The sequence below is a fragment of the Acinetobacter sp. 102 genome, assembly GCF_037028485.1.
GTDB lineage: Bacteria > Pseudomonadota > Gammaproteobacteria > Pseudomonadales > Moraxellaceae > Acinetobacter > Acinetobacter higginsii.
Map to the genome: position 1 here is coordinate 1 of NZ_JAZEZK010000005.1, position 230,384 is coordinate 230,384.

General features: G+C 38.3%; 203 protein-coding genes and 7 pseudogenes. 126 read left to right on the forward strand and 84 right to left on the reverse strand.

Going from position 1 to position 230,384, the window contains the following annotated elements; translation table 11 throughout:
* The 3 genes and pseudogenes from WA352_RS06035 to WA352_RS06045 all read left to right on the forward strand — a co-directional run.
* Positions 1 to 266 (forward strand): annotated as a pseudogene (locus WA352_RS06035) (hypothetical protein); the annotation flags it as partial.
* Positions 267 to 315: 49 nt separating this feature from the next.
* Positions 316 to 906 carry a uracil-DNA glycosylase family protein gene (locus WA352_RS06040; RefSeq protein ID WP_005313610.1) on the forward strand — a complete coding sequence of 197 codons (591 nt, stop codon included), beginning with the start codon at positions 316 to 318 and terminating at the stop codon, positions 904 to 906.
* Positions 907 to 927: 21 nt separating this feature from the next.
* Positions 928 to 1,551: a class I SAM-dependent methyltransferase gene (locus tag WA352_RS06045; protein WP_005313613.1), complete on the forward strand. Its 624-nt coding sequence runs from the start codon at positions 928 to 930 to the stop codon at positions 1,549 to 1,551.
* On the opposite strand, the pseudogene WA352_RS06050 reads toward WA352_RS06045, so the two are convergent.
* Both WA352_RS06050 and WA352_RS06055 read right to left on the reverse strand, forming a co-directional pair.
* Positions 1,548 to 2,037: pseudogene (locus tag WA352_RS06050) on the reverse strand (pyridoxamine 5'-phosphate oxidase family protein). The gene WA352_RS06045 and the pseudogene WA352_RS06050 sit on opposite strands and share 4 nt — an antisense overlap.
* A gap of 119 nt (positions 2,038 to 2,156) precedes the next feature.
* On the reverse strand, positions 2,157 to 3,665 hold the full coding sequence (locus WA352_RS06055) for a phospholipase D family protein (protein ID WP_033132902.1): 1,509 nt from the start codon (positions 3,663 to 3,665) through the stop codon (positions 2,157 to 2,159).
* A 297-nt stretch (positions 3,666 to 3,962) separates the two neighbouring features.
* On the opposite strand from WA352_RS06055, the gene WA352_RS06060 reads away from it, so the two are divergent.
* From WA352_RS06060 to WA352_RS06115, 12 genes are all read left to right on the forward strand, one after another.
* Positions 3,963 to 4,238, forward strand: coding sequence for a metal/formaldehyde-sensitive transcriptional repressor (locus WA352_RS06060; protein WP_004653592.1), 276 nt, complete (start codon positions 3,963 to 3,965; stop codon positions 4,236 to 4,238).
* A gap of 20 nt (positions 4,239 to 4,258) precedes the next feature.
* Positions 4,259 to 5,368, forward strand: a complete 1,110-nt coding sequence (locus tag WA352_RS06065; RefSeq protein ID WP_026057450.1) for an S-(hydroxymethyl)glutathione dehydrogenase/class III alcohol dehydrogenase — start codon at positions 4,259 to 4,261, stop codon at positions 5,366 to 5,368.
* A 59-nt stretch (positions 5,369 to 5,427) separates the two neighbouring features.
* Positions 5,428 to 5,784 carry a winged helix-turn-helix domain-containing protein gene (locus WA352_RS06070; RefSeq protein ID WP_005203818.1) on the forward strand — a complete coding sequence of 119 codons (357 nt, stop codon included), beginning with the start codon at positions 5,428 to 5,430 and terminating at the stop codon, positions 5,782 to 5,784.
* 248 nt (positions 5,785 to 6,032) lie between these two features.
* Positions 6,033 to 7,862 (forward strand): allophanate hydrolase, encoded by a 1,830-nt coding sequence (gene atzF / locus WA352_RS06075; protein WP_033132859.1) that lies wholly within the window; start codon positions 6,033 to 6,035, stop codon positions 7,860 to 7,862.
* 19 nt (positions 7,863 to 7,881) lie between these two features.
* Positions 7,882 to 11,487: an urea carboxylase gene (gene uca, locus WA352_RS06080; RefSeq protein WP_033132858.1), complete on the forward strand. Its 3,606-nt coding sequence runs from the start codon at positions 7,882 to 7,884 to the stop codon at positions 11,485 to 11,487.
* Between the two features lie 6 nt (positions 11,488 to 11,493).
* Positions 11,494 to 12,198 carry a GntR family transcriptional regulator gene (locus tag WA352_RS06085; RefSeq protein ID WP_033132857.1) on the forward strand — a complete coding sequence of 235 codons (705 nt, stop codon included), beginning with the start codon at positions 11,494 to 11,496 and terminating at the stop codon, positions 12,196 to 12,198.
* A gap of 70 nt (positions 12,199 to 12,268) precedes the next feature.
* Complete coding sequence (locus tag WA352_RS06090) at positions 12,269 to 12,583, forward strand: hypothetical protein (protein ID WP_033132856.1); 315 nt, start codon at positions 12,269 to 12,271, stop codon at positions 12,581 to 12,583.
* A gap of 209 nt (positions 12,584 to 12,792) precedes the next feature.
* Entirely contained in the window at positions 12,793 to 13,671 is an 879-nt protein-coding gene (locus WA352_RS06095) for an AraC family transcriptional regulator (RefSeq protein WP_033132855.1), read from the forward strand.
* 4 nt (positions 13,672 to 13,675) lie between these two features.
* On the forward strand, positions 13,676 to 14,689 hold the full coding sequence (locus tag WA352_RS06100) for an NAD(P)H-quinone oxidoreductase (RefSeq protein ID WP_033132854.1): 1,014 nt from the start codon (positions 13,676 to 13,678) through the stop codon (positions 14,687 to 14,689).
* Positions 14,690 to 14,788: 99 nt separating this feature from the next.
* Positions 14,789 to 15,664 carry a glyoxalase III HchA gene (hchA, locus tag WA352_RS06105; protein WP_033132853.1) on the forward strand — a complete coding sequence of 292 codons (876 nt, stop codon included), beginning with the start codon at positions 14,789 to 14,791 and terminating at the stop codon, positions 15,662 to 15,664.
* Positions 15,665 to 15,907: 243 nt separating this feature from the next.
* Positions 15,908 to 16,603, forward strand: coding sequence for a winged helix-turn-helix domain-containing protein (locus tag WA352_RS06110; RefSeq protein WP_033132901.1), 696 nt, complete (start codon positions 15,908 to 15,910; stop codon positions 16,601 to 16,603).
* Between the two features lie 119 nt (positions 16,604 to 16,722).
* The gene (locus WA352_RS06115) at positions 16,723 to 17,742 is read left to right on the forward strand and encodes a 2-dehydropantoate 2-reductase (RefSeq protein WP_033132852.1); all 1,020 of its coding nucleotides are present in this window, start codon (positions 16,723 to 16,725) and stop codon (positions 17,740 to 17,742) included.
* Positions 17,743 to 17,792: 50 nt separating this feature from the next.
* Here the strand turns inward: WA352_RS06115 and WA352_RS06120 are convergent, their stop codons facing one another.
* Positions 17,793 to 18,665, reverse strand: a complete 873-nt coding sequence (locus tag WA352_RS06120) for a bile acid:sodium symporter family protein (protein WP_033132851.1) — start codon at positions 18,663 to 18,665, stop codon at positions 17,793 to 17,795.
* Between the two features lie 742 nt (positions 18,666 to 19,407).
* Between WA352_RS06120 and WA352_RS06125 the strand changes: the two genes are divergently transcribed.
* From WA352_RS06125 to WA352_RS06150, 6 genes are all read left to right on the forward strand, one after another.
* Entirely contained in the window at positions 19,408 to 20,469 is a 1,062-nt protein-coding gene (locus tag WA352_RS06125) for an HlyD family secretion protein (protein ID WP_033132850.1), read from the forward strand.
* A gap of 25 nt (positions 20,470 to 20,494) precedes the next feature.
* Entirely contained in the window at positions 20,495 to 22,042 is a 1,548-nt protein-coding gene (locus WA352_RS06130) for a DHA2 family efflux MFS transporter permease subunit (protein ID WP_005203801.1), read from the forward strand.
* A 156-nt stretch (positions 22,043 to 22,198) separates the two neighbouring features.
* Positions 22,199 to 23,020, forward strand: a complete 822-nt coding sequence (locus WA352_RS06135) for a hypothetical protein (RefSeq protein WP_033132849.1) — start codon at positions 22,199 to 22,201, stop codon at positions 23,018 to 23,020.
* Positions 23,017 to 24,603 (forward strand): GH3 family domain-containing protein, encoded by a 1,587-nt coding sequence (locus WA352_RS06140; protein WP_033132848.1) that lies wholly within the window; start codon positions 23,017 to 23,019, stop codon positions 24,601 to 24,603. Before WA352_RS06135 ends, WA352_RS06140 begins: the two co-directional genes overlap by 4 nt.
* Positions 24,600 to 25,931: a TolC family protein gene (locus WA352_RS06145; RefSeq protein ID WP_005203796.1), complete on the forward strand. Its 1,332-nt coding sequence runs from the start codon at positions 24,600 to 24,602 to the stop codon at positions 25,929 to 25,931. Before WA352_RS06140 ends, WA352_RS06145 begins: the two co-directional genes overlap by 4 nt.
* Positions 25,931 to 27,097, forward strand: a complete 1,167-nt coding sequence (locus WA352_RS06150) for a hypothetical protein (RefSeq protein ID WP_005203790.1) — start codon at positions 25,931 to 25,933, stop codon at positions 27,095 to 27,097. The genes WA352_RS06145 and WA352_RS06150 overlap by 1 nt, the downstream gene beginning before the upstream one ends.
* A gap of 72 nt (positions 27,098 to 27,169) precedes the next feature.
* Here the strand turns inward: WA352_RS06150 and WA352_RS06155 are convergent, their stop codons facing one another.
* The 3 genes from WA352_RS06155 to WA352_RS06165 all read right to left on the reverse strand — a co-directional run bounded on the left by WA352_RS06155 (position 27,170) and on the right by WA352_RS06165 (position 28,963).
* Positions 27,170 to 27,640, reverse strand: a complete 471-nt coding sequence (locus WA352_RS06155; protein WP_005188300.1) for an SRPBCC family protein — start codon at positions 27,638 to 27,640, stop codon at positions 27,170 to 27,172.
* Positions 27,618 to 27,977: an ArsR/SmtB family transcription factor gene (locus tag WA352_RS06160; RefSeq protein ID WP_004653570.1), complete on the reverse strand. Its 360-nt coding sequence runs from the start codon at positions 27,975 to 27,977 to the stop codon at positions 27,618 to 27,620. Before WA352_RS06160 ends, WA352_RS06155 begins: the two co-directional genes overlap by 23 nt.
* Before the next feature lie 86 nt (positions 27,978 to 28,063).
* Complete coding sequence (locus WA352_RS06165; RefSeq protein ID WP_033132847.1) at positions 28,064 to 28,963, reverse strand: DMT family transporter; 900 nt, start codon at positions 28,961 to 28,963, stop codon at positions 28,064 to 28,066.
* Positions 28,964 to 29,052: 89 nt separating this feature from the next.
* Here WA352_RS06165 and WA352_RS06170 point away from each other — a divergent pair, with 89 nt between their 5' ends.
* From WA352_RS06170 to WA352_RS06190, 5 genes are all read left to right on the forward strand, one after another.
* Positions 29,053 to 29,925 carry a LysR family transcriptional regulator gene (locus tag WA352_RS06170; RefSeq protein ID WP_033132900.1) on the forward strand — a complete coding sequence of 291 codons (873 nt, stop codon included), beginning with the start codon at positions 29,053 to 29,055 and terminating at the stop codon, positions 29,923 to 29,925.
* A 247-nt stretch (positions 29,926 to 30,172) separates the two neighbouring features.
* The gene (locus WA352_RS06175; RefSeq protein ID WP_033132846.1) at positions 30,173 to 32,377 is read left to right on the forward strand and encodes an OsmC domain/YcaO domain-containing protein; all 2,205 of its coding nucleotides are present in this window, start codon (positions 30,173 to 30,175) and stop codon (positions 32,375 to 32,377) included.
* A gap of 280 nt (positions 32,378 to 32,657) precedes the next feature.
* Complete coding sequence (gene copM / locus WA352_RS06180) at positions 32,658 to 32,969, forward strand: CopM family metallochaperone (protein ID WP_005188315.1); 312 nt, start codon at positions 32,658 to 32,660, stop codon at positions 32,967 to 32,969.
* A gap of 107 nt (positions 32,970 to 33,076) precedes the next feature.
* Complete coding sequence (fdx, locus tag WA352_RS06185) at positions 33,077 to 33,418, forward strand: ISC system 2Fe-2S type ferredoxin (RefSeq protein WP_005188318.1); 342 nt, start codon at positions 33,077 to 33,079, stop codon at positions 33,416 to 33,418.
* Between the two features lie 105 nt (positions 33,419 to 33,523).
* On the forward strand, positions 33,524 to 33,712 hold the full coding sequence (locus WA352_RS06190; RefSeq protein WP_004653564.1) for a heavy-metal-associated domain-containing protein: 189 nt from the start codon (positions 33,524 to 33,526) through the stop codon (positions 33,710 to 33,712).
* 99 nt (positions 33,713 to 33,811) lie between these two features.
* Here the strand turns inward: WA352_RS06190 and cueR are convergent, their stop codons facing one another.
* The 3 genes from cueR to WA352_RS06205 form a co-directional block, all read right to left on the reverse strand.
* Complete coding sequence (gene cueR / locus WA352_RS06195; protein WP_005203779.1) at positions 33,812 to 34,270, reverse strand: Cu(I)-responsive transcriptional regulator; 459 nt, start codon at positions 34,268 to 34,270, stop codon at positions 33,812 to 33,814.
* Between the two features lie 11 nt (positions 34,271 to 34,281).
* The gene (locus WA352_RS06200; protein WP_033132845.1) at positions 34,282 to 36,768 is read right to left on the reverse strand and encodes a heavy metal translocating P-type ATPase; all 2,487 of its coding nucleotides are present in this window, start codon (positions 36,766 to 36,768) and stop codon (positions 34,282 to 34,284) included.
* 177 nt (positions 36,769 to 36,945) lie between these two features.
* Entirely contained in the window at positions 36,946 to 38,478 is a 1,533-nt protein-coding gene (locus WA352_RS06205) for a flavin-containing monooxygenase (RefSeq protein WP_033132844.1), read from the reverse strand.
* A gap of 115 nt (positions 38,479 to 38,593) precedes the next feature.
* Here WA352_RS06205 and WA352_RS06210 point away from each other — a divergent pair, with 115 nt between their 5' ends.
* From WA352_RS06210 to WA352_RS06230, 5 genes are all read left to right on the forward strand, one after another.
* Complete coding sequence (locus WA352_RS06210; RefSeq protein WP_033132843.1) at positions 38,594 to 39,619, forward strand: AraC family transcriptional regulator; 1,026 nt, start codon at positions 38,594 to 38,596, stop codon at positions 39,617 to 39,619.
* A gap of 103 nt (positions 39,620 to 39,722) precedes the next feature.
* Positions 39,723 to 40,436 carry a response regulator transcription factor gene (locus WA352_RS06215; protein WP_033132842.1) on the forward strand — a complete coding sequence of 238 codons (714 nt, stop codon included), beginning with the start codon at positions 39,723 to 39,725 and terminating at the stop codon, positions 40,434 to 40,436.
* Positions 40,437 to 40,521: 85 nt separating this feature from the next.
* The gene (gene iaaH / locus WA352_RS06220; RefSeq protein ID WP_033132841.1) at positions 40,522 to 41,985 is read left to right on the forward strand and encodes an indoleacetamide hydrolase; all 1,464 of its coding nucleotides are present in this window, start codon (positions 40,522 to 40,524) and stop codon (positions 41,983 to 41,985) included.
* Positions 41,986 to 42,168: 183 nt separating this feature from the next.
* Complete coding sequence (locus WA352_RS06225; protein ID WP_033132840.1) at positions 42,169 to 43,200, forward strand: M20/M25/M40 family metallo-hydrolase; 1,032 nt, start codon at positions 42,169 to 42,171, stop codon at positions 43,198 to 43,200.
* A gap of 149 nt (positions 43,201 to 43,349) precedes the next feature.
* On the forward strand, positions 43,350 to 43,499 hold the full coding sequence (locus WA352_RS06230) for a hypothetical protein (RefSeq protein ID WP_004806924.1): 150 nt from the start codon (positions 43,350 to 43,352) through the stop codon (positions 43,497 to 43,499).
* Between the two features lie 52 nt (positions 43,500 to 43,551).
* Here WA352_RS06230 and WA352_RS06235 read toward each other — a convergent pair whose 3' ends face one another.
* The 3 genes from WA352_RS06235 to WA352_RS06245 all read right to left on the reverse strand — a co-directional run bounded on the left by WA352_RS06235 (position 43,552) and on the right by WA352_RS06245 (position 46,343).
* Positions 43,552 to 44,934 carry a heavy metal sensor histidine kinase gene (locus WA352_RS06235; RefSeq protein WP_033132839.1) on the reverse strand — a complete coding sequence of 461 codons (1,383 nt, stop codon included), beginning with the start codon at positions 44,932 to 44,934 and terminating at the stop codon, positions 43,552 to 43,554.
* Complete coding sequence (locus tag WA352_RS06240; RefSeq protein WP_005203769.1) at positions 44,924 to 45,607, reverse strand: heavy metal response regulator transcription factor; 684 nt, start codon at positions 45,605 to 45,607, stop codon at positions 44,924 to 44,926. Before WA352_RS06240 ends, WA352_RS06235 begins: the two co-directional genes overlap by 11 nt.
* Before the next feature lie 130 nt (positions 45,608 to 45,737).
* On the reverse strand, positions 45,738 to 46,343 hold the full coding sequence (locus WA352_RS06245; protein ID WP_033132838.1) for an HvfX family Cu-binding RiPP maturation protein: 606 nt from the start codon (positions 46,341 to 46,343) through the stop codon (positions 45,738 to 45,740).
* 162 nt (positions 46,344 to 46,505) lie between these two features.
* Between WA352_RS06245 and WA352_RS06250 the strand changes: the two genes are divergently transcribed.
* The 12 genes from WA352_RS06250 to WA352_RS06305 all read left to right on the forward strand — a co-directional run bounded on the left by WA352_RS06250 (position 46,506) and on the right by WA352_RS06305 (position 56,931).
* On the forward strand, positions 46,506 to 46,814 hold the full coding sequence (locus WA352_RS06250) for an HvfA family oxazolone/thioamide-modified RiPP metallophore (RefSeq protein ID WP_005188347.1): 309 nt from the start codon (positions 46,506 to 46,508) through the stop codon (positions 46,812 to 46,814).
* 69 nt (positions 46,815 to 46,883) lie between these two features.
* Entirely contained in the window at positions 46,884 to 47,744 is an 861-nt protein-coding gene (locus tag WA352_RS06255; protein ID WP_033132837.1) for an HvfB family MNIO-type RiPP peptide maturase, read from the forward strand.
* Complete coding sequence (locus WA352_RS06260) at positions 47,695 to 48,453, forward strand: HvfC family RiPP maturation protein (RefSeq protein ID WP_033132836.1); 759 nt, start codon at positions 47,695 to 47,697, stop codon at positions 48,451 to 48,453. The genes WA352_RS06255 and WA352_RS06260 overlap by 50 nt, the downstream gene beginning before the upstream one ends.
* Positions 48,450 to 49,070, forward strand: a complete 621-nt coding sequence (locus WA352_RS06265) for an RNA polymerase factor sigma-70 (protein ID WP_005203764.1) — start codon at positions 48,450 to 48,452, stop codon at positions 49,068 to 49,070. Before WA352_RS06260 ends, WA352_RS06265 begins: the two co-directional genes overlap by 4 nt.
* Positions 49,064 to 49,243, forward strand: coding sequence for a zf-HC2 domain-containing protein (locus WA352_RS06270; protein WP_004653549.1), 180 nt, complete (start codon positions 49,064 to 49,066; stop codon positions 49,241 to 49,243). Before WA352_RS06265 ends, WA352_RS06270 begins: the two co-directional genes overlap by 7 nt.
* A 199-nt stretch (positions 49,244 to 49,442) precedes the next feature.
* Complete coding sequence (locus WA352_RS06275; protein WP_033132835.1) at positions 49,443 to 50,432, forward strand: acyl-CoA desaturase; 990 nt, start codon at positions 49,443 to 49,445, stop codon at positions 50,430 to 50,432.
* Positions 50,429 to 51,742: an NAD(P)/FAD-dependent oxidoreductase gene (locus tag WA352_RS06280; protein WP_033132834.1), complete on the forward strand. Its 1,314-nt coding sequence runs from the start codon at positions 50,429 to 50,431 to the stop codon at positions 51,740 to 51,742. The genes WA352_RS06275 and WA352_RS06280 overlap by 4 nt, the downstream gene beginning before the upstream one ends.
* Positions 51,708 to 52,523 (forward strand): DUF1365 domain-containing protein, encoded by an 816-nt coding sequence (locus WA352_RS06285; RefSeq protein ID WP_005313763.1) that lies wholly within the window; start codon positions 51,708 to 51,710, stop codon positions 52,521 to 52,523. The genes WA352_RS06280 and WA352_RS06285 overlap by 35 nt, the downstream gene beginning before the upstream one ends.
* Positions 52,498 to 53,697: an SAM-dependent methyltransferase gene (locus WA352_RS06290; protein WP_033132833.1), complete on the forward strand. Its 1,200-nt coding sequence runs from the start codon at positions 52,498 to 52,500 to the stop codon at positions 53,695 to 53,697. Before WA352_RS06285 ends, WA352_RS06290 begins: the two co-directional genes overlap by 26 nt.
* Before the next feature lie 34 nt (positions 53,698 to 53,731).
* Complete coding sequence (locus tag WA352_RS06295) at positions 53,732 to 54,511, forward strand: DUF1295 domain-containing protein (protein WP_033132832.1); 780 nt, start codon at positions 53,732 to 53,734, stop codon at positions 54,509 to 54,511.
* 8 nt (positions 54,512 to 54,519) lie between these two features.
* Positions 54,520 to 55,569, forward strand: coding sequence for an SAM-dependent methyltransferase (locus WA352_RS06300; protein ID WP_033132831.1), 1,050 nt, complete (start codon positions 54,520 to 54,522; stop codon positions 55,567 to 55,569).
* A gap of 33 nt (positions 55,570 to 55,602) precedes the next feature.
* The gene (locus WA352_RS06305) at positions 55,603 to 56,931 is read left to right on the forward strand and encodes a sensor histidine kinase (RefSeq protein ID WP_033132830.1); all 1,329 of its coding nucleotides are present in this window, start codon (positions 55,603 to 55,605) and stop codon (positions 56,929 to 56,931) included.
* Here WA352_RS06305 and WA352_RS06310 read toward each other — a convergent pair.
* The 5 genes from WA352_RS06310 to WA352_RS06330 form a co-directional block, all read right to left on the reverse strand.
* Positions 56,928 to 57,623: a response regulator transcription factor gene (locus tag WA352_RS06310; RefSeq protein WP_033132829.1), complete on the reverse strand. Its 696-nt coding sequence runs from the start codon at positions 57,621 to 57,623 to the stop codon at positions 56,928 to 56,930. The two genes, WA352_RS06305 and WA352_RS06310, sit on opposite strands and share 4 nt — an antisense overlap.
* 15 nt (positions 57,624 to 57,638) lie before the next feature.
* The gene (locus WA352_RS06315) at positions 57,639 to 58,133 is read right to left on the reverse strand and encodes a chalcone isomerase family protein (RefSeq protein WP_033132828.1); all 495 of its coding nucleotides are present in this window, start codon (positions 58,131 to 58,133) and stop codon (positions 57,639 to 57,641) included.
* Between the two features lie 60 nt (positions 58,134 to 58,193).
* Positions 58,194 to 58,562, reverse strand: coding sequence for a hypothetical protein (locus tag WA352_RS06320; RefSeq protein ID WP_033132827.1), 369 nt, complete (start codon positions 58,560 to 58,562; stop codon positions 58,194 to 58,196).
* Positions 58,563 to 58,596: 34 nt separating this feature from the next.
* Positions 58,597 to 59,163, reverse strand: coding sequence for a nuclear transport factor 2 family protein (locus WA352_RS06325; RefSeq protein ID WP_033132826.1), 567 nt, complete (start codon positions 59,161 to 59,163; stop codon positions 58,597 to 58,599).
* A gap of 156 nt (positions 59,164 to 59,319) precedes the next feature.
* A complete protein-coding gene (locus WA352_RS06330) occupies positions 59,320 to 59,619 on the reverse strand; it encodes a DUF3817 domain-containing protein (RefSeq protein WP_004806966.1) in 300 nt (99 codons plus the stop codon).
* 430 nt (positions 59,620 to 60,049) lie between these two features.
* Here WA352_RS06330 and WA352_RS06335 point away from each other — a divergent pair, with 430 nt between their 5' ends.
* On the forward strand, positions 60,050 to 61,024 hold the full coding sequence (locus WA352_RS06335) for an NAD(P)H-dependent flavin oxidoreductase (protein WP_005203747.1): 975 nt from the start codon (positions 60,050 to 60,052) through the stop codon (positions 61,022 to 61,024).
* Positions 61,025 to 61,142: 118 nt separating this feature from the next.
* Here the strand turns inward: WA352_RS06335 and WA352_RS06340 are convergent, their stop codons facing one another.
* Together WA352_RS06340 and WA352_RS06345 are read right to left on the reverse strand one after the other, a co-directional pair.
* Complete coding sequence (locus WA352_RS06340) at positions 61,143 to 62,387, reverse strand: saccharopine dehydrogenase family protein (protein WP_336141561.1); 1,245 nt, start codon at positions 62,385 to 62,387, stop codon at positions 61,143 to 61,145.
* A 36-nt stretch (positions 62,388 to 62,423) separates the two neighbouring features.
* Positions 62,424 to 63,320 carry an acetoacetate decarboxylase family protein gene (locus WA352_RS06345; protein WP_005203744.1) on the reverse strand — a complete coding sequence of 299 codons (897 nt, stop codon included), beginning with the start codon at positions 63,318 to 63,320 and terminating at the stop codon, positions 62,424 to 62,426.
* A 426-nt stretch (positions 63,321 to 63,746) separates the two neighbouring features.
* On the opposite strand from WA352_RS06345, the gene WA352_RS06350 reads away from it, so the two are divergent.
* Both WA352_RS06350 and WA352_RS06355 read left to right on the forward strand, forming a co-directional pair.
* The gene (locus WA352_RS06350; RefSeq protein WP_005203741.1) at positions 63,747 to 64,577 is read left to right on the forward strand and encodes an alpha/beta fold hydrolase; all 831 of its coding nucleotides are present in this window, start codon (positions 63,747 to 63,749) and stop codon (positions 64,575 to 64,577) included.
* 212 nt (positions 64,578 to 64,789) lie between these two features.
* On the forward strand, positions 64,790 to 66,028 hold the full coding sequence (locus WA352_RS06355) for an NADH:flavin oxidoreductase/NADH oxidase family protein (protein WP_033132825.1): 1,239 nt from the start codon (positions 64,790 to 64,792) through the stop codon (positions 66,026 to 66,028).
* A gap of 741 nt (positions 66,029 to 66,769) precedes the next feature.
* Here WA352_RS06355 and WA352_RS06360 read toward each other — a convergent pair.
* A complete protein-coding gene (locus WA352_RS06360) occupies positions 66,770 to 67,576 on the reverse strand; it encodes a type 1 glutamine amidotransferase domain-containing protein (protein WP_033132823.1) in 807 nt (268 codons plus the stop codon).
* Positions 67,577 to 67,703: 127 nt separating this feature from the next.
* On the reverse strand, positions 67,704 to 68,117 hold the full coding sequence (locus WA352_RS06365) for a MerR family transcriptional regulator (protein ID WP_005188404.1): 414 nt from the start codon (positions 68,115 to 68,117) through the stop codon (positions 67,704 to 67,706).
* Between the two features lie 90 nt (positions 68,118 to 68,207).
* Here WA352_RS06365 and WA352_RS06370 point away from each other — a divergent pair, with 90 nt between their 5' ends.
* Entirely contained in the window at positions 68,208 to 68,903 is a 696-nt protein-coding gene (locus WA352_RS06370) for a type 1 glutamine amidotransferase domain-containing protein (protein WP_033132822.1), read from the forward strand.
* A gap of 132 nt (positions 68,904 to 69,035) precedes the next feature.
* Here WA352_RS06370 and WA352_RS06375 read toward each other — a convergent pair whose 3' ends face one another.
* Entirely contained in the window at positions 69,036 to 69,701 is a 666-nt protein-coding gene (locus WA352_RS06375; protein ID WP_033132821.1) for an FMN-dependent NADH-azoreductase, read from the reverse strand.
* Positions 69,702 to 69,828: 127 nt separating this feature from the next.
* Here WA352_RS06375 and WA352_RS06380 point away from each other — a divergent pair, with 127 nt between their 5' ends.
* From WA352_RS06380 to WA352_RS06425, 10 genes are all read left to right on the forward strand, one after another.
* The gene (locus WA352_RS06380; protein ID WP_005313836.1) at positions 69,829 to 70,686 is read left to right on the forward strand and encodes a LysR family transcriptional regulator; all 858 of its coding nucleotides are present in this window, start codon (positions 69,829 to 69,831) and stop codon (positions 70,684 to 70,686) included.
* A gap of 151 nt (positions 70,687 to 70,837) precedes the next feature.
* Entirely contained in the window at positions 70,838 to 71,359 is a 522-nt protein-coding gene (locus tag WA352_RS06385) for a sigma-70 family RNA polymerase sigma factor (RefSeq protein ID WP_162180558.1), read from the forward strand.
* A complete protein-coding gene (locus WA352_RS06390) occupies positions 71,360 to 72,367 on the forward strand; it encodes a FecR family protein (protein ID WP_033132820.1) in 1,008 nt (335 codons plus the stop codon).
* Positions 72,368 to 72,564: 197 nt separating this feature from the next.
* Positions 72,565 to 75,723 carry a TonB-dependent receptor gene (locus WA352_RS06395; protein WP_005313845.1) on the forward strand — a complete coding sequence of 1,053 codons (3,159 nt, stop codon included), beginning with the start codon at positions 72,565 to 72,567 and terminating at the stop codon, positions 75,721 to 75,723.
* 188 nt (positions 75,724 to 75,911) lie between these two features.
* Positions 75,912 to 76,703 carry a Slam-dependent surface lipoprotein gene (locus WA352_RS06400; protein WP_033132819.1) on the forward strand — a complete coding sequence of 264 codons (792 nt, stop codon included), beginning with the start codon at positions 75,912 to 75,914 and terminating at the stop codon, positions 76,701 to 76,703.
* Positions 76,704 to 76,785: 82 nt separating this feature from the next.
* Positions 76,786 to 78,276, forward strand: a complete 1,491-nt coding sequence (locus tag WA352_RS06405; RefSeq protein ID WP_033132818.1) for a surface lipoprotein assembly modifier — start codon at positions 76,786 to 76,788, stop codon at positions 78,274 to 78,276.
* Between the two features lie 10 nt (positions 78,277 to 78,286).
* Positions 78,287 to 79,201, forward strand: coding sequence for an energy transducer TonB (locus tag WA352_RS06410; protein ID WP_033132817.1), 915 nt, complete (start codon positions 78,287 to 78,289; stop codon positions 79,199 to 79,201).
* Positions 79,202 to 79,233: 32 nt separating this feature from the next.
* The gene (locus WA352_RS06415; protein WP_096089472.1) at positions 79,234 to 79,833 is read left to right on the forward strand and encodes a biliverdin-producing heme oxygenase; all 600 of its coding nucleotides are present in this window, start codon (positions 79,234 to 79,236) and stop codon (positions 79,831 to 79,833) included.
* Between the two features lie 30 nt (positions 79,834 to 79,863).
* A complete protein-coding gene (locus WA352_RS06420; protein ID WP_033132815.1) occupies positions 79,864 to 80,310 on the forward strand; it encodes a YbaN family protein in 447 nt (148 codons plus the stop codon).
* Between the two features lie 113 nt (positions 80,311 to 80,423).
* Positions 80,424 to 81,098 carry a YjjG family noncanonical pyrimidine nucleotidase gene (locus tag WA352_RS06425; protein ID WP_033132814.1) on the forward strand — a complete coding sequence of 225 codons (675 nt, stop codon included), beginning with the start codon at positions 80,424 to 80,426 and terminating at the stop codon, positions 81,096 to 81,098.
* Here the strand turns inward: WA352_RS06425 and WA352_RS06430 are convergent.
* Positions 81,093 to 81,524: a hypothetical protein gene (locus WA352_RS06430; protein WP_033132813.1), complete on the reverse strand. Its 432-nt coding sequence runs from the start codon at positions 81,522 to 81,524 to the stop codon at positions 81,093 to 81,095. The two genes, WA352_RS06425 and WA352_RS06430, sit on opposite strands and share 6 nt — an antisense overlap.
* Positions 81,525 to 81,686: 162 nt before the next feature.
* Here WA352_RS06430 and mhpT point away from each other — a divergent pair, with 162 nt between their 5' ends.
* A complete protein-coding gene (gene mhpT, locus WA352_RS06435; RefSeq protein ID WP_033132812.1) occupies positions 81,687 to 82,949 on the forward strand; it encodes a 3-(3-hydroxy-phenyl)propionate transporter MhpT in 1,263 nt (420 codons plus the stop codon).
* 59 nt (positions 82,950 to 83,008) lie between these two features.
* On the opposite strand, the gene WA352_RS06440 is transcribed toward mhpT, so the two are convergent.
* From WA352_RS06440 to WA352_RS06455, 4 genes are all read right to left on the reverse strand, one after another.
* Entirely contained in the window at positions 83,009 to 83,440 is a 432-nt protein-coding gene (locus WA352_RS06440; protein WP_005313868.1) for an SRPBCC family protein, read from the reverse strand.
* A 450-nt stretch (positions 83,441 to 83,890) separates the two neighbouring features.
* Positions 83,891 to 84,895: a cytochrome d ubiquinol oxidase subunit II gene (cydB, locus tag WA352_RS06445; protein ID WP_033132811.1), complete on the reverse strand. Its 1,005-nt coding sequence runs from the start codon at positions 84,893 to 84,895 to the stop codon at positions 83,891 to 83,893.
* Complete coding sequence (locus WA352_RS06450) at positions 84,888 to 86,333, reverse strand: cytochrome ubiquinol oxidase subunit I (RefSeq protein ID WP_033132810.1); 1,446 nt, start codon at positions 86,331 to 86,333, stop codon at positions 84,888 to 84,890. The genes cydB and WA352_RS06450 overlap by 8 nt, the downstream gene beginning before the upstream one ends.
* Positions 86,334 to 86,477: 144 nt before the next feature.
* On the reverse strand, positions 86,478 to 86,927 hold the full coding sequence (locus tag WA352_RS06455) for a DUF2946 domain-containing protein (protein ID WP_004807031.1): 450 nt from the start codon (positions 86,925 to 86,927) through the stop codon (positions 86,478 to 86,480).
* A 294-nt stretch (positions 86,928 to 87,221) separates the two neighbouring features.
* Here WA352_RS06455 and WA352_RS06460 point away from each other — a divergent pair, with 294 nt between their 5' ends.
* The 3 genes from WA352_RS06460 (at position 87,222) to zigA (ending at position 89,846) form a co-directional block, all read left to right on the forward strand.
* Positions 87,222 to 87,635: a hypothetical protein gene (locus tag WA352_RS06460; RefSeq protein ID WP_033132809.1), complete on the forward strand. Its 414-nt coding sequence runs from the start codon at positions 87,222 to 87,224 to the stop codon at positions 87,633 to 87,635.
* A gap of 122 nt (positions 87,636 to 87,757) precedes the next feature.
* Positions 87,758 to 88,513 carry a D-Ala-D-Ala carboxypeptidase family metallohydrolase gene (locus WA352_RS06465; RefSeq protein WP_033132808.1) on the forward strand — a complete coding sequence of 252 codons (756 nt, stop codon included), beginning with the start codon at positions 87,758 to 87,760 and terminating at the stop codon, positions 88,511 to 88,513.
* Between the two features lie 106 nt (positions 88,514 to 88,619).
* Positions 88,620 to 89,846: a zinc metallochaperone GTPase ZigA gene (gene zigA, locus WA352_RS06470; protein WP_033132807.1), complete on the forward strand. Its 1,227-nt coding sequence runs from the start codon at positions 88,620 to 88,622 to the stop codon at positions 89,844 to 89,846.
* Positions 89,847 to 89,917: 71 nt separating this feature from the next.
* Here the strand turns inward: zigA and WA352_RS06475 are convergent, their stop codons facing one another.
* From WA352_RS06475 to WA352_RS06495, 5 genes are all read right to left on the reverse strand, one after another.
* Complete coding sequence (locus tag WA352_RS06475) at positions 89,918 to 90,763, reverse strand: siderophore-interacting protein (RefSeq protein WP_033132899.1); 846 nt, start codon at positions 90,761 to 90,763, stop codon at positions 89,918 to 89,920.
* Positions 90,764 to 90,903: 140 nt separating this feature from the next.
* A complete protein-coding gene (locus WA352_RS06480; protein ID WP_033132806.1) occupies positions 90,904 to 92,415 on the reverse strand; it encodes a hypothetical protein in 1,512 nt (503 codons plus the stop codon).
* Positions 92,416 to 92,763: 348 nt separating this feature from the next.
* Positions 92,764 to 93,369: a hypothetical protein gene (locus WA352_RS06485; protein WP_033132805.1), complete on the reverse strand. Its 606-nt coding sequence runs from the start codon at positions 93,367 to 93,369 to the stop codon at positions 92,764 to 92,766.
* Positions 93,370 to 93,481: 112 nt separating this feature from the next.
* The gene (gene yghU / locus WA352_RS06490; RefSeq protein ID WP_005313896.1) at positions 93,482 to 94,333 is read right to left on the reverse strand and encodes a glutathione-dependent disulfide-bond oxidoreductase; all 852 of its coding nucleotides are present in this window, start codon (positions 94,331 to 94,333) and stop codon (positions 93,482 to 93,484) included.
* Between the two features lie 115 nt (positions 94,334 to 94,448).
* The gene (locus WA352_RS06495; protein WP_081406935.1) at positions 94,449 to 95,366 is read right to left on the reverse strand and encodes a LysR family transcriptional regulator; all 918 of its coding nucleotides are present in this window, start codon (positions 95,364 to 95,366) and stop codon (positions 94,449 to 94,451) included.
* A gap of 110 nt (positions 95,367 to 95,476) precedes the next feature.
* Between WA352_RS06495 and WA352_RS06500 the strand changes: the two genes are divergently transcribed.
* Together WA352_RS06500 and WA352_RS06505 are read left to right on the forward strand one after the other, a co-directional pair.
* Positions 95,477 to 95,908 carry a CidA/LrgA family protein gene (locus tag WA352_RS06500; RefSeq protein WP_005203674.1) on the forward strand — a complete coding sequence of 144 codons (432 nt, stop codon included), beginning with the start codon at positions 95,477 to 95,479 and terminating at the stop codon, positions 95,906 to 95,908.
* 10 nt (positions 95,909 to 95,918) lie between these two features.
* On the forward strand, positions 95,919 to 96,602 hold the full coding sequence (locus WA352_RS06505; protein ID WP_033132803.1) for an LrgB family protein: 684 nt from the start codon (positions 95,919 to 95,921) through the stop codon (positions 96,600 to 96,602).
* Positions 96,603 to 96,685: 83 nt separating this feature from the next.
* Here WA352_RS06505 and WA352_RS06510 read toward each other — a convergent pair whose 3' ends face one another.
* Positions 96,686 to 98,914, reverse strand: a complete 2,229-nt coding sequence (locus WA352_RS06510) for a TonB-dependent receptor (RefSeq protein ID WP_033132802.1) — start codon at positions 98,912 to 98,914, stop codon at positions 96,686 to 96,688.
* Between the two features lie 256 nt (positions 98,915 to 99,170).
* On the opposite strand from WA352_RS06510, the gene WA352_RS06515 reads away from it, so the two are divergent.
* From WA352_RS06515 to WA352_RS06540, 6 genes are all read left to right on the forward strand, one after another.
* On the forward strand, positions 99,171 to 101,342 hold the full coding sequence (locus WA352_RS06515) for a TonB-dependent siderophore receptor (protein ID WP_033132801.1): 2,172 nt from the start codon (positions 99,171 to 99,173) through the stop codon (positions 101,340 to 101,342).
* A gap of 271 nt (positions 101,343 to 101,613) precedes the next feature.
* On the forward strand, positions 101,614 to 102,300 hold the full coding sequence (locus WA352_RS06520) for a hydrolase (protein WP_005188475.1): 687 nt from the start codon (positions 101,614 to 101,616) through the stop codon (positions 102,298 to 102,300).
* A 78-nt stretch (positions 102,301 to 102,378) separates the two neighbouring features.
* Positions 102,379 to 104,253: an amidohydrolase gene (locus WA352_RS06525; protein ID WP_033132800.1), complete on the forward strand. Its 1,875-nt coding sequence runs from the start codon at positions 102,379 to 102,381 to the stop codon at positions 104,251 to 104,253.
* A gap of 56 nt (positions 104,254 to 104,309) precedes the next feature.
* Complete coding sequence (locus WA352_RS06530) at positions 104,310 to 104,474, forward strand: DUF1427 family protein (RefSeq protein ID WP_081406934.1); 165 nt, start codon at positions 104,310 to 104,312, stop codon at positions 104,472 to 104,474.
* Positions 104,475 to 104,514: 40 nt separating this feature from the next.
* A complete protein-coding gene (locus WA352_RS06535) occupies positions 104,515 to 105,225 on the forward strand; it encodes a YoaK family protein (RefSeq protein ID WP_005203661.1) in 711 nt (236 codons plus the stop codon).
* A gap of 65 nt (positions 105,226 to 105,290) precedes the next feature.
* Positions 105,291 to 107,264: an esterase/lipase family protein gene (locus WA352_RS06540; RefSeq protein ID WP_033132799.1), complete on the forward strand. Its 1,974-nt coding sequence runs from the start codon at positions 105,291 to 105,293 to the stop codon at positions 107,262 to 107,264.
* Between the two features lie 48 nt (positions 107,265 to 107,312).
* On the opposite strand, the gene WA352_RS06545 is transcribed toward WA352_RS06540, so the two are convergent.
* Together WA352_RS06545 and WA352_RS06550 are read right to left on the reverse strand one after the other, a co-directional pair.
* Positions 107,313 to 107,738 (reverse strand): SgcJ/EcaC family oxidoreductase, encoded by a 426-nt coding sequence (locus WA352_RS06545; RefSeq protein WP_033132798.1) that lies wholly within the window; start codon positions 107,736 to 107,738, stop codon positions 107,313 to 107,315.
* A 10-nt stretch (positions 107,739 to 107,748) separates the two neighbouring features.
* The gene (locus WA352_RS06550; RefSeq protein ID WP_004807064.1) at positions 107,749 to 108,384 is read right to left on the reverse strand and encodes a TetR/AcrR family transcriptional regulator; all 636 of its coding nucleotides are present in this window, start codon (positions 108,382 to 108,384) and stop codon (positions 107,749 to 107,751) included.
* Between the two features lie 100 nt (positions 108,385 to 108,484).
* Between WA352_RS06550 and WA352_RS06555 the strand changes: the two genes are divergently transcribed.
* Both WA352_RS06555 and WA352_RS06560 read left to right on the forward strand, forming a co-directional pair.
* The gene (locus WA352_RS06555) at positions 108,485 to 109,858 is read left to right on the forward strand and encodes a flavin monoamine oxidase family protein (RefSeq protein ID WP_033132797.1); all 1,374 of its coding nucleotides are present in this window, start codon (positions 108,485 to 108,487) and stop codon (positions 109,856 to 109,858) included.
* A gap of 57 nt (positions 109,859 to 109,915) precedes the next feature.
* Positions 109,916 to 110,401, forward strand: coding sequence for a hypothetical protein (locus WA352_RS06560; RefSeq protein ID WP_033132796.1), 486 nt, complete (start codon positions 109,916 to 109,918; stop codon positions 110,399 to 110,401).
* 105 nt (positions 110,402 to 110,506) lie between these two features.
* On the opposite strand, the gene WA352_RS06565 is transcribed toward WA352_RS06560, so the two are convergent.
* The 3 genes and pseudogenes from WA352_RS06565 to WA352_RS06575 form a co-directional block, all read right to left on the reverse strand.
* Complete coding sequence (locus tag WA352_RS06565) at positions 110,507 to 111,418, reverse strand: alpha/beta hydrolase (protein WP_033132795.1); 912 nt, start codon at positions 111,416 to 111,418, stop codon at positions 110,507 to 110,509.
* Positions 111,415 to 112,299, reverse strand: a complete 885-nt coding sequence (locus WA352_RS06570) for an alpha/beta fold hydrolase (RefSeq protein WP_033132794.1) — start codon at positions 112,297 to 112,299, stop codon at positions 111,415 to 111,417. Before WA352_RS06570 ends, WA352_RS06565 begins: the two co-directional genes overlap by 4 nt.
* A 17-nt stretch (positions 112,300 to 112,316) precedes the next feature.
* Positions 112,317 to 113,369: pseudogene (locus tag WA352_RS06575) on the reverse strand (sugar phosphate isomerase/epimerase family protein).
* A 179-nt stretch (positions 113,370 to 113,548) separates the two neighbouring features.
* On the opposite strand from WA352_RS06575, the gene WA352_RS06580 reads away from it, so the two are divergent.
* Positions 113,549 to 114,148 (forward strand): TetR/AcrR family transcriptional regulator, encoded by a 600-nt coding sequence (locus tag WA352_RS06580; protein ID WP_033132792.1) that lies wholly within the window; start codon positions 113,549 to 113,551, stop codon positions 114,146 to 114,148.
* Here WA352_RS06580 and WA352_RS06585 read toward each other — a convergent pair.
* The gene (locus WA352_RS06585; RefSeq protein WP_033132791.1) at positions 114,145 to 114,843 is read right to left on the reverse strand and encodes a DUF1826 domain-containing protein; all 699 of its coding nucleotides are present in this window, start codon (positions 114,841 to 114,843) and stop codon (positions 114,145 to 114,147) included. The two genes, WA352_RS06580 and WA352_RS06585, sit on opposite strands and share 4 nt — an antisense overlap.
* A 287-nt stretch (positions 114,844 to 115,130) precedes the next feature.
* On the opposite strand from WA352_RS06585, the gene ppk1 reads away from it, so the two are divergent.
* Entirely contained in the window at positions 115,131 to 117,209 is a 2,079-nt protein-coding gene (ppk1, locus tag WA352_RS06590; protein ID WP_033132790.1) for a polyphosphate kinase 1, read from the forward strand.
* A gap of 73 nt (positions 117,210 to 117,282) precedes the next feature.
* Here ppk1 and WA352_RS06595 read toward each other — a convergent pair whose 3' ends face one another.
* On the reverse strand, positions 117,283 to 117,897 hold the full coding sequence (locus WA352_RS06595; protein WP_033132789.1) for a TetR/AcrR family transcriptional regulator: 615 nt from the start codon (positions 117,895 to 117,897) through the stop codon (positions 117,283 to 117,285).
* Positions 117,898 to 118,147: 250 nt separating this feature from the next.
* On the opposite strand from WA352_RS06595, the gene WA352_RS06600 reads away from it, so the two are divergent.
* Together WA352_RS06600 and WA352_RS06605 are read left to right on the forward strand one after the other, a co-directional pair.
* Positions 118,148 to 119,164 carry an MBL fold metallo-hydrolase gene (locus tag WA352_RS06600; RefSeq protein WP_033132788.1) on the forward strand — a complete coding sequence of 339 codons (1,017 nt, stop codon included), beginning with the start codon at positions 118,148 to 118,150 and terminating at the stop codon, positions 119,162 to 119,164.
* A 15-nt stretch (positions 119,165 to 119,179) separates the two neighbouring features.
* Positions 119,180 to 119,551 (forward strand): hypothetical protein, encoded by a 372-nt coding sequence (locus WA352_RS06605; RefSeq protein ID WP_033132787.1) that lies wholly within the window; start codon positions 119,180 to 119,182, stop codon positions 119,549 to 119,551.
* A 63-nt stretch (positions 119,552 to 119,614) separates the two neighbouring features.
* Here the strand turns inward: WA352_RS06605 and WA352_RS06610 are convergent, their stop codons facing one another.
* A complete protein-coding gene (locus tag WA352_RS06610; protein ID WP_033132786.1) occupies positions 119,615 to 120,058 on the reverse strand; it encodes a MarR family winged helix-turn-helix transcriptional regulator in 444 nt (147 codons plus the stop codon).
* A gap of 132 nt (positions 120,059 to 120,190) precedes the next feature.
* Here WA352_RS06610 and WA352_RS06615 point away from each other — a divergent pair, with 132 nt between their 5' ends.
* The 7 genes from WA352_RS06615 (at position 120,191) to WA352_RS06645 (ending at position 127,605) form a co-directional block, all read left to right on the forward strand.
* Positions 120,191 to 120,385, forward strand: a complete 195-nt coding sequence (locus WA352_RS06615; RefSeq protein ID WP_033132785.1) for a hypothetical protein — start codon at positions 120,191 to 120,193, stop codon at positions 120,383 to 120,385.
* 49 nt (positions 120,386 to 120,434) lie between these two features.
* Positions 120,435 to 121,988 carry a carboxylesterase/lipase family protein gene (locus tag WA352_RS06620; protein WP_336141585.1) on the forward strand — a complete coding sequence of 518 codons (1,554 nt, stop codon included), beginning with the start codon at positions 120,435 to 120,437 and terminating at the stop codon, positions 121,986 to 121,988.
* Positions 121,989 to 122,034: 46 nt separating this feature from the next.
* Entirely contained in the window at positions 122,035 to 123,483 is a 1,449-nt protein-coding gene (locus WA352_RS06625) for an aldehyde dehydrogenase family protein (RefSeq protein WP_336141587.1), read from the forward strand.
* A 125-nt stretch (positions 123,484 to 123,608) separates the two neighbouring features.
* Complete coding sequence (locus WA352_RS06630) at positions 123,609 to 124,793, forward strand: MFS transporter (RefSeq protein WP_336141589.1); 1,185 nt, start codon at positions 123,609 to 123,611, stop codon at positions 124,791 to 124,793.
* A gap of 120 nt (positions 124,794 to 124,913) precedes the next feature.
* On the forward strand, positions 124,914 to 126,149 hold the full coding sequence (locus WA352_RS06635; protein ID WP_336141590.1) for a DcaP family trimeric outer membrane transporter: 1,236 nt from the start codon (positions 124,914 to 124,916) through the stop codon (positions 126,147 to 126,149).
* A 910-nt stretch (positions 126,150 to 127,059) separates the two neighbouring features.
* On the forward strand, positions 127,060 to 127,281 hold the full coding sequence (locus WA352_RS06640; RefSeq protein WP_004807100.1) for a hypothetical protein: 222 nt from the start codon (positions 127,060 to 127,062) through the stop codon (positions 127,279 to 127,281).
* A 114-nt stretch (positions 127,282 to 127,395) separates the two neighbouring features.
* Positions 127,396 to 127,605 carry a hypothetical protein gene (locus WA352_RS06645; RefSeq protein ID WP_005203623.1) on the forward strand — a complete coding sequence of 70 codons (210 nt, stop codon included), beginning with the start codon at positions 127,396 to 127,398 and terminating at the stop codon, positions 127,603 to 127,605.
* A gap of 232 nt (positions 127,606 to 127,837) precedes the next feature.
* On the opposite strand, the gene WA352_RS06650 is transcribed toward WA352_RS06645, so the two are convergent.
* Both WA352_RS06650 and WA352_RS06655 read right to left on the reverse strand, forming a co-directional pair.
* The gene (locus tag WA352_RS06650) at positions 127,838 to 128,017 is read right to left on the reverse strand and encodes a hypothetical protein (RefSeq protein ID WP_004807103.1); all 180 of its coding nucleotides are present in this window, start codon (positions 128,015 to 128,017) and stop codon (positions 127,838 to 127,840) included.
* Between the two features lie 406 nt (positions 128,018 to 128,423).
* Positions 128,424 to 129,353, reverse strand: coding sequence for an LpxL/LpxP family acyltransferase (locus WA352_RS06655; protein ID WP_336141593.1), 930 nt, complete (start codon positions 129,351 to 129,353; stop codon positions 128,424 to 128,426).
* A 295-nt stretch (positions 129,354 to 129,648) separates the two neighbouring features.
* On the opposite strand from WA352_RS06655, the gene WA352_RS06660 reads away from it, so the two are divergent.
* The 3 genes from WA352_RS06660 (at position 129,649) to WA352_RS06670 (ending at position 132,991) form a co-directional block, all read left to right on the forward strand.
* A complete protein-coding gene (locus WA352_RS06660) occupies positions 129,649 to 130,287 on the forward strand; it encodes a GNAT family N-acetyltransferase (protein ID WP_336141594.1) in 639 nt (212 codons plus the stop codon).
* Positions 130,288 to 130,685: 398 nt separating this feature from the next.
* Positions 130,686 to 132,071, forward strand: coding sequence for an outer membrane protein transport protein (locus WA352_RS06665; protein WP_336141596.1), 1,386 nt, complete (start codon positions 130,686 to 130,688; stop codon positions 132,069 to 132,071).
* A 32-nt stretch (positions 132,072 to 132,103) separates the two neighbouring features.
* On the forward strand, positions 132,104 to 132,991 hold the full coding sequence (locus WA352_RS06670; protein ID WP_336141597.1) for a bile acid:sodium symporter family protein: 888 nt from the start codon (positions 132,104 to 132,106) through the stop codon (positions 132,989 to 132,991).
* 131 nt (positions 132,992 to 133,122) lie between these two features.
* Here WA352_RS06670 and WA352_RS06675 read toward each other — a convergent pair whose 3' ends face one another.
* Positions 133,123 to 134,130, reverse strand: coding sequence for an AraC family transcriptional regulator (locus tag WA352_RS06675; protein WP_336141599.1), 1,008 nt, complete (start codon positions 134,128 to 134,130; stop codon positions 133,123 to 133,125).
* A 216-nt stretch (positions 134,131 to 134,346) separates the two neighbouring features.
* On the opposite strand from WA352_RS06675, the gene WA352_RS06680 reads away from it, so the two are divergent.
* Positions 134,347 to 135,369 (forward strand): fatty acid desaturase, encoded by a 1,023-nt coding sequence (locus WA352_RS06680; RefSeq protein ID WP_336141667.1) that lies wholly within the window; start codon positions 134,347 to 134,349, stop codon positions 135,367 to 135,369.
* 366 nt (positions 135,370 to 135,735) lie between these two features.
* Positions 135,736 to 136,077 (forward strand): hypothetical protein, encoded by a 342-nt coding sequence (locus WA352_RS06685; RefSeq protein WP_336141601.1) that lies wholly within the window; start codon positions 135,736 to 135,738, stop codon positions 136,075 to 136,077.
* 17 nt (positions 136,078 to 136,094) lie between these two features.
* Here the strand turns inward: WA352_RS06685 and WA352_RS06690 are convergent, their stop codons facing one another.
* Positions 136,095 to 136,331, reverse strand: coding sequence for a VF530 family DNA-binding protein (locus tag WA352_RS06690; RefSeq protein ID WP_005314024.1), 237 nt, complete (start codon positions 136,329 to 136,331; stop codon positions 136,095 to 136,097).
* Between the two features lie 380 nt (positions 136,332 to 136,711).
* Positions 136,712 to 137,191, reverse strand: a complete 480-nt coding sequence (locus WA352_RS06695) for a MarR family winged helix-turn-helix transcriptional regulator (RefSeq protein ID WP_005314028.1) — start codon at positions 137,189 to 137,191, stop codon at positions 136,712 to 136,714.
* A gap of 130 nt (positions 137,192 to 137,321) precedes the next feature.
* Here WA352_RS06695 and WA352_RS06700 point away from each other — a divergent pair, with 130 nt between their 5' ends.
* The 6 genes from WA352_RS06700 (at position 137,322) to WA352_RS06725 (ending at position 148,211) form a co-directional block, all read left to right on the forward strand.
* Positions 137,322 to 138,269, forward strand: coding sequence for a PDR/VanB family oxidoreductase (locus tag WA352_RS06700; protein ID WP_336141605.1), 948 nt, complete (start codon positions 137,322 to 137,324; stop codon positions 138,267 to 138,269).
* A 26-nt stretch (positions 138,270 to 138,295) separates the two neighbouring features.
* A complete protein-coding gene (locus tag WA352_RS06705; protein WP_336141606.1) occupies positions 138,296 to 139,366 on the forward strand; it encodes an aromatic ring-hydroxylating dioxygenase subunit alpha in 1,071 nt (356 codons plus the stop codon).
* A 227-nt stretch (positions 139,367 to 139,593) separates the two neighbouring features.
* Positions 139,594 to 140,937 carry an MFS transporter gene (locus WA352_RS06710; RefSeq protein ID WP_005314033.1) on the forward strand — a complete coding sequence of 448 codons (1,344 nt, stop codon included), beginning with the start codon at positions 139,594 to 139,596 and terminating at the stop codon, positions 140,935 to 140,937.
* 56 nt (positions 140,938 to 140,993) lie between these two features.
* The gene (locus WA352_RS06715; protein ID WP_241338180.1) at positions 140,994 to 142,259 is read left to right on the forward strand and encodes an OprD family outer membrane porin; all 1,266 of its coding nucleotides are present in this window, start codon (positions 140,994 to 140,996) and stop codon (positions 142,257 to 142,259) included.
* Positions 142,260 to 143,150: 891 nt separating this feature from the next.
* Entirely contained in the window at positions 143,151 to 143,498 is a 348-nt protein-coding gene (locus tag WA352_RS06720) for a hypothetical protein (RefSeq protein ID WP_241305833.1), read from the forward strand.
* Between the two features lie 18 nt (positions 143,499 to 143,516).
* Positions 143,517 to 148,211: an RHS repeat domain-containing protein gene (locus WA352_RS06725; protein WP_336141610.1), complete on the forward strand. Its 4,695-nt coding sequence runs from the start codon at positions 143,517 to 143,519 to the stop codon at positions 148,209 to 148,211.
* Between the two features lie 750 nt (positions 148,212 to 148,961).
* On the opposite strand, the gene WA352_RS06730 is transcribed toward WA352_RS06725, so the two are convergent.
* Complete coding sequence (locus tag WA352_RS06730) at positions 148,962 to 149,321, reverse strand: FAD-dependent oxidoreductase (RefSeq protein WP_336141669.1); 360 nt, start codon at positions 149,319 to 149,321, stop codon at positions 148,962 to 148,964.
* Positions 149,243 to 149,599 (reverse strand): FAD-dependent oxidoreductase, encoded by a 357-nt coding sequence (locus WA352_RS06735; RefSeq protein WP_336141611.1) that lies wholly within the window; start codon positions 149,597 to 149,599, stop codon positions 149,243 to 149,245. Before WA352_RS06735 ends, WA352_RS06730 begins: the two co-directional genes overlap by 79 nt.
* Positions 149,600 to 149,718: 119 nt before the next feature.
* Here WA352_RS06735 and WA352_RS06740 point away from each other — a divergent pair.
* From WA352_RS06740 to WA352_RS06760, 5 genes are all read left to right on the forward strand, one after another.
* Positions 149,719 to 150,908, forward strand: a protein-coding gene (locus WA352_RS06740; protein WP_442892225.1) for an IS3 family transposase whose coding sequence is annotated in 2 segments (ribosomal slippage) — positions 149,719 to 149,977 and positions 149,977 to 150,908 — 1,191 coding nt in all. Because the reading frame shifts where the segments join, the coding sequence is not laid out codon by codon here.
* 66 nt (positions 150,909 to 150,974) lie between these two features.
* The gene (locus WA352_RS06745; protein WP_336141614.1) at positions 150,975 to 152,768 is read left to right on the forward strand and encodes a DUF262 domain-containing protein; all 1,794 of its coding nucleotides are present in this window, start codon (positions 150,975 to 150,977) and stop codon (positions 152,766 to 152,768) included.
* A complete protein-coding gene (locus tag WA352_RS06750; protein WP_336141615.1) occupies positions 152,765 to 155,227 on the forward strand; it encodes a DUF262 domain-containing protein in 2,463 nt (820 codons plus the stop codon). Before WA352_RS06745 ends, WA352_RS06750 begins: the two co-directional genes overlap by 4 nt.
* Before the next feature lie 475 nt (positions 155,228 to 155,702).
* The gene (locus WA352_RS06755; protein ID WP_336141616.1) at positions 155,703 to 160,844 is read left to right on the forward strand and encodes an AAA domain-containing protein; all 5,142 of its coding nucleotides are present in this window, start codon (positions 155,703 to 155,705) and stop codon (positions 160,842 to 160,844) included.
* The gene (locus WA352_RS06760; RefSeq protein ID WP_336141617.1) at positions 160,841 to 162,265 is read left to right on the forward strand and encodes a hypothetical protein; all 1,425 of its coding nucleotides are present in this window, start codon (positions 160,841 to 160,843) and stop codon (positions 162,263 to 162,265) included. Before WA352_RS06755 ends, WA352_RS06760 begins: the two co-directional genes overlap by 4 nt.
* Before the next feature lie 69 nt (positions 162,266 to 162,334).
* On the opposite strand, the gene WA352_RS06765 is transcribed toward WA352_RS06760, so the two are convergent.
* Positions 162,335 to 163,479 (reverse strand): IS3 family transposase gene (locus WA352_RS06765; protein WP_442892226.1). Its coding sequence is split into 2 segments (ribosomal slippage): positions 162,335 to 163,215 and positions 163,215 to 163,479, totalling 1,146 coding nucleotides; the frame shifts between segments, so codons are not numbered across the junction.
* A 319-nt stretch (positions 163,480 to 163,798) separates the two neighbouring features.
* Here WA352_RS06765 and WA352_RS06770 point away from each other — a divergent pair.
* From WA352_RS06770 to WA352_RS06790, 5 genes are all read left to right on the forward strand, one after another.
* Complete coding sequence (locus tag WA352_RS06770; protein WP_336141619.1) at positions 163,799 to 167,092, forward strand: STY4851/ECs_5259 family protein; 3,294 nt, start codon at positions 163,799 to 163,801, stop codon at positions 167,090 to 167,092.
* A 2-nt stretch (positions 167,093 to 167,094) separates the two neighbouring features.
* Positions 167,095 to 173,412, forward strand: coding sequence for a DEAD/DEAH box helicase (locus WA352_RS06775; protein WP_336141620.1), 6,318 nt, complete (start codon positions 167,095 to 167,097; stop codon positions 173,410 to 173,412).
* Positions 173,413 to 174,011: 599 nt separating this feature from the next.
* On the forward strand, positions 174,012 to 175,904 hold the full coding sequence (locus WA352_RS06780) for an ATP-dependent nuclease (RefSeq protein ID WP_336141621.1): 1,893 nt from the start codon (positions 174,012 to 174,014) through the stop codon (positions 175,902 to 175,904).
* Entirely contained in the window at positions 175,897 to 177,750 is a 1,854-nt protein-coding gene (locus WA352_RS06785; protein WP_336141622.1) for a UvrD-helicase domain-containing protein, read from the forward strand. Before WA352_RS06780 ends, WA352_RS06785 begins: the two co-directional genes overlap by 8 nt.
* 343 nt (positions 177,751 to 178,093) lie before the next feature.
* Complete coding sequence (locus WA352_RS06790) at positions 178,094 to 179,068, forward strand: HNH endonuclease (protein WP_336141624.1); 975 nt, start codon at positions 178,094 to 178,096, stop codon at positions 179,066 to 179,068.
* A gap of 199 nt (positions 179,069 to 179,267) precedes the next feature.
* Here WA352_RS06790 and WA352_RS06795 read toward each other — a convergent pair.
* A pseudogene (locus WA352_RS06795) lies at positions 179,268 to 179,423 on the reverse strand (VF530 family DNA-binding protein); the annotation flags it as partial.
* On the opposite strand from WA352_RS06795, the pseudogene WA352_RS06800 reads away from it, so the two are divergent.
* The 6 genes and pseudogenes from WA352_RS06800 to WA352_RS06825 all read left to right on the forward strand — a co-directional run.
* A pseudogene (locus WA352_RS06800) lies at positions 179,424 to 179,644 on the forward strand (IS3 family transposase); the annotation flags it as partial.
* A gap of 46 nt (positions 179,645 to 179,690) precedes the next feature.
* A pseudogene (locus WA352_RS06805) lies at positions 179,691 to 179,918 on the forward strand (transposase); the annotation flags it as partial.
* A 908-nt stretch (positions 179,919 to 180,826) separates the two neighbouring features.
* Complete coding sequence (locus WA352_RS06810; protein WP_005285814.1) at positions 180,827 to 181,435, forward strand: hypothetical protein; 609 nt, start codon at positions 180,827 to 180,829, stop codon at positions 181,433 to 181,435.
* A 92-nt stretch (positions 181,436 to 181,527) separates the two neighbouring features.
* On the forward strand, positions 181,528 to 181,695 hold the full coding sequence (locus WA352_RS06815; RefSeq protein WP_336141626.1) for a hypothetical protein: 168 nt from the start codon (positions 181,528 to 181,530) through the stop codon (positions 181,693 to 181,695).
* 8 nt (positions 181,696 to 181,703) lie between these two features.
* Positions 181,704 to 181,853 (forward strand): hypothetical protein, encoded by a 150-nt coding sequence (locus tag WA352_RS06820; protein WP_336141628.1) that lies wholly within the window; start codon positions 181,704 to 181,706, stop codon positions 181,851 to 181,853.
* A 65-nt stretch (positions 181,854 to 181,918) separates the two neighbouring features.
* Complete coding sequence (locus WA352_RS06825; RefSeq protein WP_005285815.1) at positions 181,919 to 182,392, forward strand: N-acetyltransferase; 474 nt, start codon at positions 181,919 to 181,921, stop codon at positions 182,390 to 182,392.
* 158 nt (positions 182,393 to 182,550) lie between these two features.
* Here WA352_RS06825 and WA352_RS06830 read toward each other — a convergent pair whose 3' ends face one another.
* From WA352_RS06830 to WA352_RS06860, 7 genes are all read right to left on the reverse strand, one after another.
* Positions 182,551 to 182,988 (reverse strand): hypothetical protein, encoded by a 438-nt coding sequence (locus WA352_RS06830; protein WP_336141631.1) that lies wholly within the window; start codon positions 182,986 to 182,988, stop codon positions 182,551 to 182,553.
* A gap of 1 nt (position 182,989) precedes the next feature.
* Positions 182,990 to 185,308, reverse strand: a complete 2,319-nt coding sequence (locus tag WA352_RS06835) for a hypothetical protein (protein ID WP_336141635.1) — start codon at positions 185,306 to 185,308, stop codon at positions 182,990 to 182,992.
* Positions 185,298 to 186,878: a site-specific integrase gene (locus tag WA352_RS06840; RefSeq protein WP_336141637.1), complete on the reverse strand. Its 1,581-nt coding sequence runs from the start codon at positions 186,876 to 186,878 to the stop codon at positions 185,298 to 185,300. The genes WA352_RS06835 and WA352_RS06840 overlap by 11 nt, the downstream gene beginning before the upstream one ends.
* A gap of 6 nt (positions 186,879 to 186,884) precedes the next feature.
* Positions 186,885 to 188,207, reverse strand: coding sequence for a site-specific integrase (locus tag WA352_RS06845; RefSeq protein ID WP_336141639.1), 1,323 nt, complete (start codon positions 188,205 to 188,207; stop codon positions 186,885 to 186,887).
* Between the two features lie 193 nt (positions 188,208 to 188,400).
* Positions 188,401 to 188,718 carry a hypothetical protein gene (locus tag WA352_RS06850; protein WP_033134813.1) on the reverse strand — a complete coding sequence of 106 codons (318 nt, stop codon included), beginning with the start codon at positions 188,716 to 188,718 and terminating at the stop codon, positions 188,401 to 188,403.
* A complete protein-coding gene (locus WA352_RS06855) occupies positions 188,708 to 190,192 on the reverse strand; it encodes a replication initiation factor domain-containing protein (RefSeq protein ID WP_033134814.1) in 1,485 nt (494 codons plus the stop codon). The genes WA352_RS06850 and WA352_RS06855 overlap by 11 nt, the downstream gene beginning before the upstream one ends.
* A complete protein-coding gene (locus tag WA352_RS06860; RefSeq protein ID WP_033134815.1) occupies positions 190,189 to 190,452 on the reverse strand; it encodes a hypothetical protein in 264 nt (87 codons plus the stop codon). The genes WA352_RS06855 and WA352_RS06860 overlap by 4 nt, the downstream gene beginning before the upstream one ends.
* A gap of 108 nt (positions 190,453 to 190,560) precedes the next feature.
* On the opposite strand from WA352_RS06860, the gene WA352_RS06865 reads away from it, so the two are divergent.
* Complete coding sequence (locus WA352_RS06865; RefSeq protein WP_033134817.1) at positions 190,561 to 190,767, forward strand: hypothetical protein; 207 nt, start codon at positions 190,561 to 190,563, stop codon at positions 190,765 to 190,767.
* 37 nt (positions 190,768 to 190,804) lie between these two features.
* Positions 190,805 to 191,122: a hypothetical protein gene (locus WA352_RS06870; protein ID WP_033134816.1), complete on the forward strand. Its 318-nt coding sequence runs from the start codon at positions 190,805 to 190,807 to the stop codon at positions 191,120 to 191,122.
* Between the two features lie 634 nt (positions 191,123 to 191,756).
* Here WA352_RS06870 and WA352_RS06875 read toward each other — a convergent pair.
* From WA352_RS06875 to WA352_RS06910, 8 genes are all read right to left on the reverse strand, one after another.
* A complete protein-coding gene (locus WA352_RS06875) occupies positions 191,757 to 193,175 on the reverse strand; it encodes a zonular occludens toxin domain-containing protein (RefSeq protein WP_336141642.1) in 1,419 nt (472 codons plus the stop codon).
* Positions 193,172 to 193,510, reverse strand: coding sequence for a hypothetical protein (locus WA352_RS06880; protein WP_241345095.1), 339 nt, complete (start codon positions 193,508 to 193,510; stop codon positions 193,172 to 193,174). Before WA352_RS06880 ends, WA352_RS06875 begins: the two co-directional genes overlap by 4 nt.
* A 4-nt stretch (positions 193,511 to 193,514) precedes the next feature.
* A complete protein-coding gene (locus WA352_RS06885) occupies positions 193,515 to 194,972 on the reverse strand; it encodes a hypothetical protein (protein ID WP_241345096.1) in 1,458 nt (485 codons plus the stop codon).
* 121 nt (positions 194,973 to 195,093) lie between these two features.
* A complete protein-coding gene (locus WA352_RS06890; RefSeq protein ID WP_241345097.1) occupies positions 195,094 to 195,381 on the reverse strand; it encodes a hypothetical protein in 288 nt (95 codons plus the stop codon).
* Between the two features lie 198 nt (positions 195,382 to 195,579).
* A complete protein-coding gene (locus WA352_RS06895) occupies positions 195,580 to 195,891 on the reverse strand; it encodes a hypothetical protein (protein WP_241345098.1) in 312 nt (103 codons plus the stop codon).
* Between the two features lie 199 nt (positions 195,892 to 196,090).
* Positions 196,091 to 196,408, reverse strand: coding sequence for a hypothetical protein (locus WA352_RS06900; RefSeq protein ID WP_033134813.1), 318 nt, complete (start codon positions 196,406 to 196,408; stop codon positions 196,091 to 196,093).
* Positions 196,398 to 197,882 carry a replication initiation factor domain-containing protein gene (locus tag WA352_RS06905; RefSeq protein WP_033134814.1) on the reverse strand — a complete coding sequence of 495 codons (1,485 nt, stop codon included), beginning with the start codon at positions 197,880 to 197,882 and terminating at the stop codon, positions 196,398 to 196,400. The genes WA352_RS06900 and WA352_RS06905 overlap by 11 nt, the downstream gene beginning before the upstream one ends.
* A complete protein-coding gene (locus WA352_RS06910) occupies positions 197,879 to 198,142 on the reverse strand; it encodes a hypothetical protein (RefSeq protein ID WP_033134815.1) in 264 nt (87 codons plus the stop codon). Before WA352_RS06910 ends, WA352_RS06905 begins: the two co-directional genes overlap by 4 nt.
* Before the next feature lie 108 nt (positions 198,143 to 198,250).
* On the opposite strand from WA352_RS06910, the gene WA352_RS06915 reads away from it, so the two are divergent.
* The 8 genes from WA352_RS06915 to WA352_RS06950 all read left to right on the forward strand — a co-directional run bounded on the left by WA352_RS06915 (position 198,251) and on the right by WA352_RS06950 (position 204,957).
* Positions 198,251 to 198,457, forward strand: a complete 207-nt coding sequence (locus tag WA352_RS06915) for a hypothetical protein (protein WP_033134817.1) — start codon at positions 198,251 to 198,253, stop codon at positions 198,455 to 198,457.
* 37 nt (positions 198,458 to 198,494) lie between these two features.
* Positions 198,495 to 198,812, forward strand: coding sequence for a hypothetical protein (locus WA352_RS06920; protein WP_033134816.1), 318 nt, complete (start codon positions 198,495 to 198,497; stop codon positions 198,810 to 198,812).
* A 351-nt stretch (positions 198,813 to 199,163) separates the two neighbouring features.
* A complete protein-coding gene (locus tag WA352_RS06925) occupies positions 199,164 to 199,799 on the forward strand; it encodes a CDP-alcohol phosphatidyltransferase family protein (RefSeq protein ID WP_033134510.1) in 636 nt (211 codons plus the stop codon).
* A gap of 10 nt (positions 199,800 to 199,809) precedes the next feature.
* Complete coding sequence (locus tag WA352_RS06930) at positions 199,810 to 201,558, forward strand: bifunctional alpha/beta hydrolase/class I SAM-dependent methyltransferase (protein WP_033134509.1); 1,749 nt, start codon at positions 199,810 to 199,812, stop codon at positions 201,556 to 201,558.
* 13 nt (positions 201,559 to 201,571) lie between these two features.
* The gene (locus tag WA352_RS06935) at positions 201,572 to 202,939 is read left to right on the forward strand and encodes a phosphatase PAP2/dual specificity phosphatase family protein (RefSeq protein WP_033134508.1); all 1,368 of its coding nucleotides are present in this window, start codon (positions 201,572 to 201,574) and stop codon (positions 202,937 to 202,939) included.
* Positions 202,936 to 203,358 carry a hypothetical protein gene (locus WA352_RS06940; RefSeq protein WP_033134507.1) on the forward strand — a complete coding sequence of 141 codons (423 nt, stop codon included), beginning with the start codon at positions 202,936 to 202,938 and terminating at the stop codon, positions 203,356 to 203,358. The genes WA352_RS06935 and WA352_RS06940 overlap by 4 nt, the downstream gene beginning before the upstream one ends.
* 7 nt (positions 203,359 to 203,365) lie before the next feature.
* Positions 203,366 to 204,016, forward strand: a complete 651-nt coding sequence (locus WA352_RS06945) for a lysophospholipid acyltransferase family protein (protein ID WP_004807180.1) — start codon at positions 203,366 to 203,368, stop codon at positions 204,014 to 204,016.
* Positions 204,013 to 204,957 carry a phosphatidate cytidylyltransferase gene (locus WA352_RS06950; protein ID WP_033134506.1) on the forward strand — a complete coding sequence of 315 codons (945 nt, stop codon included), beginning with the start codon at positions 204,013 to 204,015 and terminating at the stop codon, positions 204,955 to 204,957. The genes WA352_RS06945 and WA352_RS06950 overlap by 4 nt, the downstream gene beginning before the upstream one ends.
* A gap of 3 nt (positions 204,958 to 204,960) precedes the next feature.
* Here the strand turns inward: WA352_RS06950 and WA352_RS06955 are convergent, their stop codons facing one another.
* Positions 204,961 to 205,986: an AraC family transcriptional regulator gene (locus WA352_RS06955; protein WP_033134505.1), complete on the reverse strand. Its 1,026-nt coding sequence runs from the start codon at positions 205,984 to 205,986 to the stop codon at positions 204,961 to 204,963.
* A gap of 129 nt (positions 205,987 to 206,115) precedes the next feature.
* On the opposite strand from WA352_RS06955, the gene WA352_RS06960 reads away from it, so the two are divergent.
* The gene (locus WA352_RS06960) at positions 206,116 to 206,814 is read left to right on the forward strand and encodes an NAD(P)H-dependent oxidoreductase (RefSeq protein WP_033134504.1); all 699 of its coding nucleotides are present in this window, start codon (positions 206,116 to 206,118) and stop codon (positions 206,812 to 206,814) included.
* 46 nt (positions 206,815 to 206,860) lie between these two features.
* Here WA352_RS06960 and WA352_RS06965 read toward each other — a convergent pair whose 3' ends face one another.
* The 5 genes from WA352_RS06965 to WA352_RS06985 all read right to left on the reverse strand — a co-directional run bounded on the left by WA352_RS06965 (position 206,861) and on the right by WA352_RS06985 (position 212,216).
* Positions 206,861 to 209,551: a TonB-dependent receptor gene (locus tag WA352_RS06965; RefSeq protein ID WP_033134503.1), complete on the reverse strand. Its 2,691-nt coding sequence runs from the start codon at positions 209,549 to 209,551 to the stop codon at positions 206,861 to 206,863.
* Between the two features lie 71 nt (positions 209,552 to 209,622).
* Positions 209,623 to 210,093, reverse strand: coding sequence for a YbaN family protein (locus WA352_RS06970; protein WP_033134502.1), 471 nt, complete (start codon positions 210,091 to 210,093; stop codon positions 209,623 to 209,625).
* Positions 210,094 to 210,104: 11 nt separating this feature from the next.
* Positions 210,105 to 210,683, reverse strand: a complete 579-nt coding sequence (locus WA352_RS06975; RefSeq protein WP_033134501.1) for a biliverdin-producing heme oxygenase — start codon at positions 210,681 to 210,683, stop codon at positions 210,105 to 210,107.
* Between the two features lie 71 nt (positions 210,684 to 210,754).
* Positions 210,755 to 211,723 carry a FecR domain-containing protein gene (locus WA352_RS06980; protein WP_033134500.1) on the reverse strand — a complete coding sequence of 323 codons (969 nt, stop codon included), beginning with the start codon at positions 211,721 to 211,723 and terminating at the stop codon, positions 210,755 to 210,757.
* A gap of 7 nt (positions 211,724 to 211,730) precedes the next feature.
* Positions 211,731 to 212,216, reverse strand: a complete 486-nt coding sequence (locus tag WA352_RS06985) for a sigma-70 family RNA polymerase sigma factor (protein ID WP_033134499.1) — start codon at positions 212,214 to 212,216, stop codon at positions 211,731 to 211,733.
* A 289-nt stretch (positions 212,217 to 212,505) separates the two neighbouring features.
* Between WA352_RS06985 and WA352_RS06990 the strand changes: the two genes are divergently transcribed.
* Positions 212,506 to 212,730 carry a hypothetical protein gene (locus tag WA352_RS06990; RefSeq protein WP_033134498.1) on the forward strand — a complete coding sequence of 75 codons (225 nt, stop codon included), beginning with the start codon at positions 212,506 to 212,508 and terminating at the stop codon, positions 212,728 to 212,730.
* A gap of 30 nt (positions 212,731 to 212,760) precedes the next feature.
* Positions 212,761 to 214,675 (forward strand): annotated as a pseudogene (locus WA352_RS06995) (phosphocholine-specific phospholipase C).
* A 103-nt stretch (positions 214,676 to 214,778) separates the two neighbouring features.
* Here WA352_RS06995 and WA352_RS07000 read toward each other — a convergent pair.
* Positions 214,779 to 215,525: a TenA family transcriptional regulator gene (locus WA352_RS07000; RefSeq protein ID WP_033134496.1), complete on the reverse strand. Its 747-nt coding sequence runs from the start codon at positions 215,523 to 215,525 to the stop codon at positions 214,779 to 214,781.
* Positions 215,526 to 215,819: 294 nt separating this feature from the next.
* Between WA352_RS07000 and WA352_RS07005 the strand changes: the two genes are divergently transcribed.
* Positions 215,820 to 217,049, forward strand: a complete 1,230-nt coding sequence (locus WA352_RS07005; protein WP_336141653.1) for a GGDEF domain-containing protein — start codon at positions 215,820 to 215,822, stop codon at positions 217,047 to 217,049.
* 107 nt (positions 217,050 to 217,156) lie between these two features.
* Here the strand turns inward: WA352_RS07005 and aroC are convergent, their stop codons facing one another.
* The 7 genes from aroC to WA352_RS07040 all read right to left on the reverse strand — a co-directional run bounded on the left by aroC (position 217,157) and on the right by WA352_RS07040 (position 223,411).
* Positions 217,157 to 218,248 carry a chorismate synthase gene (aroC, locus tag WA352_RS07010; RefSeq protein WP_033134495.1) on the reverse strand — a complete coding sequence of 364 codons (1,092 nt, stop codon included), beginning with the start codon at positions 218,246 to 218,248 and terminating at the stop codon, positions 217,157 to 217,159.
* A gap of 11 nt (positions 218,249 to 218,259) precedes the next feature.
* Positions 218,260 to 219,270, reverse strand: a complete 1,011-nt coding sequence (gene prmB / locus WA352_RS07015; RefSeq protein WP_033134494.1) for a 50S ribosomal protein L3 N(5)-glutamine methyltransferase — start codon at positions 219,268 to 219,270, stop codon at positions 218,260 to 218,262.
* Positions 219,271 to 219,396: 126 nt separating this feature from the next.
* Entirely contained in the window at positions 219,397 to 220,602 is a 1,206-nt protein-coding gene (gene trpB / locus WA352_RS07020; RefSeq protein WP_033134493.1) for a tryptophan synthase subunit beta, read from the reverse strand.
* 37 nt (positions 220,603 to 220,639) lie between these two features.
* On the reverse strand, positions 220,640 to 221,827 hold the full coding sequence (locus WA352_RS07025; protein WP_004653418.1) for a vWA domain-containing protein: 1,188 nt from the start codon (positions 221,825 to 221,827) through the stop codon (positions 220,640 to 220,642).
* Positions 221,828 to 221,839: 12 nt separating this feature from the next.
* Positions 221,840 to 222,691, reverse strand: a complete 852-nt coding sequence (locus tag WA352_RS07030; protein WP_033134492.1) for an AAA family ATPase — start codon at positions 222,689 to 222,691, stop codon at positions 221,840 to 221,842.
* 35 nt (positions 222,692 to 222,726) lie between these two features.
* Positions 222,727 to 223,113 (reverse strand): hypothetical protein, encoded by a 387-nt coding sequence (locus tag WA352_RS07035; protein ID WP_005203531.1) that lies wholly within the window; start codon positions 223,111 to 223,113, stop codon positions 222,727 to 222,729.
* Positions 223,106 to 223,411: a YcgL domain-containing protein gene (locus tag WA352_RS07040; protein WP_004653415.1), complete on the reverse strand. Its 306-nt coding sequence runs from the start codon at positions 223,409 to 223,411 to the stop codon at positions 223,106 to 223,108. Before WA352_RS07040 ends, WA352_RS07035 begins: the two co-directional genes overlap by 8 nt.
* 170 nt (positions 223,412 to 223,581) lie before the next feature.
* Between WA352_RS07040 and WA352_RS07045 the strand changes: the two genes are divergently transcribed.
* A complete protein-coding gene (locus WA352_RS07045; RefSeq protein WP_033134491.1) occupies positions 223,582 to 224,316 on the forward strand; it encodes a class I SAM-dependent methyltransferase in 735 nt (244 codons plus the stop codon).
* Between the two features lie 20 nt (positions 224,317 to 224,336).
* On the opposite strand, the gene WA352_RS07050 is transcribed toward WA352_RS07045, so the two are convergent.
* The 4 genes from WA352_RS07050 to WA352_RS07065 all read right to left on the reverse strand — a co-directional run bounded on the left by WA352_RS07050 (position 224,337) and on the right by WA352_RS07065 (position 227,974).
* On the reverse strand, positions 224,337 to 225,479 hold the full coding sequence (locus WA352_RS07050) for a ribonuclease D (RefSeq protein WP_005203529.1): 1,143 nt from the start codon (positions 225,477 to 225,479) through the stop codon (positions 224,337 to 224,339).
* 286 nt (positions 225,480 to 225,765) lie between these two features.
* Positions 225,766 to 226,362, reverse strand: coding sequence for a recombination mediator RecR (gene recR / locus WA352_RS07055; RefSeq protein WP_004653413.1), 597 nt, complete (start codon positions 226,360 to 226,362; stop codon positions 225,766 to 225,768).
* Positions 226,363 to 226,444: 82 nt separating this feature from the next.
* Complete coding sequence (locus WA352_RS07060) at positions 226,445 to 226,774, reverse strand: YbaB/EbfC family nucleoid-associated protein (protein WP_004653412.1); 330 nt, start codon at positions 226,772 to 226,774, stop codon at positions 226,445 to 226,447.
* Between the two features lie 12 nt (positions 226,775 to 226,786).
* The gene (locus tag WA352_RS07065) at positions 226,787 to 227,974 is read right to left on the reverse strand and encodes an O-succinylhomoserine sulfhydrylase (RefSeq protein ID WP_033134490.1); all 1,188 of its coding nucleotides are present in this window, start codon (positions 227,972 to 227,974) and stop codon (positions 226,787 to 226,789) included.
* A gap of 135 nt (positions 227,975 to 228,109) precedes the next feature.
* On the opposite strand from WA352_RS07065, the gene WA352_RS07070 reads away from it, so the two are divergent.
* Both WA352_RS07070 and WA352_RS07075 read left to right on the forward strand, forming a co-directional pair.
* Positions 228,110 to 229,195 carry an alpha/beta fold hydrolase gene (locus WA352_RS07070; RefSeq protein WP_005315584.1) on the forward strand — a complete coding sequence of 362 codons (1,086 nt, stop codon included), beginning with the start codon at positions 228,110 to 228,112 and terminating at the stop codon, positions 229,193 to 229,195.
* Positions 229,196 to 229,198: 3 nt separating this feature from the next.
* Complete coding sequence (locus WA352_RS07075) at positions 229,199 to 230,071, forward strand: NAD(P)-dependent oxidoreductase (RefSeq protein WP_033134489.1); 873 nt, start codon at positions 229,199 to 229,201, stop codon at positions 230,069 to 230,071.
* Between the two features lie 97 nt (positions 230,072 to 230,168).
* Here the strand turns inward: WA352_RS07075 and WA352_RS07080 are convergent.
* Positions 230,169 to 230,384 (reverse strand): isochorismatase family protein (locus WA352_RS07080; protein ID WP_336141661.1); only part of this gene is annotated, 216 nt, incomplete at its 5' end.

Here is a 230,384-nt window from a genome sequence, read left to right on the forward strand (position 1 = left end):
TAGCTATGGCTCACGGATTTGAAATTTCTAAATTTACAATTAAAGAATTAAAAAAAGATAAAAAAGTTGATCAATTTTTAATGGATTTGAATACACACTATAAAATCAACAATGATGTGTATGCTGGTTTTTTGCTTGGTAAACAACAAAATGAGATAGAAAATAAAACCAATCAATTAGTGAATGACTTGAGCGAAAATAATTATGATAAAAGAGAAAGTGTAGCTAAGCAGTTGATTATTCATAAACAATGTAATTTACTATAATAAATTCAAAAGATTTTTCACTCAATTTAAAATTTGGCTCTTTATATAAATGACTGATATAGAAATAGAAACACATCCATTGCAACCTTTTTTACCTGTGACTGCAAAGCTACTAATGTTGGGCAGTTTTCCGCCGCCGCAAACTCGCTGGAAGATGGATTTTTACTATCCGAACTATCAAAATGATATGTGGCGAATCTTTGGTCTGATCTTTTTTAATGATAAAGATCACTTTTTAGATTTGCCCAATAAAAACTTTAAAGAGCAACTGATTCGTGAGTTCTTAACTCAAATTGGTGTAGGAATTTTTGACACAGCCTATCAAGTGAAACGTTTGCAAGGTAATGCTTCTGATAAATTTTTAGAAATTGTCACGCCTACAGATTTATCCAAATTACTGGAACAAATTCCAATGTGCCATACCATCATGACTACAGGCGATAAAGCAACAGATACGCTGATGTTACACTTTCCAGAGCAAGCTAGTAAGCCTATGATTGGACAGTCGGTGCAGGTAAATTATGCTGATCGAGAGCTGAATTTATACCGATTACCGTCATCATCGCGAGCCTATCCATTAGCACTGGAAAAGAAAGCTGAAGCCTATAAGCAATTTTTTGAACAAATTGGCTTGGTATAAATATAAATAAGGGGGAAATAAATGCAGGATGTCGCAAGCCCAATTGATTTAAGAAATTTCGCTGATGCTTTGGAATGGCAAGAAACGGCGAATATAAAAAGGCCGTGGCGCAAGGACTTCTTTGAGTATTATGCCAATCTCATTAGACAGCATGTTTCTGAACAATATCAGGTACTAGAACTTGGTTCTGGGCCTGGTTTTTTAGCCCAACATTTGCTCTCACAGCTTACTAACATTGAATATACTGCTTTTGATTTTTCAGAAGCGATGCATCAACTAGCACAAGAAAAGCTCAATACTGTTGAAAGAGCACAGGCAACCTATATTATTGGAAGCTTTAAAGCTGCTGATTGGCAGAATACATTCTCTCAGAAGTATGATTTGATTATTATCCATCAAGCATTACATGAGCTTCGACATAAATGCTATGCAACCGATTTTCATAAAATCGTAAAAACCCTATTAAAACCTCAAGGCTATTATTTAGTGTGTGATCATTTGTGTGCAGCACATGCGATGCAAAATGATCAGCTTTATATGACCAAACAAGAGCATTTGGATGCACTTGAACAGGCATCTTTTACACAGATTAAGATGCCGTTAGAGATAGAAGGGCTGTGTTTGTTTGAAATGACTTTGGGTTAAGTTAAATGTGCCATCATCCGAGGATATTTAACCCATCTAAACGTATTGATTTTGAATTCTCTTACATGAGTAAATTCAGACCAAATCAATTGACTTCCTTTTGTCGATTGTAGCGGTTTAGTCCGCCGATCAACGGCAAGCTTTTCCTGTTCCGTGGCTGGACGTAAATCACCAATTTCGACATATAAGCGTATGCCAAAATGATGATCAAAATGACCTTTGATGAAGGACTTTAACCAGAACCACCTATTGGTATTAATCGCTTGAATACAAGCTTGGGTGTTTTGAATAAGGTTCTCACTTAGCTTTTCAGTATATGTATCAAAGAAATAAGCGGTTTGGTTGTCATTTAAAAAGATTGTGCCTATAGGGGTGATGGTCGGCTGCCCTGAAGGATCTACTGTTGCAATAGACGCATGTAAAGATGACTTGTGTGCAACAGCAAATACTTGCTGAATATTTTTTCCAATCTTTTTCCGAAATCATATGGTTATCTTTTATGTTAATTATAATCGTAACTTAGCACAAAATAATTAAAAAAATATCGCTCTTTAGAATGAAAAAAGAGGTCAATTCAGCAAATTAAATCTTATTGAATGGATGATTTACATCATCCATTCAACGGGAAAATAAGACACAAAGTGCATGGTAAAACGTTGGAATCTGGTACTTTCAGGATCGTGATGGTGCTCAATAACCTCACCATTTTCTTTATGTTCATACCACACAATATTGCCGTTTTGATCTAATTTGAGCTGATAAGCCACTTGTAATAAATGCTGATCCAGCATGGCGGTGATTTGGTCTTGTAAATGATCAGATTCCACTACTAAACCAACTTCAGTGTTTAAATGGGCAGAGCGTGGGTCAAAGTTAAACGAACCAATAAAAACTTTTCCATCAACATCAAAAAATTTGGCATGCAAACTTGAACGGTTCTTACCTTTTACAGGAATCACGCTCCCTGTCGCAATTTCATACCAAGTCCGTTTTTTACGTTCAATATTCGGTTTAAACTCATACAGTTGTACGCCATTTTGTAAAAGTGGTTTACGGTATTGGCTGTAAAAAGAATGCACCACGGCGACATCATTGGCCACCAAGCTATTGGTCAATACACGGACTTGGATACCATCTTTGGAGAGCTGATTGAGGTAGGTGGTTCCTTGTTTTGTAGGAACAAAATAAGCCGAGACTAATTCCATATGTTGTGCTGGTTTACCCATAATGTTCAGAACTTGAGCATATAAAAGCTCCTGATCTTTGGCTTGTCCTAAGGCCTTATTCGGATGATCTGCGACAAAATGTGCTTTTGCCCATTGGATTGGATAATTTTGTAGACGTAATTTTAAATAATCTTGAGCGGCTTCGAGTTTATCTTCGGTGGGTGTATCCACTTGATCTAAGGCTTTATAAGTATTTCTTAAACTTTCCAGTTGTTGAGGCGTACCAGAACCCATTAATTGTTGTGTTGAATAGCTGAGTTTATCTGACCAGAATTCATCGAAGACCTGTTCTGTTCGATCAACGGCTTTACCGTAGAACAAAATATCCATGTCGCTAAACTGAAACTGGTCACTAGCCTCAAAATATTCACTACTGATATTGCGCCCACCCGTTACTGCGATTGAATGATCGGCAATAGTGAGCTTATTGTGCATACGATGATTAATCTGTTTCAGTCTAAATACATAATCAATAAAACGTAAGTGCCTAAACTTATAAGGATTGAAAATACGGATTTCAAAATTTGGATGCTGGGCGAGGGCTTTTAAGGTTTTATCTAGTTTTATGCCATTCTGATCATCAATCAATAAACGGACTTTTACTCCGCGATCAGCTGCTTTGAGCAACTCATGCAGCATCATGTTGCCAATGGCATCGTCATTCCAAATATAATATTGTAAATCCAATTGATGCTTGGCATTTCGAATTAAATGAATACGGGAAGCAATACTTAAAAAGGCATCATCCAATGCTAAAAATGCAGTTAAACCTTTTTCAATATTAAGATCGGCTTGTGGATCATTCATCCACTTTGTTTTCGTATGCAAGGAGTTACTCCGATCATGGTTCTGATTGGGTGGCAAAGAACAGCCACCAATTCCTAACATGATAACAAGTGTCATTATCTTAAAATGGTATGAATTGTTTATCATTTTATTGATCAAGCGTGTGGATCCAACAGTAATGTATAGATGATTGATTTTCTTATATATCTAAATGCCGTTTTGTTCCAAGGGTGAAATGTAATTATAAAGATAATCAATGGGTTATCATTTCAATAATCTAATTTTCTATGTAAATACACTCCAATGGACACAGCCTTAATAGAATCTAGATCAACAAATATTGAGCTTAAGTACTATACTGGTGTATAGTATATTTTTAGATTTAATGTGGTCAACATTATGCCTAAACAGTTAGAGGATAAAAAAAAGATTCTCACGCGTGTAAGACGAATTCAAGGTCAGGTTCAGAGTGTGGAACGTGCATTGGAAAATGACACAGAATGTGCTGATATTTTGCAGCAAATCTGTGCAGTTCGTGGAGCATTAAATGGTTTGATGACGGAACTTCTCGAAATTCACCTCAAAGATACCTTAGTTGTTGGTGAATCGTCCGAGTTGCAACGCAGTCAAGAGCTCATTCAAGTCAGTAAAATTCTTAAATCTTATTTAAAGTAAAATTCAGGAGTGTCATTGTGATTAAATCTCGTGCAGCCGTTGCCTTTGCCGCAGGCGAACCATTACAAATCGTAGAGCTTGATGTTGAACCACCTAAAGCGGGTGAAGTCCTGATTAAAATTACCCATACAGGAGTGTGCCATACCGATGCCTTCACTTTATCAGGTGATGATCCAGAAGGTGTTTTCCCAGCAGTGTTGGGTCATGAAGGTGCTGGAGTAGTGGTGCAAGTTGGTGAAGGTGTGACCAGTGTTGCAGTCGGTGACCATGTGATTCCGTTGTATACCGCTGAATGTAAGGAATGTTTGTTCTGTAAATCGGGAAAAACCAATTTATGCGTTGCTGTTCGTGCAACTCAAGGTAAAGGTGTGATGCCAGATGGCACAACACGTTTTTCTTATAATGGACAACCGATTTATCACTATATGGGTTGTTCAACCTTTAGTGAATATACCGTCGTTGCAGAAGTGTCTTTGGCAAAAATTAATCCAGAAGCCAACCATGAACAAGTGTGTTTACTCGGTTGTGGTGTAACCACAGGGATTGGTGCGGTACATAACACGGCGAAGGTACAAGAGGGCGATAGCGTTGCTGTGTTTGGTTTGGGGGGTATTGGTCTTGCTGTAGTACAAGGTGCACGTCAGGCCAAAGCTGGACGTATTATTGTAGTAGATACCAATCCAGATAAATTTGAACTGGCAAAGCAGTTTGGTGCAACTGACTTCTTAAATCCAAAAGATTATGATCAGCCAATTCAACAAGTGATTGTTGAAATGACAGGTTGGGGCGTTGACCATTCTTTTGAATGTATCGGCAATACCAATGTGATGCGTTCAGCTTTGGAATGCGCACATCGCGGTTGGGGACAATCGGTGATTATTGGGGTTGCAGGTGCAGGTCAGGAAATTTCAACACGTCCATTCCAGTTGGTGACAGGACGTAAATGGATGGGAACTGCTTTCGGTGGGGTAAAAGGCCGTAGCCAATTACCGAAAATGGTAGAAGATGCAATGAAAGGTGAAATTGAGTTGGCACCATTTGTAACGCATACCATGCCGTTGGACGATATTAATCATGCCTTTGACCTAATGCATGAAGGTAAGTCGATTCGTACCGTGATTCACTTCTAATTTAAAAATGATAGGATTTGATGGTGTGAAATACATCATCAAATCTTGGGTAATATGCAATGTCAAAAGCACAATTAAAGCTACATGTGCGAATCTTATCTGATGAGCAGATTGCTTTTGGTCCAGGTAAAGCTGAGCTACTTGAAGCAATCCATCGTACAGGATCAATATCCCAAGCCGCGAAATCTATGGATATGAGTTATCGCCGTGCATGGCAATTGGTGGATACCATGAATCAATGCTTTCATTCCAATCTGGTCGATACCCAAACAGGCGGAACGCATGGTGGTGGTGCAGTGCTAACCGAATTGGGGCAAGTGGTGCTCAAGAAGTTTAGAGCCATGGAGCAGCAAGCAATTCAGGCTGTCGCAACTGAGTTTGAAGATCTAGCTAACTATCTAAAAGTAAATAAATAATCTTATAAATATAAATAATTTAAATAGTATTTCATGGTCTTTGTTTTGATCCTTTCTCTCTCAATAAAAATTTGCTGAGTTATAGCGCATAGGTATTTTTGTCGAATCTTTTTAGCACCATCATTAACCATTCAAACGAACTAGTATTTTAGTTTTTTACTAAGTTATTGATTTATATATTAAAAATACTTTTGGCACGCTTTCTGCTTTTATCTATTCAAACTTGTATACAAGATAGGATTCATAAAGTGAGCGAAATAAAAACTTTAGGCTGGACAATTTCTGAATGGCAAACAGCGTATTTAAAGCAAGAAATTCAACTCGATATTTTGCAGGAGTTAGTTTCAGCACTTGATCCTAAGGACGTTGCTTGGATTTCTCTTGCGAGTGCAGATTTAGTTGAGCAACAAATTCAATCTTTAAAGCAATTGACTCAAGATGCGGAAAATCTGCAAAAACAATTTCCTCTCTATGGTGTGCCGTTTGCAGTCAAAGACAATATTGATGTCGCTGGTTTTGTTACCACGGCAGCATGCAAGGCATTGAATCGTGTTGCAACACAAGATGCTGAAACGGTTCGATTACTTAAACAAGCAGGAGCGATTGTCGTTGGCAAAACCAATCTTGATCAATTTGCCACAGGCTTAGTTGGCACACGTTCGCCATTTGGGGCTGTACCGAATAGTTTTAAACCTGAATATGTCAGTGGTGGTTCAAGTTCAGGTTCTGCCAGTGTGGTAGCAAGAGGTTTAGTTCCATTTTCTTTAGGAACAGATACCGCTGGGTCAGGACGTGTGCCAGCAGCATTTAATAATATTGTCGGTTTAAAGCCAACCAAAGGGCGCTTTTCTAATCGTGGTTTATTACCTGCAGTAAAAAGTATTGATTGTATTTCAATCTTTGCTCTCACAGTGACTGATGCTGAATTGGTGGCTGCTCAAGTCGAAGCTTATGACACTTTAGATAGCTATTCACGTCAGCATCCTAAAAACGTACCTGCACGTTTTTCCAGCAAATTGAAATTTGCCATTCCGAATAAATTGAACTTCTTTGGTGACGAGCAAGCAGAAAAAGCCTTTCAACACACCATTCAATTACTGGAAAGCTTAAATGCTGAAATTACTCAAATTGATTTTTCTGCTTTTGAGCAACTTGCAGCACAACTTTATCAAGGCCCTTGGGTGGCAGAACGCACTGCAGCGGCTGCCGATCTCCTCAAAACCAATGCTGCTGATTTTGATCCGACCGTTTTAGAAATTATTCAACAAGGTGAAAAATATTCAGCAGTGGATGCCTACAATGCTGAATATTTAAAACAGGATTTGACTCGAAAAATCCAAGCTAGCTTGGCTGAGTTTGATGCCTTGATCGTGCCAACTTCACCAACGATTTATACCATTGAACAAATACAACAGCACCCGATTGAATACAACGCGCATTTCGGCACGTATACCAATTTCACCAACCTCGCTGATTTAAGTGCCTTGGCATTACCTGCAGGCTTTAGAGCTGACAACTTACCTTTTGGTATCACCTTAATTGCACCTGCTTGGCATGATGCAGCCTTGGTGCATTTCGGCAAAGCATGGCAGAACTATTTAGCACTGAAACTCGGTGCTTTAGATAAGACATTAGCTGTAGCAAGTGCACCGACTTTGCTGTCTCCTCACCATATTCGTGTTGCGGTTGTAGGGGCACATCTAACGGGAATGCCACTGAATTTCCAACTCACCACGCGTGGTGCCGTGCATGTCGAAACCACCAAAACCTCTCAGGATTATGCGCTGTATGCCTTGAATGGCACGGTTCCGCCAAAACCAGGTTTGGCTCGTCAGCAAGATGGACAAAGCATCATTGTCGAGCTTTGGGATGTACCAACAGCACGCTTCGGTGAGTTTGTAGCAGAAATTCCAACCCCATTGGGTATGGGCAATGTCGAACTTGAAGATGGCCGTTGGGTTAAAGGTTTTATTTGTGAACCCTATGGCTTAGGCGATGCGGAGAATATCAGCCATTTTGGCGGTTGGAGAGCGTATATCCAACATCGCAATAACCAAGTAGCAAATGCAGCCAATTAATTTTTAGGGGGAAATCATCATGTTTAAGACCGTACTTATTGCAAACCGTGGTGAAATTGCTGTTAGAGCAATTCGAACGCTGAAAAAATTAGGCATTACCAGTGTCGCGGTTTATTCGGACAGCGACCGTTATGCACAGCATGTACAGGATGCAGATGTCGCAATTGCACTAGATGGTTTAAAACCAGCTGATACTTATTTGAGTATCGAAAAACTGATTCAAGCCGCTAAACAGACTGGGGCAGAAGCAATTTTTCCGGGCTATGGTTTTCTGTCTGAGAGTGCAGATTTCTCTCGTGCTTGTGAAGAAAATAACATTGCCTTTATGGGGCCAACTGCAGAACAGATTCTAGAATTTGGTCTAAAACACCGTGCACGTGAACTTGCCGCAGCGGCGCATGTACCAATGACTCCTGGTACAGGCTTGTTGGACAGTTTGGAGGAAGCATTGACTGCGGCTGAGCGGATTGGTTATCCAATCATGCTCAAAAGCACTGCGGGTGGCGGTGGTATTGGCCTGACCCGTTGCGACACCCCACAAGCACTAGCAGATGCGTATGAAAGCGTGAAACGCCTAGGTGAGCAGTTCTTTAAAGACGCAGGTGTTTTTATTGAATGCTTTATTGATAAAGCACGTCATGTCGAAGTACAGATTTTTGGGGATGGTAAAGGTCAAGTAGTTGCGTTTGGTGAGCGTGATTGTTCATTGCAACGTCGTAACCAAAAAGTGGTTGAAGAAACACCTGCGGCGAACTTACCTGAAGCAACCCGTAAAAAGTTACATCAAGCTGCAGTAGAACTGGGGCGCTCTGTGAATTATCGCAGTGCAGGAACGGTTGAGTTTATTTATGATGCCAAGCGGGATGAGTTTTATTTCCTTGAAGTGAATACTCGTTTACAGGTGGAGCATCCAGTAACGGAAATGGTGACAGGTCTTGACCTGATCGAGTGTATGCTCAAAGTCGCGGCTGGCGATGCATTGGATTGGGAGTATCTCAGCAATATCCAACCGCAAGGGGCTGCAATTGAAGTCCGAGTCTATGCTGAAGATCCTGTTAAAAATTTCCAGCCAAGTCCGGGTGTGCTTACAGAAGTCTCATTTCCAGAAGGTATTCGTGTTGATACTTGGGTGAAAACAGGCACCGAAATTTCCCAGTATTTTGATCCAATGATTGCCAAGATTATTGTGCATGCGGAAGATCGAGCTACTGCGATTGAAAAACTAAAAGTGGTTTTAGCTGAAACACGTTTAAATGGCATCAGCACCAACTTGGACTATGCACGTGCGATTGTTTCTGACCAACGATTTGAATCCATGCAAATCTGGACACGTATGCTGGATGATTTTGACTATTCACCAAAAGTCATTGAAGTGATCCAAGCAGGTACACTCAGTTCAATTCAAGACTATCCAGGGCGTACAGGCTATTGGGATATTGGTGTACCGCCATCAGGTCCTATGGATGATTATGCATTCCAACTGGCTAATCGCATTGTGGGTAATGATGCAAAAGCAGCTGGGTTTGAATTTACCTTGGTGGGGCCAAGCTTAAAGTTCCATGCTGATACCACCATTGCACTCACAGGCGCGAGCTGTACTGCTGTGCTAGATGATCAACTTATTGCTTTTTGGCAACCGATTAAGGTCAAAGCAGGTCAAACTTTAAAAATAGGTCAAGTGGCTTCCGGCTGCCGTACTTACTTAGCCGTGCGTGATGGACTGGATGTACCCCTATATTTGGGTAGCCGATCAACCTTTGCATTAGGTAATTTTGGTGGTCATGCAGGACGGACTTTACGTGTTGGCGACATGATCAAAATGGTTGATGCAGAACTTGCCAGTGCGGAATTACCGCTGGCAACGGAGACACCACAAGCCTTATCCAAAGATCTCATTCCAGAATACAGCAATGAATGGGAAATCGCAGTGCTGTATGGACCGCACGGCGCACCTGATTTCTTTAAACCTGAATATGTGGAAGAATTCTTTGCCTCTGAGTGGACGGTTCACTTTAACTCAAACCGTTTAGGGGTCAGACTTTCAGGTCCGACACCGAGCTGGGCAAGAGAGAATGGCGGTGAAGCCGGTCTACATCCATCCAATGTGCATGACTGTGAATATGCCATTGGTGCGATCAACTTTACCGGTGATTTCCCTGTGATTTTGGCAAAAGATGGTCCTAGTCTTGGTGGATTTGTTTGTCCTGTGACCATTGCCAAAGCCGAGTTATGGAAAGTAGGCCAACTGAAAGCCGATGACAAAATCCGTTTTTATCCTATCACGGCGGAACAAGCCAATGCGTTAGAGCGTAAGCAAATCGATAATATTCAGAACTTTGCAGATGCCACCAAAGTCGTTGAAACCATTGAACCTGTTCAAGACGTGTTTACCACCATTTTGGCTCAACGTGAACCAACTGATTTATCACCAAAAACTGTGTATCGCCAAGCAGGTGATAGCTATATCTTACTCGAATATGGTGAAAATGTTTTAGATTTGGCGCTTCGTCTGCGTGTGCATCAACTGATTCAAATGATCCGTGATGCCAATCTTGCAGGTGTTTTGGAACTGTCACCGGGCGTACGTTCACTACAAATCAAATATGATGGTCTGGTGATTCCTCAAGCTGAGCTCATTCATCAATTGCTTAAACTTGAAGATGAAATGGGCGATTTAAGCCAGCTTAAGATTCCATCGCGTATTGTACATTTGCCAATGGCGTTTGAGGACAGTGCGACTTTAGGTGCAGTGGAGCGTTATCAGGAAAGTGTGTGTGCTAAAGCGCCGTGGTTGCCGAATAATGTTGATTTTATCCAACGAATTAATGGGCTTGCACATCGAGATGAAGTCAAAGACATTATTTTCGACGCCAATTATTTAGTACTCGGTTTGGGCGATGTCTATCTAACAGCGCCATGTGCGGTGCCGATTGATCCACGTCACCGTTTACTCAGCTCTAAGTACAATCCTGCACGTACTTTTACTGCGGAAGGTACTGTTGGTATTGGTGGGATGTACATGTGTATTTATGGTATGGATTCACCGGGTGGTTATCAGCTGATTGGGCGAACGTTGCCGATCTGGAACAAGTTTAAAAAGAACAAGCAATTTGGTGATAAACAATGGTTCTTGCAATTCTTTGACCAGATTAAATATTTCCCTGTGACTGAAGCTGAACTGAATGAGTGGCGCGCAGATTTTGAAAATGGTCGCGCTCAAATTCAGATTGAAGAAACTGAGTTTGACTATGCCGACTATGTGCAGTTCTTAGACAAAGAGGCTGAAAGTATTGCTGCATTTAAGGAGAAGCAACAACAGGCCTTTAGTACTGAGGTGAGTCGCTGGAAAGAGGAATTTGCTGCACAACCTGAACAGCATGTAGAACAAGCCAATCAGGTCGATTACAGCCATCTTTCTTCTTTAAATGCATCAATGACAGGTAATATCTGGAAGATCTTTGTGGAACATGGTCAAGAGATTAAAAAAGGTGAAACTGTTGCTATTATTGAAGCCATGAAAATGGAGTTACCTGTCTATGCGGAAGAGGATGGTATTGTTAAGGCCATTATTTGTAGAGCAGGGCAAACCGTACACAGTGGTGAACCATTGGTCTATATGGAATAAGCTTGAATGAAAGAAGCGAACATCAACATAAAAAGTACAACTAAAGGCTCAGACAATTTGTCTGAGCTGGTTTACCAACGCATCAAGAATGATATTTTTGATTTCAAATTGATGCCAGGTGAACGCTTTACTGAGTCAGAAGTTGCCAAAGCCTATGATGTGAGTCGGACCCCAATCCGACAAGCCTTGTATCGCTTGCAACAAGAGGGCTATGTTGATGTGAGTTTTCGGAGCGGTTGGCAGATTCGACCGCTCAATTTTCGTTACTATGAAGAGCTATACGATGTGCGTATTGTTCTAGAAAAAGATTCAATTCGGAAACTCTGTCAGATTGACCACCACAATTCGGTTGAGCTGTCGGTGTTAAAAGACCTCTGGTTAATACAACCTTCTGAGTATTTAAAAGACATTAAACAACTTTCTCAGCAAGATGAGGATTTTCATTGTGCTTTGGTCCGAGCTTCAGGTAATAATGAAATGGCGCGGATTCATCGAGACTTAAGTGAGCGTATTCGGATTATTCGCCGTTTGGATTTTTCTAAAGATTATCGGATTGACGCAACTTATCAAGAACATCAAAAAATCTTGGGTTTTATTTTCGATCGACACACTGAACAAGCGATCAATGCGATTGAAGCGCATATTATGCAAAGTCGTGATGAAGTGAAAAAGATTACCTTACAGATGTTGGATTCGAGTCAGTTTTATTAGATTGACGGTGTTAGTATTTATACGATAAATCTAAACTAAATTATCGAATAACATAAATAAGGTGTTAACAATGTCGGAATCAATTTGGTCTGAGCAGGGCGATCAAGAAATATTAGCTGTAGAGCTTAATATATATAAATTTTGTGAAGAACAAAAATTGGAACTTTTCGAGTTTTATGAGGAGGGCTTAGGAAAAGTTCTAGCAACTCATATCTATGAAGAAAAAGGATTTCCTGTAGTTTTTACAAAATATCTAGATGCACCTTTTTCTTGTGTTAATGTAGCTATTGATGCCTCTTGCAATAATGTAAAAGAATGGGAAGACCGTTTAATTAATAAATATTTTAAGAACTACCAAATATATTTTAAATTATCTGAAAGCTAGGAGACGGTCAAATAATCATGGTTTTGAGGGAGAAGACTGGGGAGCATCAGGTGTATGGAAAGAGTGCCTGAACTTGGAGATTATTTTAGTGAGATAAAGCTAGGCTTCACAAAACTCTCTTTTCCATGCCTAATTCTGCATAAAACTAACAGTTTTTATCTGTTTGCTATTTAATAATAAAAATCACATTTCAAATCATCAGACGACACATGATGAATGACCAAACACTGATCAATTTATTTCTAAAACTGGTACATAAAGAAGGTTTTTTTGCTACCTCGATTGATGGCATTACCTTGATGCGTGTTGACCACAACACACCACCGATTGCAGTATTACAAGAACCAACCCTCGTGTTTGTATTGCAAGGGCAAAAACGTGGCTATATCGGCACAGAGACTTATTCATTCAAGCAAAGCGAATGTTTAATTGTCTCAGTTTCCATGCCCTTTGATTGTGACACTATTGCCAGTCCAGAAGCACCAATGATTGCGATCAGCATGAAGTTAGAGGCAGATACTGTAAATGAGCTACTGGCTAAAACCTATTTTGAAAATTACCAGTTTAAGCCACTCACCACAGGAATGAGTGTGATCCGGTATGATCAAACGATATCGAATGTTCTTATCCGTTTATTAAATACATTGACGTCTGAACAGGATGTATTGATCTTGGGGGATCAAATTAAAAGGGAATTGCTTTATCGCGTTATTCAACATTCAGGTGCGGATGCCTTAACAGGCTTGGTCGCTCAGGGCAATCTCAGACCGATTTATAAAATTTGTGAATATATTCAACATCATTTTACCGAAAAATTAACAGTTGAGATGCTCGCAGAACAGGCCAATATGAGTACTTCTGCATTTCATAAGGCCTTTAAACAAGTCACACAATATTCACCATTGCAATATTTGAAAGTGGTTCGGTTGCATAAGGCAAAACAATTGTTGCAAAACGCAGACCAAAGTGTGGCTCAAGCGGCTTATGCTGTTGGATATCAGAGCTCTTCTCAATTTAGCCGAGAATTCAAAAAGCAATTTGGTTTTCCTCCAAAACATGCCGATACTAATACTCAAATGGAGTCATGATTAAATGAATCAAAATAGCGTAGAACAAATGAAATATATCGAAATTACACAAGCGGGCGGTCCAGAAGTATTACAAGTGACTCAAGGACCTCGACCAGAGATTAAAGCAGATGAAGTGCTCATTGAAGTCTACGCAACAGGAATCAACCGACCTGACATTCTACAGCGTCAAGGATTATACCCAATGCCTAAAGGGGTCACTCCCATCCCTGGGCTAGAGGTTTCAGGTGTAATTAGTCAAGTGGGTGATGACGTCACAAAGTTCAAGGTCGGTGATAAGGTCTGTGCACTGACGAATGGTGGTGGCTATGCAGAATACTGTGCGGTACCAGCCAACCAAACCTTAAAAATCCCAAAGAATCTGAGTTTTGTCGAAGCGGCTGCTATCCCTGAAACCTATTTTACCGTTTGGGCAAATTTATTTCAGATTGGACAGTTGAAAAAGAATGAAACCGTACTGATCCATGGTGGAGCCAGTGGTATTGGTTCCACAGCAATCAGCTTATGTCATGCGATGGGTATTAAGAACTTCTCCACTGTTGGGAGTGGTGACAAAGTTGAAAAATTAGCTTCAGTATCACAGGTAATTAACTACAAAACACAGGATTTTGAAAAAGAAGTTTTGGCCCAAACCGATGGTCAAGGTGTAGATGTGATTTTGGATATTATTGGTGCCGCTTACTTTAATCAAAACCTGAGATTATTAAAGCGTGATGGTCGATTGGTGATTATCGGTTTTATGGGTGGCAGAAAAGTCGATGGCTTTGATATACAAGAATTGATGTTAAAACGGGCAGTTGTCACAGGTTCGACAATGCGTGCCAGAACCAATGTTGAGAAAGCCCAAATTACCCAAGAACTTGAGCAGTTTGTCTGGCCTTTAATTGAAGCGGATCAATGCAAGCCAATGATCTATAAAACTTTTGCATTTGATGAAGTAGCTCAGGCACATCAATGTCTGGAAAGCAGCCAACATACGGGCAAAGTGGTACTCGAAATTAAGTCTGAATTTGCCTAATTGTGTTCAATCCATGCCTGTTCATACTCAAAACTTGAGTGTGGCAGGTGACTCAAGCAGTATGCATATAAACATAACGACCTGATGAGGAATCTCAAAATGACAACAAATCCTGATGATCGCAACCCAAGTCCAGACCATGCAGAAGACAATGCTTTTTTCCCATCGCCATATTCGCTGAGCCAATACACCTCGGCAAAAACAGATTACGATGGCACGACTTACCCAAATCCATACCAAGGCGACAAACGGATTTTAATGATTGCAACAGATGAACGTTATATCTTGATGCAAAACGAAAAATTCTTTTCTACGGGAAATCATCCAGTTGAAATGTTATTGCCAATGTTCCACTTGGATAATGCAGGTTTTGCCTTTGATGTGGCAACACTTTCGGGCAATCCAGTTAAATTGGAAATGTGGGCAATGCCGAATGAAGAACAAGTGGTCTTAGATACGTATAAAAAATATGAAAAGCAACTCAAAGCACCGTTGAAGTTAGCAGATATTCTGGAACAAGCTTTAAGTACAGATTCACCTTATGCGGGTATCTTTATTCCGGGTGGACATGGTGTTCTTGCTAAGATTCCAGAAAGTAAAGAAGTCAAACAGCTATTAAAGTGGGCCATTAAAAATGATAAATATGTGATTACGTTATGTCATGGGCCAGCCTCATTGCTTGCAGCAGCTGTAGATGAAGATCCGCAGAATTATATTTTTAAGGACTACAAGATTTGTGTGTTCCCTGATTCCCTAGACAAAGGTGCAAATATTGATATCGGCTATATGCCAGGACAATTGCCTTGGTTAGTGGGGGAAAATCTTGAAAAGCTAGGTGTCGAAATCTTAAATAAAGGCATCACAGGGCAGGTTCATCAAGATCGTAAACTATTAACAGGTGATAGCCCATTGGCTTCAAATAATCTAGGAAAACTTGCCGCGGCAACTTTATTGGCAGATCCTAATCTTCAATAAACCTTGTTATTGGAATATCTAAAAGCCTAGCTTAATTGCTAGGCTTTTATTTTTTATGAACTCGGCGAAACGTCTTAAAGCATCTTTTTGCAGATCTATCTTGCTTCAAAAGCTGAATTTTTATATTGATCTATTGCAGAAATGAACATTGAAATGACACCAAAATTACATTTATGTCATTCAAAACTATTTAAAGTAGTACAACGTTATTATCTTCTTAAGCAGGGCTTTAATAGGTTTAAGATGAAAATATTACTAGTCGAAGATGAGCAAAAAATAGGGAGTTATCTTAACCAAGCATTATCAGAAGCAGGTTATATGGTCGACTGGGTCACAGATGAAATAACAGGTAAGCATCTTGCGTTATTGTTTAGTGAATATGATTTAGTGGTCTTGGATGTTATGTTTGCTGGTTTAAATGGCTGGAATATTTTGCATGATGTGGGCAAGAATGGAAAAACCATGCCTATTTTGTTTTTGATTGCGCGTGATCAAATTGAAGAGCGAATGAAAGGGCTTGGCCTTTCATTTACTTTGGTAGAGCTTCTCACAAGGATCAAAGGTCTATTGAGTAGAGAGCAGTGGAATCATGAAATCAATCGAATTTGTGTTGCCGACCTTGAACTTGATTTATGGAAACGCAGTGTAAGCCGAGCGGGAAAACGGATTAATCTTACAGCTCAAGAATATGCATTGATTGAGTTATTCATGAGTAGACGTGGAGAGGTCTTACCGAGAGCATTAATCGCTTCACAGATTTGGGATATAACCCACGATGCAGACACTAAAATGATTGAAGTGGCGATTAGTCGTTTAAGAAATAAGATTGACCGTAATTTTCTTCCTAAACTCATCCATAACATTTATGGAATGGGTTATGTATTGGCAGAATGGCATGGGGCACTAAAAAATAAAGAAAAAGAAGATGTTCCTGAATGAACTTTGCTCAATCTTAAATTCTGTGCTTAGAAATAAATTTGTCAGCCAAGTGACAACTTAACTCCATGTTTTGGGTTAAAGTGATGTTGTTAAGAAATAGAATCCAGCAAGGAAAATCAATGAAAATATGTATTTATGGGGCTGGAAATATTGGATGTTATCTTGGTGGAAGATTAGCAGCAACAGGGTATGATGTTGACTTTATTGTGCGTCCCCAAATACAACAACAATTGCAATGCTATGGACTGACTGTTTCGGACTATCTAGGTGAAAAGAATAGTGTTCCAGCGAGTAAGCTGCAACTTAGTACTGATCCAAACATTGCTGCTCAGGCTGATATCATTTTTGTCTGTGTAAAGTCTGCCGCAACCGAACAAGTTGCACATGAGTTAAAAGAAACTCTTAAGAAAAATACCATCATTATTAGTTTTCAGAATGGCTTAAGTAACGTCGGAATTCTAAAGCAGGTTTTATCCGAACATACAATTCTTGAAGGTATGGTGCCTTTTAATGTCGCTGCTTTGGGAAATGGGGTTTTTCATCAAGGTACAGATGGGGCGCTGTATGTGAAAAAACATGCGGGCTTGAATGAGCTTGTCATCGCATTTAATAGCGCTCAGCTTGAACTGAAACTTGAAGATGATATGCAGGCAATTCAATGGGCAAAGCTATTACTAAATCTGAATAATTCAGTGAATGCGTTATCTCAGCTACCACTCAAACAGCAACTTTCAATTCGAGCCTATCGTCAATGCTTGGCAATGGCGCAGATTGAAGCTTTAGAGCTACTTAAAATCGCAAAAATTAAGCCTGCACAATTGACCGCTTTACCAGCACAGTTCGTGCCATTTGTATTAAAACTGCCCAATTCTATTTTCAATATCGTGAGCAAGAAAATGCTGGCGATTGATCCGTTGGCACGCTCATCAATGGCAGATGATCTTATGGCGGGGCGAGCCACCGAAATTGACTGGATTAATGGTGAAGTTGTTCGTTTAGCAACGCAATTAAATTTAAAAGCACCAATCAATCAAAAGCTGATTGAGTTAATTAAACAAGCTGAAATCACACCCAGAGCATGGTCAGCCAAAGCACTTAGAAATCAGTTGGAAGCGGTGAGTAAAACTGGATTTAAATAAAAGCCATAGCATATTTCTTTATATGCTATGGCGGTGATGATTTAAAAAAGTTAAGCTTTAATCGTTTCCTGAGTGCCAAATCGTGTAATCAAAGTCCCAAAGATAGTCGCGAAAATATACATAAAAATTGAGTAGACCGCAGCAGGCATGGCAATGGTGGTACTCGCCATAATGGTGAGTGCAATGGTCATGGCCAGCGTACTATTATGAATACCAATCTCAAACGCGCATGCACGAGCTTGATAAGAGCTGATTCCAAACAGTCGTGGTACAAAATAACCGACACATAGACTAATTGCACAAAATAAGGCAGTTGCAAAGCCAATTTGCCCGATATATTCGATCAGGTTATTTCGTTCTTTTATAATTGCGCCAAGGATGATAATGACAAGAAAAACCACCGCAAAGATGCGCACAGGGCGATTCAGTTTTTCTGCGGTATGCGGCGCATAATGACGGATTAGCATCCCAATACAAACAGGGACCAGAATGATGGCAAAGACTTGCAGGACTTTTGCAAATTGTAGTCCGACTTGTTGGCCTTCATTCATAAAATGCAAAATTGAGAAATTGACAATAAACGGTAAAAAGATGGCGGCAATAATGGCATTAATTGCGGTTAATGTAATATTTAGTGCGATATCACCTTTATACAAATAGCTGAATAGATTTGCGGTTGATCCACCAGGAGAAGCGGCAAGTAACATCAAACCGACTGCCAGAAGCGGCGGTAAAGCCAATATTTTACAAATTAAAAATGCAATGCCGACCAATAAAATAAGCTGACAAAACAAAGCAATGATCACCGCTTTGGGATGTTTGCTTACTCGTGCAAAGTCTTTGAGTGTGAGCTCCAAACCCAGCCCGGCCATGACAATCGCCAAGGCGATCGGTAGAAAAAGTGTGATTAGTCCAGAATCCATAAGCAGTCCTTCTTTTAGATCAATATTATTTTTCCAATTTTCTGGTTGTTTTGTCTGATCAGATTACAACTTACCGGTATCTAAGTTGATATAGTTCACATCTGAGCAAGACCTATAAACAGCAGTATTTAGCAATACTTTAAATTTTTACTATGCAAAGTAATGAATTAGCACATTTAGGTTATTAATTCTAATGATTTGTTTAGCTTAAATACTTTATTCACTTTTGCAAAAACTATTTGTGCGATAGTGCACAATTTGATTGAATTAAAATATGAAAATTAATAGGAGAAAAATCACTTTTTTTGCAAAAATTACATTTCTATAACGCTTCGGCTTTTTGGCATTTTACTATTTTTATGCTCATAAATAGATTAGAAAAGTAAGATGATTAAACTAAATGGTAAAAATATTAGTGAAGCTGAATTTAATAATTTATTTAAATTAAACAATAATATAGGTTTAATTTTTTACAAATGAAAACACGAATCATTTATGCTTGTGCTAAAATTTCACAAATCTTTAATAAAAGCTTTATACCATTCGAACAATTGGCAGAAATAGAAAAATGATATGCACAAATGGTCAATGACATATTATTCCATTAAGAATGATAATTTGCGCCAATTATTACATTGTAACTATTTATTTATACACAATTAAGTGAAAAGTTACGTGAAAAGATGACCATTTAACCGTGGCTCAAAATAAAAACTGTATATTACAAAATAGCGGAATAAATATGGATAACGTAGCTCAGCTCGAAACTGATACTAATTTCCAAAGTCGAAAAAAAATAACTTGGGTTGTGTTTAGTGTACTCATCTTATTTCTGATCTTAGGCATCGCGTATTATTTTTTGGTCTATCGATTCTATCAATCTACCGATAATGCCTATGTCCAAGCTGATGTCACTTGGGTGATGCCAAAAATCTCAGGTGAAGTCGTTGAATTGATTATTAATGACAATCAGTTTGTGAAAAAAGGAGAAGCTTTGGCTATTTTAGATCATCGTGATTATCAGGCACGTTATGATCAGGCGAAATCAGTAGTCACCTTAAAACAAGCTGCGCTTGCTGTTCAGCAACAGAATGAAAAGTCTGCAAAATCATCGATTAGTGAAGCCAATAGTGGTGTGGTTGCTGCCCAAGCAGATTTATCTCGTTTGAAAAAAGATTTCAATCGTTATCAAGATTTACTCAAAGACGGGGTGATTACCCGACAAAATTTTGAAGGCATACAATCCCAATATTTAACGGCTCAAGCACAATTGAGTAAAGCCCAAGCTGCAGTTAATGCCGCAGAGGCACAGCTCGGCAGTTTACAAGCCAGTCGTGCACAACTACTGGCAGATATTCAGAATGCCAATGCGACTTTGGATCTTTACCAGATTGACCTTTCATCTTCAAAAGTGATTAGCCCTGTTACAGGAAAGGTCGGCAGTCTTTCGATCCAGAAAGGTTCTCGTGTTTCACCACAAACACGTTTAATGGCAATTATTCCTGAGAAAAGTTTGTATGTACAAGCAAACTTCAAAGAAACCCAAATCGAGAAAATGCATATTGGGCAGGAAGTTAAATTAAAAATTGATGCTTATCCAAGTCTGACTTATACAGGGAAAATCGAAAGCTTTTCTCCAGCATCTGGCGCGACCTTTTCACTCATGCCACCAGACAACGCCACAGGAAATTTTAATAAAGTGGTGCAACGTATTCCTGTGCGGATTGCCATTGATTCAAGTCCACATATTGACCTTATAAAACCTGGAATGTCCGTCAGCGCGACTGTTGATTTAAGAACTTAATCAGAAAAGTTTTGGATATAAGAAAATGAATAAACCGAACCAAGATGAGTGGAAGTTTGCGCCAAAAACAGCTTGGCTGATTTTTGCTGCCATGATTTTTGGTAATTTCATGGCAATTCTGGATATTCAAATTGTTGCAAGTTCTTTGAATGAAGTGCAGGCAGGCATGAGTGCCAGTCGTTACGAAGTGACATGGGTGCAAACGGTCTATTTGATTGCTGAAATTATTGCAATTCCAATGTCCAGTATTGTCTCTCGGGTGCTCTCGACTCGAATTTATTACACCATTTGTGCGATCGGATTCACGATTAGTTCTTTGCTGTGTGCTTTGGCATGGAATCTGGAAAGCCTGTTGGTATTTCGCGCCATTCAGGGTTTTATGGGCGGCGGCATGATTCCTACCTCAATGACGGCGTTATACCTGCTGTTTCCTGAAGCAAAACGTGCCTTGCCGTTGGTGATGTTTGGCATGATCAGTACTTTAGGTCCAGCCATTGGCCCAACCATTGGTGGTTGGTTGACCAATAATTTCTCATGGCACTGGATGTTCCTGATTAACATCATCCCCGGTATTTTGATTGCGACAATTATTTACTCTGGACCAAATATAGACCGCGCCAATTATTCACTGATCAAAAGTATGGACTGGTTCAGTTTGATTGGTATGGCCATGTTTTTAGGTGGTTTAGAGTATTTCTTGGATGAAGGGGCGCGGCATGATTGGCTCGCCGATACAGGTGTGCGTGTTGCATTTATCATTTGCCTGATTGGTGGCATGATCTTCTTCTCACGCAGTTTTACCCAGCCTAAACCTTTGCTGGATCTGAGTGTATTTAAGAACAAAAACTTCACTTTAAGCTGCATCATTACTTTTGTGATTGGTATGGCCTTATATGGCTTGGGCTATATGATTCCTGTATTTCTTGGGCAAGTCCGAGAAATGAATAGCAGTCAAATCGGACATATCATGATGGTGACAGGGATTGTGATGTTCTGTTTTGCGCCTTTCCTTGCATGGTTGATTCCAAACTTTGATACCCGAAAAACCGTGTTTGTTGGCATGATTTTGGCGGGTTTTGGCGTTTGGCTCAATTCACATCTCAGTATTCACAGCGATTATGACTTTATGTTCTGGCCACAAATTTATCGTGGCATTGGTCTGATGATTTGTTTGATCGTGGTCTCGCATCTGGCAATGAGTACGCTGCCACTGGCTAAAGTTGCCGATGCAAGTGGTATTTATAACCTGATGCGCAATATTGGTGGCGCTGTTGGATTGGCATTGATCAACTCATCGCTCGATTGGCTGACTGCCGTGCATGTGACGCAATTGAATCAGTATATGAACCCACAGAACTGGATTTTCATTGAAAGATTAGACCAGTTGACAGCGCAATACCAAGAAGTGGGCAGTAATGCCCAACAAATCGCGCTCAGTGTGATCTACCGAGATATTCATTACCAAGCACTGACATCAAGTTTCAATGATTTATTACGTATGCTGGCCATCATCATGTTTGTGGCGGCTTTCTTAACCATCTTTATGGATAGGGGGAAGAAAATGGACATGTAGATATTCAATGCTAGAGGGTTGTTTCATATAACGAAAAAATAATCGGGGCATCGTATACAACAACATACCCCGTCATAAAAAGAACAGCGATATGAGTTTTTATATTTCTTTATGAGATAGGGGAACGTGCATATCCAAATTTAGAGGTTGAAGCAGATGATTAATACAACATATAAACTGATTTCAAGATTCAACAATAAAGAATCTACCTATGGTCAATATGTCGAGAAAGAACAGATCGATATTGATCGGCTAAAAGTCATGTATTCGATTTACGAGCAATATTATGAAAATACCAAGTTTTCCATCTTTGCGGATGATTTCAAAAAGAAAAGTGGTGCCATCTTAATCTTTAACTCGGAAACCGATGAAATCGTTGGTTTTTCTACTGTGGTTGTTCAGCATTTTTATCTGAATGGTAAGGACTACACGGTTCTATTTAGTGGTGACACCGTTATCCTTAGAGCATATTGGGGCACACGTACGTTGCAAAGTACCATGCTCAAACTCATGATTAAATTACGTGTCAAATATCCCTTTAACGAGCTGTATTGGTTATTAATTTCTAAAGGCTACAAAACCTATTTACTGCTTGCCAATAACTATTATGTGTATTACCCAAATATCAATGATGAGAACCAGCACCTTTCCAGTGTGATTGAACATTACTGTGAAAACTTTTTTGGTGAATATTATGACAAAGAAGCGGGATTATTGAATTTCGGCGATGACTATCAACCACTCAAAGGCGAGGTGGCGCCGATTACTGAGGAAATGAGAACAAAAAATCCCAATATTCATTTCTTTGAGCAAAAGAATCCGACATGGACGGTGGGCACTGAGTTACCTTGTATTGGCCGCTTGGGGTGGAAAGATCTTGCACGGTTCCCAGTTAAATTAATGACTAAGCCTGCTAGCAAAGGCCGATGTGAAGCTTTGTTAAAAAGTCCTGCTATTCGCCGGGGAGTTTTACAATGAAGCATACAGAGTGGTTAACCTTAGGTTCACATCTAATTTTAAAACAATGGTGTGACGTTTCAGATCGAGATTTTAAAAAGCATGCGAACAGCTTAGAGCTGACGCAACGACAAATTTTAAACTTAATTTTGCAAAGCTCACATTTTGCCAAAAAGCACAATGTCAAAGATTATGCGCAATTTGTACAGGCTTTTCCTGCTTCGCGTTATAGTGCATGGCGGGAGAATATTCAGCGTTATCGAGACCAAGAATTACAACTCTCAAGCAGTAAACTGGTTCGTTTTCAACCGACTAGTGGTTCGAGTGAGCAAATTAAATTTATCCCTTACACCAAACTATTTTTGGATGAACTAGATCACGCGATTGCACCATGGATGGCCAGTCTCTATCGCAAATGCCCACAGTTACGTTCAGGCACTCATTATTGGTCAGTTTCATGGTTGCCAGAAAGCCAACGTGAAGTGCTAAAAGATAAAAATCTGAATGATGACAGTGCATTACTGGGCATTGGTAAGCGTATTTTATCTAAATTTACTCAAGCAGTTCCAAGTAATGTGGCTTTTGCTGCCAATGCCGATGATGCTTTATTTGCCACCATTTGCTATCTGGTTGCCAACCGAAATCTCGCCATGATTTCAGTATGGAGTCCAACCTTTGCTTTGCAACTTTTAGATCGTTTAGAGGCCATGCAGCAAGAGGTGATTGAAGTTTTAGAAACAGGTCGATGGGGAGCGCGCCAAGCTTCATTAAAAGAAGTCAAAGCGCCATTCAGTCCAGAAAGTGCAAAGTGTTTGATGGACAGTTCAAATGGTGAACACATTGATTTTAAAAGGTTATGGCCAATATTGAGTTTAGTGTCGAGTTGGGATACCGCAGGTTCCAAAGCTTGGGCAGAAAAACTAAAACAACGTCTTCCATCAGTACAATTTGAAGGTAAAGGCTTATGGGCAACCGAAGGTGTAGTCACCATTCCATATAACGATCATTATCCACTGGCTTATCAAAGTCATTTCTATGAATTTGAATATTTAGAAGGTGAAAAAACGGGACAAATCATTCCATCTTGGGAGCTGAAGATGGGGGATGTGGTCAGTCCAATTATCACATCAGGCAATGGTTTACTACGTTATTGCCTTGATGATTGCTTACGGGTGACCAGTTTTCTGGAACAAGTACCGTGTTTTGAGTTTCAAGGTCGCCGTTTTGGAGTGGATTTAGTGGGAGAGAAGCTTGCCCCAGAAACGGCACAACAGTTGCTTTCACAACTAAATGAAACCGACTCTAAAGCAATCTCGTTGTTGGCAATTGATACAGAACAGCAGGTCAAACCATTTTACTGCGTTCTGTTCGAGGGTGAGATTCATCACAGTATTGATGATGATTATATTGATCAGATTTTGCGTCAAAACTTTCATTATGAGCTGGCACGTAATCTCGGCCAGTTAGATCAGCCTCAGATTCGTCAAGCCAATAATGGTTGGAACGCCTACAAAAAGCTGGTGATGTTTGATGGCATCATCGAAGGTAATATTAAGCCTGAACCACTTAAGAAAGTTACCTTGAATAGTTTGGAACAACTATGAAGAAAGGGATGACGAAATTTAACCATCGATTTTTAAAGTCTCAATACGCGCTTTGTATGGGACTATTGTTGGCATCCAGTCTGGTGGATGCCATGACTTTAGATGATGCATTATCCGCCAGTTTAAGACATGAGAGCCAATTGGAGGTGAGTCGTTTAAGTGTCAATCAATCCACAGCAATGCTTGAACAGGCCAAACAACGTGATGGACTCAAAGTGAATTTGGTTGGACAACTTGATTATGAGCGGGTTGAAACGCCGACTAACGTCATGTTTCCAACTGAAGGAAACCGAAAAGGTCGTAGTTTGCAATTACAAATGGATTACCCTATCTACACATCAGGACGACATCGCTTGGGAATTGATGTTGCTAAAAATCAACTTTCTGCGCAGTCGCAAGGACTTTCGGATCAACGATCTGAAACGATTTTGAATACAGTCATGGTCTATACCGATGTACTGAAAAAGAAAGCGATTCTGGAGCTGAGAAAAAAAACCATGTCTAACTTACAGCGTTCGCTGTATGAGTCACAGCGACGTTTTGATGTGGGTATGATTACCCGTGCAGACTTGGCACAAGTGCTGGCTCAGGTGGCACAAGGTCAGGCCGATATTACGCAAGCCCAATCCAATCTCACGGTGAGTGAAGCACAGTTTTCACAAATTACGGGTCTAAGTGCAGATAATCTAAGCCCGGTTAAGCGTCTCCCTGAAATTTCTAACAGTCTGGATGAGATTTTGGCGCAAACCAAAAGTCATCCAGCTTTATTACGGGCCAAATATGAAAAGCAGGCAGCTGAAAAGCAATATGCCCTAACCAAGCGAGAACTATGGCCGACGGTTATGCTCACCAGTCGTGCGGGTGCGCAGCACGAAGCCAGTTATATTGGTTCCGAAAGTAATAATTACATGGTCGGAGTGCAGCTTAATGTGCCACTTTATGACGATGGCTTGAATCGCGCCAATACGCGTAAAGCACAAGCGGATGTTGATCTGGCCAACCAAAAAATTCGTAGTCTTGAACTGGATTTGAATCAACGTACACGGACCACCTATGCGCAGTTGCAGACCATCCGTCAGAACAAAGACGCACTACAAAATGCCATTGATGCCGCTTCAATTGCCTTTGTTTATACCCGTAAAGAATTTGAATTGGGCACCAAAACCACTTTTGATTTATTAAATACTGAACAAAAGTTATTGGATGTTCAAACTCAGAAAACGGTCAACGAGCAGGATGAAATTGTTTTTGTGTATCAGCTCTTAGACCAAATGGGACATCTCAATGATTTGGTGTCTACACAAAATACACAACAGGTGAATAATTAATGAAAACAAATCCACCAAATACTCAAAATAATTCGTTGCTTACCCGTGAAGCAACCTTGGCTGATGATCAAGCCTTACGTGAGCTGATTGCGGTGCCGATGACCACCAAAGGGGTGCAAATCAGTTTTCAGCGTGAACCCAGTTATTTTAAGGCTTCGGATATTCTGTATCGACATAAGCTGCATGTGGTGATTGAAGATACGCAAAGTCAGAAAAATGTCGCCTGTTATAGCAATGGTCATCGTCCATGCTATGTCGATAAAACAGTACAAAATGTACGCTATGCCAGTGATTTGCGTGTTGATCCAAACTATCGTGGTAAATCATTGGTCAAGGCTTTGGGTGTACATGTCAAACAAACCATGCATCAACCTGATTTTAGCCAGATGATCATCTTTAATGATAATTATGCTGCACGAGCGGCAATACAAACTGGAAAAACAGGAATTCCTGATTATTATGATGAAGGACTGATAGAAACACTAACGCTGACCCATCTTGGGACAAAGGCAAAAATTAAAGCCTTCTTAGATCAGAAGGCTCAAGCTGATACAGCGAACTGTGAAATTCAGTCACGTGCAGCGCAGCCAGAAGATATTACTGCTATGAATCGATTTATTGCAGAGATGTCGCAGCATTATAATTTTATCCCAGCATATAATTTTGAAGAATTACACGCAGGGCATCAGTATTTTACTGGCTTGAAGCTTTCGGATTTTCAGCTGTATTTTCAAGATGAGAAACTCGTCGGAATGTTTGGGTTATGGGATCAACATGGCCTTAAACAAACCAAAATCTTGCATTACAGTTCAGCGATTGGTGTACTACGTCCGATCTATAATTTACTGACCAAAGTCACTAAAGGCATGCCATTACCTAAACTTGGTGATTCCTTAAAATATCATGTGTTACACAGTTTATTGTGCCATCCACAGCAGTTAGCACTGCATCATTTAATGCTTGGAGATGCGCAAAAACTCTCTAAGCAACGCGGTGTAGGAATTGTCAGCTTTACCTTATCGCATCAAGATCCTCGTTTTCAGCTGAATCAGTTTTATAAAGGTGAACGATTAACAGGCATGCATGGCTTTATTAGTTTTCTGGGTGATCCACGTCCAAACTTTGATAAGAACTTGATCCCGTATTTAGAAGTTGGGCGAATTTGATTGGAGCAATAAAAAAACGCCTCAAAGTGCGTAAATGATTGGGCTTTGAGGCGTTTTTTATCTGTAAATAGATTAGGCTTTTAGTCCTTGAGCATACTCAACCAATTGATCAATCACTGTTCCCCAACCTTCAAAGAAGCCCATGTCTTCGTGTTGCTGGCGAGTTTCAGCAGTACGGTGTCTGGCAATTGCAGTATATTTGGTTGCTCCGTTACCTGCATCTTCAAGCAACAGAATCGCAGTCATAAATGGATTCTCAGCAGGTTTCCAGTCCTCAGTATAAGTATCGGTAAAGACCAGTTTTTTGCCATCAATCACTTCTAGGTAAACACCTTCATTCTTGATTTCATTGCCATCCACATCAAAGATGGTGTTGAATTTCCCACCCACTCGTAAATCAATTTCACAGGCTTTAATCGAGTGCGGGCGAGGAATAAAGAAGTGTTGGATGTGTTCAGGTGTGGTCCAGCATTCCCAGACCAGTTCACGCGGCACATCAATCACTCTTTCTAGTTTTAAATCAGTTTTTGGATCCAGTTTCATTTTCTCTTTTCCTTTTTAATTCGAGTGCATAACGATCAAATTGATTAAGTCGTTGTTCCCAGATTGCCCGTTGCTCACTTAACCAATTTTGCATGGGGGTGAATGCATCGGGTGTCAGAGCACAAGTTCTGATTCGTCCATTTTTTTCTGAATGAATAAGTCCTGCTTCTTCTAATTTATTTAAATGTTTTAGAAAAGATGGCAGGGCCATGTCATGTTGTTCAGCCAGTTCAGTGATCGATGCTGTCCCAAAAGACAGTCGCGTTAAGATATCTCTGCGCGTTGGATCACTGAGAGCACTGAATAACAAATCGAGTTTAGAATCATACTTAGCCATAAAGCTAAGTATTGCACAAAAAATATTCATCTTGCAATAAAAAACTTAGCTTTTTAGCTAAGTTTTTTATTGCTGTTTGTATAGCTCTATTCTTCCTGTTTGTTGGTTAAAATAACACCAATAAAGCTTAGGCTGCCACCCACCAGCATTGACCAGGTGATGGGTTCATTCAGAATAAGAAATGCCAGTAAGACTGCAAATACAGGTACTAAATTATTAAATACGATGGTTCGAGATGCACCAATGCTGTGAATCGCCTCGGCATACCAGACAAAAGTTAGTACAGTACCAAAGGCACCTAGAAATACAATTGATAACCCGCTACGAAGAGAAATATGCGGCAGAGAAAACTGCATAAATTCAGGCATAAGACTGATGAATAGAAATAATGTTCCCCAAAGTACTGAATACGTGGTCATGGTTAAAGCGGGTGCACGGGTCTGCTTAAAGCAGATTGTGTAAATGACCCAACTGAAGACCGCGCCACACATCATCATTTCACCCGCGCCAAAAGATTGAGTGAATGCAGCAAAAAATTCACCTTTACTCACGACGATGAGTGTGCCGATTAAAGCAAGACATACACCTAAATAATTTATTCTCCGAAGCCTTTCCTGAAAGAAAATCCGCATTGCCAAGATGGTTAAAATAGGGGATAAACTCACAAACAGTGCAGTTCTGCCTGCTTCAATTCTGGATAGAGCAGCAAAGAAAAATAAATTATAAGCAAGTACACCGGTCAATCCCATCAAGATGGCATAGACATGCTGTTGTACAGAAAGATTGGGAAATCCTCCTGTACTTTTCAACAAGATCAAGACCAGTAAGATCGCAGCAAAGCCAAAGCGTAATAATGCAGATAAGTTCGGAGAGAGTTCCGCAGCAACAATGCGTCCTGCGATGAAGGTACCACCCCACATCATGGCAACACAGATCAGCTTAAAATAAACAGTGGAGCTCGAAAGAGAAATGGCTAAATGACGCATGCAATTTTTAATCAATATAGAATTGAATCAAATCCTAAAACTAATTTATTTTTATAGTAAAATGAGCTTTTACTCATGAATGCATCATGATGACCCTAACCCAACTCGAAATATTTTCAAAACTCGCGGAACTAAAAAATTTTACCCATACTGCACAACTACTGAATATTTCACAGTCAGCGATTTCGCATGCACTTAAATCGTTGGAAAAGAAATGGGAAACCCAACTGTTTTATCGAAATAACAATGAAGTCGAACTGACAGCTGCAGGACAACGCTTACTGCCTTATGTAAATGAAATCTTGAATGTTTCTAACATTATTCATCAAGAAGTAATGGATCTAAAGGGTCTAAAAGCGGGAACTTTAAGGATTGGGTCTTTTGGTGCATCATCTTCCAATGTGCTGATTCCAATGATTTTAAAACAATTTACGCAGCAATATCCTGATGTTGAGGTGTTGATGCTAGAAGGAACTGATAAAAAAGTATTGCAATGGATAGATGAACGCAAAGTTGATCTTGGCTTTGTGGTGCTGCCTGAAACCCGCTTTGATAGCTTTGCTTTGTTGGAGGATATCTTTGTTGCTTTATTGTCTAAGGATTTAGAGATTGCACAAAAGCCAGCAGTGCAATTGCAAGAGCTGATTGATCATCCTTTTATCCTGACCAGTGCGGGCAGTCAAAACCATGTCATGGAACTTTTTAAGGCTGCGCAACTCACGCCTCAGATTAAGTATAACTTGTCGCAAATCCTGTCGATTTTAAATATGGTCAATCACGGTGCTGGCGTTTCAATTGTGGCGGATTTAGCCCTAGACAAAAATATTCTTCAGCTATATCCCAATGTGGTAAAGCGGCCATTATCTCCCAATACCAAACGTTCAATAGGACTCGCGGTCAAAAACAAGCAACAGATGACACCGATTGCAAAAGCCTTTGTTGAGATTGCCATGCAGCTCTAAGTTTAGGTCAATATGGCAAAACCTGTTTAATTGTTCATAAAAAGGCTAGAAAAACAGACAAAAGTTATCAATTACACAAAATACTTCTATAATAGCGCCCATCAATACTAAGGTCAGTGTTTAGATAGAGTCATAAGACGACCTTAGCCACAGTTTTTTAAGTCCATTTGTGATCCACGATTCGGCTTATAGATTAATATTTTCAATCTTATGTACTTGCAACACATAAGAATATTTAGGTGCTCGCATGGAAATCAAGGTTAATTATCTCGACAATCTTCGCCAAGAAGCGAAGTTTGATGACTTTACGGTAATCGCCGATCAGCCGATTCGTTATAAAGGCGATGGTTCTGCACCAGGTCCATTTGATTATTTCCTTGCTTCATCTGCGTTATGTGCAGCTTACTTTGTCAAAGTGTATTGTGCTGCGCGTGATATTCCAACGGACAACATTCGTTTATCGCAGAACAATATTGTTGATCCTGAAAATCGTTATAAACAAATTTTTAAAATTCAGGTTGAATTACCAGCTGATATTTCTGAAAAAGACCGTCAAGGTATCTTGCGTTCAATCGATCGCTGTACGGTTAAGAAAGTGATTCAAACCGGACCAGAATTTATCATTGAAGAAGTTGAAAGCATTGATGCAGATGCACAAGCCTTATTGATGCCAAGCCTTGCCTCTGAAAGCAGCACCTATATTGCGGGTAAAGACCTGCCATTAGAAGAGACCATTGCCAATATGTCAGGGATTTTGGCAGGTCTAGGCATGAAGATTGAAATCGCATCTTGGCGCAATATCGTACCAAATGTCTGGTCCTTGCATATCCGAGATGCACAATCACCAATGTGCTTTACCAATGGTAAAGGCTCAACCAAAGAAAGTGCTTTGGCATCGGCTTTAGGTGAGTTCATTGAACGTTTAAACTGTAACTTCTTCTATAACGACCAGTTCTGGGGTGAGGACATTGCCAATGCAGAATTTGTGCATTATCCAGATGAGAAGTGGTTTAAACCGGGTCCAAATGGCGAATTACCAAAAGAAATTTTGGATGAATATTGTCTCGAAATTTATAACCCAGATGATGAGTTACTCGGTACGCATTTATATGATACCAACTCAGGGAATACGGAACGTGGTATTTGTTCATTGCCATTTGTACGCCAATCAGATGATGAAATTGTCTATTTCCCATCAAACCTGATTGAGAACTTATATCTCAGTAATGGGATGAGTGCGGGCAATACCTTGGCAGAAGCTCAAGTTCAATGTCTCTCTGAAATTTTTGAACGTGCGGTTAAACGTGAAATTCTGGAAGGTGAAATTGCATTACCCGATGTGCCGCATGAAGTATTGGCCAAATACCCAAGTATTGTGGCAGGCATCCAAGGCTTGGAAGAGCAAGGCTTTCCAGTTCTCGTCAAAGATGCATCATTAGGCGGTCAATTCCCTGTGATGTGTGTGACTTTAATGAACCCACGTACAGGCGGTGTATTTGCGTCATTTGGTGCGCACCCAAGCTTGGAAGTGGCATTAGAGCGTAGTTTGACTGAATTGTTGCAAGGCCGTAGTTTTGAAGGTTTGAACGATTTACCGCAACCGACATTCCAAAGCAATGCAGTCACTGAACCAAACAACTTCGTTGAACACTTTATTGATTCAAGCGGCTTGGTCTCTTGGCGTTTCTTTAGTGCCAAATCGGATTATGACTTTGTCGAGTGGGACTTCACCAATGAAGGTGAGAATTCAAATGCTGAAGAAGCAGCAGAATTGTTCGGCATCCTTGAAGAAATGGGCAAAGAAGTCTACATGGCGGTGTATGAGCACTTAGGCGCAACCGCATGTCGTATCTTGGTGCCTGATTATTCTGAAATTTATTTGGTAGAAGACCTAATTTGGGACAATACCAATAGAGCCATCTTATTCCGTGAAGACATTCTCAATCTACATCGTTTAGATGACGAACAATTGGAAGCCTTGGTTGAGCGTTTAGAAGAATGCGAACTGGATGATTACACCGAAATCACCACCTTGATCGGGATTGAGTTTGATGACAATACGGTATGGGGTCAGCTAACTCTGCTTGAGTTAAAATTGTTGATCTATCTTGCTTTAGAGCAGTTTGAAGAAGCGAAAGAGTTGGTTGAGACTTTCTTGCAATACAATACCAACACGGTAGAACGTGGTTTGTTCTATCAATGCATGAATGTGGTGTTGGAAGTCTTACTCGATGATGAAATGGAGCTTGAAGACTACGAAACCAATTTCCGCCGTATGTTTGGCAATGAGCGTATGGATGCTGTGGTCGGTTCTGTTGAAGGTACAGTCCGTTTCTATGGTCTCACCCCAACCAGTATGAAACTCGAAGGGCTTGATCGTCATTTACGTCTCATCGACAGCTATAAGAAATTGCATAAAGCCCGTGCTAAGGCAGTTGGCTTAACTGGCTAAAACTCAATAAATATTGTTTTAAAAAGTGCATGTTGATCATGCACTTTTTTTTATTTAGAACCCATAAAATTTTGTTTTTGAGTCACTCAAAATTTTAATCAATTGATGGCTTGACCTTGCAATTATTGGAAGGACTACAGTGTCTTTCATAAAGGTCACTGTGCCACATAAGATAGAAACGCTGATCTATTGACGGTGTTACTGCCTTTATTTTCATCCATATAGCACGCCAATCACATCTGAAATGAATGTGATGCTGCTGAATAGCAAGGAAACAATAATGAGTGAACAACAATTGGCAATAACGCCTAACGAAAATGATGCAAGTGATATTTATAGCCTCTCTACGCGTGCTTATATGGAACTAAGGAGCCGTATGCATGCTGATATGCAAATCAATTACACAGGCAATGCCGACATCGATTTTATGCGTGGAATGATTCCACATCATCAAGTGGTCATAGATATGGCCAAGGTTGCCTTGAAATATTGTTATGATTCAGAAGTTCGCATGTTGGCAAAAAATATTATTTTGGCTCAAGATATTGAAATTAAAGTGATCAATGCTTGGTTACAACGGCATTTATTATAAAGCTTTCGATCTTATTCTTGATTTGATAGTTCCATCAATAAAAGGCTGAATCAAAACAGCCTTTTATTGATTACAGCTTTTCGTAATTAGATAGAAAGGTAGCGATTATGCCGAAGATAACCGTGCTTCCACATGAAAAAGTCTGTCCAGAAGGCAGTATTCTAGACATTAAAACGGGTGCAAATCTATGTAGAACTTTACTCGATCATGGGATTGAAATTGAACATGCCTGTGATCTTTCAGGAGCTTGTACCACCTGCCATGTCATTATTCGAAAAGGCTTTGAAAGTTTGCAGGAAATGGATGATGTTGAGGCTGACTTGCTTGATCGTGCTTGGGGTTTGTGCCCAGAATCACGACTGTCTTGTCAGGTGAATATTCAGGATCAGCCTTTAGAAATAGAAATCCCTAAATATACGATCAATTATGTTTCCGAAAAGAAGGAATGATCACATAAAATATTGTTGATTTTAATGTGTAAAAGACTTGACCTTACCATTATGGCAACCTTTATAGTGTGTTTATCTTCTTAAATAACTGAATGGAGTTTTACGATGGAATTTCATGTCGAAAATATGACCTGTGGTGGCTGTGCGCGTGGTGTAACCCGTGCGATTCAAGCGGTAGATGCCAATGCAAAAGTGATTACTGATCCGCCTAACCGCAGTGTTAAAGTTGAAACCACAGCCTCACAGCAACAAGTAGTCGAGGCTTTATCAGAAGCAGGTTTTCCACCACGTTAATCTGTTCCTGAATAAAAAGCGGCTTAAATAGCCGCTTTTTTGTATCAATGGAATGGATAAAAAATAAAAGGCGATCATAAGATCGCCTTTTATGCTGTACTACTTACGCCCAGTGAGTGGGGACAGCGAGAGCAAATCATTATGATGATGGATGTCCTTCATTTCATGACTTGGCTCTTTTAAGCCTTCCAGAATCGGACACTCGGGGCGATTGTCACCCGCACAGCAATCAACCAAGTTCTGGAGTGTTTGCGCCATTTGCTGCAGGTCTTGGATACGCTGTTCTAGCTTATGGATATGTGCCTGAGCCAATTGTTTGACGTCGGCACTTTGTCGATTGCGATTATTCCATAAATCCAGTAAATCAGTGATTTCAGTAACCGAAAAACCCAATTCACGACTACGTTTGATAAATTTCAATCGTTCCACATCATTCTCTGAATAAGAGCGGTAACCTGCATTGCTGCGTCCTGCCGCAGGAATTAAACCAATTTGCTCGTAATAACGAATCATCTTGGCAGTCACACCTGAAGCTTGAGAAACTTTACCTATATTCATAAGATCCTCCATTAGTCTTTATGCACAGACGGCGGTTGGAAACGACGTAAACGTAGCGCATTACCAAGCACAAACACACTTGAAAGTGCCATCGCACCCGCAGCAAAAATCGGCGACATCAAGATGCCATAAGCAGGGTATAACACACCCGCAGCCACTGGAATCAATAGAGTGTTGTAGGCAAAGGCCCAGAACAAGTTTTGGTGAATATTACCAATGGTTGCCTTAGACAAGGCAATTGCATTGGCCACACCTTGCAAGTTCCCAGACATCAACACCACATCCGCAGATTCAATCGCCACATCAGTCCCTGTGCCAATTGCAAGGCCGACATCTGCTTGAGCCAATGCTGGAGCATCATTGATCCCATCACCGACAAAGGCAATATTGCCATATTTTGCTTTCAGTTCCTGCACGGCATTGACTTTACCTTCAGGTAGCACTTCGGCAATCACTTCATCAATTCCAAGTTGTTTGGCAATGGCATGTGCGGTACGAGCATTGTCACCGGTAATCATTGCCACTTTTAAACCCAGTTGATGTAAGGCTTGAATGGCAGCAGGTGTCGTATTTTTGATTGGATCAGCAACCGCAATAATCCCTGCCAAAGCACCATCAATTGCCACATAAAGTGGAGATTTTCCTTCATCGCCCAAACGCTGTGCTGTATGGGAAAATGGAGTGATATCCAGACCAAGTTGAATCATATAGCGATCTGCACCGATATAGATATTCTGGTGTTCATTTACAGTGGCATTGACACCCATGCCTGTGACTGAATCAAATCGATCAACTTTAGGCAGGGTCAGACCTTGATTTTTTGCGGCATCGACAATCGCTTTGGCAATTGGATGTTCAGAAAGCGACTCCACTGCGGCAACGAGGCTGAGTACATCATTAGGTTCAAAGGTGGATGTCACCTCAAAATCAGTCAGTACTGGATGACCTTCGGTCAAGGTCCCGGTTTTATCAACGGCAACCACTTGAGCATCTTTTAACAGCTGTAGTGCTTCACCTTTGCGGAACAGGACACCAAGTTCCGCACCACGTCCAGTACCAACCATAATCGAGGTGGGGGTTGCTAGACCCATGGCACATGGACAGGCAATAATCAGGACCGCAACTGCATTGACCAGTGCAAAAGTTAAAGCAGGTGATGGACCGAAAACTAACCATACGAGGAAAGTAAGTAGTGCTGCAAGCATGACCGCAGGCACAAACCATAGAGTCACTTTATCAACCACCGCTTGAATCGGCATTTTAGAGCCTTGCGCTTGCTCGACCAGACGGATAATTTGCGCCAACATGGTGTTGCCACCGACAGCGACGGCTTTAAAACTTAAAGTTCCGTTCTGGTTAATGGTTCCACCCACCACTTGGCTGCCAATGTTTTTCTCAACAGGAATCGGTTCACCTGTGATCATCGATTCATCGACAAAGCTTTGTCCTTCAATGACTTCACCATCGACAGGGATTCTTTCACCTGGTTTTACAATGACAAAATCACCTGCAATTACTTGCTCGATTGGAATATCGATTATCTGATTATCTCGAGAAACATGGGCAACTTTTGCCTGTAAACTGACTAAGCGTTGAATGGCTTCAGAGGTACGTCCTTTGGCTTTCGCCTCAAGAAAACGACCGAGTAGAATTAAGGCCACAATCACAGCGGCTGCTTCGTAATAAACATTCACCGTGCCAGCAGGCAATAACTTTGGTGTAAAGGTTGCAACTAGTGAAAATAGATAAGCCGCCAGTGTACCGACGGCAACCAAAGAGTTCATATCGGGTGCTAAACGAACTAAAGCGGGAAGACCTTTGAGATAAAAACGACGCCCTGGGATAATCAGCACTAAGGTGGTTAAAACGAATTGTAGGTACCAACTATTTTGCATGCCAATGCTTTGTTCAATCAGATGATGAACACCTGGAATCAAGTGTGAGCCCATTTCCAAGATAAACACAGGTAAGGCTAAAATAGTGGCAATAATCAGGTCACGTTTGAGTTCAGCACGTTCATGATCTTTTTTCTCAAGTTGTTCACTTTGGTCTGGAATGGATGCCTGAATCTCTTTGGCATCGTAACCTGCCTTATCAATCGCTGCGATTAAGCTTTCGACCTTAGCCGTACCCGTTACCGTGGCACGTTCAGTTGCCAAATTGACGTTGGCCGTTTTTACACCGTTAACCGCATTCAATGCTTTTTCAACACGACTAACACATGAAGCGCAGGTCATGCCTTCAATCGACAATTCAACCTTATTTGCAGGGACGTCATAGCCTGTTTGTTCTATGGCTTGAATCAGCACTTGTTGGTCTACGGGCTTAGCAAGGGTGATATCTGCACGTTCTGTGGCTAGATTCACTGATGCAGATTGAACGCCGTCAACTTTTTTGAGTGCTGCTTCAACGCGTCCAACACAACTGGCGCAAGTCATGCCCTCGACTTGAAGGCTGACATTCATATTATTAGACGATGTTTTTGTTTGCGTTTCCATAAGTTATACCTATAGAGATAATCCGATTGCTTTCAGCATAGACCTTAACATTATGGGAAGGTCAAGCGGATTTATCAAATTTTAGGATTTTATGCAAACGGATTTGGGGTAGGCTCATGGATTGTCCTTTATTTCATTCAAGGACAATCCAAATGTAGAATGGTTTAATGAGGGAATTTAAACAGCTATTTTTTTGTCTTGATCGTCTATTTCAGCTTGTGACTGTGCCGATTTTTGTACTTGAGTATAATTTTCCAGATCGAAGCGACGGGTGCGCTGACGATATTCCAATGTGAAGCCTGGCCAATTATTGGTATTTTTCCCTGTCGCAGTTTGATACCAACTGGTGCAGCCTTGAGACCACATAGTTGACTTCATGCGCTCCTGAATTTCTTGATTAAACTGTACTTGAATTTCAGCTTTCAGATCGGTGAAGGATAAATTGTTTTGGATATGGGCTTGAAGTGCATCTAGGATGTAATTCACTTGGCTTTCAATCATGTAGACGATTGAGTTATGCCCAAGATTGGTATTTGGGCCATACAGCATAAAGAAATTAGGGAAGCTGCTTACGGTTAAGCCTAAATACGCTTCTGCGCCATCGACCCATTGGTCTTTTAATTTTTTGCCATTCAGTCCTGTAATTTGCATGGGTGCCATAAACTCAGTTGCCTCAAACCCTGTTCCATAAATAATGGTATCGATTTCGCGATGTTTGCCATCTTTATCGACAATACCAGTTTCAGTAACTTCCTGAATCGCGCTATTGATGACATCGACATTTGCACGAACCAGACTACGGTACCAATGATTGGAAATCAAAATACGTTTGCAGCCAATCGGGTAGTCGGGCATCAGACGGTGGCGGAAATGTGGGTCTTTGATTTCCTCACGAATATGCCGCTGAAAAATATATTCGGCTAAAGGAATTTCATTCAGTGTGGCGGTAAAGCTCTTGAGGCGAATTTCGTTATAACTATATTGAAAGACACGATCCAGACTTTGCAAAATTGGAAGTTTTTGAAATGCTTTTCGTTCCAATGTTGAATAAATACGGTCTGGTTTTGGGATGACATAGGGTGCGGAACGTTGATAGATATCTAAATGCGCTACTTGCTTTGCGATCTCTGGGACAAATTGAATCGCACTGGCACCGGTACCAATCACAGCCACACGTTTATTATTTAAGTCGTAGTCATGCTCCCAGCGTGCAGAATGGAAAGCTTTTCCTTTGAAACGATCCAGACCTTTAATTTTCGGGTATGCAGGGCGGTTGAGCTGACCCACCGCAGCAATTAAAAATTCTGCCTCAAATTTTTCCCCAGTTACACTCTGAATCTGCCAAAGGCCTTGAGTGGCATCAAAATCAGCGCTGGCAATCTCAGTATTAAACTGGATATGCGGATAAAGCTGATATTTCTCGGTGCAGTGCTTTAAGTACTGATGAATTTCCTGCGATGAACCATAGCGGTTTTTCCAGCCAAGATCTTGTTCAAAAGAAAATGAATATAAGTGAGACGGAACATCACAAGCAGCACCTGGATAGGTATTGTCACGCCAGACACCACCGACATCATTGGCTTTTTCAAATAAAGTAAATTGTTCAAATCCAGCACGTTTGAGCTGAATGGCTAGCCCTAATCCACCAAATCCAGTTCCAATAATGGCGATACGAATATTTTTATTTGAAGATAATTGTTGTTTAAACATAACGGACTCAAGTGAAAAGTATCATGTATTGCTTGCAGAATAATCGTTTCATGCATTGATTTAGAGGATGGATCAGGACAAAATATTGTGATTAGCGGACATTGAGAAAATAGGTTTGAACTACTTATGGTCATATCAACGTAGTATCCATAGTATTCGTCTCATGGCAGATTTTGCGGCTGAACTGGGCGTGAGTCAGACACAGATTCTCAAGGGAACAGGACTGGAGCAGCAACAGTTGCTTGATCCCAATATGTTGGTGACTGGGCAGCAGGAATTACAGCTGATTCGCAATTTAGTCGAGACATTTAGCCACAGACCTTTGCTTGGCTTAGAGGTGGGTCAGCGTTATCACTTTACCACCTTTGGTTCGCTCGGCTTAGGCTTGATCAGTAGTGCCAATATTCGTGAAGCTTTGAACTTTGCTTTGGCCTATTTTCCTTTATCTTTTGCCTTTAGTCAGTTTGTGGTATCAGAACCACCCGAGACCAATAATATTCGAATTGATATAGAGGTAGATGAGGGAATCCCTCAAACATTACGGCAATTCATTATTGAGCGAGATATTGCCGCACTGATAAGCGTCCAACACGATTTGATTCCAGAGAATCTCTGCCAAAAAGTAGTATTTGGCTTTCAGTCCTGTGGAGAACAACAGCCTTATCATGAATTGTTTGGGGTGGCGCCTGAATTCGGTGGATCAAAAAATTACATTGTGCTCAATGCAGAAAAAATAGATCAAAAGTTGAGTATGGCAAATGAATTGATGTTACATTCAGCTGAGCAACAATGCCGAGAAATACTAGATAAGCGGCAATCTCAAAAAAAATATGCTGATCAAGTGCAACACATCCTTATGAATAGCAAGGGGAAAATTCTAACAATGGAAGAGATTGCGGATCGTTTATATCTAAACTCCCGCACCTTACGTCGTTATTTGGCGCAAGAACAAACCACATTTATTAAAATCAGGGAGGAAGCCCGAAAAATGATGGCAAATTCCTATTTGTCGTCAACACAAACTTCAATTGAGCAAATTTCTGAATGGTTAGGCTATGCCGAACCCGCCAGTTTTATTCATGCTTATAAGCGCTGGTATGGCAAAACGCCCCATGCAAGCCGACTAAAAAATAAAATGTAGAAAATAACGATTTAGTGGCATATAAAAGATAGACAAAAGGGAATAACTGTTCATCTTAATTCTAGAATGGACAGGTATCAGGAAGATAGAAAGGTAGCAGGCGATGCTTTTAGAACACGACTTAAGTCGATCCGAGTTTAGTCTTTTTTCAGAAATATTATGGAAATTAGGTTCAGGAAAAGGACAGGAGCGTTTACGTGAAACCGTGTTGGTAGATATCGCGACTTTATTAAGAGCCGATTTTGCTGCGTCTTATATTTGGGATGCAAAACAGCATCTATCCAAACAGGGCATTATGTGGCAAATCGATCCCAAAGCAATTCTTGAATATGAGCGTATTTGGCAACACGATGACCCGATTACGTCTCTGCTGCGGGAACGGCAACAAGCGACTTTCGTAAATGAGATCATTTCGATATCAGAGCTAAAGAAAACGGATTATTACAATGAGTTTTTACGCCCTTATGGTCTATATCATGGTTTAAATATTTATTTTGTTCGGGATGGGATAGATATTGGCGACTTGCGTATTTGGCGCGCTCAGGATTCGGTGATGTTTAGTGAGCGAGAGAAAAGGATTTTAAATTTACTCGAACCTTATATGACTCAAGCCTTACCCGTAGATTTATCGCCTCAATACTTTTTAACCCCGCGGGAGCAAGAAGTAGTCATGTTGGTGAGTAAGGGGCTGAGTGATAAATATGTTGCCAATTTACTGGATATCAGCTTCACCACGGTGAGAACGCATTTAAAAAGTGCCATGAAAAAAATGGGTTGTCATAATCGTACTGAAATGGCTGCATTGATGCATGCTTAATGGCCTCCTCAATTTTGAGGATATCGAACAAACTGAAAACGGTACAAATTATAAACATTATTACTTAAATGGATTTTAAGTCACAATGTTAAAGATGAAAGAAAAAGTATTTTTGGATCAAGGTATTCATCTTGATAAAGCCACAATCAAGGAAATTACAGCACTAGTTACTGAGCGCAAAGTTTCTTGTGAACAATTGCTAGATCACTATTTCGAAAAGATTGATACGCAGCAGTCCCTGAATGCTTTTATCAGTCTTGATTATGCTGCAGCGCTTCGACAGGCGCAATTTTGGGATCAATCTATTGCAGAAGGCAAACCGTGTCCTGCATTAATCGGGGTATTGCTGGCGGTTAAAGATAATATTCATGTTGCTGGTTTTAGCAATACGGCAGGAACACCTGCTTTAACCGGATTCAGACCCAAAGTAACGGCTCCAGTGATTCAAGCATTGATTGATGAAGGTGCGATTGTTGTGGGTAAAGCCAATATGCATGAGCTGGCATTTGGGGTCACAGGCTACAATACTGCAATGCATATTGAGGGTGTGATTGGCACTCGTAATGCGGTTAATCCCTTACATATTGCAGGTGGTTCTTCTTCAGGAAGTGCTGTTGCTGTCGCTGCAGGCATGGTGCCAATTGCAATCGGGACTGATACAGGTGCATCGGTCAGACTACCCAGTGCCTTAAATGGCTGTGTTGGTTTTCGTCCCACGGTTGGACGCTATGCTCAAGAGAGTATTACGCCAATCTCGCATACACGTGATACCGCAGGCCCAATGGCACATTCAGTATCCGATATCATCTTGATTGATCAATTGATTACTCAACAACAAGTCCCAGCTCGTATATCGACGCAACCCATCAGGCTTGGGCTATGTGCATATTTTTGGGAAAATCTGGATGAAGAGGTTCAGCAACAGGCTGATCAGGCACTACAACTTTTAAAAAATGCGGGGATTGAAATCATCAGTGTAGAAATGCCTGAGTTAGGGCAGCTGAATCATCGTATTTCATTTCCTGTAGTGATCTACGAGGGCAAATATGATCTGATTGAATATTTAAAAAACCATGAAGTTGGAATAGAACTAGACGCTATTGTGGAGCAAATTTCAAGCCCAGATGTACAGCAACTCTTTCAGCAGAATATTTTGCCTGAATTGATTGTGGATGAAACGGGTAAGTCTGTGGCGGTCGAAGCTTTATATCAGGATGCGATCACAACGGCTCGACCACAGTTGCTTTCACTCTATGAAAAAACCTTTAATGAGCACCAACTCAATGCTTTAATTTTTCCAACCTTAGCCATTGTTGCCCCATTGGCAAATGAGCAAGTGAGTTCAATTGAAAATTTCCAAAGGCTGATTCGCAATACTGATCCAGGAAGTAATATTGGTTTACCTGGGCTGAGTTTACCGATTGGCTGTGGCACAAAATCAAAATTACCTGTTGGATTGGAAATAGATGGTTTACCAAATACAGATCATGACATTCTTGCGCTTGGGGAAGTACTCGAACAGATTTTTAACAGTTTAAATCATCGCTAAAATGACTTCAGTTTTATAACAAAGTCCGTTTCATTGAGAATGGGCTTTGTCTGTCACTTGAAATAAGCACCGATATCTTTCTGATTAGATCGATAAGAACAGAGGATACAAATTGAAATGGCAAATCCGTATGTGCAAATCTAGTATTAGGCTTACTTTATAAAAACGGTTTAAGTTTATTTTATGTTTTTAAAGAAAATTTTAGGTATTTGTATTTTAACTAGCATGTTCGCAATCAGTGGTTGTCAAAAAAATGAGCAACATTCCAAAGAAAAAGTTGAAGATGTCAGTCAATCTGGTTTAAAACTCGATGCAGCACAGATGATGACGCATTTACATGTATTTGAACAAATTGCCAAACAGCATGGTGGCAATCGTGCTGTGGGTACGCAAGGCGGTTTGGCAAGTGCAGATTATATTTTAGATCAAGCCAAGAAAGCAGGTTTTAGTACAGAACTTCAGACTTTTGAAAATCGGGAAAAGACCAAAGGCAAGAATATTATTGTGGAGATTCCCGGAGAATCAACACAAAGCATAATTTTGCTGGGAGCACATTATGATTCAGTCAAAATGGGACCTGGCATCAATGATAATGCTTCAGGTGTAGCCTTATTGCTCGATTTGATGACACAATTATCGAGCCAAAAAGTAAAACCGAGACACACCATTCATCTGGCATTTTGGGATTCGGAAGAAGTAGGGATTGCAGGTTCTCAAGCTTATGTGGAGAAACTGACTGCTGAACAGTTAAAAGCCATTAAAGCCTATATCAATGTGGATATGGTCGGCACCAAAGATCCTGAAATCCTGATTGCAGATGGTGATAAATCATCTCTAGATGAAATGGAAAAAATGTTAAAAGAGCGTGGCATGCAGGAACAGGACTATAAACCACTCCTTGATGGTTTACGTAGTATTCCAAGCCATAGCGGTGATTTAGCATTAGAGAATACGCTTAAAGCATTTTTTAAAGCAAAAAATCTGGAAATTAAAGAAGATGTTGCAACTCTAACCGCAAGTGATACAGCACCGTTCTTAGGTAAAGTGCCTGTGGCCTCTGTGATCTTATTTAATGAGCAAATGAAAGGGGATGAACTTGAGTTCGCGCCGTGCTATCACAAAGCATGTGACACGATTGAGCAGGTCGATCCAAAGTCAATGCAATTGGCAGGTGATGCTGTGATTCATTTATTAACATCTTTAGATCAAGACTAATATCCAATTAAGGGATCATCTATATTAGATCAACCGCTGTATTATTAAGCATTGATAAAAATGACAAAATTATCATTTTCAGGTCATGCTGCTGTTGGGCTGCCTGTTCTATCTTATAGAGAGTTAAGAGAGAGAGCAGGTAAATAGAAATGAAAGCATTGGTTAAACTCATCTTCATCCTATCGTTTGCATCAACAGCGAGTTTAAGTTATGCAGATGGTGGTTTAATGTTCTTGGAAAAAAACCAAGAACGTAATGCAACTGTACAAGGCAATGATGGCCAAACGCCATCTAAATAATTCTGAGTTTCACAAGGATCATATAACTTCTCCCAAGTTGTATGGTCCTTAATCATTCCGCTTTAAAAATCATTCTAAAGACAATATTTTCACCTTCGATAAACACATCAATTTTCGCAGCGTGAATTTCGATAATTGACTTGGTAATCGCTAATCCTAAACCTGTACCATCTTCGGCTTTGTGTCGCGATGAGTCCAGACGATAAAAACGGTCAAAGAAACGAGACAGCTGTAAAGGGCTTAAAGTTTGCATTTCAGCAGATACTTTATTTTTAATCTGAATGATCGAATGCTGAGAATCTTGGCTCAGTTTGACTTCTAAAATCGAATCTGGCTCACCATATTTAATTGCATTCGAGATTAAATTATTAAAGGCTCGACGAATCATTGCAGGTTCGGCCTGAATAGATGCCTGACCTGTTTGCTTGAGTTGTATCTGTTTTTCTGATGCAAAAGCTTCAAAATATTCAAACAGCACCCGCATTTCTTGCTTTAAATCGATTTCTTTTTTGTTTTTTAAGGCGAGGTTATGATCCGATTTAGCTAGAAACAACATATCTGAAATCATTTTTGCTAAGTGTTCGTATTCTTCTAAATTTGAAAAGAGTACATCTTGATATTGCTCAATGGTTCTTGGCTTGGTTAAGGAAACTTGGGTTTGCATCATCAAATTATTGATCGGTGTCCTAATTTCATGGGCCAAATCACTTGAGAACGCAGAAAGTTTATCGACTGAAACCTCCAGTCGATTGAGCATGTCATTAAATGCCGTTGCCAAAGGGGTGAGTTCAATGGGTATATTACTGAGATCAAGGCGATTGGACAGATTATTTGCAGAAATGTTTTCTGACAGTTTTGCCATTTTCCGAATCGGGCCAAGACCTTGCCAAGTGGCCAACCAACCTAAAAACATCAGACCAATTACACCGAGTAGACCAATCATGAGCAACTGCTGTTTAAATGAATGCAGGAAGTAATAATTATCGGTGACTTCAATTGCAGCAATGATTTGCATGTTCTGATTGGTTTCGCCATAGCGAAGAACCTTATTCACCATGATGCCTTGATAACTCTGATCCTTATTTTTCCAATTAATCCATTGCCCATTTTGAGTTTGTATTAATTGGCTGAGATCGGTGTGATTATTCTTTTTGTTATAAATGGTCTGACCATTGGCCAGTTTGATCTGAATCACCAAATTATCATGCCCAATCAAGGCCTCATCTAAACCGTCCTTAAAATTGCTAGGTTTCTGTTGGAAAAGATTTTCAATCAGCTGAATTTTTCCTTCAATTTCTTTTTGATTTTGTTGATAAAAATAATTGACCACATGCTGATTGACGAATATTCCCATAACGATCAAGATCAGAATCGTGAATAGAGTGGAAATAAAACTGATTCGAAAGCCGATTGAACGAAATAATTTAGTTCTCATCTTCGATCTCTAGGACATAGCCCATGCCACGGATGTTTCTAATTAGTTTGGGGCTAAAGTCGGTATCAATTTTATTTCTGAGCCTGCGAATCGCGACCTCGACCACGTTAGTATCACTATCAAAATTAATATCCCAAACCAAAGCAGCGATCAGTGATTTTGGTAAAACTTCACCTTGTCTACGCATAAACAGTTCAAGTAAGGAAAATTCTTTGGCGGTCAGATCAATGCGTTGCCCAGAACGCACCACACGGCGTTTAATTAAGTCGAGATGTAGGTCTGCAACGGCATAGAAGGTTTGCTCTTCTTTAATTTGCCCACGTTTTAATAGGGTTTTAATACGTGCAAGTAGTTCGGCGAAGGCAAAGGGTTTAATCAGGAAGTCATCTGCACCGAGTTCCAAGCCTTTGACACGATCCTCAATCTGATCTTTTGCAGTAAGAAACAGCACTGGGAGGAAGGTGTTTACTTTGCGAATTTCAGTGAGGATTTTCCAGCCATCCAGCTTCGGCAGCATGACATCTAAAATAATCAGGTCATATTGTTCTGTCACAGCATGATGCAGACCAGAAATGCCATCTTGGCTCCAATCTGTCACATAGCCTGCTTCAGTTAAGCCTTTTTGGAGATAATCACCTGTTTTTTGTTCATCTTCAACAAGAAGTATTCGCATGCTTTCATCGAGCCCAAAGTTTTATCGTGTCATTTTAGCGTCAAAGATAATCAGATATTTATAAATGACAAAATTGTAATATTGCAGTCAGCTTCCTGACTTTATTCACCTTGAAACCATTTTGACAAAGCTACTTCGAAAATTTTCGCTTTATCCAATAATCTAAACTGAAATAGCGACCACCACCCAATACGATTAAAGCCAATAACATGATCAGATAAGTAACCGCAAACTCAATTCCATTATTTAAAATCACAAATGAGCCACTGGATGTTAGCCAGTCATAATTACCATAATTTTCTAGAATTCCCCGAGCTGCTTCCAGTTTTTCAGCAGAGGCGAGTACTTGTGCATTGGCAAAGGGTGCATTGGGATCGGCTATCGCTTGCCAGCCATTTGGCAGATGTACAGTGAAAATGGCGACGAGCATGGTAATGATCAATGGAATACTAATCCACCGTGTCAAAAGACCAAGCGTTAAAAGCACAGCCCCAGCAAGTTCTGTTGATGTTGCTAACGTTGCCATGAGGTAAGGAAAGGGTAAACCCAAGCCCCAATCGCTATTGCCGAACCATTCCACCGTATCTGGAAAATGCATCAGTTTATTTGTGCCCGCCATCCAAAAGATTGGAACGAGATAACAACGTAAGGCAAGTGCCGCAATGCCATCCGCATGTTTGAGTGCTGAGCAGATGTTTTGATAGTACTGAGTCAGCGCATACAAAAAGTTCTTCATGATAATTTCACACCGAATAGGATTGAATGATCATTAGTCGGGTGAGGATTCAATTTCTTACATAAATTTTTTTTATTTGCACTGTAATAAATCGAGATTTACGCCGTCTAACTTTATGTACCTTTGTACAAACCGAGCATTTACCTTAAAAGGAATAGAAAAATGAGCAAACTTAATTCGATGACTTCAGTTGCAGCGTTATTAGCACTCTCTGTTGCGGGCGTAACCCAAGTGACTGTTGCAGCAACGACAACGACGACAGAGGCCCATGCCAGCAAAGCTGCTGATGGAAAATGTGGTGAAGCGAAATGTGGCGCCAATAAAGCCAAACAACAGCAAAAATCTGCTGAAGCCAAATGCGGTGCAGCAAAAAAAGCAGCAGACGCGAAGTGTGGCGCAGCCAAGAAAGCTGCTGATGCAAAATGTGGTGCAGATAAAAAAGTGGCTGACGGCAAGTGCGGGGCCAAATAATCCCTTCAATCATGGATGATGTCGGTCTAAAGCTTAGGTCGGCATCATTCTAATCATAGGAGTTTCACCATGGCTGAATTGGCTGGTGTAGGTCTGGGTTTAAGACGTGAGTTTATTGATGCGTTTTTAAATGCAGATACTCATCCAGATTTTATTGAAGTTGCTCCTGAAAACTGGATGGGCTTTGGTGGTCGGCACGCCAAGCTGCTTGGACAATGTGTTGAGAAAGCACCTTTAATTTGTCATGGATTATCTTTATCCATTGGTGGACCTCATCCACTCAATATTGAATTTATCCAGCAGGTTAAAAATTTTCTACAAAGCTATCAGGTGCCGATTTACTCAGAACATTTAAGTTATACCCATGATGGAGGCTATTTATATGATTTATTACCAATCCCGATGACAGAAGCTGCTGCGAATTATGTGGCTGAGCGTATTTTGCGGGTACAGGATATTTTAGGGCAGAGATTGGTGATTGAAAATGTGTCTACCTATTTAATGCCCAATGCAGAAATGCGTGAAGCAGAATTTGTACGTGAAGTGCTGCTCAAAGCAGACTGTGAATTGCTGCTTGATGTAAATAATGTCTATGTAAATAGTATTAATCATGGCAGTGATGCATATGGTTTTATTGATGCGATGCCCAAAGATCGGATTCGTTACTTACATGTTGCTGGCCATGAACAAGTTGAAAAGAATCTATTGATCGATACACATGGCGCAGCAATCAGTGATCCTGTTTGGCAACTCCTTCAATATACCTATCAAGTTTGTGGGGTTAAGCCGACGTTACTGGAACGTGACTTTAATATTCCATCTTGGCAACAGTTACAGAATGAATTGACCCGTATTAAAAAAATGCAACAGGAGGGTCGTGATGAAAGCAAGACAAATATCCTTTCATACCACGCAGCGACAGTTCTGTGACTGGATTCGTGATCCTGAATTAGAGCTACCACAAAACTTTGCAGCGCACCGTATGCAGGTCTATCGTGATTTGTTATTTAATAATGTCTGTTCATTTATCAACTTGGTCTTTCCTGTAGCGCGTAGCATCTTACCTGAACAGCAGTGGCAGCAATTATTGGCAGAATTTTTTCAAAAATCACAGTGTCAGTCGCCGTTATATAACGATATCTCGCTGCAATTTCGGGAATATCTCACGGAACAACAACATCCGATATTACAACAATATCCTTGGTTGGCAGAGCTATTGCAGTATGAATGGTTAGAACTTTATTTGGACACAGTCGAAATAGAAAGTCCTACTCTGACAAAAGATAAAAATTGGCAATTGATTACCCAAGTTTGGATACTGGCCTATCAATATCCCGTTTATAACTGGACAACGACAACTACGCTTGAACAGGTAGAACCTGCGCCAAGTGCTATTATGGTATGGCGAGATGATCTAGATCAGGTCTGTGTTGAACCTTTGTCACCTTTATTCGCCATGTTGCTTGAACAACTGAACCAAGCGAAGTTAACTGAATTCGGTATTTATCAACTGATCAAGACTGTGCTTCCTGAGTTTCATGAACAGGAAATTCAACAACAAATCTATGCGTTAAAAGCCTTATTAATTCGGTTAAGATTAATTCATATTCCTTATAATAATGAAGAGATACAGGGATGAGTTCAGCTTCAGCAAAAAAACATGATGATCTATTCAATCAATTGCACAATCCTGCTTTTTTGCAAGATTTAAGGCAACAGATGCTGAAATTCGCAATTTTACAACTGTCTTCAATACAGCAAGCTGAAGATGTTGTTCAGGAAGCACTGACTAGCGCGTTTCAACATCTAGACTCATTTAGCGGACGGGCGGCATTTAAAACCTGGGTGTTTGCAATTTTAAAAAATAAGATTATTGATTTGATTCGGCAGAAATCTCGTTTAGTCAGCATGAGCGAGTTGTTTAAGGATGAAGAAAGTGAGCTGAGCATAGATGAGCTCTTTGATGCTTCTGGACATTGGCATAAATACGAAGCACCACAAGCATGGCAAAGCCCTGAAGAAATGATGGAGCAGCAAGATTTCTGGATTATTTTTGATGCTTGTCTTAATCATTTACCTGCCAAATATGCACAGGTATTTATGCTACGTGAGGTGATCGAGCTGAGTTCCAATGAAATTTGTGAGAAGCTGGAACTGACAGTTTCACATTTTAATGTACTAATGTATCGCAGCCGCACACGACTACGTGAATGCTTAGAAAATAAATGGTTATTGCAGGAGGATTGCTCATGTTGACATGCCGCCAAGCCACCCAGTTATTATCCGAGAAACAGGATAGAGCATTGCTGTTACGAGAGCAGAGTAATCTGCAATTGCACTTATTTGCTTGTCGTTCTTGCCGTCGTTATGGCAAACACATGAAAACTTTAAGTGTGTTATCAAAACAATTTAAAAATGTTGATCATTAAGCTTTTAAACTACTCAGTTTAGGCTATATTAATGTGCTCTAGCGGATATAAGAGATTAATTTCTAAAATAATATTTTTTAAGTTTTTTGCACAAAGATAAAGAATAAGCGATAGGCCTGAATGCTATGGGCTTCACATAAATTTCATATCGAATTGACTAAGATTATAAGCATAAGAAGAGATGGGTTAGGAACAATCAATGTTAAAGTTTTTTCTGGGATGGATAGACAGTTGGTCGATTACGGATACTTCAGGATTAGCAGAATTCGAAGCATCTAAAACCAGCAAAGATACTCAGATCCAATGGTTGCGAATTATTCCGTTTATTTTATTGCATATCGCTTGCTTAGCTGTGTTTTGGGTGGGTGTTTCATGGTTCGCTGTCTGGTTTATGGTTCTCTTCTATATGATTAGAATGTTTGCAATTACAGCATTCTTCCATCGGTATTTATCACATAAAACATTTCAAACATCACGCTCAGTACAGTTTATTTTTCTTCTGATTGGGACCATGAGCGCACAACGTGGTCCACTCTGGTGGACGGCACATCATCGTTATCACCATCGTTTCACCGACACTGAACATGACCCACATTCATCGACACATGGGTTTTGGTATAGCCATGTTGGATGGTTCTTGAATCAGCAGAACTTTTCCACTCGCAAAGAAATTATTAAAGATTGGCTAAAATTCCCTGAGATTGTTTGGTTAGACCGTTTTAGTTTTGTCATTGTTTTAATAACCGCTTTTGCGATTTATTTGCTAGGCGATTGGCTAGCCTTTGCTTATCCCAATTTGGGTACTTCAGGACCACAGTTGCTGGTTTGGGGATTTGTGGTTTCAACGCTGTTATTGATTCATGCGACTTTATGTATTAATTCGCTCGCTCATCTTTACGGGCGCAGAGATTTCGATACCAAAGACAACAGTCGTAATAATCTGTTTTTATCGATCATCACTCTAGGTGAAGGTTGGCATAACAATCATCATTATTATGCTGGCAGTACACGGCAAGGTTTTTTCTGGTGGCAAATTGATGTCACTTATTATGTCCTAAAAGCGATGTCTTTTTGTGGACTCATATGGGCAATCAAGCCTGTGCCTCAACGGATATATGATGCGCATAAAATCCATCTAGACAGTTTGAAAACTAAGATAGAAAAGAACAGTGACGGGGGTGTTTTATGAAAATTGCAATCGTCGGCTCTGGGATATCTGGATTATATGCGGCTTGGAAGTTATCAAAACAGCATCAAGTTACCATCTTTGAAAAAGAAAACTATTTTGGTGGACATACCGATACACATGAGTTTCGGATTGATCAAAAAAAAGTTGCCATAGACAGTGGTTTTATTGTTTTTAACGCACATAACTATCCATTATTTAGTGCGATGCTTGCCGAGCTTGGAGTCAAAGCACAGAACAGCGACATGAGTTTTTCAGTCAATAATCAGGTGACGGGGCTACAATATAATCCTTCAAAAAAATGGTCGTTATTAACGAGACCACAAAATTTTCTAAATAAAAACTTTCGCTTAATGTTATCGGATTTAGTTCGCTTTTATCGAGAAAATAAAGAGATTGCTGTTGATGAACTTGATACAAATTTAAGCATTGAAGAATATCTCAATAAACATGGTTATTCACAAGTCTTTAGAGATGAGCACTTATATCCAATGTGCGGAGCACTCTGGTCAAGCCCTGTGGAGCAGATTGGCAAGATTCCGTATAAGTTTGTCGTTAGTTTTTTTCAGCATCACCGGATGTTGCAATTAAAAGATCGCCCACAATGGCAAACGGTCAAAGGCGGATCAGCATCTTATATCTACGCGATTCAGCGTGAATGCCCAACGCTCATTTGGAAGAAAACTGAAGTACAACATGTAATAAGAAGTGAAAATCATATTTCAATTATAACTGCGCATGGGCAGGAGCAATTTGATTGGGTGATTTTTGCCAGTCATGCCGATGATACTTTAAAGTTGCTTAAAGAGCCTTCCGAGAAAGAGCATGACATATTAGGGTGCTTTGCTTATCAAGATAACGTGATGGTCGTCCATGCTGATAGATCAATCATGCCAAAATCCCAATCGCAGTGGGCCAGTTGGCACGTACATGTTACAGCTCAAAAAGAAGCTTCGGCGGATAGCGTTCATTACGGGTTTAGCTACTGGATGAACAGTTTGCAGAATCTGGACTGTAAGACGCAGGTTTTTTCTACGCTCAATCCAAATATGCCAATCGCCAAAGATCATATTTATGTTGAACGACATTATCGGCATCCTGTGTTCAATCAAACTGCGATTGCAGCACAATCTCGCTGGCATGAGATAAACGGCTACAAGCGTAGTTCATTTTGCGGTGCTTACTGGGGATGGGGATTTCATGAAGATGGTGCGAGAAGCGCTGACCGCGTCGTGAACCATCTGATGTCAATTGCTGATGAAGATATGGGGGGAGTCGATGTTAGAAGCTCAACTTGCAATTGCGAAAGCTAAAATCAGGCATCGCCGTTTTAGCCCCAAACCTCATCAGTTTGAGGCGACATTGAGCTATTTATATTTTGATCCAGATCGAATAGCGGAAAATCTCAAACAATCAAGGTTATGCTCTACAAACCATTGGAATATTCTCAATATATCTGATCAGGATTTCCTTAAAGGCTATAGCGGTAATTTGCGAGAAAAAATAACAAAAATTTTATTGCAGCAAGCAGATACGATTTTGACCACGCAATCAGAAATCCGTGTCTTGGCCTTACCACGAAGCTTGGGTTTTAGTTTTAATTCGGTTGTGTTCTATTTCATTTTAAATCGTCAAAAACAGCCTGTCTTCATACTGAGCGAGATAACCAATACACCTTGGAATGAGCACAAGGTTTATGTACATGATTGCCAGCAGAAGTTGAAAAATCATAGTCCTTATGACAGTTATGAGTTTGATTTCGAGAAAAGTTTTCATGTCTCGCCATTTATGCCAATGGATATTCAATACAAATGGAAATTTAACTTCTCTAATAGTCAAAATGTGATTCATATGCAGCTTTATCAAAACCAGCAATTCATTTTTGATGCAACGATGCGGTTTGGATTAGCGCACATCACACTTCCTTCACAGCTTAGTCGTTATGCTATTCAACATATATTTGAACCTTTCAAAATGTTAGCTTCAATTTATGTACAAGCATTTCAACTCTGGCTTAAAAAAGTTCCATTTTATCGACATCCCAAAAAGAATAAGGATTTAGAACGAGATGATAAAAACGCTAATTTTTGGTGAACAAGACACACTTCCATTGGTTTTACGCGGCTTGCTGAAACTTCGACATGGACAAATTCACTTTCGTGGTGAATGGAATGGAACTGTCGGTGAAGTTTCTGATCTGGAAGTAACTGTAGATATTCATCACAAAGATCTAATCGATCTCATTTTTAAAAATGGTGTGCTTGGTGCCGCGGAGGGCTATATTCGTGGCCATTGGAGTAGTGAAAATCTGGTCGAACTCATTCAGATATTGGCAAGAAATCGCGACGTTTTGGATAAGATCAATCAAAACCTTATATCACAAGCCAGCCAATTGTTATTAAAAGCATGGTATAGATCCCGCAAAAATTCGTTGGCAGGCAGCCGTAAAAATATTGCGGAGCACTATGATTTAAGTAATGATTTTTTTAAATTATTTCTTGATTCTTCCATGATGTACTCTAGTGCAGTGTACAAGCACAAGGAGATGACGCTAGAGCAAGCTTCTGATTATAAAAAAGAGTTGATCTGTCAGAAGTTACAACTTAAACCCATGGATCATCTGGTTGAAATCGGTAGTGGCTGGGGAGGTTTTGCTATCTATGCCGCTCAGCATTACGGCTGTAAAGTAACCACGATTACCATCTCACAAGCGCAATATGATGAAGCAATCCAAAGAGTTGCCGATGCTGGTCTAAGCCATCGAGTTAATGTCCAACTTAAGGATTATCGGCTACTAGAGGGGAAATTTGATAAGTTAGTTTCGATCGAAATGATTGAAGCTGTTGGTGAGCAATATTTATCTAATTACTTTAATCAATGTAGGTCTTTATTAAAACCAAATGGCCTAGGTCTGATTCAAGCCATTACGATTGAAGATGCACGATATAAAAAAGCACTGCATAGCGTAGATTATATTAAGCGCTATATTTTTCCCGGGAGTTTTATCCCATCTATCAGTGTGTTAACACAAGCGGCTTCAGAGCAGAAGTTACGCTTGAAACATCTGGAGGATATTGGCCAAAGTTATGCTGAAACCATTCATCAATGGCGGGAACGTTTTTTAAATGCCGAAGCACAAGTTCTTGCTTTAGGTTTTGATGAAAACTTTATTCGAATGTGGGACTTTTATTTGTGTTATTGCGAGGGCGGCTTTAAAGAAGGGGTCATTAGCGATGCACAGCTTTTATTTGAAGCAAGCCCTTATTAATTATCCACTGATTTAACGTATCAAGGAGACAGTGATGTTGTGGCAATTGTTTTTACTTGATGCTGTGTTAATGACAGGTTGTTGGTTATGGGCAACATACAATCACCGTGCTGGCATTGTTGATGTTGTTTGGAGTTTTTGCATTGCGCTGAATATTCTGCTGACTGCATGGTTAGTGGATGATGCTTTGATTCATGTCAGGTTGTTTATTGGCATATTCAGTTCAATCTGGTTTATGCGTTTAAGTTGGCATTTATGGCGTCGGTATCAAGCGGAATCAGTGGAAGATCGCCGATATGCCAATATGCGTCGTGCGATGGGGAAATATCAACATATTGGTTTTTATTCCTTTTTTATGTTTCAAGCAGGTTTGGCAATCTTATTTACCATCCCGATGTGGACTTTGCTTCATGTGCCGAGTTCTGTCTGGAGTCCACAAACCCATGTTTTTTTGATCATTGCGGGAATTGTTATGCTGATTGCATTTCTAGGTGAAGTGGTCGCAGATCAGCAATTGTTTCATTTCAAGCAACAAAAACAAAATGATGGCAAAACCATGGATCAAGGTCTGTGGCGTTATTCGCGGCATCCCAATTATTTTTTTGAATGGATACACTGGTTTGCATATCCAATAATAGGACTTGCAGCAGGGTTATACAGTCTATGGATATATCCAGTCTTGATGTGGCTATTTTTGTATTACATCACCGGTATTCCATTTAGTGAACAACAAGCATTAAAAAATCGAGGTCAAAATTATCTCGATTACCAAAAACGAACTTCAATGTTTATTCCGTGGAAACCAAAAGAGTAGGTACGCACATGGACTTTATTATTAATCAATCATTAAAACTTGTTGAAAGTGGCTTAGTACCCGATCAGGCGATTCGTGCAGCAATTCGTGCACTCAGCAAGAAGCGTTTGATTCAAGAAGGTCGCTATGACCCCGAACAAGGTGCTCAACGTTATATGGATGTGCTGAATATGTTGAAGCATAGCCAGATCGCAATTGAAACCGATAAAGCCAATGAGCAACACTATGAATTGCCCACGGCTTTTTTTGAGGCGGTTTTAGGAAAACGACTTAAATATAGTGCCTGTTTCTTTCCACATGATCGAACTGGATTAGATGAAGCTGAAGAGTTTGCATTGCAGATTTATAGCGATCGTGCCCAGTTAAACGATGGGCAATATATCTTGGAATTAGGGTGTGGTTGGGGTTCGTTTACGCTGTGGATGGCAGAGCGTTATCCAAATGCAAAAATTACGGCTGTTTCCAATTCAGCGACGCAACGTCAGCATATTTTGTCCAAAGCTGAGAAATATGGCTTGATGAATATTGATGTTATTACCTGTGATGTCAATGTACTTGAATTGCAGCAAAACGCATTTGATCGTGTTGTTTCGGTTGAGATGTTTGAACATGTAAGAAATTACCAAAAGCTTTTTGAAAAAATTCAATCGTGGCTCAAAGCGGATGGACTGTTATGGTGTCATATTTTCTGTCATCGTTTCTTACACTATCCTTTCGAAATCAAAAGTGAATATGACTGGATGTCGCGATACTTTTTTACAGGTGGATTGATGCCTGCAAGTTCGACATTTTTACACTTTCAACAGCATCTGGAATTGTCGCAACATTGGCAATGGTCTGGAACTCATTATGAAAAAACAGCAAATGCATGGCTGGAAAACATGGATCATAATGCTGAACAATTAAAACCACTTTTTGAAAAGGTGTACGGGCAAGATGCGGCGGCATGGTGGCAACGTTGGCGTATCTTTTTTATGGCTTGTGCTGAATTGTTTGGATTTGAGCAGGGGCAAGAATGGATCGTTGGTCACTTCCTGTTCAAAAAGAAAGCCGTATAATTAAAACAAGCAGTTGTGTAAATAGGCAAGATTATGTTTAAAACCAATAAAAGCGATGCCAATAACCGTCCACTGAGTCGGATGTTTAATCGTTATTATTGGTTGCAAATTGGACTGATCGCGCTTTCGATTATTATTGGGATTGCATGCAGTGCCTGGGTGATCAAAGGCTCATTGCTTAAAACCGCACTTGAACAAGAAATGGAGCATTACTGGATGCGTGTTGATCGTAATCCAAATGCTGATTTACCCGATACTAAAAACTTATATGGCTACCGTTGGAAAAGTGAAAAACCACCTTTAGCATTTCAAAATCAATCGCTAAAACCAGGTGTTCACCGAATCTTTGTCGACGGCAAAGATCGTATGACCGTTTATGGTGAAAAAAATGGGCAGCATGTGCTACTGGTTTTTGGTGAAAGCAATGTCAATAAAATCGTTTGGATGTTTGGTTTAGCACCGTTAATGTTCAGTCTTATTGTGCTGTATAGCATCTTATGGTGGTCAAATCGGCGGGCCAAACGTTATTTTTCGCCAATTACCCGTTTAGCAAATGCCTTAGAACATATTGATTGGGCACATCAGTATAAGGAGGCATCTCCATTCCAAGGAATCGGTACCAATGGCAATATGGAAGCTGAATATTTAAAACAAGCATTAGAAAAATACCATCAAGTATTGAGTGAGTTTATTAACCGAGAGCGCGAATTTACAGGCGATGTCAGTCATGAATTACGGACACCATTGACGATTTTAAAAGGGAATGTGCAGCTGTGTCAGGTCAAATACGGTGAAGATAAATCACTGCATCGTATTTCGAATACCATTGATGATATGCAATTACTGGTTGAAACTTTGCTGGCAATTGCACGTAATACAACCAATACATTGATTGCAGAGCAAGTGAAGTTGTCCAATATCATCAGCGATTTAGTCAGAGATCTGGAACCTGTCAGTCAAGGCAAGGGCGTGCAGATTTTTGTACAAGATGATGCTGAGGAATCAGCCCGATGGATTTATCCTTCAATGACTAAAATGGTGTTGAGCAATATTTTACGCAATGCACTGAATTATTCTCAAGGTTCTAATATTCATATCATTCATCGCAAAAATAGTATTCTAATTGCCGATAATGGGATTGGTATTGCAATGCCAAATGATTGTAAGGTTCAGGAGTTAAATAGTTCACAACTTCAACTTACCGCCAAAGGTCACGGCATTGGTTTACAGTTGGTTAAGAAATTATGTACCCAGTTGGGCTGGCGAGTTGAGTTGTTCGATCGACAATATTATTTAAATACACATCCTCATCTGCAATTGGAAAATACAACAGGCTTAATCGTCGTCGTATATATAAATTAATGCGCTGTCATATCCAAAGCAACTTTTAGACCTACACCAGATATGGTATGGATCAATTTTTCCTGAAAAGGTTTATCGATCATCTTTCTTAAATTGTAGATATGGCTACGTAATGCATCGCTTTCAGGTTCTTCATCGCCCCATAACTCGATAATAATTTCTTGTTTGGTAATCACTTTGGGAGAGTTTCGCATCAAAATTTTTAACAATTTGAATTGAATCCGTGGCAATTCAATTGATTGACCTGCGCGTGTTATGGTTTGAGTCGCACTGTCTAGAATCAGATCGTGAATTTGAATTTTACTGCTTGATACTTCACCAAGAGATCGCTTAATCAGGGCACGTACACGCATAACCAGTTCATTAAAATCAAAAGGTTTTACGAGGTAGTCATCTGTTCCTGCGCTAAAACCTTTTAATTTGTCATCGAGTGTATCTCTGGCGGTTAACATCAAAATAGGAATATCTTTGCCTTGATCAATTCGGAGCCATTCACATAAGTCATACCCTGAGCCGTCAGGTAAATTGATATCCAGCAAAAGTAAATGATACGGATGTGTTTTTAAAAAGTTACGGGCGGCATCGAGGTTACGTGCATGATCCACCACGAAGCCATGTTGTTCTAGAAATTCACAAACTGTGGCGGCAAGCTCATAATGATCTTCCACCATAAGAATAAATTGATTGTTCATAATAATTAGATCAAGTTATTGATTTAGTAATTGTTGCTTTAATTTAGCATTAAAAGGTGAGCTTCCAAACCATATTTTGAAATATTGATTCGCTTGTGGGTCTGTGATCGAACCTAACAATTTCTGATTAAGAGAGAGCTTTAATTGTTGGTTCATTTGATTATAGGCTAAAGAATATAAATCACCTTTTTTTACAGGTTTGTACAGTTCAGTAATTTGGTTTAATACAGAGTCGTTAGCAAAATTGCTAATATTTTTTTTAAGATAATAGTTGGCTGCTTTTTTGAATGCCCATTCTGGAATATTTTGGTCGTAAGAAAAATCTAATTGAATATTTTGACTTTCCCAATTCTGATGGCAATTGTCCGCATAGTAGCTGACAGTGCCTACTGTTTTTGCAGTAACGACTAAAGGTGCTGTTTTACATTTCTGCATATTTGCATAGGCTGGATTAGAATTTAATATCAGTAATAAAAAAATACATCCCAATTGCATAAAATAATTATTCATTTTTTCACCTAGATGCTACTGTTTCGTCAGTCTGTTTTATTTATATATATTGAGTCATATTTAATAAGTGTAGAAGTTCAGACCACGTTCAATCCTTTGAATTTCATAGCTTGCATAGCTCAAATTGGTTTGATCACGGTCTAAAATTGCATAGAGGAAAACACTATGGTTGGTTTCTAGTGGTGTAATAATGTGGTATTGATGATCCGTACTCATGAGCACACTTTCTAGAAAATCATGAGGACTAATTTCATCCATTAATTTTTTCTGGTAGTTAAATAGATTCACACCTTCAGTCACCGCGAAATCAAAATTAAAAAACTCTTCACCTATAGTTTCTAAAATAGAACCATCAAAAGCATCGACTAAGGCCAAAATAATTAAACCTTCAATCTTATTTAATTGTTCTAATAACGAAATATTGTTCATAGTTTATTCTGCACTTATTTGCGTAAATCTTAGACTATTTCTTAAAGGGGAGAAGCAAAGAATAGCCTGTTCCGATATATGGAACAGAGCGATATAAACCATTCGCTGGGTCCCAATAGTCTTGTTGAAATATGATGAGATGTTCAGCATTCACTTTGATTTGGCTAATGCCATAGGAAGACATTGTTTTTATTCGACCAAACATTTTAAAATCATAGGTCATTTGCCAATGAATATAAGCAGAGTCATTTTTATTGGTTGCACTAATTAATTTTACCGATACCTTACTGACATGTTTATTCATTCCCTCAAAATGCTTCATCAGCTCTTTTTTAGTTGAGAATTGAGAGAGTGTGTCATTTATGTATAAATTATCAGCATAGAGTTGGCTTGCATTTTTTACAAAACTTAATGTGCCCATACTATTAAATGCGGAAACAAAATCCAGACCAATCATTTGAGCTTGTGCATCACTTAAGGGGATTCCACGGATTTGTTGATTTGCTTTCTCATAATCAGCGGTATAACTCGATATGCTTTTACAAGCAACTAAGGAGAGTAAGCTCAGTGTTGAGATAGCCAGTGTTTTTATAACATTCATATTGATGATCTCACTCCTTTTAAAATTATAATAAAATTTGGAATGTGAACCCGATGTGAAATCACGCATTGATCTGGTATGAATAGCTTTTTTATTTTTCAAACAATAAAAAAGGAAATCATTAGATTTCCTTTCTTCAGTATCAATTTAAGAGCCTTATAGTTTGGCTTGACGTTGTGCGATGTATTTTTCGTTAAAGAAGCCACCAAATGGAATAAAGGCAAGCACAAATAATCGAAGCAATTCTACGCCAGACCAAAGTGAAGCCGTACGGACTAAGTTCCAAAGATAGAATAAAAATGCCAGACCATGAATCGGCCCCATGATCTTTGTCGCTATCGGTAAATCAAATGCGTACTTGAGTGGAATCGCCACGAGGAATAGCAACAATAAAGTGACGGCTTCAAGCACAGAAGCGAATCGCATCTGTTGCAACTTCTTTGTCATTGCGCTCATAAAATAGCTCCAGGAGATTGATAAAAGAATAAAAATTAACGAAGCATACCATCTTTGAGAGCGAGCGCATTAATATTGTTGGTAACGATTCTTATTTAATCATGCTGATAAAAAGGGGAATCGTATGGCAGAGAAGTAAAAGAATTTTCTACTGATTTAAGGTATGACCATGAGAGGCAAGAATCTTTGCTGATTAAAATTAAGTTAGATAGACAGGTAATATGCTGATATTTAATTCAATAATAGGTTTTTCATTCAACTGCTTTGTCATTTTACTTACTAAACAGACGTGAATGTAAAGTTTATGCAACTTGTTGCATAAAAACTTTTATCTGGATATGATGAAGTGAATTTTAAAAAGTGAAATGCTTCTTATTTCCAAAAAAGGCTTTATCTATTTGAAATAATGAGTATCTAAAGGATAAAAGTAATGTCAAAAATTCCAGAATTAATGAAAAACCTGAGACTCCCTGTAATTGGTTCACCTTTATTTATTATTAGCACGCCCAAGCTGGTGTTGGCGCAATGTAAAGCAGGTGTGATTGGTTCGATGCCGGCATTGAATGCACGACCTGCCGAAAAGCTAGAAGAATGGCTGAAAGAGATTACTGAAGGAATTGCTGAACATAATGCCTTACATCCAGACCGACCTGCGGCACCTTTTGCAATCAACCAAATCGTGCATAAAAGTAATAATCGTTTGGAACATGACATGGAATTGATTGTCAAATACAAAGTACCGATTGTGATTACATCACTGGGTGCAAGAACAGAAATCAATGATGCGACACATAGTTATGGTGGTGTCGTTTTGCATGATGTCATCAACAATACCTTTGCTAAGAAAGCGATTGAAAAAGGGGCTGATGGTTTGATTGCAGTGGCTGCAGGTGCTGGTGGGCATGCGGGCGTCAAGAGTCCATTTCCATTAATTCAGGAAATTCGTGAATGGTTTGATGGACCTTTGGCTTTGTCTGGTGCGATTTCTACTGGTGATGCGGTTCTTGCGGCACAGGCGATGGGAGCAGACTTTGCTTATATTGGTTCAGCATTTATTGCCACAGATGAAGCCAATGCAGAAGACGCTTATAAGCAGGCGATTGTCGATCATAATTCAGATGAAATTGTCTATTCCAACCTATTCACTGGTGTACATGGCAACTATCTGGCACCAAGTATTCGTGCGGCGGGGCTTGATCCAACCAATTTACCTGAAGGCAATCTGAAAGATATGGATTTCAGTACACCGAATGAAGATGGTACACAGCATAAGGTCAAACCATGGCGTGACATCTGGGGATGTGGTCAAGGTTTAAATGCAATCAAAGCCACCACCTCAGTCGAAGAACTCGTGAGCCGACTTGAAAAAGAGTATCTCGCTGCAAGAAAACGTCTCATGCTTTAAGTTTTAAAATCAGGCCTTAATTTCTAAGGCCTGATAAGTTTTATGATGCTGTTTTTAACAATGAGTATTCACTTATTGAAACGGTTCCCTCAGAAAGTCGAGTTAAAAACAGAAGATTTTAAACCTGCTCAAAAGTAAGCCCAGCATGTTTTGTTAAACGTTGAATAAATCGATCATCAAACATGGTCGCAGGTGTCCAAAAGCCACCTTGAGGCGTAGATTTTTCGCCATCTTTGGTATGGTCAATGGCAAGACTCAACGCTGCTTGTCCCAACATTTTGCCTGTAGAGCCATAACCAGGATCACGGTCACCAGTTACTTTGATTTTTAGGCTTTGTCCTGCATCGGTTTTACCCACAAAACGTAAGTCAAATCGTCCTGCCAATTGTTGCTCCGGCGTAGGGCCTTCTCCCGGCTTTGGTAATAGATAACGTTCCATGACTTGGCTAATCGGTTTACTGACCGCAGCGAGCATAAATGCACCGAGACCAGAGACGACAGCTAAGGCTTTTAAACGTCCTTTTAGCCCTTCACCAGTCAAAATCGCTTCGTTGTAGCGAAAGTTGTTGCCATAGGCATTACCGGATAAAGCATTAGAACGCTGTACCACACGTTCATTTACAGCAGCCATGACAAAAGGCGCAATCCATGCATTAAAATCAGGATCGAATTTGGCACTTTTGATATAAATCTGTCTTTGGGTATTGCCATGATCTGCGGGGCAGAGAATGTATGGATTAAGTAGATCTTTACGCAATGCAGGATCAGCCGCAGCCTCTTGAATCACATTGATCAAACTAGCGACTGTACCACCCGATGCACCACCTTTTAAGGTTTTAACCCGCATGGAAACTTGAGTGGCAGGCGCATTAAACAGCTGTTGTGCTTGTTGCTGCAGGTAATAAACGCCCATATCCGATGGAACTGAATCAAATCCACAGCAATGCACAATACGCGCACCTGAGAGTTGTGCTTGCGCTTCATACTTGGTGATCATGTGTTTAATCCACTGGGTTTCTCCAGTCAGATCACAATAATCTGTTCCGTTATTCACACAGGCTTGAATTAACGGTTCACCATACAAAGCATATGGGCCAACCGTTGAGACGACCACACGTGTTTGTGCACAGAGCGCATCGAGTTCGGTTTGATTATTGGCATCGGCAACCAAGATCGGGACAGCTTGGCCAATAGGGCCAAGCGCATCTTTGACCTGTTGTAATTTCTGCTGTGAACGTCCAGCAATTGCCCAACGGATCTGTTCTTTTTGAGTGGCAAAATATTCGGCCAAATACTGAGTTAGAATCTGGCCGACGAAGCTAGTCGCACCAAAGACCACAAGATCATAATTTAATTTTGTCATTACTTGTTTTTCCTTAACGATTTGATGAGTTGAATATTAAAGTGCTTTGGGCAAATGGAGAATGACTTGTGTGTCTTGAACCACGTCTAAACGAAGAATCTTCGACGCACCAAGTTCATCTAATAATTGACTCAAAGGACCACCATGACGGACTAATTTGACTTTTCTAGGCAGAAGTTTTTGTCCAAAAGATAAGACATTAGATTGAACCAAGGTTTGCTGCCATTTGCCATCAACCAGATGTAACATCGTCGCTTGACTCATATGTGATTCAGATTTTACTGAATGCAAATTGGGTGTTGGGGCAAACAGGCTTAAATCGATTTTGCCAGATGTATCTGTTAGGCTCGCATTCACGTCTTTGGAGCTGATATCGACCTTAATTTCAGTGAGCCATTTAGGAAGTTGGTAACCATAAACACCACGGACCCGCGCAATTTCTGTATCTACAGGTAGCGCTAAAACATGTGCGTAAAAATGGCGTTGACGAATTGAATTGATGAGTTCCAAAGCATGCGGAGTGCGTGCATTGGGCTTACGCACCACAATTGCAACAGAGACTTCATTATATGGATCGTTATCACAAACAGAGTATGTAAAGAAGGTAAGGGCGACCAGCCCATAGCCAGGAAAGGCCTGTAAAGGTTCTAAAGGAGCGGGTAATTTTTTCTGGAGTTGTTTAAATGGTGCTAACATCAACACTTGCACATTGCCACTACGATAATAAAAATTGGGTGCCCAAACTGGACCAACTCTCGATTCAACCCATTGTTTAGGCGTTTTGCGAAAGAAATCAATATTGCCAGCGGCAGGATCTTGTGCAACTTGATCTAAATCGGGATTCATTCTAAACCGGTCATAATATCCACCTTTGGGAACATTGACTTTTTGTTGCCCAAACTCAACTTCAGTAAACTGTTTATTGCTTTGCATATTCGTAAACCTTTGATTGACCAAGTCATTCAAAATGCCTGCCAATGACAAGAACATTTCTTATATCTGAGTTCACTATAAGATTAAAGTGAACTTTAATGTCAAGCAGCAAAATTTGATATTTGATAAGTACAAAGCTGGTTCGTTGAAACAATGTAAAGAAAATAAGTGCTGAAAACATTTAACTTTGTGAAAAAAAACATTGATCTCAATGAGTAAGTCTATTGATCATTCGTTTATTTTTAATCATTAAATTACATTTTTATTATCAGAATAGGACTAAAAGCATTGACCTTAAAGCGAACTTTAATCTTAGTATAGAAACACTATCCACACGGATGGTACTTAAAAAATGTAGTTATAAGTAAATTAATTAGAACATAGATCATGAATCGACAGTGTAAATCTTACACAGGAGAAACAAAGATGGCATTCGTTACGACAAAAGATGGTGTAGATATTTTTTATAAAGATTGGGGACCTCGCGATGCACAGGTCTTATTTTTTCATCATGGTTGGCCACTCAGCTCAGATGATTGGGATGCCCAACTATTATTCTTTTTAAATGAAGGTTTCCGTGTTGTCGCACATGACCGTCGCGGGCATGGTCGTTCCAGTCAAGTCTGGGATGGGCACGATATGGACCATTATGCAGATGATGTTGCAGCTGTAGTGCAGCATCTTGGGATTAAGAATGCGATTCATATTGGCCACTCAACAGGTGGTGGTGAGGTGGCTCATTATATTGCACGTCATGGTGAAGCGAATGTTGCCAAGGCCGTTTTGGTGAGTGCGGTACCACCTATTATGGTCAAAACAGCCAATAATCCTGACGGTCTACCTAAAGAAGTCTTTGATGACTTGCAAAATCAGTTATTTAAAAACCGCTCGCAATTTTACTATGATTTACCAGCGGGGCCTTTCTACGGTTTTAACCGTCCAGATGCAAATCCATCTGAACCTGTGATCTGGAATTGGTGGCGTCAGGGCATGATGGGTGGCGCAAAAGCACATTATGATGGCATTGTGGCCTTTTCCCAGACTGATTTTACTGAGGACCTGAAAAAGATTTCAGTCCCTGTATTGGTAATGCATGGTGATGATGATCAAGTTGTACCTTATGAAAATTCTGGGGCATTGTCTGCCAAATTGGTACAAAACGGAACTTTAAAAACCTACAAAGGTTTTTCTCATGGCATGTTAACCGTGAATGCCGATGTCATTAATCCAGATCTATTGGCATTCATTCGTGCGTAGGCGGCATTGATTTGATTCAAAATCCCATTCAAGAATAGAGGCATATTTGCCTCTATTTTTTATTTTAAGCATTTTTTTGATATTGGTATCACTTGTTAAGTTTATGATTTTATTTTGATGATTAGAAAAGATTAATAAAGTTTGATCAAACCTATTGACATTAAAGTTTACTTTAACCTTAGAGTAAACCCATACTCAATGAGGTAATCAAAATGAAAGTATTTGAACAATTAGTTTTCCCAAATGGTTCACATATCCCCAATCGCATTGCAAAAGCTGCAATGGAGGAAAATATGGCGGATTTAAACCATGCACCATCTGAAGAGCTGATGCGTTTATACCAAGCTTGGGCGGATGGAGGCGTTGGTTTGATTATCACAGGTAATGTCATGGTGGATCGTCGTGCTATGACAGGACCTGGTGGTGTAGTTCTGGAAGATGAAAAATATTTGGATACATTCAAACGCTGGGCACAAATCGGTCGTTCGAAGGGTGCACAAGTGTGGTTGCAAATCAATCATCCTGGCCGTCAAATGCAATCCAATTTAGGTCAAGAGACTTGGGCGCCTTCTGCGGTTGCCTTAGATTTAGGCAAAATGTCAGATCGTTTTAATACACCGATTGAAATGAACCAAGACATGATTAATGAAGTCATTCAACGTTTTGCCAACACTGCACGTTTAGGAGAAAAAGCAGGCTTTACTGGTGTTGAAATCCATGCGGCACATGGTTATTTACTCAGTCAGTTTCTTTCGCCACTCAGTAATAAGCGTCAAGATCAATGGGGTGGTTCTTTGGAAAATCGTGCACGTATTTTGATTGAGATTGTTAAAGCGGTGCGTGCTGTGGTTTCAGACAGATTTACAGTGGCGGTGAAGCTGAACTCGGCTGACTTCCAACGCGGTGGTTTTAGTGCTGAAGATGCACAGCAAGTGGTTATGATGCTCAACGAACTGGCTGTTGATCTGGTTGAGTTATCTGGTGGTAGTTACGAAGCACCGGCAATGCAAGGTCAGGCACGTGATGGTCGTACCTTGGCTCGAGAAGCTTATTTTCTAGAGTTTGCTCAAGAGATTGGTAAAGTTGCCAAGATGCCTGTAATGGTGACGGGTGGAATTCGTCGTAAACAAGTGGCTGAACAGGTCATTGAAAGTGGTGTCGATATGGTCGGGATTGCCACAGCTTTGGCAATCGATCCAAATCTCCCAAATGAGTGGAAACAAGGGCAAAATACGGCACCTGAATTGGAAGCAATTACATGGGAAAATAAAACCTTAGCATCGCTTGCCAATATGGCCACAGTGAAATTCCAGTTACGTAAACTCAGTCTTGGTAAATCAACCAATCCAAAAGTTTCTCCGCTTTGGGCGTTGATTTTGCAACAATCAGCAATGACATGTCGTACGCGCCAATATAAAAATCGAATGCGTACATATTCACTTTCATCTTAAGCTGAGCAACAACTTGCCAATACTTAGCTAATAGATTGAACAACAGCCAATTGCAGAACAATCTGTAATTGGCTTTTTTATGGGCAAGCGATTAAAAATATTGGAAAGTAAAAAGTAGTTTTTGATCATAAAAAATCCGCTTTACTCATAAGTTTACTTTTTTATTCTCTATTTAGATCAATCCAACGCAGGAACGGGAATGAAGCATATGAACCTATGAAATAAGACCCGGATTACAGGTACGGGGAGCTATTTTCGCATTCAGTGGGGTATAGTTATCAATGGAATCTGGAGTGATTTTCAGCAAGTCCAAGCGCATTTGATTTTATGAGGTTAAATAGATGACCAAGCTAAAAAAGTTACGAATAACCCTTCTTGTGAGTGTGCTTATTTCTGTTCTCTACTGGGGAGGCGTGATTCTATTTAGCAATCACATCTTCCTAACCCCAGCTGGGGCAGATGGAGAACCCCATAAGGCTAATTTCCTGTTTAACCTATGGCTCGGATTGTCATTTATGGGAGCCGTAATAAGTATAGTCATGATGAATTTAAGAAAATCATAGCAGTTACCTAATTTTCCGTGGAGTATAAGGATGTTATTTCTGAGCCCCATCTTGAAATATAAGGGGACTTTTTTTGGGAAAATTTAGGAAGGCTATTTTCAAGTTTAATAAGATAAAGCTAAACATCATGTAGATGTTAAAAAAACCAGATAATCAAATCTGGTTTTTTTAATAAAGTCTAATTGAAAGTATTTAAGCGCTTAACGACTGCCTCTGCAATTTCTTTACTGGATTGTGGATTTTGCCCAGTGATAATTCGATCATCAGCGATCACAAAAGAAGTAAATGGAAAGAACGCTCGTTTATATGTTGCTCCTTGTTGTACTAATCCATCTTGCAACGAGAAAGGGACTTGAGACTTAATTCCTGATAAAGTCTCTTCAATATTGGCAAAGCCTGTAACCGTACGGCCTGCAATGAGGGGTTGACCCGTTGGGGTTTGAAGCGGCAATAATCCACCTACACCATGACATACTGCCGATACCACGCCACCTTGCTGATAAATCTTTTCGCTGATCTGCTTTAGGCCTTGGTTGTTGGGAAAATCCCACATGGTGCCATGTCCACCCGTGTAATAAATCGCTTTATAGTGGGAAGTATCAATGGCATTGGGTGCTAGTGTATTGCTTAAGCGTTGCATGAATTGGGGATCAGCCAAGTGCTTTTTTGCTGATTGATCAACATAAATTGGCTTAAGACTACGTTCATCTAGCGGTACAGCACCACCTTGTGGACTGACAAAATCCATGTCATAGCCAGCTGCTTGTGCAATGTCATAAAAATGGGTGAGTTCAGTTAGCCACAATCCTGTCCTATCTGATCGAGTTGGATAAGCTGAGTGGTTGGTCATCACCACCAAAATTTTGCCTTTTGGCTTAGCTTGTACGTGTTGTTGAGCAGCTTCGGCTGCATAGGTCATATTACTGATGAATATGAGCATAAAAATGCCAGTCAACCACTTTGCAAAGTTCCAAACATTAAACATGACAGCTTCCTCATTCGATCCCTGAGATTGATGCTATGCTTAAAGTGAGGTTTAAGGTCAAGTACTTTTGCGCATTTCTTTATGAGCAGTCGTTGTGATGACGGCTTAAAAATTGATTAATGACGTATTAGACTTTGTCGTTGGTATAGTACAGATTGAGCAAACGTTGCGCATTTTCTTCGCAGGTAATTTCATCTGGTTTGCTATTGATCGCCACAATCATCATTTGCAGATTTTGCTTACTCACTGCCAGTTTTTGCTCTAGTTCTTCAATATCTTTGATCTTGCTTTCGAGCAAGCCAATGAGAATGTCATGATTCCATGAAGAGACATTCGATGGTAAAAACGCTTTAATTTCTGTCAGAGAAAAGCCAACTTGCTGTGCTTGTTGGATCAGGAATAGCTGCTTGAGATCATTTTCACTATATTCCCGATAGCCATTTGATTTGCGTTTAGCCTTCGGTAATAGCTTGATTTGCTCATAATAACGAATGGTTGGGGTGCTTAAACCACTTTGTTTAGATAATTCACTGATATTCATTACTGATTTTCTCTTGACATTAAAGCAAACTTTAAGCTTATAGTGATGCAAAAGCAAGATTAAAAATAAATCAAAAAGCAGAGGTGAAAGATGTCAAAACGTATTCTCCATGTGGTAACCAACGTCTCTAAATATGAGGGTATCGATCGTCCAACTGGATTATGGTTAGGGGAACTGACGCATGCCTATGATGAGTTTGAAAAGCAACATTATATTCAAGATATTGTTAGCCCAAACGGAGGACATTCGCCGATAGAACCTAAATCATTAGAACGTTTTGTTGCCGATGCTTCTGTGCTTAAACGTAAAAATGACCCCGTTTTTATGCAGCTCTTGGAAACCACCCAAAAGCCCTCTGAGATTAACTGGCAAGATTATGACGCAATCTATTACACCGGTGGGCATGGGGTGATGTGGGACTTTATAGACAATGCTGAATTGCAGAACATCACCAAAAATATTTATGAACATGGTGGCATTGTTGCCAGTGTCTGCCATGGTTATTGTGGATTGCTCAATGTTCAGTTATCAAATGGACAATATTTAATTCAAGGAAAAAAGCTGACAGGTTTTGCATGGTGTGAAGAAGTATTGGCTGGGGTGGCAAAGAAAGTACCTTATAACGCTGAAGAACTGGCAAAACAACGTGGCGCACTTTATCAAAGAAAATTCATTCCATTTCTACCCAATGTGGTGCGTGATGCGAACCTGATTACAGGACAGAATCCATTTTCTGCACGTGTTACCGCATTTGCCATAATTGATGCTTTAGAAGCTAAATCATGAATTTTTCATCAGTAAAAAAGTTAAAGAGAACATGGATAAAGTGATCGATAAGAATCACGCTATCCATTAATCTTCTACTTATTTTAGATGCCGAAATTATTCATATTCCATATGCAACGCGCTGTTCCGTTGCTAAAAAAGTACTAGTTTTGTTGCGAGTGTTTCTACTTGATTCAATGCATTGTCTAAAGATTTTTGATGTCTAATATCTGCAAATTCTTGGTATTCAGATGCAATTTCATCAATATACTCAACCCCTAAATATTTGCTTAAAGTGCGCAGATGCGGCACAAGATGGCTTTGATTGGCGCGAATACTATCGGTGCCAAAACCAAATTCTCCACTTGACGTGATAATCACCAAGCGTTTGCCTGACAGTAAAGGTTGGAGTGGAAAGTCGCCACGCGCAAGGTCAAAGTCAAAGGTTTTATTGATACGAATGATTTGATCAAACCACGCTTTTAGTTGTGCAGGCATACCATAGTTATACATCGGTGATGAAATCACAATGAGATTGGCTGCTGCAACTTCAGCAATCAATTGATCAGATAAGGCTAAGATTTCCTTTTGCGCGGTTGTTCTTTTTTCTTCAGGGCTAAACACCGCACCAATCCAGTCTTGATTAATAAAAGCGGGTGGATTCATGCCTACATCACGATAAATATACTCATCTATCACTTGTTGCTGTTGTAAGGTCTCAATAAAGCGTTTCGCGATATTTTTGGAAATGGAGTTATGACTTGGATTTGGATTGAAAGCTGCTCGAACACTGGCATCAATATGTAATAGGGTTGTCATGATCGCTCACTTGAGGAATTAAAAGATAAACTCATCTTAAGAGGTCATTAGAGGCTAGACAAACCAGTAAATTACAGCTATGAATGATTTAAATTCATCTATAAAACTTATTTATGGAGTGTTGAAAATGCAGGTTTCTTTACAAGCATTGAAAGCATTTGAATCTGCTGCTCGTTTAGGCAGTTTTAAATTGGCTGCGGAGGAGTTGTCTTTGACACCAACTGCTATTTCTCATCACGTCAGCAATTTGGAAAGCCGTTTAAATGTGGACTTGTTTTATCGACAGGTTCGAAAAATCAGCTTAACAGAGACTGGCGAAAAATTAGCGATCGCAATATCTAAAGGATTTCGGACTATTGAAGATGCTTTAGAAGAGGTGAGTACCGCCAGCCGAGTGATTAAGATCACCACAACGTCATCCTTGGCAGCAATGATTTTGATCCCAGCCATGCAGACTTTTTCACAACTCCATCCAGAGATCGAGATTGAGATCTCTACAGGTGAAAGTTTGGACAATCATTTATATGCGCTACCGATTCGTTATGGTGCTGTTTCATCGGTTTCATCCTCAGACATTATTAAATATGAGTCATTTAATGTATTTTCAGCCGCAGGGCTATATACAGAGAATTGGCCTGAACAGTCGATTACACTGTTTAACACCGAATGGAAAAATAAGAATTTGCCTAAACCGCCATTTCAAACATGGCTTGAGAAAAATACTTTTGAGGAAAAAAACATAACTGTGCAGCACTTTGATCAAGAAATTTTTGGTATTCAAGAAGCTCTGATGGCCAATGGATTGGTATTTTGCTCAAACACATTGGTCAGTCGACTAATACAAGCAAAATTGATGCAATCATTAGTAACTGAAAGTGTGCAATCCGAACTATGTTATTACATTCCAGACAAAGAACAATTAAAGCGTAGAAATCGGCATATGAATGAACTGATTTTGTGGATAGAAGCACTGTTAAATCAATAAATTATTGCTTATTACTGTATTCTAAGAGCGGTGGAATATTGAACTTGTGCTTATAAAAATAACAGTCAACTAAAGTTTGTGCGATTCTTTCTTGATTTTATAAATGATAATAATTATCATTTAATCACACTTTGTTTTGAGTCAAATGATTGTGAACAAAACCCCTATGCTTGTAGATCAGTTATACAGAAACCATAGAGGCTGGCTTCATCAATGGTTGAGACAAAAAATAGGCAACACTGAGCAAGCCGCTGATCTGGTGCAAGACACCTTTATCAAATTACTGCAAACACGCGATGAACTACTGGGCATTAAAGAACCTCGCGCTTATCTTACTTCAATAGCAAAAAACTTACTCATCGACCAAGTCCGTCGCAAACGCATAGAACAGGCTTATTTAGATGGCTTGAGCCAGATGGAATACATGCTGGATGCAGTTGCTTCGCCAGAAGATCAAATGCAGATTATTCAGGCCTTGGACCAGCTTTGTAAGGCATTGGAAGATGTCTCTGCTAAAGCACAACAAGCATTTATATTGCATTACCTTGAAGGTTATACCCATAAGGAAACGGCAGAACGATTGGGTGTTTCAACCAAAATGATTCAGAAATATCTAGCAAACTGTCTGGCTCGCTGCTATCTGATTCGTTTAGAAATGGATGTCAGCATTTAAATGGCAATCGATAAACAAGACCATCATCAACTGGTTGAAGAGGCTGCATTATGGATTGTGCAGTTAAGCTCAGATGATGAGCCAACCCGAAAAAAAGCTCAATTGCAGTTTAATCAATGGAAACAGAACAGCCAGCAACATCAAAAAATTGCAGCTGATATCGAGCAGTGTATTCGCTCAATCCAAAAAGTATCTCAAACAGCACAGCATAAAAAAGTGGTTCAATCAGCACTTAAAGCAGGTTTAGGGTCTGCAAAAGCGTATAAGCATGTTCGTGCGGGGAGCGCATTTGTCATTGCATTCTTTATCCTCAGTGGCAGTTTCCTTTATGTGTCTGATACCTCTATTGCCTATATCGGTGCTGATATTCAAAGCGATTCGGCGCAGTGGACAACACAAACCTTACAAGATGGTTCGCGCTTAATTCTGCGGGGCAAGAGTGCAGTCAATATTGATTTCCAAGCAAAGCAAAGAGTGGTCGAATTGGTGCAAGGGCAGGTTTATGTTGATGTTGCCAAAGATCCAAATCGCCCATTTTTAGTCAAAACCAAACATGGGCAGATTCAAGCGCTTGGAACGGCATTTAGTGTGGCATTTACACCTTCAGCAACAGAATTAAAAATGTTGCATTCGCGAGTTCGTGTACAAGCCGCAGCAAATGGTTATTCAGCTCAACAAGTGATTGTAAGTGCGGGACAAGCCGTCAGTATGAATCAGAACGGAGTGCAGCCAATTTCGGTACTCAATATTTATAATGAACAACAAAAGTGGAATAAACATCAATTGATGGTAGAGGATTTACCGCTCGATCAGGTGTTAAAAGAATTAGATCAAAACTACAAAGGCAAAATCTTGTTTAATGCTGAAGCATTACAAGATATCCAAGTAAATGCAGTGTTGCCCTTAGACCAAACTCAAGATGCACTTAAATTATTAGCAACAGTATTTCCTAACTTAAAAGTTTATCAAATAACACCTTATCTCATTGTAATTTCATTAAAAAAATAGTCAGTATATGCATAGTCAAATGAATGCATATTAAAAAGTTTTTAATTTTTTTAAAATTTAGGTTCCACTTTTTTCAAAGCTGCTCGTCATAGTAAGTAGAAGCAATAAATTTGGGATCATTTTATCTCAATAGATTTAATGATTCTTATTTACATTTACTGGGGTGGGCAAGAATGAAGAAAGTCGGAGATGGTCAAATGCGAAGTCGGAACTTATTTCGATTTTCAACACTCGCATTTGCTGTACATACAGTGTGTATTGCGAGTTTAGCTTTACCGATGCAACATGCTTATGCAGAAACCGTTGCGGCAAAATCTTATAATATTCCTGCAGGGACTTTAGCCAATGTATTGAATCAGTTTGCTGAACAATCGGGGACTTCAATTGCCATTGATGCACAGCAATTAAAAGGGCAATACAGTTCAGGATTAAAAGGTAACTTTGCATTAGAGCAAGGTTTTCAGCATATTTTAGCATCTTCGGCATTCTATGCAGTCAAAGTCGGTCAAGGTTATACACTGGCAAAAAAGACAGCTAAAAATAGTAATGCACCTTCAAGTGCCTCAGTAACTGCGATGAATCATACATCTTCGACTCAAGCTCAAGATGACGAAATCTCTGTTCGTTTGACGCCAATGGTGGTCTATGGTCAAGAAGATCGTGATACTCAGGGCAGCAATCGAGTCTATGATGCCAATCGATCTTCTGTTTATGCAGGCAAAGACTATATTGAGCGTTTTAAAGGCACCAATCCAGCCGATGTTTTGCAAGGGATGGTTGGGGTTTATAGTGGTGATGCCCGTAATAGTGGTGCTTTAGATCCGAGTGTACGTGGTGTGCAAGGGGTAGGTCGAGTGCCATTAACCATTGACGGTACTGAGCAGTCGATTGCGGTGTGGCGTGGCTACAATGGGGTGAATAATCGGAATTATATCGACCCTAATCTGATTGCGGGCATTGAAGTCATCAAAGGCCCATCACTTGAACGGAATACCACAACCTCAGTCGGTGGTGGAGTTGTGGTCAAGACCTTAGAAGCGGATGATATTGTTCGTCCGGGTAAAACCTTTGGCGCAGAACTAAAAGTAGAAGGTTCTACCAATGCCATTGATCCTTCATTGCCCGACATGAGTAAAATCGGCAAAAACTATAATGATACGACGCCGTGGGAGGATATCAATGGTCAAAAATACGATCCAGATATTTATAAAAAGAATCGAACCCGCAATGATAATTCTAACTTTTCGGGAGATGATTTAGCAGGTCGACTCGCATTGGCAATGAAACAGGATAAATTTGATTTATTGGCTGTTTATGCTGTTCGTGAACGTGGCAACTATTTTTCAGGCACACATGGCGCTGGGTATTACAAACGGGCTGAGCCAAGTAATAGTCTTGATTTTATTCCTTATTTTGCGCATTCCTATAAACCTGGTAATGAAGTCCCCAATACCTCAAGTCAGATGGAGTCTTGGTTATTTAAGGCAGGTTATCGACCAAGCGATGATCAAGCGCTGAAATTCACTTATCGAGATACCAAAAATAGATTTGGTGAGATCATGCCTTCACGAATTGAATGGGGGTTAACCCCTGAAATTGGTGTACCGCAATGGCCACTCAGTGATATTCGTTCTAAGGCCTATAGCTTAGAATACAAATATAAACCTGAGAATAATCAGTGGATTGATTTTTATACCAATATTTGGCAAACCGACACTGAAAGCCAAACCTATACACGGGGTGGATGGCCAACGATTATTGATTTTAGAGATAATCGTCTGATCAATACGGCAATCAGTCATTCAGACAATCGACGCCAAGGTATTAGTATCAGTAATAAAGCACAATTAACGAATCAGCTCGATTTAACTTTGGGGGGAAGCTTCTTAAAAGAAAAGCTCACATCTGATGATATTTATGGTGAATACGGTCCAAGTTATTCCTTATATCAAGCTTTACCTCGTGCCGGACGTCGTGAAGAAAAGACCTTTGATTTTAATTTTAACTATCGACCAGCTTCTTGGCTAAGCTTTGATGCGGGTATGCGTTACCGCTCTTATTGGGCCTTTGATGACTTCTTAAATAAATCAATCAGAGATGGGATTGATCCTTCGTTAAATCCGTTATTTACCAAGAAAAGTAAAGTCAAAGAATACAACTTTGAATATCGAACCATGCCAGAAAGTTATGATGCTCAGCAACAACGTATGCTAAACCTTTTAACGCAACGTTATGCAGCCAACAATCCTGATTGGGATGGCCGTTTAGAAACGGTGCCTGCATCAGAAACGACGTTGTATAGCCGAATTTGGTCACAGAAAAATACACTCACTTGGAAAGCTGATGACAATGGTCATTTGGCCCTAGCGGATAATATATTGAACCAACTGAATGCCTTAGGCCAGAAGTATGTGGTTATCGGGAATGGTTTTCAGCCTGTTGTGATTGAGCAGGTCCCGATTGAATCAGCTCAGAAAGTAAAAGACAGTGGCTGGGCACCTCAACTTGGTGCATCCATTCATTTGACTGAAAATAATCGGCTTTATGTACGCTATGCAGAGGAATATCGCTTACCGAGCTTATTTGAGAGTACAGTTGGTTTCTCAGCAATGATGCCATATCAGGAGATTAAGCCCGAACATGCGTTTAATTATGAAGTGGGTTATGTCTATGACATGCGGAATTGGCTCAGCTCAGCACGTAATGCCGATATTAAGCTGGCCTATTACTACAACAAAACCAAAAACGTAATTGAGCGTAATCAAAATCTGATTTTTACCAATATGGATGAGCAAAAGCTTTCTGGTATTGAGTTGCAAAGCCGTTTTGATAATGGTGCTTTCTTCACTGATTTAAGCATGGCTTATAACCTCAAAAATGAAGTCTGTGACAGCAATAGCGCCATTAATAAAATGATTAATAGCGGTACAGTACAAACAGATCAAGGTATTCAATTCCGCGATGCTTATCAACGTTGCGTCGATGATGGTTTTCCGAACGGCTATCTCGTGACGATGTCGACACCTGAGCTTAGCGCACATGCTTTATTAGGCGCGCGCTTTCTAGATGAAAGATTGGAGCTTGGTGCGCGAGCAACTTTCTACAAAGGCTATGAAAGTCCATTACGTAAAAATAATGATGCTGGTATCAATAAAGGCTATTACCTCAATGTGCCTCTCGCTTGGGACGATACGTGGATTTTTGATGCCTATGCACGCTATCAAGTTGATACCTATAACACAGTTGAATTTGTAGGTAATAATCTTTCAAACCAATTTTATATCGATCCACTCACTCGGAGTGCAATGGCTGCACCAGGTCGTACTTTGAAAGTCAGCTGGACCACCAAGTTTTAACACAGAATTTAATTCCAACCTTCACATTAGTCGGAATTAGATAAACGTAAATAATGATATTGAATGATTATTATTTACAAAACCAAGGAGCAGTTATAGATCTTACTGTTCCTATAACTAAATAGATAACGATACCGTTATCTTTATTGAAACAATAACTTAGCTTTAGAAAAATGGAGTAACAATAAATGAAAATCTCTCAACTGTTCATCGGTCTTGTTGCATGTTCTGCTGTGTTTGCACATGCAGGTATTGATGGTGCTTCAAGTAATGAAAACAATATCATTATTGGTGCTGCTGCAAATGCAAGCCATCTAGGTGGTGCAGCAGCCGTTTCTGTACAAGCTGCTGGTTCACCATACAATGCATTTACAGGTTTTAGCTCGCTAAAAGGTTTGGCACAAGCGTTTTCTGCACGCGGTACAAGCAATACCGATGTTACTGTCGGTAGCAAAACTTTTAATATCTCCCATATTCCTGTTTCGGCAATGCCGCCTTCACACAGTGCCTTAGGTAATTTCAATTTTGGTCAGGTGGGCACACAGGAAGTCTATTTTGGTGAATGGTGGAAAGCAGGCGATACAGCAGCGAGCGCAAGTCATACTGTTTATTACGCAGGTGACAATACCAATACGACAGTACCAACCTCAGGTACGGCGACCTATACCGTTGCAGGGATTAATGGTTCAGCAACCAATCTGTTAAGCGGTAATTTGACTGCTAACTTTGGTGCAGGCACTTTACAAGGGTCATTAACTGGAACAGGGACTGCTGTTTCAAGCTTAAGTTTGAACGGTGTGACATTTAGTCCAGGTACTGCTGAATTCAGTGGCGCGGCAAGTGCAAATGGTACAGCTGGGGTGAATAATTCAGGTATTGTTCAAGGACACTTCTTTGGTGCAAATGCTGCAGCTTTAGCGGGTATCGCCGAGTTTAATAATGTTTCATATAACACTGCATTTGGTGGTGCGAAGAACTAACTATGGCGAAAGGAATCTACAGCAGTAGATTCCTTTTTCTTGTTTATGGCTTGATGATTTTTACTTTTGTTTTGCGGTTTTTATGAAAAGAACATTGCTGTGCTGTTTGATTTTATTGGCGAGTTCATCACTTTATGCAGATGATGAGACACAACTTCGCCTGAATCAAAACTTGGATCAGAATTTATTACAACAACAGCATCAATTACAGCGACAAGGGGTGATTCGGAGCACGGATGAACTACCTAATATTGTGATTAATGGGCAAGTATTTGAAGTTGAAAAGAACCAAGATGATCTGGCAAAAGCTTTATATTTGGCGGTTATGCAAAAGCAATGGGGCAATGCGGCAGTCTATCTAAAGCATTATCAACAATATGATGGTTATGACCAAGCTTTAACTGACTTTGCCGAGGGTGCATTGGCTCGTGCTCAAGGCCAGCTCAAGATAGCAGAGCAAAAATTCCAAAGTAGTTTAAATAAACAATCGAATAATCTGATTTGTGAACTCGAGTTAGCGCGCGTGCTGTTTGAACAGCAGAAGAACAAACAAGCAGCACGCCTTTTTACATCCATTCAGAGCAAATTGGGGCAGAGTGATCGTGGTGTGATTCCACCTGAGGTCGAGCAAACAGTTAATCTGTTTGTTAAGGCCCTTGATCAACGTGACGCATGGCAAGGCAGTGTGGCGATTGGACCAACCTATGCCACGAATCTAAATAGTTCTTCTGAACAAAGTAAAACTTGGATGTTGTATGGCCTTGACCAAAAAGGCAATGTGATCCCCATTCAGGAAATTACCCGTGGAAGTCCTAAAGCTGAGTCGGCAACGGGTATGGACTATGAAGCCAGTTTAATGAAACGCTTTTCGTTCTATGGCAATCATGGGGTTTCCTTACGTGGTTTAGCGTATGGACAGTCTTATGATGATCATGCTGACTTTAATGAATCCACACTGAATATCAATGCAGGCTATAGTTTTTTTGATTTAAAAAATCAAATCACAATTGCACCGCTATTTGAGCATAAACGTTATGCCAATGATGGTTTGTACAATGCTTGGGGGGCACGTGCGGAATGGATGCGATTTATCTCCACCGATAAAGCACTCAAGCTTGAAGCCGAAATCAAAGATTTAAATTATCAAACATATAAAACTTTAGATGGTAAAGAAAGTTCAGCCATGCTGACCTTTTGGAAAATTCTACCTGAACAATGGACATTGTTTGGGGGCGTGGATGTCTTAGATCATGATACCCAAGAAAAATACATGGCAGCCTATCAGCAACAAGGTGTTCGTTTAGGTCTGAGTAAACCGTGGAGTGTTGGCTTTAATACCACCTTGTTCAGTTCCTATCGTTGGCGTCAGTTTGATCGTTACGTGGCAGCATTTGAGACACGTCGTCAAGATTTTGAGCAAAACTACACCTTTGTGTTGCAAATGCCTCTTTTCAAGTTCTATGGCATGACGCCGAATCTGACTTATCGCTATAACCGTAATAACAGTAATGTGGATTGGTTATATTCCTATGACAAACACAATGTCAGCCTAAAACTTGAGCACCGTTTTTAGGGGAATGGCGATGAAATCAAAATTCCTATATCTGCGCTATGACTTTAGTACAAAAGGACCACCTATTCGGATTTGGGTGCATTCGCAGCGTAAGTCAATCATCGTGACGGTGGTCATTGTTTTACATTTATTGGGACTGTGGTCACTGAGTCACCTTATTGAGCCTTATACTTTGGCAGCTTCACCCCAAGTGAATGCGTTGAAAGTTCATTTTGTCTCTTTATCAGCGTCAGAGAATGCATCTCCTCAAGCAACAGCAAAAGTTGAAGTGGCCCAACCATCAACAATCCCCGCATTAGAAAAACAAACAAGCACTCGCGCTGTTCCGACCAATACTGAAAACATAGAACAAAAAGTGATAACCAGTCAGAGTGCTATGCATGAAGTGCCCAAGCAACAGACCAGCCACAAAGTTGAAACTTTAGCCGTAAAGTCTAGAGCAGAAATAGCAGCTCAACCTTCAGAAATCAAAGCAATACAGGATACCCCATCGGATCAATCATCACAGATGTTGACCGAAAATCTGCTCAGTTCGAAACAACAAATAGGACAGACTCAATCCCAGTCGGGTGGTGTAAATACAGCAGCCACGCAACAGGAATTGGCTCGTGCACCTGAAAGCCAAGTTGATCGTGATGAACGTGTTCAAGTCAGCAGTGTTGATGTATTGAGTTTTGGTCAGCTTGCTTATGATGATCGGGAACTTAAACAACAAAACCGTGTGGTGGAATTGCGGCTACGTATCAATGAAAACGGTCAGCCCATCGAGATTCAATTAAAACAAAGTTCAGGGATTAGCAGTCTAGATCAGCGTGTTCTACAGGCTGCTCGTCAGTCCAAATTCAAACCTTACAAAATCAATGGTCGTGCAGTGACTGTTGTGGTGGATTTCCCAGTGCAACTCAAACTCAGTCGGAGTCGTTAACCGATGAGTCCTATTCTTTTTCTAGGAGAATAATCATGAACGCAGCAACAGAGCAAATGATTGCCAATCGCCTTTCTCAGCGTCTAAAGCAAGAAACAGCGGCAGAACATGAACGTATGCACCAGCTAATGGCGCAAGCAGATGTATTTTCAAGCAAGGAGAAATACGCCCAATTTACCTTATCGCAATATTATTTCCAGCAGGAAATTGAGCATCTTTTTGAACAGGAGGGGGTTGCTGGACTGATTCCTGATTTGGGCATACGTGGCCGCTCACAACAAGCCTTTGATGACTTGCAGGATTTGGGTATTCGGCCAGCAGGTCAGACATTACAAAGTGCTGAAGTCAAATTGCCTGAAGCACTAGGTTGGATCTATGTGTCAGAAGGCTCAACTTTAGGTGCCGCATTTCTGTTTAAACAAGCGCAGAAGCAGTTAGGTTTCTCTGAAACATTTGCAGCGCGCAATTTGGCGGCTTATCCAGAAGGTCGAGCAAAAGTGTGGAAACGTTTTGTTGAGGCACTTGATGAGGCTGATTTTGACCAAGTGTTACAAGATCGTGTGGTGCAAGGCGCTTTAGATGCATTTGGTTATTTTGGAAAGGCATTAATCCAGCTCGAAGAGTTGAAATAAGTGATCAGGCAGTAGTAACAGCTTTTCAGTATGGAGAACGTTAATCGCATGGATAATCAAATGAAAACAGAGACCTTATCGCCAACACCACAGCCAGCAAGCAAGTTAGCGCGTTCAGTGTGGTGGCGATTATTGTTTATCTGTCTGGCTTGGCTATGCATCGGTTTAGGGATTCTTGGCATTTTTATTCCAGGGCTACCAACGGTTGATTTTATCCTGTTAGCAGTGTTCTTTGCAGCCAGAGGCTCTGAAAAGCTGCATCAATGGTTTCTCAACCATCATTTTATCGGACCGATTATTCAAGAATGGCAAGAAAACCGGCGTATCCCCAAGAAAGCAAAATATATCTCTACCGTGAGTATGAGTATTGCTGCGGGTATTATGATATGGACCATTCCACATCCGTGGGTGGTCTATCCATTGATTGCCTGCATGGCAGCAGTGTTGGTCTGGATGTGGATGCGAGATAAAGACTGAGCACATAGTCAGACGAGAATATCGAGTATTGAGCAGGCCACATCGGCTTGCTCTTTTATCACTCGGTATAATAAAATTATCTCAATATTTGCTTCGGTTGTAAGATTGCTCTGATGTACAAGGCTATATTCTTTGATATTGATGATACTTTGTTGAATTTTAGCGTTGCTAACCGCGCTGCATTTATTCAATCTTTTGCTGAATTTAATTTAGATCATGATGATGCTACTTATTCAACCTATAAAGCCATTAATCATCATTTATGGGAAAAGCAGAAGTTAGGTCAAATTACGGTACAAGATGTCATTAATAATCGATTTAAACAATTATTTCGGGCATTAAACCTTGAACTTAACCATGACCATTTCCGTGATACCTTTCAAGGCAATTTAGCCAAACAGCATACGCTTGAGGCTGGTGCAGTTGAAGCCATTGATTATTTGAGTCAAAAATATAAGCTATTCGCTGCATCCAATAGCATTCTTATTCAACAAAAAGCTCGTTTAGACTTGGCTGGCTTATTGCCACATTTCTCTGATTTATATATTTCAGATGACATTGGCTATGAAAAACCGGATCAGCGTTTTTTTGAAACATGTTTGCATAGAAGCCAGATTGCGAAAGAAGAAGTTCTGTTCATTGGGGATAGTCTTGAAGCGGATATGAAAGGTGCTGCTTCTTGTCAGATCTCGACCTGTTGGTATAACCCAAATAATTTACCCAATCAGTTGCAATTAAATATCACACATACCATTCAGCATTTATCTGATTTAGTAAAGATTTTATAAATCGATGCGATCTGGTTGATGGGATTTAAGATGAATCAAAATCAGCCAGTAACAAATCGCTGGAATGAGAGCGATAAACAAGGAAAAAATATCCGCATAGACCAGCCACCATTGCTTTGAGAGTTGGCCTGTATGAGCCCAAGCTAAAAGAGTAAAAAAGGGTGCCGCAACGACGAATGAGCTTAAGCAGATTGTGAAAAAATTCAGATATTGATAACAATTTAAGACAAGCGAGAACAAGAATGAAAATGGAACGGTCAAAAGGCAATAAGCCAAATAAACCAGAAGATGCCCGACAATAACTGCAAATATTGAACCGAATTTAAACGCATTGTTCATGAGAATAAACAGCATAGCCATCAAGCAGAGTAAGGGAACTGGAGCTAATAATAGCGATTTAAAAATGATCTTTTTGTTATATTTCAAATGAGACGCCTCAAGTTATTCGAATTACATATTGCATAATTTTAATACATATTGCGTAACTATATTCGCTCTGCTAGTCTTTTTAGCGGCTTAAAGGATATTTAAATCGATATTTGGAATTTTAGATCGATAAACTGGAAGAATCAAAAAGGGAAGATAACAATGTTAAAAGAGACCAATATAGAGGCAGGCGCTTCAAAACAAGCAATCGTGATTACACTCATCCTCTGTTTCATTTTTGCCATTATTGAAGGATTTGATCTGCAGTCTATGGGGGTTGCTGCACCGCGGATGAAAGCAGAAATGCTGTTAAACAGTACCGAGATGGGTTGGGTGTTTAGTGCCGCCGTTTTAGGCACATTACCTGGTGCACTGATTGCAGGCCGAATTGCTGACTCGATTGGGCGCAAAAAAGTATTTATCACTTCGATTGCAATTTTTGGCTTGATGTCTTTAATGACGCCCTTTACCAAAGATTTGAATTCCTTACTTTTAGTTCGATTTCTGACTGGACTCGGCATGGGTGGGGCTTTGCCCATCGTGATTACCATGGTTTCAGAAGCGGTACCTGAAAAGTATAAAGCGACGGCTGTCAGTGCGATGTATTGTGGTATGCCGATAGGCGGCGTTTTGACTTCCGTGGTTGCCTTGTCTTTGACAGCAGATCATGAATGGCGACATATCTTTTATATAGGCGGGATTGCCCCTTTAATTTTAGTTCCTATTCTTATTTTCTTTTTACCTGAATCAAAAGCATATCTGAACAAAATCCCTCAGGTGAGTACACAAAAACCAAGTGTGTTAAACGTCCTTTTTGCCAAACCACGTGTCGTGGTGACGTCTAGTCTATGGCTCAGCTTTTTTGGTACCTTGTTGGTTTTAGCATTGTTTCAGAACTGGTTACCAACGTTAATCTCAGGACTAGGACTTGATAAGCAACAAGCCAGTTATATTCAGATTGGTTTTAATTTAGGTGGTTCGATTGGAGTATTGATTTTAGGTTTGATGTTGGATCGACTGAATAAATTCTTTATCGTTGCCAGTGTGTATGCGGGCATTCTGGTTTCATTGATTGGTTTGGCCTATTCCAATAGCGCGTCGAGTTTTATCTTGTTTGCTACATGTTGTGGTATGTTCGTGATTGGTTGCCAGTCAATTTTATACACCTTGGCAGCCAAGTATTATCCTACTGAAATGCGAGGCACGGGAGTGGGGGCTGCGGTTGCTGTAGGACGCTTAGGTGCTTTTGCAGGGCCTTTAGTTGCAGGTTATCTACTCGGAACTGGGCAAAGTGAGATTGTTGTAATTGCCTCTAGTATTCCTATGATCTTATTGGCCGCAATCTCAGCATTAATTTTACTACGTAAGCCAGAGCATTCAATTACTCGGAAAGAACCTCTAGGCACAGTGACATCTTCACTTTAAGCATAGCGTAAACCTTGACGGTAAGAACGAAACCGTCAAGGAGCAATGCCTAAACAACATTAAAATTTTAGTTTTTTCAGACCACGGTTGATACCGTTTTGTAATGCAGCCTTAATAATTGGGCCAATCAAAGGAACACGGCCTTTAAAGCTAATGGTGTAATCCAAGCGAGTGCGATCGCCGCCTAAATCGGTAAATTTCATAACGCCACGATGTGCTTTAATTGGACTAATACCACTGGTAATCGCGTATTCAATCAATTCATTTTCTTGGTAAACCAAGTTTGTTTCAACAAATGACGGGGCTAAAGGGATAGAAAGTTTACGTGCAGAGCCAACGCCATTTCGCGCTTCTTTGCCATTACTGATACGCGTGATTTTTGCGGGTGCAAAAATCTTGTTGAGATTTTCATGTTCACTGAGAACTGCAAACACCTTGTCTATGGGCGCATTGAATTCTTGTATTATTTTGACCTGTTGTGTTTTTAACATATTGGAACCCTTCCAAATAATTTGACATGATGGATTGTCAGTATGTTGATGTTAGCATGCTTTATATACATTCTGAATTTACCTTTATCGGAAATTCACTTGCTTTTTTATACAGCTTAGTCATGCTGATTTTCAGATTGAGCATGGTCGCAAGATTTTATTGGAATTGACTTGGCACGATAGCTGCCCAACGTTTATAGCCCTATGAAAAAGTAGATAAATCAGAAAAACCAAGTTGTTCTGCGACCTGCGTGAGGCTTAAATTCCCTGATACCAATAAAAAAGACTATACCTCGGTATAGTCTTTTTTATTGGAAGGAAAAATGTCAGCTTAATAAGCGAGTTTTAACAATACTCGAAAGAACATTGCAATCGCCAATAAACCTAAAAACCCAGCGAGCCAAAGTACGATAAACCATTGTGTTTTAGATAGTTTCATTACACTGCCTCCTAGTGATAACCTGTATCACCAACCCGTACTTTATCTCTAAACACCCAGTACGATAGGATGGTATAGCCGATAATGATCGGAATCAGTATCACAGCACCAACTAAAGCAAACTTCTGACTGGAATATGGTGCAGCAGCTTGCCAAATGGTGACCGAAGGCGGAATAATATTCGGCCAGAGACTGATCACAAAACCCGTAAACGCCAAGAACACTAAGGCCAAGGTAAAGATAAACGGTTTTAACTCTTGGCGTTGTTTACATGCTTTTAAAATCAGGAATGTAAAGAGTAAGACCAAGATGGGTACTGGGCTAAAATACAGTAGATTTGGTAAGGCAAACCAACGGGCTGCAATTTCAGGATGAGTCAGTGGGGTATATAAACTGACCCCAGCAAAGACCACAAATAGTAAGATGATCAATTTAGGCATCAGCGCATACATCTGGTCTTGTAATTCATGGTCGGTTTTCATAATCAGCCAACCACAGCCCAAAGCGGCATACATGGCAACCACGCCTAGTCCAGTAAATAAGGCAAAAGGAGTCAGCCAGTCCAGACCTGAACCAGAAAAAATACCATTAGTGGTCTGGATACCCTGAATATAAGCGCCTAAAATCACGCCCTGCAGGAAGCTGGATAGAATTGAACCCCAGATAAAAGCTTGATCCCATAAATGCTTGGTACGATTCGCCTTAAAACGGAATTCAAAGGCAACACCACGGAAAATCAGTGCAATCACCATCAAGGTAATCGGCATATATAAAGCTGATAACACTGTTGAATATACCAATGGAAAGGCGGCAAATAAGCCTGCACCACCGAGTACCATCCAAGTTTCATTGCCATCCCAGACCGGTGCGACAGTATTCATCATCACATCGCGTTCTTCGCTTTTTTTAATGAAGGGAAACAGAATTCCGATTCCGAGGTCGAAGCCATCCAGAATGACGTAGATCAGGACACCGAGACCGATAATGCCGACCCAAATCAGAGATAAATCAATCATGGTGTTTCTCCTCTTTGGTCGAGTCTTGTTGGTCAATGCTTTCATCGACCGCACTTAAAGGACGCATTGGTGTTTTGAAGTGCCCATGGCCTGCTGGCTCAAGATCCACAGCCTCAACAAATTGCGGGCCTTTATGCATCAGTTTCAGCATGTAATAGATCCCGATTCCAAATACAACACAGTACACCACCACAAAAATAATAAGGGTCAGACCAACTTGTTCGGCTGAAACAGGAGAAAGTGCATCTTTGGTACGCATTACCCCATAAACCACCCAAGGCTGGCGACCAACTTCGGTGGTAAACCAACCTGCGAGTACCGCGATAAATCCTGATGGTCCCATGACTAAAGCAAAGCGGTGAAACCATTTACTTTCAAACAACTTTCCAGTTTTTCTGAGCCAAGCACCAGCGACGGCAAGCAAAAGCATGAGCATACCTAAGCCAACCATGACACGGAAACTCCAGAATACAATGGTAGAGTTTGGTCGATCTTCTGGGGCAAAGTCTTTTAAGCCTTTGACCGTGCCATCCATAGAGTGAGTTAAGATCAGGCTGCCTAGATTTGGAATGGCAATGGCATATTTGGTGCGTTCTTCTTGCATATCAGGAACACCAAATAGGTAGAGTGGCATGCCCTCATCATAATTGGTTTCCCAATGGCCCTCCATCGCTGCAAGTTTGGCAGGTTGATGTTCTAAAGTATTCAAACCATGTGCATCCCCAACAAAAACTTGCAAGGGTGCTAAGACCAGAATGAGCCACATTGCCATCGAAAACGAGGTTTTGACCAAGGCATCACGGCGACCTTTGAGCAAATGCCAAGCCGCTGTTGCCGCAACGAGTAGCGCTGCAACCATGAAGGCCGCAATTGCCATATGCACCAGTCGATAAGGGAAAGAGGGATTGAAGACGATTGCCCACCAATCGGTTGGCACAATAATGCCATTCTCGATCGCAAAACCTTGAGGCGTTTGCATCCAACTGTTGGAGGACAGAATCCAGAACATGGAGATACAGGTACCTATCGCGACCATTAAGGTGGCAAAGAAATGGGCCTTGGGACTGACACGCCCCCAACCGAACAGCATGATACCCAAGAAGCCCGCTTCCAAGAAGAAAGCACTCAGGACTTCATAAGTCAGTAAAGGGCCCGTCACACTTCCTGCAATACGGGAAAACTCACTCCAGTTTGTGCCGAACTGGTAGCTCATCACCACACCAGAAACAACCCCCATACCAAAAGCAACCGCAAAGATTTTGACCCAATACTTAAACAGGTCTTTATAAATTAGATCTTTAGTCCGTAACCAACGCCACTCTAAAACAGCCAAGAAGCTGGCCAAACCGATAGAAATCGCAGGGAAAATAATATGGAAGGAGACGGTAAAAGCGAATTGTATTCTTGCCAATTCGAGTGCAGTAAAACCTAAAGTCATGACAGCACCTCATCTTGTTGCTGATGAGATAAACTTGAGGTTGAATAAAGCTCTACCCAATTAAGCGTATGATTAGAAAAAGAAAACATGACGATAATCTCTTGAATAAAAGTTTTTCAAAACTAAAAAGTTTTGAGCTTCAAGTCAGAATGAGATTAAGAGAGGAGGTGCTCGACCTTGAGGAGTGAGAAAGAGTTGTTGAAGCTGAAAGAAAACATGGAAATAGTTTTCAATAAAAGCCAGAAATCGAACCTGAATTCGGACTAGAATTTGCTTTAGATCGACATCTGGTAAAGGCAATACATGGCTATACACCACACAGTATTGACACTGATGGTTTGCATCATGGTGGTGATGGTGACTTGCCGACGTTTTAACTTCAGCTGAAAAAGCTTGATGCTCATGTACAGTATCATGCTGAGCAGCAATATGATGATGGCTATGGAGCGGAGAGGTAGAATGATGGTCTTGTAATAAAATTTGGGTAATAGTCTCACATACTGGAGAAACTTGATATTTCTCTGGCAGCAATGGCTGTAAGAACACAGCGATTTGTAAAAAGATTGCATAGAACCCAAGCAATCTTCCAAGCATCAACACCCGATTGATCTCTTTATGGAAACCATTGGAGAAATACTATAACAAAGAAATCTTTTTTTTAAAGAGGATACTTAATTATTTTTAATGAATAATGATAACTTTTTTACATGAATAATTATTAAATTTCATCACTATAGTCGTATTTTTGTGCATTTTACCGTTAAATTTTGCTTAATAATTTTAAGGATTTTTTTATTTTTAGGCCTCAAATGTTTAGTTATAGCGGTTATTTATTAGTAAATCAAAAATAGCTAACATGTTATCAATTTAAAAATATAGATGATGAGAATGAAAAAAGGCTTAAAGCTAGATCATGATGCGCTTTTTATGCGGTTATTCTTCAAATCTTCGCCTGAAGTTACAGATGAAGAGGTGGAATATTACCGTGAATATCCTGATCAAATTGATGAAATAACAGCTCCAATCAATATCCATAAATTTTTTCTCTGGGCTGGTGCACTTTTAGGCATTGTGATTGTTGCGATTGCAAAATTTCTTAAATATTCAGGTGTATTAAGCTTTTTATCAGAGGGCATATTTGAATTTGTCATTGATATCATTTATGAAAGTGGGATCGCACTCATTGGTGCTGCGGTAACCGCTTATATGCTTGGTGTCGTGTTGAATAAGCAACAAGATAATGCTGCAAAGTGGCGTGAAGAAATTCGTCGAAGAATAAAAGGAGATCAGGCTCAGCTCTAAGCATCTAAGAGTTATTTGTTTAATGCTTGAGCTTGCACCATTAATTGTTATGTTATAACATAACAATTAATGGTGGTGAAATTGCCATCTGTACTTTGATTACTGGGTGGTGGTGTATCGACATGAGGAATATTTATCTTTTAGGTTTTATTTTTTGTGTTTCAGCATGTCAATACAATACCCAAAACCCTAAACAAACGGTTCATCCTATTATTAAAAGTTCATCTTTTACGAATAATATCAATAGTATTTCCAATTTTTCACAACAAAATATGGCTCCATCTTCATATTTAAAATGGTCAGGCCAAATTGAACATCAGCAACAGATAAAGGCCTATAAAACTTTTTTAAAAAATAAGGGGCTAGTTTTTTATATTCCTGACTATGAATTTCTACAGACTGCTAAGGATTGGCAAAAGTGCCATGCCAATGAATATGAAGTTCCTCATCAAGAACTTTGGAACAACATTATTCCAACACTGAATATTTTGAATCAGTTGGTTGAGCAGCAAGTGATTCAAAATTTCACAGTGACCTCCGTTTATCGAAATAATTTGTTAAATCAGTGTGCTGGTGGAGCTGGAAGTTCAAAACATGTTTTTAATGCAGCTTTAGATTTCCGCATTGGCGATCAGAACCCAGATGCTAAACAGCAAATATTTATCCAAGAAACAAAACTGAAACTTTGCCAATTTTGGTTAGATCACGGTGAAGCGCTGAATATGGGATTGGGTGTCTATGAATCAGGACAAATTCATATTGATGCTGCTGGTCATCGTACATGGGGTGTGGATCATCGTTATACATCATCACCGTGTATGAAAGATTTTTCTAATTCTGTTCTCTCACATCTCAACACGATGGGTAAAACCGAATGAAAGCAAAACATGCCAATTCTCAATCCTAATCATTAAAGAATATTAGGTCTAAATCTTCCGTGCTTTTAAGTATGGATTCTAAAAAACTTAAACAGTGAGAACGCCAATGAATCATTCTTTAGCCACTCCATCAAAACTTCCTGTAACGGTATTATCAGGTTTTTTGGGTGCAGGAAAAACGACGCTACTGAATCATATTTTAAACAATCGAGAAGGCAGGAAAGTTGCTGTAATTGTTAATGATATGTCTGAAATTAATATTGATGCTGCTTTAGTTCGAGAAGGTGGAGCAGAGCTATCACGCACAGATGAGAAATTGGTTGAGATGAGTAATGGCTGTATTTGCTGTACTTTGAGAGAAGATCTATTACTTGAGGTACGCCGTTTAGCCGAGGATCAACGTTTTGACCAATTGGTGATCGAGTCAACAGGTATTTCTGAGCCTTTACCTGTTGCTGAAACTTTTACTTTTGAAGATGAAAATGGTATCTCATTAAATGAATTTGCCCGACTAGATACAATGGTGACCGTGGTTGATGCTTATAATTTTCTAAAAGACTATAGTTCGCTAGACAGTTTACAATCTCGAGGAGAATCATTAGGTGAAGAAGATCAACGGAATGTCGTCGATCTCTTAATTGATCAAATTGAATTTTGTGATGTAATCGTATTGAATAAAGTCGATTTAGTCGACGAACAAGAAAAAGCCAGATTATTTGGAATTCTCCATTCACTTAACCCAAGAGCAAAAATCGAAACATCAGAATTCGGACAGGTTGATCTTAAGTCTGTATTGAATACGAACTTATTTGATTTTCACCAAGCAGCTCAAGCACCAGGATGGCTAAAAGAGCTTAGAGGAGAACATCAACCAGAAACTGAAGAGTATGGTATAAGCAGCTTTGTCTATAGTGCTCGACGACCATTTCATCCGCAACGCTTCTTTGATTTTGTCCAATCTGAATGGTCAGGAGTAATTCGTTCAAAGGGCTTTTTCTGGTTAGCGTCTCACCCTGAGTTTGCAGGTTCTTGGTCTCAAGCCGGCGCTATGGCGAGACACGGGGTTGCAGGTTATTGGTGGGCAGCTGTACCAGATGAACATTGGCCAGAAGATCAACAGAGTCGCGAAGCTATAGAAAAGAAATGGGATGATCTAACAGGAGATGCCAGACAAGAAATTGTTTTGATTGGAATGGAAATGAATCAGTCTGAACTGATTCAAAGTTTCAATGCTTGCTTATTAAATGATGAAGAAATGGCACTAGGGGCAAATGCGTGGAAAAGCTTTGACAATCCCTTTCTAGAATGGGATGAAATGACTCAAAACAACTAAATTTAGTACTGATAAGTATCGATAAAAAAACAAGAGAGTTTTAAAACTCTCTTGTTAAATCTCTAACGTTTTTATACAGGCATATCTAAATCATCAAATGTTTCTAGTGTTTTTCCTGCTTCCAAATGCTTTTGATAATATTCCAACCGAACTTCATCTAAAATCGTACTTGAAAGACCAACATTCCAATAACCTGTCACTTGTACATCTTTTTTAGGCAGTGACTTTTCCTCTAAAAAGAATTTGCGAATTGCTCTGGCTTCATTCCGTTCGCATGCAGCCCAAACAACTAGGTTATTTGTTTCTTTAAATTGGTAAGCAGCTTTTAGCAACAGCCCCATTTTTCCTGCTTGATCTTGGCGTTCTCTTTGCAGTAAATGTATTTGGACATTTTCTTTATTTGGGAGGTATTCGCAAATATTGGCGTCATGACTTTCAATAAAAATATCTGCAGTTATATTGTTTTGCCAATGTTGCAAGATTGAATAAAGCGCAGGAAGGGCGGTGTCATCAGCAAACATCACGATATGCTTTTCTGCTTCAAAATCTGGAACAAAATGTGGTCTTGGTCCAATCAGCTGCGTTTTTGTTCCTACCTTGGCTTGATGTATCCATTGCATTGCAGGACTCTCATCTTCATGTTCAATCAGATCAATTTCTACTTCGTGGTGATCACGATTAAATGAGCGAATAGTATAAACACGGGTTAAATTTTCAGAAACTTCGATACGGACAGCTAAATTTGGCTTATCCCACATATCTGGTTGATTTGTATTAATTTTAGCATGAACTCTTAAAATGCTTGGGAATGGCCTTGAAATTGCAGTAATTGTCATCTCGGTCTGTTCGAGATTTCTCATATGATCGTTTTGTTTGAGTATATTGTTATCGTTTGAAACCACTTTTTGCTTAGTCATTGTCAATTTACCAATCATAATTAAGTGAAATTTCATTAATTATGCATGGTAATGATAATTATTTGCAATAACTTTAGCATAAAATAAGAGCGAGAGAATGCATTCGACATTTTCTCGCTCAGCTTAAAATAACTTTTTTGTTAGAACTTTCCTCTTATCCAACCATATGCAGCTGCAAAGGGTAAAGCCGTTCGCGCCAAGTAAGGTACATGCCACAAGCCACCATGATTGGCATTTTCCATAATCAAATCTAAAGGATGATTTAACTGTTTGGTTGGATTGGTCGCACTTTCTGGATTATTTAAATCATGTACCCAAAGCGCTGCCATGATGGCATTGGTCGTCTCTGGACTGAATGTTTCTACTTTAAATAAATCTGCACCAGCAAAGGCAGCTTTGAGAATTGGATTTTTAACCACGGAGTGTGTTGTCGTAGAGGGTGCAATATTGATGACCGTTTTTTGGCCACGTGCACGGCTGCGTATTGCAAACCATTGTTGTAGGCGTTTAGCAAGGGCGTAGTTCGGCCCTTGTTCAATGACCATACAATCGGAGATACCGTACTGTTGACCATTATCAGATTGGATTAACTGCTTTGCATTTGGTTTAAAGAAGTTAGTCAAGGAAATATTGTGAATAGATCGAGTGAGTAACTTTTCTATCATTGGACGCTGTTGAGTTTTTTCTTGTATGGAGTTCACTACAGCTTTTGGAATCGCATAAATATCAGTTGGCGTCAGCATAAACATGATACTGCTGTCCGCTTTTTGTTTGCTCACTTGCTCCATAATGCTAATCATGGCGATTGAAACACGGACATGTTTTTCACCATCTAAATATGCAATACCTGCAAGGTCTAAGGTTTCTGCAAAGGTATTCAGCCAATTCGCAATTTCTGGAGTTTGGGTTAATAGGTTGGCACCGAGCTGTTTCTCTTTATTGGCTAAGCTGATCTGTGGAGCGATCAATGTCGCGTTACCTTGCTCAACTGTTTGAGTAATTTTTTCCCATATTTGAGGATTTGGTAAATCAATCGCAATAATATTGGCACGCCATTTTGCCAACCAACTGAGAGGACCCGCTTCAGAAGCTGCACCGAACAACACCATAGTCCGTGAAGATAGATCAAACCATTCAGGGTGAGCTTGGAGTAGGCGTAGTGCTTTTGCATGGCTAGGTTCGATAACTTTTTGATTTTCCCAGCGATCTATTTGTTCGAGTAATGCTTGTCCCTGTAATTTTTCTCCATTGAAAGGAATATACCAAGGTTCAATCGCAGAATTACCTACGCCCTTTAAAACATAGTTATCAAAAGGTTGGTCTTTAATATCAGACATTGCTTGTTCTAACGTCGATTGTTGACCAGCTCTATTAAATGTGAAGAGATTTTTAGCTGCATCTAGACCATTTTGGGCAATAAGTAATGGATAATGTACCGAGCTAATTCCTGTTTTTACAAGTTCTTGAAAGTAAGCTGGATATTTTTTTCTCCAATTTTTTTCTGCTTTAAGTTGTGATGCAAGTGGAGAATCAACGCTACTCAATGCGGCATATAGAATTTTCTTTGCTGTATTTGTCGTACTGGGAGCCTGTTTGCCGGATTGAATTGGAAATTGTATCCCATCATTTTTAGACTGTAATATATTACTCAACTCACTGCTCCCATCTATTGAATCCAGAAATCCTAGGTCAGGATGTCTCTATGCTTTTCCCATTCTATCTTTCAGAATAAAGCCAAATCCTGAAATACAAAATAGCGAAAATAGCGCAATTGATTGACTTTTTTGAATAGAGAAAATGTCGCAATAAATTTATTGATTGGTTGAAAAATCTTTTTTATACAATTTGTTATGATGAAATATGTGCTTTTATATTGATTACATTGATAGGTAAAATATTACTTTATACATACTTAAGTTGCTTTAATGAATAAGCTATTGCAGTCAGATGAGCATTTTAAATCAAGGGCTAATAGTCACCATATGCAGAATAATCGGCGCTCATTTCAAAGAGGATGAGGCTGATACAGCCATTGTATTGGCACAATTATTTTTCGCATACTCAACAAATTCCTCTAATCTCATTGTCTCAGCTTTCACTTTACAGCGATATATTACCCCATACATTGGATGTTTTTGCTCATTGGTCATATAGTAATTTTTAACATGAACAAAAGAATAATAATGGAACAGGGTAGAGTTTTCATCGCCGTCATAGACATATTGCGTACCTGTAAAATGGATATGCAAAGCTTTGGTTTGGTTCATTAATTCATCTAAACTATCCATAACTTCATGAGTACAGATATCGAATGCTTTTGTTTCTTTTTTATCAAGATTTTTTAAGTAATCACCAGCGCATTGTCTGATATACGCTTCATAAATCATTCCGTTTTCTTTCTTAACCGAAAAATATTGATAGCTTTTATTGGCAAGTGTCTTTATTTGGTTCTTTTCAATAAATTCTTTTCCATTGATCGTAATTAATGATTCTTGTAAATCTTTATCTAACAAAAGCGATAAGTTTTTTGCTAAACAAATTGATGAACTAAGACCCATACACATCAATAAGGGGAGGATTCGAAAAGACAATTGATACAGGTTCATGTGTACACCATACAAGATATTACTTAATTTTTAGTAAGCTATTTCTTTCATTGAGTTTCATCTAAATTTTTTATGCTAGCGAACTAGCATAAAAATTAGGCTTAAATCTTACTTATTGAAGTTTGTCTTGCGTATGGGTATCAAAGTCACTTGCATCATGGCGTTCATGCAGTTGGGTTTCCAAATCCCCAAAAGTACGGTTAACCATTCGCCCTCGTTGCACGGCGGGCCGCGCTAGAATCGCATCTGCCCAGCGCTGTACATGTTTATATTGATCCACAGCTAGAAATTCATCTGCATTGTAGACCCAACCTTTCACCAGACTACCGTACCAAGGAAAAGCTGCAATATCCGCAATGGTATATTCTGTACCAGCCAAGTACTCATGTTGTGCTAAATGTTGATCTAAAACATCCAATAAGCGCTTGGTTTCCATAGCAAAGCGATTAATGGCATATTCAATTTTCACAGGTGCATAAGCATAAAAATGTCCTAAACCACCACCAAGGTAGGGTGCACTTCCCATTTGCCAAAATAACCAATTTAGGCATTCAGTCCGTGCAGCGATATCAGTTGGAATAAAGGCTTTAAATTTTTCGGCTAGGTAAAGCAAAATTGAACCTGATTCAAAAATACGTAATGGTGGATTTTGGCTATGATCAACTAATGCTGGGATTTTAGAGTTAGGGTTAATTTCAACGAAGCCACTGCTGAATTGTTGGCCTTCTCCAATTTTAATCAACCATGCATCATATTCGGCATCTTGATATCCCAAGGCTAATAGTTCCTCAAGCAGGATCGTCACTTTCTGGCCATTTGGCGTTGCCAATGAATACAATTGAAGCGGATGTTTACCAATAGGTAATATATGTTCATAGCGGCTGCCAGACGTGGGTTGATTTAAATCAGATTTTTCTCCAGTCCATTGCCAAACTTGCGGGGGGATATAGTTTGAATCACTCATTGTTATTTGCCATATGATCAACAGATCATTCTAGTCTAGGCGAGCTGACCCAAGATTGGGTAGCTTTTTTGTGGCAAAGCTTTATCCATTTTTCTGAGAATGTTATTCCTCTTTTTCACTGCTCTAACTTGGGCCTAATTTTTTGAAAATGTTGATGAATCACACTGAGCCATGCTTGTACTGCAGGAGAGACAGGAAGGTTTTTTTTCCATGCCATGGCCAAATGCCATTGAATGTTGGGCTTTTCCAGCGGGATTGCTGCGAATAATTGGGGATCAAGCATATCGGTATAATATTGTGGCAGTAGGGCAATACCCATACGTTGTAGTACCATATCAGCCAATAAATTCCATTGACTGGTACGGCAAGCAATCGTTGGATAAAAGCCGTGCTGTTGGCAGGCATCAAGAATGATGCTGTTGAGCGAAAAATTTTCAGGAAACATCAGAAAGGATTGTTGTTGCAGTTCTTCCAAATGTATTTTCTTGCGGGTTGCCCAAGTTGCATCTCGTCGCAATAGCACCATCAGTGGGTAATCACACAGTTCAATACTGTTGAAAATTTGATGGTCAAAGGGCTGTAATAACACACCGACATCGAGTTCATTATTCAACAAGGCTTGCTCGATCCCTCGAGAACCCACTTCAAGAAAAGCAAGTTCGATATCTGGCCATTGCTGATGATAATCAAACAGGGCGGTGGTGAGTAGTTGCGAACCGAGTGGAGGCACACCGAGTTTTAAGGTGCCTGTTTTTAATTGTTGATAATTTTCGATTTCCAGAAAGATATTTTGTTCGGCTTGCAATAATCCTACTGCATGTTGATAAACACGCTGTCCTATTTCAGTCAGTTCAACTTGTCTTTTTCGACCATATTCAGGTTTTACAAATAATGCGACCTGAAGCTGTTCTTCCAGCTGTTGCAGCATTTTACTGATGGTCGGCTGTGTCAAGGAAAGCTCTTCAGCAGTACGAGTAAAGCTTTTACTGTTTACCAAACTGACAAAGCATTGTAATGATTTTAGTGAAAGCATAACAAACCTAAAATTATTCCATTTAGGCATAATTTTAACATGAATAATTCATATTATATCGATGTACAGTGGATAAGATCATCCTGTTGTTCACCATCTGATGTCGTTAAATGAGTACCGAAGCTGTTTCTAGATCTCTCCCACAAAATTCGCTCTTGGCCTTAGTGAAACAAATTTTGATTCTTACTGGATTCTGGTTGGCAGGTTATGTCTTAAACCAGAAACTCGGTATCCCAATTTCAGCAGGCATATTGGGGATGTTTCTATTGCTTTTCTGCCTGTTTTTTAAAGTCATTAAGATGGATCAAGTGGCAATGGGCGCTACCTTTGTCTTAGGGGAGCTATTACTGTTTTTTGTACCTGTGGTGGTCGCTGTCGTGCAATATAAAAGCCTGTTTATGACCGAAGGCTGGCAAATTGTATCGAGTATTGCCATTGGTACTATTTTGGTCATGTTAAGCACCTGTTTAACCATCCATTATTACAACCGCTTAAAAAGCTACCTACAGACACGTAAACGTTTTCAGCATAAGCACATCTAAGGTCATCAATATGAATATTTGGTCAATTGTTTGCTTGATCTGGACGCTGCTTGCATACATCGTGGCAAAGCGTATCTATCAAAAGCATCCTCAACTATGGTTATCTCCTGCGATTAGTGTGCCCGTACTCACGATTCTGTTGATGGCGATCTTTGGAATTTCATATCAAACCTATGCACAAGATACGCAGTGGATCGTAAATTTACTTGGGCCAGCAACTGTTGCTTTCGCCGTACCAATTTACCGTTATCGGGACACGATTCGTAAAAACTTGGGGGTCTTATCGATTGCGATTGTGGTGGGGATGAGTGTGGGTGTGATGTCTGCCTATGAGATGGCAAAGTTATTTCACTTTAATCCTGAAGTAACCAATAGTCTGATGGCACGCTCTATCTCAACACCTTTTGCCATGATTTTGGCAGAGGATATTCATGGTTCAGCCGCTTTGGTTTCTTTATTTACAGTGATTACAGGCTTGGTTGGGATGATTTGTGGCGATGCCATTTTAGCCATTACCAAAATCCGTTCTAATGTGGCAAATGGTGCAGCATTTGGTAATGCAGCACATGGTTTTGGTACGGTAAGAGCACAGCAACGTAATAGTGAAGAAGGTGTGATCGCAAGTTTAACCATGGTGATTGCGGGTATTTTGATGGTTTTGGTTGGGCCATTTGCGATTCATTTATGGATTTGATACAGCCAATTAATGAAGTATTAAAGCTGAAGAAATTCAAAAAGGTAAAGATAGCCGCTTTTGAGCGGCTATCACTTTTTAAATTACCACTTATGGCTATAAGACACTTTAAGTGTTATGCCGTTCGCTAATAAGTGACTGGTATTATTACTATTTCTCATCAGTTGACTATAGAGCGGGTAATACTGATTATTAAATATATTTTCTAAGCCAATAGTCATTGTGTCCTTTTTATTTAGTGCGAAGCTGCTGAGTAAGTCTGCAGTTGTATATGACTTCACATCATAACGACCAAAACTATTCACACCATTTAAGCGGTAATCTTCTGCACCGAAATAAGTGGCTTGTAGACGGTTGGTCCAGGTATCGGTCGGACTATAAGAAATATAGCCTGTGACTTTTAGCGGTGGGATACGATAGCCTGTCATATCTTGCTCGGTATTACTATTCTGCGGTGTTTCACGACCTTTCATCCAAGTGATACTACCACCAGTTCCCCATACTTTAGCATCGTCAAGATAGTCAAGCGTTGCTTCAACACCCGTCACTTTTTCTTTGGTTCTGGCCAACACTAAACCATTGTTAAAAGACTGAACCCCGCCTAGATCTGATTTGGAATGGAACACCGCTAAACTAGAACTAAAATTCTTAAAATGACCATTCCAACCAAGTTCATAATTATCCACTTTTACTGGCTCTAAAAATGAAGAAGCTAAGTTAAAGCCCATGTTAGCATTTCGAATGACAATACCAACATCAGGTAATTGGAAACCTTGGTTAAAGGAGGCGTAAATCGAGTGTTCATCGTTTGGTGCAAAGCTGACATTCGCGTTGTACAGCCAAGCATCTGCTTTAACTTTTCCACCTTGCACCGTATATGGATTGGCTTTGCCAAGTTGGGACAATGGAATAAAGCTGTCAATTTTGGCATAGCTGTCTTCATAGCGTGTACCTACTTCCGCTGACCATTGGTCACTGAAACGGTGCTTTAATTGCGCAAATCCACCGATACTTTGAGTGGTGAGTTCTGGTAAATAAATCAGTTTTCCATTTTTGACAAATTCCAGACCACCAGACTGATCATAAATTTTAGGGTCAAAAGTATCTAATGGCATTTCACTTTTTTCACGGCTAAAGTCACCGCCCCAAACAATTGAGGTGTCACCTAAGAACTCAAGTGGTGTATTGACCGTTAAACGGCTACCCAGCACATTATTTTCTTGGTATACCTGATCCACTTGTCCACCGCGTGTTGCCACTTTACGGGCATCAAATGGAGCAAAACGAGTAAAGAAATCTCGGTAATAGACTTGAGCATCTACTTTGTTGCCAAAAAAATCTTTATTGGAATAGGTCAAATTGTAGATTTGATTTTCGTTCTTATTCTGGTCGTTTAGTTTAAGTCCCTTGATTGCTTTAGCAGGAACGCTTCCCGCAGGGAGTTGGGCTACGCTCGGATCAGATGCATAGTCTGAGTCTTGTTCAGCATTATAATAATTTGCAGCAAACTGAAGATATTGATTGTCATCGATGTGGTAACCAAGCTTGGTACCGATGCTATAGGCATCTGCATCAAATAGATCCCCTTGGCTTGGTTCAGGCGCAACACGTCTTCCACGTGCATCGTATGGACTGCCAATACGTTGATAACCAAAGTCTAGTGCATAATCGAAGTTATTTAGGCTGCCTGAAAAATATTGATGGATGTCACCACTCAAGGCATCGGAGCGAAGATTAGTTAAGCCACTTTGCAGTCCAATCACTGTTTTTGCTGTAGGTTCACCACCTGCAGCTTTTGTGGTAATGGAAATTGTACCTCCAGCTGCACCGCTACCATATATGGCATTACTGCCACGGATGACTTCTATACTGCTAATACTTTCAGGATCAATTGCAGAAAGGCCTCTGGAGGTATCTCGGGTTAAATTCATGGGTACACCATCGACTAAGATCAGTGCATTACGACCACGTAAAGTTTGCCCATAATCGGTAATGGTACGACTTGAATCAGATAAACCTGGGACTATTTTTGCTAGTACGGTGGCAATATTTCCTGAAGAGGAATTTTTCAGAAGTTCAATTTGTTTTTCATCTAATTTGGTGACTTGCTTTGCCGAGGAGGAGAGTTCATCTGCACGTGAAGCTGTAATGGTAATGGTTGGCAGTACTTCTGAGGCTTTCTCAGAATTCGCAGTTTCTGTAGGTGAGGCAGCAAAAGATGAGTTGGATAAAAAGATAAATCCACCTATTGATAAAAGTGGAATGAGGTGTTTGACTTCATTTTTTCGGTTGAACAGTTTATCTTTTATCATCTTATTTCCTTTGATCTTAGCCTGAAATTACTTTTAAATTGACGTGGTTGTAATTGAGAATCATTCTACATTAAAAATATGAAAGCTTATACTAAACTCAAGCAACACTTATCTCTTTCATTGATTTTGTATCGAAAAAATTTATAAAAAATTGAGATATGTTGCATAACATGCTTGTTCAATTTGGGAAAATTGTGAATACTCAAGCCCGTAAAATTCATGCTGTAAGATTATCTTTTGGGGTTAGACAACGACTGTGAAAACGTATCCATTTTCTCGTTTACAAAAAGCATTATTGGCGGTTGGTTCTTTTTCATGTTTTGGGCTAAGTTCCATATCAGCCTATGCTGAAACTGAAGGTGATACACCGCGATTAGCACCCATTACAGTAAAAGCCCAAACAGCAGGGGCTTCTTATTATCAACCGACTGTTAATTTATCGGGTTTTACGCAACAACAGCTTGCTGAAATTCCAGCATCAATCAGTACAGTAACTGCGGCACGGATTGCAGATCAACATGCTAAAACATTAACGGACATTATCAAGAATGATGCAGCGGCAGGTGATGGCTATGCACCAATTGGTTATTACCCAAATATTGTCATGCGTGGTTTTGCCTTAAATTTGGGCTCTAGTTATTTACTGAATGGTAACTTGCTGCGCGGTGAGCAAAATGTTGCACTTGAGAATAAAGAACAGGTTGAAATTTTAAAAGGTATTAGTGCCATTCAAAGTGGAATGTCAACGCCTGCTGGTGTGGTTAACTATGTGACCAAACGTCCCAAAGAGATTCGTTCTATCACCGTGGAAACAGACAGTCATGGCGGTAATCGTGTAGCCGCAGACTTAGGTGGTTTGCTTGGTGTAGATCAGCAATTTGGCTATCGAGTCAATCTTGCCAAAGAAGAAATTCATCCCTATGTCGAGCATGTTAATGGACAACGTTGGTTTGGTTCCGTTGCTTTGGACTGGAAAATTTCAGATCGTTCAAAACTCGAATTTGATCTCGAGTCACAACGTCAACGCCAGCGATCAGTTCCGGGTTACCAATTACTTGATGGAAAAACAGTACCTACAGATGTTGAGTGGGATCGTTTATTGGGACATCAAAGCTGGGGTAAACCAGTCATTAACGAAAGCATAAATACTGGTTTAAAGTATAGCTACCAAGTAAATGATGACTGGACAGCAAATCTTTCAGCGTCACAAAGTCGAGTAGTGGTTGATGATTATTCGGCATTTGCTTGGGGGTGTTATAGTGAAATATGCCAAACAACGGGTCTAGGAAATAGCTTTGATCAAAATGGTAACTATGATATTTATGAGTTTCGCAGCCCTGATGACAGCTATCTAACCAATCAATTTAAAGCTGGATTAAACGGTAAGTTCGATACAGGGTCATGGCAACACAAACTCAACTTAGAGTTATCACAAAGCTATAAGCGCCATGCACAATATGATGCGATTAATGAGTTAGTGGGTACGGGAAATATCTATACTGATCCTATTCAATATACACCGAGTGATAAGAAGCTAGGCCAACATTACAAATCATTAAACAGTCAGCAAACAGCCTTGAATGTATTAGATCAGATTGATTTTAATAGTAATTGGTCTGTTTTGGCAGGTGGAAAGCTTTTGCATTTAAATGAAGATGCTTATGATGCAGAAGGCAACAAAATCAGAGACACTAATTTTAATCGCTTTTTGCCGCAGTTTGCAGTGATGTATCAGCCTTGGCAACGTACTCATGTATATGCTTCCTATGCCAAAGGTCTGAGTGATGGTGGACAAGCGCCATGGTATGCCAACAATGCATTTGCCACATTGGCACCAAAACATTCAACTCAGTATGAATTAGGTGTTAAGCAGCAGTGGCAAGATTTACTCTTTACAGCAGCCTTATTTAATTTAAAACAGGACAATCAGTATACCGATACAACGAGTAACTATGTTGCCGAAGGTAAACAACACAATCTTGGTTTGGAGTTCGGTGCACAAGGACGCTTAAGTCAAAATTTAGATATCACTTCTACTTTGGCTTTGACACGTTCACGTTTAAAAGATATTCAATCGGCTGAATATCAAGGGCATCAAACTCAAAACATACCTGCTGTGCGTTTTGCCAGTTATCTATCTTATCAACTACCACAAGTGGAAGGCTTACGCTTATTGGCTGGTATGCAATATAGCAGCAGTAAATATGCAGAGAAAACAGGTACTGTAAAAGTGTCAGGCTATACAGTGTTTAATGCAGGTACAGCTTATAACTTCCGTGCTTATGGTTATGACAATAACTTTAGATTAAATGTAGATAACCTATTTAATCAAAAATACTGGCGAGATGCAGGGAGTTTCTTCGGGGATGATTACTTATTCCTTGGCGCACCTCGCACGGCACAGTTGTCATGGAGTGTAAATTTCTAACTTATTATAAAAATATAGACATTCTCTTTATCTATTAAAGATAAACCGAATATTTTGAAAAGACCAGTTAAGCTATTAGCTGGTCTTTTTCTTTAATGCTATACAGAAATAATCTTTATCAGTGTTTCAATAAGTATCAAATATCACGGAAATTCAATATTTTTGTTTTATAAATAGAACAATTCGTCTTAATAATACTGCTGTGTTCTTTTTCTTAATTTGCAATATTAATCCTGTGTTCAGAAAACATCGATAAACAAGGAAATTCAATATGAGCCATTCAAATTTAGAACTATTGACTGCACAAAACTGCCAAATTATTTTTATCGACCATCAGCCGCAAATGGCATTCGGCGTACAGTCGATTGATCGTCAAGTACTAAAAAACAATACAGTCGGTTTAGCAAAAGCTGCTAAAGTTTTTAATATTCCAAGCATCATTACGACCGTTGAAACAGAAAGCTTTTCAGGTCATACCTATCCCGAACTGTTAGATGTATTTCCTCAAGCACCATTATTAGAACGTACTTCAATGAACTCTTGGGATGATCAGAAAGTGCGTGATGCCTTAGCAAATAATAAACGCAAAAAAGTAATTGTTTCAGGCTTATGGACAGAGGTATGTAATAACTCATTTGCTTTAAGTGCGATGCTAGAAGGCGGTTATGAAATTTATATGGTTGCAGATGCTTCGGGTGGTACCAGCAAAGAAGCACATGACTATGCAATGCAACGAATGATCCAAGCGGGTGTCATTCCAGTGACATGGCAACAAGTTTTACTTGAATGGCAACGTGATTGGGCAAAACGTGATACTTATAATGCAGTGATGGATATTGTTCGGGAACATTCAGGTGCCTATGGGATGGGTGTCGACTATGCATATACCATGGTACATAAAGCAGCAGAACGTACCACTTCACCACACGAAGTATTGGCGCCGATTGCAGCGAAATAATTAAAAATGGAGGAGGCATGATATGCCTCCACTACCTAAAACTGAAAATAATAAGGCTAGGCTCGGAGGGAATGACTGATGTCAGACGTTCAATTGATTTTAAGAAATGCCAAAATAACCACCCTTGATGAACAGATTTCAGAGGCGCAAGCAATTGCAATTGCTGATGGAAAAGTTGTAAAAACGGGCAGTGATGATGACATCATGCGCTTATCAAACAGTACAACCAAAGTGATTGATTTAAATGGTCGCCGAGTCATTCCTGGTTTAAATGATAGCCACTTGCATATTATTAGAGGTGGTCTGAACTATAATATGGAGTTGCGTTGGGAAGGTGTTCCTTCACTTTCAGATGCATTAAGACTGTTAAAAGAGCAAGCAGAGAATACACCAGCACCACAATGGGTTAGAGTCGTGGGCGGGTGGACTGAGTTTCAGTTTGTGGAAAAAAGAATGCCCACTTTGGACGAGCTAAATCAAGCCGCGCCAGATACCCCCGTATTTGTCTTACATCTTTATGCCAGCGCGATGTTGAATCGTGCTGCACTTGAGGTACTGGGCTTTAATAAAGATACACCAGACCCACCAGGTGGAAAGATTGAGAGAAATGAGAGGGGTGAGCCGACAGGACTACTTCTCGCGACACCATCCGCAATGATTCTCTATTCTACTTTAGGAAAGGCACCAAAACTGCCGCTTGAAGATCAGGTCAATTCTACACGTCATTTTATGCGTGAACTAAATCGTTTAGGCATTACCTCCGCAATTGATGCGGGAGGTGGTGGCCAAAATTATCCTGATGATTATGAGGTGATTCAGTCTCTGCATAATAATGATCAAATGACAGTTCGGATTGCTTATAACCTATTTGCGCAAAAAGCAGGAGAAGAACTTGATGATTATAAAAAATGGACGGAGATGACATTCCCTGGTGATGGCGATGAATTACTGAAGGTAAACGGCGCAGGGGAAAACCTGACATGGTCAGCAGGAGACTTTGAAAATTTCTATGAACCACGACCAGATTTACCAGAAAAGATGGAAGCTGAACTAGAAAGCATTGTTGAGTTGTTGGCTGAAAAGAAATGGCCATTCCGCATTCACGCCACCTATGATGAAAGTATTAATCGTTTATTGAATGTCTTCGAACGCGTCAACGGTAGACAGCCTTTTGCGACGCGTTTCATTATCGACCATGCTGAAACGGTTTCAGATCGAAATATTGAGCGGATTGGTGCTTTGGGTGGGGGTATTGCGATTCAACATCGCATGGCCTATCAAGGGGAAATCTTTGTTCAGCGTTATGGTTTGGATGCAGCAAAATCGACTCCGCCTGTGAAAAGAATGCTGGAATTAGGCGTACCCGTTGGTGCGGGTACCGATGCGACACGTGTTGCTTCATATAACCCATGGGTCTGCTTAAGTTGGTTAAGTACAGGCAAAACAGTCGGTGGTTTACCACTTTATGATGAACAAAATCTATTAGACAGAAAAACAGCGTTAAAGCTTTGGACCAAAGGCTCTGCATGGTTCTCTGGAGAACATCAGCACAAAGGTGCATTAAGTTCAGGTGAGCTTGCTGACCTGATAGTGCTTTCAGATGACTACTTTAATATAGAAGATGATGAAATTCAGTGGATTGAGTCTGTTATGACAGTGATGAATGGCAAAATTGTCTATGCAGGCGCAGAGTTTAAGGATCAAGATCCATCGATTCCACCAGCATCACCAGATTGGTCACCAGTCAAACGTTTTGGTGGGCAATGGCGACGGTCAGAAAATCGCAATGCACCTTCGTTATCACCGTTACAAAGTAGCTCGGCAGCGTGTGCGTGTTCTAGTAGCTGTGGTATGCATGGGCATAGCCATGCATGGATGTTGGATGTGCCCATTAATGACAAAGACAAAAAGTCTTTTTGTGGTGCATTGGGCTGCTCTTGTTTTGCTTTTTAACTTGGATCCGCAGATAGATTTCACTTTATTTTAAGTGAAATCTAGGGAAAAGCATGATGAAAATGTATTTGATCTCTTTAACTGCTGGGCTTTTGGTCGGTGTCATATATTACTTGTTGAATGTTAAATCACCAGCACCACCGTTAGTGGCATTGTGTGGCCTGTTAGGAATGGTCATCGGTGAACAATTACTTCCTGCGCTAAGAAATTTGATCAGTTGAAATTTAGCCGAATATAGGCTTGTTTTTTAGGAATTAGAAGATGGATGAGAATATAAAAAAACAGCCCTTGAGCTTATGGGACAGTTGTCGAGATCCAGTATTACTCACTGTCGTTGGCGGTGCAATTGATACCATAGGTTTTATTGCACTGTTCGGCTTTTTCACTGCACATGTGACAGGAAACTTGGTACTGGCTGGTGCCGCATGGGTGAGTGGTGGGTCGGGTATCTGGATTAAACTTGCTGCGATCCCATTGTTCATTGTGACAGTGGCGATCACCAAATATTGTATCGATCGTAGTGCTCAAAAGAGTAAGACGCTGAGTTACCTATTTCTTGGTGAAGCCATTTTTTTAACGGGCTTTATGCTGTCTGGGCTTTATTTCGAGCCGTTCAACAATGCAAATAGTCTTACAGTCGCACTTACAGGTGGTTTGGGTTTAATTGCCTTGGCAATTCGAAACACATCAAGTAAAACGCTAATTAAACACATTAGTCCAAGTACAATGATGACAGGAAATACCACCCAGTTAGGGATCGATATTTCAAATTATATGAGACAGACCAGTCCTGAAAATAAACGGAAATTGTTGCAAAGTTTAAGCATTGTTGTTGGTTTTATTGTCGGTGCGTTTTTGGGGGCGATTCTTTATGTTTACCTCGATTTTTGGAGTGTCGCTTTCTTTATCATTCCTGTGCTTTATTTGGCTTATCTTGCAGCTCATCATCGTTTTGTTCAACCTGAAACATAAACGGACAGAGTTAGATATATATTCAGTGCTTTGTTGTTGAATCGTGATGAATGAGGTTGTATCGCATGGTAATCAATAGAAAAACGCTAATAAAGGGCATTGTTTTGTTTTGTCTCTTTTACAGCTTATCTGCCTGTCAGCTCGTCAAACTTCAACAACGAAGTTTGAGTGCATCCTTGACCGATAAAACTCAAAGTATCTTAACAAGACCTCAATTAAGTGATGCTTCACAAAATACCTTGCTTCTTGCTGGTATTCCAGCCAATGAATGTATCAATCAGCCCGATAGATGTGTACAGACTTTAGAAAAAAAACTAACTGATAATAATGAACAGCGTTATGCTGCAGCCAGTGAAGTGTATTTGGCTCAGGCTTTACGGTTAAGTGAAGAAAAAAGATGTCATGTATCCTTGTTGGAAAGACAGCATTCAACGAAACAAAATCAATGTTTAGATCAAGTACTGACTTTACTTGATCAAAGTATCCGTTTTAGCTATGCCTATTTATTCGAAACGCAACATACACCTCAACAACGTATTTTTGATCAGAGGCAAACGCAGGTTCGGCTTTTTTATAACGTGGCACTTTCACGATTAATCACGACGGCTTATTTACGCTATCAATTCAGTCAGTTTCCAAAACAATTGCTCATTAATCAGCATCGTTATTCTTTCAATTTCGATGATTATCCAGAATTAGCAACGACAGATATTCAATTACTGCAGTCGAGCTACAATATGCGTTTTTCTGGATTTTACAGTGTCAATCGTCGAGATGGCTTTGGTTCTGAATTTGTGTTGGTTGCAAAGAATAAGCAGCCATTCAACTCAGATTATGTTTATGATCCAGAAACCTTTTATGCTGCTCAGGAAAATCCATATATTCATACAGCAAGATATTTATCTGTTACTGCTGTAGCACAACCATTGAAACAGACCCAAGTTGAAGATTTACTTCAAGATGCTGCATTAGAAATCAAGCTGATTGATCCTTTTCGCCATGATGAGGTTCAGGTCGCAGGTGGGAATTATTTATTAACAGCCAATTATTCAGCACCATATGGTCTTTGGTTAGCTGAAAATAATTTAGGTGGTACAGGCTACAAAAGCTTGATTGATCGTAAAGAACAGTTAAGCATGCCACATTTATTCATGTTGGAGCCGTATCAACCGAATAAAAAAATTATTATCTTCGTCCATGGCTTAGCAAGCAGTCCCGAAGCGTGGATTACTCTGACGAATGATATTTTAGGGGATGATAATTTACGTAAGCAATATCAGGTTTGGCAGGTTTTCTACTCTACCAACATGCCGATTTTAGAAAGCCGTGCCCAGATTTATGCTTTGTTGAAACAGGCATTTTCAATGCATGATCCTAAAGATGCCGCAATGTCTGACGCTGTTCTGATTGGACATAGTATGGGTGGTATTATTAGTCGTCTGATCATGGGGCAGGGTGATATCCGTCAGCAAGCTGTTGAAGCCATCAATAATGATAAAGCACATGATTTTATTTTCTCACCTGCCGTCAGTAAGCGCTTTATCTTCCGTCCAATTGATCAAATTAACCGTGTGATTTTTATTGCAACACCGCATAAAGGTACTGCCTATGCAGATCGCTGGTTTACACTCGCGTTACGCAAAGTTATTCATTTACCCAGCAAGTTTTTAACTGCAGCCGAGGTTGCGGTCAAAGAAAAGAAGATTGATTTACATCAGATGAAAAATAATCTTTCCTCAGGCATCATTGAAAATGGACCAAGTGATTTAAGCTATCAGTCCAAATTTATGAAAATGAGTCAGGATGTTCAACCAATAAAGGGTTTAGCGTACCATTCAATCATTGGTAATATCACTCAAAGCCAAGACCCCAAAAAAATGACAGATGGGATTGTGCCATATACCAGCTCACATTTAGAGGGGGCATTATCTGAAAAAATTATCCAAGGTGGACATTCGATTCAGGAAAAACCAGAAGCGATTTTGGAGTTAAGACGAATTTTAAAATTACATGCGAAACAGCATCCTTTGCCACAATGATGATTTAGAGTCCAACAATTTGATGATGGGAACTGTAGTCTCTAAATTTTAGTTATCTCTTAAGATTGCTTCCCCTGTGCGCGGATTGGTGAGGGTCACATTTTCTAAAGCACGAATCAACCAAGATCTGTTCTGTTTGCATAGGACAGCAAGAATTAAAGTATCTACCTGATGTACACCAGCAGGGTGAGCTAGACCTGCTGTTAATCTGCTCCAAAAATGGATAATCACCACTTCATCGGTAATTGGACTCAACTCTATGATTTCATTCTGAAGCGTCGAATCTCGATAGATGGTTTCATGAATAGGACGATGTAAGGCAACAATTTCTTTTATACCTTTTACATAGTGCCCAAAGCGATTTACAAAACTTGCATCCTCACAAAATAGCGAGGCAAAGCCAGCTATATCATGCTCATTCCACGCAGTTTGGAATAAATATGGGATCTGTTCTGGGACAGTTGCTTTAGCCATGATCTTTTCCTTAGCTCAATCCCTTGATCAACGCACTGATCGTCATTTCTTTTAAAGTATTCGGATTTCCCCAAGGATATTCTGGAATACCAATTAGACTTAAGGTAATCCCTAACATACTACAGAGTAAAACGTTCTTGATTTCGTTCGCATCACCTGCACGTATTTCACCACGGGCTTGTGCTTCCTTAATCGCACGCGTGTAAATTTCTAATTGCGGAACTGCTTGTGAAGCATCGACAAAATAATGTTCCTCAGCATTTTGTGGATGATCTTCAATGAGGAAAATTGCTCTGCAATCATTTGGTCGATTTAACCAAAAATCAACTTGAGCAGTACACAGCTTTTCGAGTCGTTCTGATTCAGGACTGTTGTTGTAGCATTCTTCCAGCTCAAGCATTAAATCTAAAAAAATCACTTCCCAAATATGGTGCAGTAACTGTCTTTTACTCGGAAATAAGGTGTAGAGCGTTGCAGGTAAACAGTCTGCTTGGGCTGCAATTTTACGCATAGATACACCTTCGTATCCATGTGCTGCAAATAGGTCTCTGGCCGCCTGAATAATTACATTTCGATTGGCTTCGATTTGTTCCTGACTGCGCGGAGGACGTCCACGGCGGGGGGCTTTTGTTTGATTATTTTCCATAGCTATTGATTTTAGTGAACACGTTCCATAAAATCAAATTTAATTTTAATGAACGCGTTCATTAAAATATGGATGATAATTTTAATAGCAGGAAATAATGATGGATACTCAAACAACTGAAAAAACCTGGGATGTAATCGTGGTCGGTGCTGGTTTGGCAGGTTTAAAAGCAGCACTGGAATTGAAGAAAGCGGGTAAAGATGTATTGCTTTTAGAAGCGCGTGATCGTGTCGGTGGGCGCTCAAAAGCAGGTGAAATCTATGGAGAAACCATTGATCTAGGTGGGCAGTGGGTTGGTCCGCAACAAAAACTGTTATTGGCACAGGCACAAGAACTGGGTGTCAAAACCTATCCTCAATTTATCAAAGGTGCGAGCTTGGTTAGTCGTAATGGTTTAGTTAAATCATATCGCTCCAATATCCCCAAGCTCCCAATTGCTTCACTGCTTGAAATTGCGCTACTTGAGCGCCGTTGGAATAAAGAAGCTCAAACATTGCCGAATGGAGAACCTTGGTTAGCAGCACAAGCGAAGCAATTGGATGCTGAGTCGGTTGAAAGTTGGCTGTTAAAGCATGTGCGTACAGACGGTGCGCGAGACTTTATGCGAACCATCGTAGGGGCACTCTTCTGTTGTAACACCTCTCAATTGTCCTATCTGTTTTTCCTTGAATATTTTAGACAAGGGCATGGACTTGAAGTTCTCATCTCAACTGAAGGTGGGGCACAGCAAGATAAATTCATCGGTGGCGCATGGCAAATTTCCAAGCTGATTGCAGATCAATTACAAGAGCATTTAATCTTAAATTCACCCGTTTTAGCTGTTGAGCAGCATGCAGATCATGTCAGAGTTGTGTGTAAAACCCAAAGCTATAAGGCAAAAAATATCATCATTGCCACACCGCCTGTACTTGCATCCAAAATTCATTACACACCACCGCTACCTACAAAGCGTGAACGCTTATTACAAAGTATGACCATGGGTGCTGTGATCAAAGTCCATTTGGCCTATAGCAACGCTTTTTGGAAGCAACAAAACTTAAATGGTGCTGTGGTTGCGACAGATCGAGCTGTCAGCGTTGTGTTTGATCAATCTCCAGAAGGGGCAAATCATGGTGTTTTACTAGGCTTGATCGAAGGTGATTATGCAATCGAGTTAAGTTCGCTGGATGTTGAAGCACGTCGTCAACGGGTCATTGCAGATTTTGTTTATTACTTTGGTCAACAAGCAGCACATCCTTTGGAGTATATAGAACAAGACTGGCTCACCGAAGAGTGGTCTCAAGGGGGATATGTTGCACATATGCCACCAGGGGTGATGACCACTTATGGCGATTGTATCAGACAGCCTGTCGATCGAATTCATTGGGCGGGTACAGAAACAGCAACCGAATGGAGTGGCTATCTAGATGGTGCTTTACAGTCAGGTATACGCGCTGCCAAAGAAATTATTCACAAACAGACCTTAAGTCTGTGATTATTCAGTAAACACCTTGAATTACATGACCTTCATTCTGATGAGTAAGGAATAAATATGCGGTCTCAACAGTTTCTAAATGGAATTCACTATGAATTGCAAAATCGTGCTTTTGCGCTTAGCGCAATTGTACGTATCGCCAATCGCGTACAGGGAACACAAGAATATATTTTCTGGAGTGCCTATGGAAGTTTAGAACGATTCAATACGCCACATTATTTTGCATATGCAGAGAGGTTAGGCCTCGATGCAACACCATCTTTTTTGACTAAGGCAAAAGCATCACTGATTAGTTCAACGCCATCTTTCTTATTGGATGAATTACTTAAACTGGTTTATGCAAAAACCAAAGTTTATATGGAGGATTTAAAACAAGTCCATGCCCAAGGAACAGAAGCAGATCGTGAGTTTCTAGACTATATGCTTGCACAAGAGCAAGTCCAAATAGAATTGATGGAACTGGCGATCAAGAAGCAATATCGTGAAATTCCTCCTAAAATTGATCACTTTATCCAGCACTATCGAGACAAGAAACTGGTTTAGAGCGTGTTTTATTCTTATGAGTTGAAAGTAAATCGTCCTATACCTGCATCGATATAGGACGATTAAACAAATAAAATGGCTAAGTCATTAAACGCACACCATTATTTAGATTCGGACTTTATCATATATCCTTTTCGCAGCTGATGTGATCGCTAACATATGAATAACCCCATGAATCATGCCTTCTAACAAATGGAAGTTCACATTAACGCCAGCAGCTTGCAATCTCTCTGCGTACTTTTCACCATCATGTCGAAGTGGATCGTATTCACATACAAAAATTGTGGCATCAGGTAAGTCTTGTAATGAATGCGCAAGCAAAGGGCTGACAAGCTCATTTACTTTGTCTGCCTCAGCATTAACATATTGATCCCAACAATACGCCATGGTTGTCGTCGTTAAACCAAAGCCTTGTGCATATGTTTGATAAGAAGCGTTACTCATGGTGGCATCTAATGCTGGGTAGAACAGCAGTTGATGACTGATTTTAATATCAGGATGTTGTTTTGCCAGTAGGCAGGCCGCTGCTGCAATATTTGCTCCAGCACTGTCTCCACCCACTGCAATACGATTTTTATCAAGACCAAATACCGAAGCATTTTCCTGAATATAAGACAGTGCCGTAAAAAAATCGGTTAATGGTATTGGGAATTTAACTTCTGGCGCTAAACGATAGTCGACGGAGAATATCACTTGCACCATTGATTCAGCCAATAAACGACAAGCACGGTCCCATGCATCTAGGCTGCCAAGACACCATCCACCACCATGAGCAAACACCATCGCTGGGCGTTGTTGCACATGTTCTAAAACATAAGGAACATAAACACGAACTTCAATTTCTGCTTGATCCTCAGTCATCACCCTAAAGCTGTGTTGATAAGATGAGTCTTGTTCAACGCCTTGTTGTAGGATAATCGATTGATTTACCTGTGCTCTCAGTTCATCGAATGTGTTTGCAGCGGGTAATGCAGACTGAGACTTAAGCCAATTTTCGATTTCAATATCTAAAGTCATCTTGCTTTTTCCTGCTCTAAAAAATTAAGAATCAATGAACAAAATACTTCTGGTTGTTCTTCCATAATGAAATGACCACAATCTTTGACAATCGCACTGGATAACTGAGTACTCACTTTTTTCATGGTTTCATAAGGTGCATCATTTGTCGCATGCTCTGCACCGATTGCGAATACGGGCATATTTAAAGTTTTGGTTTCCCTAATTTTATTCTGACGAATAGTTTCAGGGATGGCACGATAGTAATTAAAACCTGCTGTTAAACGCCCTGAAACTTTATAAGCCTCTATATAGGTTTCAGCAGCAACTTTATCTCGATGCCATGACCATTTATCAAAAATATAATTGAGATAGGTTTCTTCACGGCCCATCACTAAAGCTTCAGGCAAATCGCTAATCTGATTAAACATAAAATGCCAGAGAAAAATATTCTGTTCAGGTGGAACAAAAATTGGGGGCGGAGGAGCCAACCCCGGAATTACAGCTTCTGTGACAGCAAGACGAGTGACTGATTCAGGAAAATCGCAGGCGAGTGCATAACCAACCCACATTCCGATATCATGCCCAATAACGGCATAGCGATGATGTCCAAGTTCGGACATCAGACTCGATAGAATGGCTGCAATATGTCCAGTATCATAATGACCATCAAGTGGAGCTGAATATCCCGTCCCAGGTGGATCAACCGCAATCGCTTGATAACCATGCTGAGCCAACTCAGCCATGACGTGTCGCCATGCATACCATGTTTGTGGCCACCCCGAAATCAGTAAAACAGCGGGCCCATTGCCTACAGATACGTAATGTAATTTTTTAGCTTCAATATGGATGTAGTGATGATTAAATTGATTTGATAATTTTTCAGTGTGCGTCGTCATCATTATTTCTCGTTCTACGCTTAAATGCCCAATAATTGGTTGATTTGTGATTGATTTACGGGTGCAGCTGCAAAGTCATCAAATATTTTATCGGTCACATGGATAATATTTTGTTTAATGAATTAAGCACCTTCACGTGCGCCATCATCTTTATTTTTTAGACAACATTCCCATTCCAAAGTTGCCCAACCTTGATAGTTGTTATGTGCTAATTTTGAGAAAATCGATTTAAAATCAACTTGACCATCACCTGTAGAACGGAAGCGGCCAGCTCGATCTCCCCAATTTTGATAGCCACCGTACATACCTTGACGACCTGACGGTGTGAACTCGGCATCTTTTACATGGAACATACGAATGAAGTCCTTGTAGATATCTAGGTATTCTAAGTAGTTCAGTTGTTGAAGAATAAAATGGCTAGGATCAAACAAGATCTGACAACGTGGGTGATGATTGGTGCGTTCTAAAAACATTTCAAAGCTAATGCCATCATGCAGATCTTCACCAGGATGAATTTCATAGCAAAGATTGACATCGTATTCATCACAGGCATTTAAGATCGGAGTCCAACGGCGAGCAAGTTCATCAAAAGCTGTTTCGATCAGCCCTTCAGGACGTTGCGGGAAGGGAAAGATATAAGGCCATGCTAAAGAACCAGAGAAAGTTCCCATCTCATGTAACCCTAGACGCGCAGACGCTTGAACCGAAGCTAACATCTGTTGTTCAGCCCATCGGGTTCTTTCTGTTGGTTTGCCATGCAAATATGAGGGTGCAAAACCATCACATAAAGCGTCATAAGCAGGATGAACCGCCATTAACTGACCAAATATATGCGTACTTAACTCACTAATTTGCAAACCGTTTTGATCTAAAACACCTTTGATCTCATCACAGTAATTCTGACTTTCTGCGGCTAAATTGACATCAAATAATCGTTTATCCCAAGCAGGCAGTTGAACAGCCTTAAAACCGTGATCCGTCACCCATGCGGCAATACTTGCTAAATTGTTGAATGGAAAAACATCATCACTGAATTGGGCAAGGTGAATACTGGGGCCTTTGATTGTTTGCATCTTTGAAACTCAATTAGTTGTCGATCGACAAACAATAGGCTGAATATTATTTAAAAACAACTCATTTTTAAATGGATGTTGAAAATTGGCTTTAGATACAACAAATCATATTGATTTATTTGCGAAAAATTTTTTTCCGATTAATAATAAAAAACACTAAGTTTGAAAAAAGAAGCACTATGGCGGGTCGACCAAGAGAGTTTGATAGAGAAAAAGCGTTGGTCAAAGCACGGGATTTTTTCTGGCAGCATGGCTATGAAGGAACATCCATGTCAGATTTAGTTGAGGTTTTGGGTATTGCTTCAGCGCGTATATACAAAGCATTTGGTTCAAAAGAAGCGCTTTTCAGAGAGGCGGTTAAACATTACGAAGAACATGAAGGTGGCTTTGCAGTCAAAGCATTGCAGCAGCAAAATATCAAAGCGGTAATGACCCAATTATTTCAAGAAGCGATCAAGTTATACACTCAAACAAATCATGCGTATGGTTGTATGGTTGTTTCTTCGGCAAGTGTATTAAGTGAAGAAAATCAAGACCTTATCGTCTGGATGAAACAGCAGCGTATTCAGCGTGTTGAAGGTCTGATTCAACGTTTTGAGCAAGCTAAACGGGATGGTCAATTGCAGGAGGATGCCGATCCTGAACAATTAGGGCAATATTATGGGCTGGTTTTACATGGCTTATCTGTACAGGCAAGAGATGGTTATTCAGAACAAGTGCTATTATCAAACATCAGCTTGGCACTTAAAAATCTAGATCAATATTTGGTAAAACCTTAGCAAATTAATAGCAGTCTATACTCGCCGTCTTTCTCAGCAGGTGCTCGGTGCACACATGGTGGGACTTGTTGCGTTGGATGATCAACTGCTAAACGCCAAAGATGTCCTACGCCTAAATTCACTGGGTTTACATTTGGCTTAGGTTGATAATGCAAATCAAAGAAATACTCTGAGAGGAACGTTTCAAACTCAGCATCTGGACCATTATATAATTTCTTGAGTTTGTCTCTTATTTCTGGGATCAAAATCTTTTGCTCAACTTGATCATGAGCCAGAATATCACTTGCAGGACCATGATAAGTACATAAAAAAGTATCAGTTTCGATGGGTGATCGATCCACATGATATGAATATACATCGGTTGAAATGAAATCGAGGTCTTCATCGCGCTCATAACTTTTAAGTAAATTTAGGCACGGCGATGCGCCTAAATCAGTCAGTAGCTGTATATCAGTTAATATCCTTTCTCTTGCAAAATCGCCTTTTTCTGAAAGTTGTAATGCCAAAAGATTCTCAACAGAAACCTCTGTAATATTCTCTTTTAATTCAAGTTTATTCACAACTTCTTCAAAATCACCAACCAAATTTCTATACCAGCAAAGGGCATTCATATCACCTTGAAAATGGCTATTGATAAGCTCAGAAAAACTAGAAACCGTTTTAATTTGGGTATTGTCAGAAAAGGGATTTTTCATATCAGAATTAAAAATAGATCATAGCTCATTATACAAGTAACTTTAGAGAAATGTCGTATGTACATTTATATTCAGTAAGCTTAACTCTTATTTAGTGGTTTTAATTTATGCTATTGATTTTTTAATAATTTATTTTGGTAAGTGATTTTATATATATTCTAGATAATTGAATAAACAAATGGGATTTTCATTAATCTGCAATGTAATCGGCACAAAATAAACAATGGAAAAATTTACGTCTAATCGCGTATTAGAAAAATCACTTTTTATAAAATATAGAGTAACTCATGACTTCTATGCATGCACTAACAAATGGTCAGGAACACTGTTTGGAAACTTATATAAATCGAGAGTTATCATTATTAGAGTTTCATAAACGAGTGCTTGCACAGGCAAAAGATGATGGGCATCCACTACTGGAACGCCTTAATTTCTTAATTATTTTTTCTCGCAATTTGGATGAGTTTTTTGAAATCCGTGTTGCAAGCCTAATACAACAAATGAATTTGTCGACTCAGACGGTAGGGCCCGAAGGGACCCCTCTCACGGACGTATTACAACAAATTTCTAAAGTCGTTCATGAGGCAGTAGAACAACAATATGAAATATTAAACCATTCCATTCTCCCTCAATTGCAAGGTCATGGAGTTCATTACATCCAATATGCTGACATCCTAGAAAAGCATAAGGCATGGATTAAAAATTATTTTTTTAATGAAGTACAACCTGTTGTCACACCGATTAGTTTAGATCCTGCACATCCATTTCCTCGATTGGTTAATAAAAGTCTGAATTTTATAGTGACTTTAGAAGGAAAAGATGCATTTGGACGAGAAATTGATTTAGCCATCGTACCGGCACCGAGATCCTTACCTCGATTGGTCAAATTACCACCTCAAATTTCAGGTAATTCAGAACATTACATTTTACTCTCTGCGATTATTCAGGAACATATAGCAGATTTGTTCCCTGGCATGAAAGCAACAGGATGCTATCAATTTCGTGTGACACGTAATGCCGATTTAACCGTATCTGAAGATGTTGAAGACTTGGCGATTGCGCTCAAAGGAGAATTATCAGCAAGACGTTTTGGACGCGCCGTTCGATTGGAAGTCAATAAAAACTGTCCTGAGCATATTGCCGATTATTTGTTGGAACAATTTGAGCTAGAGAAAGAACATTTATATTTTGTTGATGGTCCTGTCAATTTGGCTCGTTTCATTTCCAATTTTGATTTACCAGAATTACGATTCCAACCCTACCAACAAAAAATCCCAAAAGTGCTCTATACCAAAAAGCCAATTTTTGATGTGCTTCAAGCAGGCGATGTATTGTTACACCATCCATTTGATAGCTTTACCCCTGTGATCAAGCTGCTCAGAGACGCAGCCTATGACCCCAAAGTACTTGCGATTAAACAAACGTTGTATCGGAGTGGTGCCGACTCTGAGATCGTAAAAATTCTTGCAGAAGCAGCAAGAAATGGCAAAGAAGTAACAGCCGTTATTGAATTAAGAGCACGTTTTGATGAGGAATCAAATATTGAAGTAGCCAATGTACTTCAAGAAGCGGGTGCAGTCGTTGTATACGGGATTGTTGGTTATAAAACCCATGCAAAAATGATTCTGGTGGTACGCAGAGAACAAGACAGAATCAAACGATATGTGCATTTAGGCACAGGAAACTATCACGCGACCAATGCAAAAATTTATACCGATTATGGCCTATTAACCAGTGATGATGAAATTTGTGAGGATGTACATAAAGTTTTTCAGGAGTTAACAGGAATGGGGAAAATGGCAAAATTAAAAAAACTTTTCCATGCTCCATTCACCTTACATTCCCAACTTATCGAATTAATACAACAGGAAATTGAAAATAGTAAAGCGGGTAAAAAAGCGCAGATCATAATCAAGGTAAATGCATTGACTGAACCGCAACTGATTAATGCACTTTATAAAGCATCGCAGGCAGGTGTGCAAATTGATTTGATTATTCGTTCAATTTGTTGTTTAAGACCACAAGTGAAAGGGCTTTCAGAAAATATTAGAGTCCGCTCAATCGTAGGACGTTATTTAGAACATACCCGTGTTTATTATTTTTACAACGATGGTGAAGTTAAGTTGTACTGTGCCAGTGCGGACTGGATGGGGCGAAATCTGTTCTCTCGAATTGAATGTTGTTTCCCAATTGAAGATAAAAAGCTAAAAAAACTTATTATTGAAGATGGCTTAAAGAATTATTTGAAAGACAATTGCAGAGCATGGGAGCTTCAAGCAGATGGAACGTGGTTACAATGCCAGCCTAAACAAGATCAATCAGTGCATATCGCGCAAAGATATTTGATGGATAGAGAGATTGGCTGAGTATTACTGAATTGTGATGAAGCTAATTCAAAAACAACTGGCAAGAGCGCATAAGCACCTATATCCGATCGATTCAAATTTTAGTCAGATAACGATATATCGATTGGATAATGGCGTTTCTTAGCTCTTGCGGCTTCACATTGACTGGGGGTTCAAGCACTGCTGCATGAATGAGTGACTCTAATAATTGTAAGATCATCCAAACAATGAGCGGTTTATTTTTTTCTACGATTTCATCTTGATGTAATTCAACTAAACGAAAGATTTCTTGTCGAATCCCAGTTTCATCTTCAACGCTATTGATATCAAAGAAAGGGAGTTTCTTTTCAAGCAATTTGTGCAACTCAGGTTCAAATGAATGGGCAGCAATAACACCATCAACCAAAGATTCGATTCGCTGTTTTAAAGTCTGGGCATTTTGGCTATCGATCACAGTTCGCAGAATATCTCCAATGTGCTGCGTATGCTTTTTATGCAATGCTACAATGAGTGAGTCTTTATTGGGAAAGTATTGATATAACGAACCGATACTAATACCAGCGCGCTCTGCAACTAAATTCGTATTAAATTTTGCATAATCCATTTCTTTCAAAATTTCTGCCGCACTTTGTAAAATTGCATCGACAGTCACTTTTGATCGACCTTGGCTAGGTGCTTTTCTCGGTTTGAACACTGATTTCATGGTCATAAGTAGACAGCCTAAATGTGAGCATTAACTCATTTTTATAAACAACGATCAATATAATTACTATCAAAAAATATGAGTAATATCTAAATTACCTAAAAATACAAAATAGAGATAAATTTTAATTAATTGATTTTATTTAATTTATATCCATATCTTCGACCATGGCTAAATGCGAGTATCTAATGTGAGCTTTTACTCATATTATGAATTCATCCTATGACTTCTTCAAATTATTGAGGAAACTGAAACAATGAAGATCAAACAATTTCTCACTTTTTCCCTCATAGCATTAAGCGGTTTTAATGCTTATGCAAATAGCTATCAGATTACAGAGAGTCGTACTCAGTACCAGCTCACGGCTGCACCAATTGTCCAAGTAGAAAAGAAACATCAAATTGCCTCTGGGGTATGGCTTATCCCAGACCCATATATTAATTATGTACCTAACATAGGAATCATTGAGGGAAAGGATGCCATCCTCGTTATTGATACGGGTATAGGCCAAAGCAATGGTCAAAATGTTTATCAAGTGGCGAAAGACATTGCTAAAAACCGAAAGATTTATCTTACAACCACCCATTTTCATCCAGAGCATCAGTTTGGAGCTTCTGAATTCAAAGACGCGACTTATATCATTAACAAAAAACAAAATGATGAGTTAATCGATAAAGGGGAAGACTACCTAAAAATGTTTCGAGCTTTTGGGAAGATCGAAAAAAATGCACTTAAAAATGTAAAGCTCCGTTATGCAGATCAAACTTACACAAATCGGCAAGTACTGAATTTGGGAGGTCGACTGGTTACACTACAAGAGATGCCTGCCCACACTCGTGGTGATCAAATCATTTATGATCAGCGTTCTGGTGTCGTTTTTATGGGGGATCTATACGAGAGAGAGTTCTATCCGATCATGCCTGATGAGGACTCGAAAGGGAGTCAATGGATTAAGGTGATTCAGCAAACAATTGATATGAAGCCAAAGATTGTCGTACCTGGCCACGGCAAGCTTTCAACAGTTAAAGATTTACAAGAATTTAAGCAACATATGCTTCGAGTAAAGAGCTTGGTCAAACAGCAAATTGATTTAGGGCTTAACCAAAATCAGATTATTAAAAAGATATCACCTACGATTTATAGAGAATATCCTCAGTGGAATAATAGGGTGTTTCTCCCATTCCAGATTGCAAATTTTTATGCAGAGCTTACAAAACAATCAATCGTGTTGCCTAGCTTAGTTAACGAACTTCAGTCTGATCCAGCTAAATAATTTTGGGAGTATGGCATGGAATTAAATTTAGAAAATTTCCCGATAGTGGAAGTGAGTCATCTTCAGCAAGGTAGTTTAGCTGAATTTATACAGCAGTTAGATCAGTTACTGCAACGCAATCAACCTTTCGTATTAATCCGCGATCTAAAATCCAAATTCAATGAACCATCGCCATCACAAGCACAATGGAAACAGACCATTCAGTGGATCAAAGCAAATACGCAAGCATTATCCTTAGTACAAGGGTGGATTGAGATTGCGGAAGAAAAGGTTGATCCCATGTTTTTAGATCGGGATCAAAAAATCTGGAAAATATCGTTCTACCAAGTCCAAACACAAGAAGAAGCAATCCTGCTGAGTCAAAAGTTATTGTCTTCATCGTTTTAAAATGATTTCTAGAAAAAGACCAAGAAAGATAAATAGATTCTTCTCTTGGTCTAGGCATCGCATTTAGTTTTCAATAATGTTCTTTAGCCATTCACGAACGCCACTTTCAATGTTTGGTGGCATTTGGTCTTTAATCTCCACTTCTAGATCTTCAATAATGACATTACATTTATGAAAACATTCGACTCCACTTCCAGTGAGCTCTAATTGCTGTACTTTTTTATTCGTCGGGTGTTTCTTCTTTACTAATAAATTTTGCGACTCTAACTTAGAAATAATTTGATTGACCGTCTGTGGCGTAAGTAAAGATAGACGAGCAATTTCTGCATTTGATAAGCCAGGACAATTATAAATAATTGAAAGTATAGCGAATTGAGCTGAAGTAACTTTCAATTCTAATAAAACACGTTCCATTTTTAAGCGATACGCACCAGCCGCTTTCCGCAATAGATATCCCAAATAGCCATCATCATAGCCAAACATTTCGTTACTTTTAGTTACATTCATAGATAAAGGAATCCTTTGCCGACAAGAAATATTATCAGTATACTGACAATATTATCAGTGCCCTGATAATCCTGATTGGAGCTGCATCTGAGCAGAACAATCATATCTTATTGTATAGAGGAGTTTCAAACGATGAGACGAGGTGCTTTGGCAGAGGCTTTTCATGCAGTTTGGAGTACGAACCATAAAAATATCTTTAATGCTTTTGAGATCAAATTCATCCGTTTGAAAATCAGCATTATTCAAATCGAGGGATTAATCGTTAATAGAAAACTAAAGGCAATTAATACAAATTTTAATGGCGTTGTTCAGAATTCTGGTCGTTAAAGTTTGTATTAATTGAATATCTCATTCAAATTTCTATCGTGAGTTAAATATGAAATTATCTAAATTATCTCTGTGCACGCTGTTTACACTATCCATAACAGCGACCCATGCTTATGAATTATCAGATATCGTTGATACATCAAATGGGCAAATTCAAGGTGTTGCAGAAAGCAACTTAGTACGATTTCAAGGTATTCCTTATGCTGAAGCCCCAATTGGCGCAAGACGATGGGAAGCACCTGTCGAAAAAAGAAAATTAGACGTAGTTTATTATGCAGGGAATCTGGCAAATACTTGTGCAACAACAACGAATTTGGGTGGATTCAGTAAAATAAGTGATTCCGAAGATTGCTTATATTTAAATGTCTATGTCCCTAAAAATGTAAGTCTGGATAAGAAGCAAAAAGCACCTGTATTATTTTGGATTCCTGGCGGTGGATTACAAACGGGTTCTGCCAATGAGTATGATTCTCAGTACTTCATTGATAAGGGCATTATTGTTGTCACAATTAATTATCGTTTAGGACCATTTGGATTTTTCTACAATCCCAGCACGACCAACAAAGATGCAGCATTTATTAATTTAGGATTAATGGATCAACAAGCCGCACTAAAATGGGTGAATAAAAATATTGAATCCTTTGGTGGAGATGCAAAAAATATTACGATCTTTGGCGAATCAGCAGGTGGGCAAAGTGTCCTAGCCAACATCTTCTCACCATTGTCTAAAAATCTTTTTCAAAAGGCCATCGCTGCCAGTGGTTCTTATCATGCTGATTTAAAAAATGTCGCTGATGCAAAACAAGTGACCCATACCATCGCTCAAAAACTAAATTGTGTAGGTGATGCTTCTGTGGTCAGTGCATGTTTAAAGAGCAAACCAACAGAACAGTTCTTAACACCAGACATTAGCTCATTATTCAATGATGGTTTTTTCATCGACAATACAACCTTGAACAAATCTTTCTATCAATCGATAGAAAGTAATGAGTTTAATGTTTCAAGCATGATTAATGGCTTTAATACAGATGAGGGTAGTTTCTTTGCTGGTGTGATTGAAAATTCACTCGGTCGAAAAATGAATTATGACGACTATGTTGGTTCATTAACTGGACTGTACGGTAAGAATACCCAAAAACATATCATCAAAAATAAAAAGCCGAATGCATTAACTGATTATACGCAAGCATTCAGTGAGGACCTTGGCAAATACAAGTTCGTATGTCCTACGATAAAGTTTAATGACTTGTTCTCTAAAAAAGTAGCTTTATACAGCTATGAATTTGCTGACAAATCTGCGCCTCAATATATCAAGCCTATTTCTATTGCTTATGGTGCATACCATACAGGAGAGTTGGCTTATCTCTTTAAAGACTTCCGTGGTGCCAATGGAAGCCTGACCAAACTGAATCCATCTCAAGCAGAGCTGTCTAAAACGATGGTGAATTATTGGGCCAACTTTATCAAAACAGGTAATCCAAACGGCGATGCATTGGTGAATTGGGCTCAATATCAAAATAACGCCAAGAATACGCTCTTGTTTAAGACTGATGGAGCCAAACTGATTCAAGAGCGTAGTTCAAATAGTTCATGCCCGAAATAGTCATTCATTTTAATCATTCTAAAATCTCAATACAGGAGACAGATCAATGTCTGTAACAACTGAAAACCAAGTTAAAAAAATTGATTTATGGATCAATGGTGAACGTATAGCTCCCGCATCTAAACAGTATTTTATTGATCATAACCCTGAAGATGACTCTGTCTTTGCAGAAGTTGCAGATGGTGATGAAAGTGATGTAGATCGTGCAGTACAAAGTGCCCATCTTGCATTTCAAAGCTATCGTAAAACCCTTGCCAAGGAGCGAGAAGTTTATTTAATCAAAGCAGCGTCTTTGGTGGAAAAATATGAAGAAAAATTCATAGAGTTATTGGTCAAAGAAGTGGGTTCTCCGATTGGTAAAGCACGTTACGAAGTTGCCTATGCTGCCAATTGTTTACGTGCAGCGGCAGGTGTGGCACGTCGTATCTCTGGCCAAACACTTCCATCTGACAGTTTAGGTCGTTTTGCAATGACGACTCGTCAACCTATTGGCGTGGTGGCAGCAATTACTCCATTTAATGTACCGCTATTAAAAAGTGCGAAACTAAGCTCGTCTCCATTAGCGACAGGGAATACCGTTGTATTACTGCCATCAGAACAAGCACCGATGATCAGTAACTTGCTTGCGGATATTTACCATGAAGCTGGATTCCCACCAGGAACCGTCAATGTTGTTACTGGGAATGGTGCTGTCATTGGCGATGCCTTAACAACACATGATTTGGTCAAGGCAGTCATGTTTACGGGCTCGAGTCGAGTCGGGAAGCACATTGGTGGGCTATGTGGTTCTAGAATGAAACGTGCACTTTTAGAATTAGGCGGTAAAAGCCCTCTGGTTATTTTAGATGATGCAGACCTTGATGCTGCTGTAGAAGCTGCAGCAATGAGTCAGTTCTTCTTTCAGGGTCAAGCCTGTATGGCGTCAAGCCGTATCTATGTTGACAAGAAAGTTGAACAAGAGTTTCTTCGCCGTTTTGTCAAAAAAGCTGAAACCTTAGGTTTAGGTGATTTATATGATGAAAGTACTTCTGTTGGGCCGATTATCTCTGCACGTCAACGTGAACGTGTCCACCATCATATTGAAGATGCACGAGCTAAAGGTGCAAAGGTATTAACGGGCGGAGAGTGGATTGGCCATCGTTGTAAACCGACCATCTTATCTGGAGTTAATGAATCGATGGTGGTGTACCGCGAAGAAACCTTTGGCCCTGTGACATCTGTTTATTCATTTACTGACTTAGACGAAGCGATCGCACAGGCCAATGACAGTAATTATGGTCTCTCTTCTGCGATTTTCACACAAGATATCAATAAAGCATTCCGCTTTGTTCAAGAGGTTGAATCTGGAATGGTTCATGTCAATGCACCAACGATTCTGGATGAACCACATGTCCCATTTGGCGGCGTAAAAGACAGTGGCTTTGGTCGTGAAGGCACAGATATCGATGTTGAAACCCTAACCGAGTGGAAATGGGTCACCATTAATCTGAATTAAGATTTGATTTTGACCGAGTCTTAATAAAGAAACTCGGTCAACTCCGCTGCACGGTATGAATGTTGATGATCCGATTTCTTAGCACTCATACCATGCCGGCATAGCATATAGTTTGGTAAATGAATATGAACTCTAATCCTCCAATTCTCAATAAAGAGCGTTCCATCTTTCTGCTAATCGCTTTGCTATTGGTCGCATCGAGTTTACGTGCACCAATCACGGGAATTGGGCCAATACTTGAGCAATTACGTTTGGTGTTTGGTCTTTCACCCAGTGCAGCAGGCTTATTAACAACTTTACCGCTGATTGCTTTTGCTGTTATTTCTCCATTTACCGCACGTTTTTCAATTAAATTTGGTTTTGAGCGAATTCTTTTCGCCTCCTTAATTGTTGTGATTGCGGGTGCTGTTGTACGCTCCATTGGCTCAGCCACGATGCTTTTTATTGGAACAAGTATTATTGGCATTGGTATCGCTATTGGAAATGTATTGGTACCCAGTCTGGTCAAACGTGATTTTCCAAACAGCGTACCTGTTGTCACAGGATTATGTTCTATTGCGATGGCTGTAGCAGGTGCTTTTGCATCGAGCAGTGTTGTGCCTCTTGCTCAAATTTTAGGTTGGCAGCCAACTTTAATGGTTATTGCCATATTTTCCTTCATCGCTTGTTTGTTTTGGATTCCACTCATTCTCAATAATAAAACTCAAGAACAAGTACAGATCCCACTACCAGAAACCCATACTCATAATATTTGGAAATCCAAACTTGCTTGGCAGGTCACATTTTTTATGGGCTGTAATGCAGCTTTATTCTACGCAATGGTGAGCTGGTTGCCTGCAATTTTAACTGAAGCAGGTTATAGCAATAAAGCATCTGGATCTTTACATGGCTTAATGCAATTAGCAGGGATTGTACCTGGTCTGATTTTAGGTCCATTGGTAAACCGCCTGAAAGATCAACGCTTAGTTGCCATCAGTATGGGTCTATTAATGTGTATCGGGATGCTCGGACTGATGTTTGCTCCCAATTGGGCAACACTCTGGGTACTTTGCTTTGGTATTGGATCTGGTGGCGGGATATTACTGGCGCTGATGTTTTTGAGTCTACGTTCTCGTTCAGTACATCAAGCAGCTGCACTTTCTGGTATGGCTCAAGGTGGAGGCTATCTCATGGCGGCGGCATGTCCAACCTTAGTTGGTGCACTACGAGGCGTCAGTGATAATTGGAATTCAGTATTAATGATGGCTGTTCTACTCTCAATACTGATCGGTATTCTTGGCTATCTGTCTGGTCGGAATCGTTATATTTAAATCCTAAATATCTCTCTCGTAAAAAAATCATTTTTAAAACCATCGTTTTCGATTTATTTGAATTCGATGCTGGGTTCAATTTATCTAAATTTACTGCTCAAGTCGCAACAGGAGTATTTCATGTGTGTGTTTCCTAATCGTTCGTCATTCATTCAGCATAGTTTAGCAATGACTGTAAGCTTGTTCATGATGACATCTGCTAATGCAACGACCGATCAAGAGGAGATTCAAAAACTCATGGAAGAAGTAAAAGAATTGAGAGCTTTAATTCAACAACAATATAAGCCCACTGAAACAGATAAAACGACTGTATCAGCGCCTGTTTTTAATTTTTCACCAACTCAACCAGAGACTCATGTCAATCTATATGGTTTTTTGCGGGCTGATGCCAATTATATTATTGAAGGCGCTGACAACGACTTTAATGCCGCAGCTAAAAGTACAGCCGAAGCCAAAGATAAACTCAGAACAACCGTTAAAACCACGCGTATTGGCTTGGATTTTTCGACGCTTAATCAAGAGGCAAAAATTGGCGCTAAAGTCGAGGTAGATTTTGCTGGAAGTAATGATAATCTTCGCATTCGTCATGCTTATTTGACGTATAACAACTGGTTGATTGGTCAAACAACTTCAAACTTCCTATCCAATCATGCACCTGAAATGATGGACTTTTCAACCAATATTGGTGGTGGCACCAAGCAATATCCACAAGTTCGTTACAATTACAAGGTTACACCGACAAACCAACTCTTCTTAGCTGCTGAAAAAGGCAATAATTCCGCGACAAACAGTGCAATTAAATATCGAGTGCCTGTGTTAACGGCAAAAATGATGCATGAGTTTTCTGAGAATAAAGGTTCTACATCGCTACGGGCCATGCTTGAGCAATATCAAGCTGAAACGCTAAAGTCAGATAAAATAGGTTGGGGGATTGCAGTTGGTGTGAACTATAAGCCAATTGAATCTCTAAAACTATCAGCTGACATCAACCATGTAAAAGGGAATAGTCATTATATTTATGGGAGCAATACCGCTTTTACTATTGCGAATGGGAATGTAGAACAGAATGAATTTAATGCCGTACAGATCGGTGGAACCTACTATATTCGCCCCAATTTACGAACAACTCTCGCTTATGGTGCAATTTTTGCTGATGATACAAATGGCTATGCTCAGAGTAGTAGGACAGATATATCAGCCAATGAAAAAGTACAACAGACATGGATCAATTTTATATATTCTCCTGTAGCACCAATTGATCTGGGTCTAGAATATATCAATGCTCAGCGCGAAACCTTTGCTGGTGAAAAATATCGCGATAACCGTATTGGAATTATGGCTAAGTATACGTTTTAATTTTAATTCGTCGTTCTTAGCTATCTTTAAATTAAAATAGCCCCTCAGATCTGAGAGGCTATTTCTATCTTCTTTAATCAATGAATGAATGCAATTAAGCAACTAGATAAATCAAAGTGATAAAAGTAATGAATAGTAAATAAATCAGTGCACTGATTTATCCTCTATATGAACAGAACCTCAATATAAGAATCTTAAGGTACTGATAATCATAAATTATTTATTATTTGGGTCTGGTTCTTGTGAATCCTCTGGTTTTGAAGAGTCTTCTGGTTGTGGAGTAGGTTGAGGGGTGTTTACCTGAGTATGTTCATTCGCTTGTAATAGTGGTGATTGATCATGGGTCACTTTTTTAGAAAACTCTTTAAAATCAGAAATTTTTATCTTCTATGTTTCGTTGTGGAAACCTCATACTACGCTGTTATTTTACTTACACTACAGCAGCTCTAAGAGCGATTTGTAGGGATATGTAGATGAATCAAAGAATATGTCTATGAAATATTTCTTAAATAAAATCAAATAAATATTACTTGTTGATTGCTATCGCTTAAAAACCATTACTAGACCTCAAGAATTTCAAGGGCAAGTACACAAAGATCACAAATCTTATTTTTAAATAAATCCAATTACTCAGGTGTGATATTTATTGAAAAGTATTTCTAGCGAAGAAAGCAAGAAAGCTATCTTGTCTGATGATTTGTCGTAATTCGCCCACAGTCAGTTGAGTAGCTCACTCAATTGCTCAAAGAGGCTAAGCGAATGTTGAAGATCAAGCTGGATAATGCATTGGGGTAAAAACCAACCACATCTTGCCTATTGAAGCTAAGCTAAGACCTCGCCAAAGCTCTACACAAACAGCCCGATAAAGCAGATGTATATATGATAAGGTGAGCATTCAATCTGAGTGGTGATGATATTGAAATTATGTATTGGTGGTGATTTAGATGGAATGACGGTAGATTTGAATAAAAAAAACTTTAAAGCTGGAGAGATCGACAGTAAAAAGTCTTCAGAGTACGTTAAGCAGATTTATGTAAAAAACGATAGAGTCTACAGCTTTTGGATCTGTCAGGATTTGAGTGCCGATGAAGTGACAAGTCGCGTTGCAGATATTCTTGGTAAGTTAAAGTAGTTAATAAATTGCTGAACTTGTTCTGGAATTTCATTAGTTACTGCTGTTAATAATTTAACGTTTGTATATATGTGCAGCTAGGCATACTATGATTGATTAAATTGGAGCATATTGATGCTAAAAGACATTACAATTATTGATTTCCAAGGTAAAGAAAGAAGGGCGCAAGCAAGCTACACCGAAGTAAAGACGACTAATACAATTCAATCAACTCGGGTGCAGAGTCCCAAAGTTGAATATATTTTGATAAAAGGTGAGATTATTTACCCGACATTGAATTGGGTTTTTAATAGCTCCGATGGTAATAGCTATTATATCGAGTAAAACATGACCCGCTTTGGCGGGTTTTTTAATGGGTAAATTTTATGAATGAAATCAGTTTTGTGACTCAGCCCGCATATCGACAAAATAGATTTTTGCTTCAGATCCTCTAGGCTGTGATCACTAAGCGTTAACCTTAAAAAATAGAAGTTAACTGATCGTACCTTCTATCTATTAGAATATTCGCTGAGTTGGATCAGAATATCTATCTGGGGTATGTGATGTTAACGCTTTGCTATTTATTACAATAAATAGCCCGAATTCCATCAATAACATGCTCATATCGCAACAGCGTATACTGAGAATTATTCTCAAAAAATTTCCAAAACTCCATAATTGGGTTAGAAAATTCTTGATGTGTGAAGTCCTTTTGAAGTTCAGGTTGTTTTTTTATTATCTTAAACCCGATGAACATGTCATATCCTTACGTTGTTAGGAATCTATACTAACTTAAACTCAAGTAAAAGTATGTCTAATCTCTCAAATATCGATAAGTAGAGTGTAACCTAAGCTGATACCGCTATTAGACAAGCTCTAAATGCGGTGAGGCAGAGAGAAAACACACCTAGAATCTGGTCCATAGACTAATTTTAATCTGGTGATGGTCTACTTGCTCATTTCAGCAAAATTTCAAGCCATGGTTTTCAAGTTTCGAATGAAGACCAATGTGTTTCTTATATTCTTAACCAAGGTAAAAGACCACAAGTCGCTTTTATCACACTGTCATTTAATTAGTTTGGATCAGTGAAAAAGCTCACGTTATGTGAGCTTTTTTTGTTCTCTTATAAAATTTAAATCTTTTGATTTATTAGATTAGAAAATTAATACAGGCTTTTTTCACCTTTGGGCCGAGTTTTGAATCTACGATGGAACCACATATATTGCGTAGGAAACATTTTTATTTGGTTTTCAATCACAAGATTGACTCGTGTTGCATCCTCAACTTCACAGGCACTTGGAAAATTTTGCAAAGCAGGCTCTAGTAGAATATGGTATTGGGGGTTACGAATGTCACCAGTGCGATAAAAAAATAAAGGAATTGCCGCGGCTTTGGTAATTTTAATTAACCGTCTATGTGCTGTTACTGTTGCTGCTTGTATATTGAAGAAAGGAGCCATCACCCCTTGTTTAAGTCCAAAGTCCTGATCTGGACTATACCAAATAGCATGCCCATGCTTTAAACTTGAGATCAATCCTTTCATATCATCTTTAGAAATCTGATTCTGATAAATTGTAGCTCTACATCGACTAATAAGCATATCTAAGAGAGGATTATTTTGAGGACGATAGACAACATCAAGTTCAAAAAAACGACCACAAATATAGCCACCTGCATCTAATAAAGTAGTGTGAGTTCCTAAGAGTAGAACACCATTTTCTTTAGCATTTTGAAGATGCTCTAAACCATGAATATGCATCCTTTCTTGGAACCAACGAGGACTATACCAAGCATTCAATGCTTCAAATAGTCCCAACATCATATTGAAAAAGACTTGTTTTGCATCTGCTTGTATTTCTTGGTCGCTTTTCTCAGGAAAACACAGTTCAAGATTCCTAATCGTTGTTTTGCGTCTAGATTTAAGCGCTTTCCAGGCTAATGTTGAGAGGATATTTGCAAGCCGCCACTGTATCGCCCATGGAAGAATTGCAAACATCATTAAAAGAATTAAAGCCATCCATATTCCCCAATATCTAGGCAATAGAAATGACCAGTGAAACTTTCCTGCCCTAAATTTCCGTGTATACGTCATAGCAGCTGTTTCTTAAGAAAAACTGATCAGCCTAACATAAATGAATTACTTTCATTGATTTATTTAAGTAGGGATCACTACGCTAAATCACGTACTGTACTTCCATCGTTGCGTTGTCAACAAAAGAAAGATCGGTTGCCATACTGACCTAGGCAGAAAATTCATGTGATGTCTTGTAATTGGCAGGATAGGCTATACTTCTTGTAAGACCTTCACAGTTACTTGGCATAGATGCCAGCAATGTTGTATATCCCTAAAAGATCAATTTTTTATTGAAATTAAATGAGTGAGAGTAATGAGTAGTAATTTCTCTTTAGAGTATGAAGTGGTAGATGAATTAACTGATAGTGATTTGGACAAAATAAACCAGATGATCGTTTCTACTTGGGATTATAACTCATGGGTGCCTGAAAAGAATGTAAGACCTATGGCAGAATTTTTTTTGGGTGAGGTGATCATAAGTTCCTCGCGCATTTTTGTAGTTCGTGATAAAGACGAAATTGTTGGGGTAATTGCTGCATCAATCATAAATAACATTAGACAGAAGGCTAATGCGAAAATAAGAAAATATAGAGCTCTACAGGAAATAACCTCAGACAAAAGAGAAAAGGTTTTTGAACATTATCTGGATACATTGATATTAAATGAAAAATTACTTCTTGAAAGTGGTAAAACCTTTGCTGCGTCATTGAATTTTTTTATCTTAGATGAACGATATCAAGGTTTAGGAATAGGCAATAAATTGTATTCTCTTTTTATTGATTATCTGCAAGATAAAAAAATTAAAGACTTTTTTCTTTTCACTGATAACAGTTCAAACTTTCAGTTCTATGAAAGAAAAGGATTATTAAAGATCGCAGAAGAGAAATATAGTTGGGGTGGAAATGTTGAAGATGCAGAATTGTATTACCTATACGAAGGACAAGTAAAATGACGAATGGAAAGGTTTATATACAATTGATAAAAGCTTTTTTTTATTTATTAAAAATAATTTAATGCTTGCCAAAACACACAGGGCATTGAAAAGTTTGTTCATAAATACGCAATAAATTTAAATTATTATCCGCAATTTCAATAATTATAACAAATTGAGGGTATAGAGAAATATAAATTTGCCTTCTAAACCAAACCCTATAAGAAAAGTCTCAAAATATGATCACTTCTACCAAGTAGAGAGGTAGATATGGTACGGCTCTACACTTTCTATTGGCAAGTATAGAAAACCATTTTTAATATGGCACTCTCAGTCAAAGATTTGGCGTTTGGAGCTAAGCAGAGAATTACGAATATACATAAAGTGGGAAATCTGAATAAAAAATCCAGGATGGATCAATGAATTTTGCAGAAAGAAATAGAATATTAGTAGTGGGGATCACTTCAATTTTCACAGGTTCATTACATGCTGCGGCATTTGATAAAACTGGTCAATCAGTTGCTGCTTTTCTACAGCCAGATAATTACTTTGAATCAAGTTTGAGTGTGACAGATACTGAATTAAAAGGTGTGGAATCTGGAACAAATCCTTCACGCCATTCTATTTCAGATATAGCCAATACAGATTATCGCCCAACGGCTGCTTTAAAGTTACAGCTTGCACCTCAATATTCATTTGGTTTGCTTTACGACCAACCATTTGGTGCTGATACTAAATATTCGAGTGTGGGAGGTTTTGTAGCAACACCACTAGATATGGTGATGTTACCAGATATTACTACTACAAAACTCGCAAATGCAACTTCAAGTGTGGTACCCACAGGAAATTCAAAATCAGAATTTGATATTCAGAGTTTAAGCTTCATTGTTGGATATCAGCCTAATAAAAACTGGAATCTTTATGTTGGGCCGGTTTATCAAACTTTTAAAAGTCAGGTCGAGTTAAGAGGCAATGTATTCAGTCTTTATAATGGTTATAATTTTCACACCAAAACTGTAGGTGACTGGGGGTGGTTAGCTGGATTAGCTTATCAAATTCCTGAAAAGGCCGTTAAAGTTTCACTTACCTATCGTTCCGCGATTACCCATAAAGTAAATGCAACTGAAAATGCCCCTTTGATTGATATGTTAAAAACTCCGCAAGGGCGTAATTTAGTCGATCAGCATTTAGATTACATGATTTCTATTGGACAAATGACTCAGCAGAAAAAGGCTGCGTTAAATCAGATTGTTGCGAGATTAGCGAATACGCAAGATTCAGGTACTACAGAATTTAAATCTCCAGATTCAGTTAATTTAGAGTTTCAAACTGGTTTACAGCAAGGGACCTTATTATTTGGTAGCTTACGATGGGTGAATTGGAGTGATCTCGCTTTACAACCTTACCGCTTTGGGGAAATTTCAAAAGTTGTAGGAGTACTATCAACACCAAGCCGTCCTAAAGGTTTTAATTTGGTCCGTTATTATGATGATCAATGGTCGTTAAGTTTGGGGGTTGGGCAGAAGATTTTTTCTAAATGGTTAGGTTCTGTATCGATAGGATGGGATTCGGGTGCAGGTGATAAAGTCTCGACAGGTGGTCCAACTAAGGGTTATTACAATCTGGGAGTTGGCGCTCAATATAGCCCGACATCACAATACTTTATTTCTGGGGGTATCAAGTATTTTTGGTTAGGTGATGCTAAAGGCCAACTTGGAGCACAGGCGGGTAGTGATTTTTATGTTGGTGAATTTGAGAGTAATCACTCGATTGGGTACGGGCTCAAAATTGGTTATAAATTTTAAATAACACAAAAAATTAGAAAAGGAAGAGAAGAATGGATTCATTGGTGATTACCTTATTCTTGCCCATAGCCTTGGCTATTATTATGGCTGGTATGGGTCTTGAATTAACCCTAAATGATTTTAAACGTGTTCGACAACACCCTAAGACTGTGTTCATTGCACTATTTTGCCAGTTAGTGCTTTTGGTGAGTATCGCTTTCATTATATGTAAGCTCTTTACCTTACCTGCAATGATTGCAGTTGGGCTTATGTTATTGGCTGCATCTCCGGGTGGCCCAACGGCAAATCTATATAGTTATTTATATAAAGGTGATATCGCACTCAATATTACTTTAACAGCAATAAACTCAGTGATTGCTGCTTTTACAATGCCACTCATTGTTAATTTCGCTTTACAACATTTTGTGACAAGTGAACAAAATGTAGGGCTCCAGCTTACTAAAATCATTCAAGTATTCGTGATTATTTTAGTTCCTGTCGTTGTTGGAATGTTGATCAGGCACTTTTCACCTCATTCGGCAGAGAAGTTGAATAAGCCTGTTCGTGTTTTCGCGATCATATTTCTACTTTTTATTATTTCACTGGCTATTGCAAAAGATTACCAAAAACTTCTGAACTACATTGGGTTAGTAGGTGGTGCAACCTCCCTTTTCTGTATTTGTAGCCTTGCGATTGGATATTTAGTGCCTCGTTTATTTGGCATTAATAGCTTTCAAGCTAAAGCCTGTGCTTTTGAAATAGGAATTCATAATAGTACTTTAGCGTTAACGATTGCTTTAACTGTTATGGCCAGTTCAGATGCAGCAATGCCAGCAGCCGTATATTCAATCTTGATGTATGTGATGGCAACGCTGTTCGGAACATTATTGAATCGATTAGAAAAGAAAGAATTAGTTAAAACAAAAGTACTTGTTAATTAGATATGAACATTATTCAAAAAGGAGCTTAAAATCACCACAGTGTCTATGCTTGAATTGTTAAATAAACAATGAGACGTAGATAAAAAAGATGCATATGAATGCATCTTTTTTATCTAAAAATTTTTGGAAATTTAAAAGCAAGATAGATGCTTTTCTCGATAGTGCAGTGGTGATAAATCTGTCCAACGTCGAAAAGCACGTGTAAAACTACTCACATCATTAAAGCCAAGAATATAAGCAATTTCTGTAATATTATGGCTTGAATTTTTGATATATGACAACGCGAGTTCGTTGCGGGTATTGTCGAGTAACTCACTATATGATGTATTTTCTGCTGAAAGCTTGCGTTGCAGACTTCGTATACTTAAGCCTAAGCTTTTAGCAACATCTTGCTGTTGAAAGTCGCCAGTAGATAATTTTTCAATTAATTTTACTTTCACACGAGCCAATATATTTTCTTTATCAAACCGTGCAAGATAACGATTAATAATTTCATCATATTCTTGAGTAAGCGTAGGATTCCCACCATCTAAAGGCTGCTCTATTGTTGCCGTGTCAAACACAATCATGTCTTTGGGTGCATTAAACACAATTGGAGCTTTTAAAATACCCTGAAAAGTTTCCAGATCCTTTGGTTCTGGGCGTCTCAGTTCAATGCGTAATGGAGAAAAAAAAGAACCTTGTAATGCACGGCTTGAACGGATAAATACAGAGACAAAAGCATCGATAGATTCGGGTTGAACTTCGTCGGGAACATGAATAACGAAATAATGATTTTTTGCTTCGCCATAAAACTCTAGTTCAGGAATGTCGGTCACTATACGAAAGTAACGAATAATTCTTAAAAACATTTCTTTTAGTGTGGTGCTGGTAATGAGTGAATGGCCCAACACATGAAATGTATTTTGATTTACTTGGTTAGCAACTTTAAGGCCAAAGCACGAATCCTGAGTTGACTGAACTGCTAATTTCCATAAATTTGCTGTGTTTTTCAATGAATAACGCGCATCTGGATCGTTTAGGGCCTGAACATCTAAACCTGCTTGTTTTAATAAAGGTTGGCTATCTACACTTGCTTTCTCAAGCGCTTTTTGAATCGCTTTAACCCAGCTAGCCAGTGCTGTTGCTGTCTGTGGCATGTTATGTCCTATAACTTGTGACTCATATTCCTGTTAACAGTATAAAAGATTCAAAACTAAAAAAACTTTTGTTTGTTCTGAATATTTTTATTTTGGCATCCATAGCCAATAGATTGGCGTTTCGAGCTAAGCGTATAAAAGTAGATGTAAATAAAGTAGGGACATGAGAAAACTGAGGAATAACGGATGACCTACATATATAAAAATCCTGCAGCAATGAGCGATAGTGAAAAAACGGAACATATTAAAAAAGTTGTCGCAGCAGAAGGTGTAGCTTTACGCAAGCGTCACCCCATTTTGAACCATCAAAATGCAATAGGGGCAATGATTCTATTTGTTTCGCTCATCGGAATGATTGTTACTGCTTTACTCTATATCAATGATCAGCTATCAGCTTGGTTCACAATTCCAATTATTGCTTTTTTTGCATCTCTTACCCATGAGTTAGAACACGACCTCATTCACTGGATGTACTTTAGAAAAAAACCATGGGCACATCATCTTATGATGGGCTTAGTATGGTTAGCTCGACCAAGTACAATTAATCCGTGGAAACGCCGTGAACTGCATTTTAACCACCATAAAAACTCAGGTACTGAAGTCGATTTAGAAGAAAGAGCGTTAACCAATGGTGAGCATTGGAACATACGCCGTTTCTTTGCCATCGGTGACAATGGTTTTGCAGTTTTGTTACGCATTATAGCTGCTAATAATTGGACTGTTAAAAAAGTTATTTTTAAACGTGCTTTCTTAGCTTATTTTCCACTTGGAATTATTCATTGGTCTCTTTGGTATATCTTTTTAGGGTTCCATACAGTTGATATAGTTTCAAGCTTAGTAAATACGCCGATTGCATGGTCTGTTACAACCCTGAATGTTATGCATGTTATTAATATTCTGACTGTGGTGTGGACTGCACCAAATGTACTGCGAACCTTCTGCTTACACTTTGTGACAAGCAACATGCATTATTATGGTGATGTTGAATTAGGCAATGTGATTCAACAAACTCAAGTATTAACACCGTGGTGGATGATGCCGTTCCAATTGTTCTGTTTTAACTTTGGGTCGACTCATGCAATTCATCATTTTGTAGTGAAAGAACCATTTTATATTCGACAAATGACAGCACCTGTTGCACACAAAGTCATGCGAGATATGGGGGTCAGATTTAACGATTTAGGTACCTTTAAGAGGGCAAATCGTTGGAATCTAGAGCAAATAAAAGAAATAAAATAGATATATTTAAATTACGATCAGTATCGATCATATAAATTCTGGTCGATACTGCTTAAGGAATATGAAAGAGTTAACTAATTTTTAAATTAATATTAAAGTTCAACAGTGCGCTGAGCAAACGATAAATTTTCGTTAAAGCCAGTAGAAAATCTACAGGCTTTATCCGTAAAAGATATAGAAAGCTTTTTAGGTATTTTTCATGCTAAATCGACAGGATTGTATTTCATTTAAACAAGCTCAAGCCATACAGATGATGACCATGTGTAATCCTGAATATGTGCTGTTACAACATGTATAAATTGCTAGATTCTCTTATGAGATTGTTCCAGTATAGATTTAGACACTCGAATTTTCAGGACAATGATTATGGCATTAAAACATCATATGTTATTAAAATATCTTGCTATTTTAGGTTTTATGGCAAGTTCTGTCGTGATGAGCAGCGTAACTTTCGCAAGTTCTGAGCAGGCATGGAACAAACATGATCAGGAAATAAAAGCGGTTTGTATAAAAGCGAGTCAACTTAAAAATGCCAAGACAGTGAGCAGTGTCATGCTGTTTGATGATCGTGTTGGATATTCGGCACTCCTGATTGAAGGAAAATATCCTCAAGCACATATGAAAAATAAAACAGGGCAAGAGCTTTGTTTATGGAACAAGACATCGAAGAAAGCTTATTTAACTGAAACAAACATGAAAGCACACTGAAATCATAGCTTTGATAGCTACAGTCTCTGTTTGGCTTTTTGGCGTAAGACATACAAATATAAACTTTCTACTTTTTCACGTGCCCATGGTGTGGTACGTAAGAATCGCAACGATGACTTAACACTTGGATCTATACAAAAACATCTAATTTCAATTTTACGACTTAAGCCTTCAAAGCCACCGTAATAATCCAATAACTCATCCAAAATATCAGCAAGTTTTTTGCCGTGTAGAGGGTCATTGGAGGCGTTCATAATAGATCAACTATATTTGGGGAGACCATCATTATAACCTGAACTCGTTGAAAAATGAGAGGGTTAGCATTTAAGCGTAATTAACGATGTGTGCTGAAATAGCAGGAGACATTCTCTTGGGAAATTCTAGGCAGCCGAGTTGTAAAAATTTTCTGCCATTTGATTTGGTGTCTTAAAATCTAGACCTTTCTTTTTATGTTATGCAATGAGAACCCAAAGTCAGCAACGTGCATCTCTATGATCATAATTCACGTTGCTGGGCTTTCGATTTTATTAAAAAAATCAAGTTATTAAAATATATTTTATTTATATTGATAACTTACTCTCCTAGTGGAATAGACAGAGAAAGTAATTTTAAGAAGATAAATATATTTTTTTTATTATTTTGTCAGATACTTTCGGCTAGATGCCTCATTCATTGCAGCTATATTTTGATTTAATTTATTTAGAATAAGTATGAATTGTTCTATTTCATCTTTTGATAGCGGTTTAAGCATTTCTTGTTCACGATCAAGTGCAATATCAATGACTTGATTATGTAAGTTTACTCCTTTTTCCGAAAGCTCAACAAAAGTAGCTCGACGATCATTTTCATCAGTACTCAAGCATAAGTAGCCTTCTTTTTCTAATCGATTAATTGAACGACTAACAGTGGCTTTATCAAGCCCAATCACTTCAGATACACGTTTAGCAACAATTGGATGTTCTACAGCCAATAGAGACACGATACGCCATTCCGTCACACTGATGTCAAACAATTCAGAATAAATCTGAGTTGAACCTGTCGAAATTTTATTGACAAGAAAAGTGACTAGAGCAGGTGTATAGCGAGCTAAATCTAATTTTTTTTGAATTTTCATACTAGGAACGCATTGAATTTTTGATGATTTTAACAAGAAAAAAGAAATTATGAAAAAATTAGTTGCGAATGCAACTAATTTGAGCTTATGATAATTTTAACAACAATATGCACTATGCAAGGATTGCAAAATGATGAATTGCCGCATTGAGGCCATTGCGGATGAGGCCTTAGGTATCAAGAGTTTTCTCTTAAAACCAACTGAAGATATCCAATTACCTACGTATGCTGCTGGGGCGCATATTGATGTCCATGTCAGCTCAGAAATCATCCGCCAATATTCCTTAGTTAAACTTCCTGAGCTTGAAAACCAGTACATGATTGGAGTTCTTAGAGATCAAAATTCTCGAGGTGGCTCTGAACAAGTCCATACTGAATTTACTGTAGGCAAAGAAATTAAAATTTCTGAACCTAGGAATTTATTTGCTTTGGACGAACGCGCAGAACATTACATGTTATTTGCAGGTGGTATTGGAATTACCCCTATTTTATCCATGGCTTTAGAGCTATATCAGCAGAAAAAATCATTTGAATTGCACTATTGCATTCGTACTCAAGAGCACGCCGCTTTTCAAAAGCAACTTCTTGATTCTCCAATTACAAATCATTGTTTTTTGCATATGGATGACAAGCCCTTAACTAAAATGGATTTATCAGAAATTTTAAAGCACAGCCATTCACAACATCATATCTATGTGTGTGGACCAGCAGGCTTTATTGATTACATTAACCGCACTGCTTCAGAAAATGGATGGTCAGAACAGCAATTCCATAAAGAAAACTTTAGTAATTCTGTTGATCACGCCGATGATCAGTCCTTTGAATTGGTACTCGCAGATTCCAAAAGAATTTTGTTAGTTCCTGCCGATAAGTCGGCCCTAGAAATTCTTATAGAAAATGAATTGGATGTGGATTGTTCTTGTGAGCAAGGAATTTGTGGCACTTGTGTACTGGAGGTGATTGATGGAGAAGTTGAACACCATGATCAGTTCTTAACAGATGAAGAAAAAAACTCGAATAAATTATTTACCCCTTGTTGTTCAAGAGGCAAATCAAAACAACTTGTTATTCGTCTATAACGCAAATGGATATTTAGGAGGAACTCATGGATCAAATTTCAAAAAAAATCGATCTCGTTGAAGAGATAAAAATGCTTAATCTTTTCCCTAGAAATCAATGGTATGTGTGTGCATTAAGTAAGGAGCTTTCAACAGAAAAACCACTCGCTAGAACGACTTTAAATACCAATCTAGTTTTATTTCGCCATCATAATGGTCAAGCTGTTGCTTTGGAAGATCGATGCTGTCATCGGGCTTTAGCACTATCGTGCGGAACAATTGAAGATGGTGGAATTCGTTGTGGTTACCATGGCTTACTTTATAACGAGACTGGTAAGTGCATTGAGATTCCTGGTCAAGATAAAATTCCTAATAAAGCCAAAGTTAAAGCTTATCCGGTTCAAGAACGGAATAAAATTATTTGGTTCTGGTATGGCAGTGAAGAGCATCCAACACCAAATTGTGAGCCGCCGGAATACACAATCCATGATGACGCTCGTTATGTATATGATGGTGATGTTTATCACTACGATGCACCCTACCAATTGATTCATGACAACTTAATGGATTTAAGCCATTTGGGATATGTGCATTTAAAGACGATTGGCGGGAATGCCAATGTACATATGAATGCAGAAATGAAAGTGGAACAAGAAGGTAACATCGTTAAAGTTGTACGTTATATGCCAGCTTCTGAACCACCTCCAACTTATAAAATGGCATATCCATTTAAAGATAAAGTTGACCGTTGGCAAGAAATTGAATTTAAGGTTTCGCACATTACTATTTGGACAGGGGCAGTGGATGCCAATACCGATAAGCTTGATGATCCAAATCGCCAAGGATTTCATATGCGTGGATTCCATGGCATCACCCCAGAAACAGAAACGACCTGTCACTATTTCTGGACGATAGCGACCAATCCGAGTGACCCTGAAAAAGCGGAAGAAATCAAAGCAACAGTCGTTCAACAGACGAAAGATACCTTTGATGAAGATCGTGTTGTCATCAATGAGCAGTATCAAAACATGCTAAAAATTCCGAGTCAGAATATGGTGGATATTCATGTGGATGTTGCTGCTAATCGTGTACGTCGCATAATTAAGAATCTGTTGTAGGCGTCCTAAATAGATAAGCTTCATCCAATAAAAAACTATCGCTTATTGAACAATTAAGCTTTTTTTCTCAGAATTTCAAACGAGATGAGTTGCCCCAAAACAGCTGATCTCTATCAAAAAATACAAAAACTCACGTAAGAAGACACAGGGATTGTCGTGGTATATGTATATGGATCAGGTACATAGAGGTTTTTCCTGTTTTTACTATATACACAAGGAGTGTAACAATGGAAACAGACTTGAGGAAAATACTCAATCATAAAGCAATGAATACATATCAATGGTTTGTTGTGATTTTATGCGTATTTTTAATTATTGTAGATGGTTTTGATGTAATGGTGATGGCTTTTACCGCCGCATCTGTATCCAAAGAGTGGGGGCTGACAGGATCTCAACTCGGGGGATTATTAAGTGCAGGTTTGGTTGGTATGGCTATGGGATCAATTTTCCTCGCGCCTTGGGCAGATAAAAAAGGACGACGCCCCTTAATTTTATGTTGCTTAGTGATTTCTGGTATTGGCATGATACTTTCTGCTCTAGTTCAGTCAGCACTTCAGTTAGGCATTTTACGTTTTATCACAGGACTTGGTATTGGCGGCATCCTAGCGAGTAGTAACGTTTTAGCAAGCGAATATGCATCGAATCGCTGGCGTAGCCTAGCTGTCAGTTTGCAAACAACGGGTTATGCCATTGGTGCAACAATTGGCGGATTAATCGCAGTGATGCTGATAAGTAAGTTTGGTTGGCGTTCAGTCTTTTTAGCAGGTGGTATTACGACCTTTGTGATGTTAATCGTGACTTATTTTAGTTTGCCTGAATCCTTGGACTATCTTTTAGCTAAACAACCGAAGAATGCTTTGGAAAAAATTAATTCATTAGCAAGAAAATTAGACTTACCTAAACTCTCAAATTTACCAACAAATGAAATAGTTATCGAAAATTCAAAACAAGGAATTACTAAACTGTTTAGTAATGGACTTGGGCTTACAACGTTATGTCTATGGTTGAGCTTTTTCCTAGTGATGTTTGGTTATTACTTTGTCATGAGTTGGACGCCTAAAATATTAAGTTCATCAGGGATGACGACTGAGCAAGGTGTTACGGTCGGTATTTTACTTAGCGCAGGTGGAATTGTAGGTACGGCTTTAGTGGGGCTGATTAGTGCCAAAATACGAGTTTATTATGTACAAGCGGTATTTCTCGGACTCACGGCAATTTCAATTCTATTACTGGTAAATAGTGTTTCAATTTTAACTTTTGCTTTGATCTTTGGATTATGTTTAGGCGTTCTTGTTAACGGTTGTGTGGCTGGCCTATATGCAATGTCGCCAACGATTTATGATGCAGAAGTACGTACTACAGGAGTTGGCTTTGCCATTGGTTTTGGTCGTACAGGTGCAATTCTTTCTCCGTTAGTCGCGGGTTCATTCTTAGATGCAGGCATTCCTGCACTTAGTCTTTATAGCTACTATGCTTGTGCTTTTTTATTGGCAATTGTGGTGGTGTTACTGATTGCCAAAAATCGTAAACAACAAAAACAAGAATTTACTCTAAAGCGTTCTGTAATTTAAACCAAGAAAAGAGTTGTCAGGAAGGACAGCTCATTCAACTGATTTGGATGAATCAAATGAAGTATGTAATTTATTTTACAGGGCTTTACGCACCTTTTATTTTGATTAATATAAGCTATGCACATGATTTTATTGATGATATAAAAACATCAATTACAGCTAGAAATTATTATTTAGATCGAAATTACACTGAAGAAACACCATATCCAGCTGCACGTGATTGGGCTCAAGGTTTTATTTTAAAAGCCCAGTCTGGATATACAGCAGGGGATGTGGGAGTCGGCTTAGATTTTATGGCGTATGCGGGCTTTAAACTTTATGGCTCTTTGGATTATGCTGCAACAGGCTTATTACCTGTAAATAAAGTAACTAATCAACGAGCTAATAATTATGGAGAAATTGGCTTAACAGCAAAAGCTAAAATTTTTGAAAACACCACAGTTCATGTAGGAATTTTAGAGCCTAAATTGCCTGTCTTATTTGCTTCACCTGCACGTTTATTTCCTCAAACTTATCGTGGAATTCAGATCCAGACTTCAGAGATACCTAATTTTCATTTGAATGTGATCTATGTAGATCGTATCAATCATCGCGACTCCACAAATTATGAACACATAACTTTAGCAAATCCTAATAAACGATTTAATCAAGCGGCAGAATCATCAGGAATGCATGAGTTTGGTGGAGAATACAAACTTACGGATAAAACGGAATTAAGTGCATATTATGCAAATTTGCATGATGTCTATCAGCAAACTTTTTTAGGTGTTAAAGGTAAGAAAGATACTCAATTTGGTCAGTTATTGGGAGATATGCGTTTATATATTAGCAATAATGAAGGCAAAGAACTTGCAGGCAATATTGATAATCAACATTTTAGTGGTATTTGGGGGATTCATAATTCTAATCATACTTTCAGTATCGGATATATGCAGTCATTTGGTGAAACGGCTTTACCTTATCTATCTGGAGGTGAACCAATGCATTTTCTTGATACTTTGAGTACTGATTTAGTGAATATTAACGAACGAGTTTATCATCTTCGATATGATTATGATTTTAAAGATACTGCTGCTAATGGTTTAAAATTTATGACACGTTATAGCAAAGGAGATAATATTGAACTTAATGGATATGGTCAGCAGCACTTTAAAGAAAGAGAATTAGATTTGGAGTTAAGTTATAAAGTCCAGCAAAGTATATTTAAAGATTTAAATTTACGTGTACGTCATTCTACTTACCGCAACAATATTCCAAGCACAATGACCTTTAAACCTGCAAATGAGTTACGTTTAAATATTGATTATACATGGAAATTTTAAAATAATTCTTAGATGTTTATTACGTCTAAAGAATGAGTAATTAACCATACGTGCGTTTGAAACAGCGGGGAGAAAGTTAAGTTTTCGCGCTGCTGCTGAATTGGGTGTTACCAAAGGTTCAAGGAGTGTATCTTCATCACGCCTTACTTAAATGTAGTCAAACGCGGCACGATCAACCAGCAGTGTGTAGCGTGCCGTTCTTTGGAATCTTTCATTTAACTTATGTTTACCTAAAATTTAGTTTACAACAAGAAAATAAATATTTATTAATAAAAACATAAGTTTATATTAATTTATTACTATTTAATTTTTTTATGCTTCATGAACTTAGCCAGTTCGATTTTTTCAGCGTTAAGAAAGACAAGTTTCTAAGCTTTTTTATAGAAATGAGATGGTTTATCAATGATTAGAGAGGGCTTCTGCTACTACTAAGCCTGTAATTAGATCATCTTTGGTTTGAATTTTTTGAACTGAAATATTATCAAATACCATATTGAGTAAATCTACTCTAGATCATCATCAATTTGAGCAAAGCATTAGCAATACAAAACTCATTGTATTCGTTGTGGAATAATCTATTCGCAATTAAGCTTTTTGATGCTTTATCTAACTGAAGTATAAGAAAATAGATTGGAATATCAGTTCATTATTTATAAATAATTTAGAAGTTTTTGTTTTTATATATGCATATGAAAATTAAATGTTTATAAGAATTAATTATTTTTAATATTCTAAGGTGGGTTTCGATCAAATGGTAAAAAATAAGGCTAAATTTGAGCTTTTTTGGTGCATTTTTGGTATGTTTTTGTGCATTTTTTACTCGAATTTTCTAAATAATATATTTGTATTTGGCATATTTAATGCATAGATGATTAAAGGTTAGATAGGGTGGTGAGTCAATTGAATAAGTCATATAAAAAAATACTTTTATTAATTGGAATATTTTCTTTATTTTCTGGTTGTACCCGTGATCCCATTAAAGAGGTTTTAAACAGCACTGATGGAATACCACAACAAGAAAAAGATAGAACCATTAATTGGTACAAGACAAAGCCAGAATTAAGCAAACAAATAAGAAATACTTGTGATCTCGATACTACAAAATACTTTCAAAGAGATGATTGTATAAATGCTAAAGCGGCCTTGAACCTTGTCTTGATCGAATCCAATACAGATTTAAGTAATAACACCAGACTTAGTCGTGACCGTAAATATCTTAATGAAATATCAAATAAATAACATCAAAGTGGTAGTGATATGATGAATTTAATTAAATCAAAGTTGTTAATTTTCTTATATATTTTTTTTAGCATCTTATTTATTTTTCCACAACCTAGTTTTGCCGATGATATGTATACAGTAGATAGAGAGTCCGTTGTTTCATATGATCCGAATATAAAATCATGTACAGCAGGTTATAATCTTCTCTCAGGTCAGGTTAATTATAATAAAAAATTGATCTCAGGAGCACTTCCTTACAGCCTTTCCTATCGCAGAGCGACACGGCATCAAACAATAGATCAAGAAAATTCAATAGGTGCAGACTCTTGGTCTGATAATTATGATGGGTTTGTCAATGTTTTTTATGGTACTTATCGTACCCGAGGTGGATATTATATTCGAGTTACAAATTATGTAATTAAATTACCAAATGATAGCCATCGGTATTATTTTAAAAATGGGCCTACAGGCTTTACGGAAATTGGTTATCCAGAACCTGATCTTCGCGAGAAAAACCGTGCGTTATATCGGCTATATACTTCTTCAGAGCTGGAGGCATCAAGCCTCCCAGGTGAAGGAATGGTTGGTGGTTATGCTTCTAAAGATTTTGGTGAAATTCAATTTAATATTGGATCTAACTCTATGACCGTTGTTCGGGCTGGTGTTGTTTATAGTGCTACAGTTTCTAAATCTATTAATAATGAACTTTTATTTAGATTCAATAAAATTACATATCCAAATGGGAATACGCTAAATTTAAGTTATGATGCACAGCTTAACTTAGTACAAGTATCAGATAACAAAAATAATAATTTATCTTTAATTCGTAATGGTTCTCAAATTACTTCTGTAAGCCTTAATAGTGGGACTCAAGGTGATATTCAAAAATATGATTTGTCCTATTCATCAGTACAAGCTGGTATAACAAATTATCCTCAACTTACGCAAATAAAAAATGCTAAGAATGGTAGAAAAGAAAACTATGCATATGATTCGGCCTTATCATTATCTCATTATGCAACAGCATTAGATAATAATGTTGCTAATCCAGAAGTTGCTGCCCAACGCCCAATATTAAAATCAGTCACAGATAATTCTAATCAAATTCAGCAGACGTGGAAAGTCGAGCACCCAAGTGTTGTTGTAATAACTAGTGGAATTTATAAAATAATTTCTTCAGTAAAAGTTATTTTGCAATCAAACGTTGGTAGTAGTGGGAGCAAAGTATTAAATACCACGACTACCTATGATGATGTACAAAATGCAAGTAAGATTTCAATGTTTTTTTCTCCTGACGGTAGTCAATCGGCAAGCACTACAATTAATACATCACATCCTGATTATAAAAAGACAATTATTGATGTTGCAGGATTCCCTTGTTTAACAACACGAGATAATCGACCTATTAAGACTGTTGTGTATGCACCAAGTGAAATCCATCCAACACAAATTACAGATCAAAATGGTAATACTACAGCTTATGCTTTTGATGGATTGAATCGTATTTTGCAGATACTTGAAGCATCTGCTTCAAGTATCAGTAGGACAACAAATTATATTTATGGTGTATTGTCGAATGGGACAGAGAATAGGTTTAATATTCCTACAACCATTAGGACTTCTAATTTTACAATAACAAATGAAGTAAACGAGAAAGGGCAAGTAGTAAAACAAAGCCAATCTTCAAATCAGCCACAAAGTACGACAAAGGTAACAACATATACCTATTTTAGCGATATCACTCAGTCCAATAATGGCCTGTTAAGTAGTGAGGATGGTCCGCGCGCTGGTACTTTGGATAAAATAAACTATAGCTATGATAATTATGGTAATTTGGCGACCGTTTTTAGCACAGTTAATGGTGCCCAAAGAAAAGAACAATACGTTGGATATAATTCATTTGGGCAGCCTGAACGAATTGTCTATCCAAATGGAATGGTTGAAAAATACGATTACAATCTCGATGGTAGCTTGAGTAGAGTTGTTCTAGGAAGCGGTTCAACTACAGGAACCATCACAGGTAAAAGTGTTTCGTATGATTATGATGCACTTGGGCAACTAACAAGCACTGTAAATGAGGATGGCGAAAAGACAAGTTTTTATTACGATAACTTAGGCCGTATTATTAAAAGGGCTTATGCGGATGGTAGTGTCAATATAAGAACTTATTTTAATAATAACACTATTAGTAGTGACGAGTTAAAAGATAGCTCTTCTGCCACAGTATTTAAAGGTTTGTATCAGACATTAGATGTAAATGGGCGAGTCAATAAAGTACAAATTGGAACCGACGCTACGTCAAACTGGAAAACACTAAGTTATGATGCGAATGGTAATGTAGTTCAAACAAAGACCGCACAAGGAATTACCGAGAACTGGGCTTATGATGCACTGAATCGTAATATCAGTCATACAGATGGCGCAGGAAATACGGATACTAAAAGCTATGATGCGTTAGATAATCTAACGACATCGCTTGATGCATTATCATCTGGAACAAATCCGTATCTTTATCGTAATGGGAATGTGCTGGTTCAAGAAAGCAATAAGGACTATGGTACAAAGAGCTATAGCTATAATGAAGCCGATCAGCTAATTCAGAGTACATATGGTAATCGAAAATGTAGTTTTTCAAATATAGATGAAATTGGGCGAAATAAAAGTATTCAATGCCAAAATAGTAGCTCTAGCACACCTGATATGTTGAGTTATGATGATACATATACTTTTGACTCAAGCCGCTATAGTCGATTGGATAAAATAACAACCAATAAACCTTATGGAGTTGATAATAGTTATACCTATGATTTATACGATCGCATCATTAGCAAAAGCCAGTCAAACAAAGCTTTAACCACATTTGGCACTAACACAAATACTTTATCAAACACTTATACATGGAGTCTTGGCGACAAACTCACTGGTATAACTTTACCTTCTGGACGTAAGCTTGCTTATAGTTATGACAACACATCAAAAGGACAGCTCACAGGTTTAACTTTAGATGGGACTGCTTTATTAAGTAACATTGGTTATGACTTAAGTGGTCAAATGACGGGCTGGACATGGGGAAGTAATGCTGGCAGTTATACATGGGCTTATAGTTCAGCTAAAAATGGCGTGATTAATCAGATCAGTAATAAAAATAGTAGTGGAACGATTACGTATGGCCTCAATTATAGTTTTGATCGTGATGGACGTATTACAAGTATTAAGCGAAACAATAATTTAACTGATAATTTTAGCTATGATTCACAACAACGTATACTCTCAGAAAGCCGAAGTAATGGCACAAGCTCTGTCTATGCAATCACCTATACCTACGATAAGAATGGAAATCGTTTAAGTTTAAGAGCTTCAGGTAATCATTTACAACCTGTGGCAACTGCTGATTATGGTTATACGGGTAATAAGCTCACCTCACTGACTAAAAATGGAGTAGCTCAGCCTGTTAATTACACTGCAAACGCAGAGCTATATCTTGGTTCAATTGTCCCAAGTTACGATTATGCTGGGCGACGTCGAGGTGAAGGGACTTCAACAAACATTAGTCGTTATATGAGTTATAACGCCAATGATGAGCGAACTTTAAGTGGTGTAACAAGTTCATGGATAAATACAGCAGTTCAATTCACTTATGATGAAAAAGGTCATTTACTTGGCGAGTATACAACGGCAGGAATTCCATTAGTCGAATATATTTGGTTAGGGGATAAACCAGTTGCAGCAGTTTATGGTAGTGGGGTGGCGACTAAGATTTATTATATTGTCACCGATGTTCAAAATACTCCTCGTCGACTGATTGATAGTAGTAATAGTAATGTTGTGTGGAGTTGGGATAGTACTGCATTTGGTCTCGGTAATCCTGTAGGTACTATCACATTCAATCTACGTTTTCCTGGACAGTATTATGATGCTTCTACTGGTCAATTTTATAACCATAATCGCTTCTATAACCCTGAATTAGGTCGATATATGGAGCCAGATCCGATTGGTTTAGCTGGTGGCCTAAACCCATATGCTTATGCATTAAACAATCCCGTCATGTATGTCGATATGACAGGTGAGAATCCAATTTTAATTGCAATGGGGGTCGGTGCTGTAATTGGAGGCGTATTTTATACGGGAGAAACAGTCCTAAACGCAGTGTACGAAGGATATAAAAATGACGAGAGTATGTTAGATAATTTTTCAAACTCGTTCTCTATTAAAAAATTAGGGCAGCAAATGGTAGTGGGTGCTGTTTTTGGTGGTATTGGTAAAGCTGCATTTCTAGCAGCAGATGTACATGTTGTTAGCAATGCAGTACCTACTGTAATCCCTCAAGGTACATCTGTTATAAAACAGTGGGGACTAAAAGGTTTAAATGCGGTCAAAAATATGGCGCAAAGTACTAAAATCAACAAGATCAGAGAAGTAACAACTCCTGCTGGAGTTGTTCTAACAGGTAATATGCTCGTAGGGAAAAAAACTACGAATTTAATATTAAATGATATTAATGAGCGGAATTCCTCGCGTAGATATGAGGGGGGCGTATCTAGCGGTAGTGCAGGAGTAAATCAAGGCTCTGATTATTTAGGTTTTAAAGGTTATCAAGATAATGGATACCGTGCTGGATACGTCGATATGTATATTAATGGTGTGTATAGCGGGACAGGCGTAACAATCTATTTTAATTCTGGTGGTAGTCTTCAGCTAGGTTGTACGTATATGTGTCGTTTGCCTATATAAGTTAATCAAATTTGGGTGTGTGAAGCACAATAAAATTTTTAAGAGGTTCTTATGTCGATATTCAGTTTTGGTATTTTTTTTATAACCTCTTTAATGCTTGGTTATCTTTTGTATAGAAGAAAATGGAAGCTCAGATATTTAGCATTAATCTGCTTCATATTTGTATTTTCATTTGTATGGATATCTCTGTCATTATTATTTTATTTAGATGGCAGAGATGTACAGTTTATTTTGGATGGGAGATTATCTTTAAATTCACGTGCAATAGATTTAATCTTTGCAGCAAGTGCTCTTTCTTTTCTATCAACACTGCTACTTATTACGGTGGTATGGGCTATTCGGCATAAGATTTTTTAATTTTTAAGTATTTCAATTGGATGTTTAGTAGTGGTGATAGGATGTCCATATTGAGTTCTGGTATTTTTTATAATTTCATTAATAATTGGTTCTTTTGTATTAAAAATTGAATATAAACTTAGTTTTTTCTTAATGTTATGATTTTTATTTAAATATTTATTTTATATTTAATAATCTTTTATAGAAACTGCCCCTTAATCTAGTGTGAATTAATTTTGAATTAAACTCAGGAGGTCTAAAAAAATTTTCTTAGCAAATTTTAGTAATAGAATCTTTTTTAGAAATACGATAAGTATTTTTAACGCCATGAATATTTATTTGGTGAATACGATATAAAGCTTCATACGCTTTCCTAGCAAATGTTCCATAAATATTTAGACTATTAAATAATTCTCATATAGCATTATCCTGACTAAGTGAAATGATTGAACCTTTGTCTGAAAATTTAAATAAAGTTAAAGGTTTATTTTTTAATCGACATTCAAGTGATTGTGCTAAAAATTCTGCTTGCTGAGATGCAACTTGTGCTCTTGCTCCTAAAGGAGTTTTTTTTGCATCAAGTTGACAGTGGGCACAATCTCCAAATGCGAAAATATTTGGATCAGAAAATGTATGCAATGTGGCATAGACTTTTAACCTACTAAGATTATCTTTTTCAAATCCATCTAATTCTTCTATAACATCTGGTGCTTTGATTCCAGCGGTCCAAATCTTAAGATTTGCAGATATTCTTGAATTATACGAGAAGTATATATATTTATCATCAACTTTTGAAACTCTATGATTTTTTGGATTTTTACATCCAGTTGAGATAGTATTTTTTCTGCTTCACTAGATATATCTTCAGATAAAGCAGACAATATCCGGTTTGTTGCATCTATAAGCGTAAATTGAATACTAAGTTTATGTGTTTCATTGAAAGATGTTGCAGCTAGATACTTCTTTATATGGACTAATTCTGTAATTAGTTCAACGCCTGTTGCACCGCCACCAATGATAGCAACATTATACGATGAAGTTATCAATTTCACATTGGATGAGTTCAAAGTTATAGAACGTTGAATAGAAAGATTCACAAAAGGATTGATGTGTGCTGAAAAAACAGGAGGTTTTAACTTGGTAAACTAAACACACTCATCAGGAGTTTACCATGAGCAAGAAACACAAGACTTACACCACAGAATTTAAAGCTGAAGCCATCAAATTAATTGAAGCCAATCAAGGCAATGTCTCGGAAACAGCTAGACAACTTAGCATTTCAATGCAAACTCTTTCAAATTGGAATACCAAAGCAAAGGCTGGAACTTTAGCAGGTACAAAACAGTATTCACCTGATCTAAACGCTCTACTCGAAGAAAATAAAAAACTCAAACAACAGCTCAAAATAGCTGAAATGGAACGTGAATTTTTAAAAAAGGCAGCAGCGTACTTTGCCAAAGAAAGTCAGTAAGGTACGCCTATATGAAACAAAAAAGATATTCTTTTCCAATTACCTTAATGGCTCGATTACTTCATGTTTCAGTTTCATGTTTTTATGATTGGCTCAAGAGAGGCGTGAGCAAAAGAACGATTCAACGAAATCAACAGACGATATTGGTGAAAATAGCCCATGAGGAGACAAGGCAGAGCTATGGTTATATTCGATTAACCAAATACTTACAAGCTCAGGGTATAAAAATGAGTATGTACGCTGTACGTCAGATAAAAGCGCTGAACCACCTGTATTGTAAGCGACACAAGCGTTTTAAAAGGACTACGAATAGTGACCATAATCGAGCGATCTATGAAAACCTGCTGGAGCAACAATTCTCAATGACTAGACCAAATCAAGCATGGTCAAGTGATATTACGTACATATGGACTGTTGAAGGATGGCTGTATTTAGCAGCGGTAAAAGACCTTTACACGAAGCAAGTGGTTGGCTATAGCTTAAATGAGCGCATGACAACACAGCTTGTTTGTAATGCGCTAAATATGGCTATTCACAATCAAAAACCAACCAAAGAACTGATTGTGCATTCAGACAGAGGAAGTCAATATTGCAGCCATGAATATCGAAATATACTTGAGCAATATGGTTTTCAAGGTTCAATGAGCAAGCGCGGAGACTGTTACGATAATGCACCGATTGAAAGCTTTTGGGGAATATTGAAAAATGAGTTAGTTCATCATTACAACTATCAAACTAGAGAAGAAGCCAAAGCAGATATTATAAAATACATTGAGTTATTTTATAATCATCGAAGAAACCTACTAGAAATTTCGTTTTCGTTACGTCTTAAATTTGAAAGGTTTGAACTAAGATTAATTTTTAAATTTTTATGCAACAAAGACTTATAAAGATTATGATACAGAAGTTGTTGAGGGAGGTGCTTCTTCCTCTAACCTAAGAATAAAAGGAACAAAATGCTTGATCATAATGAATTAACACTCAAAACAATTAACGATTTGTTGACAATGTCATTTTTTATTCCAGCTTATCAGAGAGGTTATCGCTGGTCTGCAAGACAGGTTATTGAGCTATTAGAAGATGTTTATGAATTTTGTGATAGAAAAATCAAAGTTGATGATGATTTTTACTGTTTGCAACCTGTTGTTGTAAAACAAAAAGGTGAGCAATGGGAGCTCGTCGATGGTCAGCAACGATTGACAACAATTTTATTGGTTCTTGGTTATTTTAATAGCCGTTTTGCCGAGGATTTTAGAAAACAACTGTATACACTAGAATATGAAACACGCCCAGAAAGTCGTGAGTATTTAGTTTCATTAGATGAAAATAAAAGAGATCAAAATATTGACTTTCATTTTATCTTTGAAGCCTATTCAAATATCAGAGCATGGTTTAAGAATAAAGCTCATAGAATTAATGATATCGAATCGGTGTTCTTAAATAAGGTGAAGATCATTTGGTATCAACTAGCTGAAGCAGAAAATGTTACCGATGTTTTTACCCGTTTAAATATGGGGAAAATTCCTTTAGTGAATGCCGAGTTAGTTAAAGCACTATTTCTAAAATCCAGTAATTTCTCCAGTGCTGGTCAAACTGTAAGACATCTGCAACAACTCAATGTTGCTCAAGAGTGGGATGCTATTGAAAAGCGCTTACAAGATGATGCATTTTGGTATTTTGTAAGTAATCAACCAATCACATCTAACCGTATAGAGTTTGTATTGGCGTTGGCAGCGAGAAGGCTTAGCAGTGAAGGGATTATTGAACACGATAAACTCAAAGTCTTTCTGCAGTTTAATAAACAACTACAGAATAATGATAATGAAGTTGATGTGATCAAAGAATGGCTAAAGATAAAACAATGCTTTATGACCCTAGAAGAATGGTTTAATGATAAAGCACTGTTCCATTTAGTCGGGTATTTGGTTTCACAAAAGGTAGCTGTTGAAACAATATTCAATTTAAGCGAAACCTGTAAAAGTAAATATACTTTCCGCCAAAATCTTATAGAGCAGATATTTGTAAAAATTTTTGCTAATAAAAACTTAAATGATGTATCTAAGGCATTAATTGAAGCTGAACTATCTGAGCTGAATTATGAGACTGACGCCAAAAAGATAAGATCAATATTGCTACTGTTTAATATTGCCAGCTTGTTAGCAAACCCTATAACAAACTCACGTTTTCAGTTTAACAAATACAAGCAGGACAATTGGGATATTGAGCATATACGTTCTGTAGCTTCGGATATGCCGAGAGATAAAAATAAACAAATAAAGTGGCTAGAGAATGTTGTTGACTATATTTCTGATGGTAACACGATTCATATTGAAGAAAGATCGGCAGGAAATAGTGAGACTTCACAGGCCATTAAGAATGATGCAACTGAGTTAGTAAAAACGCAATTTAATGATCAACAGTTTGAAGCGATTTATTTGCGTATTTTGTCTTTCTATGACCCAGGAGGCAATAATATAGTCGATAATTCGATTGGTAATTTAACCTTGTTGGATAGAACAACAAACCGCAGCTATAAAAATGCAGTATTCCCAATTAAACGTTCAAAAATCATTGCATTGGATAAAGAAGCGACTTTTGTTCCACTATGCACAAAAAATGTATTTTTGAAATATTACAGTAAGCAGGTCGATAAAATGCTGTATTGGGAATCGAAGGACAGTCAAGACCATCAGCAAGCGATGATACACAGCCTTTATGGCATTTTTTGTGGGGAAGGAGTGCATATATGAATGGCAGAAGTTTAACTTTTTATAACTTGTTTAACCAAGTTGATTCAGTAGAAATTCCAATTTTGCAACGCGATTATGCACAAGGTCGATCAGAAGAAGAAGAAGTGAGGACACTGTTTTTACGCTCATTATTCCATGCACTAAACCAGCAGGATAGCCTTTTGCGGCAACCGCTAGATCTAGACTTTGTTTATGGTAATTACGAAAACAGCGAGAGTAAAGTTTTTTCTGTACTAGATGGGCAACAACGTTTAACCACTTTATTCTTGTTGCATTGGTACCTAGCTGCAACCAATGATCGCCTTGAAGATTTTAGAGCACAGTTTGTTTCTAAAGATGGGCAATCACGTTTCACATATAAAACAAGACCTAGTACTACAGAGTTTTTTAATGCCTTGGTGGTCAGTGATTTTGTGAAAGGTGATATTAATAACAGTAATAAAGTTTTTATCAGTAAGCAAATAATTGATTGTCAATGGTTTTATTTATCTTGGAAACAAGATCCAACTGTTCAGGCATGCCTTTGTATGCTTGATGCTATTCAGGACATGTTTTTTGGTCGAGAAAATGAATTATTTGAGAAACTATTAGTGATCGATAAGCCATTTATCACTTTCCAATTTTTGGATTTACATTCGTTTGGTTTATCAGATGAGCTATATATTAAAATGAATGCTCGTGGAAAACCGCTTACTGTATTTGAAAATTTTAAGGCAAAACTTGAACAATTCATTAAAAAATGTGCTGAACCATGGCCAGAATATCGTCTCTCCTTCAGAGAAGGAAAGGTAAATGGCTATGACTATTTTATTCATAAGATCGATACTGATTGGGCTGATTTATTTTGGCCTTATAGAAATGTATGCTCAGATGACAATACATTTGATGATGAATTTATGAACTTTTTCCGTTTGATTATCATGTATCAATGCTTGTTGAATAATAGAGCATCAACTGATTTCTTAACTCAGGCAACGGATGCACTTTTGGGTGATCAGGGGCGTTTAAAAGAACCCAGTCTGTCAAAATATGAAGAGCTGAACTGTTTTAATCAGAATTTAATCATCCGCTTTATACAAATCATCGATCTGATTTGTAATAAAGGATTGAAGAATAATAAAATTCGACTCTATATGGCTGAAATCTATTATTACGCAGAAGAAGAAACCTTTAAACGAATTATCAGCAATGGTGCAAGTTATGATGATAAATTACGTTTTTTTTCTTTTTATTCTTACTTGATAAAAGGGGAAGATTTGGGTGAATTAAAGAATTGGATTCGTGTAATTTATAACTTAGTCGAAAATACAATTACGGATTCTGCGAGTAAGTTTTACCAAGCACTTTTTGTCATTGATGAATTAAGTAAGATAGATTTACCAATTTTAGAAGCCTTAAAAGCAGATTGTAAGGTATCCGCTTTTATGCAACCTCAGGTTCTTGAAGAAAAGATAAAAGCACATCTAATATTAAGATCTGATGAGTGGCGTGAGGCCATTATTAATGCGGAGAAACATCATTTCTTTAATGGGCAAATTGGCTGTATTTTAAATTTTGCTGGTATTTTGGAATTTTATAGAGAGTACAAGCATTGTGATTGGGAAGATAATTCTAATAAACAGTACTTTGAACAATTTAACAGATACTTTCATTCGCTTAGTCATGTCTTTAATGCAATAGAAAAAAGTTCTTCATCAATTGGATACGCATGGGAAAGGGCTGTATTAAGTAAAGGTATTTATTGTACTTCAGCCACTTGGGACAGAATAAATCTACTCAGTAGTCGAAGTACCAAAAGTAATATCCCACGAGACCATAGTTGGCGCCGAGTATTACGTATAGGTGATGAAGCTATTGAGAAAAAGCAAACTTATGTTAAGGCAGTATTAGATGATTCGCGGTTTACTACCAATAATGTAGCTGTTTCTTTGCAATCAATATGCGATGAAGCATTATTACATAATACCGAATTGGATGATTGGAGATATGAACTAATTAAGCATATGGAACTCTTTGAGTGTTGTGAACAAGGGTTTATTTCACATAATGATTCAGAGACCATTTTGCTTGGTCAGTCTCAGCGTAATCATTATCACTATGAGTTTTTCACTAAAGCTTTAGAACTTGAGCTTAAAACAAGCAAAGACCTACTTTTACCTTTTACATCGATAAACTATGAGGCCGTCAAGTCTCGTGAAGAAGATGCTAAAATAGTCATAAAAGGTTTTGTCTTAGATAAAAAGAACTATTTTATTGAGATTAATAAACCTGGAAACAATTTTAACCTATATTTTAAAGTTGGTTGTCAAGAAGAATATCCTGAGCAATTAAAATGTATACTTGATAATCAAAACTTTGATTGGATTCAAGATAGCCATTTTTTTCTAAATGAGTTGGTAAGCATGCAGCAAGTTAGAGATAAGCTATTTAATTTATGTGATATTTTAAAGGAACTATAAATTTTCAAGGTTTAGCTATTAAAAAGTGTATCAAGGCTTTCAATATGTTTGAGGGTCTTTCAATCCGTTACCTTGACTAAGACCAGCTAAAAGTATAGCCTATATCATAAATAATGAATAAAATGACAGGTGTTATTTATTTAACTTATGTTTACCTAAAGTCTACTTCATAATTAATTATATTGTTAAAATTCAATAAAATTAATATTTTATGTAATTATATACTTATATATAGGTTTGATTGGTTCATGAACCTGTCCTGTAATACAATATTTTCTAAAATTAAAGTCTACAAAAAGTTCTAAAGACTCTTCTTTTTTAGTGGTTACTGTCCGTACTTGATTTCTTAACATCCACGAAAAAATAGCTGAATATTTAATTCTAAATACTGATAGAAAAATTTCTTTTAGCAATTTATAGTGACTTCATTGTAAGTATTTAATAAATTTCAACTTTGAGATTTTAAGAGGGTATTTTGGACATAAAAATTTGGGAAGGCGGTCTTCAATCGCAAGAAATCATCGCTATCGAAAAAATTAGAGCTGCTTTTACTAAACAGGGCAAGATGTTTCCATGGAAAGGTTATGCGGGATTTCGCTTTACTAATTCAAAAGGTAAAGAAGGTGAATTCGATCTTGTTATTGTGACGCATTGCAATGTGATCATTGTTGAGCTTAAAGATTGGAATCATCAACCTGTTACTTCTGTTAATGGTCGTTGGTATAAAGGTGATCGCGATATGGGGACTTCTCCTGTATCAGTGACAAAGAATAAGGTATTTACATTACAGAACAAATTAGAAAAATATAAGAATAAATTTACTAACAAAGGGCGAGTACCATTCATTAAATATCTTGTTGTGATGACTGGTAATGCAGACTTTAGTCAGCTACAGGGTGTTGATAAAGAATTTACAATTTCACTGGATGACTTCTTAAAACTTGCCAATACATCTGAGTTCAACGATAAATTTCCGATAACCCACCCGATGCAACGTACGGTAAATAAAGATTTCGATATATTTGATGAATTATTTTTGGGAAATCAAACTAATGCTAGGTCATTGAATGTTGGTGGTTATACAGCTGCAGATACGATTTTTGATCATCCAAACGGCATTTATAAAGAATATTATGCAGTCACCAAAGGGCAATTTAAAAATGAAGCACTCCTTCGCTGGTGGGACTTTAGTAAAGTATCAGGGGTGAAAGGATTAACTCCAGATGGACGAGGACAAATAGTTTCAAGAGAGCGCAATGTTCTGCAATATTTAAAAACTCATAACCAAGAACTTTGGAACCATTGTTTGAGGTCATTGACCCCGTTTGACCAAGATGAGGTTACTACGACAAGTGCAGAATTGTTTGAGTTCCCGACTAATCATTTTCGTTTTAACGAATTTATTGGTAAATATGCAAGTTTATATAGCGAAATAGATTTACTTGAAATTGCTAAGATCATAATGTCGCAATTTGAATCATTACATAAGGTAACAGTTGCACACCGTGATATTAATTCTCATAGTCTGTGGCTCTCTCAATCGAAATCAGTTGTAATCTCTAATTTGGCATGTGCGTATTTTAAACCTGCAGGAACAGTAGGCGATTATCGTGAGCAACTGGCTGTCGGTGCAATAGAAGCAGTTGGAACTGAAAGTGAGAATACAAAATTCAACACACCCTTTGAGTCTGATGTTTATGCTTTGGCAATTATGCTTTGGCATCTGTTACATAAGGAGCGTATTTCAGAAGGCAGTCTACAGTCATTACAAAATAACTTAAAGAATAGTGCTGCGTTCTATGCTCCGGTACTTTATGACGCAATTTATAACAAGAGCTTTAAAGATGCCTCGGAATTTACTACAGCATTTCATGCGGCAGAGCCTAAGCGTGCTGAAATAATCACTTTTGATGCAAATTTAATAGAGCCATATCGCAATAGTATTAATCATTCTCGTCAATTTAAACCTGACGATGACATAGATTTCTTTGTTGAAACTGATGAAAAGGAAGTGTACTGCTCTAACGGATTGCTTGTTAAGGCCTGGCTCAACACTGGTGGAATTAACGCCTCCGATTTAGAAGGTTTTCAAATACATAAATTCATCAAGAAAATTGAAAAGCTAAAAGCTATCAATTCTCCGTATATTCCACGAATAGAAGACTTTGGAATTGCACAAAAATCTTCAAGTCTATTTCTTGTGACAGAGTATCTTGCTGATAGCCAATCTTGGCGTCAGAAATATCAGCAATATGTGGATGTGAATTGTGACATAAGTAATGAAGAACGGTTAGCGGATATTGGGAAACTCATTTCAGCGATTGATGATCTGCACGAAGCTCACGTATCACATGGTGATTTGCACGATGAGAACATTTTATTAGATAAAAATAGTGGGCAAATCCACCTCATTGATATACCAGATTTTAATTTATCTGGAGAAGAATCTAGAAATACTCAATATGCACCAGAGCAATACGATGTTGATGCTTATCAGCGTGATAATTATGCAGTGATGAAATTGGCGAGCGAGATTCTATGCTTTAATTTTGGTGAGGGATCAGAAAATTATCCAATATTGGCTGAAGCAATTCAGAATGAATTGAAAGATGAAGAATTTGGCTTCAAAGGAATTGCGAGATTTAAGCAAGCTTTTGATAAGTTAGGTCATAAATCCAAGAAAATTATTACTGTATATGATAATCGTGTGAGCGAAAGTTTTACGATTTATCCTGAAAATATGCAGATGTATGTTGGGATATCAGCTCGTACTGAGGGACATGAGCATATAGCGAGCTTAACGTTTAATGGAATTGGTGGCACATATTCATTGCAATATGATTCAAGTCGCGGTAACAGATCAATCTTTGGTGGTATGGTCCCTCGTAAAAAAGATTATCTATCAGCAAAAGAAAAAGAGAATAGCCAAGCAAGCTTAAATGTTGAGATACAGATCAAGGCATCTGATCAACGTAACTATACTGAGCTTGTCAATTTTCTTAATACACAAACCGACTTTATCGACATTGTAGACTCTGCGCTTAAAGAACATATAGCTAAACAACTACAAGCAGATCAGAAAAAGAATGAAATACCATTATTTGAAAAAAACGATAATTTTCAAGTATTTGAAGTGGATATTATTCCTGAGCTATCTATACAACCAATTGTTATTTCGAGCGATGCCCCTGAAAATCAGCGACAGGATATTCCTTTAAAACAGGCATCAAAAAAACTGGATACCCATAAATTATGGACTGCGATTTTAGATGCAGAAATTGATGCCTCACCATCAATTGAACTTAAAGACACAGCATTTGTGAAAGACAATACATTTATATGTCCTTACGATGCAGTAAAGGATCCTTTAGAAAGTTTTGATGATTCAGATACAGATAAGGTGTTTGCATTTATTAACAAAATAGACCACAAGGCTTTGAAGGCTGAGGGGAAAAAAATAGAAGATATTGAATACAATGATGAATTAGCAAAAGAATTTACGAAAGAGTTTAAATTGGGTGAGGTGGATTTAAAGGCATCGAATCTTCATGAAGTACATATTACTAAGGTCAGAAATACTCGCTATCCTCCAGAAGAAGGGAGTATGATTTATTTTCGCTCGATGCAAAGTAATGCATCATTAAGAAAACGTAAATACGCAATTGAACGTATTCTAAATAAACAGAGCATTATTTCAGATTTGGCTGAATTGTTTGATCCAGAATGTAAGCTAACAGCGAATTATTATGACATAAAAGTTAAAGATGAAGATTTCGATCGTTATAACCGAAAAGATGATCATGGCAATCAAATTAGTCTAAACCTTCAGCAAAAAAAAGCTTTTCAAAGATTGATTAATAGTGGTCCACTTTCATTGTTACAAGGTCCACCAGGCACAGGTAAAACAGAATTTATTGCAGCATTTGTACACTATTTGATTGAAAAGCAAAATGTAAAAAATATTCTTTTGGTGAGTCAGTCACATGAGGCGGTAAATAATGCTGCAGAGCGTATTCGTAAACACTGTGCTCGTTTGGAAACACCACTTGAAGTTGTTCGATTTAGTAATCGTGAAAATACAGTTTCAGATGGTTTAAAAGATGTGTTTTCAAAGGCAATCACCGCCCAAAAACGCGAACTCTTTTTAGCAGAGATGAAAACTCGTATTTCTTCTTTGGCTACAGCATTAGGTTTACAATCCGAAGTGATGGTCAAAGTGGTCGAGCTTGAACTTCAGCTATTTAAGCAAATCGATGATTTAATTCGTCTGAAAAAGATCTCTAAGAATATTAATGAAGTTGAAAATTCAAACACACTGAATAAAACCATTGATTTTGACTTAGCTGCTCAAATCCAAGAACTTGAAGTATCAATTCGCAACCAAAGTATCAATGAGTTCAATGTAGAAATTTCATCTAATACCATAATAGATTTTGAACTAAAAAATCGCATTATAAAAGCATTAAGTACTAGATTTGGATTGAATATTCAGGAAACCCGAAGTGTTCTGGCATTAGCTAAAGTCACTAAAGAGATGATTGATACGCTCTCTGGAGACTATATAAATTATGATGAATTTTATGCACGCTCTCGTCAGCTTGTGATTGGTACATGTGTTGGTATTGGTCAAGGTCATTTAAATATCCGTGAAAACACATATGACTGGGTCATTATTGATGAAGCAGCTCGTTCTCAATCGGGTGAGTTAGCTATAGCAATGCAATCAGGCAAGAGAGTGTTATTGGTAGGTGATCACCATCAACTCCCACCTAATTATTCTCCTGAGCAAAAAAATGTGATCGCGAGAAAACTAGGTATTTCACTTGCATATGGTAATTATGACGAAATTGATAATTTGCTCAAAAGTGATTTCGACAGAGCATTTAACTCAAGCTATGGCCAACAAGCTAGTGAATCTCTTTGGACACAATACCGAATGGCAACGCCTATCGGAAATCTAGTTTCTGAAATTTTTTATAAAGGTAAATTAGAATCTTCGGGACGAACTATTTCCCAGCATTATGAGCAAACTGCTGATGTATTACGTTCAACTGTAACATGGGTGGATACATCTGATATGGGGCATGATGCCTTCCATTCAGAAGTTAAACAGAATAGAGGGAAGATTCGTAATAAAGAAGAAGCAAAAGCGATTATGACTATTTTAAAGCAGATTGCTGAAGATGATGCTTTGATTAATTATCTTAACAGTGTTAGAAAAACTGATGCAGCTATAGGTGTTATTTGTATGTATGCAGAACAAAAGCGATATTTACAGCAATTGTTCAATCAGAATGCATGGCCAGAAGGTTTCAAAGATCTAGTCAACATTGATACTGTGGATAGTTATCAAGGCAAAGAAAATCGAATCATCATCGTTTCAATCACACGTTCTGACAAATCTAATACTCCTGGCTTCATGATTATGCCAAATCGAATTAATGTTGCATTGTCGCGTGCGATGGATAGATTGATTGTAGTTGGTAATAAGAATGTTTGGACTGGAAGGAATAAAGATCTGCCATTTGGAAAAGTGGTGAAGCATATGGAAGAAAAAGGTATTGATGAAGGCTACAGATTTGTCTTTTCTAAAACTTTGAAAGGAGAAATGGTATGAACGCACAATTAAAGTATCATGAAATTGATTTTTTAATACCATCACAAGAATTCATTGTGAATTTCTCCTATGTTTCAGGGAAAGGTTTATCCTTTATTCGAGAATATATACTCCGTCTGCTTAATATTGCACCAATGACTAAAATGCAAATCTCTGTGTATTTTGGATTAACTGAGATTGAAGCAACTGAAGCGATAGATGATTTGATTGAACAAGACTTTATTAAATTAAATGCTGATGGTCGTTTGGGTTTGACAGATTCAGCAAAGAAATTGTTTACTGATGTTGCATCAGATGTGAGTTTGACTTCGATTGAAGAAAGTACGGCTAAAATAAGATTTGAGTTAGCTACATTTTGTTTTTTCAAAAATGAAAAAAATGTCGGGATAAGAAATTGGGCTTGCGGTTTAAAAATAAATGCACCTCCAGAACATGAAGCATACGCAGCTGATCATGTGAGAACAAAATTTCAAGATGAGTTTTTTCTGATTGCGGAAAACAATTTCCTTCCAAATTCAGTACTCAAGGATAATCATCGACCTCATTTATACATGATTAATTCAGTAATTCCGACTTATAAAGGCCCATTAAGGATAAAAGTAGATTTTAAATTGGATCATAAAGGTGATCCCTTATTACTAGATAAATTTTCAGATTTGAGTCATTCAGATCAGATGCATTCACTACTCGCTGAACAAATAGATCAAATGAAGCGTGTCAGCAATGTAAAGGAAATTGTAAAAGCTCAGGGAATATTTGAAGATTGCTACACTTCACAATTCTTAAACGAGCAGGGACATATAACAAATTTAACTGATGTACAAGATGGTATCAATGGTGAAATATTTGATGGGGTAAATTACAATTTATTGGTTGGTCCAATTTACCAGCAAGAAAATTGGAAAGTATTAGAGAAAGAAATCCATACTATTTCGAAACGAGTGAAAGGATCTAATCAGGAAAATAATTCAACGGAAATCATTTGGATTGCACCATCAAATCCATTTTGGGGTATGACCTCAAAAATAGGGATTGCGTTTGAAACCTTGCAAGAGGCATTTAAGGATAATAAGGGGACACTATCAAAAGTATTCTTACCTATCAGAAATCAATATGATAAAAATACTGCTAAAAAGTGGTTAAATCATTTTAAACCCTATGCGAATATATTGAATGGTTTACGAGAAGGATTTTGTGATGGTAATGTTGAAATATTACTCATTAAAAATGAACTCGTTGCTATTAGTTACCATGTGAGTGATTCAGAGAGATTGCCTGTAAGTATGCCTATCGGGTTTTTAACAAAGGATCTTAATGTTATCAATCACATTGGTAGAATTTTAGATCAATATCTTAAAGGTTATGCAGCATATGATGAACCTAACAATTGTGGTTATCTTCAAAAGATTATAGGACGTTAATGTCAAACAGAGGTGGTCCCACTTGTTTGAACAACTAAAAGCTTATTTATAAGTGATACTCTGCTCTAGTTAAGCTACCTTATTTTGTTGTGGTAGCTGGTCATAGTAAAACTCATCTGGAGTCATTTTGTCCAGACTCGAATGAGGTCGTTTCAAATTATAAAATTCAAAATATGCGTTTAATTGCTTCTTCGCATCCAAAACATTGCTGTAGGCTTTGAGATACACCTCTTCATATTTAACGCTCCGCCATAATCGTTCAACCATCACATTATCAACCCATCGACCTTTACCATCCATACTGATTTGAATGCCATTTGATTTCAATACATCAATAAATGCATCACTGGTAAACTGACTGCCTTGGTCTGTATTAAAGACTTCAGGTCGGCCATATTTTTCAATAGCTTCATTTAATGTTTCTATGCAAAATGTAACCTCCATACTAATCGATACTCTATGCGCAAGTACCTTGCGGCTATGCCAATCAATCACAGCACATAAATAAACAAAGCCTTTTGCCATAGGGATATACGTTATATCCGTAGACCACACTTGATTACTGCGCTGAATAGCCAATCCTTTGAGCAGATATGGATATTTACGGTGAGCTTGATTGGCCTGACTTAGATTTGGTTTACGATATAACGCATTAATGCCCATTTTCTTCATTAAAGTACGTGTATGACGTCGTCCTATATGATGTCCTTGACGATTCAATAAATCACGCATCATACGGCTACCTGCAAAAGGGTATTGCATATGTAACTCATCCATACAGCGCATCAGCTTCAGATCTGATTCACTCACAGGTTTTGGGCGATAGTAATAACAACCACGGGAGACTTTCAGCAGCTTAGCTTGCTTAGATACTGAAATCTGAAGTGAGTCATCGGTTAACTTTTGTGGTTGAAGCGACCCAGTTTCTTCAACACACCTTCTAAAAAATCAATTTCTAATGCCTGCTCACCGATTTTTGCATGTAGTTTTTTTAGATCGATGGGTGGTTCTGTTGGAGCTTTTGATTGATCGAAAGCTTGCGAGGAAGCTGAAATCAGTTGATTTTTCCAGTCAATAATTTGGTTTTGATGAACATCAAATTCAGCACTCAATTCAGCAAGTGTTTTTTCTGCTTTAATCGCAGCAAGTGCTACCTTAGCTTTAAAGTCATTTGAATGATTTCTTCTTGGTCTACGTGTCATAAAATACTCCATATATTGATGTTTATAACATCATTTGGGGAGCAAAATATCACTTATAAGTGTTGTTCAAATTTCCTGATCCACCTCTAACCAAATTAAAAAATGCCACAAATAAGTGGCATTTTTTAATTATGTGATTCATAGACTGGACTGCCACGGTAATGCTTCACCAGACAACCTACAGGTGGTTTCCGTTTTGTTTTTAGGCTTGTCTATAAAAGATTTTTCTTAATAAAAACAATATAAAATGATATGCTGTTTCAGGGAGAGGCTTGTAAAGCATAATAAAGTTACAGATAGTTGCAAGTAATATTTAAAATTCGAGTGTTTAATGATGTGTAGTTTAAATTTTAGCTCTAGACAGTATTTAGCGCAGATATTAAAAACAAGGGGATTAACATCTGCTGATGCACGTGTACTTTATCAATATCAATTATCTTTTCCTGAATTTAAAGAAATTGAAAACATTCTTAAAACAAGTTTTCAATTCCAAAATATAAATCGTATAGGCGATGAATGGGCTAACTTATTTACATTGTATGCTGCTGAATGGTTTAGACGTGAATATACTGCAAAATGGACATGGGATCCCATTTTAACTGCTTTAGATATTAGAGATTTACCGGTAAACACCAGGAACGAAGTTGTAATTAAGGGACTGAGATTTTGGAAACGCCCGATTATTAAATATAGTAAAACCAATAACTATTTAGGTTCGATTTTTAAAGAGGGTGGATTCCCGTCACGCTTGTTAAAAGAAGATGGAAATCGTTATATTGCGATTTTCCAAAAAGTGATCTCTTTATATTTAGATAATAAATCTCATATTGATGAATTAAGAGCTGAGGTACAACAAGAATTAAAGACTTTACCACAAGCATTTGAGCATGATGAAACACTATCTTTAGTGCTTGATATTGTAAGATTAATTATCGAAAAAGTAGAAAGCTGTCAATTAACTGCTCTCCAAGACCCTATTGCCACTTTAGATCAGCAATCTAAGCATTGGCGTAGTGAATTTCCGTTGCCTATTGATGAAGACCAAACGATCGTAGAGGATTTTTTAAGAAATTTATTTAAGTCGGCCTCAGAAGAAATATCTAAGCATCATCAATTACGCCAAGCGTTAAAATGTACTCATAGCTTATCTGAAGATTTTAAATATTTATCTAGTACAATTTACTTGCCAGAAGAACTTTCATTTACATTAAGTGAAGATGTCGAGTTGCGACGCACACGTGGTAATTTGGTCATTAAAGAAGGGTTGAATCATAAAAGCCAATTTTTATGTACGACTTATCTTTCGCAGCAAAATAATAAAGTAATTGCAGAAATTAATAGAGGTTTTTTAAAAGACATATATCGTCAATTCCACAATGAAGCTTTATATCTATGTTTAGAGGTGGATGGAGTAGCACTCAGTCATATTGAATTAGAAGATACGGTTCTCGATTTTGACACCTTACCTATAGCTTTTGAAATACAAGAAAAACCAAAATATATTGCCCAAGGTGCTCTAAAAACCAAAGCACCTGAAATATTCATTAGTCTGCCAACTGGTGCAAGGTTTACCAGTGTAGAATCAGCAGAACTTTTTGAATCTGTAGGTCAGTTTTTAACATTTAAACTGTATAAAATTAGGGGGCAGCAACAGATATTGACACAAGATAATGATCAAATAATAATCAAATGTGGACATTCTGATATTGAATTTGAGCAGTTATTGTTTAGAAAAAATAATATCAGCCAATTAGAGACTTCCCCAAGTTTAGCATTTATGGGTAAGCCAGCATTAAAAACTTATGGCACACATACCTTATTTCGTGGGAATGATCAGATCGAGACTACCCCTTTGCATTTACTTTTAGGGCAGCAAATGCTGACTTTAAAAAATAGTAAAGGTGAAAGTTTATTAAAAAAGAAAGTGGTTATTTTGCCAAAACATTTTAAGGTTATGGTACAAGCAGGTGTGACACTAGATCAGGCTATACTTGATATTGAATCGGATGCAGAAATTCACATTGAAGTATCGAATTCTCACTCAAGCTTAGTGTATGAAAAGATAGGAATATCCTATAAGTGCCAAGTGAAATGTGCGGTAGTACCTTTAGCATTAAACTTAAAAATAACCTTTAAATTTGGTGGAGAGTGTATTGTTACTGTTCCGTTCCCTGCAAGAGGTTTTAAACTAATTAATGAGCAAAAAGAAGTAACATCAAAAGATTTAGTAATTCACGACTTATTGAATACTGAACTGCAAGTGTACTCCTATGACCGCGCGGCTAAGTTGAATTTTGATATTGTATTAAAAACAAAAATAAATCAGGGACATGCTGTACCTTTTTATCGTAAGAAAATAAAGGTTAAACAAGGCATTTCTTCTATTAATTTATATGAGCTAGTAGAAGATGTAAAAGGAGTTTTAGCCTTAGATGATGATTTGGATAGTTTTGTTGAATGCGCCATTAGCTATCATCACAGCGAAAAAAAATTGAACATTCGGCATTATGCACACCAACTTAATTGGGGTAAAAGTATTAAGGCTTATTATAACAACGAAGCTTTATTATCTTTTAAGCCTCAGGCTATGTCATTAGTGCAACCACAAGTTACACCTCTCGTTTTACTTGAAAAAAATGAATGGATAGGTAAGGTTTTTCAAGTTCCAGAATTGGATATGAGCCTTGCACCTTATTTATTAATACCTACAAAAAATTCTACATTGTTTAGAGCCAAGCTTATTCCAGAATTTGATTATCCTCAAGATAGTGAAATAGAAGCATTAACCGAGGCAACACGTAGTTTTGGTCAGAATAAACAATCGATTAAGCAGTTTATACGGACGTTGAATTATGACAATAATGAGGTATTTTGGAATTATGTGAAAACCTTATTACATGATTATGATCATTTGCCTTTAAATACTTTTGAAGTCCTAAAGGGTCTAGCGACAAATTATGATCAATTGGCTATTACTGTATTTAAACTTGATCTGTCTCTCGACATTTTACGTCGTTTTGAAACTGAATTATCTGTACTATGGTTTTTAATACCTGTTTCATCTTGGCAGAATGCAACCTTACAAGTCATTCAATACTGGCAGAAAATGCTTGGTGATGATGGTACTTATGGTTGTTTAAAGGCAGAACATATTTTAAAAAAATTAAAAAATTTTACTCCTTTATTGGCTGAGTCATTCCATCCATTTTATTTATACAATCAACGTTCATTTGGACCAGGATACAATTTTCAGCTTTTAAATGACTGGATATTTGAAGGTAACTTTATAGGCGGTTTAGAAAAATCTGAGTATCAACGTATGTTGCAACGAAATCATAGTGCAACAGAAGATCAAGCATGGCCAACGGCACTTTCGCAGAATAAATGGGTTTACTTTGACTGTATGCAGAAGCTCCCTTTTAGTTGTCAATTGGCAAGTCAGTGGAATAAAGATGCGGTCTATTTACCATTTTGTTTAGCATATATAAACGTTAAGCATCATTCTAAACTGCAATTGAGTGCCTACGATATATTGCAACTTAAGCAAATCATTGCATTTGATGAGCAATGGTTTAATCAAATTTTTAGTTCAATTGTTAAATATTTAATTTTAGAAGCGAAGTAACAATGTATAAGTATTTTAGTTCTTTAACACAAGAAAGTATCCAAAAAAATAAAGAAGCGACTCTGAGTATATTGGGGATTTCGCATCCTGGACTACGTGATGTTCTAGGACAGCAAATGTCTCAAGCTATGGGCGAAGATCAATCATTTTTATCTTCGCCTGTGATTGAACAAATGTTTGCTTGGAAAAAAGGACAGCCGACTTTAGATGATTTAAGTAGTGAATTACTTCATGCAAATGTGATTGATGCTCTGGATCACAAAGAAAATGGAGCTTATCGTTTTAATCGTAACTACCAGCCTTATGTACATCAATTACAGAGCTGGAACGCTTTGTTAGAAGATAAAAAATCGATTGTTGTGACTTCAGGAACGGGTTCAGGTAAGACGGAATGTTTTATGGTACCCATTCTAAATGACTTGTATGAAGAATTTATTCAAGCAGGGCAATCCTTAACTGGTGTACATGCATTGTTTTTATATCCACTCAATGCACTGATTAACTCACAACAAGAACGTTTAGATGCTTGGACGCGGCATTTCCTACCATCGAATGCTATTCGTTATTGTTTATATAATGGTAATACACCAGAGCATAAATCACAGAAAACTGGAGAACAAAATCTTCATCCGAATCAAATATTCACACGTGAAGAGTTAAGATCAAATCCGGCTCCTATTTTGGTGACAAATGGCACCATGTTGGAATATATGATGGTGCGCCAAATTGATGCGCCTATTTTGCAAAAATCTCAAGGAAAATTGCGTTGGATCGTATTGGATGAAGCTCATAGTTATATGGGCTCACAAGCAGCTGAACTTGCGATGCAACTACGTCGTGTTCTACATGCATTTGGTGTAGAAGCAAAAGACGTTCGCTTTGTCGCAACATCTGCAACGATTGCAGGTGCAGATGCAGAAGAAAAACTGAAACAATTTTTATCAGAGATTTCAGGTCAAAGTATTGAGAATATTTTGGTGATTGGTGGTCAACGTGAAGTACCTTCATTAGCTTCGGTTGAGAGTAATCTTCTGTCTTTTGATAAATTAGTGTCTATTGATGAAGGACAAGAGATTTCCTCTGAGCGTTATCATAAACTGTCTGGACACCCAATCGCACTGACTTTACGTGAATGTATCTGCTCAGAACGTGCTTTAACACTAGAAGATTTATTCAAAAAAACACTAGAAAAAGATTTTCAGCTATCTCAACAAGAGATTTTAAAATGGTTAGATCTATTAACCTTTACAAAACCTTCTAGTACGGAACAAGCTTTTCTCAAGATTCGAGTTAACTATTATCAACGTGTAACTCATGGATTATGGAGTTGTATAAATGATAAGTGTGATCAAAAATCTGAAGATCTAAAAAACTGGAGCTTTGGCCAGGTCTGTGCGACACATCAAGAAAACTGTGCCTGTGGAGCACCTGTATTGGAACTAACGTTCTGTAAGAGTTGTAAGGAACCACATTTATTAGGTTTATTGGGTAGGGAAGATGTTCTGAAACAATGGACAGTTGAAGTTGAAGATGAATTTGCATTACTTATTGATAATGAAACAGAAGAGCAAGAAGAACGTGAGTTTAAAAATGCGATAAAGAATCGTTTAGTTATATTTTCTTCGAATGAAAATAAAGACAAAAACTATCGTCGAGATCAACTGAACTTAGATAATTTAAAACTTGGGGAAATTTCTAAAAATGCCTTAAATGTACATTATCTTGAGCCTCATAATAGCAGTGATCCAGTTTTATGTAGTAACCCTGAGTGCGGCTCAGAGGGGTCCAAGTATGATTTACCGTTCAAGCGTGCGATTTTAGGTGCACCTTACTATATTACGCAGACTGTTCCACAACTTTTACAATATTGTCCAGATATTGATCAGAATGATATTGATGAAGCAAGCAAAAATTTTAGTGATCCAGAATTTATTGACGGTGAATTTAAAGATCTGAAAGATTGTTCACCATGGGATATGCCAGCGAAGGGCAAGCGCTTAATTACATTTACAGATAGCCGTCAAGGTACTGCACGTTTATCTGTCAAGATGCAACAAGAAGCAGAACGCTCACGCTTACGTGGTGCTGTACTTAAAGCTTTAATACAACATACAAAAGCACAAGCAAAAAACGTAGATCCGATGGAGATGCGATTACGTCATAGACTAAGTGAAGCAGAGAAAGAAGGAAATGTTGCCAGAATAGAGTTTTTACAAGATGAGTTAAGCGATTTAACAGCCAATAAGCAGCCAATGAATGCTCCTGAAATTAAATGGCACGACTTATGTCTAGAGTTAGCGAAAGATTCTGATTTCAAAAATGGAATTTTACTAGCAAATCGTCATATTGCAGGTGAAATTTTTGAGGAAGCAGGACCACTTAAACTAGCACAAATGTTACTAACACGTGAGTTTTCACGTCGACCTAAAAATGCTAATAGCTTAGAAACTTTGGGGTTAGTAAAAGTTAATTACCAAGGATTAAAAGACTTAAGTGATCTACCTAACTATTGGAAAGAGCAAAAATTAAGTATTCAAGATTGGCAGGATTTTATTAAAGTTATTCTAGATTACTATATTCGTGAGAATACAGTGATTGATCTTGCTGAAGAATGGAAACAATGGATGGGTGGACCTGTACGCCCTAAGCATGTAGTTAGCTTTAAATTAAGTGATCAATTTAAGAAAAGAGAGGATGGCTCAAAAGACAATAGTATTTTGGCGTGGCCAATGGCATCGGTGTCTAAAAATCACCGTCTAGTCAAACTTTTAGTGTTAGGTGCAAAATTAGATCTAAGCTTGCAAGCACATCGAAATATAGCTGATGATTGGTTAAAAAAAGCATGGCAAGTATTAGAAGCTGAATTCTTAGTTGAAGATGGAAATTCAAAATATCATCTTAGAAAGGAAAAACTAACCTTTAGTTTACTGGATAAAGTCTTTTTATGCCCAATTACGCATCGTTTAATAGACACTACTTTTAAAGGATTTACTCCGTATTTACCGATAAGTTTGCCACAAAATACTGATAAATATAAAACCGAAGAAATGGCTTTTCCAAAGCTATGGCAGTTTGATCATGAAAATCTAACTGCACTTCACCAAGATTTAGCAGTGAGCAAGCTAAGATCACTAAATTTATGGACAGACTTGTCGGATAGCGCAGTATTGGGAGGATTCTTCTACCGTACAGCGGAGCATTCGGCACAGCAGTCGGCAAATTTACTCAAGCAGTATGAAACTTACTTTAAGTCAGGTAAGGTTAATGTCTTAAATTGTTCGACGACCATGGAAATGGGTGTTGATATTGGTGGGATATCAACAGTGGTTATGAACAATGTTCCTCCACATCCTGCCAATTATTTACAACGTACAGGGCGAGCAGGACGTGGTAGTCAATCACGTGCTATTTCTTATACTATTTGTAAAAATAATCCACACGATCAGCAAGTGTTTAAGCAACCATTATGGGCTTATAACACAGCAATTCAGGCACCTCATGTGAGCTTTAATTCACAACGGTTGATTCAGAGACATATCAATGCACAATTACTTGCCATATTTTTAATCAAAGAAATAGGGGAGACTGATATTGATCGACCTAAACTAGATTTGAAATGGTTTTATCTTAAACAAGATGGTCAATCTGATTCAATTTGCGACACCTTTGAAAAATGGTTAGTGGGCAAAGCAGTAAAAGATTATCAACAAGTATTAGAATTTTTGAAAAAAGGCACAGCATTAAAAGATATTGATAATACAGAAATCATAGATGCTTGTGTGACAAAAATCCGAGAACTCAAGATAGAATGGTTGGAAGAATATGTCATCGTTGAAAGAGAGTATCAACAAGAACTAGCTACGAATCCTAATAGCAGTTATCTTTATCGATTAACATGCGAAAAATACCGTTTAACCCAAGCATACTTATTATCTGAGCTAGCGATGCGTAACTTTTTACCAAGTTATGGTTTCCCAACAGATGTGATTACCTTTGATAATACGAATAAGCTAGAGAAAGATCGTTGGGATAAGCTTTCAAAGAGCAGAAAAACAAAGGATTTGGAAAGTCGTCTTGATCGTGAGGATAATTTATCGCGAGTAAAAGGCTTACCAAGCCGTAATATTGCTATTGCTATACGTGAATATGCACCAGGTGCAGAAGTCATCGTTGATGGTCGTGTCTATACATCGAGAGGCATATCACTTGCATGGCAAAATATTCATAATGAACATGACAAGAAACCACAGAAATTTGATTATGCTTGGATGTGTCATCACTGTGGTCAAACAGGGCTAACATCGGGTGTTTTGTCGAATGAAGAGCAGTTGATATGTACAAATATTGAATGTGGCGAAATTATTAAAGATGTTAAAAAGGTATTACGTCCGAATGGGTTTAGTGTCGATTTTTATGATAAACCTAATAATGATGTTACTACGCAAAAATATATTCCTGTTCAGATACCTTGGGTAGGTCTTTCAGAAACGGCTTTAAGTTGGTCATTGCCACATGCTAATTTGGGATATTTAAATGTAGATCCAAATGGGCATGTTTTTCAATATAGTTCAGGTTTGAACGGCACAGGGTTTGCCATTTGTATGCAGTGTGGTCGAGCCGATTCAATGGAAGAAAGTTATGATGGTGAAGCGAAGTTCCCAAGTACCTTAACTCCAGATCGTCCACATAAGGCACTTAAAGCTCAAAAAGATGGTGATAAATTTAAGCGACCAGATTGCGGTGGTTCAAACGTTGTTAAATCTAATATTCATTTAGGCTGTCAAATTAAAACCGATGTATTGGAAATTGTTTTAAAACATCCGGCTCGTAATGAATACATTTTGAAATCTGAAGAAGGTACAATCATTGCGACCACATTGGTTGTGGCTTTACGTCAGGCAATAGCGACTAAATTGGGTATTGCTACTGATGAATTGGGTTATGGAATAAAAGTTAAGAAAATTGATGATAAAGCAGTTTTAGTTTTACAAATTTTTGATGATCTTAGTGGTGGTGCAGGTTTTTCAACTACAGCAGCCAATTTTATTACAGAAATTTTGAGATTGCTGATAGAGAAACTCTATTGTATAGATGAAACCTGTTCTTCAGTGTGCGGCAAGTGCTTACTTGATAACCAAACAAGACATGATATTGAATTCTTAGATCGTACTTTAGCCTTAACTTGGTTAGGGGATGATTTTTTAACTTATTTAGAGTCTCCAATTCCTGAAACAGAATTTATTGCTGGAACCCCGTTTTCGATTGTTGAACAGTATTTAAACTATGGCGCAACACAGGTTACATTCAACTTAACAGGTAAGAGCGAAGACTGGGATATTTTATGTACTGCGATCAGGAAAAAACTATTTAAGTTTTTGAGCAGTAATGTTAAGTTAGTCATTGTAGTTTCACCAAATTTGCATTTGACAGCACAAATACAACAAGAAATGCTAGCTTTGGAAAAAATTGGAGTTTCATTTGCAGTAAATACTAATCTCAAGTCTGAATATTTGTACACTCAGATTGTAAGTAAAGAGAAAGTAATTACCTTATATAATCAATCAGCAGAGGTAAGTTGCTTTAATGAATATTGGTTGGAAAGCCAAAGCCCAAGTTATAAATCAACATCTTATCCAGAGTTGCAATTGCAAAAATTTAGTTTTGATTTTAAGGCAATTGAATCTTATGAAAATGAGTTTCACCGTTTAAAAATTGATGAAGACTTTGACGCTGATTCGATAGATGGATTTGCTGAAAAATTTTGGTCTAAAATTTTACCTATTTCTAAATTAAATAATCCTATGAATGATGATGTCGTAGAGATAGAATATTCTGATAGATACCTTCAATCTCCAGCCAATATTATTTTAATAAGCAGCATATTTAAAGAAGTAAAGAAATTATTAGGTAATCGTCCAAAATTTACCATAACAACTTCCTTTAAAAATAAACAAGTACAGGAGGAGAAGTTATATTCAGATTTCAGACAATTAGAAGAATTTAAGAACTTCTTTGTAAATTATTTTGAAGATCAATTATCTCAGAAACTGAATTTACATGTATCTAGATCAAAAATAGATCATCCTCGTTACTTTATTCTCACATTAAAATCCGGTAAGAAAGTTGATATTCGTTTGGATCAAGGCGTTGGCTATTGGCAGATCAAATATTTTAATTGGCGTAAAATTCAAGAGAAAGGAGATTTTCCTTTCTTAGAGAGTATTAAGAAACAATTATTATGGATAAATGGAAATAATACCAATATGTATGTAGTAAGTGAAGAGGGTTTTAAAACGGATTTATATATCACAAAATCTTGAAATAATTATGAACACGGGTGAGAATAAGATTTGAAATAAAGTGGTTGAAACTAGTAGTGTGTAACCACACAACCACGCCTTCAGGCACCATATTCAATGTTGCGGATTTCTTCCGCATCATTGATTTTTCTCATAAACTTTAAGCAGAGTATTGATATTTTTTAATAAATATTAGCAAATGTTTGAGTAAAGGTGGTTATTCAATTCAAACAATGACCCATTTCTTGTATCCATGTCTATGAATTATATATTTAATTTGACTATTCAAATTTCTTCTTTTTATCATGTCGATAATTTGCAGTACCTGAGCTTGACGTCATAATATTTGAGATTGAACATTCTATAGATGCCTCTAATCCATCGAATAGCTGAGCTTCATTTGAGGTTTGAAGATAGTCCAATATCTAACTAAAAGGTGTCTACAAAATCGGTGGCTATTCAGCCTAAAATCCTTGATTCACATTATTTCATATAAAATACTGTCTTTTTTATACCGATAAAATCCAATGAATAACTCAATCTGAAGTTTTATTTACTTAGACTTTTATGAATAAAATATGATATAAATTCAATATTTAATTAACACTAAGAGTAAAAGCATGTACTTACAAACCATAAAAATAAATAATTTTCGTATTTTTCAAAATTTTGAACTTGAGTTTAATAAGGGACTAAACCTTCTAATAGGCGAAAATGACTCTGGCAAAACGGCTCTTATTGATGCGATCAGACTTGTGCTAGATACAAACTCATCAGAGTGGACAAAATTTGTACTCACTGATTTCCATGATGGGAAAAATACTCTCAATATTCAATTGAAATTTGCAGATCTTAGTATTGATGACCAAAGCATATTCCCAGAGCACATCACATATATCAAAAATACACAGCACCAATCTGAAGCATTTTTATACGTAAACCTAACCGCATCTATCAAACAATTAACCAATAAAGTTGGGCAATTTATTCAAACAGATATTAATTCTGGACAAAATGCTGAAGGACCTCCCTTAGAAAAAGCAGCACGTATGTATCTTTCAACAACGTATTTAAAACCTCTACGTGACGTTGAAGGAGAATTATCAGCAGGCCGTGCATCTCGATTATCTCAAATCCTAGCAAGCCACGAATCATTAGGCAAAAATGAAGCAAATGTCGAAAGACTTATTCGCACAATGATTGATGCAAATCAGACAATAAAGGATGATACTGCTGTTATAGCTACAAAAGGACAAATTCAAGATCTTTTGGACAAAATCACATTCAACGATAAAAAATTTAATCCATCTTTAAATATGATAGGTAGCAAAGCATTAGAAGAATTAAATGAGACAGAAAGGCATACTCTTTTCCGAATCATTTTAGAAAGATTATCATTAGGTCTTGATCATGCAGGTAAATCTCATGGTCTTGGATATAGCAACTTACTATTCATGGCAACAGAACTAATGTTGCTATCTCAAAGTTCCGATGAATTCCCATTACTTCTCATAGAAGAACCAGAAGCACATTTGCATCCACAACTTCAGATGAAGTTCCTCAAATATTTAACTGAAGATCAACCAAATCTACAATGCATATTATCGACTCATAGTCCTCACTTTGCTTCTAAAGCACCTTTAGAGAATATAATTATCCTGAATAATGGAACTGCATTTCCGTTACGAAAAGGATGCACATTACTCAATTCTGAAGACTATCCATTTTTAGAAAAATTTTTAGATGTTAGTAAAGCAAATATGTTTTTTGCTAAAGGCATTTTAATCGTTGAAGGTGATGGAGAGAACATTCTTTTACCTACTATCGCAGAACTACTAGATCGACCTCTAGAAAATTATGGAGTTTCCTTAGTTAATGTTGGTAATCTTGCTTATAAACGCTATGCAAAGATCTATCGTAGAAATAATACAACTTCAACGCTTCCAATCAAAGTCGCGTCTATTACAGATCTAGATATTTGGCCAATGAACGCTGAAGCGAGAGATGATAACCCTATCGGATTTAAGAAGAAAAAATTTCCTAATACAGCTACTGGAGCAAAAGGAAATTTAAGGTATTGGAAAGATTATTATGATACACAGGATAAAATGGATAATCATCTTCAAAAGAAACGAGAAATAGATGGTGATAATGTTAGAACATTTGTATCTAATGACTGGACTTTTGAATATTGCCTTTGTAAATACGGATTAGCTGAGTCAGTTTATGAATCAATAAAAGTAGATACTGACTCTGAATTTTCATCATTACCTGAGGATATCGAAGAAAATGCAATTAAAATATATAGCATGATTGAAAATAAAGGTTCAGGAAAAACAGAGGCAACATACAAGTTAGTCGATATATTAAAAAGAGAATATAAAGATAGACCATCAGAACTCCGGGCAGCTCTTCCATCATATATTCTAGAAGCAATTGCATATGTAACAGAGGCTTTCCCAGAGTTAACTGCAACTGCAACTGCAACTGCAACTGGAGATAATCATGATTAATATTACAGATGCGGATATTGATTTACTAGAAATAGAAATGTCCCTTAAATTTGATAGTAGTCGAAGAGAAGCTTTAAAAAATTTTATTGATGTTCAAGCATGTCCTGGCGGAGGAAAGACAACATTAATTGCTGCCAAGCTTATTTTATTAGCAAAAAAATGGAATAGTCCATATAAAGGTATTTGTGTAATTAGTCATACTAATGTTGCTAAAGATGAAATTATTGCTCGACTTGAAAAACATGAACATGGTAGAACAATTTTATCCTACCCACACTTTATTGGAACCATCCAAGAATTTATAAATAGATATCTGGCTATACCATATTGCCGCCAGAATAATATATCTGTGAATCAAGTCGATGATGAAGTTTGTACAAAAATTTTATCATTTCACATAACCCCAGGTACTACAGCTTACCTAAATAGAAGTTATGCTCAGATTTCCGATCTTCAATATAAATTTATAAATAATAAATTAAATTTAAATGTTCCTGGATTTACAAGAAAATCTGAATCTTCATCCTATACGAATCTAGTCAATGCAAAAAAATCATTAATAGACAAAGGTTTATTTTTCTATAGAGAAATGTTTGAATTCGCAAGTGCGAATATGTATGAGAATGCAGGAACAGCCTTATCTATAAGAAAAAGATTCCCTATTGTATTTATAGATGAAATGCAAGACACCTATAAATATCAAGATGATATCTTGAGTATAATATTTAATCAGGATTCTAATCTTCAACGATTCGGGGATCCTGATCAAAGTATTTTCGAAAGTAGTAATGAACCTTTAAACACATCTTACAATGGCAAGAATCATCATAACATTACTGACTCTAATCGGTTTAACCAGACTATAGCCAATTTGTCTTCTGGATTAAGTTGTAATAGGTTAAGCTTAACATCAGCTATTACATCAAATTTTCAAAATACTATTTTTTTAATAGATAGTGCAAGTCAACATAAAACTATTAATGCTTTCGCAAATCTATGCTCTAATCAGTTAACAGACTTTAAAACAGATCCTATTAAAATTGTAGGTGCTATAGGAGCTAAAAATGATACCAATATATCTTTAGTTAATTACTTTCCAGAATTCAATAAATGTAATTCATCATCAAATTATAGACCTGAAAGAATTATTTATTGTTTTAAGCGAGATAATATCAATCAAAATTGGCATTCTAAAGAAATTTACAAATCCGTATTAGAAGGAATATGTTACTATGCAAAAATTAATAATAAAAAGATTCTTATAGATACTAAACCACAAGAATACGGAGTTACTAGTATTAAAAAATACCTAAAAAAAGAATCAAAATTAAAAGATTTCAATAAATTATTTATATCTATATTAAGAAAAGAAAATTTAAATAAAGAATTTTGGGATAGCTCAATTTCGCAAATACTCCAAATTTTTAATTTAAATGGTTTATTAAAGATCCCAGAGTATCTTAGCTACGATGGGCACCCCCCATCTGTACAAAGCAATAATGAAAATTGTGAACAAAATAAAGTTTCTATTGAAATTAATAACAAAAATATAGAAATGGAAGTTGCAACTATACACAGTATTAAAGGTGAAACCCATGCTGCAACTTTGGTAGTTGAAACAACATTTAGAGGATCACATGATATTTCAAATGTATTTATTTACCTTGTGCATCAACAACCTCCACAACCAAAACCACAGACAATTAAGTTTATGAAACAAATCTATGTCGCTATGACCCGCCCAAGGCATTTTGTTTGTTTAGCTGTGCATAAAAAAAACATTAACCAGCACCTTGCTTTTGCTGAACAAAAAGGTTGGAAAATAATTGATCTTACTGTGACTTAATTTTATATTTTACTAAATATACTGGACTTATTGCATAAAGATAAATTTTTGATTATTATAATTTTAAATTATATGGTTGTGAAATTTTTATTCAACAAAGTCGCTATAAATTAATAGAAGATATCGTGATTTATACATTTCTGATGATTTATGGAATGAAATTGAAAAAGAAATAGTCGGTGTCAAGTCTTTCGTGTTAATCACACTGGGTTTGAAATTATATATGGGGCGATAGGTTAGACCTGTTTTATAACGCTTACTGGAGATGCTTCATTGTGGGGAAGTGACACTGCTTGCCCAGAGCGATATCTAATCTTAGTTATATTTCCTTGCGGGGGTTAATTTGATTTTTTTTGAAAATTACAAATCAGAAGTTAATCTGATTTTAGACATAAGAACATATCTAGGGGAAAAGGGTAAATGCAGGTATTGTGGGAAAAGTGCCCCCGTGGTAACTTTTAAAAAGATTGCGCACGCCATACCTGAACTTCTGGGGAATAAATTTCTTTTTTCAAATGACGAATGTGATATTTGCAACTCGTATTTTGATAAGCACCTTGAAAATAACTTAGCCAATTTTCTGGGCGTCTTACGCACTACGAGCCAGATAAATGGAAAAAAAGGAGTGCCAATTACAAAATCCTCAGCTGGAGATCGCATTGAAGCCATTAATGGCGATATTGTTATTATTCATTCTGAAGAATCTGAAATCCTAAAACCCTTGGACCATAAAACTGTAATGATCAGTTCATCATCCACAACTTACGTACCAATTAACGTATACAAATGTCTCGTCAAAATAGCTTTGTCTGCGATGCCTGCATATGCATTAAAAGGTTTTAAAGAATGTTTTCGTTGGATTAGATACAACGAAGAACCCGCAAAATTTGACTCACGAACTTTAACTTTAAATATAACAATGGTTCCTGGAATAAATCCTTTTCGCAAGTTATGGTTGCAGATATATAAACGAACTGGGGACAAAGGGAAATTCCCCTACATGATATGCATAATGGCATTTTCCAATTACATGTTTCAGTTTGTTATCCCATTTAACAAGAAAGACAAGTATTTAAATCTAGATAAAACTCAAATTCCAGTCTTCCCTATGTTAAATGGGTTTATATTGCCTGGACAGGCTCCAAATATCAAACCAAGCTTTCAAAGTGTAGATCTTTCAGGAAAAAGTAAAGTTTCAACTCCTAATGTTTCTTATATGCATATTGAGCAAACAGAAAAATTAATAACGCCAAATGATCTTCCGGAGGAAATTAAGAACAGAATTAAAAGCCTAGGGCTGGAGTTCGAAATACAATAATCCTCTAAGAGGAGACCTTATTGGTATTGATGTGTGCTGAAATAGCAGGAGACATTTACTTGAGATATTCTAGGCAGCCGATTTGTAAAAATTTTCTGCCATTTGATTTGAAGTTTTAAAATTTAGACCTTTCTTTTTATAGAATAAGATTTCAAATAAAACCTATTTAACTGAAGCAAACATAAAAGTGCATTATTAATTAAAATGTTGACGCTAGAGTTTCGATAGCTAAGATTTCTGTTTGGCGTAAGACATGCATATAAAAGCTTTCTACTTTTTCACGTGCCCATGGTGTGATACGTAAGAATGGCAATAATGACTTAACACTTGGATCTATGCAAAAACACCTAATTTGAGTAAATGCGGTGATTGTTATGACAACGCACCGATTGAGAGCTTCTGGGGAATATTAAAAAATGAATTGATCCATCATCGTAACTATAAACAAGGGAAGAAGCTAAAGCAGATATTTCAAAATACATGGAGCTATTTTATAATCAGCAAAGAATTCGAAAAGGATTAGATTTTAAGACACCAAATCAAATGGCAGAGGACTTTTATAAGTTGGCCGCCTAAAATCTCCCAAGTGGAAGAGTCCTGCTTTTTCAGCACACATCATTTCTCTAGAGGAAATATTTCAATTTGGTTCGATCCTCAGACTAAATGGTATGCTCATCCACAAGCTAAGCATGGAAGAAATCAAACTTATTCTGATACAGCAATTCAGTGCTGTTTGATGATCAAATCTATCTTTCGACTTTCTTTGCGTATGGTCACAGTCTTTGTGCAAAGCCTAATTCAACTCAGTGGGTGGGGATATCACCCGAAATATTATTGTATGAGTTCATGAAATTATGGATCCATTCTGGATCTGCACTCATTTGTGTAGATAAGATTTGATAAAGAAGAATTAATAATTTTGTAGTTTCTCCTTGTGAAGATGTCGGGTCAAATTCAGCCGTAATTTCCATTTTGTTTACAACATTGACGTCTACCCCAAGAACAGTTGTAAGTTGAGTTTTAGTTAGACCGAAAAGACTAAGATTTTCGTATGTTAAAAGATTTTGGACTGAACGGCTCCCTGTTTTTGGAATCTACTTGTTATTCCTTATCCAACTAACGTTAGTCGCGAAAATCTAGAATATCTAGATCAAGAAAAGAATTTTGCTCAGTTAACTCTTCTGACAGTTATTGAAATGTTTTTTGAAGGGCATAACTATGTTTGAGATAATACAAGGCAGGAACTAATTGTCTAGATTTTAGTGCAGGTAAAATTGACTAAAACGTTAGATGAAATTAATATGGGCTCGCTGGCCTACATTGCCAGTCGGTTTTGACAGACCGTTGATCCAGCACAGAAAATAGCTCGCCTATTTTTTGTGGACCTTCTCGTCCCCCTTTTATCTTTATGGTAGGACAGAAGGGGGACACCTTCGGGTGTGCTGGTTCCTTGGATCCCAGTCTGTCAACCCTCTTTTGTTCTGCCACCATTATTTGACAGTGATATGGCAGAACTTCTTAAGATTCAAGGAGCTTCACATGTTGTATCTATCTTTTCTGATTTTTGCCTCACCCCATGTTCAACCTTGTTGTAATTTTCAACGAGGGCTAGACGGCTAATCTTATTATTCGTCTCTATTAAAACATCATTTTTACAAGAACAATCCAACGGTGGATGGCTAAGTCACGCCTATAAAAAATAAAACTTTTTATATCTGCTGGTGATTGTGAATTGAATTGAATATGCGGGAAACAATTATGACTGAATTAACGAAACCTAAAATCATTCCAATCGAAAACCGTCCACAGAAATCCAAATTATTTTTAAAATGTGTAGTTTTGCCAATTGTGATCTTTCTGATTGTTGCCAAAATCTTTTCCTTTGGTGCTTTCGCTTATATCTTCTTTGGCTTTGACCTGTTTTGGTTTGTGATCATTTACTATCTCTATCAATATGGAAATACATATTTTGATGGGATGACCGAGCAACTGAAACGCCAAGGGGAAACTTTTAACTATCAAAATCGTGGGGTCTGGATTAATAGTCAGGACAAAACGATCATCCTGTTTGATCAGCCGGATCAACGCCTAGTCAAATATTCTTTTGACTACATTACCTCTGTAGGACATTACAACTTGGTTGAAGATCGCTTCAGAACTACGACCACTGTGATCAGTAATCCGATGATGGGAATTCATGTTAATCAGCAAGAGCATCGGACACCGATGAAACGAGAGTTTCAAGTCAATATCGGCACACGAGATCCATTCAAATCAAATTACAGTCTAAAAGTACTATTTCCTTGGCGTAGTCCACAAATGGCCAGTGAAATCCGTCAGCTGCTTTCAGCTGAACATTATCAATAATCGATGTGAAGCGATTAAAAAATCAATAAATATTTTACACGAGCACTTCTTGCGGGTAGCAAAAGCCCGTAGGAGATGCAAGGATCATTAAAATGAAATTTCGATTTAAACAATTACTGATCAGCAGTACGACATTGTTGCTGATGCAGTGCGTGAAGGCTCAACTAATTTCTACATCCAAGCCATTTACATTAGAGTGGGGCTTAACTTGCCTAGAATGGGCTAAGAAAAAACAATCCATGAGTAACAGCTTAGCCTAGATGGGCAATTGAATTGCCATCAAGAACGTAGTTTTTATTTGATGCATTTGATTGAATATAAAGACTATCCATTAAAACTTCGTATTGCACGAGGTACCGCCTTACCTGAAGAATGGGATGACTTACTTGTTTATGTCTATAAAGTTGCAAAGAGCTGAAAGCATAATTCTAGAAGAAGACATCAGTATCATAAACAAGATATAAAGAAAGGACTTATTGTATTATGAATAATAATATTGTGAATGATGATACTGAACGGAATGCTATTTCAGAAACTCTGGAAAGCTTCCTTGTTGATAGGCTTAAATACTCAAAGAAAAAAACTCATTTTACTATAAGGGAGTTGGACGGAAAAACTAAATGTTTCACAAGTTTTTTTGCAGGGAGGTCATCAATTGGGAAACCTAATGAATTTTATATTCGATTTGGAGAGCATGGTTATAAGAAGGCTAACAGCAAATATATTATTGTTGCCCGACTATCATTTCATCATAGAAATAAAGGACATGGAACAGCCTTTCTTAAATATTTATGCTTATTTGGTGAAAAATTTGGTTATGAGTTTTTAGAAATAGAATGTCCTAATTCTGATTGCAGGGCATTCATGAAAAAAATAGGCTTTAAGGATCAGCTGTACCTTCCAATTTTAGAACTGAAGCAATCTATTCAAACATATGAAGCTCAAAAATCAACTTGAATAGAAAACAAAAAATAAGCTTGAGATTTTCATTATTTGTAATAAATTGGCTTTGTTACACAAATCTATTTTAGAAGACATCTTCTGCCTTTGTTGGTTTAGTTCATATTCAAATAGACTTTTAGTGTGTCATTGAACAACGTTATTCACCAAATATATTATTTATTTTCTAAATATTTCTTCAACAAATGTGGTGCCAAAAGATGATCTACTTTTAAGTTAGTTCTTAGTTTTACTTCTTCGATAATATTTATAAGTGTTTCTGTATTCTGATGAAGTTGTGATTTCAAATCATCAATCTGTATGCGTAAATTTTTATTGGTATCAGTAAGAGCCTGTCTTGTCTTTTTATTCACATAAAGTTGCTGCTCTTTAGTCTTCAGGTACAGTGGCGAAATCTGCTCAGATACATACAGAGATATGAGCTTCTTCCGTTCAGCTGAACTTAAAGTACTTAACCCACCTGATATATACCCCTTAGCTGTTAAGCGACTATGAAGAACTTTATGTGAAATAGGGGATTTCTCAAAACCTTCAACCAACATCATTTGTAATTCTTGTTCGATAACTTCATCCAATTGTTTACCACGTAACATATCAAGCTTCCTTAGTTTCAATTTTTTGCTGTTCTATAGCGAATAGTTCACTTAAGGTTGTTGGTAATTTAGTGATCGTATCACCATAAGGAAAAATAGGAATAGGAGTTAAAATATTCTGTCTATCAAGTGCTTTTGTCTTTAAGTCACTTAAAAAAAGTATTTTTTGACGTAAATCCTCAAGCATTTCGCTATAAGATAGATCATGAACTACAATTTTCTCTATATGTGAAAATTCGCCAAGTAATTTATCTAACGTATGCTGCAAGGCTTGTAATTCTCCTTTACGACCAGTCAATGCAAAATTTCCACATTGATCACCTGATTGGCAGGATAGACGTTTAGGGCAATCATGGATTGCTATTTCACGCATACAACCGCCAAAAGGTAAGGGATGTAAATTTGCATGACGCTGGACTAACTCATCTGCATCTTTTTCATTAGTCTTCGTTAATTCATTGAACGATTGAGTGATGTCTTCAAAGTATTCATCAAAGAATGATTTTTTAATGTAATTAGCAACTTCATTCTTTGAATCAAAAGACTGTAAATTCATTTTGATATTGTTTTCCAGGTCTAATTTCTCTGAAAAAAACATTAACCCATCTTTTTTAATGGTATCGACTGGAGGTTCTATTTTGACTTCTTGCGTATTTTTTCTATAACTTTCTAGTTGATATTTTTCTAAAACACTTGTTGCTATTTTACGTTGCTTTAAAGCTAGATGATGATAATACTGATTTTGCTTTATATCAACACGTCCCATAAGCATGGCTTGCAAATGTTCAGACAAACCACTGAGGGCCAAAAAAGTATTAATATTATGCCGAGGAATATGAGAACCTAACCTAGAATATTCTTTATCATTTTCTAGTAAATTATACTTCTGAAATATTGACAGGCTTTCACTACCGCCTAAAAAACTATTTATATTTGTGGTTTGAAAAGGAATTACATTAGCTTTAAAGCTAAAAAATCTTTTTAATGAAGTTGATTTAAACTCATGAATAAAAAGTAAATCTTCAAAAGCAATTTTTTCTATTCTTCCTTCATAGTTAAATACATGATCTATTGGAAACTCAGAATCATAATTTGCTATATTTTTTATAAATTCATTTATGTCTTTCTTTAAATAATACTTATCAGTTTTGTTGTATTTTTTGATATAAACTTCTTTAAAAATTGGAATATTCTTAGCAGCCGTAGTAATGTAGCTTCTGGTTTTTTTATGAATTGCAATATTAAAAATTGAACCCACAAAATCGTCTAGCTCGATAAAATCCTCTCTAATCTCATCAATTACTTTGGGTAAAAAATCAGAACAATTTTTTGATCTAATATATTGAAGATGCTCTCTAGACTCTTTTGTTAGCTCTATAACTGATTGAAAAATTGTTTCAACAAGACTTATAGCGAGTGGCTCAACCCAATGTATTCTAAATCCAGCACCTTTTGCTCCATGATATTGAATCCCTAATGTATATTGTTTGATACCATCTAAAGTTAAGTGTTCTTGAGTTATTGGATCTAGTAAAGGCTGTTTAATCAATGCATCTGTTTTTAAAAGAAGTACTTCTGTTGATCTCAAACCCGTAACTATAAGCAATAATAAAAAGTTAAGAATGATTTTCTCGCTATTTCTTTCGCATAAATTTATTAGTGAGGCAATATTGATAAATGTACGGATAGAAATGAGCTTTTCCTTATCAATATCATTCTCATCTAATTCCAACTGGTCTATTAATGCTTTTGTTTTCTTGGCATTTGGGGTCCTATTTCTTGCATTTATATATAGATATTTTTGAGAGAATTCCAATGTGTTTTCAGTAAAAGCATAGTGATTTAGCATTTCTTGTAATCTAAGATATGTACCAGCATGATCAGGAAGGTTTGCTTTGCTCGAGTTTTCAGCCAGTACTTTAAATGAGTTATCTAAAGTTAATGTGGATAAGAAGCAGGGGTGAGTGTTCACGGGATTAGTTTTACATAATTCACTATACCAACGCTTGAGCACCAGAACTTCGGCATATAATTTTTGTGGTGAAGTTTTTGAATTAGCTTTTCTATAACTGAGAACCATTATGGCTTTAATGAACTCTTGGTATGTTACATCTATTGAAAGGTCTTCAATGCCTTTCATTCTTTTCGCTGTTTGAAATGAAAAGTGTGTTTTTCCACTACGTGAAAGTAACCAGCCTGAACCGATAGTACCTCCAGCCCATTCGGTATCACTCCATAACCATTTAAAATTTGGTTTGATATTTTCTTCAAAAATTTTTTTCTGTTCTTCTATAAAACTTTTATATTTTTCAAGATTCATAAATGTTACCCTTGTGTATTGCACAACGAGCAATTACGGATTCAATTTCAAATTTAGTTGATTCATGAACTCTAATCAATGGATTTCTAGATACACCTATACCATCAGATAGCTTAATTAAATCATTAATTTCGTTTTGAATATCCTCTAAAACTTTGCTGTGATTAGCATCGATAAAGGGATGAAAATACATACAACCGTAACAATTCCGAACAGGCTGGAATAAACACTTTTCTACATAAGAGCACCCACCAATATCGTAATGAATTGTACTACCAACATTACCTAAAACCTTTTTTTGGTTCCAATCTTTCTTATAAACTAGTCTTCCTGTGAGGAGTATAGCGATCATTTGTCTGTATAAAGAATTTTTGCCAAGTGCCTGTGCTCTAATTTGTGCTAATTCTGGGGTAGAAAAAATATAATGCCTTGCAGTTACAACAGAAGAATGGCCTAATATATATGCTATTTCTTCAGCTGAAGATCCCGCCATTGCTAGGCTATATCCAACATGATGCCTAAAATCAGAATAAGAGTACTTTTGTCTTATCATTTCACCTGCATGAACAGCATCTCTGTATTTTTCAGGAGCAAAATCAAATAACTGTGTATTAATAGCCTTTGAACAGAAACGGGCAGAATTTTCGCCTAGATCAAATAGCTTATCATTTGGATTTAACTTAAATCTTTTAATATAGGCGAAAATAATTTCAGCAATTTCTTCTGGTAATTTTACAGATATTTTTTCATGTATATATCTTGCTTGCTTTGCATAAGGGATTAGTATGCTATAGCGCTGGAAATTATCTATTTCACGAGTCGTATCTATTTTAAGGTTTTCTACCGATAATTTAGCTAATTGTACAGGTCTCAGTCCAGTTACATACACTAATCCTAGTATTGATGAGTATAGAAGTGTTTGATTAGTTATGTTTTTTTTAGATTTATTTATTCCCTTAATTAACTTAGAAAAACCTTGTTGAATCATAGAGATAAGGGCATAATCAATACAATCCTCATATTCTTGATAGAATAATTTTGAATTAAAAGACTTAGGTCTAGGAATAAACTCTAGTTCAAAATCATCATCAATGTCAAAATGCGGAAAGTCTTCTACTATTAAGAGTTTCAATAAAAATTTAGTATGAGAATATTTGTTATAATTTTTTTCTTCTTTTGCAAATTCAATCAATGTTTTTTTTAAATTTTCATAACTAAAAACCAACTTATTTTTTTTTAAATATTTAATTAAGAATCGAAAAGAATAAAATATATTACTCAAATTAGATGGTGTATTCTTTTGAATATACATTATAAGGAAAAATTTAGCTAATATAACCTCACTTTCATAAAGGGCTGAAAAATCTATTTTTTCTTTTGTTCCAGAATAATAGAAATGCCAAGTGTTATCTGTTGTAATTATAAATTTATCATCAAATTTATCAGCAGTTAAAAATTTGACAATCTTAGGTAATTTTTTATCTATACTTTGAAGGGCTGTCAGCTGTTTCTCATTAAAAATTGAAACAGGATGAAATTCCTGTTCTGTAAAAAGGTCAAATTGCACCATTTTTTATCATTCCAATAATTCTTCAGATATACGTTTTAAATTTAAGAGGTTTGCACTATCTACAATAAAGCGTTTAGCGTAATAGCTTGGCATTATGCTATTAGCACTCCAACCCCCTAATACACGCAGATCTTCTTGGGCTTGTTGCATATTTTCGTCATTGTCGATTAGACCTTTAGCTTGATACTTTTTTATTGCAAAAGCTAATGTGATATAAGCCCAGGTATGTCGGCAAACATGAGGCGTGATTTTGTGGATAGAATCAACCTTATTGTTATCAAAATATATAGGATGTATGTACCTGAAGACTTTATCAATTTTGTTAAAAATCATATTAATTGCAGAGTAACTTAATGGGGAGTAGGGTGGTTTCAAAGAGGTAAACAAGATATCAGATTCACCACAACTCCTTATGTAATTGATATACATAACTAAAAAATTATAATCCTTTTGATTCAACTTTATAACTCTATATGACTGTTCATTTTTAATACTTGGTTTTCTCATCCTAGTATCATTTTCATCATCAGTATTTGTAACTATAAGGCTATAAGAATCAGAATTAATTGATTTTTTAATTGATTTCTCTGTCAATAACATTAGCTCACCAACTCTCAATCCGTAATTCAGCATGAGATGTATGATTAAGAAATTACGAAGCTGATGTGGTTGAGTTGAAAAAGGATTGTTAGGATTAGTTTTGTTTTTTTGATCTGGCCGAATTACTTCATAAAGATTAGCAACCATCTCATTGCTTAAGCTTTTAAAGCTATGATTTATAGTGTTTTTAACAGTTAAACTTCGTTTAGAAAACTTTCCAAATATCTTTTTTTTATTCACTAAGAATCTATCTATTTTTTTCCTATGGCTCGTTATTTCTTTAATCGTAAGATCCTGATTTCTAATATTCCAATACTCATCCAAGAGAAAAACAAAGAACTTAATTACAGACCTCAGACGTTGTGTAATAGTCTTATAGTTGACATCAGTATTTGATCTAAGTCGAATCAAATTCATTTCTAATTTTTTATTATTTTCTAGAAAAACAATAAAATTATCTATTTCATACACATAGACTTCAGGAGTGTATCCAGAAGAAAAAAAAGACTCACAGAACAAAGTTGAATATTTTAAAAACCAGAATTCATACCAAAGCTTTATTGCGAGCATATCAGATTGTTGCGTAGCAAAACTTTGAAATCTTAAAGCAGTTAAGGGATAGAGTAGCGGATAAAGACATGGCGAAGTGGTAGTGGTATCAAACAGCAAGACGATGCGATTTTGAATAAACTTCTTTTTTGAAAGCTGAATTGTTTTAATGAAAAGCATGAGCTGTTTGTAAACTTTGTGAAGTATTTAAGATATAAACATAACTAAAAAAAGTCTGTTTTAATTTGTACTCTAAGTAACTGAATTATAGTTGAGGGAACAAGTTTATGAACTTAATGCCACCTGTATCAAATTTAACATAATATACATTATGCGAAAGGCTGTATTTCAAGCCTTTGATATGTAAAGGTTTTTATGGTTGGCTTGACCCCATTGGCTTTGGAGCTGTAGTTTTTTGAGGAACCAAATCAAGTAAAACCAAAGTTGAAGTCTTACCGTTTGAGACCTGTTCCATAGTTACGTCAGCAACCAGTGGAAAATCCATTTCTTTGATCTTTTGGAAGTTTGCAGACGAACCCCATTTAATTTGTTCGCCAACCTCACCAACAAAGTTGTCACCATCTTGAAGATCAGCCTTGTAAAAAATTACAGTTGAATCAAACGGACGACCATTGAATTCACCCTTTGAACTTTTTGCACCAAGTACCACCATTGTTGATTTAAATTGCATGAGTTAATCCCTCATAGAAGTTTTGATTTGACGTAAGAAATGGAACACCCTCAAATAAAGGCGTTTCAGTAATTGTCTTGCTCTGGATCGGCTGATTTATGCGTAAAGCCTGCATAACAGCAGCATGAGAGAAGTTTAGACGCTTAGGCATAACATCCTTGTCGGATGAAATTAAGTTAAGCAAATCCTGATCATTTATGAATTTACGGAATTGACGTATATATTTACCGAACTGGTGCTTAACGATTTGCAAAGCCTTATCAACATTGATAGACGCTTGTTTTTCAATAAGTTGACACTTTTCAGGTGCTTCAAAGTCATTAAGCTGATTAGATAGAATCTCAAGTGCTGGATAAGCACCTTTAAAATAAGGACTTGGATTTATAAGTATGTCGAAAGGCAAATAACGGTCAGTAGATTTAAGCTCTAGCTCAGCACGTGTCCAAAGACTTAATGAATCACCTTCTTTTTTTCCACGCTCATAAAAACGCATGTGTTTAGAACTAGCACGGTTGCCTACAGTCAGTGTACGGCCCTTGCCGTTTATACGTTTCCAGTCACCAAGTTGGTTTATCTCAGGATTACAACCACCACACCAGAATAGGTTTTGATTATCCCATTCGTAAGCCATATCAACAGATACAAACTCACTTTCGAAATCATCAAAGGCTAAATCAATACGACCTAATTTAGGTGAAATAGCTTGTACTTTCAGGAACTTATAAAGTTGTTCATTCCATCCCTTACGAGCTAAACAGCAGCCAGTACCATTAATTTGAACCGTGACACGCTTATTATTATGACCATACAAGATCACTCCTAAATTATCTTGTAAATCATAACCATAGCGATTGAAATGCATACCTTTTTCACGCTTCTTAGCAATACCAAAGCCAAAGATTTCAAATAGAAGCTGATCAAGCCAAGTTTCGATTGCATCACCAACAGATAAATCCACCTGTTCAGGTTCTAAATGAGCGTACTTCTCACCAAATGTACTTTGACAGAAGCTAAAAGTAACCCAGTCAATGCCGATAATAGTGTTATCAATTGGAACTGCACGAAGTACAGGAACAACGCCTTGTGGGGTTGAAATTAACTTGTAATTGTCTAGGTTTCTTGGAAAAGCCCATGACTCAGATGTCTGCAACTGATCCGCTACCCCTATATTATAAAAAGGGGTGCTTTCTGCCGTGTTTTGCGCAGTAATGGCTACTTTTTGAACAAATAATTCTTGGATAGATGTTTCAGCAGGCTTCGCCTGCTTTTCTGGTTTGCTGTCGATTGCAGCCAATTTATTTTTAACAATGCCATCAAGCATGTTTTTTAAGGCCTGCCCGTCTGCCAACGTGATTTCACCAAATGCAGAATGAGCATGAATATCATCAAAGATAGATTTCTGACGATCAAAGATTTCAACAAGAGATAAAGACGAATTATCAAATTCGAGGATTTGAGACATTAAAGCGTTCATAGGTCATCACCCCCAAACGCCTCAATCAATTCAGAATTAGAATTTTTATAAAGCTCTGCATATGCTTCGATTTTAGATGAATCATAAGACCAGTCGGCAGCAACAGCAGCAAGATGAAATAAACACTTTTCAGCAGAAATTGCAGGAGTTAAAGCTTCAAGACATGGTTGTGCGTGGTCAGAAACAATCTTAGCGACTTGATCGAAAGATGCCTGTACAAACTCAGCCTTTGTTCTAAAAATTAATTGATCTGCACTCATGTAACAACATCACACGCAACATTTTGACAGAAATATAACAGAATTGCGTGCAACACTGCAACTTGTGACACAATAATGTTGTTGCATGAAACAATGTTAGGACATCACATGAAAAAATCAGACTTATCAAAAACTTATAGAGTACGTGGGGAATTCGTTGAACCTATCAAAAATAAGTCACTAGATTTTATTATTGAAACAAAGGAAAGAATTGAAGAAGCAGATATTATTAATGCATTGATTTATAAGTATTTAAAAGACATTACTGCAAAAGATGTAACAAAATATATCGAAGAGATAAAAAAAGCAGATTAATAATCTTTGTCGATCCTGACTACTAGGAAATAAAAGGATGAGCACCCCAACCCTACTCTTACTTTTAATAATTGGAATAGCCTTCGGCTATTTCATTTATAAAAAAAATACAGAAAGCAATGAGAGCCTAAAGGTAACTGCAAAAAAAGCATTCCCTAAATATACAATCATAGAAAAATTTGACACAGTAATGATCTGTGAAATAAATCACAGAAATGAACCAGACGAACTAGTCTTTATTAGAATTGGATCAACCAAAAAAATAACAAAAGAAGGCAGACGAATAACTGCAATCTACCCCAAAAAACCCACAGAAAAAATATTAAAACAAGATCTAAATAAATACCTCAAGTAACCAGCGCGCCCTACGGGCGTCTGGTCGAACGTCCCTCCTCCCGCCCGCCCTGTTGGGCGCGCCGAGATATCGCATAATGAAGATTGATGTTAAATATCAATCGAGTGCGATTGAAATATTCGCATTGTTGACATACAAAAAAAGACGTGTAAAACACGTCTTTGTTGGTATATCTAACACATTGATAAGTAACATAATCTAGAGATTATGCGAAATCTCAGCGGTATTCTTTATACTTCTTCAATAATTTTAAATACTCTCTATGTCTCAAATAATGAGTAAGATACCAAGAGAGGATAAGGAAAATAATAAAGTAGTTTGGTGTAATATTTTGCCAATCCATTTTTTCTACTCCAACGAACTATCAATAACTTAAGTGCATTTTTGTTTTCTCCAGGATCTCTCCGAGACAACATCGATGTGGAAGAAAATGCCAATCAAAAATCTATAATCAATCCCCCTGTGGGGCTAGTATGAAAATCTTTTGTATGTCTCATTCGCTGTGAATATAACACTGTCCGTCCACAGTATGAGCATTGAGTCCATTTTCTTGTGTAGTCCCTAAGATAGGGTTCTATGTTGTCTGCGAGCATAGCTCGGTACCTACCGTATTTTCGCATATGGGAGCCTGTAATCAGAGAGAAGAAGGTTGCGGTGCTGATTGTGTCAGTTCACTCGTAGACACTCGTTCTGTAGCTGCTCGTTGCTCTCGATTATTGAAATAATCAAATGGTCTACTGGAGGATTCATTGATGAGGTCTTTGCAAACTTTTGGATTGATTCCGCTAATTTTTGTTCCCTGTTGGTCATAAGCACTGCATGAGTTTTTGATACATAAACAACCAGAAAAAACCCGATGATTGACAGGCTGAGCGACATATACAGGCTCATAGGCAAATGGATCGGATGCTGAATAAGTGCTTTCAGCAGAAACAACAGGTTCACTAGCAGCAGTACTGCTATCAAGCGCATTTTCTTTTTGTAACGCTTTAGGATCTGTTTGTTTTGGATCTGATGATTGTTGAGCAGCAGGTTTATCTGTTGGTTTAGGTTCATTTTTCTTCTGCTCCGTAGCAATCGGTTTACCTGTAATCATGCTGATAAGTGGTGATTCACCATCTTTAAAAAAGAACATCAAAATAGCGAGTAGAAAGCAAAATGCAGCAGCTGATGCCACAAGAACAAGCTTCCTAGGAATACGTTTTTCACGTGTATTAATCGTGGTCGACTTGTATAGCGGATAAACGTGCTTAGGGAATCTCCAGCGTGAGAGATTCTCTACACGTGCAATAGATTTAATTGCATTCGGAGAGTCCTGTACTACAGACCACTCCATTTTCATTGATTGTTCCCAACCAAAGATATTGACTAAATGGATGTGATGACTTGCCAACTTCCTGATGTACTTATGTACAAACGAAGGTTCTTGCGTGATGAACAGAAAGTCATAGCCCTTGTGGCGGTGGATCGTCAAATCTTTGACAATTGGATCAATGCCACGTGCTTCATCGGAGAAAATCGTAATAAGCTGTGCTTCATCAATTACGAAATATGATCCCTGTGGTGTCTTTCTCCAGTCGCAGTCCGAAGGCAATGGCCGGCATTGAACAAGCTTTAAATCAGCTATGTTTGTATAGATCGTCCTGACAGGTTTAAAGTGCTGAAACTTAGTGTTTTCTTTTTCATTCAATTCATCAACAATCAAATTAAGAATTGCGATTCTTTCAAAGTAGTAAGGCGGAAAATTGGTAACAATATCGTCAGTCTGTGGGTTGCTGATGACATTAATAAAATACTCAGTTCTAAGAAAATCAAAGTAATCAGATTCTAAAAAAATGATCTCTGATGTACGTTCTAGACCTTGCCCTTGAGTGACAACAATTGAATCTAAATAATGATCTAACTTTAAAAAACTGATCTTCTCAAAAACCGCTTTAGCATAGAGATAATTAAATTTTAAATTAGCAATATTGTCCCTGGAGAGATTGAGCATACGCTCAGTGGCGAGTAACGATTTACCCGATCCCGGTGTAGCAGATAAGAAATGAATCATTTTCGCTTACCTGCTGCAATAGCTGGCTGCAAATCGGTAGTAAATGACCAGACAATTGCAGTCGTGATATAGAAAAATATTGTTGTAATTGCTACATCAAACTTAGCCACGCCAAGATATGCCAAAACGTATGAACCAAGAGGAAAACCATCTTGTTCAAAATTTCCAATATTATTGAGAGAATCTCTAGTATTAAAAATTGCCTGATCTAAGAAGCCATACATCGCCAATACAAGTGGAATAATTACAGCAAATGCTGCTACAAGCCTCATAGTGCTAGTCTCAGCAAATTGAATACCAATTGATAACAACATTTCTTTTAATGCTTTTAACATAGATTCACCATCTAAATTCTTTACGGATCACTGCTTCATACAGAATCCAAACACCTGTACAGTGACTAGCAAATACAAGTGGATAGCCTAAAAAAGTAAAAATCATGCAGAGCCATTTAAGGCTGAATACAAATGATCCTGAAAAAAACTTAGTTTCTAAATTTATAGGAATATCAGGAGGACACTGTTTTGAAAGCGAAAATACATAATCAAAAGTCTTTGAAAAAATACCCTTATCATCTATATCAGGCTGTTCCTGTTCATTGTCCTTCTCTGGTTCTTCTTTAACCCAGTCAAAAAAATCAATTACTTTTTGCCAAAAAGTTTTTTCATCACCTCGATGTTTTTTTTCGTCTTCCCAAACTTTAGTTTCATCTTCCTGATGTTTCTTATCTTCTTTATGCCACTGGCATTGATCCGCAGCCCATAAACACCATTCAGGAAGATTGAACGTACCTGAACCAGTTGGCTGGCCTGTTGTAGGGTCTTTTTCCTGATCTGTTTTGCCTTCAGTACCTTTATCTTTATCAGTCGGGTGCTTTTGTCCTTGGCCATCCGTTTGAGGCGGTGTATTCGGCTTTGTAGGTGTTTCAGGTGCATTATCCATCTTGTAATCTAATGCATTAGAAAGCTCATTTCCAGTGCCAGAAGGATCATGTTCATATGCTTGTTCAACACCTGTCCATTTACGATCCTTTTTATCATTTTTACTATCAACTGGATCAGTATAATCACCGACAGCCATATCACCGACCATTTTATCGGTTAGAACTATGCGCTCCTTATTATCAGAAGGGTCAGGCTCATAATCAGGATTAGGTACTTTATTAACTTGTAAAGGAAATGAACTAGGAGGTGCATCAGGATCAGCATCAGGATTGATGTCAATGTTACCCCGCTCAGTATAATAATAAACTTTTAAATTACACCAGTGAGCGCCACCCCAAAAAAAATCGCACTGTCCATCAACAGATATAGATTTAAGTGCTGAATATGTTCGCGGGTCCTGTTTATTTAATTTTTGTTTAAAGTAATTCGCTGCAGCATCTTGATATGAAACATAAGAATAATTTGTAGTATCTACGCGATAAATAAATTGTGAATTAAGTTCTGGATTTTTGTCTTTATATTTGACATAAACACCATCTTCCATCACCCAACCTATTCCTTCAATCAATGATTGAGTTGCTCCAATCAATAAACCACCAGCAAGCAATCTAGACAATAGAACTTTTCCGACAGCTTGACGATTAACTGTCTCTCTAACGACAGCTTCAAGTGTTACAGATGAACCATTTCTAATCGCTTGTTGTCTTGCAGTTGCTTCAATAACATCATCTAAACCAACACGAGTGATGGTTTTATTAGGCCAACCGCCACCACTATTTGGAGCAGTTGCAGCATATGTGAATGTCGTTAGATGAAATGAAAATAAGAGAAATAAAATGAATATTCTTTTCATGGCCTTAACGCCTTATAAATCAAATACGAGAAGAACGACAAAACAACCAATAGAATCGAATTACCCATAGCACCCCCTTAAATGAAAAAAGGGAGAAAATCTCCCTTTTCCAAATGGCTAATTAACCAGCCTTTTTGATACCACCACGAGAAGTTGTGAATGTAATAATCACCAAAGTAATACCAATAGCAATTAAGAAAATTTCACCCAAACTCACACCAAGCCCAGAAATGGCATTCTTAGCAGGTGCAAGAAAATCAGGAATGACTGGATCAGCAGCATTAGCAGCAGATGCCACAATTGCAGTTGAAGCGATTACAGCGGTTGAAGTTGCACGACCACGGAACTTTTGGAACCATGTTTTTTCGTGAGCTTGTTGTTCAATTACTTCTACGTTTTTTAAACCCATGAGAGTTCTCCTACAATTTAAGTTTTTTTAGTCCATATTTGGACCATTCGTATGCCAATAAGCTGGCGTATATCGACCATTGAAGCGCTACAAACTCGAACACAGATTGAGTCGTAAGCATGTTGTCAAGGTTGACAGTCACGCAATTAATCCCGACTTGCTGGGCGTTTTCCAGAATCTGGAGCGATTCACAAATGATCAATTCTTTTTATTCCTGTATTTAGAGCGTTGTTGCTCGACCAAGAAATTTCGCTGTTCCAAGGTGTAGTATTCACCTCTAAACAGGTACAAATATTCGAAGTTGTCTACACGTTCTTGACGTCCGTTCATATTTCTAAAACGGATACGATTAGGACGACGTAAACGCTCCCCTAGACGATCAATAGAATCAATAAGGCGACCGAAGAAGAAGACACCAGTAAAGAGACCCAAAAGGAAAACACCAGAGAACAATGGGTTAAACGATTTAAGTAGCTCAGTAACGATTTGAGCGTGCTCTAATTCAGTCATCACTTATCCTCGACACTTAGACATGTGAAAATACAAATATTGACTATGGAAAAATGAAAGACATTTAGGACATTCCACTTGATTATCCCCCATTATTGCTGTTATATTCATACTTAAAATTACCTAAGTTATTGATTTTATTAACATAATATACATTATGCGAAAGGCTGTATTTCAAGCCTTTGATATGTAAAGGTTTTTATGGTTGGCTTGACCCCATTGGCTTTGGAGCTGTAGTTTTTTGAGGAACCAAATCAAGTAAAACCAAAGTTGAAGTCTTACCGTTTGAGACCTGTTCCATAGTTACGTCAGCAACCAGTGGAAAATCCATTTCTTTGATCTTTTGGAAGTTTGCAGACGAACCCCATTTAATTTGTTCGCCAACCTCACCAACAAAGTTGTCACCATCTTGAAGATCAGCCTTGTAAAAAATTACAGTTGAATCAAACGGACGACCATTGAATTCACCCTTTGAACTTTTTGCACCAAGTACCACCATTGTTGATTTAAATTGCATGAGTTAATCCCTCATAGAAGTTTTGATTTGACGTAAGAAATGGAACACCCTCAAATAAAGGCGTTTCAGTAATTGTCTTGCTCTGGATCGGCTGATTTATGCGTAAAGCCTGCATAACAGCAGCATGAGAGAAGTTTAGACGCTTAGGCATAACATCCTTGTCGGATGAAATTAAGTTAAGCAAATCCTGATCATTTATGAATTTACGGAATTGACGTATATATTTACCGAACTGGTGCTTAACGATTTGCAAAGCCTTATCAACATTGATAGACGCTTGTTTTTCAATAAGTTGACACTTTTCAGGTGCTTCAAAGTCATTAAGCTGATTAGATAGAATCTCAAGTGCTGGATAAGCACCTTTAAAATAAGGACTTGGATTTATAAGTATGTCGAAAGGCAAATAACGGTCAGTAGATTTAAGCTCTAGCTCAGCACGTGTCCAAAGACTTAATGAATCACCTTCTTTTTTTCCACGCTCATAAAAACGCATGTGTTTAGAACTAGCACGGTTGCCTACAGTCAGTGTACGGCCCTTGCCGTTTATACGTTTCCAGTCACCAAGTTGGTTTATCTCAGGATTACAACCACCACACCAGAATAGGTTTTGATTATCCCATTCGTAAGCCATATCAACAGATACAAACTCACTTTCGAAATCATCAAAGGCTAAATCAATACGACCTAATTTAGGTGAAATAGCTTGTACTTTCAGGAACTTATAAAGTTGTTCATTCCATCCCTTACGAGCTAAACAGCAGCCAGTACCATTAATTTGAACCGTGACACGCTTATTATTATGACCATACAAGATCACTCCTAAATTATCTTGTAAATCATAACCATAGCGATTGAAATGCATACCTTTTTCACGCTTCTTAGCAATACCAAAGCCAAAGATTTCAAATAGAAGCTGATCAAGCCAAGTTTCGATTGCATCACCAACAGATAAATCCACCTGTTCAGGTTCTAAATGAGCGTACTTCTCACCAAATGTACTTTGACAGAAGCTAAAAGTAACCCAGTCAATGCCGATAATAGTGTTATCAATTGGAACTGCACGAAGTACAGGAACAACGCCTTGTGGGGTTGAAATTAACTTGTAATTGTCTAGGTTTCTTGGAAAAGCCCATGACTCAGATGTCTGCAACTGATCCGCTACCCCTATATTATAAAAAGGGGTGCTTTCTGCCGTGTTTTGCGCAGTAATGGCTACTTTTTGAACAAATAATTCTTGGATAGATGTTTCAGCAGGCTTCGCCTGCTTTTCTGGTTTGCTGTCGATTGCAGCCAATTTATTTTTAACAATGCCATCAAGCATGTTTTTTAAGGCCTGCCCGTCTGCCAACGTGATTTCACCAAATGCAGAATGAGCATGAATATCATCAAAGATAGATTTCTGACGATCAAAGATTTCAACAAGAGATAAAGACGAATTATCAAATTCGAGGATTTGAGACATTAAAGCGTTCATAGGTCATCACCCCCAAACGCCTCAATCAATTCAGAATTAGAATTTTTATAAAGCTCTGCATATGCTTCGATTTTAGATGAATCATAAGACCAGTCGGCAGCAACAGCAGCAAGATGAAATAAACACTTTTCAGCAGAAATTGCAGGAGTTAAAGCTTCAAGACATGGTTGTGCGTGGTCAGAAACAATCTTAGCGACTTGATCGAAAGATGCCTGTACAAACTCAGCCTTTGTTCTAAAAATTAATTGATCTGCACTCATGTAACAACATCACACGCAACATTTTGACAGAAATATAACAGAATTGCGTGCAACACTGCAACTTGTGACACAATAATGTTGTTGCATGAAACAATGTTAGGACATCACATGAAAAAATCAGACTTATCAAAAACTTATAGAGTACGTGGGGAATTCGTTGAACCTATCAAAAATAAGTCACTAGATTTTATTATTGAAACAAAGGAAAGAATTGAAGAAGCAGATATTATTAATGCATTGATTTATAAGTATTTAAAAGACATTACTGCAAAAGATGTAACAAAATATATCGAAGAGATAAAAAAAGCAGATTAATAATCTTTGTCGATCCTGACTACTAGGAAATAAAAGGATGAGCACCCCAACCCTACTCTTACTTTTAATAATTGGAATAGCCTTCGGCTATTTCATTTATAAAAAAAATACAGAAAGCAATGAGAGCCTAAAGGTAACTGCAAAAAAAGCATTCCCTAAATATACAATCATAGAAAAATTTGACACAGTAATGATCTGTGAAATAAATCACAGAAATGAACCAGACGAACTAGTCTTTATTAGAATTGGATCAACCAAAAAAATAACAAAAGAAGGCAGACGAATAACTGCAATCTACCCCAAAAAACCCACAGAAAAAATATTAAAACAAGATCTAAATAAATACCTCAAGTAACCAGCGCGCCCTACGGGCGTCTGGTCGAACGTCCCTCCTCCCGCCCGCCCTGTTGGGCGCGCCGAGATATCGCATAATGAAGATTGATGTTAAATATCAATCGAGTGCGATTGAAATATTCGCATTGTTGACATACAAAAAAAGACGTGTAAAACACGTCTTTGTTGGTATATCTAACACATTGATAAGTAACATAATCTAGAGATTATGCGAAATAATTTAATTATCAATAATATGATGCTTAGCAACTAATGTAATTACCATTTTCCAGCTATCCCAATGTCTGTTGACATACATTAGAAAGTTACACACAATGCTATTCACTATATAAATATGCATATATCAATAAAAATGCCTTCGATTTATCAGTTAAAACCAGCATTTCAGAATTTACTTCGCCCATTTGTACAATGGCTTTACTCTAAAAAGATTACAGCGAATCAAGTTACGCTTTTAGCAATGTTAATCTCTGTCGCTTTAGCAATTGCACTTTACAGTCTGCATCTTTACCAACAACCTTTAATCCTATTTTTATTCTTTCCTATATGGATGTTGGTTCGCATGGGTTTTAATGCAATTGATGGCATGCTCGCGCGTGAATTTAATCAACAATCAAAACTTGGCGCATATTTAAATGAAATCTGTGATGTCATCTCCGATTCAGCGCTTTATCTATGTTTTTTAGGTTTAGCTTTCATCAACCCATTCCTGTTGGGTTTAGTTGTCTTTCTAGCGATTCTGAGTGAATATGCTGGTGTTATGGCGCCATTAATTGGTCAGGAACGCCGTTATGATGGTCCTATGGGTAAAAGTGATCGTGCATTTTGGTTTAGTTTAATTGCTTTATGTGTCAGTTTCAGCCCTTATTTAATAGAAAATAATTACACAAATTCAATAATTTACTTCTGCAATGGGCTGCTTGTTCTTATTGCAACGCTATTGGTTTTGACAATTTATAACCGTATTAAAAATAGTATTCAACTTTAAGGAAAATTAGATGAAAAGCTCACAAAAACATGTATTTACCAGTCATGATGATACCCAATTAGCCTATCAACATTGGCCAGCAGCTACAGAAAAAGAGACAAAAAAAGCAATTATCTTATTTCATCGTGGTCATGAACACTCTGGACGTATGGCACATTTGGTCAATGAACTCAATCTACCAGAATTTGATTTCTTTGCATGGGATGCTCGTGGGCATGGCCAATCACCAGGTTTACGTGGCGATGCACCAAGTTTCTCTGCATGTGTGAAAGATATTCAATATTTTGTACAACATATTGAATCGACATATAACATCGTATCAACCAATATCGCCGTCATTGGTCAAAGCGTTGGCGCAGTTTTAGCAGCCACATGGGTACATGATTATGCACCAAAAATCAGAGCCTTATGCTTAGCTTCACCCGCGTTTGATATCAAACTTTATGTCCCATTTGCAAAAGCAGGTTTAACTGTTTTAAGCAAACTCAAAGGTAATTTCTTTATTACCAGTTATGTAAAAGCCAATATGCTGACACATGATGCTGAACGCGCGAAAACTTATGATACAGATCCTCAAATTGCCAAAGCCATTTCTGTACGAATGCTTTTGGGCTTATATGCAGCATCTGAACGTATCGTCAATGATGCACAAAATATCTTTGTTCCTACTCAAGTTTTAAGTTCTGGGTCGGACTTTGTGGTATTTCGAAAACCACAACAGCAGTTTTATGCAAAGCTTCCTCATCCACGAAAAGAGTTCCATGTACTAGATGGTTTTTATCACGATACTTTAGGTGAAAAAGACCGCTATATTGCAATCGAAAAAATCCGTCGTTTTATCTTACAAAGCTTTGCTGAAGATTATCAGGCACCAGATGTACTCAATGCCGATAAAATTGGTACAAGTTGTGCGACGGCTGAACAACTGAGTAGCCCACTTCCCGCTTCTTCCATCAAAAATCTATTCTGGAATTTAACCAAACGTAATTTAAAGCTCGGTAGTAAATTCTCACATGGCTTAAAAATTGGTGAAGATACGGGTTATGACTCAGGCAGCACTTTAGATTTTGTTTATCGAAATCAGGGTGAAAGTAAAAATATTCTTGGAAATATTATCGATCAGCAATATTTAAATGCGATTGGTTGGCGTGGAATTCGTGTGCGTAAACAACATATTGAGCAGTTATTGGCAAAATATGCGAAAGCACTGACCAAGCAACGAAAAGATGTTCGCATCCTTGATATTGCAGCGGGTCATGGCCGTTATATTCTAGATGCTGTAAGTGAACTTGCAACACCACCAAAATCAGTGCTCTTAAGAGATTATAGTCAATTAAATGTTGATTCTGGTTCTGCATTAATTCAGCAAAGAAATCTTGAAAACATTGCTCAGTTTGAATTAGGTGATGCCTTTGATACAGCATCACTAGCCAAAGTTAAACCAAAACCAAATTTAGTCATTGTTTCCGGGCTTTATGAACTATTTAGCGATAACGATTTATTAAGACAATCACTCTCTGGTATTCATCAAGCGATGCTACAAGGTGGCTTCCTGATTTACACGGGACAAATTTGGCATCCACAACAAGAGTTTATTGCACGTGCGCTTACCTCACATCGTCAAGGTGATGCTTGGGTGATGCGGTTACGCTCGCAAGCCGAAATGGATGCACTTGTTGAACAAGCAGGCTTTAAAAAAGTGGACCAATGTATTGATGAATTTGGAATTTTTACAGTTTCGGTTGCTCAAAAAATTTAAATAAAGACTTTGTATGCAAAATAATATTCTAGATCGTCAACCAGGTACTTGGAAATGGGGACTACTCTGCCTAGTCCTTTTAGCGCCCTTTTTCTTTTTAACCTATGGTTTTGCAAATCAATATGCATCCAGCCTCAGCAATGTTCCAAGTATAGTGTTTGCTTGGGAACATCATATCCCGCTTTGGGCATGGACCATTGTGCCGTATTGGTCGATTGACCTTTTTTATGGTTTGTCGTTATTGTTATGTTGGAATAGATTTGAATTAAAACAACATTCGCTTAGGCTATTTGCAGCCCAGATTATTTCGATCAGTTGTTTTTTAATCTTTCCGTTAAAATTCAGTTTTGAACGTGCTGAATTACATGGTTTCTTTGGATTATGGTTTGATGTATTGATGGGTTTTGATAAACCCTTTAATCAAGCACCTTCATTACACATTGTTTTATTAGTCATTCTCTGGGATTTTTACCGTCGGCATATCAAAGCAAACTACCGTTGGCTGGTAAATCTGTGGTCTTTTCTGATAGGACTCTCTGTCTTAACCACATGGCAACATCACTTTATTGATATTCCTTTGGGGCTATTGGTTGGTGCATTCTGTTTATGGCTATTTCCACTCACGGTTAAAGCACCTTATCAAAAAAATGGCTTACAACAATTGACGAGCAAACATTTAAAATTAGGGTGTTTTTATTTGATTGGAGCCTTAGTTTGTATAACCCCCGCATTTTTATTCAAAGGTACGTGGCTATGGATGTTATATCCAGCGATCAGTCTTTTCTTAGTCGCTTTAGCATACTTTTTGGTTAGACCACATTTTTTCCAAAAGCAAGAGAACGGTCAATTGACTGTCGCTGCATGGTTATTGTTTGCACCTTATTCTCTAGTCGCATGGATAAATAGTCGTGTTTGGACCTATCAACATCCTGAAGACTCATTGATTTTGCAACTCAACGGCGTTGATCTCTATCTCGGCCGTATCCCAACAACTGAGCATAGTAAGCAATATCATGGTGTATTTGATTGTTGCGCTGAACTGCCGGCAAACAACGTTCATCATTATGAAAAATATAGTACGCTTGATTTAATTCCGATCCAAAGCGCACAATTATTAGAAGCAACAAAAAAGTTTGATCACTTTATTCAACCTTTAATACAGGCAAATGAACCACAACAAGTATTGATTTTTTGTGCGCTTGGCTATTCACGCAGTTGTAGTGTATTGATTGCATGGCTATTACAACACGGCTATGTGAATACCTCAGAGGAAGCTGTTGGCTTGATTCAAAAGTCACGACCTTGGATCGTTTTGAGTGAGACACATATTGCTGAAATTAAACATTTCCAACAGCTGCTCACTCAGGAGAAGCAGCTATGAGAATGAATTTTGTCGTAGTGAGCCAATTGCTCAAGCAAAGTCAGAGTATTTTAAAGTCAGGATATTTAGCCTTTGTTTTATCAATCATTACCTTATCTTTATTTTCGAAAATGCAAATATTGATTCCTCTTTTACTTGTTACTGGGCTACTGGCGATTCACCATTATCTATTTATTCGGATTGAATTTGATCGTGGCCTGTTACAGCATATGGTTGACCAACCTGAGGACGTAGAAAGTCTTACTCAGCAATTGGATCAATCATTGTTAAATTTAAAGTTGATTCCATCTAGTAAAACGGGTCGTGATTGGTCGATACGCTTCAAAGGCTGTTTAAGACTGTTAAAAATACAGATCGTCATTGTCTTAATACAGTATTCTGTATTTATTGTACTTTTTTATAAATTAGCGCATAGATGAAGGTTGAATGAAAAAGAATATAATTACGCAATCCGTTGCTCGTTTTATCGCATTTCTTACCCGTCGTGGTGCACGCTTGTTAACTGGCGCACGAAGTTTATGGGTCGGCTGTGAACCTGAACTTAAGCAACGGATCTATTATGCCAACCATAATAGCCATATTGATTTCATTTTATTATGGTCTTCTTTACCCACTCACATCCGTCGCAAAACACGACCAATTGCAGCATCAGATTATTGGCTTAAAGATGGACTTAGACGCTTTTTGATTCAAGATACTTTTTCAGGTGTTACCATTCAACGTAACCGTAGTGATCAGCAAGATCCATTACAGCCAGTAAAAGATGTCTTGGCAGAAGGCTATTCCATTATTTTCTTCCCTGAAGGGACACGTAATTTAAATGATGATGTCGAAATGCTGCAATTTAAAAGTGGTCTTTATCATCTCAGCCAACAATTCCCTGACGTTGAAGTTGTGCCAGTTTGGATTTCTAATTTAAAACGAGTCATGCCTAAAGGCGCATTTATCCCCTTGCCTCTACTCTCGACGGTCATCTTTGGTGAACCCTTAGCACTTGATCAACTCACGGGCAAAGATCAATTCTTGCAGCATGCTCAGCAGCAATTATTGAAATTAAAAGAGGCCGAGAACCAATGAGTTTAGACAACCTACAACAAACTTATCTATTGTTTGGCATCTTTGCAGTCATTTTGATTATTGCCTCAAGTATTGGCTTTATCCTCAAACAAAAGGCAGGTGCAACCCCTTCTCCTGTTATTGATAACCTGAATGCGCGTATCAATGCGTGGTGGATCATGCTAATAGTCTTGGCAGCCGCCATTCTATTGGGAAAAACTGCTTTTATTGTCTTGTTTGGCCTTATTTCATTTTTTGCATTACGTGAATTTATTAGTTTACTACCAACACGGCGTGGCGACTATCTGCCATTGCTGATTGCGTTCTACTTTGTTATTCCCTATCAATACTATTTGGTCTATACCAATTGGTATGGGTTGTTTTCGATTTTCATTCCGCTGTATGTGTTCTTGCTCATCCCCATCGCCAGTTTAAAGCTGGAAGATACCACACACTTCTTGGAACGCAGTGCCAAAATCCAATGGGGGCTTATGGTGAGTGTGTTCTGTATCTCACATGTCCCAGCCCTGTTAAATCTGGATTTACCCCAATTTAAAGGGGAAAAAATTTGGTTGGCGATTTGGCTAATTATGGTGGTGCAAGCCTCGGATGTGCTGCAATATGTATGCGGCAAACTTTTTGGAAAGCATAAAGTAGCCCCTACGCTTTCCCCATCAAAAACCGTAGAAGGACTGATTGGCGGTATTGTTCTCGCAACCGCACTCGGTGTATTAATGTCATCCCTAACCCCATTTAATTACTGGCAAGCGGCTCTGATTGGCTTGATTGTTTGTATTTTTGGTTTCTTTGGTGGACTGGTCATGTCTGCGATCAAACGCGATCGTGGCGTGAAAGATTGGGGACAGCTTATTCAAGGTCACGGCGGTATGTTAGATCGTATCGACTCGATCTGTTTCTCTGCGCCAATTTTTTTCCATATCCTTCGATATTGGTGGAGCTAATCTCTATGAAGAAAGTCGACCAATGCTGACTTCACGGAAAAACTTAGGCGTTACATTGGTCCACTTTTTAAATGCCCGTGAAAAATGGGAAATATCGGCATAGCCTAAACGCTCTGCAATTTGCTCAATCGAAAGCTTGGGCTGTTTTAATAACTGCTCCGCCTGATTCCTGCGTACTTCGGCCACAAGACTCTGGAAAGACGTTTGTTTATTGCTTAACTGTCGCTGTAGGGTACGCTCCGAGAGATGGAGTTTTTCAGCAACCTGTTTCAGCGATAAGAAGCCAACATCTTCATCATATAGCAAGGCTTTGACCTGTGAATCCAAGCGATTTTTTTGATCCCTTTTCAGCGCAAGCTTATCAGCATCTTGCTCACATTGTTGTTTGCTGAGCCGAGCTAATAATGCATCTGCAGTTTTTAGTGGAAGTGATAGCAATGCCTTATGGAAGCTTAAACAATCTTTTTCACACTCAAAACTGATATTTGAATGATTGAATTTTTGAGTGTTCTTATAAAAATCTGGTTTGTCTTGTTGGAACTTAAAGAGGATTCCAAGTTTATTTTGGGCTAAATTTTCCAAAATTTGTGAAAAACCCAAGATCAAAAACATCATTCCATGTCGATTTAACTTGAATTTTTGCGAAGGTTGGTTGAAATACAAATAAGCCAAGTCACCTTCTATCTTTAATTTAGGTTTAAACACAGAACAATGTAAGCCAATAAATTGCTCTAGAATCTTGATTGCATCACCTAATGTTTCAGAAGCAGTTGCAGCAATGCCGACATGACCATAGCAAGAGACTCGCATTTCCTCTGCAAGATAAAGACTAATCGCAGGTTCATGCGTCAGTAAAGCTGCTTTATCCAATAAATGATTGAAGATATCGAAATCTACATACCAAAACGGCGCATTTAAAGTATGTGCAGAAATCCCTGTTCCAGACAAAAGTTGTTCTGAAGATACATTCCATTTTTGTATGACATCTACTAATAGATTGACATAAGTACCGGGTAATTCTGGATTCATGCAGTCTCCATGAAACAGTGAAAATTTGGCGTAAAATGGTAAATATTGGCGGTTAATGAACTATGACATCTTTCTCGGTTTAAGCATAGTAGCTCTATCAAAAAACTCAGATTTTAAACTGGTGAAATCATGCATATTTTGATCGTTCATGCACATCCTGAACAGCAGTCATTTACCTCTGCGCTTAAGAATACAGCACAGCAAACCTTTGAACAGCAAGGTCATACTGTCGAGGTTTCCGATCTCTATGAAATGAACTTTAACCCTGTTGCTTCTAAAGATGATTTTGGCAGCCTGAACCAACCGGATTATTTTAATTATGCTTTGGAACAGCGTCATGCATTTAAACAGCAGCAATTTTCAGCAGATATTCAAGCGGAAATTGAAAAAGTTCAACGTGCTGATCTGGTTATTTTTAGCTTTCCTTTGTATTGGACCTCTGTACCAGCCATTTTAAAGGGTTGGATTGACCGTGTATTTGTCTCTGGTCTCTTTTACGGCGGCAAACGTTTTTATAACCATGGTGGTATGACAGGAAAAAAAGCCATGTTATGTTTAACACTCGGTGGCCGTGAACATATGTTTGGTGAAGGTTCTGTACATGGGCCGATAGAGCATTATTTATCATCGTTGCAACGTGGCACACTTGCCTATGTCGGCTTTGAGGTACTGCCTCCATTTATTGCTTATCATGTGCCTTATATCAGCCAACAAGATAGACAAAAGATTGTGATTGATTTCGAACATTACTTGCAAAACATAGATGATTTACAAGCCTTAGCATTCCCGTTACTGGAAAATTTTGACGATAGAATGAATCCACTGTAATAAAAAACGATAAGGCTCTAGACTAAGAACCTTATCGTTTTATCTGTTAGAACTTCATTTCAATGCCTGCTTTGATGGTACGTCCTGGGATCGGCATACCAATTACCGTACCAGGATCAAAGTTATAGCGATTTGTTAAGTTATCGACATTAAATGACAAGGCAACATTTGGACTCCACTTATAGCTTGCAAACAGATCAATTAAAGTTTCAGAAGAAATTTCAGTCACAGCTCGTCCACTTACACCTGTACCGGCCAACCAACCTTTAGGGTTTGTCTTTTCCGAGTGGTACTTAGCACGAGCACCGACCACAAGTTTATTTTCAAATAGGTTTTTGCCTACCGTAATATTAAAAATCTTTCGCGGTGGCAGACGGGTAGAAATCAGACTCCAAGAATCACCCACTTCATTACACTCTGATTTATTTGCAGGACAGACTTTAGGTGCTTGATACAAGGTTCCATTCAAACTGGCAAAGAAACTCGGATGATTATAGGAAAGATCAAACTCCAAGCCCTTCATTACAACTTGATTGTAATTGACGAATGTATAAGAGCTTGTATAGGGAAGAATAAAGTCAGGTGTAATTGGGTTCGGAATATCCTTTCTTTGCACGCCCTGTGTCAGAAAATCTTTCGTCTGATTACGGAAATAATTCAGGTTAAATTTCAAATGGTCATCTTGAGCAAACACGTTGTCACGCTCACCGATAAATCCTAACTCAATAAGACGTGAATTTTCAGGTTTAACCGGCAGGTCTGGATCATAACTAAAGGTTTGACCTGAAACAGTTGATTCAAACAGACTTGGGCTACGATGTGTATTGGAGAGTTTTCCATAAAGATCAATACCGTCCCATAACTTATAGTTGAGTTGGGACATCCAATCGATATTTCCTCCAAAGTCACGTACAGCATAACCCTTGTTATTTAAATCTGAATGCGCCACAGGTGTCATTGGTCGATACTGATCACCATAGTCTTCCACTTTGGCTTTATGCCATTTACTCCCTAAACTTAAACTAAAGTCATTAAAAACATAGTCGCCATTGAGGAAAACTGAGGACTCTTTGCGTAATCCATCCCGTGCAATTTCATGATCAACTAGATGGCGCGGCTTCATACGCTGTTCATCGTAGGTTAAGCCATAATTCAATGTGACCTGATCAAATTTACTGGTATTTTCTAGATTCAGACCACTACGATAATCTTGGAAACTCCCCCAGTATTGATCTCCATAACTGGAATTCTTCATCCCAATCATGCCATTGTGCTGGCGATATTTAGCGTTGGTATGCCAAACACCTAATTCGAGATCTACCAAAGAGTTATGTTTCGGCTTATAAGTATAACTGGTACTGAATGCATTAACGGCTGCTGAACCTAAAGACCACTGCGGCATGGTATAAGCACCTTCTATATATTTAGGCTCAACATACTCGTCATCGATATATCCATATGGTGGTGAGTTAGGGTCAATCACTTTAGATCGATTCCAATAAAAAGCCATGACTTCACCCGCTTTTTGGACATGACGACGTAAATTTACTTCGACACGATGTTCATCAGTGATATTCATTCCAGCTTTAATAATGCCTGAATCACTTTGATAACTGGTATTCACCACCTCTTGACCTGGACCAACATCGACAATATCCCGCTTTTCGTAATACTCAATGCCATGTTTTCCAGCATAGTAATTACCAACTTCTCGCTTACTATAAGCAGCGACTAAGTCAAACATATCGTTCCGATAAGCCAGTGCCAATGTGCCAGCACCATTTTGAAAATTGTTAGATGAAATTTTATTGTGCAGCAAATAAGACATTTGCTCCTTTTCATTGTCTGAGGTTTGTGGTGTTCTGTTATTGTTATAAAAGCTTCCTTTGAGCATGACACCGGCATTTTGATTTGGCAATAAAATATCATTGGCACTTAGGGTTCGCATTTTTACAATCCCTCCAATTCCACCTACGCTAAACTTAGCCCGAGATGCACCTTTTTCAACCTCGATTTGGCTGATCAAATCCATATCGATATAAGTACGGTCACTCTCGCCCTGATAACCTCGGAAGGTATGACTGGACTGTAAACTACCGTCAATGATCACTGGAACACGCCCTTCACCCTGCATGCCACGGATTCCAATATCTATTGCACCTGCCTCATTACGTAAGCTGTTGACCTGTACACCTGCAATATCGGAAAACACATCCCCATTACCCGTTCCTCTAAATCGGCTAATCTGTTCTCGATCAAGATGAGTGGTATTTACCTTTTGGTTTTGTTGTTCGGCATTCACTTTTATTTCTGGCATGACCACAATAGCTTTAGCATCCTGCTCTAAGTGTGAATGCGTATTTGCATGAGAAGTCAGTGTTTCCGCATGGCTGAGCATGGAACTGTTTTTGGGAACTAAGAGATAGGTTTGCCCTTGTTTGATGACTTGATAAGGTTGATCCGCCAAGAGATAGTCAAAACCTTGCTGAACTGAATACTTTCCTGATATTCCCTTACTTTTCAGACCTTTTAACTGCTCAGAATCATAACTTAAGACGATACCAGACTGCGCTGCAAAACTTGACAGCACGTAGCCCAATGGGTTCTCTGCAATTTGATAGGTTCTCTCTACAGCTGGCTTGTCTAATACCTGAATAGAGGTATGTATTTCTGCATAAGCCCCACTGATACAAAAACAGTGTATGAGTATTGCTAATGTTTGCTTTTTAAATTTCATTGGAAGATCCACACTGAGTAATGATTTTCATTTTCAATAATCATTACCCAGTGATTTCCAAAAATATGACATTAAATTTCAATTTTTTCTGCTCGGCTCCATATCCACAGTACGAAAACAAATAAAATAAACATGAAAGTTAACTTGATGTGCAAATGCAAAGATGAAAGTATCAAGCTGATCAAAATTAAAACAATCGTTAATGTCATCATATATTTACGTAAACGGGAAATGGATTTAAATCCACCCGTATATTGGGTAAGCAGCAGATGGATGTAACGATTTTGATGAATCCAGCAATGCAATTTTGCAGAACCTTTAGCAGCAAAAAAGGTAGCGAGGAATAAGAAATCAAAAGTAGGCACGCCAGGTAATACGATACCCAGCACTGCCAAAATTAGACAAATAATGGTTAGAGCGATATACACTCCACGCATGATGATCGATGCATGGAGTTTTTCTTTTTGCGGTGCGTGTAAAGTATCTACATCACTGCAATCTGTACTTTTCGCCTTATACCTTATAGAAGCATTTTTTGGCATAGGGTTGCTGCTTAATCAATATTTTTCAGCAAGCTGCCAAAGTAATCAAATGCCTGTTTGGCTCCTAAAATAACTTGATCTTGTTCACTCTCACTCAATTGAGCAGTATCCAATTCAGTAATGAAGTGCTTCCATACCCTTGCTCGACCTTCTGGATATGCAGCCAAATTACGTGCCCCAAACTCAGCAGTTAGTCCTAAAAGCTGTTGTGCTTGTTTAAATAAAAATGCTGCACCTAAAGTTGAACCTTCCGAGACATAAATCCAGCCTAAAGCTTCAGGAAAGCCAACCTTTTCAGTAAGTAATTCTTGAGCTTCAGGTTTGAGCTGTAGGTCATAAAGATCCAATAAGGCTGCTTGAGATCGCCCTCTGATATCCAAATCTGAAATAAGCGCTGAAACCTCAGGGTGCCGGAATAAATATTCTACATTTTGCTGAAAATAATATTGAGCCAAGGTAAATTTTGCATAACGCTCTGTATCAGCAAATACTTGAGCTTTCTCCATCAAAAGATGCATCTGTTGATGCTGGCTGGCGGTTTCAATTTTTAACCGTGATGCAAGCTGATTGAGGACGAATGAAGTTGCCATAAGATTTCTCCAGTTATTTAGGTTTAACTGTATTACCCGTCCAAAGCCAAAAAGCTGACAGCAATTTTCAATTATTTTTCTGCTTTTTCATTTTTAGCCTGAATTGTAATGACATGATCGCCAAAATGTCGTTGCATACGAATCGGATAGCTTAATTCCAAAGCGGACTGCAACTGCGTCAAGTTATTGACAGGATAAGAACCAGAGACCTTTAATGATTTCAATTGAGGGTCGAGATCAACATATTGATGCTGATAACGCCCAATCTCTTGCAATAACTGCTCTATAGGCATTTCAAATGCCATAATCATCTGATTTTTCCAAACCAATACATTCGGATCAAGCTGCCCCAATGCTTTAAAGTCTGTTCTATCAAAACATAACTGCTCACCTGCCCGCACAACTGTCATTTTTTTAGATTGATTCAAAGTAACCTTGACCGCACTTTCAATCACAGCTAAACAGGTTTGCAGTTGTTTATTTTTGAGGTACTGCACATTAAAAATTGTTCCCAGTGCTTGTAAATGCGCATTTTCAGTCTCGACAAAAAAGGGACGATGGTTTTGAGTCTCTTTCGCAGTATGAATCTGTATTTCGCCATAGTGTAATTTTAGCGTCCGTTGATGTGGTGTATAGCGAACATCAAGTGCTGTATCTGTATTTAATTGAAGTTCTGTTCCATCCTCAAGTGTCACATTCTTCTGTTGACCAATGGCCGTACTGTAATCTGAAAACCACAAATATTTATAATCAGAATTCCATGCAATGATACTGCCCAGACACGCAATACAGGCCACGACAAGATGTTTGCTCCACTGAAACTGTGCAGCTTGATTGCCTTTTTTTATGATTTCATGGCCATTTTCAGGAAAATACTCAAAACTGCTCAGTAAATACTCAGCTTTAAGCCATGCGGTTTGATGTGCTTCGCTTTGATTTTTCCACGCTTCAAATTTGACCTGTTGAGCCTCGGTTAATGCTGATGCCTGAATCAGCACAATCCATTCAGCGGCCTCTTTTAAGATTTGTGTTTGAGACATGTCAATCTCAATCCATGATCGCTAAACATTGAGTCAGTACTGCAACCAAATCTCGCATAACCGTTCGTGTACAAATATTCAAACGATTCGCAATCTCTTGCTGGGTAAGCCCTTCAAGTTGTGACCAGATAAACACCTGCTGTTGACGTTCAGGCATTTGATTTAACAGTTGGTTGATCAAGCATAATGATTCAATTGCAGATATTTTTTGTTCAGGACTAATCTCATCATACTCAGGTCGACTACTTAGTGCTTCCAAATAAGCTTTTTCTATCGACTTGCGCTGGTACCAATTAATTAATATACCTTTGGCAACTGTGGTTAACAACGCACGCGGCTGATCAAAATACAATTGATCTTTACGTTTCAAAATACGAATAAATGTATCGTGAGCTAAATCTGCAGCATCTTCACTTTGATTGAGACGTCGTTTCAACCATTGATACAACCAAGAATGATGTTGACGATAGAGCGTATTGATTGGATCAGACATTTTCAAAGGATAATGAGAATCATTAATAATATGTTAACAAAAAATAAGAAAATGATCACCTCTGTTTTGCACCGTAATCTCTATACATCTGATGATTAATTGAATTTTTAAAACTAATTTTTACAATACTCAAAAGACAGCCACGCCGCTTCTTCTTCATCCTTAAAACCAGTCTCGCTTATCCTTCGACAATTACAGCATTTCCTCTAAGCGTTTCAGGCCTCAACAAAACACGGCTATGCAAACGTTTTCTTGCCTGCATTACGGCCCATTTTCATATGAAACGTCAATGAATCGTCATAAAGATGACACTGAGCTGTCACACGGTCTGTCTAGTGTGTTGACATCTTTGTTATGGATGAAGCAAATGTTGAAAAAAACCAAACGATGGTTGGCATGTGTTTATGTTTTCCCCTTTCTATTCGCACTCACCGCGTGTAATGACTCAAACAACGATCAGGTCGCAGCGAAACCTGATGACAGCAAAAAACCAGTCATGCGCTGTGCACCATAAGCATAAGAACAACTAGATAGGGAAAATATCGTGATTAATCGTCGTCAATTTTTAGCAAATACACTTAAAACAGGTTTTGGCGCTGCCGCTTTGACCACCTTTCCAGCCAGCATTCAAAAAGCTTTAGCCATTCCTGCCAATAATAAAACAGGTACTATTCAAGATGTAGAGCATGTCGTGATCCTCATGCAGGAAAACCGCTCATTTGACCATTATTTTGGGACCTTAAAAGGCGTTCGTGGTTTTGCCGATCGTTTCACCATTCCTTTGCAAAATGGACGTACCGTTTGGCAGCAACAACGCAGTAATGGCGCATTATTAACACCCTTCCATTTAGATGGCTCAAGCAATAATGCTCAACGCGCACCTGGTACCAATCACACTTGGGTAGATAGCCAAAAAGCATGGGACAATGGCCGTATGTCAAACTGGCCAACCTATAAAACTGACTATGCCATGGGCTATTTCAAGGAACAGGAAATCCCTTATCAATTTGCATTGGCCAATGCATTTACCATTTGTGATGCTTATCACTGCGCTATGCATACTGGTACAGATGCCAATCGTTCATTCCATCTAACAGGAACCAATGGTGCAGTGCCGACCAGTACCGCATTTGTGAATAATGAATGGGACTGGATTGATGGCGATCCTAAAACGGTGGATGTTGGTTATACATGGAAAACCTATGCTGAACGCCTAGAAGAAGCAGGAATCAATTGGATTTGTTATCAAAATATGCCCGATGAATGGGGCGATAACATGTTAGGTGCCTTCCGCAGCTTTAGAAAAGCTAATATCGATTCGGGTTATCCAGTCTCAAGTGGTGGAGCACCCAATAGTCCTTATAACAAGGCTGCGCAAAAGTTACCTTATAAAGCCTATGATGCCACCACGGACAATGCCAAGAATCCACTTTATAAAGGCATTGCCAATACCTTACCCGGTAATAAACCTGAAGAATTCCTAGATGCATTTAAAAATGATATCAAAACTGGCAAATTGCCACAGGTATCATGGATCAATGCACCTTCCATTTACTGTGAACATCCTGGACCATCAAGTCCCGTACAAGGCTCATGGTTTATTCAAGAAATCTTAGATGCATTAACAGCCGTGCCTGAAGTTTGGAGTAAAACTGTTTTTCTGATTAATTTTGATGAAAATGATGGTTATTTTGACCATGTTCCTTCCCCATCAGCACCAACATTGCAACCAGATAATACATATGCAGGTAAATCAACCCTCAGCCCAGCGGATATGCGTCATGAATACTATGTGCATGATGCACCGCTAGGTAGTACCAGCCAACCGAATAAGGATAATGGTGTTTATGGTCCTGGTCCCCGCGTTCCCTTATTTGTGATTTCACCTTGGAGTCGTGGGGGGATTGTCAACTCTCAAGTATTTGATCATACCACTGCTGTTTTCAAATACAGGGACTCAAGGTGCGGTGTTTCATGTCTACGACAAATTAAATTTAAGTCGAGTTCCACGCCGTTACATTGTAGAGGCAGGAAAAGGCCTAGATGATGTCTGGAATGTACAGAAAGACAATCAAGGCTTATACGATCTTTGGGTGATGGGACCGAATGGCTTTCATCGACATTTCAAGGGTGATCTGAACCGAAATCAAGATCTGCAAATCAATCCTGAGATTCGTGTTTGCTATGATATAGCCAACGGCAATGTGTATGTCGATCTAAACAATACGGGCACTAAAGATATTGAGTTGGTGATCAGCCCTGTGGTTTATCAGACGGATGCTCCACTGAAACTAACTGTAAAAGCAGGACAAAGTGCCACTCAGCATTGGGAATTGAAAGATGCTTGGCAATGGTATGATTTTGCCGTGACCTGTACTCAAGATGCTAAGTTTTATCGCCGTTTTGCTGGGCGTGTAGAAACAGGTGAAGACTCTGTGAGTGACCCTGCGATGGTTTAAGATTTAAACAGCATAAGCAATTAAGCCTCCTTAGTTCCGAAAACCAAGGAGACTTTTATCACATATATAAATCAGATCTAATTCAGGCTGAATACCCGAATCCTTAATTTTTATGCTGTAGCTTATAGCACTCATCTAAGGCGAGTTCATAATATTCAAGCCCTTCCTTTGCCGCTAAGAAAGCTTTTCTTTGCTGCACAGGGTCTTTATCACATAAGCGCTTAATCAGCTCCATCGCTTCATAGGGATGTAGATCATCATAATGTGCATGTGCTCTTAACCATGCTAGAGAACGCTTGTTGATGTTTACTTCAGGATGTTGAGTATAGGTTTGAATCCCTTTATAGACCTGAATGGTCCAATCACCTGTCGCCCACTCTATCGCAAGATTAGTCGCTGCAATACTCTCTGCTAGACTTCCACGAAAATTAACATCCCACAAGAAGTGATTCACCGCATTCATTGCAACAGGTGGCTTCACGTTATTCAACATTTCAACTGTTAGACCAAAGCCCCCCGCCCAGTCCTGATACCAGTTCAAATGCCGCTCCTCAACTTTGATGTTTTGAATCAGCCAGTCTCGAGTTTCCGTTACCCCTTCCAGTGAAAAAGCAGTCGCTTTCGCTAGCGATCCCGCCATATAGGAAGGAAAATGTGCGACCAGTGGATAAAAATTCAGTAAGGCTGAACGAAAGCATTCAAGGCTTAAACAGCCATTGGCCATATCTAAGAATAACGGATGTTTACTCACTCGTTCTTTTGAGGGTAATAATTCATCCCAGAATCGTTGCGCCCAACCCGAATGGGGTGTAATTTCTAATTTTGTTCCATATTGATTCATAGCAGTCATTGCGATGCATCCTATTTCGTATGACTTAATCCAATCATCTTCGATGATTGCTGCTTTTTTATAAATTGTATCCTAATACCGTAAAGATACAATCGTTTGTGATTTAGTTTGTAACAGTTTTTATTTCTTGAATCTAATTTAAACTTGAATCATTATATTAGGCAATGACCCTTATATAAAAATTAATATTTTTTTATAATCTAATACACATTCTATTTAAATCAGTGTAACGTAGTAAAAAAATAATCCCTATTTTGACATTTATAACAACATTTGGGAGTGGTGAGAGATAAGATGAAGTTGAAAGCTTCCAATATTTTGGGACAAGAACAAATCGACTTGTTAATTTCTCGCGGGCTAAATTTAGTTTGGTTTCCTAAAGAATTAGAAGTGATCTATCGAGATCAGTACAGAAATGAGGCTGCGCATGAGTTCCGCTATCGCGCCCCTATTATTTTAGGTTTATATCTATTTCTAAGCTTCGGTATTTATCAGGTTTTACCCACAGACCTACGTATTACTTGGATGGCAACCTACGGTTGGGTGGGTATCATCATTACATTGGCATGGTTACTTTCGTTCCTGCCAAGCATGAATAAGTGGTTCGATTACTATGTTTGTATCGGCTCAACAGGTGCCGTTGCAATCTCTTTCACCATCATTAACGTATTGAAGCAAAGTCAAAATAATGTCCTGTTCCATGCTGCGATGATGTATGCAGTTGTCATCATCTATGCCTTTGTAGGAATGCGTTTCTACACAGCCATCATTGCTGGTTGGGTCGGCGGATTGATTGGTATTGCAGCGAGTACATGGTTTAGCGGGGCAATTGATTGGACCTTCCTCAACCGTACTTACACCTTCAGTAGTTTTCTGGGTATGGCACTTGCTTATGCAACTGATCGCCAGCACCGTGAGAATTATTTGCAGAACTGTATGATTGAACTTAACCGTTTAGAATTGATGCGACAAGCACAACAGTTGTCTATTTTATCCCAGCAAGATGCTTTAACTGGTCTTGCCAACCGACGCTACCTAGATGAAGTATTGGAAAATGAGTGGAAAAGAGCAACACGCCATGAAATGCCGATTACCATCATGATGATTGATATCGACTTCTTTAAGCTCTACAACGATACTTTAGGACATATTCAAGGCGATCAATGCCTGAGACGTATTGCGATTATGTTGGGCTCTATCGCCTCGCGTAGTGGTGATCTGGCTGCACGTTATGGTGGAGAAGAGTTTCTACTACTCTTCTCAATGACTGACCGTGATCAAGCCATTACTCAGGTACAAAGACTGATGGAGTTAGTACGTAATATTGGAATTTTGCACCCACGTAGCAATGTTTCAAAACATGTGACCATTAGCGTAGGTGTTGCAACAATGGTTCCCTGTGTAGGTGACAGTCTTTCTGAGTTTGTTGCACAAGCGGATCATGCATTATATATCGCAAAAAGTAATGGTCGAAATCAATATCACATTGCAACATCAGATAATATGATTTCTGAAGCATTATAATTCATTAATGATTATTAAATGAATATTAAACTAATTTAATATAAGTATTTTAAAACGTGACACAAGCCGCAGATATAATAAATTATATGTGCGGCTTAATATTTTTATTATGGTTCGATTGGTTTAAATGGAGCAACAACATCTGCATTTTGTGCACGATGTCTTAAAAAATGATCCATTAACACGATCGCAAGCATTGCTTCAGCAATTGGTGTTGCACGTACACCGACACACGGATCATGACGACCTTTGGTCAATACATCAGTATTTTCACGTTCAATCGTAATGGTTTTACCTGGTGTGGTAATACTTGCAGTCGGTTTCAATGCAATCGCAACACGAATGCTCTGACCGCTTGAGATTCCACCTAAGATACCGCCTGCATGATTAGCAAGGAATCCGTCTGTTGTCAGCTCATCACGAGTCTCGTGACCAAACTGCCCAGCAACCGCAAAACCATCACCAATTTCTACACCTTTAACCGCATTGATGCTCATCATGGCATGGGCAATATCTGCATCTAAACGATCAAATACAGGCTCGCCCCAACCCACAGGTACTTTTTCAGCAACGATTTCAAGTTTTGCGCCACAACTGGTCCCTTGCTCACGTAAAGCAGTGACCAACTGTTCAAAACGCGGAACCGCATCAACGTCACCGCAGAAGAATGGATTATTTGGCACTTCTGCCCAATCCAGTTTTTCAGCGACTTCATTACCGATTTGTGTGACATGTCCACGAATATCAATACCAAATTTTTCAGCAAGATATTTCTTGGCAATTGCGCCTGCCGCGACACGCATCGCCGTTTCACGGGCGCTGGAACGACCGCCACCACGATAGTCACGGAAGCCGTACTTTTGCGTATACGTGTAATCTGCATGGCCTGGACGGAAAGTTTGAGCAATATTGCCGTAGTCTTTTGATTTCTGATCCGTGTTACGGATCAATAAACCAATCGATGTTCCTGTGGTTTTACCTTCGAAAACACCCGAGATAATCTCAACTTGATCTGGTTCTTTACGTTGCGTTGCAAACTTCGATGTTCCCGGTTTACGGCGGTCTAAATCTTTTTGCAAATCTGCTTCACAAAGCTCAAGATCAGGCGGCACGCCATCGACAATCGCCATCAAGCCCGCACCATGTGACTCGCCACAGGTTGTTACTCGAAACAGTTGCCCAATACTATTCCCTGCCATGCTTTAACCCCTTAGTTTTGAACTGATTGCTGAAAGACTTCTTTATAACGGCGGCATTGTTCAGCAGTTAAAGCAAAAATACCAGTACCGCCTTTTTGGAAAGTGAGCCAATGGAAGTCAACTGTATTGAAGTTCTGACGCATTGCCCATTCAGAGTTACCCACTTCAATCACAATCAGGCCATCTTCCGTTAAGTAATCAGCAGCTTGGGCTAACATTTTACGGACTAAATCTAAGCCATCTTGCCCCGCAGCCAGTGCAAGCTCAGGCTCATGTAAGAATTCTTCTGGTAAATCCGCCATATCTTCTGCATCCACATACGGTGGATTGCTGACGATCAGGTCATATTGGTTTTCAGCAGGGATTTTTGAGAACAAGTCAGATTCAAGTAAAGCCACTTGATACTGTTTATCATGGTGCTCAGTGTTGATTGAAGCCACTTCCAGTGCTTCTTTTGAAATATCAGTCGCATCGACTTCTGATTCTGGAAAAGCATAAGCTAACGCAATCGCAATACAACCTGAACCCGTACACATATCCAAGATACGTTGTGGTGTTTTCGGATTGTTATTTTCAGGCAAGTTGTTTAACGCTTCCAACATACGGCCATTTTCATCTAGGCAGTATGGTGCGAAACGTTGTTCAATCAACTCAGCAATCGGTGAACGCGGAATCAAAACACGCTCATCTACATAGAATGGCTTATTGAAGAAATAGGCTAAGTTCAATAAATATGAGGTCGGAATACGATCATTGATACGACGTTCTAACAAGCTGAGGAATTCTGCTTTTTCGCTTGGTAAAAGTTTGGCATCCAGAATTTCAGCGTCCGCTTTCCACTCAAGTGATAGTGTTTGTAGTACCAATGCAGAACTCTCTGCAAAATAATCTTGAGTACCTTGACCTAAGTGCGCGTCATATTGACGTAGTGCGGTTACCCCAAAACGAACAAAATCTCGAATGGTTACTAGGTTTTCAGCCGCTTCTTGTAAATGTTCAGGGCTGATTGTCGGTCGCTCCACTTAGGCGTCTCCAAAAGTGCTAATTGCAAAACGCTTTATTCTAACGGGATTAAGGTTGATTTAACAATAAAAAAACCGCCTCTCTACAAGAAGCGGTCTATTCACAATGAGATATTCAGTCAGAACTTATAAGCCTAGCTTTTCTGCCACATAATCCGAGTCTTTATCGCCTCGTCCAGAAAGATTGACCACAATGTTAATGTGCTTATCCAACTTAGGCGCTTCACGTAAAGCCCAAGCCACCGCATGCGAACTTTCCAAGGCTGGAACAATACCTTCAACACGTGAAAGTGTCATAAATGCGTCCAAACATTCCTGATCCGTCGCTGTTTCGTATTGCACACGGCCAAGCTCTTTCAGGAAACTATGTTGTGGCCCAACACCCGGATAATCCAAGCCTGATGCAATCGAATGTACTGGCAATGGCTCACCGTTATCATCTTCCAGTACATAGCACGCCATACCATGAATCTGCCCCGGCTTGCCCAAGGTCAAAGTGGCTGAGTGTTTGTCGGTATCCAGACCATGACCCGCAGGTTCTACACCGACTAATTGAACTTCAGGCATATTTAAAAATGCGGTGAATGCGCCAATCGCATTAGAACCGCCACCAACACAGGCAACCACATAATCTGGATTCTGACCAAAACGGTCATTAGACTGGGTTTTGATTTCATTGCCAATAATCGATTGAAAATCACGAACCATTTTTGGGAATGGATGTGGACCAACCACCGAACCAATGGCATAGATATAGTTTTGAGGATCTTTTAAATACTCTTCAAATGCGCTATCCACTGCATCTTTTAAGGTCGCAGTCCCTTGAGTCACAGCAACCAGTTTCGCACCCAAGATTTTCATCTTCACAACATTCGGATGTTCTTTTTCGATATCAACCTGACCCATATGGATTTCACATGGAATACCAACCAATGCACAAGCCGTTGCCAAAGCCACGCCGTGTTGCCCCGCACCTGTCTCGGCAATGACTTTTCTTTTGCCCATATATTTGGCAAGCAACGCTTCACCCAAACAATGGTTAATCTTATGCGCACCGGTATGGTTCAGATCTTCACGCTTTAGATAAATCTGCGCCCCGCCTAATTGATCAGACAAACGCTTGGCATGGAACAATGGGCTTGGACGGCCAACATAGTTTTTAAATAAGTCGTTTAACTCATCCTGAAACTCAGCGGTATGACGAATCTCTTCATAAGCCGTGTTAATTTCATCCATGGCTTCTTTTAAATGCGGTGGAATGAACTGACCACCAAAGTTGCCAAAGAAACCTGCTTCATTTGGCAAAGCAACGCCATTAATTTGATGTTCCATGTTTTTTCCTGTTCTTATAAAGTCTTAATATAAAGTTTTAACGCGATAGATAGCGTGTCATGTCCTCAAGCCCCTTCAAGGTCATTGGAAACATATGATTCTCAAAAATTTCTTTAATCCAGTTAATGGTTTGGGTGTAATGCCAGTAACCTTCCATTTCAGGGTTCAACCAAGCGGTTTTGTCAAAGTGCTGACGTAAACGTCTAAGCCACACTTCACCCGACTCTTCATTCATATATTCAACTGAGCCACCCGCAGATTTTAATTCATACGGTGCCATACTGGCATCACCGACCACGATGACCCGATAATCACGTCCATAGGTATGGAACAGATCCCAAGTATTCATACGGGTTGAACTACGGCGATGGTTATCCTTCCACACATGATCATACAGACAGTTATGGAAATAGAAATATTCTAAGGTTTTAAACTCTGATTTGGCCGCACTGAATAGCTTTTCACACTCAGCAATATAAGCATCCATCGAACCACCAACATCAAACAGCATTAACACTTTAATGCGGTTACGACGCTCTGGAACCAGCTGTACATCCAAAATGCCTTGTTTTGCTGTCTCACGAATAGTGCCATCGACATCCAGCTCTTCAGCAGCACCTTGACGTGCAAATTTACGCAAACGACGTAAGGCAATTTGCATTTGACGGGTTCCCAAAACCTGATCATCATCCAGATTTTGGTATTTACGTTGTTCCCAAACTTTAACCGCCGAACGTTTACGCCCTGGCCCACCAATACGCACACCTTCAGGATGATCACCAAACGCACCAAAAGGTGAAGTTCCCCCAGTGCCAATCATACGATTGCCACCCTGATGCTTTTTATGCTGTTCACGTAAGCGCTCTTCCAGCATTTTCATCAATTCTTCGAGAGAACCCGCTTTTTGCAATTCTGCACGTTGCTCAGGCGTAAGATGCTTCTCTAACAGCTCAAGATCAAACCAGTCTTTGGGTAACTTATGAACTTGTTTCAGCAACTCATCTAAATCAAAAGTTTCGATGCCATCAAAATAATCTTTCATGGCACGATCGAACTTATCAAAAAAGCGCTCATCTTTGACTAAAACCGTTTTAGCCAATTGATAGAACTGTTCCTGATCTGCAAACACAAGACCTGAAGCTACCGCCTGATTAAGATCAATGAGCTCACGTGTTGTTACAGGTACGCCATATTTGCGTAAGGTGTAAAACAGTCGCACAAACATTTTTAAACACTCTTAGCGGCGTGACATAAAGGCTAAACGTTCAAGCAATTGCACATCTTGTTCATTCTTAATCAAGGCACCATACAATGGTGGAATCGCTTTGGATTTATCATGATTACGCAACACATCTTCTGGCATATCATCTGCCATCAGCAGGCTTAACCAGTCAATGAGTTCTGATGTTGAAGGTGGTTTCTTCAAATTCGGGATTTCACGTAATTTAAAGAACACCTGTAAGGCTTCACTCACCAAGGTATTTGAAATATTCGGGAAATGGACCGCAATGATGTCACGCATGGTTGCATCATCAGGGAATTCGATATAATGGAAGAAACAACGACGCAAGAACGCATCTGGCAGTTCCTTCTCATTATTCGAGGTAATGATCATGATCGGGCGTTGTGTTGCAGTAATGGTCTCACCAGTCTCATAAACATAAAACGACATTTTGTCGAGTTCATGCAATAAGTCATTTGGAAATTCAATATCCGCCTTGTCGATTTCATCAATCAACAATACACAACGCTCTTCACTGGTAAATGCTTCCCACAATTTACCGGGTTTAATATAGTTCTTAATGTCATAGACACGATCATCACCTAACTGGCTATCACGCAAACGTGAAACAGCATCATATTCATACAAACCTTGCTGGGCTTTGGTGGTTGATTTGATATGCCACGTAATCAGCTTCAAACCCAAACTTTCAGCCACTTGCTCTGCAAGTAATGTTTTACCAGTACCGGGCTCACCTTTCACCAATAATGGTTTTTGTAAAGCACGAGCAGCTTTCACTGCAAGTTTCAGGCTATCGGTCGCAATATATTGATCTGTACCAGTGAAGTGTTGTGTATCAGCAGACATTTTAAAACCTTATTTTTCTATATGTAACGTTGTATCTAAACTGAACGTGCAGTTTTATTTGCAGTGTATTTTGACCAGCAGAAGCCGATCAGTAACCCCGTACCAATGACAAATAAAATCAATGATAAGTTAGACCAGACTAAGACATGTTCTTTGGTGAGGACACCAAAAAGCAAACCAAAAATTGCTGGTGCTAAGGCCGAGTTTGGGCCTTCTGAAATTGTTGGAGTCGCAAGAACTGCAAAGGCAATAATCCAAAGGATGCCACCAATTGGATTGGGTAGGCGTGACATCAAACGATACCAACACCACAATGCAATGAGCGTCCCTGTAACATAAACAATGATCGCAACATTTTCTTCAGGGAACTGATCCAGTACTGAAAGAATGTTTGACCAAATCGCTGTTAGAGTCTCAAGCACCGCGTAAACCCTCTGGTTCTACCGCATTCGGATTGATTAATCCCTCTGGCGGCATCTGAATAAAAAAGCCTTTGGTATTTAATGAATCTAACACATGTAAAACGTTAGCACGTGCAAGTTTACGCTCATTATGAAGTTCTAAATGCATGACAAAAGTGGCTTTGCCAAATGCTTGTAGAACTGTTTCTGGAACACCTTCAAATGGGTTTTCTTGTTCCTTGTCATCAGGATAATTTGGACGAGCAATATACATATACATTTCATCTTTTTTACTCGATCTATAAATATCGCAGTGCATGTTTACTCACATCTATTAACAATCAAAGACAGCATACATGAAAATAAAAATGGATACATTAACGATTGTTAACGCTAGAGTCGTCTTTTTTCCAGATTCACAATACAACCTATTTCCGAGTATTCGCGCAGAGTGTCATAATCAAGCCATGATTTTTCAATGGCACAGCTATGCAACAAAACAAATATGATGATCCACACTTCTTTACTGAATACTCAAAAATGCCTCGCTCAGTGCATGGCCTAAATGCTGCTGGTGAGTGGTCCGCATTTAAAACACATATACCCCAGTTAAAGAACAAAAAGGTTTTAGACTTAGGTTGTGGCTATGGCTGGCATTGTCAGTTTGCTGCTGAACAAGGTGCTCGTTCAGTGATCGGAATTGATTTATCCATTAAAATGCTTGAAAAAGCACGTCTCTTAACATCAGCCCAAAACGTGGACTATCAACATACCGCAATTGAGGACTTTACAGCAGATAAAGCGAGCTTTGACGTCATAATCAGTTCTCTTGCTTTGCATTACATCGAAGATATTGAGCCTGTGTTTGCCAAGGCTGCATCCTTATTAACTTCTCAAGGCGAACTGTACTATTCGGTTGAGCATCCTATTTTCACAGCCTGTGAACAACAAGATTGGTACTATGATGCAGAGCAACAGCCGATGCACTGGCCTGTTGACCACTATTTCGAACAAGGCAAAAGAGAAACCCATTTTTTAGATGCAAAAGTTGTGAAATATCACAGAACGCTTGAAACCCATATTACAGCCTTATTAACTGCAGGTTTTGAAATTACAGCAGTGATTGAACCAACACCACCTAAAGAAATGGTGGAAAGGTTAAGTTGGCAGAATGAATTAAGACGCCCCATGATGCTCATCATCAAAGCCAAAAAAAAGAGCTAATAAATTAGCTCTTTGATTTTCTAACGTGCTATTTTCATTTGCATCGCTAAATATTCAATATCTTCTTTTAACAACGCAATCAATGGTTGCGTCAGAATGTCATAGCGCCAGCCCATTAAATAACTCGGTAAGGACTGCTCATCTAAATGAAATACCACATGTTCATAGATCGCATTCATCCATTTCTTACGTAGTAATACTTCTTTTGGTATCCCAGTTTTTAAGACTACACTTTCAATCAACGCATCAATTTTGGGTGCAACTTCTTTAGAATTACTCTTGATCGGTTTAGCCATGCGCAATGGCCATTCATCCTCTGGCGGTAAGAACTTGAGTAAATCAAGAATCATTTTGCCATGTTCGCGTACAATGTGCGGACGAATATCTTTAATTCGTGCCAACTGAAAATTATTGCGAGGATTCTTTTCCACCAAATCAATCATGGTGGAGTTTCTCAGAATAAAGCTACGCGGCTGATTCAGCGCCTTGGTAATCTGCTCTCGCCAAATGCTGAGTTGTTGCAATTGCATCAACTCACGGCGCGAATGGCGATAATTACCAATATCAGTGTACAACTCTGCCAATGGTGTTTCCATCGCAATCTCTTTGGTGAGATTCTGACAATCTTCCAATACGTATTGATACAGCCCTTTTGCTTTTAGATCTGTTTTCAATGCATCTGCAAGTTTGCTTAAATAGATTACATCATTTGCCGCATAGCACATCTGCTCTTGCGTTAATGGTCTAGCAAGCCAATCCGAACGAGTCTGATCTTTTTCAATCTCAATATTCAAACAGGTTTTAAGCGCATTTTGATAACTAACTTGAAGCCCATGGCCTAGAAATGCCAACGCAACTTGCGTATCGAATACATTATTTAATGGTTTTTGGTCAGCATAATGATAGATCAGATCTATATCTTCGCCACAGGCATGAAAAATATTCTGTTGTGCAGCAAAAATTTTCGGCCAAAAATTGCTGAGATCCAATGCGGTGCCATCAAGCAATAGAATTTGACCATTCAAATTGATTTGGCAGACACCAAGTTTAGGATATAAGGTATCGACCTTAATAAACTCGGTATCAAGGGCGTAGACAGAACACTGTTCCATCTGCTTGAGGAGAACAGCTAAATCTTGTTGCTGTTGGATAAACTGAAACATGTGTGCTCAAGTAAAATAATAAAGAACCATGTGCAATAAAACTGCCCAATGTCAGTCATTGCTCAACTGAAAAATACAAAAAAATTAATTGGTATTCCACATGCAAGACATGAAATTACTCCTCTTCCATTCATCAAAAAACGAAAATCCTTTTCGCCCGTCAATAGTGCCACAAATCACAATAAATAGATCTACGATAATGTTAGACAATATGTAAAATTTAATTATTTGTTTAAATTAACAGCATGAATTTAATATAAATATATAAAAATGCGAATGAACCCAGTTATTTCATTCGCATACGGTTATGTACAGCTTGACTTAAGGTATGACTATCTACATATTCCAGTTCACCACCTTGTGGCACACCTTGCGCAATTCGAGTCATGTGAATTGGTAAATGTTTTGTAGCTTCAACCAGATAATGTGCGGTTGCTTGACCTTCTACTGTGGCATTGGTTGCCAAAATCACCTCTTGAATCTGCCCTGCACTGAGCCGCTGAATCAAGTATGGAATTCCGATTTCTTCAGGGCCAATACCATCTAAAGGTGACAAATGTCCGCCTAGAACATGATATTTACCGCGGAAACTGCCACTTTGCTCAATCGCCATCACATCTGCTGGTGATTCAACTACACAAAGCAATTGTTCATCTCGCTCTACTGAAGCACAAATATCACAGATTTCATTTTCTGTTAATGAATGACAAATATGACACTCATGAATATGGCTAGATGCTTCATGTAAAGCATGAGAAAGCGCAAATGCACCTTCACGGTTTTTCATTAACAAATGTAATGCCATACGCTGTGCTGATTTGGGACCAACACTTGGCAATATACGTAATGCTTGAACTAATTGTTCAAATCGTTCACTAAACACAAATCAACTCTCATAATCGCCCCTAACCCCTCTTTAATAAAGAGGGGTACTCCTCCCTTTTTAAAGGGAGGCTGGGAGGGATTTAAAATAAACCAGATAAGCCAGGTGGCAAGCCCATACCAGTGTTCGCACCTTTTAATTTCTCTTCAGAAATGGCTTCTGCTTGACGTGCAGCATCATTCATCGCAGCAGCAATCAAATCTTCAATCATATCTGCTTCGTCTTGTAATAAATCAGGACTAATTTCGATACGCTTAACCACATTACGGCAAGTCATGGTAACTTTAACTAAACCACCGCCAGCTTCCGCATGAACTTCAGTTTTTGCAAGCTCTTCTTTGGCTTTTTTAAGATTTGATTCCATATCTTTTTGCATGCGCTGAGCTTGCTGCATGAGCATATTAATGTTCATAAGTTTCTCTCGTTAAATTAAATCTAAACCGCGTGATATGTCGCGAATAATATCATCAATGTCTTCTAAACCAACAGACACACGAATCAAACCTTCTTCAATTCCTGCAGCTTGTTTAGCTTCGGCCGACATTCTACCATGCGAGGTCGTTGCTGGATGCGTAATTGTTGACTTAACATCACCTAGATTACTGGTAATCGACAAGAAACGAGTGTTATCGATCACAGTCCAAGCACCTTCACGCTGGCCTTTCACCACAAAAGATACAACACCACCAAAACCTTTTTGTTGTTTTTTCGCCAACTCATGCCCAGGATGATCAGCTAAACCAGCGTAATACACCTTTTCAACTTTTTCATGTTGATGCAGCCATTCCGCTAATTTTTGTGCGCTCTCGCAATGGGCTTTCATACGAATGCTCAGTGTTTCCAAGCCTTTCAAGAAAATCCATGCATTGAATGGACTCATTGAATTACCCAAAGTACGAATCACACCATTTACTTCTTCAAGCAAGTCATTTTTACCAACAACTGCACCACCAAGCGCACGACCTTGGCCATCAATATATTTTGTTGCTGAATAAAGTACTAAATCCGCACCAAACTTAATCGGTTGCTGTAATACTGGCGTACAGAAGCAGTTATCGACCGCAAATAAAGCGCCATTGGCATGGGCGATATCTGCAATGGCCTGCATATCACCCACTTGTGCCAATGGATTTGACGGCGTTTCAATAAAGAGAATACGCGTGTTTGGACGAATCGCCTGTTTCCAGCCTTCAAGATCATCTAAATCGACAAAAGTCACTTCAACGGCAAATTTCGCGACATATTTTTCAAATAATGCAATGATTGAACCGAATACCGCACGAGAACAAATGACATGGTCGCCCGCTTTTAAATAGGCCATACACATTGCATGTACCGCAGCCATACCAGAACTGGTCGCGACTGCACGTTCTGCGCCATCCAGTACCGCTAAACGCTTTTCAAAAGCCTGTACGGTTGGATTGGTATAACGTGAATAGGTATTACCAGCGATTTGCCCAGAGAATTTTGCTGCAGCATCAGCCGCACTTTCGCACACAAATGATGAGGTCAGGAAAATTGGCTCACTATGCTCACCTTCAGAGGTACGATCATGCCCTGTGCGAATTGCCAGTGTCTCTAGTTGGTATTCTAAATCATCGCTTGGATTCATCGTTCTGTATGCCTTATGATCATAATGAAGAAATATGCCAATATTTTGAGCGCCTAAGGTATTTAAGGTCAAGGCGTAAGATGAAATTATCGCTTAGACTTCGTGCAATCTTGACTCATGATGAGACTTTCTAAGATGAAATCGCTTGTGGAACAGCAAAAAATAAATTTTAAACATCTGGCTATGCGTGTCTTCGATGCCGACAAACTGGTTTTGTCTCAATCGACACCCTATCAAGTGATTGCACAATTCAAACAAACCCGTGTCCGTTTCTATGCTTCAGAGAAAAAACTCTATAAAGAACCACTGGTGTTCGTTGCACCTTTAGCAATCAATATGGATATCTATGACCTGTATCCTTACCGTTCATTGGTCAAACACTTTCAGGAAAGCGGTTTTGATGTGTATCTAATTGATTGGGGTAAACTGACTTATAAAAATTATCAGATTAACTTTCTATCTTTTATTGATAACTTTATTCCTAAATGTATTGAAGCCATTCAACAACATTCTAAATCTGAAAAAATTTCACTACATGGTTGGAGTATGGCGGGGATTTTCGTCACGCTTTATACCGCACGCCATCAACCGAGTGTAGTGAAAAATCTTGTGGTCTTAGGTAGTCCGATCGACAGCTATGCTTCGGGTTATATTGGCAAGTTATATAAAACTTTGGCTTATCTGACTAACCGTAACCCCACCATTAAAGATTACATCTATAACCGTTTACCGAAGTTAATGATTCATTCACCAGGCTTCCTAAACTCGCTTGGATTCAAACTGTTAGATCCTAAAGGCTGGATTGATGGCAATATCCAGTTATTGAAAAACTTGGATAATCTAAAGTTGGTACAAGAAGATGCGACGCTTAGCCACTTCTTAAATAACATGATTGATTATCCGGGTGGTGTGAATCAGGACATGCTATTTAATGTCTGGTTGCAGAATCCTTTAAAAAATGGCGCAATTCAGCTCAAGAACAAAACTATTGAACTCAAAAACATCAATTGTTCTCTATTCGTGGGTGCAGGTAAAGGCGATCAACTGGTGACTTCTGAGTCCGCATTCCCGCTGACCCAGTTGACAAGCAGCCAAGATGTCACGTTTACTCTTATCCCTGGCGGGCACTTAGGTTTAATGTCCAGTCAAAACAGTTCCATTGAGTTCTGGCCAACACTGGCGACATGGTTAGCCGAACGATCAACACAAATAAAAAGGTAAAGTATGACTCAATCTGTTGCATTCATTGGTTTAGGCGCTATGGGCTATCGTATGGCGGCGCATCTTCCTAAATATTTCGAAAACGTTTATGTCTGGAATCGAAATTTTAGTAAAGCAGAACAGCATGCAACAGAATATGGAACTCAAGCCGTTGAACTTGCTCAAGCGGTTCAGGCCGATATTATCTTTTCTTGTTTACCGACCAGCGATGACGTTGAAGCATTAATCGAAGGTATTGAAATTAAGTCGGGCTCGATCTGGATTGACTGCACCAGTGGAGTGCCCGAAGCAGCACGCCGTCTGGCTGAGAAATTAAAAGCTCAAAATGTGGACTTTTTGGATGCACCCGTCAGTGGGCAAACGGTTGGCGCTGAAAATGCAACCTTAACCGTCATGGTGGGCGGCGATGTCAATGCTTTTGAACGTGCTTACCCAGCAATGGCAGCCGTCGGAAAATTAATTCAACATGTCGGTGAATCTGGTGCTGGCTTTGCGGTAAAAGCCATTAACAATATGTTGCTCGCTGTGAATTTATGGTCTGTTGCCGAAGGATTTAGTACCTTAAAAGCACATGGTGTCAATCTGGATGCCGCACTGAACTGTATTAATGCTTCTAGCGGAAAAAGTCTAGTTACCGAAACCATTTTCCCGCAGCGTGTATTAAGTCGTGAGTTTCCTGTGACGTTTGGATTACCTTTACTGGCGAAAGATACAGGCATCGCGCTTGATCTCGTCAAGGATGCCAAGCTCCCTGCTCCGATTTTGTCGTTAACGCAAAGTTTGATTCAAGCAGCGAATTTAACTGCTGAGCCCAATAGTGACTTCTCTGCAGCCGTTAAATTGTATGAGTCGTGGAGTAAAATTACCCTGAAATAAGAGAATTTTAGTGTAAAAGTCTTTTTAAAACATCAAAACCGCTCTATTGAGCGGTTTTTTAAAACATATAAAAATTGTTATTTATAAACTTTATATATCAGACTCTCTTAAAAACCACCTCATTCACCGATGCACAAATCCTAATTTCATCACCAAGCGACCACTCTGCTGCTCTCGCCGCCATCGCAGCAGGTACACCATGCGATCCTGGTCCTGCTGGCACATCATATGTTGCATGGGCGTCATGTGGTAACAATACGTCATAACCAAGCTCTAATGCAGCACGTGCAGTTGCTACAACACACATCTCGGA

Bases quoted from the DNA above. Each gene is read 5' to 3' on its own strand.
- WA352_RS06040 (WP_005313610.1), top strand. From the start codon at position 316: ATGACTGATATAGAAATAGAAACACATCCATTGCAACCTTTTTTACCT.
- WA352_RS06045 (WP_005313613.1), top strand. From the start codon at position 928: ATGCAGGATGTCGCAAGCCCAATTGATTTAAGAAATTTCGCTGATGCT.
- WA352_RS06055 (WP_033132902.1), bottom strand. From the start codon at position 3,665: ATGTTAGGAATTGGTGGCTGTTCTTTGCCACCCAATCAGAACCATGAT.
- WA352_RS06060 (WP_004653592.1), top strand. From the start codon at position 3,963: ATGCCTAAACAGTTAGAGGATAAAAAAAAGATTCTCACGCGTGTAAGA.
- WA352_RS06070 (WP_005203818.1), top strand. From the start codon at position 5,428: ATGTCAAAAGCACAATTAAAGCTACATGTGCGAATCTTATCTGATGAG.
- uca (WP_033132858.1), top strand. From the start codon at position 7,882: ATGTTTAAGACCGTACTTATTGCAAACCGTGGTGAAATTGCTGTTAGA.
- WA352_RS06085 (WP_033132857.1), top strand. From the start codon at position 11,494: ATGAAAGAAGCGAACATCAACATAAAAAGTACAACTAAAGGCTCAGAC.
- WA352_RS06090 (WP_033132856.1), top strand. From the start codon at position 12,269: ATGTCGGAATCAATTTGGTCTGAGCAGGGCGATCAAGAAATATTAGCT.
- WA352_RS06095 (WP_033132855.1), top strand. From the start codon at position 12,793: ATGATGAATGACCAAACACTGATCAATTTATTTCTAAAACTGGTACAT.
- WA352_RS06100 (WP_033132854.1), top strand. From the start codon at position 13,676: ATGAATCAAAATAGCGTAGAACAAATGAAATATATCGAAATTACACAA.
- hchA (WP_033132853.1), top strand. From the start codon at position 14,789: ATGACAACAAATCCTGATGATCGCAACCCAAGTCCAGACCATGCAGAA.
- WA352_RS06110 (WP_033132901.1), top strand. From the start codon at position 15,908: ATGAAAATATTACTAGTCGAAGATGAGCAAAAAATAGGGAGTTATCTT.
- WA352_RS06115 (WP_033132852.1), top strand. From the start codon at position 16,723: ATGAAAATATGTATTTATGGGGCTGGAAATATTGGATGTTATCTTGGT.
- WA352_RS06120 (WP_033132851.1), bottom strand. From the start codon at position 18,665: ATGGATTCTGGACTAATCACACTTTTTCTACCGATCGCCTTGGCGATT.
- WA352_RS06125 (WP_033132850.1), top strand. From the start codon at position 19,408: ATGGATAACGTAGCTCAGCTCGAAACTGATACTAATTTCCAAAGTCGA.
- WA352_RS06130 (WP_005203801.1), top strand. From the start codon at position 20,495: ATGAATAAACCGAACCAAGATGAGTGGAAGTTTGCGCCAAAAACAGCT.
- WA352_RS06135 (WP_033132849.1), top strand. From the start codon at position 22,199: ATGATTAATACAACATATAAACTGATTTCAAGATTCAACAATAAAGAA.
- WA352_RS06140 (WP_033132848.1), top strand. From the start codon at position 23,017: ATGAAGCATACAGAGTGGTTAACCTTAGGTTCACATCTAATTTTAAAA.
- WA352_RS06145 (WP_005203796.1), top strand. From the start codon at position 24,600: ATGAAGAAAGGGATGACGAAATTTAACCATCGATTTTTAAAGTCTCAA.
- WA352_RS06150 (WP_005203790.1), top strand. From the start codon at position 25,931: ATGAAAACAAATCCACCAAATACTCAAAATAATTCGTTGCTTACCCGT.
- WA352_RS06155 (WP_005188300.1), bottom strand. From the start codon at position 27,640: ATGAAACTGGATCCAAAAACTGATTTAAAACTAGAAAGAGTGATTGAT.
- WA352_RS06160 (WP_004653570.1), bottom strand. From the start codon at position 27,977: ATGGCTAAGTATGATTCTAAACTCGATTTGTTATTCAGTGCTCTCAGT.
- WA352_RS06165 (WP_033132847.1), bottom strand. From the start codon at position 28,963: ATGCGTCATTTAGCCATTTCTCTTTCGAGCTCCACTGTTTATTTTAAG.
- WA352_RS06170 (WP_033132900.1), top strand. From the start codon at position 29,053: ATGACCCTAACCCAACTCGAAATATTTTCAAAACTCGCGGAACTAAAA.
- WA352_RS06175 (WP_033132846.1), top strand. From the start codon at position 30,173: ATGGAAATCAAGGTTAATTATCTCGACAATCTTCGCCAAGAAGCGAAG.
- copM (WP_005188315.1), top strand. From the start codon at position 32,658: ATGAGTGAACAACAATTGGCAATAACGCCTAACGAAAATGATGCAAGT.
- fdx (WP_005188318.1), top strand. From the start codon at position 33,077: ATGCCGAAGATAACCGTGCTTCCACATGAAAAAGTCTGTCCAGAAGGC.
- WA352_RS06190 (WP_004653564.1), top strand. From the start codon at position 33,524: ATGGAATTTCATGTCGAAAATATGACCTGTGGTGGCTGTGCGCGTGGT.
- cueR (WP_005203779.1), bottom strand. From the start codon at position 34,270: ATGAATATAGGTAAAGTTTCTCAAGCTTCAGGTGTGACTGCCAAGATG.
- WA352_RS06200 (WP_033132845.1), bottom strand. From the start codon at position 36,768: ATGGAAACGCAAACAAAAACATCGTCTAATAATATGAATGTCAGCCTT.
- WA352_RS06205 (WP_033132844.1), bottom strand. From the start codon at position 38,478: ATGTTTAAACAACAATTATCTTCAAATAAAAATATTCGTATCGCCATT.
- WA352_RS06215 (WP_033132842.1), top strand. From the start codon at position 39,723: ATGCTTTTAGAACACGACTTAAGTCGATCCGAGTTTAGTCTTTTTTCA.
- iaaH (WP_033132841.1), top strand. From the start codon at position 40,522: ATGTTAAAGATGAAAGAAAAAGTATTTTTGGATCAAGGTATTCATCTT.
- WA352_RS06225 (WP_033132840.1), top strand. From the start codon at position 42,169: ATGTTTTTAAAGAAAATTTTAGGTATTTGTATTTTAACTAGCATGTTC.
- WA352_RS06230 (WP_004806924.1), top strand. From the start codon at position 43,350: ATGAAAGCATTGGTTAAACTCATCTTCATCCTATCGTTTGCATCAACA.
- WA352_RS06235 (WP_033132839.1), bottom strand. From the start codon at position 44,934: ATGAGAACTAAATTATTTCGTTCAATCGGCTTTCGAATCAGTTTTATT.
- WA352_RS06240 (WP_005203769.1), bottom strand. From the start codon at position 45,607: ATGCGAATACTTCTTGTTGAAGATGAACAAAAAACAGGTGATTATCTC.
- WA352_RS06245 (WP_033132838.1), bottom strand. From the start codon at position 46,343: ATGAAGAACTTTTTGTATGCGCTGACTCAGTACTATCAAAACATCTGC.
- WA352_RS06250 (WP_005188347.1), top strand. From the start codon at position 46,506: ATGAGCAAACTTAATTCGATGACTTCAGTTGCAGCGTTATTAGCACTC.
- WA352_RS06255 (WP_033132837.1), top strand. From the start codon at position 46,884: ATGGCTGAATTGGCTGGTGTAGGTCTGGGTTTAAGACGTGAGTTTATT.
- WA352_RS06260 (WP_033132836.1), top strand. From the start codon at position 47,695: ATGAAAGCAAGACAAATATCCTTTCATACCACGCAGCGACAGTTCTGT.
- WA352_RS06265 (WP_005203764.1), top strand. From the start codon at position 48,450: ATGAGTTCAGCTTCAGCAAAAAAACATGATGATCTATTCAATCAATTG.
- WA352_RS06270 (WP_004653549.1), top strand. From the start codon at position 49,064: ATGTTGACATGCCGCCAAGCCACCCAGTTATTATCCGAGAAACAGGAT.
- WA352_RS06275 (WP_033132835.1), top strand. From the start codon at position 49,443: ATGTTAAAGTTTTTTCTGGGATGGATAGACAGTTGGTCGATTACGGAT.
- WA352_RS06280 (WP_033132834.1), top strand. From the start codon at position 50,429: ATGAAAATTGCAATCGTCGGCTCTGGGATATCTGGATTATATGCGGCT.
- WA352_RS06285 (WP_005313763.1), top strand. From the start codon at position 51,708: ATGTTAGAAGCTCAACTTGCAATTGCGAAAGCTAAAATCAGGCATCGC.
- WA352_RS06290 (WP_033132833.1), top strand. From the start codon at position 52,498: ATGATAAAAACGCTAATTTTTGGTGAACAAGACACACTTCCATTGGTT.
- WA352_RS06295 (WP_033132832.1), top strand. From the start codon at position 53,732: ATGTTGTGGCAATTGTTTTTACTTGATGCTGTGTTAATGACAGGTTGT.
- WA352_RS06300 (WP_033132831.1), top strand. From the start codon at position 54,520: ATGGACTTTATTATTAATCAATCATTAAAACTTGTTGAAAGTGGCTTA.
- WA352_RS06305 (WP_033132830.1), top strand. From the start codon at position 55,603: ATGTTTAAAACCAATAAAAGCGATGCCAATAACCGTCCACTGAGTCGG.
- WA352_RS06310 (WP_033132829.1), bottom strand. From the start codon at position 57,623: ATGAACAATCAATTTATTCTTATGGTGGAAGATCATTATGAGCTTGCC.
- WA352_RS06315 (WP_033132828.1), bottom strand. From the start codon at position 58,133: ATGAATAATTATTTTATGCAATTGGGATGTATTTTTTTATTACTGATA.
- WA352_RS06320 (WP_033132827.1), bottom strand. From the start codon at position 58,562: ATGAACAATATTTCGTTATTAGAACAATTAAATAAGATTGAAGGTTTA.
- WA352_RS06325 (WP_033132826.1), bottom strand. From the start codon at position 59,163: ATGAATGTTATAAAAACACTGGCTATCTCAACACTGAGCTTACTCTCC.
- WA352_RS06330 (WP_004806966.1), bottom strand. From the start codon at position 59,619: ATGAGCGCAATGACAAAGAAGTTGCAACAGATGCGATTCGCTTCTGTG.
- WA352_RS06335 (WP_005203747.1), top strand. From the start codon at position 60,050: ATGTCAAAAATTCCAGAATTAATGAAAAACCTGAGACTCCCTGTAATT.
- WA352_RS06340 (WP_336141561.1), bottom strand. From the start codon at position 62,387: ATGACAAAATTAAATTATGATCTTGTGGTCTTTGGTGCGACTAGCTTC.
- WA352_RS06345 (WP_005203744.1), bottom strand. From the start codon at position 63,320: ATGCAAAGCAATAAACAGTTTACTGAAGTTGAGTTTGGGCAACAAAAA.
- WA352_RS06350 (WP_005203741.1), top strand. From the start codon at position 63,747: ATGGCATTCGTTACGACAAAAGATGGTGTAGATATTTTTTATAAAGAT.
- WA352_RS06355 (WP_033132825.1), top strand. From the start codon at position 64,790: ATGAAAGTATTTGAACAATTAGTTTTCCCAAATGGTTCACATATCCCC.
- WA352_RS06360 (WP_033132823.1), bottom strand. From the start codon at position 67,576: ATGTTTAATGTTTGGAACTTTGCAAAGTGGTTGACTGGCATTTTTATG.
- WA352_RS06365 (WP_005188404.1), bottom strand. From the start codon at position 68,117: ATGAATATCAGTGAATTATCTAAACAAAGTGGTTTAAGCACCCCAACC.
- WA352_RS06370 (WP_033132822.1), top strand. From the start codon at position 68,208: ATGTCAAAACGTATTCTCCATGTGGTAACCAACGTCTCTAAATATGAG.
- WA352_RS06375 (WP_033132821.1), bottom strand. From the start codon at position 69,701: ATGACAACCCTATTACATATTGATGCCAGTGTTCGAGCAGCTTTCAAT.
- WA352_RS06380 (WP_005313836.1), top strand. From the start codon at position 69,829: ATGCAGGTTTCTTTACAAGCATTGAAAGCATTTGAATCTGCTGCTCGT.
- WA352_RS06390 (WP_033132820.1), top strand. From the start codon at position 71,360: ATGGCAATCGATAAACAAGACCATCATCAACTGGTTGAAGAGGCTGCA.
- WA352_RS06395 (WP_005313845.1), top strand. From the start codon at position 72,565: ATGCGAAGTCGGAACTTATTTCGATTTTCAACACTCGCATTTGCTGTA.
- WA352_RS06400 (WP_033132819.1), top strand. From the start codon at position 75,912: ATGAAAATCTCTCAACTGTTCATCGGTCTTGTTGCATGTTCTGCTGTG.
- WA352_RS06405 (WP_033132818.1), top strand. From the start codon at position 76,786: ATGAAAAGAACATTGCTGTGCTGTTTGATTTTATTGGCGAGTTCATCA.
- WA352_RS06410 (WP_033132817.1), top strand. From the start codon at position 78,287: ATGAAATCAAAATTCCTATATCTGCGCTATGACTTTAGTACAAAAGGA.
- WA352_RS06420 (WP_033132815.1), top strand. From the start codon at position 79,864: ATGGAGAACGTTAATCGCATGGATAATCAAATGAAAACAGAGACCTTA.
- WA352_RS06425 (WP_033132814.1), top strand. From the start codon at position 80,424: ATGTACAAGGCTATATTCTTTGATATTGATGATACTTTGTTGAATTTT.
- mhpT (WP_033132812.1), top strand. From the start codon at position 81,687: ATGTTAAAAGAGACCAATATAGAGGCAGGCGCTTCAAAACAAGCAATC.
- WA352_RS06440 (WP_005313868.1), bottom strand. From the start codon at position 83,440: ATGTTAAAAACACAACAGGTCAAAATAATACAAGAATTCAATGCGCCC.
- cydB (WP_033132811.1), bottom strand. From the start codon at position 84,895: ATGATTGATTTATCTCTGATTTGGGTCGGCATTATCGGTCTCGGTGTC.
- WA352_RS06450 (WP_033132810.1), bottom strand. From the start codon at position 86,333: ATGACTTTAGGTTTTACTGCACTCGAATTGGCAAGAATACAATTCGCT.
- WA352_RS06455 (WP_004807031.1), bottom strand. From the start codon at position 86,927: ATGCTTGGAAGATTGCTTGGGTTCTATGCAATCTTTTTACAAATCGCT.
- WA352_RS06460 (WP_033132809.1), top strand. From the start codon at position 87,222: ATGAAAAAAGGCTTAAAGCTAGATCATGATGCGCTTTTTATGCGGTTA.
- WA352_RS06465 (WP_033132808.1), top strand. From the start codon at position 87,758: ATGAGGAATATTTATCTTTTAGGTTTTATTTTTTGTGTTTCAGCATGT.
- zigA (WP_033132807.1), top strand. From the start codon at position 88,620: ATGAATCATTCTTTAGCCACTCCATCAAAACTTCCTGTAACGGTATTA.
- WA352_RS06475 (WP_033132899.1), bottom strand. From the start codon at position 90,763: ATGACTAAGCAAAAAGTGGTTTCAAACGATAACAATATACTCAAACAA.
- WA352_RS06485 (WP_033132805.1), bottom strand. From the start codon at position 93,369: ATGAACCTGTATCAATTGTCTTTTCGAATCCTCCCCTTATTGATGTGT.
- yghU (WP_005313896.1), bottom strand. From the start codon at position 94,333: ATGAGTGATTCAAACTATATCCCCCCGCAAGTTTGGCAATGGACTGGA.
- WA352_RS06495 (WP_081406935.1), bottom strand. From the start codon at position 95,366: ATGCTTTCACTAAAATCATTACAATGCTTTGTCAGTTTGGTAAACAGT.
- WA352_RS06500 (WP_005203674.1), top strand. From the start codon at position 95,477: ATGAGTACCGAAGCTGTTTCTAGATCTCTCCCACAAAATTCGCTCTTG.
- WA352_RS06505 (WP_033132803.1), top strand. From the start codon at position 95,919: ATGAATATTTGGTCAATTGTTTGCTTGATCTGGACGCTGCTTGCATAC.
- WA352_RS06510 (WP_033132802.1), bottom strand. From the start codon at position 98,914: ATGATAAAAGATAAACTGTTCAACCGAAAAAATGAAGTCAAACACCTC.
- WA352_RS06520 (WP_005188475.1), top strand. From the start codon at position 101,614: ATGAGCCATTCAAATTTAGAACTATTGACTGCACAAAACTGCCAAATT.
- WA352_RS06525 (WP_033132800.1), top strand. From the start codon at position 102,379: ATGTCAGACGTTCAATTGATTTTAAGAAATGCCAAAATAACCACCCTT.
- WA352_RS06530 (WP_081406934.1), top strand. From the start codon at position 104,310: ATGAAAATGTATTTGATCTCTTTAACTGCTGGGCTTTTGGTCGGTGTC.
- WA352_RS06535 (WP_005203661.1), top strand. From the start codon at position 104,515: ATGGATGAGAATATAAAAAAACAGCCCTTGAGCTTATGGGACAGTTGT.
- WA352_RS06540 (WP_033132799.1), top strand. From the start codon at position 105,291: ATGGTAATCAATAGAAAAACGCTAATAAAGGGCATTGTTTTGTTTTGT.
- WA352_RS06545 (WP_033132798.1), bottom strand. From the start codon at position 107,738: ATGGCTAAAGCAACTGTCCCAGAACAGATCCCATATTTATTCCAAACT.
- WA352_RS06550 (WP_004807064.1), bottom strand. From the start codon at position 108,384: ATGGAAAATAATCAAACAAAAGCCCCCCGCCGTGGACGTCCTCCGCGC.
- WA352_RS06555 (WP_033132797.1), top strand. From the start codon at position 108,485: ATGGATACTCAAACAACTGAAAAAACCTGGGATGTAATCGTGGTCGGT.
- WA352_RS06560 (WP_033132796.1), top strand. From the start codon at position 109,916: ATGCGGTCTCAACAGTTTCTAAATGGAATTCACTATGAATTGCAAAAT.
- WA352_RS06565 (WP_033132795.1), bottom strand. From the start codon at position 111,418: ATGACTTTAGATATTGAAATCGAAAATTGGCTTAAGTCTCAGTCTGCA.
- WA352_RS06570 (WP_033132794.1), bottom strand. From the start codon at position 112,299: ATGATGACGACGCACACTGAAAAATTATCAAATCAATTTAATCATCAC.
- WA352_RS06580 (WP_033132792.1), top strand. From the start codon at position 113,549: ATGGCGGGTCGACCAAGAGAGTTTGATAGAGAAAAAGCGTTGGTCAAA.
- WA352_RS06585 (WP_033132791.1), bottom strand. From the start codon at position 114,843: ATGAAAAATCCCTTTTCTGACAATACCCAAATTAAAACGGTTTCTAGT.
- ppk1 (WP_033132790.1), top strand. From the start codon at position 115,131: ATGACTTCTATGCATGCACTAACAAATGGTCAGGAACACTGTTTGGAA.
- WA352_RS06595 (WP_033132789.1), bottom strand. From the start codon at position 117,897: ATGACCATGAAATCAGTGTTCAAACCGAGAAAAGCACCTAGCCAAGGT.
- WA352_RS06600 (WP_033132788.1), top strand. From the start codon at position 118,148: ATGAAGATCAAACAATTTCTCACTTTTTCCCTCATAGCATTAAGCGGT.
- WA352_RS06605 (WP_033132787.1), top strand. From the start codon at position 119,180: ATGGAATTAAATTTAGAAAATTTCCCGATAGTGGAAGTGAGTCATCTT.
- WA352_RS06610 (WP_033132786.1), bottom strand. From the start codon at position 120,058: ATGAATGTAACTAAAAGTAACGAAATGTTTGGCTATGATGATGGCTAT.
- WA352_RS06615 (WP_033132785.1), top strand. From the start codon at position 120,191: ATGAGACGAGGTGCTTTGGCAGAGGCTTTTCATGCAGTTTGGAGTACG.
- WA352_RS06620 (WP_336141585.1), top strand. From the start codon at position 120,435: ATGAAATTATCTAAATTATCTCTGTGCACGCTGTTTACACTATCCATA.
- WA352_RS06625 (WP_336141587.1), top strand. From the start codon at position 122,035: ATGTCTGTAACAACTGAAAACCAAGTTAAAAAAATTGATTTATGGATC.
- WA352_RS06630 (WP_336141589.1), top strand. From the start codon at position 123,609: ATGAACTCTAATCCTCCAATTCTCAATAAAGAGCGTTCCATCTTTCTG.
- WA352_RS06635 (WP_336141590.1), top strand. From the start codon at position 124,914: ATGTGTGTGTTTCCTAATCGTTCGTCATTCATTCAGCATAGTTTAGCA.
- WA352_RS06640 (WP_004807100.1), top strand. From the start codon at position 127,060: ATGATATTGAAATTATGTATTGGTGGTGATTTAGATGGAATGACGGTA.
- WA352_RS06645 (WP_005203623.1), top strand. From the start codon at position 127,396: ATGCTAAAAGACATTACAATTATTGATTTCCAAGGTAAAGAAAGAAGG.
- WA352_RS06650 (WP_004807103.1), bottom strand. From the start codon at position 128,017: ATGTTCATCGGGTTTAAGATAATAAAAAAACAACCTGAACTTCAAAAG.
- WA352_RS06655 (WP_336141593.1), bottom strand. From the start codon at position 129,353: ATGACGTATACACGGAAATTTAGGGCAGGAAAGTTTCACTGGTCATTT.
- WA352_RS06660 (WP_336141594.1), top strand. From the start codon at position 129,649: ATGAGTAGTAATTTCTCTTTAGAGTATGAAGTGGTAGATGAATTAACT.
- WA352_RS06665 (WP_336141596.1), top strand. From the start codon at position 130,686: ATGAATTTTGCAGAAAGAAATAGAATATTAGTAGTGGGGATCACTTCA.
- WA352_RS06670 (WP_336141597.1), top strand. From the start codon at position 132,104: ATGGATTCATTGGTGATTACCTTATTCTTGCCCATAGCCTTGGCTATT.
- WA352_RS06675 (WP_336141599.1), bottom strand. From the start codon at position 134,130: ATGCCACAGACAGCAACAGCACTGGCTAGCTGGGTTAAAGCGATTCAA.
- WA352_RS06680 (WP_336141667.1), top strand. From the start codon at position 134,347: ATGAGCGATAGTGAAAAAACGGAACATATTAAAAAAGTTGTCGCAGCA.
- WA352_RS06685 (WP_336141601.1), top strand. From the start codon at position 135,736: ATGGCATTAAAACATCATATGTTATTAAAATATCTTGCTATTTTAGGT.
- WA352_RS06690 (WP_005314024.1), bottom strand. From the start codon at position 136,331: ATGAACGCCTCCAATGACCCTCTACACGGCAAAAAACTTGCTGATATT.
- WA352_RS06695 (WP_005314028.1), bottom strand. From the start codon at position 137,191: ATGAAAATTCAAAAAAAATTAGATTTAGCTCGCTATACACCTGCTCTA.
- WA352_RS06700 (WP_336141605.1), top strand. From the start codon at position 137,322: ATGATGAATTGCCGCATTGAGGCCATTGCGGATGAGGCCTTAGGTATC.
- WA352_RS06705 (WP_336141606.1), top strand. From the start codon at position 138,296: ATGGATCAAATTTCAAAAAAAATCGATCTCGTTGAAGAGATAAAAATG.
- WA352_RS06710 (WP_005314033.1), top strand. From the start codon at position 139,594: ATGGAAACAGACTTGAGGAAAATACTCAATCATAAAGCAATGAATACA.
- WA352_RS06715 (WP_241338180.1), top strand. From the start codon at position 140,994: ATGAAGTATGTAATTTATTTTACAGGGCTTTACGCACCTTTTATTTTG.
- WA352_RS06725 (WP_336141610.1), top strand. From the start codon at position 143,517: ATGATGAATTTAATTAAATCAAAGTTGTTAATTTTCTTATATATTTTT.
- WA352_RS06745 (WP_336141614.1), top strand. From the start codon at position 150,975: ATGCTTGATCATAATGAATTAACACTCAAAACAATTAACGATTTGTTG.
- WA352_RS06750 (WP_336141615.1), top strand. From the start codon at position 152,765: ATGAATGGCAGAAGTTTAACTTTTTATAACTTGTTTAACCAAGTTGAT.
- WA352_RS06760 (WP_336141617.1), top strand. From the start codon at position 160,841: ATGAACGCACAATTAAAGTATCATGAAATTGATTTTTTAATACCATCA.
- WA352_RS06770 (WP_336141619.1), top strand. From the start codon at position 163,799: ATGATGTGTAGTTTAAATTTTAGCTCTAGACAGTATTTAGCGCAGATA.
- WA352_RS06775 (WP_336141620.1), top strand. From the start codon at position 167,095: ATGTATAAGTATTTTAGTTCTTTAACACAAGAAAGTATCCAAAAAAAT.
- WA352_RS06780 (WP_336141621.1), top strand. From the start codon at position 174,012: ATGTACTTACAAACCATAAAAATAAATAATTTTCGTATTTTTCAAAAT.
- WA352_RS06785 (WP_336141622.1), top strand. From the start codon at position 175,897: ATGATTAATATTACAGATGCGGATATTGATTTACTAGAAATAGAAATG.
- WA352_RS06810 (WP_005285814.1), top strand. From the start codon at position 180,827: ATGACTGAATTAACGAAACCTAAAATCATTCCAATCGAAAACCGTCCA.
- WA352_RS06815 (WP_336141626.1), top strand. From the start codon at position 181,528: ATGAAATTTCGATTTAAACAATTACTGATCAGCAGTACGACATTGTTG.
- WA352_RS06825 (WP_005285815.1), top strand. From the start codon at position 181,919: ATGAATAATAATATTGTGAATGATGATACTGAACGGAATGCTATTTCA.
- WA352_RS06830 (WP_336141631.1), bottom strand. From the start codon at position 182,988: ATGTTACGTGGTAAACAATTGGATGAAGTTATCGAACAAGAATTACAA.
- WA352_RS06835 (WP_336141635.1), bottom strand. From the start codon at position 185,308: ATGAATCTTGAAAAATATAAAAGTTTTATAGAAGAACAGAAAAAAATT.
- WA352_RS06840 (WP_336141637.1), bottom strand. From the start codon at position 186,878: ATGGTGCAATTTGACCTTTTTACAGAACAGGAATTTCATCCTGTTTCA.
- WA352_RS06845 (WP_336141639.1), bottom strand. From the start codon at position 188,207: ATGCTTTTCATTAAAACAATTCAGCTTTCAAAAAAGAAGTTTATTCAA.
- WA352_RS06850 (WP_033134813.1), bottom strand. From the start codon at position 188,718: ATGCAATTTAAATCAACAATGGTGGTACTTGGTGCAAAAAGTTCAAAG.
- WA352_RS06855 (WP_033134814.1), bottom strand. From the start codon at position 190,192: ATGAACGCTTTAATGTCTCAAATCCTCGAATTTGATAATTCGTCTTTA.
- WA352_RS06860 (WP_033134815.1), bottom strand. From the start codon at position 190,452: ATGAGTGCAGATCAATTAATTTTTAGAACAAAGGCTGAGTTTGTACAG.
- WA352_RS06865 (WP_033134817.1), top strand. From the start codon at position 190,561: ATGAAAAAATCAGACTTATCAAAAACTTATAGAGTACGTGGGGAATTC.
- WA352_RS06870 (WP_033134816.1), top strand. From the start codon at position 190,805: ATGAGCACCCCAACCCTACTCTTACTTTTAATAATTGGAATAGCCTTC.
- WA352_RS06875 (WP_336141642.1), bottom strand. From the start codon at position 193,175: ATGATTCATTTCTTATCTGCTACACCGGGATCGGGTAAATCGTTACTC.
- WA352_RS06880 (WP_241345095.1), bottom strand. From the start codon at position 193,510: ATGTTAAAAGCATTAAAAGAAATGTTGTTATCAATTGGTATTCAATTT.
- WA352_RS06885 (WP_241345096.1), bottom strand. From the start codon at position 194,972: ATGAAAAGAATATTCATTTTATTTCTCTTATTTTCATTTCATCTAACG.
- WA352_RS06890 (WP_241345097.1), bottom strand. From the start codon at position 195,381: ATGGGTTTAAAAAACGTAGAAGTAATTGAACAACAAGCTCACGAAAAA.
- WA352_RS06895 (WP_241345098.1), bottom strand. From the start codon at position 195,891: ATGACTGAATTAGAGCACGCTCAAATCGTTACTGAGCTACTTAAATCG.
- WA352_RS06900 (WP_033134813.1), bottom strand. From the start codon at position 196,408: ATGCAATTTAAATCAACAATGGTGGTACTTGGTGCAAAAAGTTCAAAG.
- WA352_RS06905 (WP_033134814.1), bottom strand. From the start codon at position 197,882: ATGAACGCTTTAATGTCTCAAATCCTCGAATTTGATAATTCGTCTTTA.
- WA352_RS06910 (WP_033134815.1), bottom strand. From the start codon at position 198,142: ATGAGTGCAGATCAATTAATTTTTAGAACAAAGGCTGAGTTTGTACAG.
- WA352_RS06915 (WP_033134817.1), top strand. From the start codon at position 198,251: ATGAAAAAATCAGACTTATCAAAAACTTATAGAGTACGTGGGGAATTC.
- WA352_RS06920 (WP_033134816.1), top strand. From the start codon at position 198,495: ATGAGCACCCCAACCCTACTCTTACTTTTAATAATTGGAATAGCCTTC.
- WA352_RS06925 (WP_033134510.1), top strand. From the start codon at position 199,164: ATGCCTTCGATTTATCAGTTAAAACCAGCATTTCAGAATTTACTTCGC.
- WA352_RS06930 (WP_033134509.1), top strand. From the start codon at position 199,810: ATGAAAAGCTCACAAAAACATGTATTTACCAGTCATGATGATACCCAA.
- WA352_RS06935 (WP_033134508.1), top strand. From the start codon at position 201,572: ATGCAAAATAATATTCTAGATCGTCAACCAGGTACTTGGAAATGGGGA.
- WA352_RS06940 (WP_033134507.1), top strand. From the start codon at position 202,936: ATGAGAATGAATTTTGTCGTAGTGAGCCAATTGCTCAAGCAAAGTCAG.
- WA352_RS06945 (WP_004807180.1), top strand. From the start codon at position 203,366: ATGAAAAAGAATATAATTACGCAATCCGTTGCTCGTTTTATCGCATTT.
- WA352_RS06950 (WP_033134506.1), top strand. From the start codon at position 204,013: ATGAGTTTAGACAACCTACAACAAACTTATCTATTGTTTGGCATCTTT.
- WA352_RS06955 (WP_033134505.1), bottom strand. From the start codon at position 205,986: ATGAATCCAGAATTACCCGGTACTTATGTCAATCTATTAGTAGATGTC.
- WA352_RS06960 (WP_033134504.1), top strand. From the start codon at position 206,116: ATGCATATTTTGATCGTTCATGCACATCCTGAACAGCAGTCATTTACC.
- WA352_RS06965 (WP_033134503.1), bottom strand. From the start codon at position 209,551: ATGAAATTTAAAAAGCAAACATTAGCAATACTCATACACTGTTTTTGT.
- WA352_RS06970 (WP_033134502.1), bottom strand. From the start codon at position 210,093: ATGCCAAAAAATGCTTCTATAAGGTATAAGGCGAAAAGTACAGATTGC.
- WA352_RS06975 (WP_033134501.1), bottom strand. From the start codon at position 210,683: ATGGCAACTTCATTCGTCCTCAATCAGCTTGCATCACGGTTAAAAATT.
- WA352_RS06980 (WP_033134500.1), bottom strand. From the start codon at position 211,723: ATGTCTCAAACACAAATCTTAAAAGAGGCCGCTGAATGGATTGTGCTG.
- WA352_RS06985 (WP_033134499.1), bottom strand. From the start codon at position 212,216: ATGTCTGATCCAATCAATACGCTCTATCGTCAACATCATTCTTGGTTG.
- WA352_RS06990 (WP_033134498.1), top strand. From the start codon at position 212,506: ATGAATCGTCATAAAGATGACACTGAGCTGTCACACGGTCTGTCTAGT.
- WA352_RS07000 (WP_033134496.1), bottom strand. From the start codon at position 215,525: ATGACTGCTATGAATCAATATGGAACAAAATTAGAAATTACACCCCAT.
- WA352_RS07005 (WP_336141653.1), top strand. From the start codon at position 215,820: ATGAAGTTGAAAGCTTCCAATATTTTGGGACAAGAACAAATCGACTTG.
- aroC (WP_033134495.1), bottom strand. From the start codon at position 218,248: ATGGCAGGGAATAGTATTGGGCAACTGTTTCGAGTAACAACCTGTGGC.
- trpB (WP_033134493.1), bottom strand. From the start codon at position 220,602: ATGGAACATCAAATTAATGGCGTTGCTTTGCCAAATGAAGCAGGTTTC.
- WA352_RS07025 (WP_004653418.1), bottom strand. From the start codon at position 221,827: ATGTTTGTGCGACTGTTTTACACCTTACGCAAATATGGCGTACCTGTA.
- WA352_RS07030 (WP_033134492.1), bottom strand. From the start codon at position 222,691: ATGTCTGCTGATACACAACACTTCACTGGTACAGATCAATATATTGCG.
- WA352_RS07040 (WP_004653415.1), bottom strand. From the start codon at position 223,411: ATGCACTGCGATATTTATAGATCGAGTAAAAAAGATGAAATGTATATG.
- WA352_RS07045 (WP_033134491.1), top strand. From the start codon at position 223,582: ATGCAACAAAACAAATATGATGATCCACACTTCTTTACTGAATACTCA.
- WA352_RS07050 (WP_005203529.1), bottom strand. From the start codon at position 225,479: ATGTTTCAGTTTATCCAACAGCAACAAGATTTAGCTGTTCTCCTCAAG.
- WA352_RS07060 (WP_004653412.1), bottom strand. From the start codon at position 226,774: ATGAACATTAATATGCTCATGCAGCAAGCTCAGCGCATGCAAAAAGAT.
- WA352_RS07065 (WP_033134490.1), bottom strand. From the start codon at position 227,974: ATGAATCCAAGCGATGATTTAGAATACCAACTAGAGACACTGGCAATT.
- WA352_RS07070 (WP_005315584.1), top strand. From the start codon at position 228,110: ATGAAATCGCTTGTGGAACAGCAAAAAATAAATTTTAAACATCTGGCT.
- WA352_RS07075 (WP_033134489.1), top strand. From the start codon at position 229,199: ATGACTCAATCTGTTGCATTCATTGGTTTAGGCGCTATGGGCTATCGT.